General features: G+C 57.3%; 146 protein-coding genes and 2 tRNA genes (1 of these 148 cut by a window edge). 88 read left to right on the top strand and 60 right to left on the bottom strand.

Annotated features, from left to right (window positions below):
* From HNQ64_RS00745 to HNQ64_RS00705, 9 genes are all read left to right on the top strand, one after another.
* Window positions 1–1,615, top strand: partial view of a hypothetical protein gene (locus HNQ64_RS00745; protein ID WP_221305298.1) — the 3' portion only. It extends 101 nt beyond the left edge of the window; the window shows 1,615 of its 1,716 coding nt (coding positions 102–1,716); its start codon lies off the left edge, out of view; it ends in the stop codon at window positions 1,613–1,615.
* 77 nt (window positions 1,616–1,692) lie between these two features.
* Entirely contained in the window at window positions 1,693–2,571 is an 879-nt protein-coding gene (locus tag HNQ64_RS00740; RefSeq protein ID WP_184204373.1) for a hypothetical protein, read from the top strand.
* 210 nt (window positions 2,572–2,781) lie between these two features.
* Window positions 2,782–3,375 (top strand): polysaccharide biosynthesis/export family protein, encoded by a 594-nt coding sequence (locus HNQ64_RS00735; RefSeq protein WP_184204372.1) that lies wholly within the window; start codon window positions 2,782–2,784, stop codon window positions 3,373–3,375.
* A 94-nt stretch (window positions 3,376–3,469) separates the two neighbouring features.
* On the top strand, window positions 3,470–5,710 hold the full coding sequence (locus HNQ64_RS00730; RefSeq protein WP_184204371.1) for a polysaccharide biosynthesis tyrosine autokinase: 2,241 nt from the start codon (window positions 3,470–3,472) through the stop codon (window positions 5,708–5,710).
* Window positions 5,711–5,844: 134 nt separating this feature from the next.
* A complete protein-coding gene (locus HNQ64_RS00725; protein ID WP_184204370.1) occupies window positions 5,845–6,876 on the top strand; it encodes a sugar phosphate isomerase/epimerase family protein in 1,032 nt (343 codons plus the stop codon).
* Between the two features lie 118 nt (window positions 6,877–6,994).
* Window positions 6,995–7,390 (top strand): Minf_1886 family protein, encoded by a 396-nt coding sequence (locus tag HNQ64_RS00720; protein WP_184204369.1) that lies wholly within the window; start codon window positions 6,995–6,997, stop codon window positions 7,388–7,390.
* A 72-nt stretch (window positions 7,391–7,462) separates the two neighbouring features.
* Window positions 7,463–7,792: a pyrimidine/purine nucleoside phosphorylase gene (gene ppnP / locus HNQ64_RS00715; protein ID WP_184204368.1), complete on the top strand. Its 330-nt coding sequence runs from the start codon at window positions 7,463–7,465 to the stop codon at window positions 7,790–7,792.
* Between the two features lie 453 nt (window positions 7,793–8,245).
* On the top strand, window positions 8,246–9,613 hold the full coding sequence (locus tag HNQ64_RS00710; protein ID WP_184204367.1) for a tetratricopeptide repeat protein: 1,368 nt from the start codon (window positions 8,246–8,248) through the stop codon (window positions 9,611–9,613).
* 141 nt (window positions 9,614–9,754) lie between these two features.
* Window positions 9,755–11,539: a hypothetical protein gene (locus tag HNQ64_RS00705; protein WP_184204366.1), complete on the top strand. Its 1,785-nt coding sequence runs from the start codon at window positions 9,755–9,757 to the stop codon at window positions 11,537–11,539.
* Window positions 11,540–11,644: 105 nt separating this feature from the next.
* On the opposite strand, the gene HNQ64_RS00700 is transcribed toward HNQ64_RS00705, so the two are convergent.
* The 6 genes from HNQ64_RS00700 to HNQ64_RS00675 form a co-directional block, all read right to left on the bottom strand.
* Window positions 11,645–12,325: a ubiquinone/menaquinone biosynthesis methyltransferase gene (locus HNQ64_RS00700; protein WP_184204365.1), complete on the bottom strand. Its 681-nt coding sequence runs from the start codon at window positions 12,323–12,325 to the stop codon at window positions 11,645–11,647.
* Between the two features lie 29 nt (window positions 12,326–12,354).
* Window positions 12,355–12,439 (bottom strand) — tRNA-Leu (locus HNQ64_RS00695).
* Between the two features lie 107 nt (window positions 12,440–12,546).
* On the bottom strand, window positions 12,547–13,197 hold the full coding sequence (locus tag HNQ64_RS00690; protein WP_184204364.1) for a type II secretion system protein: 651 nt from the start codon (window positions 13,195–13,197) through the stop codon (window positions 12,547–12,549).
* A gap of 31 nt (window positions 13,198–13,228) precedes the next feature.
* Window positions 13,229–14,506, bottom strand: a complete 1,278-nt coding sequence (locus HNQ64_RS00685; protein WP_184204363.1) for a type II secretion system F family protein — start codon at window positions 14,504–14,506, stop codon at window positions 13,229–13,231.
* Between the two features lie 116 nt (window positions 14,507–14,622).
* A complete protein-coding gene (locus HNQ64_RS00680; RefSeq protein ID WP_184204362.1) occupies window positions 14,623–16,281 on the bottom strand; it encodes a GspE/PulE family protein in 1,659 nt (552 codons plus the stop codon).
* A 51-nt stretch (window positions 16,282–16,332) separates the two neighbouring features.
* Entirely contained in the window at window positions 16,333–17,982 is a 1,650-nt protein-coding gene (locus HNQ64_RS00675; protein WP_184204361.1) for a GspE/PulE family protein, read from the bottom strand.
* Window positions 17,983–18,105: 123 nt separating this feature from the next.
* Here HNQ64_RS00675 and HNQ64_RS00670 point away from each other — a divergent pair, with 123 nt between their 5' ends.
* Complete coding sequence (locus HNQ64_RS00670; protein ID WP_221305297.1) at window positions 18,106–19,200, top strand: DUF3500 domain-containing protein; 1,095 nt, start codon at window positions 18,106–18,108, stop codon at window positions 19,198–19,200.
* Between the two features lie 53 nt (window positions 19,201–19,253).
* Here HNQ64_RS00670 and panB read toward each other — a convergent pair whose 3' ends face one another.
* Window positions 19,254–20,024, bottom strand: a complete 771-nt coding sequence (gene panB / locus HNQ64_RS00665) for a 3-methyl-2-oxobutanoate hydroxymethyltransferase (protein WP_184204359.1) — start codon at window positions 20,022–20,024, stop codon at window positions 19,254–19,256.
* 124 nt (window positions 20,025–20,148) lie between these two features.
* Between panB and HNQ64_RS00660 the strand changes: the two genes are divergently transcribed.
* Together HNQ64_RS00660 and proS are read left to right on the top strand one after the other, a co-directional pair.
* Window positions 20,149–21,219 (top strand): dipeptidase, encoded by a 1,071-nt coding sequence (locus tag HNQ64_RS00660; protein ID WP_184204358.1) that lies wholly within the window; start codon window positions 20,149–20,151, stop codon window positions 21,217–21,219.
* A 78-nt stretch (window positions 21,220–21,297) separates the two neighbouring features.
* Window positions 21,298–22,812 (top strand): proline--tRNA ligase, encoded by a 1,515-nt coding sequence (gene proS / locus HNQ64_RS00655; RefSeq protein ID WP_184204357.1) that lies wholly within the window; start codon window positions 21,298–21,300, stop codon window positions 22,810–22,812.
* Window positions 22,813–22,908: 96 nt separating this feature from the next.
* Here the strand turns inward: proS and HNQ64_RS00650 are convergent, their stop codons facing one another.
* The 6 genes from HNQ64_RS00650 to HNQ64_RS00620 form a co-directional block, all read right to left on the bottom strand.
* Window positions 22,909–23,508, bottom strand: a complete 600-nt coding sequence (locus HNQ64_RS00650; protein ID WP_184204356.1) for a hypothetical protein — start codon at window positions 23,506–23,508, stop codon at window positions 22,909–22,911.
* 28 nt (window positions 23,509–23,536) lie between these two features.
* Entirely contained in the window at window positions 23,537–25,261 is a 1,725-nt protein-coding gene (locus tag HNQ64_RS00645) for a DUF1501 domain-containing protein (RefSeq protein WP_184204355.1), read from the bottom strand.
* Between the two features lie 47 nt (window positions 25,262–25,308).
* Entirely contained in the window at window positions 25,309–30,144 is a 4,836-nt protein-coding gene (locus tag HNQ64_RS00640; protein ID WP_221305296.1) for a DUF1800 family protein, read from the bottom strand.
* A 228-nt stretch (window positions 30,145–30,372) separates the two neighbouring features.
* Window positions 30,373–31,893, bottom strand: coding sequence for an SGNH/GDSL hydrolase family protein (locus HNQ64_RS23840; RefSeq protein ID WP_246430903.1), 1,521 nt, complete (start codon window positions 31,891–31,893; stop codon window positions 30,373–30,375).
* A gap of 325 nt (window positions 31,894–32,218) precedes the next feature.
* Window positions 32,219–33,892 carry a 30S ribosomal protein S1 gene (rpsA, locus tag HNQ64_RS00625; protein ID WP_184204353.1) on the bottom strand — a complete coding sequence of 558 codons (1,674 nt, stop codon included), beginning with the start codon at window positions 33,890–33,892 and terminating at the stop codon, window positions 32,219–32,221.
* A 293-nt stretch (window positions 33,893–34,185) separates the two neighbouring features.
* The gene (locus HNQ64_RS00620; protein ID WP_184204352.1) at window positions 34,186–35,169 is read right to left on the bottom strand and encodes a GDSL-type esterase/lipase family protein; all 984 of its coding nucleotides are present in this window, start codon (window positions 35,167–35,169) and stop codon (window positions 34,186–34,188) included.
* A 283-nt stretch (window positions 35,170–35,452) separates the two neighbouring features.
* Between HNQ64_RS00620 and HNQ64_RS00615 the strand changes: the two genes are divergently transcribed.
* The 4 genes from HNQ64_RS00615 to HNQ64_RS00600 are packed head-to-tail and all read left to right on the top strand — an operon-like array spanning window position 35,453 to window position 39,970.
* A complete protein-coding gene (locus HNQ64_RS00615; protein WP_184204351.1) occupies window positions 35,453–37,543 on the top strand; it encodes an immunoglobulin domain-containing protein in 2,091 nt (696 codons plus the stop codon).
* Between the two features lie 21 nt (window positions 37,544–37,564).
* Window positions 37,565–38,749, top strand: a complete 1,185-nt coding sequence (locus HNQ64_RS00610) for a DUF3570 domain-containing protein (RefSeq protein WP_184204350.1) — start codon at window positions 37,565–37,567, stop codon at window positions 38,747–38,749.
* A 10-nt stretch (window positions 38,750–38,759) separates the two neighbouring features.
* Window positions 38,760–39,734 carry an FAD:protein FMN transferase gene (locus HNQ64_RS00605; RefSeq protein ID WP_184204349.1) on the top strand — a complete coding sequence of 325 codons (975 nt, stop codon included), beginning with the start codon at window positions 38,760–38,762 and terminating at the stop codon, window positions 39,732–39,734.
* Window positions 39,735–39,751: 17 nt separating this feature from the next.
* Window positions 39,752–39,970 carry a DUF4266 domain-containing protein gene (locus HNQ64_RS00600; protein WP_184204348.1) on the top strand — a complete coding sequence of 73 codons (219 nt, stop codon included), beginning with the start codon at window positions 39,752–39,754 and terminating at the stop codon, window positions 39,968–39,970.
* A gap of 31 nt (window positions 39,971–40,001) precedes the next feature.
* On the opposite strand, the gene HNQ64_RS00595 is transcribed toward HNQ64_RS00600, so the two are convergent.
* From HNQ64_RS00595 to HNQ64_RS00575, 5 genes are all read right to left on the bottom strand, one after another.
* A complete protein-coding gene (locus HNQ64_RS00595) occupies window positions 40,002–41,468 on the bottom strand; it encodes a DUF1501 domain-containing protein (RefSeq protein WP_184204347.1) in 1,467 nt (488 codons plus the stop codon).
* Window positions 41,465–44,239 (bottom strand): PSD1 and planctomycete cytochrome C domain-containing protein, encoded by a 2,775-nt coding sequence (locus tag HNQ64_RS00590; RefSeq protein ID WP_184204346.1) that lies wholly within the window; start codon window positions 44,237–44,239, stop codon window positions 41,465–41,467. Before HNQ64_RS00590 ends, HNQ64_RS00595 begins: the two co-directional genes overlap by 4 nt.
* A gap of 2 nt (window positions 44,240–44,241) precedes the next feature.
* Window positions 44,242–45,696 (bottom strand): LamG-like jellyroll fold domain-containing protein, encoded by a 1,455-nt coding sequence (locus HNQ64_RS00585; protein WP_184204345.1) that lies wholly within the window; start codon window positions 45,694–45,696, stop codon window positions 44,242–44,244.
* Window positions 45,693–46,226 carry a sigma-70 family RNA polymerase sigma factor gene (locus HNQ64_RS00580; protein WP_184204344.1) on the bottom strand — a complete coding sequence of 178 codons (534 nt, stop codon included), beginning with the start codon at window positions 46,224–46,226 and terminating at the stop codon, window positions 45,693–45,695. Before HNQ64_RS00580 ends, HNQ64_RS00585 begins: the two co-directional genes overlap by 4 nt.
* A gap of 74 nt (window positions 46,227–46,300) precedes the next feature.
* Window positions 46,301–47,089 carry a class I SAM-dependent methyltransferase gene (locus tag HNQ64_RS00575; RefSeq protein ID WP_184204343.1) on the bottom strand — a complete coding sequence of 263 codons (789 nt, stop codon included), beginning with the start codon at window positions 47,087–47,089 and terminating at the stop codon, window positions 46,301–46,303.
* A gap of 147 nt (window positions 47,090–47,236) precedes the next feature.
* On the opposite strand from HNQ64_RS00575, the gene HNQ64_RS00570 reads away from it, so the two are divergent.
* The gene (locus HNQ64_RS00570; RefSeq protein WP_184204342.1) at window positions 47,237–48,517 is read left to right on the top strand and encodes a Gfo/Idh/MocA family protein; all 1,281 of its coding nucleotides are present in this window, start codon (window positions 47,237–47,239) and stop codon (window positions 48,515–48,517) included.
* Window positions 48,518–48,535: 18 nt separating this feature from the next.
* Window positions 48,536–49,354 (top strand): SGNH/GDSL hydrolase family protein, encoded by an 819-nt coding sequence (locus HNQ64_RS00565; protein ID WP_184204341.1) that lies wholly within the window; start codon window positions 48,536–48,538, stop codon window positions 49,352–49,354.
* Between the two features lie 102 nt (window positions 49,355–49,456).
* Here the strand turns inward: HNQ64_RS00565 and HNQ64_RS00560 are convergent, their stop codons facing one another.
* The 3 genes from HNQ64_RS00560 to HNQ64_RS00550 are packed head-to-tail and all read right to left on the bottom strand — an operon-like array spanning window position 49,457 to window position 51,041.
* The gene (locus HNQ64_RS00560) at window positions 49,457–49,900 is read right to left on the bottom strand and encodes a YiiD C-terminal domain-containing protein (RefSeq protein ID WP_184204340.1); all 444 of its coding nucleotides are present in this window, start codon (window positions 49,898–49,900) and stop codon (window positions 49,457–49,459) included.
* A 7-nt stretch (window positions 49,901–49,907) separates the two neighbouring features.
* Window positions 49,908–50,336: a ribose 5-phosphate isomerase B gene (gene rpiB / locus HNQ64_RS00555; protein ID WP_184204339.1), complete on the bottom strand. Its 429-nt coding sequence runs from the start codon at window positions 50,334–50,336 to the stop codon at window positions 49,908–49,910.
* A 27-nt stretch (window positions 50,337–50,363) separates the two neighbouring features.
* The gene (locus HNQ64_RS00550; protein ID WP_184204338.1) at window positions 50,364–51,041 is read right to left on the bottom strand and encodes a histidine phosphatase family protein; all 678 of its coding nucleotides are present in this window, start codon (window positions 51,039–51,041) and stop codon (window positions 50,364–50,366) included.
* 261 nt (window positions 51,042–51,302) lie between these two features.
* Between HNQ64_RS00550 and wrbA the strand changes: the two genes are divergently transcribed.
* The 3 genes from wrbA (at window position 51,303) to HNQ64_RS00535 (ending at window position 54,294) form a co-directional block, all read left to right on the top strand.
* On the top strand, window positions 51,303–51,902 hold the full coding sequence (gene wrbA, locus HNQ64_RS00545) for an NAD(P)H:quinone oxidoreductase (RefSeq protein ID WP_184204337.1): 600 nt from the start codon (window positions 51,303–51,305) through the stop codon (window positions 51,900–51,902).
* 138 nt (window positions 51,903–52,040) lie between these two features.
* Window positions 52,041–53,318 (top strand): hypothetical protein, encoded by a 1,278-nt coding sequence (locus HNQ64_RS00540; RefSeq protein WP_184204336.1) that lies wholly within the window; start codon window positions 52,041–52,043, stop codon window positions 53,316–53,318.
* A gap of 79 nt (window positions 53,319–53,397) precedes the next feature.
* The gene (locus tag HNQ64_RS00535) at window positions 53,398–54,294 is read left to right on the top strand and encodes a metal ABC transporter substrate-binding protein (RefSeq protein WP_184204335.1); all 897 of its coding nucleotides are present in this window, start codon (window positions 53,398–53,400) and stop codon (window positions 54,292–54,294) included.
* Here HNQ64_RS00535 and HNQ64_RS00530 read toward each other — a convergent pair whose 3' ends face one another.
* Entirely contained in the window at window positions 54,295–55,503 is a 1,209-nt protein-coding gene (locus HNQ64_RS00530) for a class I SAM-dependent RNA methyltransferase (RefSeq protein WP_184204334.1), read from the bottom strand.
* 484 nt (window positions 55,504–55,987) lie between these two features.
* Between HNQ64_RS00530 and HNQ64_RS00525 the strand changes: the two genes are divergently transcribed.
* Window positions 55,988–57,379, top strand: a complete 1,392-nt coding sequence (locus tag HNQ64_RS00525; protein ID WP_184204333.1) for a hypothetical protein — start codon at window positions 55,988–55,990, stop codon at window positions 57,377–57,379.
* Window positions 57,380–57,507: 128 nt separating this feature from the next.
* On the top strand, window positions 57,508–58,110 hold the full coding sequence (locus HNQ64_RS00520) for an OmpA family protein (protein ID WP_184204332.1): 603 nt from the start codon (window positions 57,508–57,510) through the stop codon (window positions 58,108–58,110).
* A 60-nt stretch (window positions 58,111–58,170) separates the two neighbouring features.
* On the opposite strand, the gene HNQ64_RS00515 is transcribed toward HNQ64_RS00520, so the two are convergent.
* Window positions 58,171–59,964, bottom strand: a complete 1,794-nt coding sequence (locus tag HNQ64_RS00515) for an SUMF1/EgtB/PvdO family nonheme iron enzyme (protein WP_184204331.1) — start codon at window positions 59,962–59,964, stop codon at window positions 58,171–58,173.
* A 302-nt stretch (window positions 59,965–60,266) separates the two neighbouring features.
* Between HNQ64_RS00515 and HNQ64_RS00510 the strand changes: the two genes are divergently transcribed.
* On the top strand, window positions 60,267–62,570 hold the full coding sequence (locus HNQ64_RS00510) for a DUF4384 domain-containing protein (RefSeq protein ID WP_184204330.1): 2,304 nt from the start codon (window positions 60,267–60,269) through the stop codon (window positions 62,568–62,570).
* A 57-nt stretch (window positions 62,571–62,627) separates the two neighbouring features.
* Here HNQ64_RS00510 and HNQ64_RS00505 read toward each other — a convergent pair whose 3' ends face one another.
* Complete coding sequence (locus HNQ64_RS00505; protein WP_184204329.1) at window positions 62,628–63,626, bottom strand: sugar phosphate isomerase/epimerase family protein; 999 nt, start codon at window positions 63,624–63,626, stop codon at window positions 62,628–62,630.
* 198 nt (window positions 63,627–63,824) lie between these two features.
* Here HNQ64_RS00505 and HNQ64_RS00500 point away from each other — a divergent pair, with 198 nt between their 5' ends.
* The 10 genes from HNQ64_RS00500 to HNQ64_RS00455 all read left to right on the top strand — a co-directional run bounded on the left by HNQ64_RS00500 (window position 63,825) and on the right by HNQ64_RS00455 (window position 78,250).
* A complete protein-coding gene (locus HNQ64_RS00500) occupies window positions 63,825–68,786 on the top strand; it encodes a PVC-type heme-binding CxxCH protein (protein WP_184204328.1) in 4,962 nt (1,653 codons plus the stop codon).
* Window positions 68,787–68,840: 54 nt separating this feature from the next.
* Complete coding sequence (locus HNQ64_RS00495; protein ID WP_184204327.1) at window positions 68,841–69,458, top strand: GNAT family N-acetyltransferase; 618 nt, start codon at window positions 68,841–68,843, stop codon at window positions 69,456–69,458.
* 38 nt (window positions 69,459–69,496) lie between these two features.
* Window positions 69,497–70,825 carry a GntT/GntP/DsdX family permease gene (locus HNQ64_RS00490; RefSeq protein ID WP_184204326.1) on the top strand — a complete coding sequence of 443 codons (1,329 nt, stop codon included), beginning with the start codon at window positions 69,497–69,499 and terminating at the stop codon, window positions 70,823–70,825.
* 78 nt (window positions 70,826–70,903) lie between these two features.
* Window positions 70,904–71,194: a cupin domain-containing protein gene (locus tag HNQ64_RS00485; protein WP_184204325.1), complete on the top strand. Its 291-nt coding sequence runs from the start codon at window positions 70,904–70,906 to the stop codon at window positions 71,192–71,194.
* Window positions 71,195–71,452: 258 nt separating this feature from the next.
* Window positions 71,453–72,862, top strand: coding sequence for an efflux transporter outer membrane subunit (locus HNQ64_RS00480; protein ID WP_184204324.1), 1,410 nt, complete (start codon window positions 71,453–71,455; stop codon window positions 72,860–72,862).
* Window positions 72,863–72,891: 29 nt separating this feature from the next.
* Window positions 72,892–74,220, top strand: coding sequence for an efflux RND transporter periplasmic adaptor subunit (locus tag HNQ64_RS00475; protein ID WP_221305295.1), 1,329 nt, complete (start codon window positions 72,892–72,894; stop codon window positions 74,218–74,220).
* Window positions 74,217–74,921 carry an ABC transporter ATP-binding protein gene (locus HNQ64_RS00470; protein WP_184204323.1) on the top strand — a complete coding sequence of 235 codons (705 nt, stop codon included), beginning with the start codon at window positions 74,217–74,219 and terminating at the stop codon, window positions 74,919–74,921. Before HNQ64_RS00475 ends, HNQ64_RS00470 begins: the two co-directional genes overlap by 4 nt.
* Before the next feature lie 10 nt (window positions 74,922–74,931).
* Complete coding sequence (locus HNQ64_RS00465; RefSeq protein WP_184206085.1) at window positions 74,932–76,146, top strand: ABC transporter permease; 1,215 nt, start codon at window positions 74,932–74,934, stop codon at window positions 76,144–76,146.
* An 8-nt stretch (window positions 76,147–76,154) separates the two neighbouring features.
* Window positions 76,155–76,805, top strand: coding sequence for a response regulator transcription factor (locus HNQ64_RS00460; protein WP_184204322.1), 651 nt, complete (start codon window positions 76,155–76,157; stop codon window positions 76,803–76,805).
* Window positions 76,802–78,250, top strand: a complete 1,449-nt coding sequence (locus HNQ64_RS00455) for a sensor histidine kinase (RefSeq protein ID WP_184204321.1) — start codon at window positions 76,802–76,804, stop codon at window positions 78,248–78,250. The genes HNQ64_RS00460 and HNQ64_RS00455 overlap by 4 nt, the downstream gene beginning before the upstream one ends.
* A gap of 4 nt (window positions 78,251–78,254) precedes the next feature.
* On the opposite strand, the gene HNQ64_RS00450 is transcribed toward HNQ64_RS00455, so the two are convergent.
* The 3 genes from HNQ64_RS00450 to HNQ64_RS00440 all read right to left on the bottom strand — a co-directional run bounded on the left by HNQ64_RS00450 (window position 78,255) and on the right by HNQ64_RS00440 (window position 82,447).
* Window positions 78,255–80,606: a protein kinase domain-containing protein gene (locus tag HNQ64_RS00450; RefSeq protein ID WP_184204320.1), complete on the bottom strand. Its 2,352-nt coding sequence runs from the start codon at window positions 80,604–80,606 to the stop codon at window positions 78,255–78,257.
* Window positions 80,607–80,699: 93 nt separating this feature from the next.
* On the bottom strand, window positions 80,700–81,473 hold the full coding sequence (locus HNQ64_RS00445; RefSeq protein ID WP_246430901.1) for an RNA polymerase sigma factor: 774 nt from the start codon (window positions 81,471–81,473) through the stop codon (window positions 80,700–80,702).
* A gap of 50 nt (window positions 81,474–81,523) precedes the next feature.
* Window positions 81,524–82,447: a LysR family transcriptional regulator gene (locus tag HNQ64_RS00440; protein ID WP_184204319.1), complete on the bottom strand. Its 924-nt coding sequence runs from the start codon at window positions 82,445–82,447 to the stop codon at window positions 81,524–81,526.
* A gap of 84 nt (window positions 82,448–82,531) precedes the next feature.
* Here HNQ64_RS00440 and metE point away from each other — a divergent pair, with 84 nt between their 5' ends.
* Together metE and metF are read left to right on the top strand one after the other, a co-directional pair.
* On the top strand, window positions 82,532–84,871 hold the full coding sequence (metE, locus tag HNQ64_RS00435) for a 5-methyltetrahydropteroyltriglutamate--homocysteine S-methyltransferase (protein WP_184206081.1): 2,340 nt from the start codon (window positions 82,532–82,534) through the stop codon (window positions 84,869–84,871).
* 4 nt (window positions 84,872–84,875) lie between these two features.
* Entirely contained in the window at window positions 84,876–85,796 is a 921-nt protein-coding gene (gene metF, locus HNQ64_RS00430; RefSeq protein ID WP_184204318.1) for a methylenetetrahydrofolate reductase [NAD(P)H], read from the top strand.
* 56 nt (window positions 85,797–85,852) lie between these two features.
* On the opposite strand, the gene HNQ64_RS00425 is transcribed toward metF, so the two are convergent.
* On the bottom strand, window positions 85,853–86,866 hold the full coding sequence (locus HNQ64_RS00425) for a ChuX/HutX family heme-like substrate-binding protein (protein ID WP_184204317.1): 1,014 nt from the start codon (window positions 86,864–86,866) through the stop codon (window positions 85,853–85,855).
* 20 nt (window positions 86,867–86,886) lie between these two features.
* Window positions 86,887–87,351: a flavodoxin domain-containing protein gene (locus HNQ64_RS00420; RefSeq protein WP_184204316.1), complete on the bottom strand. Its 465-nt coding sequence runs from the start codon at window positions 87,349–87,351 to the stop codon at window positions 86,887–86,889.
* Between the two features lie 148 nt (window positions 87,352–87,499).
* Between HNQ64_RS00420 and HNQ64_RS00415 the strand changes: the two genes are divergently transcribed.
* Window positions 87,500–88,729: an outer membrane protein assembly factor BamB family protein gene (locus HNQ64_RS00415; RefSeq protein ID WP_184204315.1), complete on the top strand. Its 1,230-nt coding sequence runs from the start codon at window positions 87,500–87,502 to the stop codon at window positions 88,727–88,729.
* Window position 88,730: 1 nt separating this feature from the next.
* Here the strand turns inward: HNQ64_RS00415 and kefF are convergent, their stop codons facing one another.
* Window positions 88,731–89,264 (bottom strand): glutathione-regulated potassium-efflux system oxidoreductase KefF, encoded by a 534-nt coding sequence (gene kefF, locus HNQ64_RS00410; RefSeq protein WP_184204314.1) that lies wholly within the window; start codon window positions 89,262–89,264, stop codon window positions 88,731–88,733.
* A gap of 121 nt (window positions 89,265–89,385) precedes the next feature.
* Between kefF and HNQ64_RS00405 the strand changes: the two genes are divergently transcribed.
* Window positions 89,386–89,790, top strand: a complete 405-nt coding sequence (locus HNQ64_RS00405) for a BlaI/MecI/CopY family transcriptional regulator (protein WP_184204313.1) — start codon at window positions 89,386–89,388, stop codon at window positions 89,788–89,790.
* The gene (locus HNQ64_RS00400; protein WP_184204312.1) at window positions 89,787–92,198 is read left to right on the top strand and encodes a M56 family metallopeptidase; all 2,412 of its coding nucleotides are present in this window, start codon (window positions 89,787–89,789) and stop codon (window positions 92,196–92,198) included. Before HNQ64_RS00405 ends, HNQ64_RS00400 begins: the two co-directional genes overlap by 4 nt.
* Window positions 92,199–92,348: 150 nt before the next feature.
* Here HNQ64_RS00400 and HNQ64_RS00395 read toward each other — a convergent pair whose 3' ends face one another.
* From HNQ64_RS00395 to tkt, 3 genes are all read right to left on the bottom strand, one after another.
* Window positions 92,349–93,908 carry a hypothetical protein gene (locus tag HNQ64_RS00395; RefSeq protein ID WP_184204311.1) on the bottom strand — a complete coding sequence of 520 codons (1,560 nt, stop codon included), beginning with the start codon at window positions 93,906–93,908 and terminating at the stop codon, window positions 92,349–92,351.
* A gap of 125 nt (window positions 93,909–94,033) precedes the next feature.
* On the bottom strand, window positions 94,034–96,280 hold the full coding sequence (locus tag HNQ64_RS00390; RefSeq protein WP_184204310.1) for a DUF3160 domain-containing protein: 2,247 nt from the start codon (window positions 96,278–96,280) through the stop codon (window positions 94,034–94,036).
* 325 nt (window positions 96,281–96,605) lie between these two features.
* Entirely contained in the window at window positions 96,606–98,582 is a 1,977-nt protein-coding gene (gene tkt / locus HNQ64_RS00385) for a transketolase (protein ID WP_184204309.1), read from the bottom strand.
* 212 nt (window positions 98,583–98,794) lie between these two features.
* On the opposite strand from tkt, the gene HNQ64_RS00380 reads away from it, so the two are divergent.
* Window positions 98,795–100,672, top strand: coding sequence for a DUF1592 domain-containing protein (locus tag HNQ64_RS00380; RefSeq protein ID WP_184204308.1), 1,878 nt, complete (start codon window positions 98,795–98,797; stop codon window positions 100,670–100,672).
* 9 nt (window positions 100,673–100,681) lie between these two features.
* Here HNQ64_RS00380 and HNQ64_RS00375 read toward each other — a convergent pair whose 3' ends face one another.
* Window positions 100,682–101,380, bottom strand: a complete 699-nt coding sequence (locus HNQ64_RS00375) for a M23 family metallopeptidase (protein ID WP_184204307.1) — start codon at window positions 101,378–101,380, stop codon at window positions 100,682–100,684.
* A gap of 98 nt (window positions 101,381–101,478) precedes the next feature.
* Between HNQ64_RS00375 and HNQ64_RS00370 the strand changes: the two genes are divergently transcribed.
* On the top strand, window positions 101,479–101,961 hold the full coding sequence (locus tag HNQ64_RS00370; protein WP_184204306.1) for a Fur family transcriptional regulator: 483 nt from the start codon (window positions 101,479–101,481) through the stop codon (window positions 101,959–101,961).
* A gap of 50 nt (window positions 101,962–102,011) precedes the next feature.
* Here HNQ64_RS00370 and HNQ64_RS00365 read toward each other — a convergent pair whose 3' ends face one another.
* Together HNQ64_RS00365 and HNQ64_RS00360 are read right to left on the bottom strand one after the other, a co-directional pair.
* Window positions 102,012–103,424, bottom strand: a complete 1,413-nt coding sequence (locus HNQ64_RS00365; protein WP_184204305.1) for a YfbK domain-containing protein — start codon at window positions 103,422–103,424, stop codon at window positions 102,012–102,014.
* Between the two features lie 14 nt (window positions 103,425–103,438).
* Window positions 103,439–103,978, bottom strand: coding sequence for an RNA polymerase sigma factor (locus tag HNQ64_RS00360; protein ID WP_184204304.1), 540 nt, complete (start codon window positions 103,976–103,978; stop codon window positions 103,439–103,441).
* Window positions 103,979–104,112: 134 nt separating this feature from the next.
* Here HNQ64_RS00360 and HNQ64_RS00355 point away from each other — a divergent pair, with 134 nt between their 5' ends.
* A complete protein-coding gene (locus HNQ64_RS00355) occupies window positions 104,113–106,224 on the top strand; it encodes a fused MFS/spermidine synthase (RefSeq protein WP_184204303.1) in 2,112 nt (703 codons plus the stop codon).
* 142 nt (window positions 106,225–106,366) lie between these two features.
* On the top strand, window positions 106,367–107,200 hold the full coding sequence (locus tag HNQ64_RS00350) for an ion transporter (RefSeq protein ID WP_184204302.1): 834 nt from the start codon (window positions 106,367–106,369) through the stop codon (window positions 107,198–107,200).
* 26 nt (window positions 107,201–107,226) lie between these two features.
* Here HNQ64_RS00350 and HNQ64_RS00345 read toward each other — a convergent pair whose 3' ends face one another.
* On the bottom strand, window positions 107,227–108,807 hold the full coding sequence (locus HNQ64_RS00345; RefSeq protein ID WP_184204301.1) for a peptide ABC transporter substrate-binding protein: 1,581 nt from the start codon (window positions 108,805–108,807) through the stop codon (window positions 107,227–107,229).
* 86 nt (window positions 108,808–108,893) lie between these two features.
* On the opposite strand from HNQ64_RS00345, the gene HNQ64_RS00340 reads away from it, so the two are divergent.
* A complete protein-coding gene (locus tag HNQ64_RS00340; protein ID WP_184204300.1) occupies window positions 108,894–109,619 on the top strand; it encodes a LamG domain-containing protein in 726 nt (241 codons plus the stop codon).
* 201 nt (window positions 109,620–109,820) lie between these two features.
* On the opposite strand, the gene HNQ64_RS00335 is transcribed toward HNQ64_RS00340, so the two are convergent.
* The gene (locus HNQ64_RS00335) at window positions 109,821–117,566 is read right to left on the bottom strand and encodes an immunoglobulin domain-containing protein (RefSeq protein WP_184204299.1); all 7,746 of its coding nucleotides are present in this window, start codon (window positions 117,564–117,566) and stop codon (window positions 109,821–109,823) included.
* 443 nt (window positions 117,567–118,009) lie between these two features.
* On the opposite strand from HNQ64_RS00335, the gene HNQ64_RS00330 reads away from it, so the two are divergent.
* From HNQ64_RS00330 to cysK, 15 genes are all read left to right on the top strand, one after another.
* On the top strand, window positions 118,010–120,577 hold the full coding sequence (locus HNQ64_RS00330; RefSeq protein WP_246430899.1) for a PSD1 and planctomycete cytochrome C domain-containing protein: 2,568 nt from the start codon (window positions 118,010–118,012) through the stop codon (window positions 120,575–120,577).
* Window positions 120,578–120,597: 20 nt separating this feature from the next.
* Window positions 120,598–121,968, top strand: coding sequence for a DUF1501 domain-containing protein (locus tag HNQ64_RS00325; protein WP_184204298.1), 1,371 nt, complete (start codon window positions 120,598–120,600; stop codon window positions 121,966–121,968).
* A gap of 487 nt (window positions 121,969–122,455) precedes the next feature.
* Window positions 122,456–125,965 carry a Calx-beta domain-containing protein gene (locus tag HNQ64_RS00320; protein ID WP_184204297.1) on the top strand — a complete coding sequence of 1,170 codons (3,510 nt, stop codon included), beginning with the start codon at window positions 122,456–122,458 and terminating at the stop codon, window positions 125,963–125,965.
* A 44-nt stretch (window positions 125,966–126,009) separates the two neighbouring features.
* Window positions 126,010–127,398: a hypothetical protein gene (locus HNQ64_RS00315; RefSeq protein WP_184204296.1), complete on the top strand. Its 1,389-nt coding sequence runs from the start codon at window positions 126,010–126,012 to the stop codon at window positions 127,396–127,398.
* Between the two features lie 144 nt (window positions 127,399–127,542).
* Complete coding sequence (locus tag HNQ64_RS00310; protein WP_184204295.1) at window positions 127,543–129,174, top strand: ShlB/FhaC/HecB family hemolysin secretion/activation protein; 1,632 nt, start codon at window positions 127,543–127,545, stop codon at window positions 129,172–129,174.
* A gap of 20 nt (window positions 129,175–129,194) precedes the next feature.
* The gene (locus HNQ64_RS00305) at window positions 129,195–131,060 is read left to right on the top strand and encodes a DUF2341 domain-containing protein (protein ID WP_184204294.1); all 1,866 of its coding nucleotides are present in this window, start codon (window positions 129,195–129,197) and stop codon (window positions 131,058–131,060) included.
* Window positions 131,061–131,074: 14 nt separating this feature from the next.
* The gene (locus tag HNQ64_RS00300) at window positions 131,075–131,476 is read left to right on the top strand and encodes an ExbD/TolR family protein (RefSeq protein WP_184204293.1); all 402 of its coding nucleotides are present in this window, start codon (window positions 131,075–131,077) and stop codon (window positions 131,474–131,476) included.
* Between the two features lie 21 nt (window positions 131,477–131,497).
* A complete protein-coding gene (locus HNQ64_RS00295; protein ID WP_184204292.1) occupies window positions 131,498–132,232 on the top strand; it encodes a TonB C-terminal domain-containing protein in 735 nt (244 codons plus the stop codon).
* 20 nt (window positions 132,233–132,252) lie between these two features.
* Window positions 132,253–134,112 carry a putative porin gene (locus HNQ64_RS00290; protein ID WP_184204291.1) on the top strand — a complete coding sequence of 620 codons (1,860 nt, stop codon included), beginning with the start codon at window positions 132,253–132,255 and terminating at the stop codon, window positions 134,110–134,112.
* A 2-nt stretch (window positions 134,113–134,114) separates the two neighbouring features.
* On the top strand, window positions 134,115–134,846 hold the full coding sequence (locus HNQ64_RS00285) for a phage major capsid protein (protein WP_184204290.1): 732 nt from the start codon (window positions 134,115–134,117) through the stop codon (window positions 134,844–134,846).
* A complete protein-coding gene (locus HNQ64_RS00280; protein WP_184204289.1) occupies window positions 134,843–135,730 on the top strand; it encodes a peptidylprolyl isomerase in 888 nt (295 codons plus the stop codon). Before HNQ64_RS00285 ends, HNQ64_RS00280 begins: the two co-directional genes overlap by 4 nt.
* A 14-nt stretch (window positions 135,731–135,744) precedes the next feature.
* Window positions 135,745–146,994: a filamentous haemagglutinin family protein gene (locus HNQ64_RS00275; protein ID WP_184204288.1), complete on the top strand. Its 11,250-nt coding sequence runs from the start codon at window positions 135,745–135,747 to the stop codon at window positions 146,992–146,994.
* A 229-nt stretch (window positions 146,995–147,223) separates the two neighbouring features.
* Complete coding sequence (locus tag HNQ64_RS00270; protein WP_184204287.1) at window positions 147,224–147,532, top strand: helix-turn-helix domain-containing protein; 309 nt, start codon at window positions 147,224–147,226, stop codon at window positions 147,530–147,532.
* A 192-nt stretch (window positions 147,533–147,724) separates the two neighbouring features.
* Window positions 147,725–147,922, top strand: coding sequence for a YezD family protein (locus HNQ64_RS00265; RefSeq protein ID WP_184204286.1), 198 nt, complete (start codon window positions 147,725–147,727; stop codon window positions 147,920–147,922).
* A 19-nt stretch (window positions 147,923–147,941) separates the two neighbouring features.
* Entirely contained in the window at window positions 147,942–148,907 is a 966-nt protein-coding gene (gene cysK / locus HNQ64_RS00260; RefSeq protein ID WP_184204285.1) for a cysteine synthase A, read from the top strand.
* A gap of 501 nt (window positions 148,908–149,408) precedes the next feature.
* Here cysK and HNQ64_RS00255 read toward each other — a convergent pair.
* Window positions 149,409–149,493, bottom strand: a tRNA-Leu gene (locus HNQ64_RS00255).
* A gap of 222 nt (window positions 149,494–149,715) precedes the next feature.
* Between HNQ64_RS00255 and HNQ64_RS00250 the strand changes: the two genes are divergently transcribed.
* Window positions 149,716–151,038, top strand: coding sequence for a dicarboxylate/amino acid:cation symporter (locus tag HNQ64_RS00250; RefSeq protein ID WP_408004353.1), 1,323 nt, complete (start codon window positions 149,716–149,718; stop codon window positions 151,036–151,038).
* A gap of 108 nt (window positions 151,039–151,146) precedes the next feature.
* Window positions 151,147–152,154: a Gfo/Idh/MocA family protein gene (locus tag HNQ64_RS00245; protein WP_184204283.1), complete on the top strand. Its 1,008-nt coding sequence runs from the start codon at window positions 151,147–151,149 to the stop codon at window positions 152,152–152,154.
* Window positions 152,155–152,267: 113 nt separating this feature from the next.
* Here HNQ64_RS00245 and HNQ64_RS00240 read toward each other — a convergent pair whose 3' ends face one another.
* Window positions 152,268–153,053, bottom strand: coding sequence for a hypothetical protein (locus tag HNQ64_RS00240; RefSeq protein WP_221305294.1), 786 nt, complete (start codon window positions 153,051–153,053; stop codon window positions 152,268–152,270).
* Between the two features lie 154 nt (window positions 153,054–153,207).
* On the opposite strand from HNQ64_RS00240, the gene HNQ64_RS00235 reads away from it, so the two are divergent.
* From HNQ64_RS00235 to HNQ64_RS00190, 10 genes are all read left to right on the top strand, one after another.
* Window positions 153,208–158,034 carry an FHA domain-containing protein gene (locus tag HNQ64_RS00235; RefSeq protein WP_184204282.1) on the top strand — a complete coding sequence of 1,609 codons (4,827 nt, stop codon included), beginning with the start codon at window positions 153,208–153,210 and terminating at the stop codon, window positions 158,032–158,034.
* 29 nt (window positions 158,035–158,063) lie between these two features.
* Entirely contained in the window at window positions 158,064–159,554 is a 1,491-nt protein-coding gene (locus HNQ64_RS00230; protein WP_184204281.1) for an Hsp70 family protein, read from the top strand.
* 39 nt (window positions 159,555–159,593) lie between these two features.
* Window positions 159,594–159,950 (top strand): hypothetical protein, encoded by a 357-nt coding sequence (locus HNQ64_RS00225; protein ID WP_184204280.1) that lies wholly within the window; start codon window positions 159,594–159,596, stop codon window positions 159,948–159,950.
* A gap of 174 nt (window positions 159,951–160,124) precedes the next feature.
* Window positions 160,125–161,138: an AAA family ATPase gene (locus tag HNQ64_RS00220; protein WP_184204279.1), complete on the top strand. Its 1,014-nt coding sequence runs from the start codon at window positions 160,125–160,127 to the stop codon at window positions 161,136–161,138.
* A 68-nt stretch (window positions 161,139–161,206) separates the two neighbouring features.
* The gene (locus HNQ64_RS00215) at window positions 161,207–161,623 is read left to right on the top strand and encodes an SMI1/KNR4 family protein (protein WP_184204278.1); all 417 of its coding nucleotides are present in this window, start codon (window positions 161,207–161,209) and stop codon (window positions 161,621–161,623) included.
* 141 nt (window positions 161,624–161,764) lie between these two features.
* Entirely contained in the window at window positions 161,765–162,664 is a 900-nt protein-coding gene (locus tag HNQ64_RS00210; RefSeq protein ID WP_184204277.1) for a DUF58 domain-containing protein, read from the top strand.
* A 396-nt stretch (window positions 162,665–163,060) separates the two neighbouring features.
* Window positions 163,061–165,166, top strand: a complete 2,106-nt coding sequence (locus tag HNQ64_RS00205) for a BatA domain-containing protein (protein WP_184204276.1) — start codon at window positions 163,061–163,063, stop codon at window positions 165,164–165,166.
* A 395-nt stretch (window positions 165,167–165,561) separates the two neighbouring features.
* Window positions 165,562–169,575, top strand: a complete 4,014-nt coding sequence (locus HNQ64_RS00200; protein ID WP_184204275.1) for a hypothetical protein — start codon at window positions 165,562–165,564, stop codon at window positions 169,573–169,575.
* A gap of 367 nt (window positions 169,576–169,942) precedes the next feature.
* A complete protein-coding gene (locus HNQ64_RS00195; RefSeq protein WP_184204274.1) occupies window positions 169,943–172,336 on the top strand; it encodes a glutamine amidotransferase in 2,394 nt (797 codons plus the stop codon).
* Window positions 172,337–172,548: 212 nt separating this feature from the next.
* Window positions 172,549–173,490 (top strand): hypothetical protein, encoded by a 942-nt coding sequence (locus HNQ64_RS00190; protein ID WP_184204273.1) that lies wholly within the window; start codon window positions 172,549–172,551, stop codon window positions 173,488–173,490.
* 11 nt (window positions 173,491–173,501) lie between these two features.
* Here the strand turns inward: HNQ64_RS00190 and HNQ64_RS00185 are convergent, their stop codons facing one another.
* Window positions 173,502–173,798 (bottom strand): hypothetical protein, encoded by a 297-nt coding sequence (locus HNQ64_RS00185; protein ID WP_184204272.1) that lies wholly within the window; start codon window positions 173,796–173,798, stop codon window positions 173,502–173,504.
* Window positions 173,799–174,051: 253 nt separating this feature from the next.
* On the opposite strand from HNQ64_RS00185, the gene HNQ64_RS00180 reads away from it, so the two are divergent.
* The 3 genes from HNQ64_RS00180 (at window position 174,052) to HNQ64_RS00170 (ending at window position 176,659) form a co-directional block, all read left to right on the top strand.
* Window positions 174,052–174,711, top strand: a complete 660-nt coding sequence (locus HNQ64_RS00180; protein WP_184206075.1) for an RHS repeat-associated core domain-containing protein — start codon at window positions 174,052–174,054, stop codon at window positions 174,709–174,711.
* Between the two features lie 14 nt (window positions 174,712–174,725).
* Complete coding sequence (locus HNQ64_RS00175) at window positions 174,726–175,331, top strand: hypothetical protein (protein ID WP_184204271.1); 606 nt, start codon at window positions 174,726–174,728, stop codon at window positions 175,329–175,331.
* 191 nt (window positions 175,332–175,522) lie between these two features.
* Complete coding sequence (locus tag HNQ64_RS00170) at window positions 175,523–176,659, top strand: transposase (protein ID WP_184204270.1); 1,137 nt, start codon at window positions 175,523–175,525, stop codon at window positions 176,657–176,659.
* A gap of 176 nt (window positions 176,660–176,835) precedes the next feature.
* Here the strand turns inward: HNQ64_RS00170 and HNQ64_RS00165 are convergent, their stop codons facing one another.
* The gene (locus HNQ64_RS00165) at window positions 176,836–178,407 is read right to left on the bottom strand and encodes a putative maltokinase (RefSeq protein WP_184204269.1); all 1,572 of its coding nucleotides are present in this window, start codon (window positions 178,405–178,407) and stop codon (window positions 176,836–176,838) included.
* Between the two features lie 42 nt (window positions 178,408–178,449).
* Entirely contained in the window at window positions 178,450–180,549 is a 2,100-nt protein-coding gene (locus tag HNQ64_RS00160; RefSeq protein WP_184204268.1) for a sulfatase family protein, read from the bottom strand.
* A 190-nt stretch (window positions 180,550–180,739) separates the two neighbouring features.
* On the opposite strand from HNQ64_RS00160, the gene HNQ64_RS00155 reads away from it, so the two are divergent.
* Genes HNQ64_RS00155 through HNQ64_RS00145 form a run of 3 tightly spaced genes read left to right on the top strand, consistent with a single transcriptional unit; the run spans window position 180,740 to window position 183,653 of the window.
* On the top strand, window positions 180,740–181,909 hold the full coding sequence (locus HNQ64_RS00155) for a sialidase family protein (protein WP_221305293.1): 1,170 nt from the start codon (window positions 180,740–180,742) through the stop codon (window positions 181,907–181,909).
* 14 nt (window positions 181,910–181,923) lie between these two features.
* On the top strand, window positions 181,924–182,595 hold the full coding sequence (locus tag HNQ64_RS00150; protein WP_184204267.1) for a bifunctional 4-hydroxy-2-oxoglutarate aldolase/2-dehydro-3-deoxy-phosphogluconate aldolase: 672 nt from the start codon (window positions 181,924–181,926) through the stop codon (window positions 182,593–182,595).
* Window positions 182,592–183,653: a sugar kinase gene (locus HNQ64_RS00145; RefSeq protein ID WP_184204266.1), complete on the top strand. Its 1,062-nt coding sequence runs from the start codon at window positions 182,592–182,594 to the stop codon at window positions 183,651–183,653. The genes HNQ64_RS00150 and HNQ64_RS00145 overlap by 4 nt, the downstream gene beginning before the upstream one ends.
* A gap of 53 nt (window positions 183,654–183,706) precedes the next feature.
* On the opposite strand, the gene HNQ64_RS00140 is transcribed toward HNQ64_RS00145, so the two are convergent.
* Together HNQ64_RS00140 and HNQ64_RS00135 are read right to left on the bottom strand one after the other, a co-directional pair.
* Window positions 183,707–184,480, bottom strand: a complete 774-nt coding sequence (locus tag HNQ64_RS00140; protein WP_184204265.1) for a dioxygenase family protein — start codon at window positions 184,478–184,480, stop codon at window positions 183,707–183,709.
* 67 nt (window positions 184,481–184,547) lie between these two features.
* The gene (locus HNQ64_RS00135; RefSeq protein WP_184204264.1) at window positions 184,548–188,429 is read right to left on the bottom strand and encodes a S8 family serine peptidase; all 3,882 of its coding nucleotides are present in this window, start codon (window positions 188,427–188,429) and stop codon (window positions 184,548–184,550) included.
* Window positions 188,430–188,598: 169 nt separating this feature from the next.
* On the opposite strand from HNQ64_RS00135, the gene HNQ64_RS00130 reads away from it, so the two are divergent.
* A complete protein-coding gene (locus tag HNQ64_RS00130) occupies window positions 188,599–189,855 on the top strand; it encodes a TCR/Tet family MFS transporter (protein WP_184204263.1) in 1,257 nt (418 codons plus the stop codon).
* Here HNQ64_RS00130 and HNQ64_RS00125 read toward each other — a convergent pair.
* The 5 genes from HNQ64_RS00125 to HNQ64_RS00105 are packed head-to-tail and all read right to left on the bottom strand — an operon-like array spanning window position 189,800 to window position 197,474.
* Window positions 189,800–190,675 (bottom strand): YicC/YloC family endoribonuclease, encoded by an 876-nt coding sequence (locus HNQ64_RS00125; protein WP_184204262.1) that lies wholly within the window; start codon window positions 190,673–190,675, stop codon window positions 189,800–189,802. The two genes, HNQ64_RS00130 and HNQ64_RS00125, sit on opposite strands and share 56 nt — an antisense overlap.
* 29 nt (window positions 190,676–190,704) lie before the next feature.
* Window positions 190,705–191,943 carry a Wadjet anti-phage system protein JetD domain-containing protein gene (locus HNQ64_RS00120; protein WP_184204261.1) on the bottom strand — a complete coding sequence of 413 codons (1,239 nt, stop codon included), beginning with the start codon at window positions 191,941–191,943 and terminating at the stop codon, window positions 190,705–190,707.
* Between the two features lie 21 nt (window positions 191,944–191,964).
* Window positions 191,965–195,333 (bottom strand): SbcC/MukB-like Walker B domain-containing protein, encoded by a 3,369-nt coding sequence (locus HNQ64_RS00115; RefSeq protein WP_184204260.1) that lies wholly within the window; start codon window positions 195,331–195,333, stop codon window positions 191,965–191,967.
* Window positions 195,334–195,354: 21 nt separating this feature from the next.
* A complete protein-coding gene (locus tag HNQ64_RS00110; RefSeq protein ID WP_184204259.1) occupies window positions 195,355–196,002 on the bottom strand; it encodes a DUF4194 domain-containing protein in 648 nt (215 codons plus the stop codon).
* A complete protein-coding gene (locus HNQ64_RS00105) occupies window positions 195,999–197,474 on the bottom strand; it encodes a Wadjet anti-phage system protein JetA family protein (RefSeq protein WP_184204258.1) in 1,476 nt (491 codons plus the stop codon). The genes HNQ64_RS00110 and HNQ64_RS00105 overlap by 4 nt, the downstream gene beginning before the upstream one ends.
* Window positions 197,475–198,408: 934 nt before the next feature.
* On the opposite strand from HNQ64_RS00105, the gene HNQ64_RS00100 reads away from it, so the two are divergent.
* The 3 genes from HNQ64_RS00100 to HNQ64_RS00090 all read left to right on the top strand — a co-directional run bounded on the left by HNQ64_RS00100 (window position 198,409) and on the right by HNQ64_RS00090 (window position 205,130).
* A complete protein-coding gene (locus tag HNQ64_RS00100) occupies window positions 198,409–198,852 on the top strand; it encodes a hypothetical protein (protein WP_184204257.1) in 444 nt (147 codons plus the stop codon).
* 105 nt (window positions 198,853–198,957) lie between these two features.
* Window positions 198,958–199,434 (top strand): hypothetical protein, encoded by a 477-nt coding sequence (locus tag HNQ64_RS00095; RefSeq protein WP_184204256.1) that lies wholly within the window; start codon window positions 198,958–198,960, stop codon window positions 199,432–199,434.
* Window positions 199,435–200,012: 578 nt separating this feature from the next.
* Window positions 200,013–205,130: a DUF1549 domain-containing protein gene (locus HNQ64_RS00090; RefSeq protein WP_184204255.1), complete on the top strand. Its 5,118-nt coding sequence runs from the start codon at window positions 200,013–200,015 to the stop codon at window positions 205,128–205,130.
* Window positions 205,131–205,457: 327 nt separating this feature from the next.
* Here HNQ64_RS00090 and HNQ64_RS00085 read toward each other — a convergent pair whose 3' ends face one another.
* From HNQ64_RS00085 to HNQ64_RS00045, 9 genes are all read right to left on the bottom strand, one after another.
* Window positions 205,458–206,624 (bottom strand): thiolase family protein, encoded by a 1,167-nt coding sequence (locus HNQ64_RS00085; RefSeq protein WP_184204254.1) that lies wholly within the window; start codon window positions 206,622–206,624, stop codon window positions 205,458–205,460.
* A complete protein-coding gene (locus HNQ64_RS00080; protein ID WP_184204253.1) occupies window positions 206,621–208,153 on the bottom strand; it encodes an acyl CoA:acetate/3-ketoacid CoA transferase in 1,533 nt (510 codons plus the stop codon). Before HNQ64_RS00080 ends, HNQ64_RS00085 begins: the two co-directional genes overlap by 4 nt.
* Window positions 208,150–208,911: an SDR family oxidoreductase gene (locus tag HNQ64_RS00075; protein WP_184204252.1), complete on the bottom strand. Its 762-nt coding sequence runs from the start codon at window positions 208,909–208,911 to the stop codon at window positions 208,150–208,152. Before HNQ64_RS00075 ends, HNQ64_RS00080 begins: the two co-directional genes overlap by 4 nt.
* Before the next feature lie 453 nt (window positions 208,912–209,364).
* Entirely contained in the window at window positions 209,365–212,076 is a 2,712-nt protein-coding gene (locus tag HNQ64_RS00070; protein WP_184204251.1) for a vWA domain-containing protein, read from the bottom strand.
* Window positions 212,076–213,884 carry a vWA domain-containing protein gene (locus tag HNQ64_RS00065; RefSeq protein WP_184204250.1) on the bottom strand — a complete coding sequence of 603 codons (1,809 nt, stop codon included), beginning with the start codon at window positions 213,882–213,884 and terminating at the stop codon, window positions 212,076–212,078. Before HNQ64_RS00065 ends, HNQ64_RS00070 begins: the two co-directional genes overlap by 1 nt.
* 150 nt (window positions 213,885–214,034) lie before the next feature.
* On the bottom strand, window positions 214,035–214,895 hold the full coding sequence (locus tag HNQ64_RS00060; RefSeq protein WP_221305291.1) for a fatty acid desaturase: 861 nt from the start codon (window positions 214,893–214,895) through the stop codon (window positions 214,035–214,037).
* Window positions 214,896–215,140: 245 nt separating this feature from the next.
* Window positions 215,141–217,771 (bottom strand): DNA topoisomerase III, encoded by a 2,631-nt coding sequence (locus HNQ64_RS00055; protein WP_184204248.1) that lies wholly within the window; start codon window positions 217,769–217,771, stop codon window positions 215,141–215,143.
* A gap of 228 nt (window positions 217,772–217,999) precedes the next feature.
* Window positions 218,000–219,481 carry a SulP family inorganic anion transporter gene (locus tag HNQ64_RS00050; RefSeq protein WP_184204247.1) on the bottom strand — a complete coding sequence of 494 codons (1,482 nt, stop codon included), beginning with the start codon at window positions 219,479–219,481 and terminating at the stop codon, window positions 218,000–218,002.
* Between the two features lie 295 nt (window positions 219,482–219,776).
* Window positions 219,777–221,207, bottom strand: coding sequence for a sulfatase (locus tag HNQ64_RS00045; RefSeq protein WP_184204246.1), 1,431 nt, complete (start codon window positions 221,205–221,207; stop codon window positions 219,777–219,779).
* A gap of 60 nt (window positions 221,208–221,267) precedes the next feature.
* Between HNQ64_RS00045 and HNQ64_RS00040 the strand changes: the two genes are divergently transcribed.
* On the top strand, window positions 221,268–222,713 hold the full coding sequence (locus HNQ64_RS00040; RefSeq protein WP_221305290.1) for a hypothetical protein: 1,446 nt from the start codon (window positions 221,268–221,270) through the stop codon (window positions 222,711–222,713).
* Between the two features lie 83 nt (window positions 222,714–222,796).
* On the opposite strand, the gene HNQ64_RS00035 is transcribed toward HNQ64_RS00040, so the two are convergent.
* On the bottom strand, window positions 222,797–223,288 hold the full coding sequence (locus tag HNQ64_RS00035; RefSeq protein ID WP_184204245.1) for a hypothetical protein: 492 nt from the start codon (window positions 223,286–223,288) through the stop codon (window positions 222,797–222,799).
* Between the two features lie 100 nt (window positions 223,289–223,388).
* On the opposite strand from HNQ64_RS00035, the gene HNQ64_RS00030 reads away from it, so the two are divergent.
* The 6 genes from HNQ64_RS00030 (at window position 223,389) to HNQ64_RS00005 (ending at window position 230,565) form a co-directional block, all read left to right on the top strand.
* Complete coding sequence (locus tag HNQ64_RS00030) at window positions 223,389–223,718, top strand: ArsR/SmtB family transcription factor (RefSeq protein ID WP_221305289.1); 330 nt, start codon at window positions 223,389–223,391, stop codon at window positions 223,716–223,718.
* 23 nt (window positions 223,719–223,741) lie between these two features.
* Window positions 223,742–224,218, top strand: a complete 477-nt coding sequence (locus HNQ64_RS00025; protein ID WP_184204244.1) for a DUF6428 family protein — start codon at window positions 223,742–223,744, stop codon at window positions 224,216–224,218.
* Between the two features lie 13 nt (window positions 224,219–224,231).
* The gene (locus tag HNQ64_RS00020; protein WP_184204243.1) at window positions 224,232–224,672 is read left to right on the top strand and encodes an arsenate reductase ArsC; all 441 of its coding nucleotides are present in this window, start codon (window positions 224,232–224,234) and stop codon (window positions 224,670–224,672) included.
* An 11-nt stretch (window positions 224,673–224,683) separates the two neighbouring features.
* Window positions 224,684–225,493, top strand: coding sequence for an MIP/aquaporin family protein (locus HNQ64_RS00015; protein WP_184204242.1), 810 nt, complete (start codon window positions 224,684–224,686; stop codon window positions 225,491–225,493).
* A gap of 72 nt (window positions 225,494–225,565) precedes the next feature.
* On the top strand, window positions 225,566–228,991 hold the full coding sequence (locus HNQ64_RS00010) for a transglutaminase family protein (protein ID WP_184204241.1): 3,426 nt from the start codon (window positions 225,566–225,568) through the stop codon (window positions 228,989–228,991).
* Window positions 228,992–229,053: 62 nt separating this feature from the next.
* A complete protein-coding gene (locus HNQ64_RS00005; protein WP_221305288.1) occupies window positions 229,054–230,565 on the top strand; it encodes a sulfatase in 1,512 nt (503 codons plus the stop codon).
* Window positions 230,566–230,686: the final 121 nt, after the last annotated feature.

Raw genomic sequence — 230,686 nt, 5'->3', positions numbered from 1 at the left:
TCTGGCAGCGGATCCAACGCTTCCTACGGAGGTGGATCAATCGGCAGGCTATTTCCCAACGATCGCTGAAGATACGCTTCTAAGGGGAGCTAACGACTCAAGAAGTTTAGGAATTGGATTCGGCCCAGATCAGGTCGAGGGTCCTGACACCCGTGGTTTGGTGGCGACGGACCTCTTTCGGTATTATGATAATTCACCTGATTTTTATCAGAGGAATCAAGACTTCTTCCGACCCATCAACAAAACGTTGGGTGTTTTTACCCACCACGATGCATTCACTGCGGAAACGAACCAGCTCTCTCAAGCGTCGTTTACAGTGGACGGCAGCTTCAATATCCTCACCCGTGAATTCAATCCTGAATTGGCTCACATCAAAGCAGGGCCTCTGTATTTCGACGTTCTCTGGGCTGGCGCAGGTTTGATTTACTCTGATTTTAATGGCGAGCTGCCTGGTACTGAGAATGAAGACGGCTTCGCTGCCTTTGTGGAAGTGGGCGTCAGAGGATTGGTGAGGCTTTCTGATTCCATCTACCTTTCCGTGGTGGCAAACCTCATCTATTTGCCGCTGGAAAACGAGTTGGCTTTCCGTCTTGGCAATGCTGCCAACCCGGGGCTTTTGCTTCGCTTTAATTTGAGTGAGCAATGGGGTGAGTGGGAAGTTCTATTCTTTAACGAATTTGTGGGTCGTTCTGGCCTTGATATTTTTGTGGACGCTGATTCACCGGCCGAAGATCGCTCGGGCCGATATTCTTTCGGGTTCCTTTCAGATCGTCAAAATGATTTCTACAGCAGCGATCTGGCGTTTTTCACGAACACCGTCGGCTTTTGGGCATCCCGTCCAGTTTTCGAAAATCAGTGGCGGTTAGGATTCGGCATCGAGCATGCTGATTTCTGGACCAGCTTCTCCTTTGATGATCACGGCACCCGAGACAATCTTCGTCTTTGGATGCAATACGAGGGCTCAATCATTCCTTTCGCTCCACGCTTCAGCTACGAGTACATTTCCAACGACGGCTACCGCAGTCTCATTCATCTTCTGGAGATGCAGCTTACGGGCCGTCTGACCGAAAACGTCAACTGGTTGGGTTCTGCCGGTTACGCATTCAGAACTGGGGATACTCCAGAGGCGAATGACTTCATTTGGAGATTCGAACTCGACCACACCATCACTCGCTCCACCCGCCACATGCTGAGCCTCGGTGAAGGGTATCAGTACAACGAATTTCAGTCAGATACCCGCACTTCTCGTTATGTCCGTTATGCTGTGGATCAGCGAATCACTTCCAAATTCAATGTGGATGCCTTCGTGCAGTATGCAGAAAATGAGGCGTCGGTGAATGATCGGTTCCCTGTCCGTGACCGTTTCGGTGCGGGAATGAACCTTTCTTATTATCCCCTCGATTTCACGGCTATTCGCGCTTTGGCCATGTATGAGCAGAGTGACCAATCTTCCACGTCGGATGATTCTGCCCGCTGGTTGTATCGCGTTGAGGTTAATCAGCAGCTCAGTCACCGTTTGACAGGCAACGTATTTTATCAATACGAAGAGATGAACAGCGATGTCAGCCCCTTCACTGAACATTTCTTTGGTGTCTCCATGCGCCGCTATTTCTAATTTGTCTGCTCTACGCACGCCTCAGACCTCATTTCCAAATTAAGAAATCTATGAAAACTGCCAAATGGCCTTATAACATGAAATCAAACAGACTGACGAATGTCATCCCCGCTTTGGTGCTCGCTTCAACACTGTCCTCTTTGGCAGGTGATCCTAAAGGTGTGGTTGAGCCAGCTCCGCCCGCGCTTCAGACGAATCGCGATATTCCCGCTGACTTTCATAAGTACTTCGGTCAGCGCGTGAATAGCTGGCGTGACCGTGAGCGCATGATCGCTAAGCTGGACATGGATGCCGACATGAACCATGACGGCACCATCAGTAATACCGATCCTGCAGACAACGGTGCTTTCGAAGCAACACCTCCAGGAATGATTCTGGGTGTGGGTGAGCGCACGCGTGTTGTGATCCGCTTGATTCCTTATCGTGTGGATTTCGACGGCGAAGTGGTGGTCACCATGGAAGTTGAAGGTATCAATCGTTCCGTTAAAACCGGTGAATTTGCTTCTTTCGACGAAGAAATCGCTTCCATGGGGCACATCCGCGTGTGGAAAGATGCTTCTAAGAAGCAGCTTCTGCTAGATTCCAGGGATCCAAGCAAACGTGTGGTGGAATTTGCGACCCAATACAAAACTTATCCTTACAATCTTCCCCTCGAAGTTCCTCGTTTTGTGTTTGTGGAAGGCGTTTCCTCTTCCCCGATCCACACTGGGGATGTTCGCTTGCTCATCACCTGCTCCCACCGTGCTATCGGTGAAGGTCCTTACACGGCCGATCTGACTTCGGGCAAAACATCTGCCAAGGCTCCAGAGCCAGCTCCAGAAAAGAAACCGCTTTTCAAGAGCTTCCGCACAAGTTTTGACCATATACTGTTCACCGTTCAGCCGAAGCCATCTCCAAAAGAATTCATCAACGGCAACAACGAAGGAGTTTGGGTGAGTCCGTCCGGAGGTTATTAATTTGTTTTAGATCTTTAAACTTTGAGGAGGATTGATAAATTTTTGTCAATCCTCCTCCGTATTTATACACCACACCCTCGTTGGTTTAGATTTAGACTGCCCGTGATGACGTTTACCCGTTTTAATTCCCCTTTGAGACTTTGCGGAATGCTGTTGCTTTTGGGGCTGCTTCCTCAGTGTGCAACAGAACCTACCGAAGACTTGCCCCCCGTGGCGCCCAGAACTCCGACTGCGCCGACAGCTGCTGCGCGTCCTGTTTTCCAGGTCGGTGATCAATTGGAGCTCTTCGTGAAGGAGGATTTGACTCTGAATGGCAGTTATCTGGTTCGCGAAGGTGGGTACATAGTCATTCCACGGGCAGGGCGGATCAATGTGGCAGGTCTTTCCAGGGAAGAGGCTGAGCCACGGGTGCGGGAATTTCTTCAGAAGACTCAGCTCAAGGAAGCTACCGTGATTGTTGAGCGCACACCTGGCGTCGCTAGTGGCACAGGTGCCGTAGGTGCAGGGCCTACGGGTGTGCCTCGTGTCATGGTTTTTATCACAGGCAGTGTTCCACGTACAGGTGCCCATGCCATTCCTGCGCCAGCGGGCAAATCCGTCGGCGTTTATGAAGCTTTGCTCATCAGTGGTGGCCTGACGAAATTTGCCACTCTAGATAAAATCGAAATTTTCCGATATGATGCCTCCGGCCGTCGCCGCAAATCGGTCATTGATATGCGGCCAATCATGAAGGGGGAGGCCGATGATCCGCCGATTTCAGAGGGCGATATCATCAACGTGCCGGAGAAAGTCTTCGGTTTCTGATCACTTTTTTGGGACGTTTCTGCCTACCCGGTTTATGGGAGTGACTGTTGCGATTTGAGCAAGAGTCTTTCCCTCTCAGGTGGCCTTCCACGCTATGAATTCTAAAGCAAATAATTCCGGTTCCAAAAACTCCAAGCTCGATAGTTCCGTCATCGTACGGGTCATCCTGGGCTATGAAGAGTACTGGCGCTTGATGCTGATTCTTTTGATGAACGGGGTTCTGGCTGCGACCTGTTATTTCGTTTACGCCAGTGCGGCTTATCAGTCGCAATCCTTGGTGCGGGTGAATTCGTTCATCGTTGCCAATGACGCAGCACAGGGGCTGCCGGACGGAGACCGCACTTATCGTCAATTGAGGGCTCTTTCGGATCAGTTGATGTCGGGTTATTTGGTCTTGGAAGCTGCGAAGAAGATAGGAATCGCCGATTCAAAAACGACGTATGATTACCTGCGCGAGACCACCCTCAGGGTGTGCCGCGTGACCATGCTTGATCAGAGTCACTTGGAAATTTTGATTGTCTCATTATCGCCGGATGTAGTCCGAGATATGCCCAAGGCCTTGGTTGAAGTTTTTGAGGAAGTTCGTCTCAAGATGCGGGATGAATATCGCCAGCAGGCCATCCAGCGTTATGCCCAGGAAATCAATGAGGTGCGGAAAAAGGTCACGGAGCAACTCGATAACAAACTGAAGTTTGAAGAGCAGAGCGCGCTAGCCAGTGCGCAGATCGAAATGGAACGCTTGAGCAATATCCCTGTGGATATTGTGAGAACCAAATACCGTCTCAAGGAGCATGAGGAAATCAGTGCTGTTTTGGCTCAACAGGGAAATGCGCTGGATGTGGTGGGTAAGCTTTCGCTGGTGAGTAATTTCACTGATAGCGAAAAAGATCCTCTCGAAGCAGGAAGAGTGGTCCGTAAAGCAGGGGGTGCTGCACCTTTCACCTTCAGTAGCCCGAGCACGGATAAAAAAGTGACTCAACTTGTCGTGCAGCCGAACATGGTTGATGGCTTAAAGCCGTGGCAAGAATTGGAAAAAAACAAGCGGGCACTGGAGGAAAAGATCCGCTTTGCTCGCTTGAAATTCCTGGATGGACATCCCGAAGTCCAAAAGCTGGTGGAAGAATTGAAACAGGTCGAGGCAGGTCTCGAAATCGAATTGAAAGTGGCTCTATCTGCTTTTGAGTTGGAGAAGGATCGTCTAGCTGAAAAAGTTCAAGAGTTGGAGACCAAACTTCCAGAATATCATAAATCCACGAAGACCTTCGATGTGAAGAAGCAGGATTATGACTTGTTGGAAAAAAGCCAGCTTGCTTGGGATAAAGCTTACGAAAAACTCAGTCAGCGAGTTGAAAGTCTGGAGTTTGATTCAGACAGCTCATCCCTGACTTTGGAGTTCCGTGGATTCACAAATTTGCGCGATGGCGTCCCGATCTCTCCCAACAAATCCAAGCTACTGATGTTAGGGTGTCTGTTAGGTGTAGGACTGGCAGGAGGTGTTCCATTCTTGCTGAAGCGTTTTGATAGTTCCGTGGTGGAGCTCAATGAGTTTGAAGGCACACTTGGTATCAACGGCATTGGTTTGGTTCCTTTGAGCGACCCCAAAGTTCTGGAACAACTGAACCGTTCTCCCACCATTGGTTCAACGGTGCCGAACGCACTTTTGGAGAATTTCCGTCTCATTCGAAGCAGTATTTTGCTCAATAAGAGCCCCAAAGGTGATGGGCGCGTGATCATGATCACAAGCGCACGGCCTAGTGAGGGGAAAACCACTGTGTCCTCTAACATCTCTTGGGCATTTTCCTCCCTGGGTGAACGCACGCTGTTGATTGATTGTGACCTTCGCCGAGGTCGCGTTCATCAAGTGGTGGATGCCTCAAATGCTGTGGGGATGACGGATTTGCTTACTGGCAGAGCTTCACTTGATGATTGTATTCAAAAGGCAGCGGCGGACAATCTTTGGACCATTTCACGTGGTGCCGTTGTTCCTGGAACCACTGAATTGCTGAATTCGGGTGTTTTTGCGGCCATCATCGAAGAACTGAAGTCGAAGTTCGACCGCATCATTTTGGATACACCTCCAGTACTGGGCCTGAGTGAAACAGCCTTTTTGCAGCACCATGCGGACGGAATCGTGGTGATTGTTCGTTGTGGTCACACCCTGCGTAAAGATGTGGAAGACGCTGTACAATCCCTCAAAAAACTGGGTGGTCACTTCTATGGTTTCGTCCTCAACGGTGTGGACTTCACCAAGCGTGCGAATCACTACTACTATTACTACTATTCATCCAGCTACTACGATTCCAACTGGGATGAGCCGCAGAAGAAGGTGATATAACGTTAAGTGATCACCGCTTCACGAAGCATGGTATCGACTGGAAAACGCCGCAATATGATTGCGTAACGCATCGTTTTTTCTTCCCTTTTTCCAAAGGAATCATCACAAGTTTCGATCTCTGATTTTATAATTCTATGAGCAATTCCAAGCCAAAACTTCATAATGCAATGTGGCCCGGACTGGTGGGCAAAGGTGACGCAGAAGGGCAAGAGCCACCGATCAGTCTTGAGCGCATGCTGGACCTGACTGCTGCGGCAGAAGTGAATGGACAGAAGTTTGAAGGCATTGACTACTTTTTGTTTCATCCGCACACGGACCCGAATGCGAGCGAAGATGAACTGAAGAAAATCGCGGATTTGATTGCGAGTAAAGGATTCGATGTCGGTTCATTGGTGGCTCCTGTTTGGCCGGGCACAGTGGGTGATTCCGCCATGGGGGATGATGCGGCCCAAGCCAAGTTTCTGGATGCCGTGAAAGTAGCTTGCCGAATTGCTAAAGTCTTTAATGAGCATGGCGTGCGGAAATACGGCGTCATCCGTGTGGACTCGGCTGAGTTTGGTGTGGCCAAATGGCGAGAAAATCCAGGGGCTAACACTGCTCGTATTGTTGATACTTTCCAGAAAGCTGCAAAAATTGCAGCGGATCATGGTGAGCGTTTAGCGGCCGAAGGCGAGATCTGCTGGGCTGGCATGCACTCATGGAAGGACATGCTGGATGTGCTGGAAGGCGTGGGTATGCCTGAATCATTTGGTTTCCAGGCCGACTTGGCGCATACCTACCTATACACTCTGGGTTACAATGCGCCGGAGCATGCCTTGGTGAAGGAAGGTTACAGCGATGCAGAATTCTGGACTGCGTATGCCAACATGACGGATAAGCTTCGTCCGTGGACGATTGATTTCCATGTGGCTCAGAATGATGGGCAGGTCCACGGTGCAGGCTCGCATGACAAGACGGGTAAACATTGCCCGGCTGACGATCCAAATGGCAAGTTAGACATCACCAAAGCTGCGGGTTACTGGCTGAAAGATGCCCAGAGCCGTGGCATCCAGCACATCTGCTGGGACGGGTGTATGTTCCCGAACGCCATGCTGGAAAAGGCAGATACTTGGAACAAGATCCTTGAGGCCATGATCAAGGTGCGTGATGCGCACGGCTGGCAGTGATTTCTAGTTTTTAGCAATGATGGCTTGGGAGGAAGATCACCTCCCAAGCCTTTTGCGTTTGATTTCGAGTTGTTCGTTTCCTTTTTGGGGCTTAGCAACTGATGCACGTATCTCAGGTATGTCTGACCTCCCCTTCCATTATGCCATTCATCAGGCAGTAGAGAAAGATCCTCGTTATCATCCTCATGCTTATGAGTTTGTGCGAGATGCTCTACATGTCGCGGTGAAGCATTTCCGTGAGGGGCAAGAAGACCAGCATGTCACCGGACAGGAAGTGCTCGAGGGGGTGAGACAGCACGCCTTGGCTGAGTATGGTCCGATGGCTTTCACCATCTTGAGTGAGTGGGGGCTGAACCAAGGGGAAGATGTGGGAAACATCGTTTATAACCTCATCGAAACGAGCTACTTCGGTAAAAATGAGGGGGATAGCCTGGAGGATTTTTCCGGGGGTTATGATTTTGAGACGGCGCTGACGGAGCCTTTCAAACCTAAGTTAAAGCGCCAACAGGCGTAAAGCGGGGGGGCCTGTAGAAATGCGCAAGCTGGGGCTTGAGCCTGGACCAAGGCTGGGCATTCTGGGAGACTTATGTCCGCGATCCCTGCTGAATTCTCCAATGTCACTGCTGTTACCAAAGCCAATGTCTATTTTGACGGTAAGGTCGTCAGTCACAGCCTCTTGTTTGCCGATGGCAGCAAGAAGACTCTGGGCCTGATTTACCCTGGTACTTACCATTTCGGCACTGATAAGGCTGAGCGAATGGAAATTGTGGCAGGAACCTGCGAGGTGAAGTTGGACGGAAGCGCTGAAAAGGCGGGTTACACGGGTGGCGAGTTTTTTGATGTGCCTGCAAAGTCGGGTTTCGATATCATCGTCAGCGAGGGCATCTGTGAATACATTTGTTCTTTCTTAGACTGATGCTGGATGAAAGGAAAAGAGTCTCCGAAGGGGCTTTTCTAAGTTTGTTTGCAGGGGCATCTGCGCCTGCCAGCATCGTTGTCTTTTTGGTGGCTGGGTTGTGCAACCAAGCAGCCATTTGGGGGTAGAAAGGGTACGGAGTCTGCACCCGCGAGCCGTGCTAGGTTGGAGGGCAGTTTTTTAAAACCAAACTCCGTGCTGGACGGGTGAGGCAGTTTCTTTGTAATCTTCATTTTTCCCGGGACATGCGTCTGTTTTCAAAAATTCTCTGGCTCCTTGCTTTTCTGGCAGCCACTTTCTGTTGGATGGTGCTCTTTGAGCACGGTTTCAGCATGGAGGGCTTCAGCAAAGGGGTGCGCGAGGAATGGCAGACGCTGACCACTCTGGTCTCCAGCAAGGATGACCCCAAGACTAAGGACTCCCCTGTTAACCCCCCGAAACGCCAATAGCATCATGATCGTTACCGCGAGCGAACTGCAACCCAAGCATCAGAATCTCTGGAAAAGAGGCCAGTTGTCCGTTGAGCAAAAGAACTGGGACTACGCCATCAGCCTCCTGTTACCGATCGTCAAAGAAGTCCCTTACTTCCTCGAAGGCCGCAAATGGTTGCGTCTGGCTGAGGGGGAAGCCGCTGGTAGCGGACGGAAGTTCAGCTTTGGCGGTGGTATGTTTAAGGGCGGCGGGAAAAAAGATCCCTGGGAATCCATTGCGGACCTGGAGGAAAATGTTTTCCAGAAAGACCCCTACAGCGTCAGTGGTAATCAGCAGCTTTATGATCTGGCGCTGAAGGTGGAGTTTGCCGATCTGGCCTCCTTTGCGCTGGAGACCATCTGCAAAGGCCAGCCCACGAACACGAAAGTAATGCACACGCTGGCAGAGCATTACATGGCGCACGGCAAGCCGAAAGAGGCGAGCAAGGTGTATGCGGATATTTTGAAGCTGGACCCGAAGGACCTCCACGCGGGCAAAGGTGAGAAGGATGCCTCAGCGCGTGCCTCCATCGAAGGCCAAGGTTGGAATAGCACTGATGCAAACAGCGCCAAGAAGGACAATAAGGAAGCGAACCTGCTGGAAATGCTGAACAAGCAGGGGCGTACGCAGGAGCAGACAGAGTCCCTTCTGGCTCACTTCACGGAGCTGTACAACCAGGACCAAACTAACATCAACTACGTGAAGAGCATGGCGCAGCTCTTTGAAGAGCTGGACCAGACGAGCACGGCACTGGACTTCTACCAATACGCCCTGACGCTGAATCCTGGAGACGTAGCGCTACAGCGCCGTACGGAAATCATCCGCGACAAGGCCGAAGATCTCTACATTCAGCAGATGCAGGCCCACATTGAGGCCTACCCAGATGCACCGGACGTGGAAGAAAAGCGTGCACAGCTTGCCCAGGTGCGGCAACAGCGTGCCTCGGTGATGATCAATGACGCGAAGGCACGGGTGGAGCGTAACCCGACGGATAAGGCTCTACGCTATGATCTCGGCCAGGCGTTCTTCAACTCTGGCATGTTCACGGAGGCCATTCCTGAACTGCAGCAGGCGAAGAGTAACCCGAACATCCGTATCAAAGCGATGCTCCTTCTGGGCCGCTGCTTTGAGAAAAAGAACATGAACGACCTGGCGCAGAGCGCGTTTCTGGATGCCTCGAAGGAGCTGGCCATCATGGACAATACGAAGAAGGAAGTGCTCTACGAACTGGCCCTGGTCAGTGAGAAGATGGGCAAGAAAGATCAATACCTGGAAGCGCTGAAAGAGATCTACAATGCGGACTATGGCTACCGTGACGTGGCCTCCCGCGTGGAGTCTTCGTACGCCTGATTTTGCCTGGGTTTATCCCGAGGCGTTGGTCGTCTTTCCCCTGATCCCTGGTCTGCCCCGTGCGGCCCAGGGATTTTTTTGTTGGAGGGGCGGCATTGCATCCTGCTGAAACAGGGCAAACAGTAAGCAGCGTTTTTATTCATGTCCCTCCAACCGCCGAGCACCGCCCGGAATCCCCTGTTCAGGTTCGCTTTTTATGGGCTGGCCATTGGCTTGGCGCTGGTGCATGTGTTCATCACATTTCGGGGGCTCAGTAGTCCGGCGGGGATGGAGCAGGCGCAGGTAGCCCGGGAACTGGCGCGGGGAAATGTTTTCCAGACCAAGGTGATCCGTCCGTATGCCTGGGCGCTGCTGAATGAGGCCAGGGCACCGGCTTCCCCTGCAGGCATGGCGGACATCACGCAACCGCCTCTGCAGCCCATGCTTTGGGCCCCAGCCTTTCGCCTCCTACAGGATCATCTGGCGTATGAGCCACGCAGCCAGGGTTCGATTTATTTGCTGGATCGTGTCATCGCCTGTTATGGGGTGGTGGGGCTGCTGCTTACGCTGCTGTGGACTCACGGGGCCGCCCGCGTGCTTTTTGATGAAAAGGTGGCTGCGGTGGCCGTGCTGGCGCTGCTGGTTTGTGAACCGCTGTGGGACCTGGCTGTGAGTGGCAGCCCTGTGGCCACGCTGCTGCCACTGGTGGCGGTGGCTTTTCGCTTGCTGGTTTCTGCGGCAGTGTCATCCCAGGAAGGCAAATCCAGCACGCTGTCCTTATTACTTTTAGGTCTGGTGGCCGCGTTGTTGGTGCTAACTCACTGGTTGGCGGTGTGGTTGGCTCTGGCCCTGGTGCTGGCCACGGTGGTGGGGCTACCGCAAAGGCGAAGCGGGGCACTCCTGGTGGGCATTTTCCCAGCACTCGCCCTGGCTGGCTGGGGCTGGTGGCTTCAGCAGCGCTGTGGTGACCCTCTCGGGGCGGCGAAGACCCTTTTCCAAGCTCACCTTTTGTCCCTGGATGGGAGCCTGCTGCAGCGTCAGTTTGCCCTCACCATGCCGCCTGTGCAGGTGGCCGACTTGCTGAGAAAACTGCTGCAAAACTGGCAATCTCAACTGGGCAGCCTACCCACTTATCTGGGCTACGTTCTACCGGCGATGGCGTTTGTAGCGGCGCTGATGCACCGCTTTCGCCGAACGGAAGCGGCCACACTTCGGCTCAGCCTAGGGGTATTATGTCTCTGTGTAGCACTGGCCATGGGTTTTGTGGGGTTGCCGGGAGAGCAGCGAGATGACAATGCCTTTTACCCGCTTCTCATCCCAGGTCTCAGTATTTATGGGAGCGCTATGTTAGCCATCCTTTGGGCACGCCTTTACCCCACGGGCCAGGGTTTGTGGACACGCTGGGGTTACGCCTTTCTCGCTCTCGGGCTGACGGCGCTGCCGCTGCTGAATGTGCTGCCTGCTCAGGTAAAGTTAGGCCTCACGCTGCGCAATCGTATCTATCCTCACTGGCCGCCTTATGTGCCGGATCGCGTCTCGCTGGTGCGTCGTCTCATTGAGCCTAACGAGTTATTGTTTTCCGATGCACCTTGGTTCGTGGCTTGGTATGCAGATACTCCGACCGCCTGGATTCCGGTAAAGCGTGACGATTTTACCCGTATGGAGTCTCTGGCGAAAGAGGCAGGCACTCCGGTAGCGGGTTTTATCATGACACCCGTGAGCACGCAGGTTACGCACCTGCACGAGGTCTTCACGGGCCCCTATTCGGAATGGCCAGATCTTCTATTTCGTGGCCCGCTGATGGCGTTTGATCGCGACTTCCCCGCACGAGTAGATTTTGAATATAAAATCCCCGTGGCCCTTGTGGCCATCCCAGTAGGGCCGCGCGAAAGCCTCAGCCTGCAAATGACGTTCTACACGAATCGAGCCAGGACGCTGCGGGATTGATGAACGGCTAAGGATGGCACTCGGGGGTTGCCAACAACCTTTTCTGAAAAGCGGTGATGGGGCTTGGCTGGTATTGTAAAAATAGCAATCAGCACCCGTCCCGGCTCACGCTGTTTTGGAGCCGATGTAGAGGGAGGCGATGCCAAAGGAAAGGCGGTGGGAGCTGACGGCTTGAAAGCCCGCTTCGCGGATCATTTGTTCCATGGCTGCGCCGGAAGGAAAGCGCTCGACCGAGCTGCACAAGTATTCGTAGGCGGCGCGTTCTCCAGTGATCCAGCCAGCGATCCTGGGCATGATCTTTTTGAGATAAAAGAGGTAAAGTGGGCGAACGATGGGGAGGGTGGGGAGGGAGAAATCCAGGACGTATAGCCGACCCTGGGCCTGTAGCACGCGGCTCATCTCACCCAGAGCTCCTGGCCAAGAGGCCATATTACGAAGGCCAAAGGCCACGGTGAGTGCATCAAAAGCGCCGTTTTGGAAAGGTAATTGGGTACCATCTGCGGCGACGAGCTGGTGGAACTGGTGAGCCTGGGCTTCCCTCATCATGGGCAGGGAAAAATCTGCCCCCAACACCTTTGCTTGGGGGCAGTGCTTTTGGACTTCGCGGGCTAGGTCGCCACTGCCGGTGGCTAGATCTAGGATGAGCTTCGGGTGAGCTGCGGCGACGAAGCGGGCGGTCTTTTGTCGCCAGAGTACATCAATGCCGAGACTGAGCACGTGATTGGCCAGCATGTAACGCCGGGCAATGCCTGCGAAGGCTTTTTTAACATAACCAGCGTCCTGCATTTGAAAGGCACCCCAACAAGTTGTTGAGGTGGTGCGCGCGAGAGGACTCGAACCTCCACGATGTTACTCACTAGAACCTGAATCTAGCGCGTCTACCAATTCCGCCACGCGCGCAAACGCCTTGGGTCGGGGTGGTAATAGTCGGCCACCCCGCAAGTTTCTCAACTGAAAAGATGAGATTTTTTATCGCCCTTTGCCGACACAGCGGGCGGAGTTAGGGACTACCAATTTTTGATCCAGCGCTGGCTAGCGTCTTTGACAGTGCCTGGGGAGACGGTGTCAATGGAGCGGGCGCTGGTGTTTTCTTCATCGTCTCCGTAAGACCAAAGGTCGTAGGTGGAGTTGATGGTAGTGGGTTGTTCACCAGCGACTTGAGGCGCACCTTTTACATATTGGAAAGGGCGTCCAAAGCCATCGGTCATGAAGTATCGTCCATCACGGTTGATGAAGAACTCTCTAGGCATGTCGGTGAGCATGACGTTTTTCGATTCAGCCTCTTCCAAAGATCCGTCCGAGGAGGCGGTGCCGCCGTTGGTCGGAGTCTGAGCGAGGAGGATGTTGTCGTAACCATCTCCACTGAGGGCCTGATACAGCATGGCTGCTGCACCCACCTCGTAGGTTTTGTCGCCAATGGCGATGGTGTCGCCAGGGTTTTGAGGAGCGGGATACTCGCCAAATTCTTGGCTATACCGCTCAAGGGCACTCTTCATGGCGCTCATCGCTGCTGTGGTCCGGCTGCGTGCAGCGGATTTTTGAGCATAGGTGAAGCCGCCGATGGTGAGGGCGAAGAGCAGGGCGATGATCGTGATGACGACGAGAAGTTCGATCACAGTAAAGCCTGCCGGGACTAGTTTCCGGGGATGACTTTTCATAGGTTGGGGGGGCTGGGTTGAAGGAGAGGAACTAGGCTCCACCGCTGAGGCCTTTGATCACCTCGATGAGTGGGAGGAAGAGGGCCATCACGATGACACCGACGACCACAGCGAGCATGACGATCATGAGAGGCTCAAGCATGGAGGTGAGGGCCGAGACGGCATTGTCCACTTCATCTTCGTACACGTCAGCGATTTTGAGGAGCATTTCTGGGAGCTGGCCGGTTTCTTCACCCACGTCTACCATGGAGATAACCATCGGAGGGAAGACGTTGCTAGACTCCAGCGGGGCCACCATGGATTCACCTTCTTTGACGGCATCATGCACCTTGGTGATGGCGTCTGAAACGACGACGTTACCAGCGGTTTCCCGGGTGATGTTGAGAGCCTGAAGGATGGGAACACCGGAAGTGACGAGGGTGCCGAGGGTGCGGCTGAAACGGGAGATGGCTGTTTTCCGCTGAACGTCACCAAACAGGGGGATTTTGAGTTTGAGTCCGTCAATGACACGACGACCGCCGACGGTGGCTGCATAGAGCTTCCAGGCAACGGTGATGACGACAACACCAGCGACGAGGTAAGGGAAATTGTCACCCATCCAGCGACTGAAGCCGATGACGATTTTAGTTAGCTGAGGGAGCTTGTCCGCAGAACCGAGCATGTCTTCGAAGATTTTTTCGAAGCGAGGCACGATGACCAACATGAGGAAGACCATGATGACGACGGCGATGATCATCACGATGATGGGGTAAACCATCGCAGCGACGACTTTGTTCTTCAGTTTCTGGGCCTTCTCTTGGTATTCCGCGAGACGGTTGAGAACGACTTCGAGCACCCCGCCCAGCTCCCCGGCTTTCACCATGTTGATGTAGAGCTTGTTAAAGATCTTCGGGTATTGGGAGAGCGTTTCGGAGAAGGTGCTGCCGGTCTGCACGTTTTCTGCGATGGTGGAAACGGTGCTCTTCATCACGGGGTTTGGCTCCTGACGGGCCAGCACGGTGAGTCCGCGCAGAAGAGGGAGGCCAGAATCAATCAGCGTAGCAAGCTGACGGGTGAAAATCATCAGCACCTTCGCTTTGATCTTGGCATTGGCTCCAGCTTTGACAGCTTTGCCTTTGCCCTTCGGGGCAGCGGTGGTTTTGGCGCGCTTTTTGACGGCGGCGTCGCCTTTGCCCTCTTGGGCGACTTGTGTGGGGTAAAGCTGGCTCTGGCGGAGGAGATTGATGGCCTCGGCTTCGCTGGAGGCATCGAGTTCACCGGCGACTTCTTGACCGTTTTGATCGAGGGCGATGTAGTGGAACTTCGGCATAGAAAATGGGCGCTACGGGGGTTCGGGGGCGTTTTTGAGATTACCGGGTCAAGAGGGAGAATGTCGAACAAATAAATGCTGGCAGAAACGACTATGAGCTGTTTCTGGCCTTTGAATCAGGTGTATTTCAGCACTTCTTCGATGGTGGTTTCTCCGTCGTAAATGTTCCGAAGACCGTCTTCGCGGAGAGTGGCCATGCCGAGTTCGATGGCTTTTTGTTTTAGCACGAGGGTGGGGGCTCGCTGGGTGATGAGATCGCGAATGGGATCATTCACATGAAGCAGTTCGTAGAGACCTTTTCGCCCTTTGTAGCCGCTGCCGCCGCATTTTTCGCAGCCGTTGCCGGTATAAAATTGTTTTCCGCCGATATCTGACTGGCTGAGATTGAGTTGGTTGAGGATGGAAAGGCTAGGTTCGTAAGCCACACGGCAGTTTTTGCAGACGGTGCGGAGCAAACGCTGGGCTAGGACGCCCTCCAATGTTGCGGCGACTAGGAAGGGCTCGACGCCCATGTCCACAAGACGTGTGACGGCACCTGCAGCATCGTTAGTATGCAGAGTGCTGAGTACTAAGTGACCTGTGAGCGAGGCCTGGATGGCAATCTGAGCTGTTTCCTTGTCACGCATTTCTCCCACCATGATGCGGTCTGGATCCTGACGCAGGAAGGCGCGGAGGGCGCGGGCAAAGGTCAGGCCGACAGCATCGTTGACGGGCACCTGCATGACCCCATCCAGCTCATATTCCACTGGGTCTTCAGCGGTGAGCAGCTTGGTGTCAATGGTATTGATGCGGCGAAGGCAGGCGTACAAAGTAGTCGTCTTGCCCGCACCCGTGGGGCCTGTGACGATGAAGATGCCGTTGGGCTTATTGATCGTCTCCGTGATGTAATCAAAGAGATGGGTGGGCATGCCCAATTGCTCAAGGTCCAGATTGACGGAACTGCGATCAAGGACACGAAGCACTACAGATTCGCCATGCTGAGTGGGCAGGGAACTGACACGCATGTCCACGGGCTTGCCATTGACGGAGGTCATGATACGACCGTCCTGAGGGATGCGCCGCTCGGCGATGTTCATGTTCGACATCACCTTGATACGGGAGATGACGCTGGTGGCCAGATGAACCGGGGGTGGGGCCATTTCATACAGGGCACCATCCACGCGATAGCGGATTTTGAATTCGTGCTCGAACGGCTCAAAGTGGATGTCCGAAGCGCGCTCTTTGATGGCCTGGGTCATCACGAGGTCCACAAACTTCACGATGGGCGCGGAGTTGGCCTCGATTTCTGGGGAGTTTTTGTCGGCGTTTTTGAGATTGCCGAAGATGTCATCAATGCTGGGAGCTCCCGTGCCATAATGTTTGTCAATGAGCGTCTGCACCTGGCTGCGACGCGCGACGACGGGGACGATGATCTTATCGAGACCGAAACGCAGATCTTCAACGAGCTGCGGATTGAGCGGATCTGTAAAAGCGACGTGGAGGCCGCGGCCATCGAGCGTGATGGGGAAGGCCCCGTAGAGGCGGGCCATGCCGGCGGGGATGAGTCCCACCACGGAGGTAGGGGGCTCAAACTCGGTCAGATCAAAATGGTCTGCGCCGAGTTCTTCGGCCACTAGGGCCCAAAATTCATCTTCACTGGTGAAGATGCCATAATCGAGAACCACCTGGAGGATTTCTTTGCCATTGTGGACGGCGTCCTGGGTAATGTCGTAAGCCTGGCCATTGTCAATCAGGCCCCGGGCTTCGAGCATATCTACCACATTCTGGGGTGTCATAGGGGGGAATCAGTCGTGCTAAGTTTTAAAAAGTCGCAGGGTTCAGCCGCATCAATCTGCGTCTGCCATGGTGGCCTCGATCACTTCTTCAGCCGTGGTCAAGCCGGCGAGAACCTTGCGGACGCCGTCTTCGCGGAGGGTGCGCATGCCCAGCTCACGAGCGCGTTTGCGGATCTGGGGAGTGGTGAGCTGCTGGTTCACCATGTTGCGGACTTCGTCGTCAATCTTGAAGATTTCAGCGATGACCATTCGGCCCTTGAAGCCGGAGCCGCGGCACTTGTTGCAGCCTTTTGGCCCCATGATGTTGGCATTGAAAAGCTGGCTGGCTTCCAGGCCGAGGTTGCGCAATTCGCGCTCGCTGAGGCCGGAGGGTTGCTTACACTCGCCACAGAGTTTGCGGACAAGTCGCTGAGCGAGAATGCCACGGACGGCGGAGGCGATGAGGAAAGGCTTCACGCCGATGTCAGCCAGACGGGCGACGGAACTCGGCGCGTCGTTAGTATGCAAGGTGCTGAAGACCAAGTGGCCCGTGAGGGAGGCGTTGATGGCGATGGAGGCAGTTTCGAGATCTCGAATTTCCCCGATCATGATGATGTTGGGTGCCTGACGGAGGATGGCTTTCAGGGCGGCTCCGAAGCTCATGCCCACATCTTCGCGGACCATCACCTGATTGATCCCGGCCAGCTCATATTCCACCGGGTCTTCCACGGTGATGATCTTGCGGTCAGGACGGTTGATGAAGTTCAGACAGGCGTAAAGTGTCGTCGTTTTACCAGAACCCGTAGGTCCGGTGACCAGCACGATGCCGTCTGGCAGGGTGATGAGTTTTTCGAAGGTGTCTTGGTCATCCGAGAGGAAACCTAGATCTGCCAGACCCAGGCGGAGACTGCTTTTATCCAGCACACGCATGACCACGCTCTCACCATTGTTGGTGGGGATGATGGAGACACGCATGTCTAGTTCCTTGTCATTGAAAGCCATTGTGATGCGGCCATCCTGAGGGATGCGCTTTTCATCAATGCTCATGGACCCGCACATGATTTTGATGCGGGCTATGATGGAGGAGTGGAGGCGTTTCGGGTGGTGCTCCACATCATGGAGCACACCGTCAATGCGGAGGCGGACGCGAACGTCTTTTTCCAACGGCTCAATGTGAATGTCTGAGGCGCGGTTTTTGAAGGCTTCCAGCAGGATATTGGTCACCAACTTGATGATGGGGGCATCCCCTTCATTGCTGCTGCCGTCTTTATCGCGGGGATTGGTGACAAAGTCATTTCCGTAAATGTTGGTCTGGAGGAGCTGGATGAGGGCCGGGGTGGAGCAGAAAAACTCCATGTCCGGCTGAAGGACGTGAGGCAGGGCGTCCAGGGTCTCAAAATCATAAGGGTCTGCTACGACCACTTGCATGGAACTGCCGTTCATGCCGATGGGAGCCACCTTGTAACGCTTGGCTACATCCATGGGGATCAGCCCCTTGAGCGCAGGATTGGCAGGGAACCCGTGAAGATCAATGTACTCCATGCCAGAGTTCACGGCCACGGTTTGCGCCACCTGTTCGTCGCTTACCACCCCCGTTTTGATCAAGCAATCCAACAAGCTCTCGTTAGGCTTCTTGCTTGTCTTGGCTTTTTGGAGGTCAGGGGCGGAAATCAGCCCTGACTCGGTGAGCAGTTCCAGGAGATACTCTTCGTTTGAATACATGCAGCGGGGGGATTCGCGGAATTTTTTTGAGAATAATCAAAGTAGAGGATTTTGGCGTCGAGTGTCAATCATCGCGGGTGTTTGCCCTCGAATTCTTTTGGAATAAGATGCGTTCCGCATGGGATGAGTGACAAAGTCGGCTTGTCTGATGCGTTCGTGTCTGTCATTCCTCACTCTCCTATGCTGCGTTTATCCCTAGCCTCGCTCGCCTGTGCCGTTCTCTTTTCTCTTTCCTCAGGGCGGGCCCATGAGGCAGGTGCCCAGATGGCGGAGGTGGCGGATGTGTTTCTGCTGTCTTTGAATGAGGAGCAGAAAGCTAAGGCGACCTTCAAATTTGAGGATGAAGAGCGGATCAACTGGCACTTCATCCCGCGTGAGCGCAAGGGGCTGCCCATGAAGGAGATGACCCCGCAGCAGCGCCTGCTGGCCCATGCTTTGATGAATACGGGGCTGGGATTCCGTGGTGCGGCGAAGGCGGTGACTATCATGTCCCTGGAGGAAGTGCTCTTTCAAATGGAAGGGGCAGAGGAATCTAAGCGCGCGGCGGCCCGTGAGAAGCGTGACCCGGAAAAGTACTTCGTCAGCATTTTCGGCACGCCTGACCCGAAAGGGACCTGGGGCTGGCGTATTGAGGGGCACCACATGTCCCTGAATTTCACGATCAAGGATGGCCAGCTCCTGCGCGCCACGCCTTCCTTCATGGGGACAAATCCCGGCGAACTGCGTCAGGGGCCCCTGACAGGCCTGCGCGTTCTGGGTAAAGAAGAAGACCTGGGCCGCGAGCTGGTGAAGTCTCTGGATGAGGCGCAGTTCAAAACCGCGCTTTTTGATGCCGTGGCCCCCAAAGAAATGCTGACCGAGGCTGCCAAGAAGGTGGACCCCCTGAAGCCTGAAGGCCTGGCCGATACGGCCCTGAATGCAACACAGAAGGCGAAGCTGCGCGAGATCATTGATGAATACCTGACCCGCCTGCGCCCTGAGATCGCGGCAGAAACCTGGGCTGAAATTGAAAAGAATGGCCCAGTTTATTTCGCCTGGGCAGGCGGCAAGGAACGCGGCGAGCCGCACTACTACCGTGTGCAGGGCAAGACCTTCCTGATCGAGTATGACAATGTGCAGGGCAATGCCAACCACCCTCATAGTGTGCTGCGCAGCTTTGACGGCGACTTTGGCCGCGACCTACTGGCGGAGCACTATAAGGAAGCTCACGGGAAGTGAGGTGGTCCTGTGTTCGGCACCCGGTGTTCAGTTTTCAGTGACTGAGCACTGGATTAAAGGGCTGGCTTTGCTGTGACATCGGTCATCCACTCCTTCACGGCGCGCTGGATTTCGCTGGCGACGTCGGCGCGGGCTTTGGCGAAGGGGGGGCGGAACCAGGGGAAGCTGCCGATGAGGTCGGGGGTGACGAGGACTTGCGCGTCCGTGTCTGGGCCCGCGCCAATGCCAATGGTGGTGGCTTTGACCTGACGGGTGATTTCAGCAGCCACTTCAGCGACGACGCTTTCCAGCACCATGGCGCAGGCACCGGCGGCATCGAGGGCGAGGGCATCGGCGATGAGTTGTTCGGCCTGTGCAGGGGTTTTACCCTTTTTCTTGTACCCACCTTCGATGACGACGCTCTGCGGCAGCATGCCGATGTGGCCGACGAAGGGGATGCCAGCCTCGACGATGGCACGCACCTGGGGGATGAAGGCGACACCGCCTTCCAGCTTCACGGCATCGGCCCCGGCCTCCATGAGCAGGCGGGCGCTGGCCAGGGCTTGTTCAGGGGTATCGTAGGTGTGAAAAGGCAGATCGGAGATGACTGGCACGCGTTTGACGCCCCGGCGCACGGCGGCGGTGTGGTGGCGCATCATGTCCAGGGTGACTCCGGTGGTATCTGGCAGCCCCAGAACGACCATGCCCAGGGAATCTCCCACCAGCAGGAGGTCCACGCCGGCTTCATCCAGCAAGCGGGCGGTGGGGTAATCATAAGCGGTGAGGACGGTGACGCGTTCACCGGCTTGTTTTTTCAGGGGGAGATCGGTGAGGGAAGTCAGCATGGTTAGGGGAGGGGAACCATTCGCAGGAGTGGACGTAGGTCAATGCGGGAGCGTTCCGACAATATGGAACGGCATGCTTTCTGCGCGCATAAAGGCACGCCTAGCTCACGTTTATTTCTCTCTCATGCTCACCTTTGACGCTCACCTCGACCTCAGTCTCAATGCCCTGGAATACAATCGTGATCTCCGCCTGCCTGTGCATGAGATTCGCCGTCGGGAAAAGGGGATGACGGACTTGAAGGGGCGGGAGCTGGGGACCACGGCATTTCCTGAAATGCGCCAGACGGAGATGGGCCTATGTGTGGCCACGCAGTTGGCTGGCTGCATGGTGGGGGCGCGGCCGATGGCGAACTGGATGTCGCCTGAACAGGCGTATGCGCAGACGCAGGGGCAACTGGCCTGGTACCGTGCGATGGAAGAGGATGGCCAGATGCGACAGATCACGGATCTGCGCGGACTGGAGGCGATGATTGATCTCTGGACGAATGGGCAGCCGAATGAAAGCAAGCCGATCGGCTACATCCTGAGCCTGGAGGGGGCAGACAGCATCCGCAGCGTGGGGCATCTGGAGCGGCATTGGGAACAGGGGCTGCGGGCCATGGGGCCTGCGCACTATGGGGTGTGCCGTTATGCCCTGGGGCATGATCAAGTGGGCGGGCTGCCCGCAGGTGGCAAGGAACTGATCCAGGAAATGGATCGCCTGGGGATGATCCTGGACGTGACGCATCTTTCGGACGGGTGCTTCTGGCAGGCGCTGGATCTTTTCCAAGGGACGATCTGGGCGAGCCATAGCAACTGCCGTGCGCTGGTGCCGGATGTGCGGCAGTTTAGTGACGACCAGATCAAGGCGCTGATTGACCGAGGGGCCGTGCTGGGGGCGGCGCTGGATGCGTGGATGATGGTGCCGGGCTGGGTGCGCGGGAAAACCACGCCGCAGAGCGCCGGGCTGAAGCTGGAGGTCATCTGTGACCACATTGACCACGTTTGCCAGTTGGCGGGGAATGCGCTGCACTCCGGCATCGGCACGGATTTGGATGGTGGCTATGGCATCGAACAGACGCCGGAGGATCTGGACACGATTGCAGACTTGGTGCGCATCCCAGAGATGCTGGCGAAGCGCGGTTACACGCAGGCGGACATTGAAAACGTGATGTCGGGTAACTTTCTGCGACTGTTGCGTCAGGCGTGGGCGTGAGGACGGGGGAGCTTTGGTGGCTTGCCTGCACGCCCTGATTGACCGTTCGTCGAATGGTCTTACTATGCGCGTCCGATCATGAGCCAAGCCCCCGCTATTTCCCCAACCCGAGAGAAAGATTTTCCTGAGTGGTATCAGCAAGTTGTCCGTGCCGCCGACATGGCGGAAAACTCGGAGGTGCGCGGTTGCATGGTCATCAAGCCGTGGGGCTATGGGCTGTGGGAAAACATCCAGAAGCAGCTCGACGTGAAGTTTAAAGAAACCGGGCACGTGAATGCCTACTTTCCTTTGCTGATTCCGCTGAGCTATCTGGAGAAAGAAGCGCAACACGCCGAAGGTTTTGCCACGGAATGCGCTGTGGTGACGCATCATCGTCTGGAAGCCCAGAAGCAGCCCGACGGAACGACCAAGATGATTCCCACGGGCAAATTGGAAGAGCCTTTTGTCATCCGCCCGACTTCGGAGACCATCATCGGGGCGGCCTTTGCCCGCTGGGTGCAGAGTTACCGTGACCTGCCTTTGCTGATCAATCAGTGGGCCAACGTCATGCGCTGGGAAATGCGTCCGCGCCTGTTTCTGCGCACGGCGGAATTCCTTTGGCAGGAAGGCCACACGGCCCACGAGACTCATGAGGAAGCGATGGAAGAGACCAAACTGATGCACAAGGTGTATGCCGACTTCCTGCGCAATCATCTGGCCATTCCCGTCATCCCTGGGGAGAAGACGGAGAATGAGCGTTTCCCTGGCGCGGTGAATACCTTCACGGTGGAAGCCATGGTGCAGGATAAGAAAGCCATCCAGGCCGGTACTTCACATTACCTGGGGCAGAACTTTGCCAAGGCAGCGAACATCCAGTTCCTGGGCCGTGACAACACACGCCAGTTTGCTCACACCACGAGCTGGGGCATGAGCACTCGCCTCATTGGCACACTGATCATGGCGCATGGCGATGACGATGGTGTCATCATGCCACCCCGTGTGGCTCCATATCAGATTGTCATCCTTCCCGTGACGCCAAAGCCTGATACCCGCCAGGAAGTCATCGATGCCTGTGAGGCGCTGGCAAAGACCCTGCGCACGCAAACCTTTGGCGGCGAGCCGCTGCGTGTGCACGTGGATAAGCGTGACCTGCAAGGCGGCGCGAAGAACTGGGAATGGATCAAAAAAGGCGTGCCGCTGCGTGTCGAAATGGGGCCGCGTGACATCACCAGCCGCAGCGTGGCGGTGTGCCGTCGCGACCAGGGACCAAAGGCGAAGGAGATTGTCGGTAAGGAAGACTTCCTGCGTGACGTGACTGAGAAACTTCAGGAGATCCAGGACGCTCTACTGGCCCGCGCCACGGAGATGCGCGATGCGAACATGAAGAAGATGGAGACGCTGGAAGAGTTTCAGGCGTTCTTTGCAGAGAGTGGCCCAGGTGGCTTTGCTCTCATGCACTGGGCTGGCAGCAATGAGGAGGAAGACAAGATCGCCAAAGAGATGAAAGTCACCATCCGCTGTGTGCCACTGAGCGATGAGTTTGCTGAAGAAGGGAAGTGCTTCCTGACGGGTAAACCGAGCCAGAAGCGCGTGGTCTTTGCCCGCAGTTACTGATTCGTTCGACTTTTCAAAACAAAAGGCCATGTGATGTGAGTCGCATGGCCTTTTTATTTGATCGTGAAGTGACGCAGTGTCCCGAAAAGACCGCACTCAAGGCGCCGCGTCAGAAGGAGTCGCGCCGAAGCCGGCGGGGCTGCCGTTAAGGATGAGGTCGTCGGAGGTGAAGAGGTTCTTGTCAGGGCCGGCGGATCGAATCTCGATCTGGTTGCTTGAATTCGGGTGAAACCAGTAGGCCGTACCCCAGCGGTCAAGAAGCTGCCCATCTCGGATACGAGGGGACTGGCGGGGGAGCCAAATACCTTGAGGGGCCTTTCCTACCAAAGCGAGGGTAATATCACCATTGTCTCCCAGGGCCTCACCTGGACGTGCCCGTTGATTGAGGTTAATGAGCTCTTGCAGGATCTCCATTTCTCGCTCCGGCACCGTCTTTGGCTGGATCATCTCTTGATGGAGGCTGTTGATCACGGGGTCGACGGGCTGGTTTTGCGGCACCGATGCCGGAGTCGCTGGAGGTGGCAATGGGACTACAGGCTGAGGCGTTCTTTTCTCCCTCTCCGCTTTACTTTCACGGACCGCTTGCTGAATCGCCGGATCTGTCAGCACCTTCTGCATCCACCACGTCAGCACGCCAAGAATGACGAACAGCAGGATGAGTACATACGGACCAGGGCGATTGGGGAGGGTTGGCATTGGAAAAGCAAAAGCAATTCAAACACTGTTATTCCATAAAGTCGAGTTTCCCGGCTGGTGTAAACGGATTGATGAATCGCGACAGGTTAGGGAAAACAGTCCCGAGTTGGGAGGTATCCACGCCAAACCAACGCGCTAGTACCGCTGCATATTGATCAACGGAACTGGTGGGTATCCAACGTCCTCGGTTGCCTTGCACATCGATGCCACCATTGACGGTGAGGTTGGGGAAAGTCCCGTAGATTCGTTTGCCCCTTACCGCACCACCCATGACCATCATGTGCCCGCCCCATCCATGGTCGGATCCGCCGGTGGAATCTGTTTTGTTAGGCGTAAAGGTGCGGGTGAAATCAGACGCCGTAAACGAGGTGACATTATTCCAAAGCCCTGCCGCTTGAAGACTGTCGCGGAATCCTTTCATCGCACAGGAAAGTTGCAGCATCAGGCTGTAGTAGCTTTGATCCGTCCTAGCGACACCGTTGGAAACTGGAATCTGGGAGGTGTGGGTATCCCAACCACCGAGCTGTACAAAGAAAATCTGACGTTTGTTGTTCAGCACCGAATTGCCTACGATCAAGCGCGCTACCATGCGCATCTGCTGGGCAAACCCATTGGTGAGTCCATTGATACCACTGCCAGCGAAAGCGTTGTCGAAATGAGTGTCCAGTGTGGTGGTTACTCCATTGGCGGTGAGATTCAATGCTCCGCCGATGAGTCCCTCGGTGACACGCGCATTTTTGGCTACGTTGATGTAGCCTTCATCAAAGAGACTTGCGTGGCTCATTCCCAGTAACTGCTCCAGAGCCGCGAGACGCCAGCCAGGACTGGTGTTCTGGTAGGGTGAGTTGGCTGTGGTGGGAAATTTGAACGGATCATATTCAGCGGTGAACGGCTTCTTGCTGGTAAATGCGGTCTGCAAAGCACTGCCATAAGGAGTGCTCGGAGAACCTCCGGACCAGGTTGCTGAATAGGATGTCACCCCGGATGCGCTCATCACATACGGCTGCTGGGTCGTTCCTACCTGAAAGCTGTTAAAGCCATTGATCGAGACCATCATTGACAGAGCTTCCGGATCCGTATTGTGAATGCCATCTAGGATGTCTGCCACTCGTCCTCCCCATCCATTTTTAAACGGCCGGTCTGGGATGGACGACTGCCATTGGGTTTGCTGATCTGAGTGGGAGAATAGTTGCGGGGGCTTTTGTGAGGCCGGCAAAGAGCTAAAATTCGCCCTCGTCACATTCGGTTGGGTCAGAACTCCGACGTTGGTGATAAAGGCCAGATCTTCCGCATCGAACATCGTTTTGATGTGCATGGCACCAGGATGCACAGCCAGACGGTTGCCGTTGGCGTCAGCTCCCAGATAGCCTACAGAAGGCTCATACTCGGTGACCGCATTGAGCGGATTGATCTGGCTGCCTGCCGTGGTGATGTCTTCCATCGGGATGGCTACACCACCCTTGGTCGGATCAATGTACTGAGGAATGCCTCGCCCGGTTTCGTAGTGCGTTCTGGCGGTTCCTGCAACGGGGATGAGCAGGTTATTGGTATCCATGCCGCCATTGAGGAAAATGCACACAAGGGCTTTGTAGTCATCACCTGCATTTTGGGCGGCGGCTGTCCCCATGAGCTGTAGATGCGCCAGTGTATTGACTGCGCTGGTGATGCCCAATCCTGCACAGCCGGTTTGGACCATGAAGTCACGACGATTGGGTTTGCTGCGGTCCAGCGTTTTGCGGAGGTGAAGATTCATAACTTGAGGGCTGGCAAGAGTGGGCTGAAGCCTGAAAATCGAAGTGCTTACTTCATTGTAAACGCGGCAGGTGAAATGCTGATCAGATAAGCCGCGACACGGCAACGATCCCGAACATCGCCCGCATAGGCAGAAGCATTTCCAGTGCTTCCCCGGCTCGTGTTGTAGGCATAGAGAAGGCTGGCGACGATTGACTTTCGCGGGTTTACTAGGAGGGTGTTATTCAGATCTGCCGTCGTCAGGGCCGTTGGCCACTGGGCCTTCATCTGACCTCCACACCACATCAGATCCAGTTTGTTCACTACCGCCAGTGTAGCTGCCAAATGGGCATTCACATTCGCTGGATCATCTGCCCCCAGTCCCCCATTGGCCGTGAAGGTGGTATTATACAGGGTCATGAGATCCGTATAATCAAAGATCACACGGTCTTTCTGGCTGTTGCTCGTGCTACTGGGGGTGTCCGAGGTGAAATAACCCATCAGCTTTGCATGGTTGGACATCGGCCAGATGTGTCGCTGCGGAGTGATCACCACACTTACGTTCTGGGTCGGCTGGCTGGAAAGCCGGATCGTGTAGCTATCGTTTGAAGCTGTCGAAAAAGCAGCGTTCTCAGAGATGGTCGTATTGCCGCCAGATTCCGCAAGGATGATGCCTCCGGCAGTAGCGCCATCATCATCGTTCACCACAATGGCGGCCGTGGTGGATTGGGTGTAGCCGCCACCGGAAGAGGTCAAAGTCAGATTGAAACTGGCAGTGCCATTGGCGACAGTATCATTCACAGCCTGTACGGTCACGACCTGCGGAATCCACCAGCTAGTATCCCTGTTGAAGGTCAAAGTGGCTGGAGTGCGGGTGACCCTGGCATTTGAGCTGATTGATACCGTGACAATTCCTCCATTGGCGGTTGTCGGCTGGCGATTCAAAGCCACGACAAACTGATCGCTGGCACCGCCTTCGGTGACCATCGTGTTGGCTTCGGTATGGCGCACAGTGACCCCATTGCTACTAGCCTGGTCATTGTCACCTATGAAGGCCGTGAAACTCGGCGCGGAGATACCATTGTAATTCGCATCAGCGCTGTTGACTGCGTGACCGATGAATCCCAGGTGAATCAATTCACCGCTGTAGGTGTCATCAATAGCCGCTGCGGTGACCGTTTGTGGCGTGTTCCAGTTTGCATTGGTGAACGTCAGCTTGGCAGGCGAAAGATTCAGGTGAGCATTACCATTGGCCGTGATCGTCACTGGTGAAGATGGCGCGCTGCCTAGCTTGACGGTGTAAGTGTCCGTGATCGAATTCTCTGCAACAATGGTGATGCCGTCACTCTGTTCGATGATGACGGATCCTGAACTGCCTTCATTGTCATTGATGGTGACATTGATAGGAGGCAGAGCCGGGTTATTGTAACCTGCATCCGTGCTGGTGGCTGTATGTTGCAACGTGGTCGAATGTGCGCCTTCTCGCTGACTGTCATCGACGGCAGCTACGTAAACTGTCTGAGGCGTGCTGTAATTCGATGGAGTGAAGGTGAGTGTTCGGGAGGTAGCAAAGTTGCCTGCGGCTGTGGGAGCTGTCCCTACAGCGACCTTAGCCTGGACAGCTGCGTTCGTGGTCACATGGGGTATATCCGCGATGCCCGTGTCACTTCCTGGCTGAGCCGTCATCCCTGGAAGACTCATCCAAGTGTAAGTCCAAAGCCGATTGATGCGGTTCACCAAATTGGTCTCGGATGCGATCTGTAGTTCTGGAGCGAAAACTCCGGCCTCAGCCATCGGTCCGGGCACAACATAATCGGGCAGGAACCAGTTAAAAACACTCGGTGCCCGCAAAGGCGACTGGCCGAGTGCATTGGTGGAATCATCAAAGCGGAACCGAGTGGCATTGGCCACATAGGCATTCACCTGAGCTAAATCTAGCGGGGTGTTCTTTGGGCTGTCGGTGACACTGAAGGGCAACGAAATATCTTTGAGCGCGGTGACTGGCAGGCCTGTATAGGCTTTCAACCCCCGCATGATTGACATGAAATGAACCAGGGGCTCCTTCATCCGGCCATGAGAGATGGATGTGTCCGCAAGTTCTAGACTGCGGGCTTCATAATCGAGAAGAATGGCTTTCAAGACTTCCCCCAAGTTCCCATTGGAACTGCGATAGATCTGACTGACACGGTAAAGGTAACCAGCGCTCGGATTGGAGGTGGTGAAGCGCTGAATGAGCCAGCGGGAGATATTTACTGGAGTATTTTGATGGCCGCTGTAGGTGCCGGAAGCCGGGTTTCCGGCGAGCAGATTATGAGCAGCAGTCAGTTCCTGTTCAGCTCGGGCATGGCTCTGAGCTGGGGTGAGGGCGTTCAACTGTGCATCTGTGATTCCTGTGAGAACAGTGCCGCCGCTGTAATTGTGCAGAAGGGTCTTAGTGCCAAAGTCATGAAAGGGGCGGTTGCTGGCCGTGATGGTATTGACGCGACCTAGCACCTTCATGGGATAGATCCACGGAGCCTGCCACCAGGAGTCGCCACCTCCTTCAGTGAAACTGGTGTAATCGACTCCCTGAATCTGAATGGTCGGAGACACTTGCGGCGACGATGCGGTAAAATGAAGGCCGTTAAAGCGTTGGATGGAAGCTGTGGCGTGTCTGGCACCATGGCACAGCCCGGTCATCACACGGGCCAGTTCGGCGATGTCTGTGTTATCATAGGTGGGCACAGGGAGGCCATCTTGTCCCAGAACCAAGCTGCCATCGGGATGCCGCAGGACCAGACCGATGCTAAAAAGCTGCATGATCTCACGGGCATAGTTTTCATCTGGAAAGAAATTCACACCGCTGGCCACATATTCGGCGCGGTTTCTCAGATGACTGAGATAGACGCCCATCATCGGGCTGTAAGTCACGTTCTCCAGAATGGTACGGTATTGGCCAAAAGCATTTTCAGCCAGCATGTCCCAATAAGCAGCGGCCCCGTAGTGCTTGCTCTCCACGGTGGTGTCCATTTCAGAGATAACGACAATCTCACTTAGAGCCTGTGCCATGCGTTGACGCACCTGAGCCTTTGCTTGCATCGCCAGAGTCCATTGCTCACGGCGGCGATTGTTGTGAAAGGGATGGTTGTTGTTGTAGGTGCCGTTGGCGGTGGTCGAAATGGTCGGTGTGCCATATGTGCTGTCATAACTGACTGTGTAGGATTCACCGGCAAACTGAGGATCGTTGCCTGACCAGAGAGGCTTGTTCCCACGCAGAACAAACTCTTCGTTATCCGCAGCATACACCAATTGCAGCAAGCTTGCAGATGGTGTGATGGACGGATTCATCTGATCGTTCAGCCAGGAGCGATAGCCATCCAGATAGGTGCCACCATTGGCAATTGCCGTGTTGACCTTGGCCAGGACTTCCTGATACAGGGCGTCCGTTCCGCCATAGGTGCACTGGTCTAGGAAACGCCAAATATCACGTTCCAGGGCCTCTCCCGTGGGATTCATCCAGTTCTGGCTACCTGGCTGCGGACTGTCGTGAAGATTGGGATTGTAAGCAAAAGAGGTCGATCCAGTAGTCTTATTGAAATAACCGCGGATTTCGCCGGTGGGGTTATCCGCTGTGGTGATGCTGATGTAGAGTTGCCCTGCATGGAGGGCGGTGAGCATGGCTTGGTCCGTGAACTTCGTCTGGGCGGCGCGGATTTGCCACTGCTTGCCCGTGACCTGGCCGAGGCCGATGTTGATGATCTCTAGGTCGCTGTCCACGCGCAGGTAGGCGGTGTTTTGGGGGGAGGTCAGGTTGCTGAAGGTGAGGTTGATCTGGGCCTCGTCATTGTCTCCCTGGACCAAGGCGGTGGCGATGCCTGTGGCGGTGGTGCTGACGCCTGCTTCTTTGCCAAGGTAAGCCACGAAGAGAGTGCGGTTGTCCTCATTGGTCGGGTCTGCATCGCGGATGAGGGCCGTGCCATTGAGAGGCGGTGTGGTGGGGCCGGAGCCGGGGCGGATGATGTTCAGCGTCAGGAGTTCTGGGACCTCGGGGGCATTGTCCAAGACGGGATGGACGATGATATCCATCTGGCTGACCCCTGCGGGGAGGGTGAGGCTGCCGGTCGCGGTTCCGGTGATCTGGCCGGAGGGCTGATCCACCGTGAGGGTAAAGTCACCTGGGCTGGCGCTGCCACGGGCAGGCGTAGGATTGCCACTGCTGGCATACGCAAGGGTGAGTCGCATGGCGCTTTTATCCGCTGGGCGGTTAAGGCGAATGCGGGAGGTGAGACCTTCTTTCTCCTGGACACCGGTGGCGCTGGGGACCGTGGTGGTGGTGAGGGAAAAGAGGCTGGCAAGCACATCGGCATCGGAAGCGGTGCCGCCAGAGGCATTGCCCGGACTGGTGCCGAGAGCGGGATCTGTGCCCGTTTGGGCCTCTGCCCAGTCATTGATGCCGTCATCATCCGTGTCCTGGTCCGTCGTTTCCACCCGGTAAAATTTGCGCTGTGTTTCGCTGCCCTTTGGCGTGGTGAACTGGAGCGCTGAACCTGTGCCGATGAGGGCTGTGCCCTCGATCACCCAAGTGGGGCCGTGAGGGGCATCACTGCTAAGAAGTTGGTAGCGTTTGCCCTTGGCAGAAGGCAGCTCCAGCAACACCTCATTCCCGACCAAATCCGCCTGAGCGATACGCAGGGAATCGGCGGGGTTTCGGGGATCAGTCCCTGCGATGCTTTCTTCGATATTGCTGCTGCCATCTCCATCCGAGTCCTCGGCTGAGGGGAGGCTCCAGGCATTGTAAAGCTGCTGCCAGACATCGCAGATACCGTCTCCATTGTAGTCCGTCGCTGCGTGCAGCGGTGAGGACAGAGGGAGCATTTGAGCGAGCACCAAAGCCTTCAAAGTTATCCAAAGGGGAGCACGACGCATGATTCAGGGAGAAAGGGTTGATGTGAGGTGAATCCGCGTAAGAGCCACCCAGAACTCCCTGTTTTAACAAAAAGTGAGGAATGACGTCAATCCCCATTTTTGTTAGGCTGTGGGTAGGCTAACTCCTCATTTTCAACTCCTTGGGGAATTTTTGAAGATCCCCTTAAGTGGACTAGAAAGAAGTCTTGATGGACTTGCTTCCCTAACCGATGTGCATCCCGTGATGGCTTAATTTGGCAGCACTGGCTTCAAGGCCTCGGCCCAGACTGCGTAACCTTTCTGGTTGGGATGCAGCGCATCTGGCATGATGTCTTTGGAGATGGAGCCATCTGGCTCCAGCCATTTGGCGGTGATATCGAGGAAGGTGACGCCGGGTTTTTGGCCTAGAGGAGCGAGGCGCTGATTGATGTTTGCCAAAATGGCGCGTTTCGGGTCGGCAGCGGTTTTGCCGCGAGGAAAGATGGCCATGAGGATGACCTGGGCACCGGGGCACTTGGCCTGGGCTTTTTCGATGATGAGGCCGATGGCTTCGGCGATTTCGGCCGGGGTGTTGTCGCGGGCGTTCACGGTCTTGGCCAAATTATTGGTACCGATGTGGATGACGATGGCCTTGGGCTTGAGGCCGTCGAGTTCGCCTAACTGGATGCGCTTCAAGACGTTTTGAGTGCGGTCCCAGCCGAAGCCGAGATTGAGCACACGGCGGCTGCCGAAGAGGGACTGCCAAGTTTCGGTCCCCCGGTTGCCCATTTTAGCTCCATCCGGCAGGCCACCCCAGAAATGGGTGATGGAGTCGCCAATGAGGACGATTTCAGGGTTGACGGTGTCTTTGATCTTGAGGATTTCCGCGTGGCGCTCCTCCCAACCGTAGCCGTCTTTTTCCAGCTTGCTCATGGGCAGGATGGCGGTGTTGACGGAGGTGAGGGTGGGAATGATTTTGGCGATGGCTGCGGCTACTTGTTCGGCCAGACGGTCATAACCGGGGCCGCTGAAATGGACGTCTTTGGGATTTTGGAATTTGGCGAGGTCGGGCTCGATCCAGGCGTAGAGATCGTTGATGGCGATGCCGTGTTTTTGCATCACGCGGGCGGCGACTTCGTTGCGGGCGATGAGGTCGGCATTCGTGGCGTCCTTCATGCCGCCTTCAGCGACGGGGGTGGTGCTGGCCCAGAGGACTTTGGCTCCGGTGGCCTTGAGCTGGGTGGCGAGGCTGTCCAAACGCTGTTCGTAATCCGCTAGCGGGGTTTTGCGATCATGGATGCCGAAATTGAAATGGATGATGTCCCACTTGCCTGTGCCGAGCCAGACGGGGAGCTTTTTCAAGCCATTGGCGGTGGGGCCGCAGTTTTCCGGAGCACGGTGGAGATTGGCCACACCAGCCAGGGCCTTGCGGGTGGCCAGGGTGTAGCCCCGGGAGATGGAATCGCCGATGAGTAGCACGCGCGGCAGCTTGGGATCGTCCTTCACGTAATCCCAGGCGGTGACTTTGCCGGCCAGCTTTTCAGCCTGGTAAATGGGCAGGTAAAAGCCCATGCCGAGGTTTTGCTCCAGAACGGTTTCCCAGGCCTGTTGTTCGGGGGAGAGCGTGGCCTTCCACGCAGCGAACTTCTCAGCGGTGATCTTTTGGTCGGCGGCCTTTTTCTCGGCTGCGGCTTTTTGTGCGGCTGCCTCCGTGGCATTGGTGGGCTCCGCTGCGTGGGCGCTGAGCGTTAGAAGGAAGAGAGCGGGGATGAGGCGAAAGAGAGGACGCATTGGGAAGCAGAATTTACGGAAGATGGGCAGTGGGTCTTGCCCGTGTGTTTTTACAAGGGTGGTGTGGAGCCTTGTTTGAGCCAGGGGGAAAGAGATGCCTCGCCCTTACAGGGCTTTTGATTCCATAGGAGTATTGTTCGTATTTACCCAGGGCGTTGCCCTGGGCTTTGTTGTGCCGCCCCTTTGGGGCTGGGAGCGGTGGGCTTGTCGTACAAGGTAATGGAGCGACACTTCGCGAGCAGCGGGGTTGGTTTGCAGATACAAAAAAAGAGGGACGTCTTGTGACGTCCCTCCGTGATTTTTTTGAGGCTGTTGCCGGGGGCGATTACTGCCCTGGGCGCCAGTCTTCGGTGGCGAACTTGAAGGCCTGCTCGAGACCGACGAGGTCGGTGCTTGGGCGGAGGGCTTCGAAAGCCTGGCTTTCCTTCTGGATTTCGGCTTCGCTGTAGTTCATGGCCTTGATGGAGAGGCCGACGCGGCGCTCCACTTTGTCCACCTTGATGACGCGAGCTTCGACTTCGTCGCCGACGTTGATGACGTCCTTGACCTTGGCCACATGATCTTCGCTGAGCTGGGAGATGTGAACCAGACCGTCGATGTCGCCTTCGAGTTCCACGAAAGCGCCGAAGGAGGCGATCTTGGCGACCTTGCCCTTGACGACGTCGCCGACTTTGAAGCGGCCGTCGATTTCGGACCATGGGTCGGTCTCAAGCTGCTTCATGCCGAGGCTGATGCGTTGGTTGGCCTTGTCGATACCGAGCACGGTGGCTTCCACTTCCTGGCCCTTCTTGAGCATTTCGGAAGGATGGTTGACCTTGCGTGTCCAGGAGAGATCGGACACGTGGATCATGCCGTCGATGCCTTCTTCCAGTTCCACGAACGCACCGTAAGCGGTGAGGTTGCGGACCGGACGGGTCATCGTGGTGCCAATTGGGTAACGAACGTCGATATCGTCCCAAGGATTGGTTTCGAGCTGACGGACGCCAAGGCTGATCTTGCGCTCTTCCTTGTTGATGCCAAGGACGCGAGCTTCGATTTCCTGACCGACCTGAAGGACGTCGGAAGGACGAGCGATGCGCTTGGTCCAGGAGAGTTCGGAGACGTGAACAAGGCCTTCGACGCCTTCTTCCACTTCGCAGAAGGCCCCGTAAGCGACGAGCTTGGTGACCTTGCCGCGAACGGTCTGGCCAACAGGGTAACGGGCTTCGATGTTTTCCCAAGGATTGTTCTGGAGCTGCTTGAGGCCCAGGGAGACGCGCTCTTTTTCGCGGTTCACTTCCAGGATGACGACGTCCAGGCGCTGACCGATGCCCACCATTTCGGTAGGATGGTTCAGGCGGCCCCACGACATATCTGTGATGTGGAGGAGACCGTCCATGCCATTGAGGTCCACAAACACACCGAAGTCGGTGATGTTCTTGACCACGCCGACGACTTTGTCGCCAGGGTTGACGGAATCGAGGAACTTCTGACGCTGTTCGGCGCGCTCGGCTTCGATAACTTCGCGGCGAGAAAGGACGATGTTTTTGCGGTCGTCGTTGATCTTGACGATCTTGAATTCGAACACCTTGCCGACGTACTCGTTGAGATCCTTCGGCGGGATGATGTCGATCTGGCTGCCTGGGAGAAAGGCTTCGACGCCGACGTTGACCATGAGGCCACCTTTGACGACGGATTTGACCTTGCCTTTGACGAGTCCGCCATCGCGGAACACGGAGGCGATTTTTTCCCAGTTCTGTTTGTAGGCGGCCTTTTCCTTCGAGAGGACGACCATGCCTTCATCGTTTTCGAGACGTTCGAGGAGGACTTCGACTTCGTCGCCGACCTGGATGTCTTCATCTTCAAACTCGTTGGCGGGGATGGCGCCTTCGGATTTGTAACCGATGTCCACGAGGACGATCTGCGGTTTGATTTCGAGGATCCGGCCTTTAACGATGGATCCTTCGGAGAGTTCACGGAAGGATCCTGCGATCATCTCCGCGAGAGTAGCTGCGCTCATGTATGTTTTTCGGGTTAGGAGTGTTCTGTTGATAACCGAACACGGCCTCCCACTCCTGAGGGCTGCGTCGGGCTGATGTCCCGCGCGGCCAGAGGGCCACCGGACAAAAGGGCCGCCATAATCGGGGGAGATCGGGGAATCGCAAGGGGAAAGACGGGCCTAATATGCGACAAGAGCTGAATTCCCGCCCTTCTGGGCTCTCCATGCGTGCAGGCTCGTTTTGCCTCCAGTGGTGGCTAATGTGCTGGCATCTCACCTTCCTCGGCTTGGCTGGAATGCCAAGCAGGGGCTGATTACAGCGTTTTTTTGCTGGAGAGGAGCCCGGCTTTGAGTTCCTGGATCTTGGCGTCGGCCTGGTCGATCAGGGGGTCAAACATGGGGATTTCTTTGGCGTTCTGGCCCTGCTCGTGTTTGCGGAAGCCGAAGAGGTAGGTCTCGTTCTGGGGGCGCCAGCGGTTGAAGAAGAGTTCGTCTTTTTTCAGGACTTCTTTCTGGATGCTGGCGAGTTCAGCTTCGGAGATCTGCGGTGGGGTAAGGCCGAGACCTTGGACAAGCTTGGTGCTGAGCTTCTGATAGCCTTCGCGGGTGTAGTGGACGCCGTTTTCGGTAAGGGGCTTGGCGGTCTGACCAGATTTGGGCATGCCGCCCATGAGCTCGAACCAGTCCACAAAATAGGTGTTTTGGGAGCCGGCGAACTTGCGCAGGGCATCACGGAAGCTGGACAGGTTTTTGTTGGCATCCGTCAGGTCAGGCATCGGTGGCGGCAGATTTTCCAGAGGCGGTGGTGTGGCGATGATGATGCGGACGCCTGGAGCCTGCTTGCGGATGAGGGCGAGGAGATTGCGGTAGCCTGTGAGGAAACGGGGGAGGTCACTAAGGCCTTCGAAGGCCATTTCAGAGCCGTAACAAAGCAGGACGACGGTGGGCTTCAGCAGTTCCAGGTGCTTGGCCATGCGTTCGAGCCCCTCTTCTGGGGGGCCGAAGTAGGAGCGGGCGTGGCCGTAAACAGTATCCCCACTCCAGGCGAGATTGCGGATCGTCACCTTGGTTTCGCCAAGGGCCAGGGCGAGGCGTGGCTCAAGGGTCGCATAGCGTTGCTCGCGCTCAATGACGGTGTTGCCGATGAGGACGAGGCGGTCGCCATCCTTAAATTCAAAGGCAGCTTTCTCCGCCGTGGCAGCAGCAGGGGCAGCCGGAGGTGGGGTGTCCTGAGCGAGGAGGTGCGTCCCGCTGCAAAGGCAGGCCAGGGCGGCGGTGAGGGTGGCGGTCCGAATCATGCGATGCGTATTTGAGATGATGCGGTGCGAGATGTCCAGAGGTGAATCATGGCGCTCATGTGCTTGTTTACTCGCCTCATGGCCGATGATTTTCCTTGGGAATAAAAAACAAGGGCCTCCTCACATGGCGGATATGAGCGCCATACATTTTTTTTTACGCTGTCTCGCTGCTCCCAGTCTGAAGCATGGCTCTAACCGTGGAAAAGCCGGAGTCTGCAGCATTCTATTTCGCAGTTCGGTTGTCCAAAAATCCCGGCTTTTTTTAAACCGTGCTAGCTCTCTTTTGCTGCTGTTTCAGCGGACACCTGCGGCGCAGGTGCTGCTGCCAGAGGTGAATTTGATTTCCACACTGGCTTCATCTGGGAGTCTCCGGACCGCGATCACGGTGGTGGCCGGGCTGGGAGCTTATGATCGAGTCGCTGGAGCGACGACTCTGGTGCAACTCGCACCGAGCCGAGGTGCCTCCACCGTTACGGGGCGAGTAGGGGGAGATCTAACGGCCATTTTCCAGATCACCGGCACGCCGACACCACCGCTCGGGTGGGAGCTTGAAAGTGGGGAGGTGCCAGGCATGGAGCTCACCTACAACAGCGGGGAAGGTATCGCTGCGTTGGTAGGGAAACCTTTGGAGTCTGGAACGTTTCCGATCCGGTTGGTAGCGACGCATGGCCCCGACCGATTTGGCCGGAATTTTACGGTCTCCATCACAGGCCAAGCTGGAGTGAGCATCACGGTCCAGCCGACTTCACGAACGGTGGCGTTTGGCCAGTCAGTGACGTTGGCAATCCAAGCCAGTGGCAGTGAGGCTTTGAGCTACCAATGGTATGAGGGGGTGAGCGGGGATGAATCGCTGCCTGTGGGTGGGGATGAAAATACCTTCACGACTCCAGCCCTAGAAACGACAACGAACTATTGGGTAAGGGTAAGCAGTGATTTGGCGACGGTGAATTCCCGGACAGCCCAGATTACCGTGCAGCCAGCCCCGCCTGAGGTTGTGGATGCGGTTTTCCCTGCCGCGACTGTGGGAGCCACTTATTCTCACACGGTGACGGCTGTCGGAGAGCCGAGTCGCTTCACCCTCACGGGCCTGCCGAGAGGTCTGCGTGCAGATGCGGTGACGGGGCGTATTTCAGGACGGCCTGAGGTTTCCGGCGTCTTCCAGGTGCAGGTTCGGGCTGCTCGTGGTGGTAGCAGTAGCCCGCCTGTCAGCTTTCCTTTGGTGGTAAAGGCTCTAAGCCAAGGATTGGTGGGCACTTTTGGTGGATTGATCCAGCGGGATGCGGCTAGCAATCGAGGGCTCGGTGGTTTTGTTTCTCTGACGACGACTTCGAATGGCTCATACACGCTCAGGGCTTCTACGACCTCCTCAAGCGGGGCTGCTCGTGCCGGGGCAGTGGCGTATTCAGTCAAAGGTCGGCTGGAAGCTGCCGCACCTCAGATCTCGGCTAAGGTTGGGGGCCTAGACTTGCAGCTTTCTCTGAATGCCGAGACCGGTGAGATGACGGGTGTGCTAGGCACAGCGGGGGTGAATGGCTGGAGGGCAAGGTACCACGCCACTTTCCGGCCTGCGGAGTCACTGGCAGGTTATTATTCGGCAGCTCTCCGACTGGCTGATGTCGGCGATCATGGAGTGGTCACGCTGCCCCAAGGGACAGGATTTTTGACCATGATCGTGGGATCGAATGGTGGCTTGACTGTCTTGGGCCGGACGGCTGATGGGCAGGCTTTTTCCTCGGCTGCTTTTCTTGGTTCGCAGGGCCAGTTCTGGTTATACACGGGACTTTACCGTGGCGGCGGTTCTCTTCAGGGGGAGATGAATCTTACCGAAGAGCCGCAGGTGCCTTTTTTTGGCAATGTCATTCGTGGCGATCTGACTTGGCGGAAACCTGCGGTGAATGAGCTGGCTTATCCGGGAGGGTTCGGACCTGTGAATGTGGAGGTCGAAGGGGCCTACTTAGCCCCTGCAAGCCGTGGACATGTGGTGCTGGGACTGCCCGAAACGGGTGTGGTAAGTCTGCATTTTTCTGAAGGGGAAATCCACACGTCTTTGACCAATCCAGACCTGGATGTGGTCTGGGCGGAAACGCGGAAATTCTTGCTGCCTCCTGCATTGGAGAATGCGGGTCGGGTCTCACTGAATTTGAATCCGGCTACAGGGGCGCTGAGCGGTCAATTTAGCTTGGTCGATGGGACGTTTACCCGCAATAAAGTGGCTTTTAAGGGGCAAGTGATTCGCGGTTCCGATGGAGACCTCAGGGCTGAGGGAAGCTTCTTGTTACCGCAGTTGCCGACTGCCGGACAAGCGGCCAATCGCACCGCCATTCTCTCGGGTCGGGTGGAACTGATTCAGGTTCGTGGTGAGCCAGCCCGCTGATCTCTAGAGCTCCGCTATCTCATGTCGCGTTTTTTGCCGCCCCCTTTAGCTTCAGTGTCGGCTCTGCCGCTCCTGCTGCCGACTTTATCGCTGTCCGCTGCGGAGGGGTTTCGCTCAGACACGAGCTATCAGTTGTATGATGAATCCGACGGACGCATTCAGGTGGAGTCGTGGTATTTCCGAGGAGAGGTAGAATTCACTCCGGACACGAGCTTGCGTTTTCAATTGCTGCGCGATGCCATTTCAGGGGCCTCCCCAACAGGGGCGCAACCGGGGAGTCTCCAGCCGTTTTTGGCGGATTTGGAGGATGTGCGAAATGGTGTGCTGGTGGCGCTTTCTCAGCAGGTCGGCGATCACAGGATCGAGTTAGAAATCTCGCAAAGTGACGAGTCTGACTATCTGTCTCGGGGCATCGCCTTGAGCGACAAGTGGGAGTTCAATAAAAAGAATACCACGCTCAGTTTAGGGCTCAACTATGTGAGTGATCTTGTGAGTGTGGTGGGGCTCGAAGAACAGGATAAAACCAGCTATGATGCCTTCATCGGTCTCAGCCAATTGCTGGACAAAAAAACCATTCTCACGGCAAATATGACGGTGGGGTATGCCGAAGGTTATCTGAACGACTCCTATAAGAGCATCCAGCGAACCGACATCTTTACGCTGCCGGTGGGTGGTGTCATCACGGACATTCCGGTGGATATTCTGTATCGTGAAAACCGACCCGACAGTCGTCTGCGCGGTGTTTTCCAGCTGCAGGCCACTCGCTATTTAACACGCTTTCAAGCGTCCCTGGATGCCGTGAGCCGGATCTCTTATGACGACTATGGCGTCCTTTCGCACAGCCTGCAGATCGAATGGCGGCAGAAGTTGGGAAACAAATTTCAGATCACCCCATTCTTCCGCCATTACCAGCAGACGGCGGCGGATTTTTTTTACAACACGCTGGACGAGGTGAGCGGTGTGAATAGACCACAGGAATATCCCATGGGGCGTGGTCCCCATTACTCGGCTGACTATCGGCTTTCATCCTTGAGCAGTCTCAGTCTGGGCGTGAAGGGGCGCTGCCAACTGAGTGAAAATGTGGCCCTATCTCTGACCTATGAGCACTATGCAATGAGGGGAACCGGAGCTGCGAGTGAGCGCGCACCTGCTGCTGCTTACCCGAAGGCGAACATCTGGACCTTGGGGGTGACGGTGCAGTTTTGAACTTTAGGCCATGCGCACGTTTTTACCCAGTCCCCCGTTACCGCCTGATGCCCATGGAGTGCGGCGTGTGGAATTCAAAGCCCTAGGGACAAACTGCGCCTTACTGTTTCGGCAGTCGTCGGATCAAATAGCTCTGCAATTCGTTGCGGAAGCGCTCGGCTGGATCCAAGCCTTCGAAGCTAAGTTTTCCCACTTTAGGCCAGATTCACTAGTCTCCCGGATCAATGCTGCTGCTGGTAAATCTTGGGTCGAGACGGATGCGGAAATGGATCAAATCCTCGACTTGGCAGAGGCGATGTATCGCCTCACGAATGGTATCCTTGATCCTGCGATGCTGCCTCTGCTGCGGGTGTGGGATTGGAAAAAAGCCCGTGAGAGTATGCCTGCAAAAACGGATGTTGAAAAAGCACGAGACTTATCTCGCTGGCAGGATGTTCAGCGTCGCCCAGGAGGAATCTTTCTTCCGCGTGAAGGTATGGGCCTAGACTTTGGGGGATTTGGGAAAGAACATGCGGTGGATCAGGTCATCGCTATCGCGAAGAGGCATGGCATTCTCGATATTCTGGTGGACCTTGGTCGTGACATCTTCGCTCTAGGAGGTAATGGTCAGCATCCTTTCTGGCATGTCGGTATCCAAGATGGTGTGCGCCCGGAGAATTGCCTCGGCGGGCTAGCTGTCTCTGGGTATGCGGTGTGTGCGAGCGGTGACTATGCCCGAAGATTTGAGCACGAGGGGGAGCGCTATGGCCACATCTTAGATCCTCGTACGGGATGGCCCGTGAGGCACGGGTTAAGGGCGGTGACCGTGCTTGCATCCAGTTGCGTCGTGGCAGGAATCTATGCCACCTCCATCTTCGTTCTGGGTTGGCGTGAGGGCATGGTCTTTGCCGAGTCAGCCCCAGGCGTGGAAGCCTGCCTGCAGAATGAGCAAGGCCAAATAGCTACCTCCAATTTTATCCAGCATCAGGTCCGCGGCACCCCCTGAATACCTATCCACCTGTCATGAAAATGCTCCTCTTAGTTCTCGTTGGTTCCACTCTTTGCAGTTGCAGTCAGCACTTTGTCCGGGTGTTGCCGTATGAACGGAAACATTTTGCAGATCCACTCATGGATCCAGGATTGGATCCGCTGCTGCTGACGATGACACAGCACGCTTATTTTTCTCGTGAAGGAAGTTTTGGCGGCGGGGGAATCGGCGGGGGCGGATGTGGCTGTAACTAGGATCGAGATACGAGAGCGGAGTTATTATTTGTTAGGTGAGCACGGCTTTGATCACATGGCCGTGGACGTCGGTGAGGCGGCGGTCAATGCCGTTGTGGTAGTAGCTGAGGCGTTCGTGATCTAGACCGAGGAGGTGCAGGATGGTGGCGTGAAAATCGTAAATGGTGGTGATTTTATCAACGGCTTTGTGGCCAAGTTCGTCTGTGGCTCCATAGCTGACGCCGGGTTTTACCCCCGCGCCTGTCATCCAGACGGTGAAGCCCTGTGGATTGTGGTCGCGGCCACTTGCGCCTTTTTGAAAGGTTGGCATGCGGCCAAATTCGGTGCACCAGACGACGAGGGTGTCCTCTAATAGGCCGCGTTGGCGGAGGTCGCGGATCAGGGCGGCAGCAGGCTGGTCAAAGATGGGCGCGTGTTTGTCATACTGCTCCTTCAGCTTTCGGTGACCGTCCCAGTTGCCGATGCCTTCGCCCATGGCATAGGCACCATTGTAAAGTTTCACACAGCGAACTCCGCGCTCGAGCAGGCGGCGTGCGAGGAGGCAGTTTTTGGCAAAGCCACTTTTGACGGGATTGGGATCGTCCACGCCATAAGCTTTTAAAGTGCTGGTGGGTTCTTTGGAAAGATCACTCACTTCAGGTACAGAGAGTTGCATCTTGGCGGCGAGTTCGTAACTGGCGATGCGGGCGGCGAGTTCTGTATCACCAGGGAATTTTTCCAGGTGCTTTTCATTGAGGAATTTTAGAACATCGCGGGCGGCGAGGTCGCTGGCGGCGGAGACTTTCTCGGGCCGGGCGAGGTTATAGATGGGGCGGCTGGAATTGAAGGCAGTGCCCTGGAAAAGGGCAGGAAGAAAGCCGTTGCCCCAGTTGTTCACGCCTGCCTGGGGGACACCGCGTGGATCGGGAATGGCGACGTAGGCGGGCAGGTTTTCTGCCTCAGATCCGAGGGCGTAGCTGACCCATGAGCCGAGGCTGGGAAAACCATCGAAGATGAAGCCCGTGCTCATCTGGTTTTCCGCTGGACCATGGGTGTTGGACTTGGCCGTCATGGAGTGGATGAAGGTGAGGTCATCCGTCATTGAGGCGAGATGGGGGAAGAGGTCAGACACCATTTTTCCAGTCTGGCCACGGGGTTTGAAGTCATAGAGAGGCCTAACCAGGTTTCCGTTCTCGCCCTGGAAGGTGAGGAAGTTTTCTTTAGCACCCGGCATGGGCTTGCCGTCCATGCGCAGCAGTTCCGGTTTCCAATCCCATGAATCCAGGTGGCTGACGGCGCCTGAACAGAAGAGGATGAGCACGCGCTTTGCCTTGGGCGCAAAGTGAGTGCTGCGTGCGCCAAGTGGATTGGAGGGATCAATGGCCGGATGGATGGGCCTCGTGCTGGCCAAGGAGTTATTTTCGCCTAGCAGGGTGGCTAGGCCTAGGCCGGCTGCGCTGGAGAGAAAGTTGCGACGATTCAGCAGGCCCAAACCGTTGGTGGAGAGTGGGGGAGTCATGGCACAAAGAGAAATTCGTTGGCATTCAGCAGCACGCGGCAGAGGGCTGGCAGGCCGTGGTCTCGAATGAGGGATTCACACACGCGGACTTCATCGGTAGAGGGCTGGCGCTGAGTCGTGAGGGCAAAGGCACGCTGAATCTGTTGGGCGGGTGTTTTGCCTGCATCGCCTTGCAACCGGGTGGCGAGGATCTCTGCTTGCTGATTGACAAAGCTGCTGTTGAAAAGGCTAAGGGCCTGAATGGCGGTGGTGGAGCGGGGGCGCTTGGGCTGGGATTGGCCCGCATCGGGACAATCAAAGCTGCCAAAGGTGGAGTCCTGGGCCACGCGGACTTTGGTCATGTAGATCATGCGTCGCCAGTCGGCGGGGCCGAATTCGGCCTTAGGATCATACACGCGGACGTAGTTGTTGTTAGGTGCAAAGGCGCTGTAACCAGGGCCACCCATCTTGAGATCCAAGGTGCCTGCGACGGTGAGCATGGCATCTCGCAGGGCCTCCGCCTCCAGGCGGCGAGGTGGGAAACGCCAGAGAAGCTGAGTTTGAGCATCTGCCGTTAGGCCATCTTGGTGTGGTGCACTGCTCTGTCTCCATGTCTGGCTCATGACGATCAGTTTTTGCATGTGCTTGATGCTCCAGCCGCTGTGGATGAATTCGGAGGCTAGCCAGGAAAGCAGTTCTGGGTGCGTGGGCAGAGCTCCATTGCGGCCAAAGTCGTTAGGCGTGTTGACGAGGCCTTCGCCGAAATGGTGTTGCCACAGGCGATTCACCAGCACACGAGCAGGAAGGGGATTGGCAGGATCCGCAAGCCATTTGGCAAGGGCGATGCGACGTTTTTGCTCGGGCGCGTTTTTGTCCAGATTCAGGGGAGCGCCGAGTGCGGAGACAGCGCCGGGCGAGACTTCTTCCTTCGGCTGGGTAACATCGCCCCGATTCAGGCGGAACGAGGGGGGCGCAGGTTCAAACCGGCCTGCATAGACCATCGGGCCTGTCTTGGCGGTGTTGAGTTTGCTCTCCAGTGCACTCACTTCGCCTCGGGCTTCATGCCAAGCAGACACCTTGCTGGCATCCTGCGGCTCGGGTTGGGACAGGCGGGCCTTGGGACCGGGATAAGGTAGGCGATCTTGAGAAGATGCAACGAGCTGCCAAGTGCCCCCGGCGTTGGAGATTTCGACACGATATTGGATGGGCAATCGGTCGCTGAATTCATCCAATCGGTCCCGTCCCCAGACGATGGCTTCGATGCTTTCGGCCTTGGGAAATTCTACTTGTACCCAGCCTGCGCCTTTCGTCTTGCTGATCCAACTGCGGTCATTGCCATACTGGCCGTCGTTGAGATGAATGAGGCGATGTTTGCCACTGTCCCAACTGGGTGAGGCAGTGACCTTGGCCCCTTGTCCAGCGAGAGCGATGTTTTGCCCAGCGGTGTTGTAGATTTCTAGTTCATCCAGGCAGGGTTCGTAGCGGTTGTTCTCGGAAGTGGCCAGGACGGTGAAGCGCAGTTTTTGAGTTGGAATCGGATTGAAACGATCTATGTTTCTGTGAGTGTGAACTGGCGGCCTTAGAGGCTGTTGAGCATCGTTGCTCGTCAGGCTCATAACCTGAAGAGCTGAGCTGACAGGCTCGAATTGGATCAGCCGATGAGTCGCTTTGGCTAGACGTGGCAGCAGCGTGGCGTTTTCTTCCTCATACTTTCGTGTCTCGGCTGACTTCAGCGGACGCTCCCCATGACGGACGCCTGAAAAGATGGCTTGCAGGCCGTAGTAGTCCGCTTGCGATACAGGATCGAATTTGTGATCATGGCAGCGGGCGCAGTGCAGGGTGAGGCCAAGAAAAGCGCCACCGGTGACGCTGACCATGTCATTGAGTTCATCCTGTCGGGCTTTGGCTTTGGACTCTTCATCTTTGCCGATCTGACCGGGGAGCAGGGCGGCATTGGCAACGATGAAACCAGTGGCGGCATCTTTGCCCACTGTATCTCCGGCGAGCTGTTCTAGGATGAACTGAGGGTAGGGAGTGTCTTCATTGAAAGCCTGGATCACATAATCGCGATAGGGCCAGGCATTGGGGCGTGGGGTATTCACTTCAAAACCGTGGGTTTCCCCAAAGGCAATCACATCCAGCCAATGGCGCGCCCAACGTTCGCCATAACGCGGAGAGGCGAGCAGGCGGTCCACCTGTTTTTCATAAGCCTTGGAATCGTTGTCTGCGACGAAGGCTTCGACTTCTTCAGGCGTTGGGGGTAGTCCATGCAGAATGAGGTGAAGACGACGGATGAGGGTGCGGCGATCCGCTTCTGGAGATAGGTGAAGACCTTTTTCGGCAAGCTTGGTCGCGATAAAGGAATCCAGGCTGCCTTGCTGAGGCGGCAACGGTTTGAAGGCCCAGTGGTCGCGTTTGTCCACGGTCTTGGCGGTGTCCACACCGTCGGGCCACGTGGCTCCTTCATTGATCCAGCGGGTGAGGAGATCTACTTCAAGCTTGGACAGTCTTTCGCCTTTCGGCGGCATTTGAGTGTCCTCGTCATCCGTGGAGATGAACTGGATGAGTGGGCTCTGTGCGGCTTTGCCAGATACAATGTTAGGTGCATGGGCATCTCCACCGTGGAGAGCATCGGCCTTGATATCCAGACGCAAGCCGGATTTCTGCTTGTCTGGTCCATGGCAGGAATAGCAGTGTTTTTCTAGAATCGGGCGCACCTCACGGACAAAGTCCACGGGGCCGGCGATGAGGTTGGCAGTCAGGATGGTCCAGGCAAGAAGGGGAGGCTTCATCTTTAGCGGTAGGGATTGCCGGCGTCAAAGAGCGCTCGAATTTCATCGTCGGTCATGGTTCGGCCTAACAAAATGAGTTCGTCAACGCGACCACTCAGTTTGCGGTCTTGGGAGTTCCAGTTACCGATTTGTGCAGGCCCTAACAAAGCAGGGTGGGCGGTAGCCTGGAGGCATTCTTTGTCTAGCTGTCCATTGAGGTAAAAGCGGATGCGTTTGGCATCAGCATCGTAGGTCACGGCCAGGTGAACCCATCGCCCTTTCTCTGGCAGGACTGGAGTGGCTGAATCTGGGAAACCTTCTTTCTCCGATGAGCCTGGAAGCAAAGTATTGCGTTTAAGAGCGAGCCTCATGGTGGCGTCCTTTTTGATGATCCAGTGGACTTGACCACGTTTGTCATCATCCCAGCCATCCGTGTGATAAAGGGACTGGTAGAGGGCTTCCAGCCGATCTAGCCGTACCCAGGCGGCGAGGGTGAGTCGGGGCCAGGAGCGGTCAGCCCCTGCATTGAGTTTCATGTGGTCGCCCACATTGACGAATTCGGGGGCATGTGATCCGGGCCAGCGGCCTTGGGTCATGCGAAAGGTGCCCGGGGGCAATTTAGAATTTTCAAAATCCAGTAGGGTGATCAGGGCCGGGTCTCGTCGCAGAGCGGCCATGGCGGCATCTGAGCGCGCCCGCTGGCCAGAGGTTAGAGCTGCCTGGAGGGCGGGCATTTCATCGGGCTGGATGAAGGCTGCGGAGCGAATCTCGCGTGCGGCTCCGGCGCCGGACTCTAGGGAGTAGGCCTGGCCATCTTTCAGGCTCTGGCGTTTGCCGCCTTTGGTAGATTGAGCGATGACCTCTCCTTTGAAGACGTGGATTTCAGCCTGGCCATGTTGGGGCACATCCACGCCGAACTGAGTGCCCAGGTCCACAGCCTGGCCTGTCGGAGTGACGACGGTAAAACCCTTTGCCGAGGGCGGCACATCTGCTGCCACACGGCCACGTTCCAGTCGCAGCCGCTGGTCATTTTCAAAGCGGAAACTTGCCGGGGCTTCGATGACTACCTTCGCCCCACGCGCAGTGATGAACTCCACCGTACCTGCCTGCATTTTGTAATCAGCACTTTGAATTTGCATGCCTTCAGAAAAGACTCTGCTACCGATGCCACGAGCCACGGTGGCATGGACAGCTCTGCTGCTGTGCAACCACCATGTTCCAGTGATGATGAGTGCGAGGGCTGCGGCGGCAGCTAACCCAAGATGTGAAATGGGTGTCCGTAGAGACTTGGCAGAGTTTGCTGGGACTGGTGATTCCCAACCTGCTGCTTGTTCGGCCAGGGCAGCGTCTAGATTGGCTAGATCCGCAAACAGGCGTCGTGAATCAGGCTGGGTGAGCAAGATGTTTTGGAGCTGCTGCACCTCTTCGGCAGTGGCTAGACCATCCAAGTAGTGCTGAATTTGTTCATCCAGCTTCATGACGCATCCTCCTTGGCCAGTTCACGCTGAACACAGTCGGCCAGCAAGCGGCGGAGCCGATGCAGCCACTGATAAAAACCCGTGACGGAACGCCCGCTAATGGCGGCTACCTGCTGAATCCGCGCCTGCGGTTGATAAGCCTGCATGAGGAGCTGTTTCTGTTCGGGCTCCAGTTTTTGAGTGCAGGTTTCTAGGGCACGACGCTGGCGCTCCAGCCGGGTTTCATCCTGGGCAGTTTCTTCTGCGATGAGGTCCACCACTTCTTCGCTGAGGACGAGGCGGTCACGGCCTTTGTCGCGCAGCCAGGAGAGGACTTTAAAACGGGCGATGCCAAAAGCCCAGGGGCGAAACTCGGATCCTTCTTGGAATTCGCTGAATTTTTCCCAAAGCACGATGGCTACTTCCTGCATGACATCATCGGCATCGGCTCGGGAGGGCACCAGCCGACGAACATACGCACGCACTGCGGGCTCATGCGCTGTTAAGCTGCGCAAGAAACGTTGGTGTTCTTCGATTTCGGCAGGCGACATGGCGGGCTCTCAAGATTTTTTTCCTGAAGCCGGGCCGATTTAACGAACTATTTCACGGTTGAGAGAAATTTAATTCATCGCCGCTTTAGGACGAGCACGATGTCGGGGTAGCTGTCGTCCAGTTTGCGCGGGGTCTCGATTTCATAGGTGAAGTCGTAGCACAATTGGAGTTCCAGCTCGGGCACTTGGGACAGTAGCGCCTTCATCTGGCGGGCATCGTAGGTACGGAACTGCCAGTGGGTCTCCTGGATGTGGCGGCGGCCCTGATGGCTGATTTTAAGCCGGGTGCGCATGGCTTCGAGGCGAGTTTTACGGTCGGGTGGCCAGGTATGGGTATTGCAGACCACTTCGATGTCTTCCCGCCTAGCCTTCCAGCGTTCGTGTTCCTCTTTGGCGGTGGTGTAGTCGCTGAGGTGCAGGCCTAAGACGAAGATGCCTCCGGGTTTTAAAGCGGCACAGGTTCTTTGCAAGCAGGCGAGAGCATCTGCCTCGGAATGTAGGTATTTAAAAGTGCTGACAAGGCAATGAGCGAGGTCGTAATGGTCATTTTTTGGAGCTTTAAAACTCTGCATCCAGTCGGGCCATAGTCGGGCTTTGAGACCTTCTTTTTTTAGCCGCTCCAGGGCAAAATCGAGCATACGCTGATTGCCATCAAACCCGGAGACGTCCCAGCCGCGCCGGGCCATTTCGATGACCAGTCTGCCGCTGCCACAGGCAGGTTCCAGCAGGCGGCGGGTGCGGCTCTTTTCACCAAAGATGGTCCACACGGTTTCCAGAAAGGTGGCTTCGCGCGGGGTATCGGCATCGAAGATGATGTCGTAATAAAGCGGGGTGTCGTACCAGTCGCGGTGGTCAGTAGGCATTGATTCAATGGCTTATAGAGGCTTCCAAATCAGTTGTCAGACATTCTTATGATCCGCCCGAAATTAGCCAAGCCATTACAGCATAGCAGTTCCAAAGTTGGTCACAAAGAGGTGATGAATGGAACCTTCTATTTCCGTTTTGAATGAATGTCAGATCACCATTCTTTTTCTCGCCGCCAGTTTCTGAAAAGTGCTGCGCCTCTGATCCTGCCTGCTGCTGTTTTAGGTCGTGCGGGTGCAGTGTCGCCCAATTCCAAGATCCGTCTGGCCTGCATCGGAGTGGGCGGGCAGGGGACGGCTAACCTGAAAGCCTTCTTGGCAGATGAACGAGTGCAGGTGGTGGCCATCTGCGATGTGGATGGCAAGCACCGCGAACGAGCGATGAACCTAGCCAAGCTGACACCTGCAGATTGCTATAAGGACTACCGCAAAGTGCTGGCGCGCCAGGATGTGGATGCGGTGATGAATGCCACGCCTGACCACTGGCATGCGAATGTGGCGATTGAGGCCGCAAAGGCGGGGAAGGACCTGTTTTCTGAAAAACCTTTGGGAGCTAGCATTGCCGAAGGGCGGGCCATCTGCCGGGCGGTGGCGGAAAACAAACGGGTGCTGCAATGTGGTACTTGGAGACGGTCCGGCCTTAAAGTACGCATGGCCTGTGAACTGGTGCGCAATGGCTACATCGGTGAACTCAAAGAGATCCAGGTGGGTGTGCCTGGGACTTTTGCCATCCGTGGCGGTTACACCGGGTTGGAAGGTCCGCAGGAGGTGCCGCCACATCTGGATTATGCCATGTGGCTGGGGAGTGCTCCTGAGCGGCCTTATACCGAAGCGCGTTGTCATTTTAACTTCCGCTGGATTGACGAGTATGCGCCAGGATACATCACAGACTGGGGCGCACATTTTGTGGATGTAGCCCAGTGGGGCGCGGGCATGGATGACACTACACCGACTGAGGTGGAGGCGATGGAGGTGAAACGCAGAGCGCAGGGGCTCTACGATGCGCCGGAGGAGTACCGCATCGAATATGGTTACGCTAATGGGCTAAAGCTCTCGATGTTCAGCACTAAAGATGCGGCCACCTACGGCACTAAATTCATCGGTAGTGAAGGCTGGGTATTCACGGAAGCTGAGACACTGAAGGCCAGCTCTATCGACATTTTGCGCATCAAGATGAAGGAAGGCGATACACGCCTGTATGTCTCCAAGCATCACCACCGCAATTTCATTGATGCTGTGATTTCTCGAGAACGCACAGCAGCCCCGGCAGAAATCGCTCAGCGTGCGGCCACGATTTGCCATCTAGGTGCTATATCGGCCAAGCTGCAAAAAGGGCTGAAATTTGATCCGAAAGCCGAAGCCTTCACGGGGAATGATGAGGCCAATGCCTTGCTGATGCGACCGATGCGCGATGCTTGGAAGATCTGAGCTTAAAGTTTATCCATCATGAAAACATACTCCATGTTAGGTGTGGCTTTGTTGGGACTATTTTTTTCTTTTGTCTCGGCAAAGGCGGAGCATGAGGGGAAGCTGCAAGTGCTGTTGGTCGGGGACAGCACGACGGAGGGAAGCATCCCGCGCAAACTCAGTCCTAAAGGGCCTCATTTGGAAGAAGTGATTCGTGTTTTATTGGCGGCTGAAAAAGACCTGCCACCATGCAACGTGATCAATCTTGGCCTGAGTGGTGAATACGTCCGCAGGCTGCTGGATTCGGGACGCTATGATAAGCAGATGGCGAAACTTCCAGGAGTAGATTACATCTTCATCCGGTATGGCATCAACGACTATGCCCGGCGCGAGAACTTTGCGGGAAACTTTACCCAAGACTATGCCGAACTGATCAGCCGGATGCGCCAGGATCATCCGAACGCGCAACTTGTGATCATGACGGTCATTCCTTACATGGATTCGCAAAAGTGTAACGAGATTAACACCCTGAATCGGAAAGTGGCTTTACAGCACAGGTTACCGCTTTTTGACATTTATCCCAGGTATGCGCAGGCGCTGAAAGAAGGGCCTAACATGCTGAATTACAGGCGCTATGAACTGAAGAATATCCCAGTTCAATATCATGAATTGGTCAAACCTTTTGTGGCTGAAAATCCACCCAAAGTACTGGTGATGGACAATCAATTGGATGCGCATTTTGGTAAACTGCCAGGTTGGTTCGGCGACCGTCACCCGAACTTGGCGGGCTATCACGTCATTGGCGATGAAACGGCTCAGTATTTAGCCAAAATGATTCGTGAGAAAATGAAGAAATAAGTGGGGAGTTCCGATTCATTTGCCTATCTCCTTTCTACACTGTTTGTGTGCTGAAATGTTTTTTTGAGTTAGTTAGGCATAGTCAAAAAAAGCGAAAAAACCTTATTTTATCGCCACAAATTCGCCGCTGAATTCTACGCAAATTTGCCCTTCTTCCTGGATGGTGACTTGGAGATTCAGGCGTGCTTTGCCTGCCTCAGCAAACAGCTTTTTAAATTCACGGATTGTGGCACCATCGGGTGGCTGGCAGAAGGCACGAATAAGCCCACGCACGGGCCGCCGATAACGGATGGTGCTTTCGCGGATGACGATGTGGGCTGTGCGATCACCTAACATCAACCATAGCAAGCTGTATCCCGTCAGAGTGGCGATGGCGCTAAGGCTGCCGCCGAAAGCGGTTCCGAGGTGGTTGTGATTGGGCTCCAGCGGTGCGGTGATCACCAGCGTTCCGCCATCGTAACTTTCCACCTTTACCCCCATGGCGCGAGTGAGGGGAATCTGCTCATGAAGAAAGTGCTCCGTTTCACGCAGCAGGTCATCGTTCATAGGCGGCTCAGGTGTCCAGTTGCTGGATGCGCGCCAGATGGCGGCCTCCCTCAAAAGGAGTGTTCAGGAAAAGATCCACAATTTGCAAAGCCATCTCCAGATCCATCATGCGTTCGCCCAGGGAGAGCACGTTGGCGTCATTGTGCTGCCGAGTCAGGCGGGCGGATTCCAGGTTCCAGCACAGACCGCAGCGGATGCCCTTGACGCGGTTGGCCGCGATGGCTTCGCCATTCCCGGAACCTCCGAGGACGATGCCGCGTTCATACTTTCCGGCGGCCACGGCTTCCGCCACTGGGCGTATGAATTTGGGGTAGTCTGTGGACTCTTCCGAGTGCGTGCCGAAATCCGTCACGAGATGCCCAGACTTTTCCAGGTGAGAGATGATGGCTTGCTTATAGCGATAGCCGGCGTGGTCGGAGCCAATGGCGATATTCATGATGAATGAAAATTAGTTAGGTGTGTCTCAATGCGTCCACCACTTGGAAAGACGAGCCTCGGCAGATTCAGGTTTATTGAGGCTGCCTTCTGCATAATGGGAGGTGTCATTAAACAGCATTAGGCGAGCCCGTACGGGATCTTTAAAATCCACGATATTGAGGGCCGCTGGATCTTGATCGAGATTGTCCCGGTAGCGGCGCGGATCAAAGCCGAGGAGGGAGCTCAGCAGGAGGCGGATGGTGGCCTTGTGTGAGACCACGATCACGGATTGTCCCTCGTGATGGCGCACGATATCGAGCAGTGCAGGCAGAGCGCGCGCCGTGACGGCGAGGCCGCTTTCACCCCCTTCAGGGGCGAAGGTGTATGGATCTTCATCCCAGGCGGCGGCTTCTTGGGGGAACTGTACTTCGACTTCGTGGCGAGTCATTTGTTCCCAATGTCCGTGGGAAATTTCCTTGAGCCCATCACGAGGATTTACTTCCAGATGGTGCGGTCCAGCTAAAATGCGGGCCGTCTCCAGGGTGCGGTCCAGGGGAGAGGCATAAACGGCGGCGATGTTTAAAGGAGCCAGGCGTTGGGAAAGCGTGGTGGCTTGATGGCGGCCTTCATCGGAAAGCGGCACATTGGTAGCGCCGGCAAAGCGGTCCTCGGCGGTCAGGATGGTGGCTCCGTGGCGGATGAGGTAGATGCGTGTGATGGGCATAGGCGTCGCGAATGGATAGCACTTTCAGGACCAGACGCCGGGTGCTCACATCTGCAAATGAAAAGCCCGCAGAAGGTGGTTCTTGTGCGACAATGGAAGGTGGACTGGATGCAGATTGGGTTAAATTTAAATCTATTAGCGCTGCTATGACTGGAGATGGTTATGCCTAAAAGTAGGGCTGAGACTGACGGTTGGGTATTAGCATTCTGGGTACATCCAGGGATCGTTGTGTTGTCGAAGTCACTTAAACTTTAAAACATCATGTCCAAGCTCCTTGTTCTCTATTATTCCACTTACGGTCACATTGAAAACATGGCCAATGCCATCGCTGAAGGTGCCCGTGCGGTGCAGGGTGTCGAAGTCACTCTGAAGCGCGTCCCTGAAACCATGCCACCTGACGTGGCCGCAAAAGCAGGAGCAAAGCTGGATCAAAATGCCCCCGTGGCCACGCCAGCTGAACTGGCTGAATACGATGCCATCATCTTTGGCACTCCGACCCGCTTTGGAAACATGGCGGCCCAGATGCGCAATTTCCTGGATCAAACCGGCGGTCTTTGGATGAAAGGAGCCCTCATTGGTAAAGTGGGAAGCGTCTTTACCAGCACTGGCACGGGCGGCGGCAATGAATCCACCATCCTCACCACGATTCCTACTCTTTTACATCACGGCATGATTTATGTGGGCCTGCCTTATTCTGCGCCTGAGCTGACAGACATCAGTGAAGTCCGTGGCGGTAGTCCCTATGGAGCAGGGACCATTGCTGGAGCCGATGGCTCTCGCCAGCCAAGCGAGAAAGAGCTCTCTCTAGCCCGCTTTCAGGGGAAGCATGTGGCGAGTATCACGGCAAAATTGACAGCTTAAGCGAGCTTCCTTTAAATTTTTTGTAGCAGCGTAACCCACTCTTGAGTCAGGAGTGGGTTTTATTGTGGCGTATTCAAATGCAAAAAAGTTGTGAAAACGACTTGATGTTAATGCAAGTTCATTGCTTTATTGACCTCCATGCATCCTCCCGTTGCTCCTTTTCTTTCTACAGTTTTGGCCGCTGGTTTTTTGATTTCAGGTTCGGCCTGGGCTCAGACATCCGCCCAATTTGAATCCCAGCAGCGGCAAAAATATGAGTACTCCACTTTCAGCGCCATGTCTGCGCCCGTGGTATTGCCGATGGACGGTAAGGCTGATTGGTTGACGGGCCTGGATGTGAGTCTGGCAGGGAAGATTTTCCCCCACATGCACTTGGATACAGCTTTTGGAACCGCTTCGACGGAACAAGAAGAGCTGCGTGCCGGGCATCACGACCCCGAGGAAAGAGACGCGGTGACGTTTCAGAATATCGAGTTTTCTCTTTCTGGGCGATTGGATGAGTACAATGAATTTTTCATCACGTATGCAGCGGCAGTGACTGGTGGGCGGATTGACCCGATCTTTGAAGAAGTTTTCTGGAAGTTTAAAAATCTCCCTGGCGGCTTCGAGGTGCGCGGGGGCCGAGTTTACAATCGTTTCGGCATTCAGAATACGTACCATCCTCACGGGTTTGACTGGATTGATCAGTATTTGGTGAATACCCGGATCTTGGGCGAAGACTCGATGACGACGATTGGGGCGGAGATCACCTGGTTAGCGCCACTGCCGTGGACTTCTCAATTTGATGTCGCTCTGGGGGTGGCACCGCAAGCAGAAGATGACCATGGTCATGAGCATGAAGAAGAGGGAGAAGCACGCTATGCGGCTGAGGAAGCCTTCTTCGGTGAAGATGAATTCATGCTGGTGGCCAACTGGACGAACGTTTACAACTACAATGACTTTAATCAGTTCCGCGGTGGCATCTCGGGGGCATGGGCGGATAACGTCTCCGGTTACCGCACGAGCATCTATGGTGTGCATGCGGAGTATCAATGGCGTGAAAATGGCTTTGATCCTGGAGGCCGCTACTTTCGGGTTCGCTCGGAGGCCATGTTCAATCGTTACAAGGTCGAGGATGAACTTGTGGAAGGACGCAATCCGGAGACTCAACAAGACTTTGGCGCTTACTTGAGTCTGCTCTACGGCCTGCCAAATAACTTGGAGCTAGGCCTGCGTGGGGAATACGTGGCGGGGAATGCAGACACGGCGCAGGATTCTCGTTTTCGAGTCAGCCCTGGCATCACTTGGTATGCGAACGATGCACGCACGCTTCGCTTCCGCCTGCAATACAACTATGACAACTCCAATGAACGGGGCACAGATCACGCAGTTTGGGCTCAGGTGAGCTTCGCCTGGGGTGGTCCCGAGGTGCGCTGATCTTTGGCAACAATTTTGCGTTAAGAATCGTTTCTTTCAGGGCACCTTGGTGGCAAGGTGTCTTGTCCTTTTCACTGTCATGAAATTTTTCATTCCCCTTCTTTCTCTCTTGGCTTTTAGCCTCAGCGCCCCGGCGGCGGTGAAGGTGGCTACGCTGCACCCCATCCTGGCAGATGTTGCCCGTCAAGTCGGTGGTTCCCATGTTGAGGTTGTTGAGATCATGAAAGCTGGTGGGGATGTGCATCACTTTGAGCCTTCGGCCAGGGATATCGCCTCCATGAAAGGTGCGCCAGTGATTCTCGCCTGTGGCAAGCATCTGGAAACCTATTTGGACAAGCTCCGTGACAGCGTAGGCAGTGGTGTGAAGATCGTAGAAGTGGGGCGGCTCATTCCTTCCCTTTTGTTAGACCCTAAGAATGAAATCTTCGTCTGCTGCCCGGCTCATGCCAAAAGCAGTGTGGACCCACACTGGTGGCACAGCGCGGAAAATATGAAGCGTGCGGCCCGCATCGTCGCTGGTGAACTGAGCCAGCTAGATCCGGTGAATGAGGGGGCCTACGAAGCTGGAGCTAAAGCAGCGGGGGAGAAATTCATGCAGCTCAAAAGCTGGGCGCAGAAAGAGATCTCACGCATCCCGCGCGGAGATCGGAAACTGGTGACAGCTCACGCGGCATTTGGTTACTTTTGCAAAGAGTACGGGTTTAAGACCATCCCCATGCTGGGCATTGGCCGCAGCGACGACATCTCGGCTCAGTATATTGCCCAGACCATTCAGGCCATCCGTGATAACAAGATCAAAGCGGTCTTCCCTGAGGATCAGGCGAATCCCAAAGTGCTAACGGAGATCGTCCGCAGTACTGGGGTGAAGACGGGGGAGCCGCTCGTTGCCGATGGCACGTCAGCACACGCCCATACCTTTGAGACCATGCTGGCTCACAACGTACGCGTCATTGTTGCGGCGTTAGCTCCTCAATAATCAACGGCTCAGCGTCATTACGCACTCCAGGTGTTTGGTCTGGGGGAAGAGATCAAACGGCTGCACCTTTTCTAGTTTAAAACCAGCCTCATGAAAAAGGACGAGGTCACGCATCTGAGTGGCGGGATTGCACGAGATGTAAACCACACGCTTGGGATCAAAGGCAAAGAGCTGCTGCAAAAATTCCTCGCTGCAGCCCGCTCGTGGGGGATCAATGATGACCACTGTGTCTTTGCCTGCATGGGGGACTTCTTTGAAGATCTCACGGGCATCGGCGGCTAGAAATCGGCAGTTCGTGAGGCCATTGATTTCTGCATTGTGCGAGGCTTTGCGGACGGCGCTCTCGGAAAGCTCCACGCCGATGACTTCTTGGAAATGACGAGCGGCGCTGATGCCAAAAAGGCCGCTGCCGCAGTAAGCATCCACCAGATATTGAGCACCTGCCGCCTTGGCTTCATCCACCGCATAACCAACGAAGTCAGCTAGGATGAACGGATTGTTTTGGAAGAAATCGCCCGCTTGGAATTCGAATTTGACCTCGCCCACTTGCTCAATGGCGATTTGGTCGGCCTTCGTCAGCACGCCATTCACGGCGGCTCTCATCAGTAAAGTGGCTCCGTTTTTAAAAGCCTCCTGATTTGCCCGAGCTTCCGCCCGGACGACGGTGAGCTGTTCATTTAGCTGGGGCATGGCGATGGGGCACTGCTCCACATCCACCATCGCATTGCGTGTACCCACCCGCAGAAAGCCGATGGCTCCGATTTCTCCCGCCTTAGGTCTGTGAAAATGGGGGGTGATTTTGGAGCGGTATTCGTATTGCTTGGGAGAGGCGATGACGGGCAGGACGGGGTGCTCGATCTTTGCCATGTGCTTCAGCAATTCCTCCACCTGGCGTCGTTTCCATTCGATCTGTTTCGGGTAATCGAGGTGCTGATACTGGCAGCCACCGCAAGTGCCAAAAAGAGGGCAGGGGGCAGTCACGCGTTCACTGGAAGGCTCCAGCACTTCCACCAGGTCTGCATTGCTGTAGTTCTTGTGATTCCTGTAGATGCGGCAGCGCACCAGCTCCCCAGGCAGGGCAAAAGGGACAAAGACCACCCAGCCATCCACGCGTGCGACACCGCTGCCCTCATTGGTCAGGTTATCAATGCGGACATCGAGTTCCTGGTGATAGGCGAAGGGGTGGGCGACAAACTTGCGTGGGACCATCGTTACCCTGTAGCAGAGGCGGCGGACAGGTCAAACGAGCGGTGAGGTCAGATGCGGCAGGGAGTATTAAAGTTTAAGAGTTGACGTAAATGCATCAGAATCTTTACGTTGACGGATTAATCCAGCAGCCTTGGCCTAACCAATGAGACTTCCATTTTTTTCTTTGATCCTCCCAATGGTGATCACGACATTTTGGCTCGTATCTTTGGTGGCCGCTCAAGGTCAGTCGTCCAACTCCGCGTTTCAAAGCACCGAAAGCTTTTTGGCAGCCCTTAACAATGTGGAGTGGGAGTGCTCGTTCACCAGCTACCCCAGACTTCGTTTTGGAGCGGAAAAAATTGAGATTCTAGGTCTCGACGGAAAAGTCACCAACACGCTCAAGAACGTTACCCATCCAGAGCCGGGCATAATCAGGGTGGGTTTTAATCGGGGGGTGGTCCTCTTTGCCTTTTCAGACGATCTCCGAAGTTTTGTGATCGCGAACATGTCTGAGATCAGTGAATTCGATATTCCTGGTAGTCAGGTGGGGGTGAAGTTGCCGGCCACAGCCGCTGATGCTGCTTTAGAGGCCACCTTCAAAGATCACCCGTTTTGGAAGAAGATGCGTCTCCATGCCGCCAAAATGGAGGTGCTAGATGAGAGTGGTGCGCCTTTTGCGACTAACGAAGGCTTCGCTTTTTATCCTCGAGGACTTGGTGTGAAATTGCCGGAGAAAGGGGTTGGTTTTGTGGTTCTGTCTCGTCAGCGAGCAGGGGGCTGGTATCTAGGTGGGCGGCATTTAGGCACGGGTGTGCGCACGCAGGTCGCTGGTGTGTTTCGTCCTTTTCTCCGCAGCAAGCTCACAGACTTTGCGCTGCGTTCCGCTCATTTCACTCGCTCACTTTTGTTAGCAAAGCAGGAATCCATGGCGGATGCTCAAGAGCAATATGCTCTCTACAATGTGGGTAACATTTATGGCGAAGTGTCTGAGCAGGTGACCTACGCCTGCAATGAAATTGGCAAGCTGCGCGGTTACGCTTTGAGCTTTAATCGGGCTGCCGATTGGCACGCCCAGGCTTATACAACCGTCAAAACTCACTTTGGGCAGGACAAGGCCAAGCTCTTGGAGATCGGCACCGATCTGGCCGAAAGCCAAGCTGAGAAGGGCGACTTCGCGGCGGCCAAAGCGACGCTTGCGGAAGTGTTTCCATATCTTCCTTCAGAAGGCGGTGATGCCCGTATCCCGTATGCATTTTACAAAGCCCTTGGCGCGGCTGAATTTGGCCTTCGTAACTATCCCCAAGCGGCGAAGTTGTTTGTGAATAATCAAAAGCGTGCTGAGGCGGCTGACTTTAAAGGGTATGTCATTGAGTCTTTGCTCGATTTGGCAGCTTGCCAAATGGCCCTCAATCAGCCTATCGAAGCGGCTGCTAGTGTGGCCTTGGCCATGCAACGGCAGGATGATTGGGCGAAAAAAAATCCCAAGTATAACTTCGACACTTACAAACTTTCGCTCGCCTGTGTGGCGTTGCAAAAGTGGAACGAAGCCGTTAAATATTCATCCCTTAGTCAACGGCGGAATTCAGTCTCGTATGAAGAGTATGCGCGGCTGCTTTCTCTGCTGAATCGCGGAGATAAAACGGCGGCTCAAAAGATGGCGCTTGATTTTAAACGTCGTTTTGCCGGGGGACTAGATGACATACAAATCCGCCGCGACATTGATGCGATGACGGTCAAACTCACCGAGGCTGTCTCGGTCCTCACTCCCGCCGCCACAGCCGACCTGGAACAGGCCTGGGCGCAACAAGTGGAATCCCTGCGTAAACGCCCTCTGCAAAACTACATTTTCGCACGGGTCATGGTGGCTGCCATTGCGAGTCTGAAGAACGGAAATTAACCAAAAATTGAGCCTCAATTCAACAAGGAGAGAGGTACATTCATTGGCGTGACTCGTGCGGGCTGGGATGGAGTTGCGGACTTCTGCCTTGGCAGTTGTTTTTCCTGAAAGTGGGTTAATCAATGGCCATGAACTGCTCTCTCTGGTTGGGTTTCTTTGCGGCTTTTGTTTTGCTGGTGCCCCTGGCTTCAGGACAGACCGCTGCACCGCTGGACGAGACGCTGGCACGTCAAAGCCTTTCGGCGAAGCCAGCGCGCAACCCGGTGAAGAGTGTGGCCCCGGTGGTCAAGCGCACGCATGAACGCCGGGCAACGAAGGGGCTAAATGTCGAGGTGGACGTGGAAGTGATCCACCGCACGGATGGCAGCACGGAGGAGCACACGTTCATGCCATTGCCCATCCTTTTTGTGGTGAATTCGGATCAACTCTTGGATGAAGTTTCCCGTGCCAATGTGCGCAAACTAGCGGCGATCATTCAGGAAATCTCAGCGGATGGAAAAGCAAGCTTCAGCATCCAGGGGCACACAAGTGCGGAGGGTGATGCAAAAGCCAATCAACAACTGAGTGAACGCCGGGCGGCACGCATCCAGGCCTTGCTCGCTGCTGAAGGCGTGCCCATGCAGACCTTGGTTGCCATCGGTTTGGGAGAGGAAGTGGCAAGGTTTCCAGACAGCGCGGCGGAATCTGAGCTGCAGCAGGATCGGCGAGTGCTGGTGGTGCGGATGCGGTGATGGATAGACGTGTTTTTGGTTAGGCCAGTAGAATCTCAACATGAGACCTGTTCCCCTGATTCACTTTCCCCCTACCGATAGCACGCACCGAAAGCCATTGTAGTCATGGCTGAAAGTAGGGGCGACTGGGAAGCGGGATGCCGATCGCAGGTAAACGGGAGCGGAGTCATACCAACTGCCACCGCGCAGCACCCGGGTATCTTGCTTGGCGCTGTACCAGTCCTGACACCATTCCCAGACATTGCCGCCCATGTCGTAAAGGCCAAAGGCATTTGACGGGTAGGTGCCTACGGGCGAGGTGAGGGCAAAGCCATCGTTGTATTCCGTTAAGTACTCGTAGCCGCTGCCTTTGGCCTGGGCTTTGACATCGGCGTAGTTGCCACTGTTGGCGGGAGGTGGAAATTCTTTGCCCCAGGGATAAAGGTCATCCAGCAGGCCATCTTTCACCTCGGGGGTAGCCTGGCCAGGTTCGAGATCGGCAATGCCGACGGCGTAGCTCCACTCTTGATCCGTAGGCAGGCGATACTCATCATCGGGGCGGATGCGGCCTGCCTGACGCTCCGTTTGGGTTAGCCAGAGACAAAAGGCTGTGGCCTCCTCCCAACTGATGCTGGAGGCTGGGTGCAGCCGCTCATCATCCTCTAGCTGGAGCTTTTTCCAGGTCTCACCCGCGTCGCGATTTTTATACGCATCATAGTCCTGTCGCCGGGTTTCCCAGACGCTGAAAAGCAAGCGTTTGTTGCCCATGTAAGTGATGACGGGCACGTATTTCATGCCCAGGCTGTTGGTAAAAGGGCTCTCTTGGGTGGCGGTGAGTGGGGTGGTGATTTTGAGCGCGTCGAGTTGAGAATGAGGACTGGTTTTAGTCGGGCTGGTCTTAAGTGCGGCCTGGGCTTGACGAAAGGCGATCATTCGCTGCACCAGCTCACGGCCTTCACGTGCCGCACGCTGCTCCTCGGTCTCATGCATCGGCGCGCTGGGAGGTGTCAGGACTGGGGGCGTGGGCAGACGCGCTAGCACTGGCTGAGCGGCAGGGATGATGAAGTCTGTAATGAGGGAGGCATCCCCGCGCAGTTCCACATGGGGTACTTGGCGCATTTCCGTGCGCTGTTTGGTGATGCGGCTGGCGGCATTGACAATGGAAAAAAGGTCCGCTCCCTGCGTGCGCATTTGATCGGTCAAAAAACGAGTGAAGGGGCTGTTCGTATCGCTTTCCTGGAGAAAAGCGGCGGCTTTGCGCCCGGGGCTCGCAGCGAAGGCGATGAGGGTGCCGTCCGGCAAAATGGCACCACCCAGAGCACGTTTCACATTTTCATCTAAACCACCTAGATTTTTGGTGGAGCCTGCCAGGGCCTTGGTCGCCGCCGGGGCACCACTGCGGCAGCAGTCTAGAATGACAGCACGTGCAGCCCCACGGGTGCCTTCCAAAGCGCTCAGCACATCGCGCAGCGGAATGGCATTGTCCGGGAGGTCATCCACATTCGTGATGTTGGCATCCACTGGCAGCAGGAAAGTCTCCGCACGATCATAACCTGTGGGGGTGTCTTCCACGCCATGGCCAGAGTAAAAAACAAGAGCCAGTTTGGCACCCGCAGCGCGTGAGCGGAACTGACGCAGGGCCAGACTCATCTGGTTCCGCCGCGCATCCTTCAGCAAGACGATGTCTTCAGGCAACACACCGGGGACGTTGCGAAGGGTGGCGAACATCAGCTCGGCATCTTTTCCTGGGGTATCCAGTTGATCCTCTGGGTTCACGTAGGCGTCATTGCCGATGCAAAGCGCCACAATGTCTCCTGCCTGGGCCGAGAGGCAGATGAGACCAAAAGCCAGGACAGAGAAAAGCCACGTTTTCATTGGATGGAAAGGGCCAAGAATCTCGGGTGAGATCAAGCGATAACACGGAGTAGAATGCATTTCTGGTCTTATGATGATGGCCGATCGGCAAGGGAAAAGCAGGTTTTTAGAACGGAACTGGCATTTGATTGAGAGGGCGTGCCTAACTGAAAGCTTGGATCATTGAATGGTGCCAGCTTGGTCACTGTTCCTCATTGAGATTGATTTTTTGATTGGAAAAACATCTTAGCTCAGCCCATAGGGCAATCGGCTTCGTCGCGAACCGCCCGCGTGTTCCGTGAAACCTTCCATCTGTTCACTTCATGAAACTCTTTTTACACAGTCTGGCCCTGCTTATGGTGCTCTCTGCCTGGGGGGATGAAACTCAGGTTTTGAAGTTGTTGGATCAAAAATGTGCCGACTGCCATAGCGATGGTGATGAAGAGCCAGCGCTGCATGGTGGCATCAATCTCACCCAACTCAAAGGGGCAGAAGATGAAGTCAAAAGCATCCTAGATCGAGTGCAACGTGCTGATACGGTGAAGGGGCGCATGCCCAAGAGCAAAGGCCAGCCTGGTGACGCAGCGTACCTGCCACCCCTGACGGCGGAGGAAGTCACGCTGCTGAAAACTTGGAGCGCTGGCGGGCCCACTGCGGCTAAGACTGAGACTTCGGCGCCTGTAATGGAGGCCTCGCCATCGGCTGCCGCCGCAGCCCCTGTTCGTCGTTTCATCCCCATGGCAGAGGAGGTGCGCATCATCGCTGCAGATGTCGTGAAACTTCCAGAATCCACGCAACCTTTTGTCCGATACCTGACCCTGACCAATCTGGCAAATCTGCGCGATGCCCTGGGCCAGCCTGTGGAGGATGCGAAGCAGATGGAGACCTATCGTGCGGCGATTAGCAAGCTTCTCAATAGCCTCAGTCACGAGGGACAGATCCACGTGCCCAGTGCGATCGATGAAGGCAAGACGATCTATCGGTTTGACCTGCGTGATTATGGCTGGACTCCGAAGGAGTGGGAGCAGCATGTGGTGGCCGGTTATCCTTATGCTCTTCGGGGGCTGGATGCCCGGCGGGAGCAGGAAATCCAAGACGCTACCCACAGTGCCGCAGCTTGGGTGCGGGCAGACTGGTTCACCTTCGCTGCCAGCCAGCCGCCTTTGTATAACCAACTGTTGCATCTGCCTGACAATGATCGCGATCTGGAAAAACAATTGGGTGTGGACGTGGTGGGGAATCTCACGCACAAGCGTGCCATTCGTGCGGGATTTCGTGAGAGTGGTGTCAGCCAGGGGAATCGCATGATTGAGCGTCATGAGTTAGGCCGCTACCCAGGTGCTTACTGGAAAAGTTACGACTTCAGCCCCTTGGATCTGCATGGCCAGCACGATCTCTTTCGCAGCCCGCTGGGCCCTGTGGGTGCAGGTTTGACGCCTAACCAGGACCGTGAATTTGCCCACGATGGGGGTGAGATCATCTGGAACCTGCGCAATGGCCTTCAAGCCTATTACCTCAGCACTGCCAAAGGCACAAAGCTGGACCGTGCGCCGACCGAGATCGTACAGGATAGAAAGCGCCGGGACGGAGCCATCATCAACGGCATCTCCTGCATGGCCTGCCACGAATCAGGTATGAAGTACACCCTGGATAAGCCCCTCGAAGAATTCAAAGATGAGGTGGGCCCCGTAGCCCTCAAGGCTGGGCTGGACCGCGCCGAGCAGCGTATGGTGGAGGATCTGTATGTGCCCCAGGCCAAACTGCATGAAGTGGTGAAGCAGGACGAAGAGCGTTTCAAAAAAGCCCTGGCTACCGCTACTCCTGGTTACGACCAGCCGCTGGATCCCGTTGAGCGTCTTTACAAACGCTTCAAGGCGGACATCAAGCTGGAGACTCTTGCTGCTGAATTCGGCGAAGAAGACCTCAGCTTTATTGCGCGCCTGAAGGATACGCGGGATACTGACCTGGAGAGCATCGCCACCCAGTTGGAAACCGGGCTCGGCTTTCCACGCGCGGGATTTATGGATCAATTTCGTGCCGTTGTCAGTGCCTTGAGCTATCAGCAACTCGACTTCACGCCCATTGCTTACACGGAGTTGACCAGTGGTGCCTCCAAGGCTGGGGGCAACATCGGCCAAGTGTCCCTGAGCGAGGGCGGTAAACTCACCCTGAGCACGGACAAGGCTCACTACGTGAAGGGGGATCTGATGACCGTGACGCTCAGAGCCACCGAAGGCGTTTTTGTGAGGCTGTATCACTTCAGTGCCGATAAAAAGATCACCCAAATCTTCCCGAATGCCGGGCAAAAACAGAACTTCATCCCTGGGGGGAAATCGGTGACTCTGCCTGGTACGGGCGACAGCTTTCGCTTCCGCATGGGGAGTCCTTACGGCACTGAGATCATTCTGGCCGTGGCCAGTCCCGTGCAGTTTACGGATGCTGAAAATCTCGCCTTTGCGCAGAACGAGGTCTTTAAATCCTTTCCTGAAAATGATTTGCGGAAGGCAGCCAAACGAGGTGTGAAAGGACTTACGGTGGAAGTCTCCGACATGCAGGGGAAGGTGGTTGGAGAGCGTAGTGCGGCCACCTTCACGGCCCGTGCGGTCTTCACGGTTTCAGATCACTAAAAAGCCTGTCCAGTAAGGCTTGGGGCACTTCCTGAACAGGCTCAAAGTTTGTGCTGCTTACTTGCTATTCTCGGCGAACTGAGCGTCGAAGATGATCTTCGAAGGCGGGAAGTCGAGTTTCTTCACGAAGGCGGCGGATTCGGTGGCTCCGAACTCACGGTCCATCGCGCCGTCTTCCCACTCCACGCTGAGAGGGCCACCGTAGCTGATGTCATTCAGCGCACGGATGATTTTCTCGAAGTTGATGTTGCCACGGCCCACGGACTTGAAGTCCCAGTAGCGGCTAGGCTTGTGGAAGTCCACATGACCGCCGAAGACCCCGGCGTCCACGCCCAGGTTCCAGGCCACGTCCTTCATGTGCACGTGATAGATGCGATCGCTGAATTTATAGAGGAACTTCACATAGTCCACGCCCTGGTAGCCAAAGTGGCTTGGGTCGTAGTTGAAACCGAAGGCGGGGTGGTAATCCACAGCCTGGAGGGCGCGCTCAGCACTGGCGATGTCGAAGGCGATTTCCGTTGGGTGGACTTCGAGGGCGAAGCGCACGCCCAGCTTCTGGAATTCGTCGAAGATGGGGATCCAGCGTTTCGCAAAGTCAGCGTAACCGGCGTCAATCTGGCCTGGCAGATTCGGTGGGAAAGAATAGACCAGATGCCAGATGGAGCTGCCAGTGAAACCATTCACTACATTCACGCCAAAGCGCTTGGCAGCATGGGCGGTTTTGATGATCTCTTCTGCGGCACGCTGGCGCACGCCTTCTGGTTCGCCATCTCCATAGATGTGGGGAGGCAGGATCTGGGCATGGCGAGGGTCAATATTGTCGCACACGGCCTGGCCCACGAGGTGGGTGGAGATGGCATGGCACTGGAGGCCTGCGGCTTTCAGTGCAGCGCGTTTGGCATCGCAGTAGGCCTGATCCGCTTTGGCGACTTCGAAATGGTCGCCCCAGCAGGCGAGCTCGACACCGTCGTAACCAAAGGCCTTGGCCTTCTGCAGCATGGTGTCAAAGGAGAGGTCGGCCCACTGGCCGGTGAAGAGAGTGACGGGTCTGCCCATAGGAATTCGTAGTTTCGGGTTTGGTTTGGGGATGGGGTCGGGAAAAACGACGTGCATCGATTCTCTTTAGCCTGGGCACCTTGGCAATCGAAATGTCACCTGGGGGCGCTTTCCGCCATGTGCATTCCCGATAGTCCCCCGTGGTTAGAATAGGCTTCCCTCGGGCCGTTGATATCACCTAGCATCCTTCCCACCACCATGAAGCGTCTCATCCTGGCTGCCGCCTTTCTTTCGTCCTTCAGCCTTTCGCAGATTGCCTCTGCGGCTGAGCCGTTGCGGGTTTTTATCCGCGCGGGCAAAAAGTCCCATGCACCTGGGGCCCATGATTTCCCTCAATTCCTCAAAGATTGGGTGCCCCTGCTGAACGAGCGCGGAGCGAAGGCGGATGGCGGCCTGGAATTTCCCACCAAGGAGCAACTAGACAAGACGGACGTGCTCATCCTCCACGCCCAGGAGGCTGGAAACATCAAAATCGGCGAGGAGCGCAAGAACCTCATGGAATTCCTGAAGCGAGGTGGTGGCCTCGTGGTCATCCATGCGGCGGCGGTTTCTCGCGATCACGATTGGTTTAAGACGATCATCGGCGGGTCCTGGAACTTCAGCCGCACGAAGTGGCTGGAGGCTCCGATGAGCCTCTACTTCACGGATCACGAAAACCCGATCACGAAGGACATCTCGAACTTCGATCTGGATGACGAGATCTATTATGACATGGACATGCTGCCCGAGGCCAAGATCCTCGCCGCCGCCTACACCCCTAAAGCCGCAGACACGGGCGGCAAAGGCAACAAGGAAGCCCAGCAACGCGCTGCCGAGGCTGTCGCGAAAAAGAAGGCTGTGAACATCTACGACATCCAGCCGCAGATGTGGACTTACGAGCGTAGAAGCGACTCTCTCGTCGCTTCAGCTGGTGTTGGCGATGGGGAACCTTCTGAAAAAAGCGGCGGGGGCGCCGCTTCTACATCTCAGACAAGCGGCGAGGGCACCGCTTCTACGACGACCTACCGTGCCTTCACCTGCATCCCCGGCCACTGGTACAAAAACTTTTCCCATGTCGGCATCAAGGCCGCCATCCTGCGCGGCATCGCCTGGGCCGGGAAAAGGGAGAACGTGGATGAATTCTGCAAGCCCGATGAGTTGGGCGATGCCCTGCGTTACGCCGAAGGCGGTGTGCCACGCCCGCAGGAGATGCCAAAGCAGCTCGAGATACATCCTGAATTTGATCTCACCCTGGTCGCCGCTGAGCCGCTGATCAATAAACCCATGAACATTGACTGGGATGAAAAAGGCCGTCTGTGGGTGGTGGAGACACCGGAGTATCCCAATGGTCTGCGTCAGGCGAATGTGGATGCCTGGAAGGACTCCGGCTCCATCAAGCCCGGCCAATACGAGCGTGAACCGCTTGATCGTGTATCCATCCTTTCAGATAGCGATGGCGATGGTGTGATGGACAAAAAGACCGTCTTTGCCGACAAGATCGAACTGGCCACCAGCAGCGTGTTTTATAAGAATGGCATCATCGTCTGTGCCGCCCCAGACATCTGGTTTTTTGAAGACACGGATGGGGATGACAAGGCCGATAAACGCACGAAGATTTATACCAACCTGGGCAATCGCGACACCCATGCCGTGATCAACAACATGCGCTGGGGCATGGACGGATGGGTGTACGCCACTCATGGTTATTCCAGCACGGAAGATGCGAAGTCAGGCGATGGCAGCAAAGGCTTTGGCCCCATCGGTGCTGGCGTGGTACGCTTCAAGCCGGACGGCAGCGCCATTGAGCAATACGCCTCACGCGGCGGCAATACTTGGGGACTCGACATCACCACCGATGGCCAAGTTTTTTACACCCAGCCCACCAGTGGCAATCACTTCATCCATGTGGTGCTGCCTGAGTACGTTTTGGCCAAGGGCAAGTTGCCCGGCGTTGTCGGCACGAATGCCATGCTGCCGAAGGAGCCCACTTATCCCGCCATGCACTGGGAGCAGCAGGCCTATGTGCAGATTGACCAGGTGGGCAGTTACACCGCTGCCGCAGGCTGCGCCATCTATGAAGGTGGTGCCTGGCCGCAGAAATGGAACTACGGCTACTTCACCACCGAACCCACTCTGAACATCGTCAGCCACTTCATGGTGGAGCCAGATGGCGTTACCTATAAGGCCAAGCGCGAGCCTGGTCGCGAGCAGACCGAGTTCATCCGCAGCAGCAACCTTTGGTTCCGCCCCATCGAGGTCCGTGTCGGTCCGGATGGTGCGCTCTACGTGGTGGACTTCTGCAACCAAGCCATCATTCACAATGACACCCGTGGCCCCACGCACGGCCCCGCCAATGCCGCCGTCCGTCCAGACCGCGACCATTATTACGGACGCATCTGGAAGGTGCAGCACAAGGAGGCTAAAGCGCCTGCCGCCACGGCTTATCGGAACAAGCCTGAGTCCAAAGGTGCTCAAGGCAGCCAAGCCCTGCGGGCCTACGAAGCCGCCAAACAAGCTGCAAATGCCGACAAGATCATTCAGGACTTCGCCGCTGCTCAAGATGACTGGACTCGCAGCGCCCTGATCGCCGCCGCAGCCGACAAACCCGCAGAAGTCATCGCCGCTGCGCTGTCTTCCTCGTCTCCGGAGTCGCTTTCCAATTTCGTCAGCGCCCTTCTTCCCGCCGCGCTGCCCGCGAATGCCGAAAAACTCATCACCGCCTGTGCCAACGCCGATGCGAAGGCCGATCCGGTGAAGAACGCCATCCTCCGCGGCATTGCCATAAGCATGAATGAAGCTCCCGCGATGTCTCCAGCACTCAGGGAGGCTTTGAAGAAGCTTCTCACCGGTTCTAGCGTGGATGTGGCTGGTGCTGTTTTGCCTCTCATTGGCAAGTGGGACAAAAACGGATCGTTGGGCCAGATGGTGAAGCAACGCATCTCGTCCATCGTGGCACAGGTAAAGGATACATCCGTTTCACATGGCACCCGGCAGTCTTTGGCCAAGCAGTTGATTCCTGCATTGGAGATTGATCCTCAAGCCATCTCTGCGGTTTCAGTGGTTATGAACGATCCTGATGGTGATGTGAACGGCAAACGTCAGATCATTCAGCAACTCGGAGAACTCAGCGGAGGCGAAGTCGCCATCACGCTCGTAAAGGCGTATGAAACGGTCCCAAATGAGCTTCGCTCGGAGTTGTTTGATCAGCTCGTGAAGCGCCCGGAGGCCACCGGAGCGCTCCTCGATGCCGTGAAGGTCGGCAGCATCGACCGCGCAATTTTCGCCCCCGGCGATGTCGCACGGCTGCGCTCGCATCCGAACAAACAGATCGCCAAACGCGCGAACGACCTCTTCAAGATCAACAACGCCGCGAAGGATGCCATCATCGCCAAGCTGATCCCTGAGGTGGAAAAGCCAGGCAATGTCGTGAATGGCAAGATGCTCTTCAGCGCCGCCTGCGCGGTGTGTCACAAGCTGGGAGACATCGGCGTGGCCGTGGGTCCGCCGCTAGATGGCATGGGTGCTCATGGCCCCGCGGAACTGCTGGTCCACATCGTGGATCCGAACCGTGAAGTGGACCCCAGCTTCTGGGCTTTTAACATCACCACCAAAAAGGGTGAGGCCCTGCAAGGCGTGATCACCAGCGAAAACACCGCCACCGTCACGCTGGCCACGCAGGTGGGCAAACGCGAGGTCGCCAAGGCAGACATTGATAAGCGCGAAAACACCCGCCGCAGCTTGATGCCAGAGGGGCTGGATGCTCTGGGGCCGGAAGCTTTGCGTGACATCCTCGCCTTCATCTGTGGCGATGCGTCCAAGCACTATCGCATATTAAATCTCGCTGAGGCTTACACCGCCGACAGCCGCGAAGGGGTCTTTGCAGGGCCTGCGGCCAATCAGGGTCAGGTGCGTTTGGCGAAGCTGGGCAATGTGCAGGTGAATCGGGTGCCTTTCTTCATCCAGGATGCGGCAAAAAGCGCCACGGGGGCGAACCTCATCGTGCTGAAAGGTGGCCCGCCGAAAAGCCAGAGTGCGACGTTCCCAGCCAAGGTGGAGGTGCCCATTCATGTCGCAACCAAACGCCTCCAGTTGCTCAGTGGCATTGCTGGGTGGGGTTTCCCTGCGGTGAAGAATGAGGTGCCTGTGCTCAAAGCCACGGTGCTTTACGACAGTGGTGAGAAAGAGGAATTCACCTTTCTCAATGGCGTTCATTTTTCAGACTATGTCCGCAATGTGGAAGTGCCGGGATCAAACTTTGTGGAAGGCATCACGCAAGGTCAGCAGATGCGTTTGATCTCCATGGACCTCACCAAAAGAGGCGTGGCCAAAACGCTCCTCCTGGAAAGCCCCGAACGCAATCCCACCGCGCCGGTCATCGTCGCCATTACGGCAGACATCGAGGGCAAAGGCCTCGCGCCTGCGAATGCCTCGGCTGGCCGTAAAGACAACGCTCAAGTGGAACCCAAAGAAGGCGGTAAAGGTGATGGTCCTCTCGTCCCTGCCACTCCTCCGCAGTGGGAAGCGGGCAAGACTAAGGTGCTGGTCATTGGCGGTGGCTCCTCACACAACTTTGCCACCTTCTTCGGCAGCACGGATGTGGCCACGTTGAAGACTGCCGGGTTCAGCGTTCACTACACGGAAGATCGTGATCAGGCCGCCAGCGAGCTGGCCCAGGCGGACGTGGCCGTCATCAGTGTGAATCGGAAGTTCTTTGATACTGCGGCTTATCGCAAAGCTCTCATGGACTTCGCCGCCGCAGGGAAGGGGATCATCATGCTCCATCCTGGCACCTGGTACGGGTTCACTGGCTGGCCTGAGCTAAATGCCCAGATCGTCGGAGGTGGCTCCCGGGGCCATGACAAGATTCATCCCTTCGAGGTGAAGACGGTCAAGGAACACCCCATCATGGAAGGCGTACCTGCCAGCTTCACGGTGGAGGACGAGCTGTATTACATGAATGCGGAGCCCGAGAAAATTCCCGCAGGCACCGCGGCCATTGAAGTGCTGGCAGAGACCAGCCCCAGCAATAAATTCAACAAACCACATCCCAGCATCTGGATCACCCAGCATGCGTCGGCAAAAGTGGTGGGCATTGCGCTGGGGCATGACCAACGTGTTCATGACATGGAGGCCTTCCAGATACTGCTGACGAATGCCGTGAAATGGGCGTCTGGTAAGTAGCTATCCTGTCTTGCATCATCTTGTGAAATCCCTTCCTGTGGGACAGGATGATGCATGGCCTTTGACCCCGAACGCGAACTCAGCTTTTCCCTGTCGGATGGCACACCTCTGTGTGTGCGTTCCATCCGGCCAGAGGATCGTGATTTCATCACCGAGGCCTTTCGTCGTCTTTCACCAGAGTCTCGTTACTTTCGTTTTTGGACACGCGTTCGTGAACTGAATCCCCGCCTTATCGAGGAGATCTGCTCTCCCGATCAGAAAGACCATGTCGCCTGGGTGGCCCGACACCAGACCCGCGATGACATTCCCGGCGTGGGAGGGGCCTCTTTTTGGAGATTAAAAGAAGACGCCACCGCGGCCGAAGTTTCCTTCACCGTGGCCGATGAATTCCAGGGACGTGGCGTGGCTACTTTGTTGCTGGCTGTGCTTTGGGAGCATGCGGGCAGTCTTGGCATCACGCGTTTGGTCGGTCATGTCCTGCATGAAAACGTCGCCATGCGTGCCTGGTGGGATGCACTCGGGGCCACGGAGCAGGAGGCCCCACGTCACTGGCTCACCACCTTGGTTTTGGACGAATCTTTGCTGGAGGATAACTCGGCAGGCAGCAGCTTGCGGGCGCGATTGACTCAGGTGCGGGCCTGCATGAATGAGGAAAACGTGCTGAAGGATTGACCATCTGGCGCGTTTCTGTCTTTCTGTCTTTTTTCGCTGTGACTCCTGAATCCATCCACCTGCTGTATCTCTCTGCGGGCGCCGTTGCGGTGCTCATTGTCCTCATCGCATGGCTGCGCATGAATGCCTTCCTGGCTCTGCTCATGGCGGGGTTGGTGATCGGTCTGGGTTCCGGCATGGGACCGGCCAAAGCGATGGCCTCCTTTCAGGACGGCATGGGTGCCACCCTGGGTGGCATCGCTGGTGTTCTTGGTCTAGGGACCATCCTGGGTGGCCTCCTGGCGGCCTCAGGTGGTGCAGAAGTGTTGGCGAAGGAGCTGATCCGCCTGTTTGGTCCCAAACGTGTCCACTGGTGCCTCATGGTGCTCGCCCTTTGCATCGGCCTCACCACGTGGTTTGCGGTGGGGTTGGTGATGCTGGTGCCTATCCTGGTGACCTTAGCTCGTGAGACCAAGGAGCCCTTTTTAAAGCTGGCCATCCCCATGCTGGCAGTGCTGTCCATCATGCATGGTGTTATGCCTCCGCATCCTGGCCCCGTCGTGGCGCTGGATGCCCTGGGCGCAGATCTTGGCAAGGTTCTCCTCTGGGTCTTACTCGCCGCCGTCCCTGTGGCCGCCATCTCGGGGCCTATCTTTGCGCGCTGGGCTGTGAAGCATGTGCATGTGGAAACTCCTGAGCCGCCTCCTGTGAACCCTATTTTGGCAGCTCGTGAAAAGCCTTCCCTCTTCATCACCAGCGCCGTTTTGGCTCTGCCCATCTTACTGCTGCTCAGCCAGACGATTGCCGAGCTTTTCTTTGCTAAGGATCACCCCGTGAGAGGTGTCACCACAGTGATTGGCAATCCCACCTTGGCTCTTGGAATCTCGGTGATCTTTGCTGGCATTGTCTTTCGTTTCAGCAAGACCGAGGCGCTCAAGATTGGAGAAAAAGCCATCGCAGCCGTGGGCATGACCTTGCTTGTCGTCGGTGGTGGGGGTGGTTTTAACCGCGTTCTCAGGGATTGCGGTGCGGCGGACGCCATCGGCCAAATGGCCTCGGCAGCACATCTGCCTCCGCTTGTTTTTGGCTGGGTCTGTGCCGCCCTCGTGCGTGTGGCGACTGGGTCGGCCACGGTAGCCATCACGGCGGCTAGCGGTTTGGTGGCTCCCTTGGTCATCGGCAACCCGAATGTGAACCCTGAGCTTGTCGTCGTCGGCATCGGTTGCGGTTCTCTCTTTCTTTCGCATCTCAACGATGCCGGTTTTTGGATCGTGAAAGAGACGCTCGGCATGACCGTGGGCCAGACGCTCCGTACCTGGACGGTGACGGAGACACTGGTGGGTATCACCGGTCTATTTGTCGCGTGGGGCCTGGACATGGTGTTTTAAAAAAAGGGCCTCATTTCACCGTCAAAGCCGGGCATTTGCACCACAGCATGCAGCGCCAGAAAGCGCGATGTCCGGCGCATGAGACGGACCCTTGATTTCGGCGACCACGCCCACCGCTGCCTGTTCCAAAACGATTGTGTGCAGGCGCACCTGTTAGGTCTGAAAGCTGGCTGCCTGTGCTTTGAGGCTTGCTTTCCAGAGGATGCCACTGTCATCCTCACCTTTGGAGAGGCCAGTGCTCGCATTGCTGGCAGTATGCATCAGTTGCGGGCGGGTGATCAGGTGGAAGTACCCCATGCCAGTCCTCTGCGGCTTTTGACTTCGAGTGAAGCTGACGTGATGCTTCTGCTGAAACCTACGGCTGCCTAATGCCAATGGGCCCCCAAGCCCATGACTAAAACATCAAGGTTAGTGTCTTATTTTATGTCGCTATTGAGAGGAGCTTATAGAGCCGATCTAATGCAGAGATTCGATTAACGGGAGCTGGGAAATCAAGAACTCTCGCTCCCTGAATCACGGACAAGAAAAGGGGAGGCATCTTTCTCGCACTTTTTTGAGTGTCTTAACCTTTTCTAAAGGTTGGCTGGGGAATGTGCGGGAGGGAGCAGACCACTGACCCACCGTTTCATGAAAATCACCAACCCCTCCCGCCTCGTCATTGGCCTGACTGGATTGACTCTAGCCATGCTGATTGGGGGCTGTAGTTCCGTTTCACGGCATGAGAGTGACTTGGCTATCCCTGCCGTATGGAATGGAAAAAAATCGGGGGTGGTGCCGCTGGATACCGCTGGCCTCACGCAGTGGTGGCGGCGGTTGAATGATCCTGTCCTCAATCAACTGCTCGTCCAGGCTTTGCAATCCAGTCCTGATGTGCGAACGGCACTGGCCCGGATTGACGAATCCAGGGCTCGTCGTGGGGTGGAAAAATCCACGCTTTTTCCCTCGATCACGACTGGTACTTCAGGCCGTGGGGAACGCAGCGACAGCAAACTGACGGGCCTTTCCACGAATGAAAGCTACAGTGCCAGTGTGGATATGAGTTGGGAGGTGGATCTTTTTGGCAAGCTACGACAGAACGTCAAAGCAGCTTCCTCAGACCTCGCCCAAGCCACTGAAAACTATCACGCTGCCCAGGTGACCCTCGCCGCCGAAGTGGCAGAAGCTTATGTGGACCTCCGCACCGCTCAGGCCCAACTGGAAGTGTATCAACGAAATCTATCTACCCGTGGGGATACCGTGCAGATCACCCGCTGGCGTGAGCAGGCAGGTGAAAGCACCTCCTTTGAAACTCAGCAGGCCGCCAGCACCCTGGAGCAGGCGCGTGCCACACTGCCCACCTTAAAGCAGACAATCGAACAGACTCAAAACCACCTCGCCTTACTTTCTGGCAAGACCCCTGGCGCATTGAATGCCCTGCTATCTTCACCCCGCCGTGTGCCTGTGCCTGCTTCGGTTTTGGCTCTGGGTATTCCCGCAGACACCCTGCGCCAGCGGCCAGATGTGCGGGCTGCGGAACGTGGTGTGGAGGCAGCGGTGGCACGGACTAGATCCGCCGAAAAGGAACGTTACCCCAACTTAACCCTCAGCGGCTCTCTGGGGGTGGATGCCCTGAAGGCGGGCAGTCTGCTCTCTCCTGAAGTCGCCGCAGCTAGCCTGTTGGGAAATCTGTCGGCCCCCATCTTCAATGCAGGGCGCATCCGGCAGACCATCCATATTCAGAGTGCCCAGGAAAAACAGGCGCTTATTGCTTATGAATCCACGGTGTTACAGGCCTTATCGGAAGTGGAGAATGCCCTCATTGCCGTCAGCCGCAGCAGCGAGCGGCTGCGTACTCTGGATGGCGCGGTGACCTCTGCCAGAGAGGCAGCCACTCTGGCCGCACAGAGCTATGAAGCTGGGCAGATTGATCTTCTGCAAGTGCTGGATACGCAACGCACACTTTTGAGCCTGGAAGAGCAGCAAACCCTCACCCGGGGAGATCGCGCCAGTGCTCATATTCAGCTCTACAAGGCCCTCGGCGGTGGCTGGTCATCCTAGGGTTAGCTTCATTTCATCACCTTCTTATTATGGAATCACATTCAGCCACTACCCCCGTTGATTTAAGCGAGCTGATCGGCAGTCAGAAAAAGCGCAGTTGGTTAGGCTGGATGGCCTGGATCCTCGGATCTGCGGCCCTTGCGTATGCAGCCTATTTTATTTGGACCAAGACCCACGAGCCTGCCGCACCACCTCCTCTCTACGTGACGGAACCGCTTGCACGTGGGGACATCGGCCTCACCATCACTGCCACTGGCAATCTCGAACCGACCAATGAAGTGACCATTGGCAGTGTCCTTTCTGGAACCACCGATGAGGTCTATGTGGACACCAATGATCGAGTGAAAAAAGACCAGCCTCTAGCGAAGATCACCATCCGCCGTTTGGACCAGGATACCGACAGCAGCCGAGCAGCAGTCAATTCTGCCAAAGCCAAAGTCAAGCAGGTGGAGGCCACCCTGAAAGAGAATGAGGCAACTCTCGCACGTCTCCAAGAATTGCACAAACTCAGTGGAGGTAGAACGCCGTCGAAAGCAGACATGGTTACGGCTAACGCTGCCGTGGCACGTGCACAGGCAGATCTGGCCAGTGCTAAAGCTGCGGTGGAGCAGTCAGAGGCGGAGCTAAGAGCGAATGAAAGCGACCAGCAAAATGCGATCTTACGCTCGCCCATTGAGGGCATCGTTCTCACTCGGAGTCTGGAGCCTGGTCAAACTGTGGCCGCCAGCTTCACTGCTCCTGAGCTCTTTGTCATCGCCGAGAACCTGGAGCACATGAAGCTGAAAGTCGCCGTCGCTGAGGCCGATATCGGACGGGTGGCTAAAGGCCAAAAAGCTAGCTTTACGGTGGATGCTTGGCCGGACAGATCCTATAACGCTACCGTTACCAAGGTCGCCTTTGGCTCTGCCGTGACAGACAATGTGGTCACTTATGAGGTCGAACTGGAAGTGGCCAATACGGACTTAAGTTTGCGACCGGGCATGACAGCCACAGCCGATGTGAATGTGGCTGAGAGTCAGGGAGTGCTCGTCGTTTCCAATGCTGCCTTGCGTTTCAGTCCCGAATCATCTTCAGGCAGTCCCAAGGGGGGCGAAGCGAAGAAATCTTTTGTGCAAAGTCTTATTCCTCGGCCCACCCGCAGATCCAGTGGAAGCGGTGGGCCAGGTAGTTCCAAAAATGAAGAGACTGTCGCCAAAAAAGTTCCAGGTCAGGCTCGTATCTGGATCCTCAAAGATGGGCGGCCTCAGCCGCTCACGGTGAAGACCGGGCTCACTGACGGGCGTCACACTGAAATCACAGGTGAAGGTGTGGTTGAAGATCTCGCCGTTATCACGCGTGCTAATGCAGTAACTCCATGAGTGCCTCTGATACTAGCCTGATTCAGTTACGACGTTTGACCAAAACTTATGGTCAAGGAGATGCAGCCTTCCAAGCACTGCGAGGGGTAGATCTGCAAATCAATAAAGGTGAATTTGTGGCTGTCATGGGCCCCAGTGGCTCTGGCAAGTCCACTTTGATGAATCTTCTGGGCTGCCTAGATACCCCCACATCGGGCAACTACCTTTATCAGGATATTGCCGTAGAGCGCCTGAATGCGGATCAACGTTCTCTGCTGCGGCGTCATGCTCTAGGTTTCATTTTTCAGGGGTTTAATCTTCTGGCCCGCACCAGTTCCTTGGAAAATGTGGAGCTGCCACTCGTCTATCGTGGACTGTCTAAAAAAGAGCGGCGTGAGCGTGCTCAAGAGGCGCTAGTTTCCGTGGGACTGCCTAACAAAATGCGCAACACCCCGGCAGAGCTTTCCGGCGGTCAGCAGCAGCGTGTCGCCATCGCCCGTGCCATCGTCACCCGTCCCAGCACCTTGTTTGCCGATGAGCCAACGGGGAATCTCGATACTCGCACCACCGATGAAATCATGGAGTTGCTGACGCGGCTGAATGAAGACCGGGGCATCACCGTGCTCATGGTGACCCATGAGGATGAAGTGGCCACACATGCCAAACGAATCGTGAGGGTCAAAGATGGCCTCATCGAGTCTGACATCCGCACGAAACCTTAACCTCACCACCATGCTCTGGAATGCCTTCTCCATCGCCCTGCGCGAAATCCGTCGCAATCTCATGCGGGCGTTTCTGACTGTGTTAGGTGTCATCATCGGGGTGGCTGCCGTCATCACCATGGTCACACTGGGGCAGGCCACGACGCAGGCAGTGAAAAATCAAATTTCCAATTTGGGGAGTAACCTTCTGGTGTTGCGCCCAGGAATGGGTTTCGGCCCCAGATCTGCCTCCGCTGGGGTGCCTCAATTTACCCAAAAAGATGTGCAAGCCATCGAGGATCAAGTGCCTAACATCGCAGCGATTGCCCCTGTGAGCAGCTCCTCTATGAGCACGGTTTATCTGCAAAATGCGCGCATGACTTCCGTCACAGGGACAACTCCGCCCTACTTTTACATCAATAAATGGACACTTGAGGATGGTCGCCTTTTCAACGATGCAGATTTCAAAGCTGGTAAAGCTGTCTGTGTCATCGGGCATACGGTAAAGACGAATCTTTTCGGCAATCAAAACCCTGTTGGGATGAAGATTCGTCTTGGTAAAGCTTCCTGTGAGATTATCGGGGTGCTGGCTAGCAAAGGTCAGTCCGGCATGGGCGATCAAGATGATACCATCATCGTCCCCCTCACTACCTTACAGCGGCGTCTAACGGGCAAAACCTCTGCACGTGAAGTCAGCCAGATCACCATTTCAGCGGAGGATGGCTCGAACAGCGAAGTCCTCATTGAGGACATTTCTTCCCTGATGCGTCAGCGCCGTAATTTGCAGCCTAACCAAGAGGACAATTTTAATGTCTTCGATACTCGCCAGATCGCGGAGACATTGAGTGCCTCCACTCGCATGATGACTACCCTCCTCGCTGCTGTGGCCGGAGTGAGCTTGCTGGTGGGAGGCATCGGCATCATGAACATCATGCTGGTCTCCGTGACGGAGCGCACCCGGGAGATTGGCATTCGTCTGGCCATCGGAGCGCGGGCCAGAGAGGTGCTGCTACAGTTTCTAGTGGAGGCCATCACGCTTTCCTCCATCGGTGGTCTCGTCGGCATCCTTACAGCTTTTGCATTATGCTTTGGCCTGGCCCAGCTCATCCAGGTGACGTTTGTTTTTGATCCCCAGATCAATCTGGTGGCCTTTTTCTTCTCCACCGCTGTGGGGGTGTTGTTCGGCTTTACCCCCGCCCGTCGTGCGGCCAAGCTTGATCCCATCGAAGCTCTGCGCCACGAATAATCGCCACCATGAGAATCCTCGTCATCGAAGATGATCCGCATCTCCTCCGTAGCCTAGCGGCGAATTTGCGGGAGGAAAATTATGCGGTGGATACCGCACTGGATGGTGTGGAAGGCCTAACCAAAGCCTTGGATGAAAATTATGATGCCATCGTGCTGGATGTGATGATGCCGCATATGAATGGCTGGGAAGTTCTCGCTCGGCTGCGCCCCACCTGTAAAACTCCAGTGCTGATGCTAACGGCCAAAGATACCATTCAAGACCGCGTAAAGGGCTTGGATCAAGGCGCCGACGATTACCTCACCAAACCTTTCGATATTGAGGAACTGCTGGCTCGTCTGCGGGCTCTTATTCGGCGGGCAGCAGGTCAAACTCACCCCGTGTTGGAGATCGGCCCTCTGTCGCTGGACACAGCATTTCGTCTCGTGAAACTCTCAGGCCAGGAGGTGCCACTAACAGCGCGCGAGTATGCGTTGCTGGAGTATCTAGCTCTACACCGCGGGCAGGTGGTCACTCGCACCACTCTCTACGAACACCTTTTCGATGAAGAAGATAGCACGCTGTCAAACCTCCTGGACGTGCATGTTTCGAATTTGCGCAAGAAGCTAGGCGCGGACATCATCACCACACGCCGAGGTCACGGCTACTGCATCGCATGAAGATTTTTTTCCACTCTCTGCGCTGGCGGTTGCAGGCCTGGCACGGACTGTTGCTGCTTCTCGTCGTAGCGGGGTCCACGGCCCCCGCTTACCGCTTGGCGCGTGATAACCAAATGCAGAGATTGGATAAAGAACTTAGCCAGATGGAGCGCAATCTTGTGCGCTCCATGCTAGACGCGGTGCAAAACCGTCCTGAATCCTCTGCTCCTGGGGAGGAGCCTACCCCTCGTCCTTTGTTTGCGCCTGCCGACTTTATCCGTCGTCTCGTCAGCCAGCCTGTGCAGTTGCCAGAAACCATCCTGACGCAGTACAGCGGCACTCAGCCTGGGTATGCCTACTTCAGTGTTCGAGATCGGAATGATCAAATCATTCTTCAGTCCGAGAATGCTCCAACAGATCTGGTTTTTCTGCCTTTGCCATCTGCGGATTTGGTAGAGGAGACTCGCAGCATCGGCTCTCGCCGTGAAACTCTGCGTAGTTCGGTTCATGGGCTAAAGGTCGTGGTGGGGCGGGATATCACCCCTGAGTTGCATGAGATGCACAGCATGGCTTGGTTGCATTTATCCATTGGTCTTGGCGTTTGGTTATTGGGTTTGATCGGCGGTTGGTGGCTTTCAGGTCGTGCCATACGCCCCATTCGCACCATTAGCCAAACGGCCGCACGCATCGCGGAGGGGAATCTAGAGGAGAGAATTGACATCCGTGAGATGGATACGGAGTTGGGGGAACTGAGTGAAGTGCTGAACCAGACCTTCGAGCGACTGCATGCGGCCTTTGAGCGTCAGCGCCAGTTCACGGCAGATGCTTCTCATGAGTTACGCACCCCCATCACCATTCTGCTCTCAGAAACCCATCGTCTGCTCAAACGTGATCGCTCAACGGAAGAATATCGTGAAGCTCTGGAAACCTGTGAGGCGACGGCCCAGCGCATGCGGCGTTTGGTGGAGTCGCTGCTTTTGCTTGCCCGTCAAGAGAACCCTCCTGCTGCCGTAAGCGTACATGCTTCATGTGACCTTTCTTTTGTGCTGAAAGAGGCTGCTAATCACCTTGCTCCACTCGCTCGTGAGCGAGGTTTCCATATTGAGACTGCTCTCACTCCAACGATGTGCCGAGTCGATGCAGAAACCCTGTCCCTTTTAGCCACCAATCTCATCGCAAATGCCCTGCAACATGGAGGTAATGTGACGCTGTCATGTTTCATCGAAGCTGAGCAAGCTGTCTTCTGGGTGAAGGATGATGGGCCGGGAATCGCTGAAGAACATCAGGCGCATGTGTTTGAGCGTTTTTATCGTGCGGACCAGGCCCGCACCGGCACTTCAGGGCATTCGGGCCTGGGCTTGGCGATCGCCAAAGCTATCGTGGAGAATCATGGGGGCAGCATCACCCTGCGAAGTGCTTCTGGGGAAGGCACCTGCTTTGAGGTCCGACTGCCATCGGCTGTATGATCTTTTATGGATTTCGTTTTGCCATAACTTCGGCGATCTTGGTATCAAGTGAAGTCCCGCGAAGATCCGTAGCTAAGATCTTACCGCTATCCCCATCTATCAGCACGGTGGCAGGGATGCCACGGATGCCATATAGTTTTACCAGGGCTGAATCAAATTTGGCCGCATCACACACTTGGGGCCACACCATGCGATGTTTGGTAAGTATCGCAGGGAGATTGTCGAGACTCTTTTCTGTATCTAAGCTGATGCTCAAAACCTCCAGTCCCTGATCATGATACTTTTCATAAGCAGCGGAGACATTTGGCAATTCCCGGATGCATGGGCCACACCAAGTGGCCCAAAAGTCCAGTAGCAGAATCTTGCCTTTGTAACTCTTTGGCATCTCCACTGCGCCATGATTCATCGTGGTGGCAGTGAATGTGGGGGCCACTTCTCCAGGCAGAATTTTTGCGCCTATAAGACCTGTCTTTGGCGTGGTCGGTGAAGGTGTTTTCTTGGGGGCGATAGAGTGATCAATCAAAGGTTCTTGAGTCCCGATATGGGCAGCTTGAACCATGGCCGTTCCAGAGGGTGGAATATCCGAGATGAGAAATTTAACCTGATTGATCTGAAAGGCCCTCGCATCGCCAAAGAACTTTCCCGTGCGTCGGTATTCGCCATCTGCATCCGTATCCACATGAATGGAGGGCCCTGTGCTAAAGTCCCCATCTCCATCTGAATCTCTCAAAACAATGGGCAGCCAGATTCCTCTAGGGCCTTGGATTTTACCCTCGGCATAACCATCCAGGGAATAAACCACGGTAGGAGGGTTCTCGCTATCCAGAGACTGAGGTATTGTGTGGAAACGCACACTCACTCGAGACGATTCTCCCTCATAAGGAAGACTCGCCCAGCCTGTGCCACTTAAGCTGAAACTACCGTCTTTGAGACGGCCCACATGCTCCAATTCAGCGGGGCTGTCATCGGTGAGGTCACCATTCCCATTGCTGTCCAGTATCACGCGGGTCTCTGTTTTCCCCACGGCCCGGTCCACTAAAAAAGTGAGGGTGTTGAATTTGGACAAAGTCTTCGAGCCTAGCTTTACCTCTGCATAGAAAGGGCGGATCAAATTGTCTGGAGTGCGGCTGACGTGATCAGGTTTATTTGGGGTCGTCTTGAGAAGGATCGGTTTGTAGCTTCCCACACGTCGAAAGCCACCTTCGGCATGCCACTGGAGAGGGATGCGAGTAGGCTCAATGATGCCTCTAGTCATATCGGTCGATCCACGCACATCGGCTAGACGATACTTGCTGTTAGGTGTGCGACCAGATTTTGAATAAAAAAACCGGCTGACCAGGATGAGGCTGAAAAGGACGATCAAGGTACCAATCACCGATAGGGTGGCGACTTGTAGAGTGCTGGCTTTGTGGCTAGATCTTTTGAGTGGTGGCGAAGCAGATTGGGGAGCGTGATGGATCGTGGCCAGTTGCGTGCGGAAATCGGCTGCCGTTTGAAATCGCAATTCGGGGGATTTTTCCAGAGCCCGTAATACGATCTCATCCAGGCGCACATCCACCTGGATACGTTCAGACGGCAGTTGCAGGCTGGCCGTGGGAAGTTCTCCTGTGAGCAGCTCATACAGCACCACCCCTAGTGAATAAATGTCTGCTCTGTGATCTGGGGCTGCTCGCTCTTTTTGTTCAGGGGCCATGTAAGGCGGAGTTCCGCCGACAAAGGTGGTGTGGCCTTCCTGGGGATGACTATTGGCCTCTTCATTTGGCTCGGCATGCCCCACCATTTTAGCGATGCCAAAGTCGGCTATTTTGATCTGTCCCTGTTTGTTTAGGAGGAGATTTTCAGGCTTGATATCACGGTGCACAATCCCTCTCTCATGCGCATATTGCAGCGCTTCGCAGACCGGTGGGACGATGGTCAGCGCTTGCTCAGGCGTGATACGCCCTGCTTGCATCGCCTGTCGGAGGTTGACTCCATCCACGTACTCCATCAGCAGGTAGTAAAAACCACCGCTTTCCCCGAAGTCATACACCGTGACGATGTTTTGATGAACCATCTGGGCCAGCGCCCGCGCTTCCGTGGCAAAGCGTTGAGCAAAGGCGTGATCTTTCTCAGTATCCGGTGAGAGAAGCTTGAGAGCGACAAAACGGTCCAGGCTCTTTTGTTTCGCCTTATACACCACGCCCATGCCGCCCCGCCCGATGAGTTCCAGCACCTCGAGTTGTGGAAAGTGGGGTGCCAGTTCCTCCGGCGTCAGCAGCTTCTGGGGGGGCGATACAGGTTGGGTCGCTTGTGTCCAGTTCATGGCCACCCCCATGAGGCAGACGGGGCATAGGTCATGACTGGTGCTCTCAGTCATGGGTTCACCACATTTAGGACACGGACGGAAAGAAGGGGTAGATTCGCTCATACCAATGCATGACGGGTTCGAGGACAACAGTTGCAAAAATTCTCAACGACTTCTCAAGGCCGCGAAAAGCACACGCATCTCCTCTTCCACGTCGGCCCCGTCTTCCAGCGTGGAGGCCACTTCCTCACGCACCTTGATGCGAAAGCTCTGTTTCAGGCGATGCACCGCTGATTTTAGCGAGTTCAAGTTCATACCCAGACTTTCAGCCAATGTCGCCTGATCTCCATGATCAGAATTTCCAGTTAACCAGGGAGTGAGTTTTTCAAAAAGCTCTCCTCGGTCTTCCTCTTCACACGCCAGTTTTAATGACTTCAAGGCGCGCTCCAGCACGGTCAAAGCCCATTGCCGATCAAACGCTGCATCGGGTGAAAGTTGATCTTCATCCCGCAGGCTGAGTGCCGCATTCCCCTCCGCCTCTTCATCCATGGAGAGCGGTTTCACCCCCGCCCCACGTTTCAGTCGCTGCTCCAGTTCATACTGGCGAAGGAGAAAATGTTTTACCGCACCCAGGAGGTAGGATCGAAAGCGACCACGCACTTGTTCTGCGGTGCGGATAGCCTCACCCCGCAGCATGTAGGCAAAAAATTCATGGGCCATTTCTTGGGCCGCATCCAGATCCCGCAGCTCCCGACGCAGGTAGGCCATCACCGGTGCGTAGTAGATGTCGCATAGGTTTCTCAGCGCTTCGCGTCCTTCATGGGAGGATTCCTTCGCCCGTACCACCTGTGTCCACCGGGTAGTATAAAAATGTCCCGCCTGCTGCGTTGCGGCGCGAGCAGATGGATGAGACGATGGATCCGCAGGCAAGTTCATCATGATAAGACTAATGGCATCATGATCTTTATACGTGGAAAAGTTGCAGGAAATCAGTCCTCTTCCCCGACTGGACGGATGCGTTTTAGGGAATCAAAACTCACCCGTTTCATGATATTCATGAATTCCTTCATGTAGGCCGTTTGGGAAAGGCTGCGCGTCGTCGCTGCATGGAGGTTAGCAAACAGGCCCTGTTTACGTACAGGACGATATTCGACATAGCCTTTTTCTAGGTAGGGCTGCACAGCCCACCCTGGCATGGCGGCGATGCCCCGGTGGCTGGCCACCAGTTGTAAAATGGCCACCGTCAGCATGGCGGTGCGCCGTACGGGATTCACCCCCACGGGCCCCAAAACTTCCCGAATGATGTCGATGCGATCATCCGGAATCGGGTAGGTGATGAGCGTCTCTTTGGCAAAGTCCTGCGCTGTGAGAAAGGTCTTCCTGCAAAGTGGGTGTTTCCGCGCGATCAAGGCTAAGACTTCATAACGAAACAGCGGTTGATAGACCACATCTTTGCGAGGTGGCGCTTTGGAGACGATGACCAGATCCGCTTGATCTTCCAGCAGCAGCCCGGTGGGGTCGGGCTGGAACCCAGACACCAGATCCATCTCCACCTCCGGCCAAGCTTCGCGAAAGCTATCCATCGCAGGCATCAGCCAGTCAAAGCATGAGTGGCACTCAACTGCGATCCTCAGTTGCCCAGCCTTCCCTTCCGCAATGCGGGCCACATCTCGCTCACATTGCTGCATGGTTTTCACCACCTCATAGGCGGTGCCTAACAAACGTTCACCCGCAGGGCTCAGTCGTAGCGGGCTGCTCTTCCGCTGAAATAATTCCACTCCCAGATGCTCTTCTACGGCTTTGATCTGGTGCGATAATGCAGGCTGCGACAAGTGCAGACGGCGACCTGCTTTGGACAAATTTCCCGTTTCAGAAAGGGCGATGAGGGCCTGGAGATGGCGGACTTCGAGCATTCTCCATTATAAGCAATTTGAATGATGATCCACAAAACTCTGTGGATTGTTTATATCGAAACTGGCGATAGTTGTCTTGTCGCCATGAGCGATATCTACACACACAATCTGGGCTACCCACGGATCGGGCAGCAACGCGAACTCAAAAAAGCTACGGAAGCCTACTGGCATGGACGTCTTACTCGTGAGGACCTGGAGGCTACAGGACGCCGCCTGCGTCAGCAGAACTGGGCCACTCAGCAGGCGGCAGGTATGGACCTCATTCCCTGCAATGATTTCACCTTCTACGACCAGACGCTGGATTTCTCCTGCCTCATCGGCAACGTTCCTCCGCGATTTGGCTGGAAAGGCGAGGAGATGGATCTGGACACCCTCTTTCTCATGGCCCGCGGTTCCCGTGGAGAGGCCCATGATGCCTGTGATCATGGATGCAGCCACCAGCCTGTCTTTGCCTGTGAGATGACCAAGTGGTTTGATACCAATTACCACTACATTGTTCCCGAATTTCGTGCGAATACCCAGTTCAAGCTGGTCGGGGACAAAGTCTTCCGTGAATTTGAGGAAGCCAAGGCTTTAGGCTATCGGTCCAAACCGGTGCTGCCTGGACCTGTGACCTACCTTTCGTTAGGCAAAGTTCAAGACTCAACGAACCCTGACTTCGACCGCTTTAGTCTCCTGGATGGGCTTTTGGATGTCTATGAACAGATCCTCCAGCGTTTGCAAAGGCTGGGGGCTGAGTGGGTGCAAATTGACGAACCTATCTTTGGTCTTGATCTCTCTGAGGCTCAACGAGACGCGGTCTTGGTTGCTTGGCAGCGTTTGGCCCAGGCAGCTCCTGGCCTGAAAATACTGGTGACCAGTTACTTCAGCGAGCTGCGTGAAAACCTTCCTCTCTTTCTCTCCTTGCCTGCCCAGGCAGTGCATTTTGATGCCGTCCGTGGCGTGGGGGAGCTTGATGCCCTGTTGGCTGGCTTCCCTAGCGACAAGATTCTCTCACTCGGCGTCGTAGATGGGCGGAACATTTGGAAAAATGATTTCTCTGCTTCCCTAAAAATCTTGGCAGAAGCCCAGGCGGTGGTCGGCTCTGAAAGACTCTGGGTTGCTCCCTCCTGCTCCCTTCAGCATTCTCCCATCACCCTGGTTAATGAGCCATCTCTCGATACTGAGCTTAGAGGCTGGATGTCCTTCGCTGATGAAAAACTGGAGGAGGTTGCCACCCTCAGTGGTCTGTTGCGAGGCACTGCGGATCAAAGCTTGCTCTGGGGCAATCAGCAATCGCTTCAGGCTCGTCGTGAAAGCTCACGCATTCACCGTGTGGAAGTGAAAACCCGTCTCGCAGGTGTGCACGCCAGCGATTATGATCGTGTATCACCTTTTGCTCAGCGGCAGCCCTTGCAGCGGAAAAAATTAAAGCTGCCGGAGTTCCCCACCACCACCATCGGTTCCTTTCCACAAACTGCTGAGGTCCGCGCCATGCGTGCCCGGTGGAAGAAGGGCGAACTTAGCACGGAGGCCTACGAAGTCTTTCTCCAACATGAGATCCAGCACTGCGTATCCTTTCAGGATGAAATAGGCATCGACATGCCCGTCCATGGCGAATTTGAGCGCAATGACATGGTGGAATACTTTGGCGAACAGCTCGACGGCTTTGTCTTCACGCAAAACGGCTGGGTGCAGAGTTATGGTTCCCGTTATGTGAAGCCCCCGATCATCTTTGGCGATGTCAGCCGTCCGGTTCCCATGACCGTTCGCTGGTCCCAGTATGCTCAGTCGCTGACGCCACGCCCCATGAAGGGCATGCTAACTGGCCCTGTCACCATCCTTCAGTGGAGCTTTGTTCGTGATGACCAACCTCGCTCTGAAACCACCCGCCAGATCGCCCTCGCCATAAGGGATGAGGTCCTGGATCTGGAGACCGCAGGCATCGCTGCCATCCAGATTGATGAGCCTGCCATCCGTGAGGGCTTACCCCTTCGTCACAGTGACTGGGCAACCTACTTGGACTGGGCGGTGAATGCCTTCCGCCTCTGCGCTAGTGGGGTGCGTGATGATACCCAGATCCACACACATATGTGCTATTCTGAATTCAATGACATCATTGAATCGATCGCCGCCATGGATGCCGATGTCATCACCATCGAAACCTCACGGTCGAACATGGAATTGCTCGAGGCCTTTGTGGACTTCAAGTATCCGAATGAGATCGGCCCAGGTGTGTATGACATCCACTCCCCACGTGTGCCCGGTGTGGAGGAAATGGTAGCGCTCATGCACAAGGCGGAGGCCGTCATCCCTCGTGCCCAGTTGTGGATCAATCCCGACTGCGGCCTCAAGACCCGAGGTTGGGTAGAAGTGAAATCTTCTCTGCTTCACATGGTGGAGGCTGCACGCCAGCTTCGTGCCGATAAGCCTGTGAAAGCCTAACGCCATGCATATCAAAGACATCCTTCTGGCTGCGAAACGTCCCACGTTGTCGTTTGAGTTTTTTCCTCCTCGCACCCCTGAATCCGTGAAAGAGTTGCAGGATTCCCTGCAGCAGCTTGCAGTCTGGCGGCCTGACTTCGTTAGCGTCACCTATGGTGCGGGTGGCAGCACCCGGGATCGCACTCAGGCGTTGGTGGGAGAGCTCAGCCAGTCGGATGTTTTTGACCCCATCCCCCATCTCACCTGCGTGGGTCACACGCGGGCACAGATCAGGCTGCTTTTAGAAAACTATGCCGCAGCAGGCGTTAGTAACCTACTGGCCTTACGGGGCGATCTGCCGGGGCAAGGGGCCCAGGAAGGCGAATTTAAAACGGCTGCCGACTTGGTCCGATTCATCCGTCAGTTCAATGAACTAGGTCTTCATCCAGACCCACGTGGCTTTGGCATCGGCGTCGCCTGCTTTCCAGAAGGTCACCCAGGCACGCCTAACCGAATGCTCGAAATGGATTACCTGAAAGCCAAGGTGGATGCCGGGGCTGACTATCTGTGCACTCAGGTCTTTTTTGACAATCATGACTTCCATGACTTCCGCGCCCGTTGTGAGCTAGCAGGTATCCTTACCCCCATCTTCGCTGGCATCCTGCCTTTGACCCAGCTTAGCAGTTTACGACGCATGGCGGAATTGTCCGCAGGGTCACGTTATCCCGCCCGCCTCCTTCGTTGTTTCCAGAGGGCAGGGGACGATGCTGAATCCTTTCGCCAAGTTGGCATCCATCACGCCATTACCCAGAGTGCCGATCTCCTGGATCAAGGCGTTTCAGGCATTCACTACTACACCCTCAATAAAGCCAGCAATACAGTGCAGGTGCTGCGTGGTCTGGGATACAGCGGCCATCACTCTCTGAGTAAGGTGATCCAGAAATGATACTTTATGGGGAATCCATGGACGCCTCACTTTTCGCATCACTCAGAGAGGGATGACTACTGTTCAATCCCGGATCCCTTGATCACATCGGCCCACTGGACTCTATGCCAGGAGGCTGCTTCGGGTCTTAAGCCTACACTGCCAGCAAATTCACCGCGTACATCATAAAACTCGATGCAGATGACTTCCTCATCACCCAATTCAAAACGAGTTGCCCAGGTCTGGCCTCGGTGGCCACAACCGCGCAGGGTCATTTGAGAAGCCTCGCCAAAAAAGGTGGTGCCGCAGCCACATTCACCCCAGTGCGTGGGAAAAAAGCCGCTGGGGAGAAACACCGCCTCATTGCGCACCACTCCGCCCAGAGGCACTTGGCCCAGGGTCATGGATTGTAGCGCCTGCCGCACCACCCTGCGCGGCAGGCGCCAGGCCAGATCCTGCCCTGCTGCCTCCAGCGCGGAGAGGCGGGAGACGCCCTCCATGCCAGGAAAGGTAGAGTCAGGCAGGCTTCTCGAGAGGCCCTTCCAGAGCTGCCTCACCGTCTGTGAATCAGGTGCAGGTTGCTCCTTTCGGACTTCGGATTTCTGGCCAAAGGGATAGGTCCGTCGGCCACTCGCGTGGCGGGCGACGAGGTCTTCAAAGACCTCGTAATCGGACCAATTGGTGACGAGGATCTTCAGGCATCCTCCACCACCACGATCAAAAAATTGGAAACTGGCCACTTGCTGGTCGCCCATGGTTTCGACCACCGCCATTCCTCCACCTAACGCGGCGGGACGGATCTCGGCCCCGGATTTCACACATACCCATTCATCGCCCCCTGGGTAACTTTGAAACATGGAATTCTCCCAGGCAACAGCTAGACTCAAGGGGCCATGGGCTGCGGTGATCATCACCAGCCCCAGTTCCCGCAAATTCCTGAAAAATTCAGTCCATTGTCCATCTAGATGGATGGCCAGTGCGGCACCACCATCGGCTTCAAAGCACCACTCTGGACGCACTCGACGCAGATCAAAGGTATGGGCCGGAAAGCTGTAAGCAATGCGTGGCGAATGGTGTGAAGTGGAATCCATGATTAAGGAACCATCAAGAGTTAGGCTGCTAACAGGCGTTCCTCAGCAAGGGTGGCGAAAACGCCTTCAATCCAGGCATCGCAGGGGTCATCGTAATCAATGTCGCAGTCCACTCGGGCATGAAAACGAGTGGCTCCCTGCGCCTCCAACGCTTCATCGTAGTCTTTGCCACATTGGCAAAAGCGATCGTAACAGGAATCTCCCAAAGCCAAGACAGAGTAACGCAGATGCTCCAGGCGGAAACGGGGATGGTTGACTACCTGCTCATAAAAATTCTCGGTGCCGTCGGGTGGATCTCCATCGCCATAGGTGCTGGTGATGAGGAGGACCGTGTCGAATTGCTTCAACACATCGGCGGTGGAATCCATCATGTTTTCCAGTACTGGATCGTACCCGCGCAGTCGGGCGACGCTGGCGGCCTTTTCTGCGCAGGATTCAGAGTTCCCTGAAAAGGTACCAAAGAGGATGAGAAGTGGCTTAGACATAGATGGATGACACCGCACCATTGCCTCAGCCCATAACCTCCTGCTGCCGCTGGTTTGTCATGAATGGTCGAAGAAATGACTTTCTTTCAACAGCCCCACTGAATGAAATGGGCCTGCATTCACGGCCGTATTAAAGGCTTCTCTCCTCATGAAAATTTGGCTTTTCCTCCTGGCATTTACGCAGCTCGCCTCGGCAGCAGATTGGCCGCGCTGGCGTGGTCCCACGGGAGATGGTCGTTGGAATCCAGAGCACGTGCCTGCCGACTTGGCCAATCGCGCTCCAGAGCAGCTTTGGACAGCCGACATCGCCGGTGGTTACGCCGGCGTCACCGTCAGTGAGGGGCGAGTGTATGTTTTGGATCGTCCTAAAGAACCTCAAGACATTGAACGCATCCTTTGTCATGCCGAAGATTCTGGTAAGCTGCTTTGGTCGCAGACTTGGCCTGCTGTTTACGGGCGCATGGACTATGGCACAGGTCCTCGTTCTTCCGTCACACTTCAGGATGGTATAGCCTATGTTTTAGGCGCTGCGGGGATGGCCCTATGCCTGGATGCCAACGAAGGTAAAATTCTATGGCAGGTGGATATGGTGAAGAAGCATGGTGCTCAGATTCCCACCTGGGGCTTTGCCGCCTCTCCTGTGTTGGATAGCAACAAAGTCCTTCTACATGTGGGCGCGGTGCCGGGTGGCAGCGTCCTCGCTTTGGACAAAGGTAGCGGCCAGCTTCTCTGGCGCGGTGGAGCCGATCTTGCGGGTTATTGCACGCCCGAGATCATCACCCACGCAGGGCAGCGACAACTCATAGCCTGGGGGCCAGAGCACATCCAAAGCCTGAACCCCGAAACCGGAGCCACGCTTTGGACCTACCCTTATAAAATCACCTATGGCGTTAGCATTGCCCAGCCGCTTTATCGGGATGGCATCCTGCTCGTATCGGGCTACTGGCACGGCACCAAAGCCCTACGCCTTGATGTTGAGCCCACCCTACTTTGGGAAAATGAAAAGGACATGTGCGGCCTGATGTCCGCGCCCCTATTCAAAGATGGCATCGTTTATCTGCTCGATAAAACCAAGGGCCTGCAAGGCATCGAGCTCGTCACAGGGAAAATCCTTTGGAGCGATGCCAATACGCTCACTCCGAAAGACCGCAATCCTCAGATGAGCCTCGTCTGGTTGCGTGAAAGTGAAGGACTCGCTGCCCTCCTCAATGCCAGTGGAGAGCTCGTTTATCTGCGCTTGAATGCTGAAGGCTTTAATGAGCTCGCTCGTCACCAGATCATTGGCAAGACCTGGGCTCACCCCGCCTTTGTGGGAAATCGCATCTATGCCCGCTCAGACACTGCGTTAGTCGCATGGCGGCTATGGCCGGACCAGTGACTCAAAGGTTTCTCAATTCGAGAATGCACTGTTTGTAACGTTGCGCCCAGGCTTGAATCTGTTCGTCTGTCAGTTGCCTAACTCCATGGATGACAAAAGGCTCCAGATACTCCATGCCGCAAAGGCGTGCGGTTTGGTCGAAGGGGGCCAGCAACTCCTTCATCGTGTAGCGGTTGTAGCCTTCTCGCTGGTACGCTTCCTCCGGGCCACCTGTGGTCAGCGCACTCATCACCTTTTTGCCCGCCAGCTTGGTGCCGCCTTCTCCGTAGGCAAAGCCATACTTTAGCACCACATCCTGCCATTCCTTGAGGATCGCTGGCGCTGAGTACCAGTAGAAAGGATGCTGCCACACGATGACATCATGCTCCAGCAACAGCTCCTGCTCAGTCTCAAAGTCTATGTGCAGGTTTGGATACTCTTCATAGAGATCACGAAACGTCACGCCTTCCATCCCTTGCACCGCGTCCATCAACGACACATTCACACGTGAGCGATGCAACGCCGGATGAGCAAAAAGAATGAGGACGCGGGCCATAGGATTCAATGGCAGATTTCTGCGCAAGATCCAAGCGGAGAAAACTCCAGAATGTCGCATTCCTACATGTGTCGTATATTAACCTTGATAAATACGACAAATGTCGGCAATATCGCCGAATATGGCCAAAAAATCCCTTCCTCCACTTTCCGCCGCCGAGCAGGCGTTGATGGACATTCTCTGGAAACGTTCGCTTGCCAGCGTGCTCGACTTGCTGGAGTTGGTCAATGAGGGGCGCGCCGAACCTGTCACCCGCAACACGCTCCAAACTCAGCTCACCCGCCTGGAAGCGAAGGGCTGGATCTCCCGCGACGACTCCAGCCGCAGCCATGTCTATACCCCCGCAGTCCCCGAGCAGCGAGGCCGCAGCAGCGTGCTGTCAGAACTCAAACAGCGCTTTTTTGGCGGCAGCAATCTGGCGCTGGTCCGCTGCCTTGTCGAAAGTGAAGAGATCACCGAGGAAGAATTGGTGGAGCTGCGCAAACTGGTCCGCAGCGGGGCGGTCAGGAAAGGAGGAGAGTCATGAGCCCTGAAAACGTCCTTTTTCTTAACTTTGGCCTGCATAGCCTGGCGTTTGGATTCCTCGGCTGGCTTCTCTTGAGTTGCCTGATTCGCGATGCCTTGAGGCGCAGTGTCTCGGCGATGATGGCCATTCTCTTTTCGGTTGGCGGGCCATGGCTGGTTTCTTCGCTGCCGCCCTTGGGGGGAGGAAGAGACATGCCCGCCTTGACGGCGCTTCATCAAACGCTGGACTCGGGCTGGAGCATTGTCATTCGGCAGGAGATGTCTCCTGCAACTTCCACGCAAACGATCACGCCTGATGTATCAAATTTTGTTAGGTATGGGGACCGTTGGATGTTTTGGCTGAAGTGGATTTGCTTGAGTGGCACTGTGATCCTGCTATTCAGGCATTTGTGGCAGACAGTCCGGATTGTGGTGTGGAGAAGGGGTCTGAGAAAGCCGACACCGGAAGAAATTGAATCAATCCCACAAGCCTTGCGCGGTAAGCCGCTGGCCGTTTTTCATCACCCAGGCACTCCCTGTGTGGTGGGCTGGTTCCGACCTCTCATTGCCGTACCAGCTTCATCCTTCGGTACACTGACTGCAAGGCAATGGCACTGGCTGGTCCTTCATGAGGAGGAGCATTTGCGTGGAAGAGACACGCTGGTCTCCTGGTTCCTCGAATGTGCACGCTCTGTTCTGTGGTGGAACCCTTTCATTCATGCGCTCATTGAGTGTCATGCTCGGGCCCGGGAAGAAATCTGCGATGCGGCTGCGGTGCGAGAGGCAGGCGGAAACAAAGACTATGCCGAATTTCTGCTCAGTTGGGTCCGGGCCTGCCACCCCATGGCGGGCGTCATGCCGATGGCTCAATCACGACCTGCACAGCGGTTGCGGGGACGGCTGACGGCGCTTGTCGAAGCTCGCCCGATACGTCATCGGCTGGGGGTGATTTTTTTACTGGCATGCACCGCCGGGGCAGTCATTGGGCCACTGCTCATCGCTTCTATCGGTCTGGCAGTTTCCACCGACTCAGCCGCCGCCCAGCCCGTCAAGTCGGCCAGCCTTCCTGGCGAAAACAGTTCCTTGTTTACCCGCACGTATGTGGTCTCCCCGAATATCCTTTCGTCTCCTTCCAATCCTGCCAACAAGGTCACTCCCAGAGAGTTTCTGGAAAGCAAAGGCATCCCTTTTCCTAAACATGCGATGGCCATTTTTCAAACCAACACCTCTCACCTTCAGGTGACCAACACGCTCGCGAATCTGGAAAAGACCCGCCAGGTTTTAAACACAGCATCGATGATTCAGCCTCAGGTCTATTTCGTCACGCGGTTCATCCAGGCAGACCGGTTTTTCGGGATTCACGGTGCTGTTTTGGATAACAAGTCCGCCGCCGCTCTGATTGCAAATGTCAGTCAAAAGGCTGGAATTGACGTGCTAAGTGCACCCCGCGTCACTACGAAAATGGGGCAGCGGGCTGTTGTCGAAGTTGGCCACTTTAATCCTGCAAATCCGGAGCAACTGGTGGGAATCCGCCAAGAACTGGTGCCATCCAAGGCCGCTGGGGGAAAGGTATTCATCGACACAAAATCCTCTTTTGGATTGGAGCCAGGGGAAAAATTGATTTCCTCCAAATTCAGCCTGCCCAAGGATTGGTCACAGGTCAAGGTTTACACCCGTAATGGCAGGGCTGAACTGGCCTCTGGGGAGACCTTGGTGCAGAACCTACAGGTCGGCGGGAAACAAATGACCCTCTTGATCGCGGCCACTGCCCTTCTGCCGGACGGCACTGAGACCAGTCATTTTGAGGAAGTCGCAAATGTCCGCTGGCCGGTTCAGGTAGGAAGTGACATCCCCTACGAGCCTGGAGCCGCTCCAATAGAGCAAAATACGTCCCCTAGGATAGCTGACAAAAAGGTCTTTTTATCCGTCGCTGTGGCAGATGTACCAGAAGTTTCCCAACTAGCTGCTAGTTTGGGTTGGGACGGTAAGGAAAAAGTGGAACCTGATCGTCTTTTAGGCGTTTTAGATTCCCATCTCAATGGACAGTTTTTGGTCACTGGAGTCCTGACTGAAGCTCAGTTTAGCCTCGTGATGCGTGCCTTGGGGAAACAGCAAGGTGCTTCGATTGTGGCCTTGCCAGGGGGTGCGGTGGAAAATGGGAAAGAGGCCGTTTTCCACTTACCTGAAAATCTAGGAGGCCAACCGTTCGCCGTCACACCACGGGTCTGGGCTGATGGCTACACGATTGATCTGAATGTGGCGCCTCCGAGCCTTGATCATGCCCCCAAAAAAGCGGTTACCACAGCAGTGACGATTTGGCCAAGCCAGACACTCATCCTTGGCGGCTACCTGAGAGAAGTGAAGGACCAAGGTCGCCTCATCTTTGTCACGGCCTCTCTTATCGAAGAAAACGGCAAAGCGACCCAGTAAAGAGTCTGCGATCATAACAAAAAGGGAGGCTGTTTCCAGCCTCCCTTGAGGGTTGAGTTTGATGAAGGGAAAAGCGACGGGGGCTATGGAACTTAAATCTTCTAGAACTTCGGTGTTTCCACGAGAAGCCTCTACGAAAAACTTGTTCCATCATTTGAGTTCTCCCGTCCCCCATGGATTCTCCAGCAGCCACGTAAGTGCTGCCCGCATGTCCGCCCCCTGCTGCTGGCCGATCCAGGCTTTCATCGCATCCGGCTGCAAGATTGCCCAAGAACGCAAGGCGCAAAAGGTGCGGTCAATCATATCTCCATCGCTGCTGAAGGTATCATCTCCTGCAAACAGTTTGATCAGGTTTTCTTGTGGGCAGAGGTTGGTTTGCGTCAGAAACTGGAATCCATAACGGGCTGCTTCCCCCACATCAACGTCGCCCCATTGCTCCATGAGGACACCCCAATCTTGGATGACTTCCACCAGCAAGGAAGGAGGCAATGTTTCAATAGGAAAGTCCTTCGCCAGCCCCAGTCCCATGTGGCTGGTATTCCAGGACTGGCTTTGGAAATCGTAAACTGCACTTTCGGAGACATTTCGTATTGTTTCGGCATCACTGGTGGTAACGGCAACCTCCATGGCCAGCTGCGGTGCCCAAGGAGCAGCTTCCATAAGCAGGTCTGACAGGATGTCATCATTCCCTGAGCCCTTCGCCCCGGCTTCATCCAGCCAGCGTTGGCCGGTGGCTTGGTTAGCGAGTCCCAGCAAAAGGCCGCGTGCACGAGCGGAAAGCGGGCTCAAGTTTAGATCTACATGTTCAACCCAGGCCATCATTCCCGCTTTGTCAATCTTCGCCCAAAGGAGCAGCCATTCTTGAGAGACGACATATCTTCCTGTGTTACTTGGTTTTTGTTCCGGGGGCCAGCCCACTTTCTCAGCGAAAGCGACGATGTCTGCCGCCTCCTCTGGGGAATGCACAAGCCAGCGTCGCAAAAGGACTTCAAAGGTTCCTTCATGCCCTTTGCTGGCGGCTGCCTCAGCCGTCCCTCTGAATTCCTGATCTGGCCCTTGGAATGCACTCACCATCTCCTCCAAATCTGAGTAGGTGTAGGATGGTAATTCAGACTTCCGAGTTTCAGGCAAGAAACCATATATCGCCAAATATCGTGAGACAAAGTCACTCAAAATGGCAATTCGCTCAGCACGCGGGAGTTTGGATTTACTGAGTCCTTGAGGGAATGTTTCTAGCCCCTCTCTGAGCCAGAAGGAAGACCCTCGCAGCGCTTCTAGATTGTTGATTTGGATTCTGGGATTGCCCCAGGCGTCCAGGCCTAACCAATGAAAGCCAATCAGGGAAAACAATGTTTGGGTGCGTTTCCAGGCAGCTTGTGGATCACGTTCCGCCCATATCGGAAGCATGAGAGCCACTAGGTCATCCGGCCACTGGGTACCTTGCAGACGGATGCAAAGGTCGAAGGTCTGTGGAAAAGCTTCCACGGGTATCAGCCGCAGGTAGGCAGCCAGGACTGCATGTCTGATTGCGGGGTTGGGCTCGAGAAAGATGCGTTCCAAAACCTTTTCCAGAGAAACATCCTCATGATGCTGCCATGGCATTCCCGTTAGTGGCTGGAAGTCCAGAGGTTTGAGATTTAGTCGCTGGCCGAAACAGGGCAGCGATGACAAAAGAATTCCTAAAAGCCCTAAAAGCAACAGATGACGCATGCACTGACATTTATCAGATAGCATTTTTGATAACCAGTTTTTGAGCAAAAAAAGGGAGGCTGTTTCCAGCCTCCCTTCGGGATGTTCCGTCCAACCTTGACCGTTGTAGAAGTGGATGTTGCGGTCTATTGCTCCAACCTCAAAGGTGCGAGCCAGGCAGGCTGGACCGGCGCATCGCCGGGATGATGAAGCCGGGACTTCCATTCCTCATCCGTCAGCGGTTGCAGGGTGGTGCTTTCGAGGTAGGGCAGCACAGCCCCGCGGCAGAGAATCTCCCTCCCTTTCCATGGATAAAGAACATACAGGAAACGGGGGCGTCCAATGCCAGCGGTTAGGGCCTTGCCGACGGAGGGATTTGTAAAAATCCGCACTGCCTTCGGAACATCGTCAGTGGCGCTGGTAAAATGGCAGTCAGTGAAGCTGGACAGATGCAAACCGAAGTAACGCAGCCATTCGCTTTCTTCAGGTAGGGGGGGGAGCTCACGGACTTGTTTATGGGCGAGGAGTGCCAGCCGCAGGCAGACCTTTTCCAGGCCATCCAGTGGAGGAATGTTTTCACGGTTTATCCAGTTTTGAAGAGCTTCCGCGACGGGATGATTCTTGTTCACTTCACCCCGTTCGATGATGTCAGCGCTATGCCGCAGATGTTTGACCTCCGTCGCCAAATTCCTGGGATCATTAAAATCTCCGTCGAGGGACAGCAGATTGTCGCGATAGAGGAGATCGGCGACCGTCATCCGCATCTCCTGCCAGCGATGCTTGGCTTCGTCATCCGTGGGCGGCTTTTCATAGCTGTCAGCAATGCGGCGCAACCTACGCGCGATGGTTTTTGAAGACAGATTGACTTTAGCTCTTGCCAACAGCTGAAGGGTCTCATGACATAGGTCGGCCAGACCAGTGAAAAAGTCTGGCAGCGGTTCGACAAATGCTGGCCATTCCTGGATGCCGGCTCCAACTGCATACTGCGGGCGGGCCCGCAGTGTCCATACATGTCGCATCTGCGCCCAAGCTGTCAGGGCTGTCTGGCACGACTTGGCCTGCCAAGCACGGGTCTTCATAAAGGCGGGGGCATCAGCCGCTGGTTTCTCAAAGAGGCGGCGCAGGAGAATTAACCCCTTTTCATGAAGACTGCTGGTGTGTGATAGCTCCAGGGGAGGGGATTCCTCCAGGCGGATCTTCTGGGCTTTTTCTCCGCCGACCTCGTTTTCGGCGGCGTAAGGTGACCCCAGCCAGGCGGCAATGCTAAGCGCATCGGGCAGGTATTGGGGACCATGACGGCGGGAGAGTTTTTCCATGAAGAGGGCATCCAGCAGTTGAGAACCGGGAAGTACGTAAGCCGACAGGGCATTGCTTTGCGGTTGCAAAGTGGAGGTGATTTCGACTGGATGACCGGGCGATGAAAAGCCTTTTCCCTTGTAGTCGTTGACGATGACCTGAATCCACTTGTGGGTCGTGTATAGGGCGATGCCGTTGTCCGGTTCATAGGGGAGCCGGCCAAATACGGAGGGCCGGTCGGCCGGGCCGGCCAGATCACTCAGCATGCGTTCCCGGCGATCTCGCAAGCTGTCCGTGTCAGAGTTCAGTTTCAAGGCCACGAGATGGTCGCTTTGGAGGGTGAGCCGGAGTAGGGCGATGGCCAGCAGATCTTCAGGAGAATCGGTGACGAAAGGGGCGACTTGCAGCCAACGGACCGCTTGGAAATAACCCACCAGATCCGGGTGTTCCGCATAAAAGCTGACAGGCTTGAAGACGGTGTAGTCTAGATCTGCAGCGGCATTTGAGGCCAGTTTCAGCCGGACTGGTCGGCCCGTCCCCTGAGCTAGGCGTATGCGCATTACCTCGTGGTTTACATCGTCTTGCAAGGCCTTGGGCTTCAGAGCCACTTTGAGGTCCAGCAGAACGGCGGCTACACCTACGACAAATTGCGCCCGTTGCTGGGCCGCCTGGATCAAAGCCCGATCACCCTGCATCAGCGTATCCGCCTTTTCGAGGGCGATCATCAACGTCTCCATCATGTCGCGAATGCCTTCGGCCTGAGATCGTTCCACCGCAGCCACGGTCTTTTGCAGGCACCAAGCATAGGCTTGGAACAGGGCGTCCGTGGTGATGAAGTAAGGCAGATCGGAAGAGTCTGCGGTGCCGTCGCGACGATAAGACGCCAGATAGGCCTGAAAGCTCTGGAGCATTTCATCATCGGTCATCAGCACCTTTTCAGCCTCAAGATGCCGGACGGCCTGGACACCTAGCCCGGCTTGACGGGCTGCCGCCTGCCAGGATTTTTCCAAGGCCTCCTTAGCCTTCTCACCGGGATCCGTGAATTGTGCATGAGATGTGGCCAGCGTGACGAGGAGGGAAAGAATGCACAACCGCATGGACAAAAGCTACAGGCGGCCTTTGAGACGGAGCAAGATGAAAACGCGATTGCATTGCAGATCGTGAATTCCTACCGCTTCGAAAGCCCGAGCCTCTATTGAAAAAGCTTGAGTGGCTGGAGGCAATGATGCGGGCAAGCCATCTGCATGAAGGAGCCGTCATAGCGATTGGCTCCCCCGTTCCTTGTTTTTGTTCCCAGATAACTCACAAATAAAAGTGTGTGCAAGGCCGCCAGGTGCATGGTCTCCAGACCTGAAAAAAGGGAGGCTGTTGCCAGCCTCCCTTCGGAATGTTGATCTATATGCGGACGAGGCCGCGTCAGCTTCAGGCGAGGGCCTTGGCGACGGCGTCGGCGGTGATGCCGAGTTCCTTGAAGACGGTGTTGCCTGGGGCGCTGATGCCGAAGCGGTCAATGCCGATGACCTGGCCCTGGGTGCCGACGTATTTCCACCAGAGACCGGTGACACCGGCTTCGATGGCGATGCGCTTGGTGCAGGCGGCTGGCAGCACGGACTCACGATACTCAGCGTCCTGGCGGTCAAAACGCTCAAAGCAAGGCAGGCTGACCACGCGGACGCCGGGCTTGCCCTTCGCTCCTTCGACAGCCCACTGAACTTCAGAACCGGTGGCGATGACGATGGCTTCAAGGGGAGCGGTTTCCTTCACGAGGACATAACCACCTTTGAGGGTGCCTTCGCGGCGGGTGGCGGCGCTGGCGCTGCCCTGGTGAGGCAGATCCTGACGGCTGAGGGCGAGGAGGGTCGGGCCATCGGCACGGCTGAAGGCGGCGGCAAAGGCCGCAGCAGCTTCTTCCGCATCGCCCGGACGGATGACGTCCAGGTTCGGGATCACACGCAGACCGCTGACGGTTTCCACCGGCTGGTGGGTCGGGCCGTCTTCACCCACGCCCACGGAGTCATGGGTGAAGATGTAGGTGACAGGCAGCTTGGCCAGGGCGGCGAGGCGGATGCTCGGGCGGCAATAATCGGCGAACACCAGGAAGGTGGCGCAGCTACCCAGGAACAGGCCGTCATAGGCGATGCCGTTGCAGATCGCGCCCATGGCGTGCTCACGGATGCCGAACCAGATGTTGCGACCGGTCGGGTTGGTGGCGCTGAAGTCACCTGCACCTGTGAGGTAGTTTTTAGTGGAGCCGAAAAGGTCGGCGCTGCCCGTGATGAGGTGAGGCACCGCTTTGGCGATGTGGTTAAGGATCTCGCCACCGCTGTTGCGTGTGGCGGCCTTGCCTTCTGCCGGATACTCAGGGATGACCTTGAGGAGGTCTTCAGCCTTCAGGCTGCCATTGCGGGCGGCGTCCAGTTCAGCAGCCAGGCCAGGGTTGGCTGCGCTCCAGGCACTGAAGGTCTGGTTCCACTCGGCGTGGGCGGTGGCGCGCTGGGCCTTGAGGTCGGCAAAGTAAGCCTTTACCTCGTCGCTGACGTAGAAATGCGTGCCTTCAGGGATGCCCAGGCCTTTTTTAGCGGCGTCCACAAACTTAGCACCGCCTTCGCCGTGGCCTTTGGCTGTGCCGGCGACTTCAGGGATGCCTTTGCCAATGATGGTCTTGGCGATGATGATCTTCGGCTTGCCGTTGTCGTTCTTCTTGGCGGCTTCGATGGCATTCTTGACGGCTTCGAGGTCGTGGCCATCAATCGTCACTGCGTCCCAGCCCAGGGCGGTGTAGAGAGCCTGGGTGTCTTCACTCTGGGTCACTTTGGCCATGGCGTCGAGGGTGACGTCGTTGGAATCAAAGATGACGATGAGGTTGTCCAGACCGTTGTGCGCGGCAAAGGCCACGGCTTCACGGGCCACACCTTCCTGGAGACAGCCGTCACCTGCCAGGGCGATGATGTGGTTATCAATGATCTTATGCTCAGCCGTGTTGTACTTCGCGGCTGCCATCTTGCCGGAAAGGGCATAACCGGCGGCATTGCCGATGCCTTGGCCCAGAGGGCCCGTGGTGGACTCCACGCCAGGAGTTTCATGGAACTCAGGGTGACCAGGAGTGATGGAATGCAGAACGCGGAAATTCGACACGTCTTCGATGGACACCGCGTAGCCGCTGAGGTGCAGCCAAGAATAGATGAACATGGAGCCGTGACCAGCGGACAGGATGAAACGGTCACGGTTCAGCCACTTCGGCTCCGCAGGATCACACTGGAGGGTTTCACCGAAAAGGACGGCTCCGATCTCAGCCGAGCCGAGGGGCAGGCCGAGGTGGCCGGAGGAGCACTTGTGCACGGCGTCCATGGCGAGACCACGGGCTTCATTGGCGGCTTGAGCGAGGATGGCTTTGTTCATGAGAAGGTTATCAGGGAGTCTGGAGTCAAGTTTGTCAAAAGAAGCGCAGGAGGCGGCCAGGCGCAGGAGGGCCGCTATTTACTGGCGCAGGGGGCGGTTTCAAGAGAGAAAACCGCGAGGCCCCGTCAACCACTGGGAGGAAAAGTGAAATTGGGTCGTCATTTTCCGGTTCTGGAAAAAGGCAGCCAACCGTGCCACGTATGCATCCTTACATGATCGAACGCAGCAGTTTTTGGGCAATTTGGGCCAGTGGTATTCTCACTATCACTGCGGCGGCGGATGAATCCGCAGTCTTTTCGGGACTGGAAAAAGATATTCTGCCCTTTTTGGAAAAAAACTGCTTGGAGTGCCACGATGCAGATGCCGCCAAGGCCGATATCAACTTGGAACCTCTGTGGGACACGAAGGCGGCCCGGCTGGATGTGCGTCTGTGGGATAAAATCGGCGATCAGGTGCGCACTCGTCAAATGCCCCCACCCAAAGAAAAAATCCAGCCTACGGAACAGGAACGGCAAAAACTAGGCGATTGGATTCAGCAAGCGCAGCAAGCGGTGAAGGCGCAAACACCCACCGACCCCGGCTTTCGCAAGGCCCGCCGCCTCACCCGTCGTGAATATAGCCTGACCCTGCGCGACCTCCTTTATGGGGCAAGTGACACGCTGGGAGATGCCTTCCCCACGGATGGTGCTGGGGGGGAGGGCTTTGATAACAATGCCGATACTCTTTTTATCCCACCTCTTCTCATTGAGAAATTCATCGGAGCCACGGATGCTGGATTGGCTGCTGCCTGGAGTAAATGGGAGATCAAAAAGCAACTCATCACCCAGTGGCCCAGTGAGAGTAAAAAGCCTCAGCAGGCCGCTCAGGAAACGTTGCACACCTTTGCTCGCCGAGCTTACCGCCGCCCTGTCACAGACGCCGATGTCTTGCCTTTGCTCGCCATTTTTGATCGTGGATTGAAGGCTGGGATGGATTATGAAACCTCTCTGAAGCGGGCTTTCAAAGCGGCTTTGCTTTCCCCTAAGTTCCTCATTCTTCAGGAGCAAGATCGCCCTGGGGAAACCCAAACTTGGCAGGTCAATGGTCATGAAATGGCCCAGCGACTCTCCTATTTCCTCTGGTCCACCATGCCAGATGCCGAACTTAGCCGTTTAGCGGATGAAGACAAGCTCCATGAACCTTCGGTCATCGGATCCCAGGTGAAGCGCATGCTGGCAGATCCCAAAGCGGAGGCCCTGACAAAACACTTTGCCGCCCAGTGGTTGGGCCTGGATGCACTCTTTAACACCGTGGATCCTGATCGCGGTAAGTACAAGGAATTCACTCAAAGTTTACGTCAGGCCATGTATGACGAGGGACTTTATTTCTCCTCTGCCATTCTTCGGGAAAATGGTCGCGTGCTCGATTTTCTGGATAGCAAATACACCTTTGTGAATGAGGAACTGGCGCGTCTGTATGAGATTCCCGATGTGAAAGGGTCCGAGATGCGCCGGGTCATGTTCAAGGACGAGCGCCGTGGTGGTGTGCTCGGCATGGGGGGCATGCTGGCAGCCACCGCGTACCCCCAACGCACCAGCCCTGTGCTACGCGGAAAATGGGTGCTGGAGACCCTCATGGGCACTCCACCCCCACCGCCGCCTGCAAATGTGGGCTCATTGCCCGAGGATGATCGCAAGATCGAAAATCTGACCTTCCGCCAGCAACTGGAAAAACACCGCAGCAAAGCCCAGTGCATGGGCTGTCACAATCGCCTCGACCCACCTGGGTTCGGGCTGGAAAATTTCGATCCCATCGGCAAATGGCGCGAGCATGAAAATGGCAAAGCTCTGGATGTCTCTGCCAATTTTGTGGACGGACGCACCTTCAAAGGCCCAGCCGAAATGCGCCGCATCCTTATGACTGAAAAGCACAAATTCGTGCGCAACTTCTGCGCCCGCCTCTTGGGCTATGCACTTGGTCGTGGCCTGGAGCCCCGTGATCAGCCCACTCTTCTGCGGTTGGAGGAAACGCTCGTCAAAAACGACTACCACGCTTTACCTCTACTTATTGCTGTGGCCCAGAGCTACCCCTTTACCCATCGGCGGCAATAGCTCATAGCTCTATCGTCGATTGAGCTTCGGTGGGGCGTTCATCTGTTCATCGGGTGCCCCGCGCCGTTGAGCAATGAAGGCCTCGGGTGAGACACGATTCAGTGGGGCATCGGCGTATCCCTGGCCGGGATTTATATACGGCCCTTCACGGACCTCAAAGTGCAGATGCGCCAGATATTGCCCATTGGCAGTCCCCACCGTGCCTATTTTTTCACCCCGATTCACCGTCTTTCCTGGCTGAGCCAAAATCTGGTCCAGGTGCGCATACACGGTTTGGTACACCCGCTCCTGGCCCGCATCCTCCAGATCCGGCACTCGATGGGCCAGGATCACCATGTTTCCCCACCCAGGCCCAGGCACCCCCGCATACACTACCTGGCCTATTCCTGCTGCATACACAGCATCCCCCAAATCTGAGTTCCCCCCTCCAATGCCATTCAAATCATCGCCCAAATGACGGGAAATTCGGAAAGGCTGCGCATTGTAAGTAAATGCGCCATGCGCCGTGCCCATGGGGTAGTCAAACCGTACCGCCAGTGGCAGTTGCACGATTTCCAGTGGGCTCAGGCGCAAAAAAGCAGGATCCAGGGGCCGCTCCAGCGGGGATTCAAAGTGCCGCGCCATCCACACCTTCAGTCCAATCCTCTCCCACAGCATCCAGCCGAGGAGGACCAGAAGTAGAAAGGTGAAGAGTGAAGGAAGACGCATGGTGGGACGGATGAGTCCATTCAACACCATGCGAACAATACGATCAAAGTGTGATCCAAACTTGCGTTCAGTCTCAATTAGGCTACACGGTTCTCAATATGGATCCACGAGTGAAAGAGCGCCTGGAAGCGCACCTGACCAATACCGGTCTGCGCCGTACCAAACAGCGCGAGACCATCGTTGAGGCTGCCTTTGCTACCGATGATCATTTCAATGCTGAAGAGTTGCTGGAAAAAGCCCGCAAACTGGACCGCACTGTTTCCCGCGCCACCGTCTATCGCACTTTGCAGTTGCTTGTAGATTGTGACCTGCTCCGCGAGGTGGACCTAGGTCGTGACCAGACGTACTACGATCCCAATTTTCTCGATAAACCGCAGCACAACCACCTCATTTGCCTGGATTGTGACCGAGTTGTGGAGTTTGAGGACGAGCACAGCGCCGTCCTGCATGACTGCATCACCCGTCGCCTTGGTTTCCAGCCACAAATGAAAGCCATGCGCATTCAGGCCCACTGCGATGAATTCGCTAAAACTGGTCAGTGTAAATACAAGGCCGAGCACGATGTGGCGCTGGCCAAATAGACACCGTTAAGGCGACTCACACCCGCTGAGGATTTCTTGAGCTGCTGCCACTACAGGCCTGCGGCGAGTGCAGCTTCGCGAACGAGTTTGATGAAACGACGGCGATCACCCGTGGGGTCAGGGCTCTGGGCTTTTTCTGCCAGAGAGAGGACCAGGGCGTGATTGAGCTGTGGCGTCTGTGGCAGGCCGCGCATGAGCAGGCCAAAGCTGACAACCGCGCTGTCAAAAATGAAGTCTTCGCGAGCATTTTGCCAGGCCTCACCTCGATCTTGCACGGCGAGTTTAGTGCTGTCGAAGGGGCCCACGGCCTGGGTGGTGAAACGGCCTTTGTCCAGAGTCACCGTGGCTACCGTCTTGTTGGCTGTGACGTCACCATTTGGTAGGAATTCATACCAAACGACGTGGGTGCCGGACTGGCGCAGTTCCGCCGCAGGCTGGTGGCGCTCGCAGAGCTGGCGGTATTCACGGACGTTTTTAGGGTCGAAGGTGACACGCAGGGGATAGGTGGCCGGGGTGAGGGCAGCGGGCTGATCTGCTGGCAACTGGATGCTCACGCGCAGCAGGCGGTGCCCTTCATTCCAGGGGCAGGTGGTGACCTCCGCCTTCCAGGAGTGGATGTAGAGATCCGGAGTGCGCGGTTTACCCGTATCCTTCACCTCTGGGGTGGTGAGGGGGGCGGGTGCAGCTAGGAGTTCTTGACGGTTCACCTTAGCAGGTAGTGGGCGGATTTGGGCCGGAGCGAGCGCAAATTGGTCCACAGCTTGACGGCTTGCATTGACAAAGTGGGTGTGTTTCCCAGGGCTGGTTACGGCCACCGGGCGTACCACAGGGGCGGAGGCGACAAGGGCAGGGCTGGTCACCGTCGCAGGAGTGGAAACGGCAGGCTTGACCGCGACCGCTGCTGTCCGTTGCGGTTCCGGCGCAGGGGCAATGACCACGACGGGGGCTTTTTCAGGGGCTGGAGTGGCCTTAACCAATACGGCAGCTTCAGGAGCTTTCACCTGGGGAGCAGGCATGGGGGCCTCGACCTTCGGCATCGTCGTAACGGGTTCTGAGGCCATGGCCACGGTGGAAGTGCTAGAGCCACCGCCAAGACCACTGTGACGACCTACGAGGTAGGCTGCACCGGTGAGGGTGAGCACGGCTGCGGCTTTCAAAACGCCAACCAAAAAGGGACGCAGGACGGAAGCGCGGCGCGGTGCAGGCCGGGGCATGAGCGGGGCCATACGGCGGGGTAGGCTGGCAGGGTAGAGAACGGCGTGTCTCTGCTCAGGACGCAGGCGTTCTTGCGGGATGGGAGCACCCTGGCGGAGGGCATCGGTAACGGCTTCCACCTGCTCCAGCTCATGCGTGGCGACTGGGCAGGCCGCGAGCAGGGAGTGAATGTCTCGAGCCTGGCGCGCGTGCAATTCCCCCAAGGCGTAAGCCGTGAGATCGGGGTTTTCTTGCGAGGAAGGTTTCATAAAATTGGGGGAAATTAGTGGGAGCGGCTGGCCAGTTCGCGGTTCAGGAGTTCCCGCAGTTTCTTGATGGCCACATGCATGATGAAGCCGACATTGCCCACGGTGAGGCCAGTGACATCGGCAATCTGCTGGTAGGAGCAGTCATGCATGAATTTGAGGCGGATGACCTCGCGTTGGTTAGGGCGCAGTTTTTCCACCAGTTCCCAGAGGCGGGCATGCAGCTCTTGGGAGTCCGCATTTTCTGCGGGATCTGGATCAAAAGAGACGGCGCTGTCCATGGCGTCGTCGTTCCCCAGATCCAGCCGGTGGTCCTTGCGGAGGATGTCCAGGGCTCGATTTCGACAGACGGTAAAAAGCCAGGCTTTGAGGTTGTCCCGCACTTTATCGGGGTCGGTAAGGTAAAGCTTGAGGAGGGCGTCCTGCACCACATCGCGGGCGCGTTCATAGTCTCCATTGAGGATACCTGCCGTGTAGGCAATGAGATTGCTCTCGTACTGGTCCAGCGCCCGCCTGACGAGGAGGGAGGCTTCATCTTGATGAGGCTGGACGGACATGCGTTCACTTTGCGACTTTTCTAACGGCTGGGGAAGAGATTTGTTAGAGACGGTTATGAAGAACGTTGCGACAATGTTCCGTTGGCTGGGTTTACGACCTACTTATCTTGGTGAGCCACCTTTCTCTTCCCTGAATGTCCCTTTTCTCTGCCTTCCGCCTGCCTGTGGCTTTTTTGCTCGGGACTCTCAGCCTGCTCAGCGCCTTTTTGCTGTTTCAGGTCCAGCCCGTGATCAGTAAGTTCATCCTGCCTTGGTTCGGTGGCAGTCCAGGGGTGTGGACCACCTGCATGGTGTTTTTCCAGATCGTTCTTTTTGCCGGGTACACCTATGCGCACTTGCTGACCAAGTTACGTCCACGCACGCAGGCCTTGGTCCACAGCGGACTGCTGCTGGCGGCTCTGGTCGTGCTGCCCATCGCCCCTGGGGAAGGGTGGAAACCCGCTGGGGATGAAGAGCCTGCGGGCCGGATCCTGCTATTATTGTTAGGCACCGTGGGACTGCCCTACTTTATTCTTTCTAGTACTAGTCCGCTGGCACAGGTGTGGTTCACACGTGCGGTGCCGGGGGGAACGCCCTGGCGGCTCTATGCACTTTCGAACATCGGCTCTTTGTTGGCGTTGCTAAGTTACCCCTTTTTCTTTGAGCCGCTGCTGGAGGTAACGGTGCAGACGTGGTTATGGTCCGGCGCATTTGTTCTTTTCGCCGCACTTTCCGCCACGCTGGTATGGAAGGTCACGCGGTCAGTTTCTTCCACTGAAAAAGTGCCATCGGCGACCCATGACGCCGAAGCTACGAGCCTATCTACGCTGGTGGAAAACGCGCCGCCGTGGTGGCATCGCCTGCTCTGGGTGGCCTTGCCTGCGCTGGCCAGTGTGATGCTTTTGGCCACTACGAATCACGTCTGCCAGGACGTGGCTGTGGTGCCTTTCATGTGGGTGGTGCCCCTGAGCCTCTACCTGCTCACCTTCATCCTCTGTTTTGAGCATGAGCGCTGGTACCTGCGGGGACTGTGGGCTCCGCTGGCCATGGCGGTGCTATTTATTACGGCCGGCGAAAAGCACCTGGGCTGGGATGTGGACCTGACACCGAATTACCTAGCTGAAATCGTCTGGTGCTTTAGTGCCATGTTTTTGGCCTGCCTGCTCTGTCATGGCGAACTAGCACGGCTGAAACCTAGCCCCTCACGCTTAACGGAGTTTTACTTGCTCATGTCCGCTGGCGGGGCGCTGGGCGGTCTGCTGGTTAGCTTGGTAGCTCCACGAGTTTTTGTCACCTACATGGAGTGGCCGCTGGCGTTGCTGGCCAGTCTGTTCGTCGCCACCATCACCCTGGCGGTGGCGGGGGTGCGGCTATCGCGGCGCTGGGTCGGCTTTCCGCTGGCAGGAGTGGCAGCGGTGTTGGGGAGCCTGGGCGTAGGGTTCCTTGCAGAAAAGACCACCAAGGTGGAGCCCCGTCTGGAGCGCGTACGCAACTTTTACGGCACGGTGCATGTGGATGAAGACTACGATACAGGGCTGGAAAATGAATACCGCACGCTTACCCACGGTGGCATCGTTCACGGCATGCAAAATCTGGGCGATCTCTACCGCCAGGAGCCTGTGACCTACTATGGGCGCCACACGGGCATTGGTCGCGCGCTGGGGCGACTGGCAGACCAAAAAGGTGCGAAAGTGGGCATCGTGGGCCTTGGGGCAGGCACTGCCGCCTGCTATGCCCAGAACGCCCATGACTTTCGTTTTTACGAGATCAATCCCGACGTGGTTCGCCTGGCGCGCAAACATTTTACCTACCTTTCCGACGCTGAAAAGCGCGGCGCTACTGTCACCACCGTCATCGGGGATGCCCGTCTGATGCTCGAGCGTGAGCCCAGCCAACAGTTTGATGTGCTGTTGCTAGACGCTTTCAGTGGGGATGCCATCCCCATGCATCTACTGACACGCGAGGCCTTTCAAATCTACCACCGTCACATGAAGCCAGACGGCATCATCGTCGTGCATGTGACCAACAGCTACCTCATCCTCGCTCCCGTCGTAGTGAAACAAGCAGAAGCCATGGGCTGGAAAACCACCCGTGTCATCACCGTGCAGATGGGTGATGACGACGATACAGACTACATGCTAGTGACCCAGAATACCGCCTTTCTGAATGCTACCCCGGCCGATGAACCCGTGGACGAACCCACCCTGGATGTACCTCTTTGGACGGACCGCTATCACAATCTTTTCCAAATTCTTATGACGGATTAGTGGATGGCAGGCTCTTTGTTTCGATCCACGCACTGGTGGGTGTTCCGTCAATGAGCTCCCACAATACTTCCTACAGACAAAAGACTGCCTGACTTTCCCTTTTTTAGGCGTCACTCTCACCGGTGATGATGAATGAAAATGCATGAGTGCTGCCCCTCCTGACCCCTCTCCGAGGCGCGAACGTCTCTGGCGAATCATTTTTCTTTCGGATACCCCTGTGGGCCGTGCTTTTGATGTGGTGCTTCTGTGGTTGATCGGCCTGAGTGTGCTCACTATCATCTTAGAAAGTGTGGATGAAATCCGCCTGCCGAACGTGCGTTTTTTTAACGTGCTGGAGTGGATCTTCACGGTACTTTTCACGGTCGAGTATCTGGCGCGCTTATGGTCCGTGCGTCGGCCCCTGCGCTACGCTTTGAGCTTCTTCGGGGTGGTGGATCTCATCTCCGTCTTACCCGCTTACCTGGAACTCTTCATCCCTGGCACCCACTACCTCATGGCCTTGCGCGTGCTACGGCTCATGCGCATGTTCCGCGTGCTGAAGATGGCCGAATATTTGGGCGAAGCCAGCATCCTCCTGGCTGCGCTGCGGGCCAGTCGGCGGAAGATCACCCTCTTCCTCACCACCGTGATTGGCATCGTTCTAGTGGAAGGCACCGTCGTCTATGTGCTGGAGCATGAGGCGAACCCTGACTTTGCCAACATCCCCCAGGCCATCTATTGGGCCATCGTCACCATCACCACCGTGGGTTATGGCGATGTGGCACCCATTACCGTTCCTGGGAAAATGATGGCCTCCATCATCATGTTGACCGGTTTTGCCATCATCGCCGTGCCCACCGGCATCGTCACCAGTGAGTTAGGCCGCGCCATGGGCAGGCCCCTGGCCCATCGCCGTCGTTGCAATGAATGCGGTTGGGAAGATCATGATACGCGCGCGTTACACTGCCAGCATTGTGGAGTGAAGTTGGATGCGTAAGAACGTCGTCGGTCCTACCATTGCATTCATTTCCAGCGCATGCAGCGAAAGGGGTGATCATCAATCAGATTACCCTGCACACCTTCCAATTTCTCTGGCCGATAAAACTGTACTCCCACATAGGAGTACACCGGGATCACCGCTGCCTCTTCACGCACCAGAGTCTGCTCCGCCTGTTGGAAGATAAGATTGCGCTTTGGAATGTCAGCTTCACGCGCGGCTGCTGTGATGAATTGGTCATACTTGGTGTTAGCCCAGCCGGTGCGGTTTTGACCATTGCCGGTGGTAAAGAGATCTAAAAAGGTGCTTGGGTCATTGTAATCGCCCACCCAACTCGACCTACACAGGTGGTAATCCAGCTCGCGCATGGACTTCAGCCACACCTTTTGCTCCTGTTTCGTCAGGTTCACCGTCACGCCTAGGGCCTCTTGCCACATGGATTGCAGTTCAATGGCGATGTTTCTTTCAATAGGTAGCGGAATGTAAAGGTACTCCACGCGGGGAAATCCACGTCCATCCGGAAAACCGGCCTCTGCCAGCAAGCGGCGCGCCTCAGCCACATTCAGATCCAGCCCTGGTGGCGACTGGTAGCCCTGGCCGATGCCGGGCGGGGTGATGCCCTGCGCGGGAAGTTCCCCCAGTTGAGTGATCTTCTCCACGATGCGTTTTTTATCCACTGCCAGTGCGAAGGCTTGGCGAACTCGCGGATCATTGAAGGGCGGACGTGTCACATTGATGCGGATGAACCACGTGCCCAAAAACGGGGCCGTGTGAAACCAGGACTGCTGCTTAAGCTTTTGCGTCAGGCTGGGTGGGAGCATGCCTTTATCCATCAGCAGATCACACTGGCCGGTGTGAAAGTAACTCAGCGCCGTATTCGCATCCTGCACGGGCTTCACCTCGATGGTGGCCATCTTCACATTCGCGGCATCCCAGTAGGCCGGGTTTTTGCGCAGGCGGATGCGGTCATCCAGCAGCCATTCTTCCAAGATATAAGCGCCGTTGGTGATAATGTTCGCCGGTTTGATCCAGGCTGTACCGTGCTGGGCGATGGTGGCCACCGGAACGGGAGCCAGCGTGACAAAGGCCGACAGATCTATGAAGTACGGCGTGGGGTTCTCCAACTCCACCACCAGCGTCTTTGCATCCAGGGCCTTCACTCCAATCTGGGCAAAGTCCTTTTGTGTGCCTTCTGTGTAGGCCTTGGCCCCGCGGATCACATGCATCAGCGTGGCGTAGTCGGCCCCAGTATCTGGGTGCAGAGCACGCTGCCAGGAGGCGACAAAATCCTGTGCTGTCACGGGCTGCCCGTTGGTCCATGTGGTGCCTGCCCGCAGGTGAAAAGTGTAGATCTTGCCATCTTCAGAAACGTCCCACCGCTCGGCCATGGCTGGCTCCGGTTTCCCCGCCTGAGTCACCCGGCACAGTCCTTCGAAAAGGGAGGTGGAAAGGCGCATGGAAACTTGATCCGAGGTCAGCGCCGGGTCTAGCGTCTCGGGCTCAGCGCTTTGGATGAAGACCAGATCCGCACGCTCCCGCTCCGGGGCACAGGCACCGAGAAGCACAGCACAGGCAGTAAGTCGCAGCAGTCGAGACAGAAATCGCATCGCTGCAGAGTGCATCTGAGTGCCCCCAGACGCAAGAGCGCCAAATCAACGCAATATCTTGCCCTCATTCACGTTTTCAGCGGCCCATGAAAGTCACCGCCCTCTTTTTTCTCGTCCTTGCCTCGCTCGCCCGCGCTGCTGACAAACCCCTCCTCGCTCTGCCGGGTGAAGTCATCTATGAAAGCAAGCTAGACACTGCTCCCGCCGCTCCTTGGAAGGCCGCTAAAGGCCAATGGGAACTCAAGGATGGCGTCCTGCGTGGCTCGGAACTGGAAGCTGACAAACATGGAGCCGTTACCCGCTTGCCTAACAAATTAAATGACTTTGTCATCGAATACGAATTCAAGTTCGAAGGTGCCCGCACCACCAGCCTTTCCATCAATGCCGTGAAAGACCACATGGCCCGCATCAGCATCACCCCCAAAAGCGTCACCGTGCAGCGTGATGACAACGACCACGCGGGTCCAGACAAAGCCGTCATCTTCGCACGCTTCCCGGCCGAACTAACCCCCGGCATCTGGCACAAAGTGCGCCTGGAGATGGTGGGAGACACCCTGTTGGGGCAGGTGGATGACCTCACCGCCTGGGGCAGCAGCGAGCTCTTCAAATCCGAAAAAGCCAATCCTGGCTTCACCGTTGGCGGCCAGTCTGTGGACTTTCGCAACCTCACCCTCCGCACCGCTACCCTCAATCCCGAATGGGAAAGTGTGAAAGCCTCCCTCCCTCAGCCTGGTGAAAAAATCGCTCCTGCACCCGCTCGCAAAGGCGCGGGCAAAGGTAAAGCTGCCGCCAAAAAGAAAAAAGCCGAGTGATTCTCTGCTCCTAAGCCACTCTCAAGAATGCAGTTACCAGGGCCCAGATCGTGAGTGGCATCCATGAAGTTTTCCGCAGCAATGTTTCCCAAGCCGCCCTCAGCGCCCTCTCCCCACAGATCATGATTGAGACAAACGAATCTAATAGGGAGGGGCGCATTGGCGTTGCGGCTAGCTATGTGATCTCATGTCAACAGCCAGTTAGGGTTTCAATGTGACCTGACCGGAAAGGACCTGGGTGAGGGTAGCGGACGGCGAGGCTTCACTGGGGAGCTGTTGGATGAGCTGGAAGCCGACTCCTTTCAACCCCTCACCGGTCCAAATGGCGATGCCTTCAAACTTAACGGACTGTTTGATGAGAGCCGGTTTGCCACCAGGCAGAGGGTTGGGGTTCTCGAGGTTGAAGCTGCCTTTGAAAACACCGGTCTTTTCCGCCAGGGTTAAGGTGACCTTGCTGGGATTTGTGGTGCTCAGGGGCACGGTGGATTTGTTTTTAGCGTCGATGCTCACTTCAATGTCCAGAACTTCAGGGGATGCCACAAGGGCCTCTAGGCCGCCTTCTAGGAAGCTCAGGGTGACGTTGCTACCTGCTGCCTGATTTAGGAAGACGAGCGGCGAGATTGGGGCTGTGTATTCGCCACCGATGGCCGCCAGCGTGAGGATGCCAGGGAAGCCTGAGCGATAGACGCGATGTTTGTCTGAGGGGGTGGCAGGACGGTTCCACGTGACTGTCCCCGCGAGGTTAGGCCTGTTGATGTCCAAGCTTCCAGCGATCGAGCCTTTTTCCACGGTTTTATAAAGCGTCTTCAACAGGGCAATCTCTCCCTGCGGGCCTGCAAAGCCTGCGAAGGTCAGCGCTTCGCCGTCGGAGAGTTTGCCTACGATGGCCAGCTTGCCATCGGGCTTCACCGTGAAGGAGCCATAGCTGCTCCCCTGAGGAATGCTGGCCACGCCCAGGGATGTCTCGGGAATCTCAAGGGCAAAAGTATGGTAAGCCCCCAGTTCTGCGGGCGCAGGGCGGGTCTTCGTCCACACATTGCGCCAGCCGGTGAAAGAGGTGGTGGAAGATCCATCCGTGATCTGGCCAGTGGAGATGCGGTTGTTAGGCGCGTCAAAGGTCAGGCTGAGATCCAGGCTCGGTAGGGCCTTACGCAAGACAGTTTGCTGGAGGGTCTGCGTGCTGGCCGTCTCGCCAAGAGCGGGTGTCACCAGAAGTGCACCTTTCAGTGCTAATACCGTGCTGCCAAGCGTCAGCTTGCCCGTGTAGGCACCTGTTTTGGTCACCGTCAGTTCCAGCAGTCCGCCGAGGTTGTTGTTGAGGTCGAGGTTGCGACCAATCGGGCCTGCAAAGCTGCCGATGACATTGTCAGGCAGTGCCTGGACGATGAGACGTCCTTCCGCCGTGGACTTGCCTTTGGAGTTCGTTGCCGTCAGCTTCACGAGGTAGCCCAGGGGATCTTTGGAAACCGCCGTCGGGCGGCCCGTAATACGGCCTGTTTTAGCATCCAGTTTCAGACCCGGAGGTAAGCCAATGGCGGAGTATGAAAGAGGGGCTTTGGCAGGGTCCGCATCCACCTGAATGGTGTAGGGTGTAAAATCTCCCCCGACGATAGCCGCAGGGAAAATGGGCGGATTCTCCGTGATGACGGGGGCCCCTGAGAATATACTGACACGGTGACCTAAAGTGGTGAGCGTGCCTCCTGGACCGCTAACCACAAGTTGGTAAAGGCCGGAGTCCTCATCTCCCAGGGGTTTACCCAGACTGAGGATGTTTTTGTCCACACCGGTGATTCGTTCCGTGGCTAGGATGGTGACATCGTCTTTTTTCCAGGCATAGGTCAGGCCCACGCCAGCGGCTTTCACGTCTAGCTTCGTGGCTCCCCCGCTTGCTAGAGTCACGGTGCGTGCGGTGGTATCCACCAGGCCCAGCTCCACGCCTGCACTGCTCACTGGGGTCTCACCTGCGGAACTGATCTCCACTCGGTAAGTACCTGCATTTTTGAGTTGGGCGTTGTTAAGACTTAGTTGAGCATTGGTTCCACCAGCGACTTTGGCGGCACCAAAGTACCACTGATACGTCAGCGGTGGACGGCCAATGGCGTTGACTTGAAGAAGCACATTGCTGCCGACAGCACGAAGCTGGTGAGGCGTGAGAGTGATGACCTTCGGAGCATCCCCTGCGACGACCAAAGCCACGGCTTCACTGATGATGGTGCCGACGACATTGGTTACGCGCACGGAGTAGTTGCCTTCGTCCGTCAGCAAAAGATTATTCAAGGTGTAGGTAGGCTGGGCTGCGGCCTCTTCAGTCAGATCCGTGCCGTTTTTGCGCCAGCGATAAGTGAAGGGACCTGTGCCTGCGACTTGGACGCTAAAGGTGACACTGCCACCCAGTAAGCCACCCTGAGGTGTGGGAGGAACGATGAAGGTCACGGGATCGTTAACCGAAAGTGTGGCAGCATTGCTCAGGCGTGTGCCTACCACATTGGTCACCTCGACTTGATAGTCTCCTTGATCTTCTTCCGTCACTGAAAGTACGGTGAGGGTATCCTCCGTTTCGCCAGGAATCACGCTGCCGTTTCTCCACCATCTATAAAAGAATGGACCCGTGCCGCTAACCTGAACGGTGAAGACTGCATCGGCCCCAGGATTTACGGTGACGTTTGCAGGAGGGCTAGCAAAGCCAACGGGGTCATTGACTGTCAAGACGGCTGGCGCACTGGTGGTGGAACCCGCGGGGTTGGTGACTGTCACAGTGTAGTTGCCCTGGGCTGCTTCGCTAGCCGTGAAGGTGTAAGTGGCAGCGGTCGCATTGGGGATCGCGGTGTTGTTGAATTTCCATTGATAGGTATAGGGCTCGAGACCTGTCACCGCTGCACTAGCTGTGACCTCCGTCTCTGGATTCACCGTGTTTGCAGGATTGAATTCAACATCGCCAACCACAGGCGGTTCCGGGCTGATGAAGAGGAGACCGTCTGAGAGGAAGAGGCTGCGGTTCCAGTAAAGACCCACAGGCAGCGGTGGTAACTCCAGGTCTGTGAGGAGCAGTGGATTGAAGCCTGTGCCATTGGCATCTGCATCGGTATTCAGACTGGCCCAATCAGCGAGGTTAAAAACATCGCCCAGGGCAGGGGTGTAGCTTTCCTGTAGCTCGATCCGGATCGTGCTGCCAGCATCCAGCGCGAGGGTGCCTGTGACGGCCAAGTAATCGTGTTGGGTCGGAATGGTGGTGGAAAAAACAGCCACGCTCGCTGGATCCAGCGGATTTACAACCAGCCCGGTCGGTCCTGCAAGACGCAGTACCGCACGTGGGAATCCAGGCTCTGCGGCAGCACCCAGAGTGAGATTGCCACCAAAATGCAGAGTGCCAATGCCGTCACCTGCGGTGTTGACATCTGTTTCCAGTGAGGAAGCCCCGGGGCGGATGCCCGCCACACCGTTGATCAAATAGTTGCCTGTCAGAGTGCCACGCCCGCTGATGATGCGGGGCTCTGTTCCCCCTAAGGTAATGCCGGCGATGACTGCCTGAGCATCCAGTAGGGCACCTTCATCCACCTCGATCCAGCGGGTGCCATTGAGGCGACCAGCGGCCCCTAGGATGATGGATCCTGCGTTGATCTTGACCTTGCCAGTAAAACTATGGGCGGTGTTGAGTGTTAAAGATCCTGTGCCACTTTTCGTTAGGCCGGTGAAGCCTCCGATGGATCCCGTGCCACCGAAGACATAATTCTGTGCTGCGGAAACGACAACGGAAGACGGGGTGAGAACACCGCTCAAATTCACCGTCGTATTCACACTGGTGTCATCGAAGGTGACGGCATCGGACTGGTAGAAAAGCTCCGTCCCAGCATTCCATGAAGCGGGCGTCGTGCGATCCCACAGATTGGAGGTGCCATTGCCAGACCAGACCAAGTTCCCTTGGCTGCCACCGACGTTCAGATTGATCGCGCCGGGAACGGAGCTGTCCAGAGCCACCGTGAAGCGTGTCGGGTTAATGACCGCCAGATTCGCCAAATCTCCCATTAGTGCGCCCGTGTAGTTGATCAGGCGGTAGCTGCCATTCAAAAGGACACCTGTGGAGGCGATTTCAATGCTGCTGGGGCTGGAGAGTACGAGGTCACCACCCACGTTGACTGAATCATGGGAAATAACCTCTTCCGAGGTCTGGGAGGTAATGCCGACCTGAAGCGTGCCACCTTGGAATTGCAAGCTTTGGGAGATGGCGAGCGTCCCTGCAATCACTCCGGTGCCTGGATTTAAAAATGTACCTGATCCCAGGTGAAGGGTGCCCTGAAGGGTGCCAGTACCTCGTAAGGACTGGTTTGCCGCGAGGGTCAATCCTGCGGGAAGATCTGTGACATCCAGACGGCCTTCGGTGGCCAAATCAATATTCAAGCTATTGGTTAGGCTGCCGTTCACGCCGATTTTAAGGGTGCCTTCAGTCACCGTTGTGTTGCCGGTGTAAGTGTTGGCTGAGTCCAGCACCCAAGTGCCAGCTCCTAGTTTCTGGACTGTGAGTGCAAAGGGGCCACCGTTGCTGAGAACACCCGTCACAAAGCCTGAGCCGGGACCGTCTAGCAGCAGTCCGCGAGCACTGGTGGCTGTTGCTGCCGATCGCACTGGGCCTGCCAGGGTGAGACTGCCCGCTGAAACGAGGACACGTGTGTTACCACCGCCACCATTGGTGAGGTCAATGCTACCTTGAATGATGTTGTTGCCAGCCTGGTTAAAAATAGCCCCGGTCGGACCATCACTGCTCGTGTTGAAAAGAATCGTTGGAGCCAGATTGATGTCACCAGCACTGCCGTCGAGGACCAGAGTGGGTCTGCGCGCGGTAGAGATGTCCACCAGCTTCGTGGGGGCTGGGTCACCTTCCGCTGCGGGAGGCAAAGTCTTGCCTAGAGCATGGCTGTTGGTGATTTTCAAAAAGGCACGACGGATGGTGACATTTCCTTCAAAGGTGTTGTCGCCACTCAGGGTCACGACGTAGTCATTGGAGTCTGGAATGGCGTTTGGCAGCGTGATCTGGCCGATGCCAGAAATCTTTTGGGAGATGACGAGCGGTGCTCCACTACGGCGGAAAATGAGGTTGCCATTGTTGATGATTTCACCAGGGGGTAAATTCCCTGTGGGGCCATCATTACCGATCCAGAATGCACCTTGACTGATGGTGGTGGCACCACTGTAATCATTGGCATCGTGAGTGATTTTGACAATGCCAGTCGTGGTTTTCGTGAGCCCCCCTGTGCCTGTGATTTTGCCTGCCAAGATAATCTCTGTGGAGGCTGCGGAATTAACGGTTAGGCCATCGGTGATGTGGATCGTGCTATTGATGGCATTCGTCGTCCCTCCTGTGGCATTGATCGTGCCTAAGTTAGAAAAGATCGGTTTGGTGACAGGAACAGTGCTTTCTTCCAATCCCAGTTGCGCACCTGACTCAATGCGGATTTCACCTGGGCGATCGCCTGCGGTGGTATTGCCGCCTAGAGTCAGGCGGCCGCTGGCTCCAATGATGAAAAGATTCCCCACATGGGTCTCACCAATATTGTGCCACTGAATGACATTGGAGCCCGTTTTGGTGAGATCGTAGCCTGCTGCATTCACGCCCCCTGGGCTTTCACGAATGTCCCAGCGGGCTGAGCCGCCAATAGAGGCTGGTCCGGTCAAAACGAGTTTTTTCAGTCCTACGCCTGCACCACCCGCGCCTGTATTGATGAGAGCTCCAGATTGGGCAATCCCCGATCCACTGATGCGAAGGATTTCATTCTCTGGCAGGAGTTGGCCATTGAGATCGAGTGCGGCACCTTCACTCACCACCGTCGCCCCTGCCGTATCACCCAGGGCATTGGCATTGGCCAGGCGGAGGGTGCCTGCTTGGATGAGGAATTCGCTCGTGAAGTTGCTGTTGCCAGACAGAGTCGTGGTGCCCGCTCCCAGCTTGAGTAGGCTGCCGCTGCCACTGATTGCGCTTCCCAGAGTGTAGGCATCTGGCCGATTTAGCACCAGCGTGCCTTCATTGAGGATGGGGCCGTTGCCCAGGCTGCCTGCCAGAGCTGTGATGCCATCGCCTACTTGAACCGTACCTGCATTGATCGCAGTCGTGCCTGTGAAGGTGCTGGGTGTGGTATTGGTGAAGATGAGGCTGCCTGTTCCATCTTTGGTTAGACTGCCCGAGCCTTCCAGATGGCCTGGACCGCTGAAAGTGTAGGTCTTGTCCGTGTTATTGACCCGGATGGAAGCAGGGGAAAGTTGCCCGCTGAGAGTGAGGGTGGTCGTGCCGCTAGCCGTGTCATCAAAGATCACGGAATCCGTGCTGCTGGCTCCCTGGAGGTAACGTGTGAGAGCACCGCTATTCACTTCGCGCCAGTTGGTGGTGCCCGTGCCAGTGCCATCATTGATGTCCCAGATCGCATTGATCTCACCCGTCCAGCGTGGCAGATCAAAGCCTGTTACATTCAGCAGAATGAGGCCATTGGTAACATCATCTACCAATGAAGCAGTCACTCGTGCAGGCACTTCGGAAAGTTGCAGACCTGCAAAACCCGCGCCGCCAATGCTGCCCGAATAGTCAATCAAAGGAATCTGCCCGATGCTCAATCCGCCTCCCTTCAGCGTCACTCCAACCACACCTGTGACATTGAGGGCAGATGTCTTGAGCACCGGAACAGAGGGGTTTCCAAAGCTGCCTAAATCATAGGCTAGTGCGACACCATTGGTGCTGGAAAGATCGACAGACAAAGCAGCGATGCTCTGTCCTGGCTCAGTGACTCTGAGACCGAGTGTAGCCCCATCTGCCACCACAATGGCGTTTTCGGCAGCATGTGCCGTGGTGAGATCCAACCGTCCCGCATTGATTTGCACAGCACCAGTGAAGGCATTCGCGCCCGACAGGCTCCAGGTACCGAACCCTGTTTTGGTGACACCTAGCGGATCACCACCTGCACCGATGATGCCAGAAATTTCACCTGCGCCCTCACCTTGCAAATGCAGAGTCGTGGCACCTACACTCGTGCCATAGTCCACTGCTCCCTGGAGGTGGACGACACCTGCATCTGAGCGCAATGCATATTCAGTGCCGCCTGTGTTCAGCAGTAGCGGACTGGTGAGGATGTTATTGCCAGAGACATTGACCAGCAAAGGAACATCCGCAGTGGCACGGCCAGCGATGATCAGTCGCTCATCCAAGCTGATGCTGCCACTTAGCTCTAGTTTTCCCGTGGAAAGCCCACCTGCTAAAACTGTGTCCCCAACCGCTGATCCGAGTGAGGTAGCGCGGTTGATCCGGATCGCCCCCTCATCTAGGAAAATGCGGCCATTCCAGGCGGCACTGCTACCATTGAGAATGAGGCTACCTGCGCCTTGTTTGATGAGGTGTCCACCCGGCGTCGTTAGATTACCCAAACCAGAAATCAGGCCACTGATGGTGACATTGTTAGGCCCGGTGATCGTCAGGTTACGCCCGGCAGTGGTAGCCCCGTTACCGATGTCAATGAAGCTGTTCGCCCCAACGGAGATGGTGCTACCTGCGGCCTCCAGCTTGCCAAATGAAAAGAACACACCGCCCGTGGTCGTCAGCGCTAGGTTAGCCGTGGAGTTATTGATGAAAAAGCCCGAGTTCGGCTGGACCGTGCCGGTGCTGGTATCCCCGAGACGGAGCGGGAAAGCTCCCTGAAAGGAATAACCTAGAGTGCCGCTAACGAGAATGCTTTTTGCTGTGGCATCCACATTGACGTTCACCACGCCAGTGCCCGTGCCCGGGAACAGCAGCGCATCTGTATTGGCAGCAGCACCAAAGGTAGGTCGCTGGTCATTGTTCCAGTTGCTGATGTTGTTGAGAGCGTTGTTAGCGTCGCCATCCCAGGTTTTGATGATATCAACTGCCGGAGAGAATAGAGGCAGCCCCAGGCTGAGTAACAGCAGAGGACGGAAGGTGTAAGGGAGTTTCATAACGGTGTGAAGGCCCTCTTCCTGCATGCAGGTGGGAAGGGCTGGGTGCCTTGAAGTGGGATAGAGCCTTCCGTGGAGTGGATCGGCAGCGTTGCTGGTACAGTGACCTCACAACTAAAACATACCTTTATAGTATGGTTTATATTTTCTCCTTTATTCCTCTTTGTCCAGTAGGAATTTAAAAAAGGTGATTTTGTTCTCCTCCTCACAAGCATTGTTCATCAAAAAAACAATGAACGAGTGGGCTGAAACATAAATCCTATTGACTGAGTGGGATATATAATCAAAATAGCTCACATAACCGACCCTAGCTGAGGGAGGATGAACCATCACTCTTGCAGGTTGCCGACTCTCTTGTCCGGAGAGGGGCCTGTGCAGCTCTCAATTTTTTGGAGATCCCTGTGTTCCCATTCCCCCATTCGCCCCGTTTACCTTTTGCCCTTTTGGCCCCCTTGTTTATCGGCGGCGCCCTTTCAGCAGAAGATCCTGAAGCTTCAAGGATTGCTTTCTTTGAAAAGAAGATCCGCCCCATCTTGGTGGAGAACTGCTACACCTGCCACTCGGCTGAGACCAAACCTTCCGGCGGTCTTCGGGTGGATGATCGGCAAGGCCTCTTGTTAGGCGGAAATAGTGGCTCTGCTATCGTGGCAGGGGATCCTGCGGCTAGTTTGTTGCTACAACGCATTCAGCATGCCGATGCCAAAAAAGTCATGCCGAAAGAAGGAGATAAGCTCACGGCAGCTCAGGTCGCAGACCTCAGCACCTGGATTCAGCAGGGAGCAGCGTGGCCCAGAGAGCGCGTGCCTGCCTCACTTACGAGGGCAAAGCCGGAGTTTGAAGCTTTGAAAAAAAGTCATTGGGCTCTTCAACCTCTGAAAAATCCGAAGGCCCCCGCTGTGAAAGATGCTTCATGGGCTGAGACAGAGGTGGACCGTTTCATCGAGGCCAGACTGGAAGAGAAGAATCTGGTGCCTGTGGCCGATGCGGACCGCGTCACATGGATTCGCCGTGTGACCTATGACCTTACAGGTCTGCCACCCACACCTGAAGAAATCTCCACCTTCATCAGTGATACTACGCCTGAGGCAGCGGCTCATCTGGTGGATCGCTTGCTGGAATCTCCTGCCTTTGGTGAACGCTGGGGTCGTCATTGGTTGGACGTGGCGCGCTATGGGGAGTCCACCGGGCCCTCCCGTAACATCCCTTATCCACACGCTTGGAAGTATCGCGACTATGTCATTGATGCAGTGAACCGTGATGTGCCCTTGGACCGCTTCATCCAGGAACAGGTGGCAGGAGATCTGCTGCCTGCTGCCTCAGAAGCAGAACGCAACCGCTTGCTCACAGCTACGGGCTTTTTGGCCTTAGGCGTGAAGGATGTGAACCAGCGCTTCAAAGTACGCTTCATCATGGACAATGTGGATGAGCAGATCGATGCCGTGACTCGTTCTGTGCTAGGGCTCACCGTGAACTGCGCGCGTTGCCACGATCATAAGTTCGATCCCATCCCCATGGCTGACTACTATGCCCTAGCCGGCATCTTCACCAGCACGGACAATGCCGCAGGTGTGCGTAACAAAATGGGTGGGGGAGGCCTGGATTATTATGATCCGGTCAATCTCATCCGCCTAGCTTCCAAAATCGCACCGCCACCAGAGGCCAAAGTCAAAGAGCTAGAAGCCAAAGTTGCAGAGGCGAAAACGGCCTTTGAAGAAATTCGGGGCACGCCTGAGGGGCTGAAAAAAGATGCCGATGGGCGCCCTGTTCAGCGTGGTTATCGCACCCGCTTTGAGTCCCTGCAGTCAGATCTACTGGAGCTCACAGATCCTGCTGCGCGTGGCCATGCCGTGCATGGTGTGCGTGATGCTCAAGCCATCGCTGATACAGAGATTCGCATCCGGGGTGAGGCTGAGCGACTGGGCCCGACCGTCAAGCGCGGATTTCTCTCCGCTGTGGAAGTCCCCGGCAGCCCGAAAATCAATCCTTCACAGAGTGGTCGCCTAGAACTCGCCCAGTGGCTCACCAGTGCGCAAAATCCCCTCACCGCGCGTGTCGCCGTTAATCGTGTTTGGCAGCACCTCTTCGGCGATGGTCTTGTCACCACCGTGGACAATTTTGGTTTGAATGGGGATAAACCATCACATCCTGAGCTGTTGGACTTCCTCGCCCAGCAATTCATTCGGGAGGGTTGGTCCACAAAAAAATTAGTCCGCTCCCTGGCTCTTAGCCGTGCTTATCGGTTGGGCAGCGAGGCACCGAAAAATCACCATGAGGTGGACCCTGCCAATCGTCTCGTCTGGAGGCATTCACCTCGGCGTCTTTCCGCTGAGGAAATGCGCGATTCCATCCTGGCTGCGTCAGGTCGCCTGAAATCCCGCCCCGAAATTTTCGCTGTCACTAAGCTGCGCATGGTGGAGATGCGTGACAATGGCCCCGAAGCCGCTGGCATCCATACCGCAGCTGACCAGGGCCTCCAGCGCAGCGTTTACCTGCCTTTGTTGCGAGTTGTCATCCCCAAATCTCTGGAGGCTTTTGATCCGGTGGAGCAAACCCTCGTCTCCGGACAGCGCAGCACGACCACCGTCCCCACTCAAGCCCTCTACCTGATGAATTCCTCCTTCGTTCGCCAGCAGTCTCTGGCCCTGGCCGAGCGTTTGCTCTCACAAAAAGCAGAGTCCGTCCAGGCCAGAATCCGTCAAGCCTATCTCTTGACTCTGGGGCGCGAACCTAGCACTTCGGAGATCACTCGTGCGGAGGCTTTCTTGTTGGAGTACGCAGATGCCTACACTCCCACAGCGGCTCCAGCGCTGGTGGCTAAGGCAGAATCCGCTCCTGAAATAGCAGCGACTGAAACCACCGCCGTCATCACGCCTGCGAACTCCGATGATGTGGACCGCACAGAGGCCAAAGTGACGGAGACCATCGTGGAGCCGACCACCGCAGAAGCTGCTGCCTGGATGAGCTTCACCCAAGCTCTTTATGCCTCGGCCGAATTCCGCTTTGTCCGCTAATTTTTTTATTTCTACCGCTCATGTCTGTCGATCATCCCTCTCGCTTTTCTCGCCGCCTGGCGTTGCAAACAACGGCCGCTGGATTTGGCTACATGGCCTTCAATGGTCTGCTGGCAGCGGAGGCCATTCGCAATGGCACTCCCCTGAAACCCCTAGCCCCCCGGGACTCTCATTTCCCAGCCAAGGCCAAGCGTATTATTTTTGTCTTCATGGAAGGATCCATGTCCCAGCATGACACCTTTGAATACAAGCCCGAGCTCTTTAAAAACAATGGCAAGCCAGGCCCCGGCGGCGGCACTCTCACCGCTTCCAAATTTAAATTTAGCCAGCACGGCCAGACAGGGACCTGGTTCTCAGAGTTGCTGCCGAGCATCGCGAAACATTCAGATAAACTCTGCTGGCTGCGCGGCCTCCACACGGATACTCCTGCACATCCGCAAGCCGTGGTGCAGCTCCATACAGGCAGTGCCAATGCGGCTCTCACTCGTCCTAGCATGGGGGCTTGGTTACTTTATGGACTGGGCACGCCCAATCAGGACCTTCCTGGCTATATCACCATCAATCCGCCGCCTAATTTTGGTGGAGCTGTGAACTACGGCAGCGCCTTTTTGCCTGCCCACTATCAGGGCACCCGCATCACGGATCAGGGGCATCTGCCCAATCTCAAGCCTGCCTCCGCCGTGCCTTTGCAGCGCAAGCAGTTAGACCTCATTCAGTCCATGAACCGAGATTTTGCAGGTAGCCCGGGCGCGCCTGATCCTGTCGAGGCCATCATTGATTCTTACGAACTTGGTTTCCGCATGCAGGGGAAAGTGGCTGAGCTACTGGACATCTCCAAGGAGCCCAAAAAAGTTCAAGACGCTTATGGTGTGAATGACCCAGGGCCCAAGGCCGCCTTTGCCCGCCAGTGCCTCATGGCGCGGCGTCTCAGTGAGGCAGGCGTGCGTTTTGTGGAAATCTGCCAAGGCGGCTGGGACCACCATAACAATCTCCACAAAGGTCTCCTTGACCGCACGAATTCTGTAGATCAGCCGACTGCGGCTCTGCTCACAGATCTGGAGGAGCGTGGCCTTCTGGAGGATACCCTTGTGCTCTTCGGCTCTGAGTTCGGTCGTCTGCCCACCGCTCAGGGCGTGGATGGTCGGGATCATAACATCACGGGTTATTCCATGTTCTTGGCCGGGGCAGGGGTAAAAAAAGGCTATAGCTACGGGGGAACTGATGAATTGGGTATCAAGGCTGTAGAAGGCCGCATGCACATCAATGATCTGCACGCTACGCTCCTGGCTCTCATGGGTTTAGATCATGAGCGCCTCACGCATCGCTATGCTGGCCGCGACTTCCGCCTCACAGATGTGGCGGGTGAGGTGGCGAAAGACATTTTTGCCTGACCCGTGGTTGGGCCGGTCTGACGGGCGGCGCAGATTGGGATGTTGGGCAAAAAATAAAAAGCCCGCTCAATGGCGGTCTCTTATCCTCTGATGGATGAGAGGCCGTTTTTTTTACTCTTCGGCGGCATTGGGGCGAGTGCTCATACAGCCCGAGAGAGATAAAAAGCGCTCAACTTTCATCGAATCAAAAAAAATGAAATTGTTAATTCCTATTGGACAAGGGTGAATATCTGTCCATTTAATCCCTACTCGTTAAGAGTGAATTCTGTGAGGCGGCAAAGCCAGCAGAGCAGGCTGACCTATTGGGAAAGCCACCGATTTTTTGAATAACGCCCGATCCTAAATAGGAAGGGTGAGTTCTTGTCTCTGGAAAGTCATTTCCATTCACGGCCTGATGACCCTGGCGAAGGGAGTTTGGAGCCAACCCTCAAACCTGCTGTTCGGCCACCCCATACGGAGCCGGCGGCCCTACTCCAAACGCTCACACATGAAACTTCAAAGAACTAAACTGCTCACGCTCAGTGCCATGGCATTGCTGGTGATGCAGTCGGCTGTGGCCGCACCGGTGACCACGCCGTCGGATGGTGATATTTTCCTTGGCTTTCGGGCCAGTGATGGTCAGGGGTCAGGGGTCTCTCTCATCGTCAATGTCGGCAGTGACACGCCCCTTCGGACAGCCTCTCCAGGAACCACTGTAAATTTAGGTTCGGTCGGAGCTGATTTGTCGGCCACCTTTGGCAGCGGTTGGCATTCCCGGAGTGATTTTTACTGGGGTTTTTTTGGGGCGCGGAATGTGATCAATCCGCCTGTTTATGCTTCAAGGGCTCAGGTCCCGGTAGGTTTCCCCGCGCCGTCTTTCAATGTCTTGGCGACGAATGCGCGCACTTCCACCAAGAGCCAGATTGTCAGTGTCATCACGGCTTATCAGGGACTGCAGGCCACGGCAAATAACCCTGCTGCGGCGGTTCAAACCAACACTTCCGTCGCGGGCAGTTATCACTTCCAAATCACGGGCGGTACCACCAGTTTTGGTACGCTGAGCCAGTGGACGGATATTGAGGGAAACTTTGGAAACGGTGCGGCAGGCACGGCGCTGGATTTCTTCCGTTTCTCGAACACCCAGGCGACGGGCGATGTCGTCAGCCGCCTAGGCACGTTTCAGATCACTTCCACGGGTGAGGTTACTTTCCGCAGAGCCCTTCCAGACGGCGTCGCGGGCATCAGGCTGGCCCAGACGGAATACAGCGTGGATGAGGACGCTGGGTTCGTGACCCTAACACTCAACCGCACCGATGCAGTTTCTTCAGATGTCTCCGTGACCGTGAATACGGCGAACGGCACAGCCCTAGCCGGAACGGATTACACCGCGCTCAGCAATTTTGGGGTTACTTTCGCTGCCGGTGAGATCACCAAGACAGTGAACATCCCCATCACAGATGTCTCGGGGATCGCGGCCTCACGCGGGTTTACCGTCACCCTTTCGGCACCTTCCAGTGGCAGCCAATTAACGGGGCTGACCTCGGCCGCGGTGACCATCAACGACACCGATAGCGAAGTGCAGTTCTTTTCTGCGACACTGGCTCTTTTCGCCCTGAATGCCTCTAACATCCCCAATACTGCGGAGGTCCAGGTGGTCCGCGCAGGTTTCCTTGGAGATGCCGTTTCCGTTCAGGTTTCCATTACAGGTGGCAGCCTCAATGGCAGTCACTACACCTTCGCAGGCCCAGTCACGCTGAACTTCGCGGCGGATGAAGCCTCCAAAACACTGAGCATTCCGCTGAATGCCATCTCCGCAACCGCTCTCCCCGGCACCATCGTGCTGACGCTGACCAATGCGCAGAGCACATCTCTGGGCAGCGCGGCCTCCACCACGGTGACCGTCAATGCGAACCCTGGGCAGATCGCCTTCACTAGCCCCACTTTCCAGGCCCTTACCACAGCGACTTCAGTCGCAGTGACCTTACAGCGCCAGAACGGCAGTGCGGGCGCGGTCACTGTCACGGTGAATGCCTCCAGCGAAACTCTGACCAACGGCACCGCTTACAGCTACACAAACCCAACGGTGGTGACCTTTGCCGATGGCCAGACAGAAGCCGTAACCACGGTGGGAATTTTGGGAAATGCCACTCCTGGAAACATCCTGCTGACTCTTAGCAATCCGACGGGACAGGCCACTCTGGGCGTTCAGTCCAGCACGACGCTCTCTCTGGCCAGTCCTCCAAGCGATCCGGGGGTGCTTTCGTTCGCGACAAACCGAGGCTCCGTGTTCGAAGAGGCAGGTCAAATTGTCATTCCCATCACTCGCACCAATGGCAGTGCAGGTGCAGTCAGTGTGACCGTCAGCACCGTGCCTGGCAGTGCTGTGACTCCTGGCGATTTCACGGCCCTGACGACGGTGGTCAATTTTGTCGATGGCCAAACCACCGCCTCGGCCACCGTGACGATCAATGCGGATGCCGTCAAAAACGAGCCGAATGAGTTCTTTACCGTCATTCTCACCAATCCTGTCGGTGCCACCTTAGGCACAGTCATTTCCTTTGAAGTGCAGATCCTCGATCTCGATGCCGTCTTGCCTACAGTCACCATCACGGAACCGAAAGCCAACGCTAAAGTCACAGCCAATGAGGAGGATGAAGTCGTCGTCAAAGGCGGGGCCAAGGATAACAAAGGTGTCGCCAAGGTGGAGGTGAAGATCAATGATGGCGAGTTCTCTGAGGCCGAGCTAACGATCGGGGCGAAAGGCGTCATCACCTACGAGCTGGTCGTTCCGGTCGCTCGAGGAACGAATATTCTGACGGTCCGCAGCACGGACTATCGCGGCAACGTGTCCAAAAATGTCACGCAGTCCTTCATCTATGATGATCCCTATCCTGCCATTGCGGGTGTTTACACCGGGCTGGTAACGGCGGCTGAAGGCACCACTGCCAGCAACAGCACAGAGGGGCTGATCACGGTTACGGTTGCAGCGAAGGGAACCTTCTCTGGCAAGCTGGCCATTGACGGATTGAGCCTGGCTTTCTCCGGCAGCATCCACTCCAGCGGTGAAGGCCGGTTCGGCACCGCGCTCGCCTCCACGGCCTCCCTGGTCCGCAAGGGCAAGACACCGCTGACGTTGGCGCTCGACTTTGATCTCTCGGCAATCGGCAATAGCAACCAAGTTACAGGTTCTGTTCAAGACGGTAGTCTCGTCTCCGAATGGGTGGCTGACCGCTCTCTCTACACCAACAAGAAAAATCCGGTGCTGCCCCTCGTGAATCCAGCGCCGTCCCTTGTGGCGACCTACACAGTCTTGTTCAAGGCTTCCACACCTGGAAATCCGAATCCTGAAGCCAGTGGCTTCCCGCAGGGAGATGGCTGGGGCACCGTGGTGGTCAGCAATGCAGGCGTGGCCAAGGTGACGGGCTCCCTGGCAGATGGTTCGGCAATCACGTTTTCCGCACCGCTTTCTCTCACGAACCGCCTGCCCTTTTACGTGCAGCTTTACACCAAGCGGGGTTCCATCTCTGGCCCGGTGAAGTTTGACAACCTCGCCCAGACAGACCTGGATGGTGAAGATCTCTTCTGGTTCCGCCCTGTGGACGCTAAGAGCAAAGTCTATTCAAACGGCTGGCCAGCCGGTATCACCACGGATCTCATCGGCTCCAAGTTTGTCAAAGCCCTCAAGACAGACACGACGAGTATCCTAGGCTTCATTGGAAATGGGTCGCTTAGCTTCACGCAAGGCACCTTGGACCAACCAGTGAATAAAGGCTTCAGCATCACAGCAGCCAACAAGGTGACCAACGTGCCAGCGGATAAGACATTCACACTTCTTGTGGCCGGGACCACCGGCATTTTCTCCGGCACCTTCACGGCACCAGCACCTCAGAAAAAGCCCGCCTACAAAGGGGTGATCCTTCAGAAGAGCGGCGAGGCCTCTGGCTACTTCCTGAGCACGGCTCTTACCGGCAGCACCAGCCAGAGCGGCAAGGTCACCCTCACCGAAGCCAGCAATTGAGCCCTGAACCCCGTCCACCCGCCCGCAACAACCTAACTCATTTTATGAAAACACTTAAATCACTCGCCTTTAGTGCTCTGGTTCTGGCAGCCCTGCCAGCCGATGCCCAGACGGTCATTCGCATCACTGCCTCCAATGGTGACCGCACCGCGACACAGAACGCCATCTTCAATCTGCTCAAGCCAGACTCCAGCAGGACGTATCGTGGCAATGGCGTTAATGGTTTTGGCACTCAAAGCCAGGCAGCGGCCTCCAACTTTGGTGTCTGGAGAGGATACTTTCCCGCCAATGCCGAATCAATCCCTGCCAATGAAGTGATCATCAAGGTTTCCTTCTCAGGTGCCCTGGCTGGCATCGCCGCTGTGGCGGGTAACATTGATCAAAGATATGTGGCTTCCAATGGACTGGCGACAGATGCGCCTGAAGGCGGATCTCTGCCAAACCCGCTCACCAGCCAGAATCCTGCGGAGTATGAAATCGCCAAAGCCGACTTTGGTTTTTCGACGAACTTTCAATCCACCTCTCCTTTCAACGGCAGCTTCCAGAACGTGACCTACAGTCCTGTGATTGAAGAGATCGTTGGCATCTCACCGTTGGGATTTTACGCCAGTCCGGGCTTTCCCGGCACGCCAGCGAATCCCCGCCCAGGTTATGTGCCAAACATCACTTCGGCTCTGGCACGCCAGCTTTATGAAACGGGCTCAGTAAGACTGGCCCAGTTTACTGGAGACTGGATCAATGACCGGAACAAGATTGTCTATGCGATTGGTCGCAACACAGATGCTGGGCAGCGTTTCGGTGCCTACCTGGAAATCGGCTTCAGCACCAGCAGTCAGGTCAATGTATGGTTCCCCACCTTCTCCACTCCTCAGACCACGGCCAGCGGCATTAGTTATGGCGGTATCGTCGGCAGCCACGAACTGTGGCCTGTCAATACCCAGCCAGGTACCTTTGCCGTGCCTGTCGGCAGTGGTGGCTACAATTCCGGCGCTAACCTAGCGGCGGTGCTGACCACTACTCTGGGCGCCAACGCTTACAAAGGCCGCTATTTTAATACAGACAGCCAGCAGTTCGAAGAACTCTACCCCGAGGCTACTGAGGGTTACTACATCGGTTATGTGACCCCTGGTGATGCCAACAACCGCGTGCTTGGTGCCAGCGGTGTGGTGCCGCTGGCCAATCGCGGTGTGTCCCTGAACTACAATGGTGTCCCCCTCACAACGGACAATGTGAAAACCGGCACTTACACGGCGTGGCTTTACAACCGAATCCTCAAGCCTCAAGTCGGCCTGGAAGGCACCAAACTGACCTTTGCGGATGCTTTGCGTGATCAGGTGGCCACGGTGGATGCACCTTCAGGCGGTGGCCTTTTCAATGATTCAACCGTCCAGGTCGAGCGCTTCACCGATGGTGGTCTCGTGGTGCCCAAATAAGCCGCCGCATTCTTTGCTGCTCCTTTCCATGAGCAGCCCTCCCGACAACGACCCACACCCCGTGTGAATGGAAACATTCACACGGGCTTCCTCTTCCGGCCCTGCCGGAAATCTAGGTGACCCAACGAAAAAGGAACCTTTCCAATGACGAATCGAGCTCTCTCCACGACCCCATTTCCCTTCCTTCTCCTGTGGGGATATTGGGTTTTGGCTATCTTCGGGGCATGGAGTTTTGCCTCCGGTCAGGCCAGCAGTTCAGCCGAGCCTGAAGGCGCAGAGCAAGATACCGCGCGCACCCTTTACGTGCAGGAATACCGGGTAGTCGGCGCTCAAAAGCTGGATCGCCGTGCCGTCGAAAAAGCAGTGTATCCCTACCTAGGCCCAGAGCGGACGCCTGAAGATGTGGACCAGGCACGGGCTGCGCTGGAGAAGGCCTATCGCGACCAGGGCTACCAAACCGTTTCCGTATTGATTCCCCAGCAGAAGGTCAAAAAAGGGGTGATTATCCTCGAAGTTGTCGAAGCAACTGTCGGTCGCCTGCGTGTGCATGGCTCACGTTATTACGACATTGAGCGCCTGAAAAAGAAGGCACCCTCACTTGCCGAAGGCACGGTGCCTAACTTTAAAGATGTTAGCCGGGACATCGTGGCGCTGAACCGCCAACCTGGTCTTCGTGTCACCCCGGCCCTGCGGGCAGGCCTTATCCCTGGCACGGTGGACATTGACCTGAATGTCGAAGACGAACGGCCCTTTCATGGCAGCCTGGAGGTGAATAACTTCTATGCGCAGAACACCTCTCCTTGGCGGCTGAGTGGCAGCCTGAGCTACAACAATCTCTGGCAACTCGGCCACATCATCGGGGCCAGCTTTCAAATAGCCCCAGAGCGGCTGGATGATTCAGAGGTTTACTCTGGTTATTATGTGGCCCCCATTCCGGGGTGGGATGACTGGACACTGACGCTCCAGGGCTCCGTTCAAAACAGCCTCGTCGCGGCCCAGACCGATGCGACCTCCATCGGCATCGGAGATGTCATCGGCTTTCGGCTGAATGCGAACTTGCCGCAGGGAGACGGCTTTGTGCACAGCGTCAGCTTTGGCCTGGACCGCAAGAGCTTCGCCAGCTCCCTCATCATCGCGGACATCCCTTTTGATCCGCCCATCACTTACTATCCCATCAGCCTGGAATACTCTGCCAACTGGCTGGAGAAAAAGCACAGTACCAGCTTCAATGGGGGCTTCCATTTTTCCCTGCCTGGGACCGCTAATGAGGAAGACTTTGCCAACAAACGCTTCAATGCGGACGCCGGCTTCTTTTACTTCCGGGGTGACCTGTCTCACACGCATGATCTTGCTGGTGGCCTTCAGGCCTTTGGTAAATTGCAGGGCCAATACAGCCCCGTGCCCTTGATCGTGAATGAGCAGTTCAGCGCCGGTGGCGTCGGCACCGTGCGGGGTTACTTGCAGCCCGCAGTGGTCAGTGACAACGGCGCCGCAGCCACCTTCGAACTGCGCAGCCCGTCTCTCTTGAAGGCCCAAGACGAAGGCAAAAACGAATGGCGCTTTCATGTCTTTCTGGATGCTGGCTACCTGACAGTGAACGATCCGCTGCCAGAACAAACATCCCATTTCTCTCTGGCCAGTGCTGGGGCCGGAACACGCTTCCGTGTGTTCGACCACTTTTCAGGCTCCCTGGATGCGGGCATTCCGTTGATCCAGCAGGGCGTCACCGACGTCGGTGAAGTGCTCTTCAGCATCCGCTTCATGGCGGACTTCTAAATTTCAAATTCACATCCCGCATGCGCCGCGTCCTCACGTTTATCCTCGCCTTTGTCATCCTCGCTCCATTTGCCAATGCCGCCTCCTGGTGGAAACCGGAGTGGACACTGCGCAAGAAGATCACTGTCAACACCGCCAGCACTGGCAGTGCCATCACTGCACCTGTAGGAGCCGCCGCCGTGCTGGTGAGGTTGCACGAGGGCAACTTTCAGTTTCTCTCTGCGAAGGAGGACGGTAGCGACATCCGCTTTCTGGCGGAAGATGATAAAACACCGCTGGTGCATCACATCGAACGCTATGATAGCCTGCTCAATGAAGCCTATGTGTGGGTGAAGGTGCCGGAAGTAAAGCCCGGCGCTGAGACCCACTTTTGGCTCTACTATGGCAACCAGGGAGATGACCCGAGTGCAGCGGATGTGAAGGGCACCTATGATGCTGAAACCACCCTGGTTTATCACTTCGCGGAAAGCACTGGTTCACCCGTGGACTCCTCGCCCGCTGGGCAGAAGGCGGAAGGCAGTGCCGTGCCGCTGGGCGGGGCTTTGATCGGCGGTGGTCTGCGTCTCACCGGGGAGAGTGTCATCACCGTCGCTGCGGCCCCTTCGCTGGAATGGAGCGCGGGTTCTTCCATCACCTGGTCTGCCTGGATCAAGCCACTGGCCCTCCAGCCAGATGCCGTGTTGTTCAGTCGCCGCGATGGTGCAGCCGCTTTCATCATCGGGGAGAACAATGGCGTGCCGTATGTCGAGCTCAGCAGCGCGGCAGGCACACAGCGCAGTGCGGCGGCGGAGCCTCTCACGCCGAATGTGTGGCGGCATCTGGCCGTCGTCAGCAGCGGCAGCACGACCACCCTGTATCTGGATGGCAAGTCTTACGCCACTCTGGCGGTGGGAGTGCCAGCTCTGAAGGGAACCGCATTGCTGGGGAAAGACAGCACAGGAAGCCCGAACGGCTTTACCGGGGAGCTGGACGAGCTCCAGATTTCTAAAGTGGCACGACCTGCCGCGCAGCTTCAGTTTGCCTCCACCAACCAGGGAACTGGGGCGGAGGCTAGCAAACTGCTGGTCACCGGAGAGGACGAAGTTTCCGGCGGCGGTGCTGGTCACAGCGAGATGCTCGAGCACGTGATGCTGTTTGGCGACATTGCTAAAAACATGATGTTCGACGGCTGGATCGCCATCGGCGTATGCGTGCTTATGATCATTGCTGGTTGGGGGGTGGCTATCCGAAAGTTCACCTACCTCAACAGCATCCAAAAGGGCAGTGAGGCCTTCATCAAACTGTGGAACCAGATTTCCTCTGATTTGACCGTGCTGGATCATGACGATCCAGAGAGTGTAAAAAATCTCGGCGGCAATGTGGATAAAAAGACGCTGACGCACTTGAAGCGCTCGCCCATATATCACCTGTATCACATTGGGTCGGATGAGATCCACCATCGCCTCGGTGCCGGAAAGGACAAGTCGAAAGGGCTTTCCGCTCGATCCATTCAGGCCATTCGTGCAGCCCTGGAGTCAGGCCTCGTGCGGGAAAACCAGCGGATGAATAAAGGATTGATTTTCCTAACCATCAGTATTGCGGGCGGCCCTTATGTTGGCCTATTGGGCACGGTGGTCGGGGTGATGATCACCTTTGCCATCATCGCGAAGAGTGGGGAAGTGGATGTCAACTCCATCGCCCCCGGCATCGCCAGCGCATTGCTTGCCACTGTGGCGGGTTTGGTCGTCGCGATTCCAGCGCTGTTCATCTACAGCTACCTCAGCTCCCGGATCAAAGACCTCATCGTCTCCATGCAGGTCTTTAATGACGAATTCGTCGCCAAGATGGCCGAGTTCTACCCCACGCCTGGAGACACGGGCGGCAGTGGGTCTGCGTCAGGTCATTAACCCTCCTGCCACCCATGCAATCCGACTCCAAAAGCTACGACGACATCAACGTCACTCCCATGGTGGACCTCTATCTGGTCCTCCTGCTCATCTTCATCATCATGACGACGGCTGGTGTGCAGGGGGTCAAGGTGAATCTGCCCAAGGGCAGTGCTTCCGCCCCGGTGCTGAGCGCGCCGAAAAGCCAGGCCATCACCATCAACAACGAGGGCAAAATTTTTCTCAACACCATCCCGGTCTCGCTGGGTGAGTTGCAAACGAAACTGGAGGCCCACAAGGCGGCGAATCCAGAGTTCCCTGTGATCATCCGTGGTGACAGCACCACCCAGTATCAGAGCATCATGGAGGTGCTGAATGTCGTCGGTGCCCTGGGCATCTCCCAGGTCGGTCTGGCGACCCAGGCTGCGAAAAAATAACGACCGAACCCCAGCATCATCATGAGCCGGAACAACATCGAAGAAGACGAAGACGAACGTGGTTTTTTCCAGCGCCATCGGCTGCTTTTGATCCTGGGCACGGGAGGCCTGCTGGCCGCAGCTTGGATCTTGCCGGAGATGCTAGGGGAAGGGCCGTCCAAACCCGCCCGCACTCAGGAGTTTTCAATGGTGCGCATTTCGCCCCCACCGCCTCCGCCCCCACCTCCGCCACCCCCGCCCCCAGAGAAGCCGGAGGAACGTGAACCGCCGAAAGAAGAAATGATTGTCCAGGAAGAGGTGAAAGAGGATGAACCTCCCCCGCAGGAAACACCGCCGGACGAGCCCCCTGCAGGCCCGGACCTATCCACGGGCATTGTGGGTGATGGCCCTGGCGATGGCTTTGGTCTCGGCGGGCCTGGGGGCACTGGACGTGGCGGCAGCGGTCTTGGTGGTTCCGGCCGCAGAGGGGACGGCAGCAAGTACGGCTGGTATGCCGCCCAGGTGCAGACCCGCATCGCCGAAGCACTTCGCAGCAATCGCAAGACCAGCCGTGCCGAGGCCCGGATCGAGGTACGCATCTGGCCTGACGATACTGGGCGCATCACCCGTGCCAGCCTGGCCCGCTCCACGGGTGACCGTGCCTTGGATGAAGCCATCGAAAACGAGGTCCTCACCGGTCTGCGCCTGACTCAGCCCCCGCCAGCGGACATGCCCCGCCCCATCGTGCTTCGCCTTACCGCACGCCGACCTAACTGAATGTTTGCTTTTTGACAGCGATGAAAAATAACTCCCGGTTCTTCCTCCACCGACTGACCCTGCTCGCAGGCCTGGCCTCCTGGCCGCTGCTGGCCCAGGACGCCACGCCCACCCCGGACTCGCCGCCGTCCATTGATGAACTGTTGCCGCTGCCGGTCGAGGAACCTGGGGAGCAGCCGGCTGCGCAGGCGCCGCTCGCACCTGCTGCCCAGCCTCGGGTGCAGCTTTCGGAAAGCTTTGCCATCAACCTGGTGAACCGCCTCGTCGAACGTGGGGTGCTGACCCAGGCCGATGCCCAGGACATGATCAACCTCGCTAAGGCGGATGCGGCCGCTGCTGCGCAAGAGAGGGAGGCGCTTTTCACCGCTGCACAAACGGCCGCCGAGGCACCGCCCGCCTCGGATGATGAAGTGCGGGTGACCTACATCCCTGAGGTGGTGAAGGATGAAATGCGCAGCCAGATCAAAACCGAACTGCTGCGGGAGGCTGAGACTAAAAAATGGCTGACTCCTCAGTATGAGCTTCCGCATTGGGTATCCACCTTTCACCCTCACGCCGAGTTCCGCGTGCGCTATGAGAGCATCACCTTTCCTGGTGGGAACTCCAATACTGGGGCCTTCCCGAACTTCAATGCCATCAACACCGGTCCTGCCTATGATGAAACCGGCGTGCTCTTCGCCCCGCAGCTTAATACGGATCAGGATCGTCAACGCGCGCGCTTGTTGCTGAGATTTGGGGCCGAGCTGGATCTGGACGACAACTTTACGCTCGGTATTCGCCTGGGCACTGGTGACACCAACAGTCCGGTTTCAGGTAACCAAAGTTTTGGTTATGCCAACCAAACCCCAGGCGGTGCCGCCCAGCAGCAGGGTGGGCAGTTTTCCAAATACGCCATCTGGCTGGACCGAGCCTTTCTGCGCTGGGAGCCAGTGGAGAGCATCTCCATCTCCGTGGGCCGTTTTGACAATCCTTTCTTCAGTACCACCGCTATTTATTCAGACGATCTCGGTTTCGACGGCCTGGTTTTATCCGCCCATCATGAAGTCTATGAGGGCATCGAGCCGTTCTTGGTCATCGGCACCTTCCCCATCTTTAATTCAGACCTGCATGTCGCCTCCAATCAACCCGCGAAGTTTGAGAGCAAGGACAAGTGGCTCAATGCCGCCCAGATCGGAGTGGACTGGAAGATCAGCAAAGACTGGAACCTGAAGCTGGCCACCGCTTACTACGATTTCAGAAACGTCGAAGGTGAGCTTTCCAGCCCCTACATTCCACGCAATATCGAAGATCCGGGCGACACTGATCACACCCGTCCCACCTTTGCCCAGAAGGGTAACACCTACCGCCGCTTGCGCCGCATCATTGCAGATGCCACGAACAACAACGGCACGATCAACCAGTTCCAATATTACGGCCTGGCCACACCGTTCAGGGTGCATTCCATCACGGGTCGTCTGGACTACAATGGTTATGAGCCAGTTCAGGTCTCACTCCTGGGAGAATACCTGCGAAACACCGCCTTTGATGCTGCTGGATTGGAGGAATTTGCCGTCAATAACCGTGGCGGTGGCGGCGCGTTTGATGGAGGCGACACCGCTTATTATTTCAACCTGCGGGTGGGCAAACCGTTGATGGAAAAACGTGGTGATTGGAATGCCTACATCGGCTACCGCCATGTGGAGTCAGATGCCGTGATTGATGGCTTCAACGACCAGGACTTCGGCGGTGGCGGCACGAACATGAAGGGCTACACCCTCGGTGCGGCCATCGCACTGTCTCAGCGGGTGCAAATTGGACTGCGTTATTTCAGCGCCAGCCAGATCGCTGGACCGCAGTTTAAAAGCGACATCATCCAGTTGGACCTCAGCGCCAAATTTTAGTCATGAAACGTCCCCTTCTTTTTTTATTTTTGACCTTCGCGCTGTCGGCCTCGGTGTTTGCGCAGGACATCAGCCCGGCGGAGCAGCGCCTGCGTGACACCCTGCGCAACACCATGCTGCAACTGCGAACGGCGCAGACTGAGCGTGCAAACCTGCAGGCTGATAAAATTCAAAATGAGGCCAAAATCCAACAACTGGAGTCCCAGGTAGAAGGCCTGAACAAAAAGATCGTCTCCCTCAACAAAGATGCCGCTGCCGAACAAGAAGTTGCGAAAAAGAATATCGATGGTCTGCAGGTCAAAAGCGATGCCCAGGAAAAGCAGATCGCTCAGCTCAAGGAGGCGCTCGAGAAGTGGAAGGCCGGGTATGCCGAGGCTGTGAAGATCGCCAAAGAGCGGGAGGCCCTGCGCGCCAAGGCCGTGTCTAAAGGCGTGCTGGCGGAGCGGAAACTAGCGGAGCGGGAACGGCAGAATCTGGAGCTCTATGAAACTGGCAGCGAGGTGCTGGAGCGTCTGCAAAACTTCGGCCTCGGCACCGCACTCACCGCGCGGGAACCCTTTGTTGGCGTAACCCGTGTAAAGTTGCAGAATCTGGTGCAGGACTACGGTGACCGCCTTCGCGACAGCAAGTACAACCCCTTCTTAGACGAGGCGGCCAAACCTACCGTACCTACCGAGATCACCGAAGAGGAGAAGAAAAACGCTGCGGCCGTGCAGGTTCCCCAAAAGCCATGAACTCTGCCAAGAAAACCTTTTCGACGTCAGTCTTGGGCCTGCTGTGGATGCTTTCAGCGGCGATGCCTCTGCCTGCCGAAACACTGGGAAGTCTGGGGGCGCTGGACGTTCAGGTGGAGGACTTGCAGCGCGCGGTGGCTTCCCTGGAAGCCGGGCAACTGGAGTCCGTGAGACGCGATCCCGCCATGCTGGAGCAGCTCGTCCGTTCTCTGCTGGTGCAGCGGCTGGTTCTCCAACAGGCCATGGAGCAAAATTGGCATCAACAACCTGCGGTGGTGGCCAAACTGGAACGGGTGCGCGACAGCACCCTGACGGAGACTTATCTGGAATCCGTCTCGCAGCCACCGCCGGATTACCCCACCGAGGCGGAAGTCAGGCAGGCCTATGAAAAGACCCGGGAGTCCTTGATCCAACCCCGTTCATTTCGGTTGGCTCAGATTTTCATCGCTCAGGGCCCTGACTCGGAGAAAAATCTGGCCAAAGTGGAGGCCCTGCTAAAGGCCGAAAAGGCGGACTTTGCCGATGTCGCCGGGAAGCACAGCCAGGAAACTCTGAGCGCCGCGCATGGTGGGGAAATCGGCTGGGTCACGGAGGCGCAGATCCAGCCTGAATTTCGGGAGCCGGTGACGCGGCTAAAGCTTCATGAAATCAGTCCGCCCCTCGAACTGAAAGACGGCTGGCACATCTTAAAACTACTGGATGCGCGGGCTGCCTTCACACCCACTCTTGAACAGGTGCGTGCCCAACTGGTCAAACAGCTACGGCAGGAAAAGCTGAGCGCAAATACGCAGGCCTATCTGTCCAGACTTTTAAAGGAGCATCCGCTGGAGCTCAACAAGTCTGCACTGCCACAAGTGCTGCCAGCCGCCCCCGCGAATCCTTAGCCCTCGCTATGCCCATGACTTTTTTACAGACCCTCCGCCGTTTTAAAAAACAGCACACCTTTCTGACCGCGTCATTTACGGTATTTCTGGCGCTCGTGGGCAGCATGCCACCCACTTTGGCGGCGGATATTCTGCGGGGTGGCACGGCCCCGTCTGGACCTAATCCTACAGGTGGCGGAGGAGGGGGCGGCACGCCTGTGAATCTGGAGGCAAACCGGGCCATGGCGCAGGACATCCTGCGCCGCACACACCTGTCTTTGGAGGCTGTCCGTCAGCTTCAAGAGGCCGCACGGCTGGCGGCGATCCATGGTCCCAATAACCTGGGAACTGGGCTGCCGGATGTGCCCAATGGCCTCGGGGAAGGGGGCCTGGAGGTAGATCCCGGCGTGTCTTCCAATCCCGGCCTGTGGACCGGGGCAAATCTGCCCTCCCAGGCCCAGACCGCTGGCCGCACGAATGTGACCATCGTGCAGACGGCCCAACAAGCTTTGCTGAATTGGCGCACCTTCAATGTGGGTAAGGAAACGACATTAAAATTCGATCAAAGCGCCGGAGGCTCCAATCAGTCTCAGTGGGTGGCCTACAACAAAGTCAATGATCCATCCGGACGCCCCTCGCAGATTCTCGGCCGCATTGAGGCTCCAGGACAGGTGTATGTGATCAATCAGAACGGCATCCTTTTTGGCGGCAGCAGCCAGGTGAATGTCCATACTCTGGTGGCCTCGGCCCTGCCCATCAATGACAACCTCATCCAGCGCGGTCTGCTGAATAATCCCGATGCGCAGTTCCTCTTCAGCGCCCTGGCCCTGCCAGCGGGCAGCAAGGGCCCCACACCGGGATTCACACCGCCTGCGGCTCCTGCCAGTGGCAAGTATGGGGACGTAGTGGTACAGGCGGGGGCGGTCATTGAGGCCCCTACCTCAGCGGCCAGCGTCGGCGGTCGTGTGGTGCTGGTCGGTGCGAACGTGACGAACCGTGGCACGATCCTGACGCCAGACGGGCAGACGATCCTGGCTGCTGGTCTCCAGGTGGGTTTTGTCGCCCATAGCAGCAGCGACCCTAGCCTGCGTGGGCTGGATACCTTTGTCGGAGCAGTGGTGGATCCTCTTTCCGCCGTGCCTGAGTATGCCGGGACGGTGAAAAATGAGGGCCTCATTGACTCTCCCCGTGCGAACATCACCCTGACTGGAAAAACGGTGGAGCAAAACAGCGTGATCAGCAGTTCCACTTCCGTGGCCCTCAACGGGCGGGTTGATCTTTCGGCGAGTTATGGAGCGGTGACGAACAGTGCCTATGATCCGGTGCTGTTTCCAAACGTCCCCGCCTTTCTATATCAAAAAACTGGCACCGTGCGGCTGGCGGACAACAGCGTGACCCAGATCCTGCCCGAATGGGCAAGCACGGAAAAAGTCATCGGGAAAGAACTGGCTCTCCGCTCCCAGGTGAACATCAACGGACGTGCTGTTTACTTCGGTAAGGACTCCACCCTGCTGGCACCGAATGCCCTCGTGAAGGTGGATGCAGGTGTCTGGGACTATGTAGGGGGGACGATTCCGCAGAGCTACTTCGTCCACAATGGTGGACAGATCTACCTGGACACGAATGCCGTCATCAACGTCGCAGGTTCCACCGATGTGGAGGTGCCGGTCTCCCAAAATTTCATCACGCTGGACCTGCGTGCCTCCGAGTTGGCGGATTCACCGCTGCAGCGTTTCGGTGCCCTACGCGGGCAGACCATCACCGTGGACATCCGCAATACGGGGACTTACAACGGCAAGGCGTGGGTGGGTACCCCCTTGGCGGATCTCTCCGGTTATGCGAACATCATCCAGCGGAAGGTGGGTGAACTGACCGTGAATGGTGGCTCTGTGGATCTGAATGCGGGGGGCAGCGTGGTGATGCAGCGGGGCTCAAACATCAATACTTCAGCCGGCTGGATCAACTACAAGGGCGGCGCGGTGAAGACGACTAAACTGATCTCGAACGGTAACATCTATGACATAGCCGATGCCACACCGAACTTGGTTTACAGCGGCATCTACACGGCCACCTCCCAGCCACTGAGCCTGAAGTGGGCCACGCGGGATGTGTTTAATAATCCCATCACGCCGAAGGGTGCTTACGATGCTTCTGGTTATGTCTTCAGCGGAGATGGCGGTAGTGTCAAGATCGCCGCCGCTGCAGTCGCTCTGGACGGCAGTTTCACTAGCCGCACGGTGGCCGGACCGACCCAGCGAGTGGATGCCCCGAAGCTGAGCGAATTTTCGCTGAAATTTGAAGCCCAGGAACTGCTGACCTCCGTGTATCCCATCTTTTCACCGACACCGCCTACTGTGACTTTCCAGTCAGGCGTTGAACAAACCACCGCTGACGCCTTCACCCTGGATGCCAACGGAAGTCCAACTACCCTGCGGGCAGACCGTCTGGCTGATGTGTTTCTTTCCCCAGCGCTCCTGACTCAGGGCGGATTTGGCAAGTTGACGGTGGAGAATAACGACGGTCGTATCGTCGTCCCGGCCGACACTACGCTGCAGGCGACGGTGCACGGGAGCCTCACCCTGAGCGCGGCGAACATGGATATCCTGGGCACGCTCAGCGCGCCTGGGGGTATCATTGACCTCAAGGTGTTGAACATTTCCCCTTCTGTTGCACTGGCACTCCAGCGTGACCCACTGCCCATCGAGCCGCCGCCTTCCGTGGGGCGTGGCGTCTTTACCCTTGGGGCATCAGGACGGATCAGCACGGCGGGGACGCTGACGGATGATCGACTGCACGTGGGCTCACCGCTGCGGCCCGACTACGCTATGGCGGGTGGCGAAATCCGCATCAATGCCTACACGGCCAACCTGCTGTCCGGGAGTGTGCTGGACGTATCCGGTGGGGTGCTGGTGGATCCTGGTGGCGCCGTTCATTACGGCAATGCTGGGGGCATCCAGGTGAAGGCTGGGCAAGATCCCACCCTCGGTTATGTCACGGGTGGAAAACTGCTGAACCTTGGCTCCACTCTGCTGGGTTATTCTGGAGGGAGTCACGGTGGCAGCCTGGCCATTCAGGCCCCACTGGTGCAGGTGGGGGGTGCGGCCCTGCATGCGGACACGCTGCTGCTCCAGCCGGACTTCTTTACCCGGGGGGGATTCAGTGACTACCACCTCAGTGGCTTGGGCCTGCCCACGGCGACCGTAGGTGAGTTTTTGCCCGGCGTTTACATCGCCCCAGGCACGGTCATCACCCCCGTGGCGGATAGCATCGTTGCATCTACAGGGCCTGATTTGACCACGCGGATCGTGCGCAACCCGGAAGGCGTGCGCGGGCCTACAGACATCAACTTTTCCGCTCCCGGGGTCAACGGCCTGGAGGGCCTGAAGATCCGGGGTGAGGTCATCTTGGGGGTAGGCGCCTCCATCCGCACGGATGCCCTGGCCCACGTCACGCTCAATGGCCATGGCGTGGCGGTACTCGGGTCCATCGAGACACCGGGTGGGCACATCGAAATCCAGGGCGGGGACGATTCCTTTTCTTTGCTGTATGGGGACCAGTCGCAGGCGTTGACCACCGTTTACATCGGATCTCAAAGTGTGCTTTCCACGGCGGGTAAACGCCTGCTTCTGCCGGACCTTTACGGACGCCGCATCGGTGCCGTGCTTGCGGGCGGTCTGATCACAGTTGCGGGAAACATCGCCGCAGCTTCAGGGGCGGTGCTGGACGTGTCCGGTGCCAGTGGAATCCTGGACCTGCATCCCACAGCGGCTAATCCGAATGTCCTATATCAGTCACCCACCACATCTGTTGCTGGCTCATCGCTCTACAGCCTCTACAGCCAGCCAGTGAAAGTAGACAGCCACGGCGGGGCCATCGTTTTAGCCGGAGCCCAGATGCTGGCCACGGATGCCACCCTGCGTGGATTTGCTGGCGGCTCGACGGCCTTGGGCGGCTCTCTTTCGGTCTCTTCCGGGCGATTTTATCTGCCAGATGTGATCCCCCCGGTGCTGGATACGAATTTGGTGGTTCGTCAAAGTGGAAGCACCCTCGGCAGCACTTTCCCTCAGGATGCTTCGGCACTTGGAGAGGCGCTCAGAGCCAGTGATGGGACACCCCTCATCGGGCGTGGTTATTTCGCAGCAGATCGTTTTGCAGAGAGTGGCATGGACTCTCTGACGCTTGGCGGCGTGCTGGAGTTCAGCGGACCCACGAGCATCACCGCTCGGGGCTACCTGCACGTCGCAGATGGTGGTGTCCTTTTCGCCAATGACGAGGTGCGGCTCACGGCCTTCTCTGTTGTCTTGGGTGCCCCTTTTCAACCGCCAGTGCGACCTGAAGACGAGCTTTCCCAACTCCCCTTCACGAATGTGGCCCCCACTCATGGTGCAGGCCGTTTGATCATCAGCTCGAAGCATTTGGAAATCGGCACGCTGACGCTGCAAAACATCGGCAATGCCACCCTGGCGGCAGACCAGGGAGACATCATCGGCAACGGCATTTTCACCATCGCGGGGAATCTGACAATGCGCGCTGGTCAGATTTACACCACCTCAGCCGGCAAATTCACCACGGTGGCCTATGACTATCTCGCAGGCGGGGTGAACCAGCGCGGCTCCATCACGCTAGAGGGATCGGGCCGCCGCAGCCTTCCTCTGTCAGCTGGAGGCACCCTCAGCTTTTACGCCTCCAACATCGCCCAAAAGGGTGTGCTCGTGTCTCCCATCGGCACCATCAATCTGGGGTGGGACGGCACAGGTACCGCTCCGCGTGATCTACTGACAGGAAGCACGCTGCCCTTTCCAGTCACGCAGCAGTTGACCCTGGGTGCGGGCAGTATCACCTCTGTGTCTGCGGTGGACCCCTACACGGGCAAGGGCATCGTTATCCCCTACGGGGTCAGCCTGGATGGCAGCACCTGGATCGATCCACGCGGCGTGGACATCACCGCCGGAGGCCTACCCAAAAAGATCATCCATCTGGCCGCTGCCAATGTGACCCAGGCGCAGGGTGCCACGGTGGACCTACGTGGTGGTGGGGACCTCATGGCGTATCGCTGGGTGCAGGGGAATGGTGGCACGGCGGACATCCTGGAAAGCAGCGGTAGTTACGCCATCCTGCCGGACTATGCGGCCAACCACGCTCCCTACGGTGCGTATAACTCGCTCAACACCTCCACGAATCTGATCCGAGCCGCTGGGGCAGGTTACGTGAATAACGGCTTGCAGGCAGGGGATCGCATCTATCTGGCCGGGAGCAAAAATCTGGCAGCCGGATTCTATACCCTGCTGCCTGCCCGTTACGCTCTGTTGTCAGGTGCCGTGCTGGTCACGCCAAAGGCTGGGTTGCCAGTGGGCTCGCAGGAACTGCCGGGGAATGTCAGTGTAGCTTCTGGTTATACCTTCAATGATCAGAATGCCACCCGCACCCTACCGACTGTGGCCACACGGTTTGAGGTCATCGGCCAGGGGGTGATTAATGCCCGGTCAGAATTCCAGAAATTCTCCGCCAACTCATTCTTGGCCGAACGCGCCCGGGATCTGAATGTGGCAGTGCCAGAGCTGCCGCAGGACTCCGGCTACTTGCTCTTCCAGGCCGGTCAATCCATGAGTCTCAATGGGCAGGTGCTGACCCAGGCACAGGCAGCCAGCGCCAGAGGCGCCCGTGTGGACATCAGCTCCGCGCTGAATTTTATCATCAACGGCGGCACAGCTACCGGAACGCCGGGCAGCATCGAACTGAATGCCGCCACCCTCAGCAACTGGGGGGCGGAAAGTTTACTCATCGGCGGACACCGCACGGATACCGGGGTCACCGTGCGAAGTTCCAGCATCACCGTGAACAATGCCGGTAGTGCCCTCACTGGGGCGGATGTGATCCTAGCCTCCCTGGGCGGCATCACACTGGCGGCCAATGCGGAAGTGAAATCCACCGCCAGCACTGTCACAGGCGAGGCGGAGACTCTGAACCTCAATGGCAATGGATCTCTAGTGCGCGTCTCGCGCTATGAGAAGGCCGAGGTGCTGCGGACGGGCACCAGCGATGCCGCAGGTCCATCGCTAACCATTGCAGCAGGGGTACGCCTCACGGGTGGCAGCCTCACTCTGGACACCACATCGGCCACGAATCTAAATGCTGGGGCCCTCCTTTCCGCCAATGCCTACTCCATCAACAGTGGGCGCGTCAGCCTGCTGCTCAACAGCCCAGGAGCCCTGCAATCCAATCCTGGTCTCGTTCTTAGCGGCACTGTGCTGGCCAATCTCCAGGCAGCCAAGTCGCTTAAAATTCTGAGTTACTCGTCTCTGGATGTCTATGGCACTGGCCAGGTGGGATTGCCCACCACGGAAAGTCTAACTTTAAGTGCGGGGGAAATTCGCGGATTCAACCAGGGGCCCGGGAGTGTGAACTTTACAGCGAAACAGATCACCTTGGATAATCGGTCCAATGGCAGCGTGGTCAGTACAGCTCCTGCTGTTGGAAATGGCACGCTCCATTTCAATGCGGAGACCATCATGCTGGGGGCGGGAACTCTACGGGTGAATCAGTTTGCAAACGTGTTTCTGAATGGAGCAGGTGGCGTGCTGGCACGCGGGAAGGGTGCATTCAGCACTCAACGGAATCTCACGGTCAATGCGGCGCTGATCACCGGTGAGCGTGCGGCCAGTCATGGTCTTTACGCAGACGGTGCCTTGGTAGCACAGGCTCCCTCAGCCACCATCGGTGACCGTGTCACGACCGGCCTTGGAGCTAGCCTGACGCTGCAAGGTGCCACAGTTACGGCCAGCACGCGCCTGGTGGCCACGAGCGGTCTGCTTTCGCTCCAGGCGACGAACGGTAATGTCCAAGTCAGCGGGCGGCTGGATGCTGGAGGCACGATGCAAAAATTCTATGATGTCACCCAATACACGGATGCAGGTGAGGTGCGACTCTCAGCGACGAACGGAAACGTCGTCCTGAATGCCGGTTCGGTGGTGAATGTGGCTGCCGCTGCCGGTGGGGGCAACGCGGGCACACTGAACGTCAGCGCTGCTGAAGGTGGCTTCAACAACCTGGGGACCTTGCTGGGGCATGGAGGCACAGGGGGTAGCCAAGGGCACTTCCAGCTCGATGTCGGAGCCATGCCCTCCATTGCCGTTTTAAACGCCAGTCTGAATGGTGCGGGTTTCTTGGGCTCGCGTGATTTACGCGTGCGCAATGGGGACGTGATCATGGATGGCGTCAGCACGGTGAAGAACTTCCGACTTTCCGCCGACCAAGGCTCGGTGACGGTGACGGGCACGGTGAATGCATCAGGAGCCACGGGAGGGAGCATTCAGTTGATCGCGCATCGGGACCTAACATTGAATGCGGGGTCTGTCCTAACGGTGGCTGGGGAGAAGTTTGACAGCTCTGGGAAAGGCGGCAGCATCAACCTGGAGGCAGGAGCGCAGCGGCAGGGGATCGCAGGAAATGGCAGTGTGGATATCCAAACGGGGGCGCTTCTGAATTTGTCAGTTGCAGCGAAAATTGCCGGAGGAGAATCCACTGTTGGCAGCAGCGCTAGCAAGGGACAGTTCAGCGGCAAGCTGCACATCCGGGCTCCTCAGACCAGCAACTTTAATGACCTGAACGTAAAGGCCATCAATGGCACCATCGTGGATGCCTCCAGCATCGTGGTGGAGGGCTACCGCATCTACAATCTCACCTCCACAGGCGGGCTCATCAGCAGCAGTGTGCAGTCCACGATTCATCAAAATGCCCAGGCTTTTCAGGGAGCGGCTGGCAGCACCAGTGCAAATTTTACTTCCATAACGAATCGTTTGTTAGCGAACAACGCAGCATTGGCCGATGCGCTGGTGCTGGCACCCGGAGCGGAGATTATCAATACCACGGGTGACCTCACTCTTGGTGCACTCGGCTCCAATACCACGGGTGACTGGGACCTCTCTACCTTCCGTTATGGACCCAAGTCTGTCGCAGGTGTGCTTACTCTGCGCGCGGCTGGTAACCTGAGATTTTACAACGCGCTGAGTGATGGCTTTAGCCCGACCCTGGCCAGCAACGATGCGACCTGGCTATGGCTGGCCCGGCCAACGGCTCAAAACTCCCTCCTGCCCGTGAATGCTCAGAGCTGGAGCTTCCGCCTAACCGCAGGTGCGGACTTCTCGGCAACAGATTTCCGTCAAGTGCGGGATGTCTCCGCGCTGGCTGCCGAAAGTGGCTCCCTGCAACTGGGTAAGGACGGTGGCACCATGTCTGTCACAGGGGGGAATAATGCCCTGACCAGCACGATGATCGGTGCCAGTCTGACAGGTGGTGGGCGGGGACTTTTCCAAGTCATTCGCACAGGCAGCGGCGATATTGACATCAATACCGGGCGCAGCGTGCAACTGATGAATCAGTTTGCCAGCATCTACACAGCCGGCACACGGGTGGCAGATCCAACACTGGGTGGGGGATTTGATGTTTCCACCCTTAGCCAGGCGGGAGGCACGGGCTCTCTCGGCGCGGTCCAGCAAAACTACCCAGCCTTTTATACGATGGCGGGCGGTCATGTGAATATTAGTGCTGGTCTAAACATTGAGCGCCTCGGTGCCAGTTCATCCCGTGAGCTGCCTAACAACTGGTTGTATCGTCGTGGTTATGTGGACTCCGCCACCGGTGAGTTCGGTCGGACGGGGTTTGGCGTGGCTGTGGCCTCGACTTCCTGGTGGGTGGACTTTAGCAATTTTTTCCAGGGCGTGGGTACTCTAGGCGGTGGCAATCTAACGATGACTGCGGGAAATGACGTGACGAATGTGGATGCCGTGGCTCCCACAAATGCCCGTATGCCTAAAGGCGTGCCAGATGCCTCCAAACTGGTGGAACTCGGGGGTGGTGACGTGACGGTCCGGGCGGGCCATAATATTGATGCCGGGGTTTACTACGTGGAGCGCGGTAAGGGCACCCTCACTGCGGGCGGGGTGATCACCACCAATGCGACGCGGTCACCTGGACAGATCAGCGCGCTGAATGGAGCCAATGCCGTCCAGGATCCTGACACCTGGCTGCCCACTACCCTGTTTGTCGGTAAGGGCGGCTTCGATGTCAGTGCCCGTGGCGATGTGTTGCTAGGACCGGTGGCCAATGCCTTCCTCCTGCCTCAAGGCGTGAATAACAGTTACTGGAATAAGACCTACTTTTCCACCTACGCCGCAGACAGCTATCTCAAGGTTTCCTCGCTCGGGGGAGATGTGACGCTGCGGCAGGGAGCGATGCTGAACAATGTCTTCCTGCCCATGCTGCAAATCTGGTCGAGCACGCAGCAACTGCTTTCCTCCATTTCCTCCGCAACGGCGCAACCCTGGCTGCGGCTGGCGGAAAACAATGTCGCCCCGTTCAACACCGCCTTTGGCCTCATGCCCGGCACCTTCCGCGCTACGGCCTACAGTGGGGACATCAACATCGCCGGTAACATCACCCTCTCCCCCTCCGCCACCGGCACCCTGGAATTGCTGACTCAGGGCAGTGTCCATGGGCTCAGCCCTCTAGGGCTGATCTCCCCCTCTGTGGGAACGGTCTTTACGGCCTGGGGTGCCTCCACGATCAAAGTCTCGGATGCCAATCCGAATTCGCTTCCCGGAGTCGCCTCACCTTTTGCCTATCAAAATCTGGTCGGCACCACCCAGGCCAGCACGACCAGGGCAAACTTCCTGGAGCTGGTGGACAAGCTTTTTCGCGAGTCTGGCGGTACCACGGGCGCCCAAGCTGTGCTGGAGACTCGGCAGGCCCTGCATGACCCTTCCATCCTGCATCGCAATGACCCGAATCCGACCCGCATCTACGCACAGGGAGGTGACATCTCCGGCCTCACCTTCTTCTCACCCAAAGCCTCCCGCATCCTGGCCGCACGGGATATTGTGGATTTGTCTCTCTACATCCAAAACGTGTCCGCCCAGGATGTCAGCATCGTCGCTGGTGGTCGGGACATCATCCCCTACCATGCCAATACGCTGCTGCGGGTGGCCGCCAATAGCAGCGGCAACATCACCGTGCAGACACTCTCTGGACTGGGCAATGGAGCCCTGGCCGGGGACATTCAGATCAATGGACCCGGCACGCTGCAAGTCTTGGCCGGAGGGAATCTTGACCTCGGCAGCGGACCCAACAATGTCAATGGCACCGGCGCCGGGCTGACCAGCCTTGGGAATGTGCGCAATCCATTCCTGCCATTCGAAGGCGCGAATATCATTGCAGGAGCAGGGATCGGTGCAGCCACCAGCCTGACGGATAGCCGCCTCGACTTTGCCAGCTTCATCACCCAATATGTGATGGGGGCCAAAGGCACCAGTTATCTCAAGGAAGTCTCTACCAATCCAAATGCGCCGATCACCCCTGCGGGTTTTGCCTTGTTGCCGGAAGAAGAGCAGAAGCGCCTCGCCTTGGAAATTTTCTTCCTTGTTCTTCGTGATGCGGGACGTGACCACAACAACCCTGACAGCGATGGATTCGGCAATTACAATGAAGGTAAAAAGGCCATCGCCACACTCTTTAAAGGAGATGATTGGAACGGAGGCATCCGTACGCAAGCCCGTGATATCCGCACCCGCAATGGGGGTAACATCACCCTCTTTGCCCCGGGTGGGGGACTCACGCTGGCAGCCAATTTGATCGGTGCGCCCTTAACCCCTCCAGGCATCATCACGGATGCTGGCGGCAACATCAATATCTTCACCCACGGCAGTGTGAATCTCGGCATCTCACGCATCTTTACTCTGCGTGGCGGTAACCAGATCATCTGGTCCACGACGGGAGACATCGCGGCAGGTTCCTCATCCAAGACTGTGCAAGCCGCGCCCCCCACGCGTGTGATCATTGACCCGCAGAGTGCCGATGTGGCCACAGACCTAGCGGGCTTGGCCACGGGCGGTGGCATCGGTGTGCTCGCTTCAGTCAAAGGTGTGCCCCCTGGTAGCGTGGATCTGATCGCTCCCGAAGGCACCATTGATGCGGGAGATGCAGGCATCCGCGCAACGGGTAACCTTAATATCGCCGCAGCCGCAGTTTTAAATGCCGGCAACATCTCCGTCGGCGGCACCAGCACGGGAACCGCGGTGGGTGCCGTTTCGGCACCTAGCATCGGCAGTATTAGCTCGGCCAATACCAACAGCGCTGCGAATAACAATACATCCGCAGCTCAGACGGTGGCACAAAACAGAGACACTTCTTCTCAAGAGGATCTTCCCTCCATCATCACCGTCGAGGTCCTGGGTTATGGTGGCGGCACTGACGATGATGAGGAAGAAAAAGATCGCTCAGGTGCAGAATGAAGCGAAACATTCGGAAGTTGAAGTGCACTCCTTTTTAATTCATTCTTGATAAGTAGGAATAAGATGATAATTATTCATCCATGAACAGGTCATCACAGCACTGGAGAACTGCCCTTGCTGACATGAATCCGGCCAACGGAAGATGCTCTTTTCATGGCCAGGTCGGATCCACTTCGGATGGATCACAATTGTCTGATTAAACTCAACCTTTGGAATCAGGTTTATGAACATGATCACCCATAATTTTCATCTAGCTCCTTCCTCTGTCAGTCTCTCCGATGAACAGCGTGTGTTGCTGGAGCAGGTCAGCGCAAGCCCTGGTGCATTTTCTAGTGTACGCCGGCGAGCTCAAGCTTTGCTGATGCTGGATCAAGGCCTGCCTGTGGGGCAGATCACCGCGCAGTCCAGCATGGACAGACGCACGATTCACTCATTGATTACCCGCCATCGTACCGGCGGGGTGAAGACAGCTTTGCTTGGACAAAGGTCCTCACTGGAGCGGCGCCAATGGCTGGCTCTCAGTCCGATGAGCCACTGATCACAGATTCCGGTCACAAGTATCAGGCAAAGCTTTTCAATCCAGAATGGCTGAAACGAAAGGGCCTGGAATCTGAGCTCCCCGTGGTGAGCGTCTCTGGCTGAGAAGCATAGCCAAAAAGCCAACGCTCGCCATAACTCAATTAATTAATTCATACATTACAAGTGTAGATAAGAATAATATGATTAAAGCATGAGTTCTCCCGATGCTACTGCATCCCAAAGCCCTGATTATTGGACGAACCTTGTTCGTCAAAAAGTGCAGGGACTGCGGTTTGGTTCCATCCAGATTGTCGTTCATGAAGACCGTGTGACCCTTGTGGAGAGCACTGAGAAAATTCGTCTCCCGGGGCCGACTTCCGCTTCCTTGCCTAACAAACGTAACGTCTAACATTTCCCCTTTCAACACCATGTCTTACCAAACCAACATCATCGAAACCGTCGGCCGTACACCGTTGATCAAACTCAATCGCATCAGCGCGGACGCGCCTGCCACCATTGCGCTCAAAGGTGAGTTTAAAAACCCGTTAGGCAGTGTAAAGGACCGGATCGGCCGTGCCATGATCGAGGAGGCCGAGCAGTCGGGATCCCTACAGCCCGGTGGTCATATCATTGAGCCCACCAGCGGAAACACCGGCATCGCCCTCGCCTTTGTAGCGGCGGCCAAAGGTTATCCCATCACCCTGACCATGCCCGAAAGCATGAGCCTGGAGCGCCGAACCTTGTTGGCTCTACTCGGTGCCAATCTAGTGCTCACTCCCGCCAAAGACGGCATGAAAGGAGCCATTCGTAAGGCCGAGGAACTCCTTGCAGAAACACCCGGTGCCTGGATGCCTCAACAGTTTAACAACCCGGCTAACCCTGCTGTGCATCGTCGCACCACGGCCGTGGAAATTTGGGCGGACACCGAAGGCGCGGTGGATATTTTTGTCGCTGCCGTCGGCACCGGAGGCACGATCACAGGTGTGGGAGAAGTGCTCAAATCCCATAAACCTTCCGTGCGAGCCATCGCCGTGGAGCCATCTGCCTCTCCCGTCATCACCCAAACTCGCAATGGTGAGCCCATCCAGCCTGGCCCTCACAAAATCCAGGGAACCGGCGCAGGTTTTGTCCCCCGAAATCTGAATCTAGAAATCGTGGATGAAGTCATCCAAGTGACCAATGAAGACGCCATCCATACCGCGCGCCGTCTCGCTCTCGAAGAAGGACTGCTGGTCGGCATTTCCACTGGTGCCAATGTCTGGGCTGCTCTCCAGGTCGCTGCACGGCCCGAGAATGCAGGCAAACTCATCGTCACCGTGGGCTGTAGCACCGGAGAGCGCTACCTCTCCACCGCCCTGGCGGATGAAGCCCGCGAACGCGTGAGCCATCCTTGATTTTTCTGAATGCCGTGGCCACTTTCCCTTGCTGCTAAGCGAAAGCGCCCGTCATTTTCCATGATCAGTTCTTTGATTTGGGCCTTCTTTAAGGGGCCCTCATAACGGTCTATCTAGGCATAGGTAACCGCGTTGGTGAAGATAGCCTAACTAAAGATGCGATGCCAAAGGCCAGAAAAAATGCCAGGCAAGAATGGCACTCAGTTAAGCCGCGGCGCGGTAGCGCTCGCGGTGGGGGGATTTCTTGGAACTGACGGTGTAGGCGGGTGAATAGTGGGTAGCTTTTCGGTCGGCGATTCAGCATCCAGCAGTGGTGTGCGTGGGGAAAATGGCTGACCGTGGCGTGATCCTGCTGCTGGAGCTGTGGACTGACCTTCATGAGGTGACATGAAAGAACGCTGGGTGGAGCTGCCCAAAAAAGTGTCGGGAAAACGTCCGAGTGAACTTTTTTGAGGGGGTATTCAACACCTGGAAAGCTTGTAACTCGTTGATCTTCAAGGGTGCCGCTGGCCGGACTCGAACCGGCAAGGGAGTTACCTCCCAGCAGATTTTAAGTCTGCTGTGTTTACCATTTCACCACAGCGGCAGGTGGGGTGGGAAAGAGGTGACTTTAGCGGGATTTTGCCGGAGGCCAAAGGAAAGTCGGTGGTTCTTTGGTTTTTTATGCGCTGGCCGAAATGCGTGGGTTTGAATGACCCAGGCCATGCCATGAAGGCCCGTGGAGAGGGAAGTGCGCCTTCGCCAGATACAAAATGAGTGGAGACGCGGCTTGCTTTTAGAGGGAGGTTCAGCCTTGAATCCCGGCTCTTTGCTCATGCACGCTGTTTCTCCTGACTCTCCTCCTGCTCGTACGCCTTGGTATCGGGTGCTGTATCTTCAGGTGCTCATCGCCGTGGTACTGGGCATTTTGATCGGCCATTTCACGCCGGATTGGGGGAAGGCACTCGATCCTCTGAGCAAGGGCTTTATTAGTTTAATCAAGATGATGATCGCGCCGATCATCTTTTGCACGGTGGTGAATGGCATCGCTTCGGTAGGGGATGTGAAGAAGCTGGGCCGCGTGGGTGGGAAGACGCTGCTCTACTTTGAAGTGGTGTCCACGCTGGCTCTCATCATCGGCCTGGTGGTGGTGAATACACTGCGGCCTGGAGATGGCTTCAATGTGGATGTGACGACGCTGGATGCGAAGGATGTGGCGAAGGTGCAGGGGTATGCGGGGCAGGCGCAGGGCATGACGAAGACGGGCTTTATCCTGGACATCATTCCCAAGACGTTTCTCAGTGCCTTTACCGGGGATAACCTGCTTCAGGTGGTCTTTGTGGCCATGCTCACAGCCTTTGCCATCGCGGGTTTGGGCGAGCGGGGGAAGCCGGTGCTGCGGGTGGTGGACCAGGCGAGCGAGGTTTTCTTCGGCATCATGCGTCAGCTCATCAAGCTGGCCCCTCTGGGCGCACTGGGGGCCATGGCACACACGGTCGGCAGTTACGGCATCGGTTCGTTGCAGCAGTTGCTGAAGTTGATGGCGGGTTTTTACCTGACCTCGGCGCTGTTTGTGGTGGTGGTGTTAGGGCTCATTGCGCGAGTGGCAGGTTTTTCCATCTTTCGTTTTCTCTTTTACATCAAAGAGGAGTTGCTGGTGGTGCTGGGCACCAGTTCTTCGGAAACGGTGCTGCCGCAGATGATCCAGAAACTGCGCGGCCTGGGCTGTGCGCCCTCCACGGTGGGGCTGGTGATCCCCACCGGTTACAGCTTTAACCTGGATGGGACGAACATTTACATGGTGATGGGCGCGGTCTTCCTGGCCCAGGCGACGAATACGACGATGGATCTCTGGAGCCAACTGGGGCTTCTGGGAGTGGCGATGGTCACCTCTAAGGGGGCCAGTGGGGTGACGGGCGCGGGGTTCATCACCCTGGCGGCTACGCTCCAAGCTGTGCCGGGCGTGCCTGTGGCGGCGATGGCGCTGATCCTGGGCATTGATCGTTTCATGAGCGAGTGCCGCTCCCTCACCAATCTGGTGGGCAATGGTGTGGCCACGGTGGTCATCAGCCGCTGGGAGGGGGAGCTGAGCGCGGAGGCGCTGCGGGCGAATTTGCGGGAACCGATCCCGCCTCCACCGCCGAATTCTTGATTGAATAAGAGGTGTGACCTAGACGTTTCACCACTTGCAACCCCCGGCACCCAGGTGCCATTTTGACTCATGGCCGCCCGTCACCTCAGGTTTACGTTTGCGCTCATCATGGCTCTCACAGCCATGCTCACGCCCCATTCCCTCATGGCTGAAAATCTTCGCATAGGCATCGTCGGTCTAGATTCCTCTCACTGCGAGCAGTTTACCCTGCGCCTGAATGATCCTGCCAATCCCAGTCACATCCCTGGAGCGCGTGTGGTGGCCGCCTATGTGGGGGGCAGCCCAGACCTACCCGAAAGTGCGAGCCGTGTGCAGGGCTTTACCACGACGCTGAAGGACAAGTATGGTGTGCAGATCCTGGGCACGATCACCGAGGTGTGCGCAAAGGTGGATGCGGTGATGATTCTCAGCCTGGATGGCCGCCCGCACCTGGCTCAGGTGAGGGAAGTGCTGCTGTCTGGAAAGCCTTTTTTCCTGGATAAACCGGTGGCCGCGAGCCTGAAGGACATCGTGGCGATCTACCAAGCTGCGGAGGAGGCTAAGGTGCCTTTTTTCAGCGCCTCGGCCATGCGCTGGTACCCGGGCGTGATCGAGGTGGCCACGGCAGAAAGCACGCCAGCGCTAGCCGCCATTTCCTACGGCCCTTCACCCCTGCTGCCATTTCATCCCGACCTTTACTTCTACGGCATCCACCCTGCGGAGGCCCTTTTCACCGTCATGGGGACCGGCTGCCTTGAGGTGCGCCGCACGGCCAGCCCCAACGCTTCAGTCGTCACGGGCCGCTGGGAGGGGGATCGTCTAGGCACCCTGCACGCTATCCACGCTCTGCCCATGGGATCGGCTCACTACAAGCTGACCCGCTTTGGTGAAAAAGGGGTGGTGGAACAAAAAAACCAAGGTGATTACACACCGCTGCTGCGTGAGATCGTCAAATTTTTCCAGACTCGCCAACCCCCTGTAAGCCGCGCTCAAACGCTGGAAATCTATGCTTTCCTAGAAGCTGCGGAACAAAGCCGCAGCCAAAATGGCAAGCCCGTGGCCCTGCGCGATGTCCTCCGCAAAGCCGGGGCACCTGAGGCCTGGCTGCCACCCGCACCCGCTGTGCCGAAAAGCTAAGAGCGACCGTAATCCGACAATCTTTTGGAACGTCCGTCTCAAGTCAGAAGCGCCACGTTTCAATGACACGCGTCGGCCTTGTGGGGAAGGGCATGAAGGTGAAAGGGGAGGTCTCACAGCTTTCGCTTGTAGCCATCGCAGCGGTTGTGCCAGCCAGCTAGCCAGCGCTGTTCCTTGCGGGCGGCGGGGGCATTTTGGACGCGGCGGGCTAGCACGACCTTGGAGGCTTCAGCAAAAGCTGCAGGGGTGGGTTGTTTCATGCTTTCCAGAACTTGCAGCAGTCCCCAGCCTTGACCGTTGTAGCGCTCGGTCGCGGCGGTGCCTTCACCTTTGAAATTCACGTAGTCAATCAGGCAAAAGGTGCCTTCGGGTGTGGCCAGTAGGGCATCGAAGTGGGCCTGTACCAGTGCGGGTTTCTTCGAGCTAGCTTTCATCTTTGGCAACGCTCGCTGGAGACGGGCGATGATGAATTCCGTCTGGAGGCCCACGGTTTTCGCTAAAATCCCACGTAGCGCCGTCTGGCGGGGGCCCTCTTTGTCCGCTTCAAAGTTCGCTTTGCTAGTCCAGGGGCAGGGGCCGGTGGTCCAGGCAGGCATTTCGATGCCGCGACTTTGCAAAAAGGTGGCGAGGGGTGGGAAACTTTCTTCAAACGGCCCTTTCTTGCCTGTAGGATACCAAATAAAATGACCAATTCCCAAGGAGGCAAAATCTTCCCCCGCATTCCAGCTCGTCAGTCCCGCCACCGTACCGGCACATTCGTTTTGCCAGATACGCTGCCCCACGCGCTGGAGCTGAGCTGGGGTGAGTTGGACGGCAGCGCTACGGGCATTTTGAGGCGAGGAAGAGGCACCGAGGGCCAAGGAGAGGCTGGAAAGTTTTAAAAATCTGCGGAGATTCATATTTTAGTGGACTTAAATTTATCTAGCAGTTCTGAAGGAATCTTAAAATGATGGCAATCTGCATCGTTTGATGAGCTCTCCTTATTTTATTAAGATTGATTCAATGATTTTCCAAAATTAATCTGTCGTTTCGCACCCGCTCCCCTGTCCTCGCATGCCTTATTTGGCCTTTAACCTCAACGACGGAAATGAATTCGTCTTCGATATCCTCGAAGAGCGCCTCTCCATCGGTCGAGATGCGAAGAATGACATCGTCATTGATAATACCTACATCTCGGGTTTCCACGCCGAGTTCATCCGGCAGGCCGATGGGGTGTATGAGCTGGTAGATTTAAAATCATCCAATGGGGTATTCGTGAATGGCAAGCGGATTGACCGTGCGCGAGTGAAGGGTGGAGATAAAATCCGTTTTGGGCAGTTGGACTCGCGTTTCCGCGAAAGGGCTCCGAAAGGCACCGCCCCTTCGGCTGAACCGAAAATGCCGAGCCCCGGCAAAGGCCTGCCTGTGCGCCAGGATGGCAAGCGGGGAGATACCGAATCCGTACCTGCACGTGATGCCGAGGCGAAGTCTGAAACTAGCCCTGTCGAGCCCACGAAAGTCCCCCTGTCCCGGCCCGATATGGGTATGAAAGGCCCCTCGGTGGCTGCCCCGCACGGTCTCCTCATCCAGCGCCCAGCCACCGGCCTGGACCCTGCGCTGCAAAAGCAGGCCGAGGAACTGCGGGAGGAAGTGGCCAAGCTGCAAAAAGAGCGTGAGCTTTTGCGCAGCGAAAATGAGAAAGAAGCCCAGCGCCGGGAGGAAGTGCGCGGCCTGGAAAAACAGGCTGAAGCCCGCCGCCAGGAACTCGTCCGACTCGAAACCCAGACGACCGATCTCAAGGCCGCCCTGACCCAATCCGAGGCGGAGATGGCCAAGATCACCGTGAAGCGCCGGGAAGCAGCGAATCTGGACAGCCAGGTGGAGTCCACCCGTAGCCAGCTTGCGAAGGTGCAGGAAGACATTGCTGTCGCGCAAAAAAGTCTCCAGTCTGTGCATGCCGAAGCGGATAAGGCTCATGCGGACCGAGCCGCTCACCTGAAGGAAAAAGAAGCCGCCGCTGCCGAGCTGGCAAAGCTGAAGCAGGAGATCAGTGCCGCCGCCACGCTGGCCGTCCCTGCTGCCGCCGTAGCGGTGGTGACTGCTGTTTCTCCAGAAGAAGATGCCGCCGCACTGAGTGATAAGCAGGCCAAGCTGACCGAGCTAGAGACCCTGGTGGGCCAAAGGCAGGCCACCCTGGCCGACCTGGAAAAACAACGTGCCGAGGCTGAATCCCGCCTGCGCGATCTCACCACCCAGCAGGCTCAGGCCACGACCGAACAGCAATCCCTCAAAGCCACCCAGCAGAAACTGGAGACCCAGGTGGCCCAGCTTCGCAGCCACGCAGACCAACTGTTAGGCAGCCAAAAAAAGGCCGAGGAAGAAGCCGCCCAAAAGTTAGCCTCCCTGGTTGAGCAGACCCGTAGCAAGGCCGAGGAGCTGAAAGCCCTGGAAGGCCGCTCCGCCGATGTGGCCAATAAGCTGGATGACCTGGCCGCTACCGATACGCAACTGAGCAGTGCCAGTGAGGCTCTCAAAGCGGTGGAAGCTCACAAGGCCGAGCTTACTGCGGCGATCACCATCCTGACCCAGGAGCGCGATGCGCTGACGCGTGAGCTTTTGACCGCGACCGAAAAAGGCCGCGCCCAGCACGGACTCACCCTAGCCCTCACCACTCAGCGGGAGAGCCTGGAGAAAGAAGTCCGCAGCATCGAGGCTCAGAAAGAAACGCTGAATGGCTCACTCGCCAAAGCTCGTGAAAGCCTGCGCCTAGCTGAAACTGCCCTGGAGGAGCGCCAGCAAGAGGCCAAAGCTGCGGAGGCCAAGACCCAGGAATTTACCACGCAGGCCAGTGAGGTCGTGGCCCAGCACGCCACCCTGCAAAAAGAAATCACCCGCCTGCGGACGGAGGCCCAGACGGCCCGCATGGAACTGGATAAGACCACGGCGGAGGCCGCCGCGCAAAAGCAGGCGACCGCTGCCGCTGCGGAGTTAGAGCAAAAGCACCGCACCCAAGCATCGGAATGGCAAGGGAAGATCACCGCGCTGGAGGCCCTGCTTCTCACTTTGGCCGCCACTCAGACAGGGCGTGAAAAAGACATCGCCCAGGCCGAACAAAAAGTTTCGCAACTGGAGTCCCAAGTCACCAGTGCGACTGCCCAGCTCAGCCAAATCCAGGTTCAGCTCACCCAGCAGCAGGAAAAACTCACCGCCGCCCAGCAGGCCAGTGAGCAGGCGGCCACCCAGGCCCAGATCAGTCAAAAATCAGCCCAGGAAGCCCAAACTGCTGAGGCCACCAGCCGTGCCCTCGTGAGCACGCATCTGGAAAAAATCACGGTGATGGAGGCCTCCCTGGCTGGCCTTGTCACCACCCAGACGGAGCGGGAAGAAAAAATCGTCGCTTTGGAGGCCGAGCAAAAAACGCTTGAGGGCCTCCTTGCCACCCACCGCCAGGAACAAAAAAGCGCCGAGGCCCGACTTAGCGAGATCAAAATCCAAATCGCTGCTCAGGAAAGTCGAATCATTGAGCTGGCAAATTCCGACAAAAAATTGGCCGAAACCCAGGCCGCGCTCCATACCGCCCAGCAGATACTCGAAAAAATCCAGGCTGAGGCCCAACGCCTGAAAGCTGAGGTCGAAGGGCACGAATCCCGCGCCCCCTCGCTGCGAGCCGATACGGAAAAGCTCCAGTCTGAACTGGCCTCCCGTTTACGCGACCTCGCTGCTGCAGAGTCCCGCGTGGCTCAGCTCACCCAGCAGACGACCCATTTCGAAACCCGCGCGAAAGAGCTCACCCAGGTCGAATCCCAACTCCAGACGGGCCGTGCTGCCCTCACTCAGACCACCGCAGAGCATGAAAAAATCACCGCCTTGGTCCGGCCTCTCCTGGCCCAGCGTGAGGAGAGTGAAAAAGCACTGCCCGGCCTGAAGACGGAGATCGAAAACCTGCGGGCCGAGATGGCCACCCTACTACGTGATAAACAGGCCACCGCTGCCGCCCTGGAAAAAGCCCAGGCAGACCGCCGTGCCGCCTTTGACCAGACCGAAATTCTGCGCACGGAAGCTGCCCATTTGGAAAAACTGCTCACGGATAAACGCAGCAATCTGGAAGCTGAAACCAAAACGAAATTGGCCGAAGCGGCAGCAGCTGATACTCGCCTGCGCGAGCTTCAGGCCAAGATCGAAGCGGGGGAAAAACGCAGCCTTGAACTGGCTGAAGTGCAGCAAAAACTCACCAGTGCTACCCAGGGCGTGAAAGAGGCGGAAAAGCAACGCCTCACCGAAGAGAAGACCCTCAGCGAACTGGCCCGCCAGCAGGAAAACCTGCGTAAGGAACTCACGAAACTGGAGGCTGAATCTAAGACCCTCCAGACCCAAATCACCGAGCAAACCAAGAAAGCCAAAGCCGAGGAAGCCCGCGCTGCCGACTGCGAAATGCGCTTGCAAAAAGCCACCGCTGCGGCCCAAGCCGTGGAGGCCAAACGCCTGGAGGCCGAGGCGGTGGCCACCCGTGCCCGTGAGGAAGAAAAGCTACTGCGCAAACAGATCCCTGGTCTCACCACGGAACTGGCAGGCCTGCAGGCCATGCTCACCAGCCTGACCAAAGAGCGGGAAGAGGCCGCCCAATTTGTCACTCGACTCAACGTCACCACGGAGAATTCTAACAAAAAGCTCTCCGATCTCCAGCAGCAGATTTCCCAGCTCGAGGAAGCCCATAAAATGCGCGAGGAACGGCTGATGAAGGCCCAGGAAGAGGTGGATAAAGAAACCGCCCGTCTCAAGTCCGCTCAAGATGCCACCCGCACCGCAGAGCAGGCGCTGCTGGACCTGGAAAAAGAAGTCAAAGAAGCCCGCCAGCGTGCCGATGCCGCCCGCACCCAAGCCAGCGGTCTCGAGGCAGAACTGAGCAGCCGCCTCGACAGTGTGGAAAAACTCAAGCTGGAAGAAACCCGTCTCACCAAGGAAGCCGAAACCCAGAACCAAGAAATCCAGGTCAGCAAATCCATGCTGGCAGAGTTGCAGGATAAAATCCGTCATGAAGAAGCCCGCGTTAGCGACTTCACTCACCTGGGCGGTAAGATTCTCTCTCTCGGTGCCGCCCTTGCAGGCCTGGAGACACGCCAGAGTGAGGCCAGTAAAACCCTGCGTGATGCGGCTGAGCGGGAACTGGCTCTCCAGGTCAAAATCAATTCCCTCCAAGAATCCCTCAATCGCGAAACCGCCCGCAGTGAGCAGGCCAAGCAGGAGCGCACTGCCCTGGAGTCTGAATTGAAAGCTTTCACCGAGCAGGCCGAAAAACAGGCTGCAGCCCTGCAAGCGCAGGAGATCGAGCAACGGAAACGCCTGGCCGATCTGGATACCCAGCTCCACGAGCAGTCCGCCACGCTCATTCATCTCAAATCAGACCTTGCCTCTCTCAATGATCGCAGGGCTGAATTCGCCCAGGCAGAGGCCCAGCTCCATCATTGGAAAGAGATTGATGCTCGCCTGCGCGGCCAACTCCTCGAGCTGGAAGAAAAACACGAAATCCTCCGCCGTGGCCTGCCGACCGAGGAGTCCACCGTGGTCATGTTCGCCAATGACATCATCAAGCGGATCGATCTCATTGATGCCCTCAGCTCCCGCTATGCGGGTTACAATGGGGGAGATGTCGTGGCCCAGCTCCGCACGCTGCGGCATTCCTTTGAGGACATCCTGCTCCAACACGGCATCAGCGAGTTCGACATTGGCAGTGGCACCGAAGTGGATGTGGAGCTGCGTAAACGCATCACCGTCGTCGAGTCCGTCCCTGGAAAAAACAAACCACGCGTGGTGGAAACCTGCCGCTCTGGGTTTATCTACTCGCGTGAGGAAGGCCACGAAATCGTCCTTCGCAAGGTGGAGGTGAGAACCTCCAGCCTCTAGTTATTGATTTTCATTTTATCCTTTTTGTTATGGCTGAATACGTTGGCATTGACCTTGGAACCACGCTCTCGGGCCTGGCTTATTTGAAACCGGATGGCAACCCGGAGATCGTGCCTAACTCAGATGGCGAACGACTCACGCCTTCCGTCGTCTTTTTTGAAGGGCATGAAGACGTCAAACTCGTCGGCAGCCCCGCCCGTGATGGGGGCGAGCCTGACCGTACCATCTTCCAGATCAAACGTTACATGGATGATCCGGAGCATCTCGTGGAGATCGATGGGAAAAAATGGACTCCCGCAGAAATCTCCGCGCTCATCCTTTCGAAGCTCAAGCGCGACTGCTCCAAGATCATCGGTGACATCACCGAAGTGGTCATCACCGTGCCCGCGAATTTCAATGAACTGGCGCGCAAAAGCACCATCGCCGCCGCAGAAATGGCGGGCATGAAGGTGAAGCGCCTGGTCAATGAACCCACCGCCGCCGCCGTGTACTACGCGCACAGCCAGGCGGTGAAGGGACGCATCCTGGTCTATGACCTGGGCGGTGGTACGCTGGATGTCACCATCCTCGAAGTGGAAGGGGACAACATCCGCATCCTCACCAGTGAAGGCGCGCGCCACCTCGGCGGCAGTAATTTTGATGACATGCTGCTGGCTGCCTATGCCGAGCAATACACCAAGCAAACCGGGGCCCCGCTTTACAATGATGAGCGCCACCGCCGCCGTGTGCTGCTGGCCACCGAAGACGCTAAAAAGATGCTGTCCAAGCTCCAGCGCGTGAATGACACCGTGGCCAATGACAAGAACGACGGCCTAGCCCGCATCGACCTCACCCGCGAGACCTTTGAAAAAATGATCCGCCACATGCTTACCCGCACCGTCATGCTGGTGGAGCAGGCGCTGGACTCTGCCAAGCTCAAGGTGAGCGAGATTGATCACGTTGTCCTCGTCGGCGGTTCTACTCGCATCCCTAAGGTGAAAATTGTGCTGGAAAAGATGTTCGGCAAAACGCCGAAATCCTGCGGTAACGTGGACGAATGTGTGGCCTTGGGGGCCGCCTTGTTTGCCAAAAAATCCGCCCGCATCCAGGAAGTGTGCAATGCCAGCTACGGCACCGTCGCCATGGTTTACAATGCCAAAACTGGCGAGGAGAAACTGATGAACTCCGTGGTCATCCCAAAAAACACCCCCATCCCATGCTCCCGCACCCAGGTCTATCAGACCAGTGAGGACAATGAGCGCGTGATCGAGGTGGACATCACCCAAGGCGAAGATGAGGACGCCAAGTTTGTGGACATCATTGGCCGCATCACTCTGGAAGTGCCACCCAACCGGCCCAAGGGGTGCGAAGTGGCGGTGACCTTCAGCTACGATGAAAACCAGCGTGTGCGCGCCCTGGTGGTGGATAAACAGTCTGGCCGCAGCCGTGAAGTGGCTGTGAGCTATAAAGGCGCAGGCGTGCTTTCAGATGAAGACCTGAAACGCAAGACGGCCCACCTGCGTGCGATGCGCATCGAGTAATCCCCGCGCAGCCGCCCCAACCCCGAACGCCCCACGCCCATGTTCAAAAAGATCCTCCAATCGCTCTCGAAGTCTCAGTCTGCTAAGCAGCCCGTTGCTGCCCCGGCCCCTGTCAGCAAACCGCAGCCCGAAGCCCCGAAACCGGGGAGCGTGCTGCAAAAGATGTCCAAACCAGCCGCCGCTGTCGTCCCCACTCCGGCAGCCGCCCAGACTCCTGAGGAGCTGTGTGAAATCACTCCCAAAATGGCCAAAGACCAGATCCAGGCTCGCTTGAAGCTGCTCTACCGCCGTTACAATCGTAGCGCCTCCAGCTTGGACCCCAAGATCCGCCAGGAAGCCGATGGCATGCTGGACGCCATCGTGCGCGTGCGTGAAAAACACTTTGGCGAAATCTAGCGGGGCGGGGGGCTGCGCCACTTGGAAACAGGTTACGGCTTTAGCGCTCGAGTGTGGATTCCAAGGCCAGCGCTTGAGTTTATTTTACGCCTGTACCTCGCCCCTTCCCGAAAAAGATTTCCCTAAACGCGGCGATAGCTTGGCATGGCTGAGGCTGTTTGATAGACAGCACTTATGTCTGACCTTTCTGACTCTTCTCCTGCGGCTGCGGTTTTATCAGATCAGGAGGCAGTGACCCTCCTGGCGGGGGCACGGGAACGCATTTTGGCGGAGGTGGGAAAGGTCATCGTGGGGCAGATTCAGGTGCTGGATGAGATGCTCATCGCCCTGCTTTCCGGCGGGCACTGCCTCATCACCGGCGCACCCGGTTTGGCGAAGACCCTGCTGGTGAAGACGGTGGCAGAGGTGTTTGACCTCAGCTTTCACCGCATCCAGTTCACGCCAGATCTCATGCCGTCTGACATCACCGGGACGGAGATCCTGGAGGATACGGAGCGCGGTCGTCAGCTCGTTTTTAAACCCGGCCCCGTGTTTGCGAACATGATCCTGGCCGATGAAATCAACCGCACCCCGCCGAAGACCCAGGCCTCTCTGCTGGAGGCCATGCAGGAGCACCAGGTGACGGTGGCGGGGAATACCATGCCGCTGCCGCAGCCATTCTTTGTCCTGGCCACGCAAAACCCCATCGAAATGGAGGGCACCTACCCGCTGCCCGAGGCGCAGCTGGACCGCTTCATGCTGAACATCGTCATTGATTACCTCAGTGAAGATGAGGAGGTGGCCGTGGTCACCCGCACCACCAGTGGCAAGAGCGAGCCCGTGCAGCGCATCTTCCACGGGCCGCAGCTCCAGGCCTTCCACCGGCTGGTGAAAAAAGTCCCCATCGCGGAGGACGTGGCCCGTTTTGCCGTTCGCCTTTCCGCCGCCACCCGCCCTGGCCGCACGGGCGTGCCGGACTTCATCAATGAATGGGTGAGCTGGGGGGCAGGCACACGCGCCTCGCAATGCCTGGTGTTAGGCGGCAAGACCCGCGCCCTCCTCCAGGGCCGCGCCCATGTAACGCTGGAGGACATCCGCGCGATGGCCCACCCGGTGCTACGCCACCGCGTGCTCATCAACTACCGGGCCGAGGCCGAAGGCGTCACCGTCGGCAAGGTGATTGATCGGCTTTTGGAAACCGTGAAGTGAAGCGCCCCTGTGCCGCCTTGGACGTGCTTCCAGTTAGGCCGAGCTAAAATATCCCCTCAACCATTTTCGTGAAAGTTCATCCGCTAACGACCGACCTGCAATGGGACGCTGAGGCCCCGGCCACCGCCGCAGATCTGCGTGCCCTGGCTGCTGCCACTCCCTACGCCTTGCCCGAAGCCTACCTCGACTGGCTGCGCCGGGGAAATGGGGGTGATGGCCCCATCTCACTAGACCCTGGCTGGCTGGTCTGCTGGTGCGCGGAAGATGTGCCCGTGGCGAATGCCGAATACGGTGTGCCCTTCCTCGCTCCTGGTTTCTGGGCCTTCGGCAGCAATGGGCGCGAGGAACTGCTGGCCTTTGACTTCCGCAGCAGCCCCGCTGCCATCGTCATGCTGCCCCTGGAGGGCCTCGCCCCCGAAGAAGCCATCCGCCTGACCCCCAGCTTCGAGGAGTTTCTCGAACTCGCCTTCCAAAGAGAAGGCTGAGGAAAAGCAGAAAACAAAAAGCAAAAAGCAGAAAGTAGAAAACAGAAAACTGAACACAGAAAACTGAACACAGAAAACTGAACACTGAAACCCCACCGCAGCCCCCCACCCCTCTCCTTTCAACTTTCCTCCTTCCCCCTCATGCCTACCACCCTCGATCCCGCCGCTTTGGCCCGCATCCGTTCCCTGGAGTTGCGGGCGAAGGTCATCGTCGAGGGACTTTGGAAAGGCATGCACCGCAGCCCCTACCACGGCTTTTCCGTGGAGTTCAGTGAGTACCGCGCTTACGTGCAGGGGGATGATCCCCGCTCCATTGACTGGAAGGTCCTGGCCCGCAGTGACCGCACCTTCATCAAAAAATTTGAGGATGAGACCAACCTCCGCTGCCAGCTCGTGGTGGATCACAGTCGCTCCATGCAGTTTGGCTCAGGCCCGCTGACGAAGGCCGACTACGCCGCCACTCTGGCCGCGACTCTAGCGCTCTTTCTCATGCAGCAGGGAGATGCCGTGGGCGTCACCACCTTTGGCCCCAGCTTGCAAGAGCACCTGCCCGCGCGCAATCGCCCCGGCCACCTGCGCCGCCTCATGCTGGAGCTGGAAAAGCCCGCCCCCGCCGGAGCTACCGCGCTGGATCTCAGCGTGAAACAACTGGCCGACCTGCTGCGCAAACGCGGCCTCATCTGCCTGGTTTCGGACCTGCTCGCGCCGGTGGATCGGCTGGAGAAACAACTCGGTTTGTTAGGCGCGATGGGGCATGATGTGGTGCTCTTTCACGTCATGGACCGGGCCGAGATTGATTTCACATTCCCCAAGGCTGCGCACTTTCGCGATGCCGAAACCGGCACCGAGCGTTTCATTGACCCTGCCACTGCGCGGGAGACTTACCTGAATCGCTTGAACGTCCACCGCGACTTCATCCGCCGTCTGTGTGAGCGCCAGGGCATCGAGTACCACTGGACCCCCAGCGACCAGCCTTTGGAAAGCGTGCTCTTCGATTTCCTCTCCGCTCGCGCCCGCAAAAAAGGAGGCCCCCGCCGATGAAACACCTCCCATCCGCCATGGAGCGCACGCGTCTCGCGTGCCGGGTTCTGCGTCCTCGCGTCCCGCGCCTGCGGGATCACGCCCCTCGCCCGCCCCTTTGCACCTCCCCCAAGCTGACGGCGGGACGCCGTCACACCTTGAACCCCTCGGCCTTCGTTCGCCCCAGACACCGACAATCCCAGTCTGCCCCTTTGCACCCAGATGCAAAGGCCCAGCGAGACTCAATAACGGAGTTCCGCGAGACGCGAAACTCAGCACGCGAGACGCGTGCGCTCCATCGCGTACGCCGCCCCAAGACCGCCCCCAAGCTAACGGCGTCTCGCCGTCAGCACGGTCCCCTCTTCCTTCACTCCCCCGTTCGCCACGGTCCTCGCGGCCTTTAGAGACCTTCACCCCATGATCTGGCTCTTTCCACTTTACCTGCTCGGGGCGGCCGCCGTTTTGGGGCCCATCCTCATGCACCTGCGTCGGCGCCCGCCGCAGGACCGGGTGGAATTCAGCTCCCTCATGTTTCTCGACGCGCAGACGCCCATGCCCGTCTCTAAGCGCCGTCTGGAGCACTGGCTGCTGCTTCTCCTCCGCTGCCTCGTCCTCCTCCTCCTCGCCTTCATGTTTGCCCGGCCCCTCTGGCGGGGGGAGGCCGCCACCGCCCTCGGGCAAAACCAGGCCACCATCCTGCTGCTGGACCGCAGCGCCTCCATGCGCCGGGGAGATCTCTGGGCCCAGGCCGTGGCGCAGACGCTCAAGGCCCTGCCCACTGCCCCGGCAGACCGTGTGGCCGTGGCCGTTTGGGATGATCAACTCACCCCCCTTTGGACTCTCACCGAAGATGCCCAGTCAGCAGGCAGTCGCGCCGCCCTCATCCGCCAGCGTCTGCAGGCCACCCAGCCCGGCTGGGCGGGGACAGATCTGGGCCTCGCCCTCACCCAGGCCGCCTCTTGGTTCAGCCGTGAAACGGGTCTCACAGGCCTAACAAAAAGCATCGTTCTCATCACCGACTTCCAAGAAGGCAGCCAGCTCGAGGCCCTGCGCAGCCGCGTCTGGCCGGAAAACATCCGGGTCAAAATCCAGCAAGTCTCCCTGCCGCGCGCTGCGGATAACTTTTCCCTCACCCTCGCCGCCGTCAATGCAGCCGCGGCCGCCCGCGCCGAGGCTGAAGCCCCCGCTTCCACAGCGCCCTCCACCGGCCCCGTGGCCACCGCAGCCACCCAGCGCGTACGCCTCGGCAGTGCGCGGGATTCGCAGGTGGCAGACTACACCCTCGCCTGGGAAAACGGCGGTGGTGCGCCCCTCAGCGGTTATTTGCCCGCCGGGGCCAGCCGTGTCCTGCCCGTGCCCCCAGCCGGGGAGGGCGCACGTGTGCTGCGCCTGAATGGCGACGCGTGGGACTTTGACAATCGCGTCTTCATCGCCCCGCCCCAGCCCCGTCCCGTGCAGCTCCTTTTCATTGGCGAAGAAACCACCCGCGATCAAGCCGCCTCTCCCCTGTTTTACCTCAGTCGCGCATTGCAGAAAACCGCCACCCTCCTGCCTGAACTTTCCGTTAGGCCACCCTCGGCTACGGATTTGCCCGCAGGGACCGACATCGTCTTCATCGCCAGCCCCACGCTCGCCCCGCCGCTACTCGCCGCCCTGCGCAGCTTTCTCCAGACCGGCGGTTTAGTCGTGCAAGTGGTGGAGGAGGCCACGCCCGCCGCCACCCTCACCACCCTGGCCGATTTACCCGCAGACAGCGTCCAGGTGGCCCCGGGCCGCCCCACGGCAGACTACCTCATGCTAGCGGAGGTGGATGCCAGCCAGCCCCTACTGCGCCCCTATGCCGATGAACGCCTGCGCGACTTCACCAAGCTGCGCTTTTGGAAACATCGCCTCCTCACCCTCACCGGGCCTGCCCAGGTGCAGGTGCCCGTCATCGCCCGTTTTGACAATGGCGCACCCGCCCTGCTCACCACTGCCGTGGGGCAGGGGAGGCTGCTCTGGCTCACCAGCGGCTGGCACCCGGCGGATAGCCAACTGGCCCTCTCCACTAAGTTCGTGCCACTACTCTATGGCTGGCTGGAGGCGGCAGGATTCCGCCATGAGCAGGCCGCCTCTCTCCAGGTGGGTGATGTCCTGCCTAGCCTCCCTGGCATCGCCATCCTGACCCCAGAGGGGCAGACGCTCAAGCCCACGCCTGAAACCCCTCTGCGCGCCGAAAGTGTGGGCCTCTACACCTTGCAGACCCAGCCTCCGCAATTCCTCGCCGTGAACCTCCCGCCTGAGGAAAGCCGCATCACCCCGCTGGACCCCGCCAAGCTGCGCGAGCTCGGCCTGCCCCTCACCACCGCCGAGGATCCCGCCACTGCCCCTGTGAAGGCGGAGGAAAAAGAACGCCTCGCCACCCAGGAAGAAGAAAGCCGCCAGCGCGTGTGGCTCTGGCTCCTGGCCGCCATGCTCGCCACCCTCGGGGCCGAGACTTGGCTGGCTGGGAGAAAACGCACCCCTCAGCCCACCACCACATGAAGCTGCCCCTCGTTCGCCATGGAGCGCACGCGTCTCGCGTGCAGGGTTCTGCGTCCTCGCGTCCCGCGCCTGCGGGATCACACCCCGTCCGCCCCCTTGCACCTTCCCGAGAGGAGCGCGGATTGCCTTACGGCTGCCTCCGGAGCTCTTGTCCGCAACGTTCGCCCCAAACTTCCCTCGTTCGCCCCAGACCAATGTATCGCTCCCAGACCGGCTGAAGCCGGGACTACAATGCGCGGCGCCCCACGCGCGACGACTTAGCCCCCTAAACACACCTCTTGTTAATCCTGCTATCTTGTCAATCCTGTAAAAAAAACGGTGCCCTGCTCTCTGCCATCCCGTTTGTACCTAAACCCATTCGTAGGTAGCTCCGTCCACCTCACCCCCTCCAGGCCATGAATGACCACATCCTCAAAGCCAAGTTGGATGAATTGCAGGCACGCCTGAGGACCATCCAAAATCATCGCCACGCCGCCATCGTCACCCTCGGCACTGCCTCTGGCATCGCCCTGCTGCATGCGGGGAATCTCACGCCCCGCAGCAGCCTCGGCTGGCTCGCGCTTTTCGTGACCTTGCCCACGTTTTTTATCCTGCTGTCTCTGTGGCTACGCCCTTGGAAAAAGTGGGACCACCGCAGCATCGCACGCTTGGTCGAGTCGCGCTTTCCTGAGCTGAATGCCCTGCTGCTCACCGCCACGGAAAATCTCAATACTCTAGGCGAAGAAAACCGCAATGTCTTCACGCAGCGCGTGCTTGAACAGGCGGTGGACCAGGGCGCACGGCAGGACTGGGTGAGCGTGCTCACTCAGCGCCAGCAGCGGTGGGCCCAGGGGCTGAACTACGTGGGGACTTTCGCCCTTTTTATCATGGTCACGGTGGCCACCCTCTGGCACCGGGACCGCATTGCCGAGCGTCAGTCTAACCAAGAGATTGCCAAAAAAGACACGCCCGCAGCAGCCGCTGCGCCCACATTTGCCGTCACCCTCACGCCGGGCGATGTCGAGATCGAACGCGGCAGCCGCGTCATTGTCGAGGCCACCTTCGCCCAGGACGTCCCTCCTGAGGCCTCCCTCGTCGTCAGTGAGCTGGACGGTGCGGTGCGCGAACGTCTGCCCATGCGCCTCACCGTGGATGGCCAGATCTTCGGCGGCCTCATCGCCCGCGTGGATGCCGATGCGCATTACCATGTGGAGTTCCAGGGCGGTCGCAGCCAGCAGCATCGCCTAACCACCTTTGTGTATCCCGCGCTCGTGCGGGCGGATGTCAAGATCACCCCCCCTGCCTACACCGGCCTGCCTGTGAAGGAGGTGAAGAATACCCTGAAAGTCACCGCCATGGAGGGCAGCACCCTCGACTTCATCTTTCAGGTCAGCGGCCCCGTGAAAGAGGCCGAACTCTTCGGCGAGGACAAAACCATCCTGCCCCTGAAACCCAGCCCCACCGATCCCACCCAACTTATCGCCACGATGAAGGCGGAAAAGACCCAGCGCTGGCGCCTTCACCTGGTGGATGCGCAAGAACGCGCCAATAAAAATCCGCCCTGGCTCAGCGTGAAGGTGCAGTCGAATCAACTCGCCAAAATCGAAGTCGTCTTCCCCAAACGCGACATCCAGGTCTCCGCCATTCAGGAACTCCCCGTGGAGGCGAAGGTGTGGGATGATCTCGGTGTCACCCAGAGTGGCGTCAGCTTCAGCCTCGCCGGGCAGAGTAAGGAGGTCGTCTTTAAGCATGGCCCCACCGCCCCAGCGAAAAAACAGGATGTGCGCGAGCTACTGGCCCTGGAGCATGAAAGCGCCCAGCCGCGCCAGCTCGTGAGTTACCACTTTTGGGCCGAAGACAAAGGCCCCCAGGGGGAAGTCCGCCGCGCCATGAGCGACATGTTTTTTGCCGACGTCCGCCATTTTGAAGACATCTTCCGCGAGGCTGAAGCCCCACCGCCCGAACCCGGCGAACCCAAAAAAGAGACCAATCTGGACAAGCTGGTGAAGCTGGAAAAAGAGATCGTCAACGCCACCTGGAAACTCATCCGCGATGCCAATGCGGGCCGCACCATGGAGGCCGCCTCGCCCGATGTCAGCGTCGTCCAGGAATCTCAAAACCTCGCCCTTGAGCAGACCAAAGAGCTCATGGAAAAGGCCGAAGATCCAGAGATCCGCAACACCCTCACCGAGGCCTGGAAGTCCATGAAGGACGCCCAGTCCCCGCTCACCCAGGCGGCTGAGGAAAAGAAACGCGCCTCGCTGAATCAGGCCCTCACCTTTGAACAAAGCGCCCTCGAATGGCTGCACCGCGCCCAGAGCCGCGAGCACAGCGTGATGCGGCAAAACCAGCCTAGCCAGAGCGCCAGCGCCTCTGAACAATCCCAGCAAAACCAGATCATGAATCTGGAACTCAAGCAGCAGGAACAGCGCTACGAAGAGGAGAAAAAAGCCAGCCCCGAACAAACGGCTGAACAACAAGAAAACCTCCAAGTTCTCAATCGCCTCAAGGAACTGGCCCGCCGCCAGGAAGCCCTGGCGGAGAAAATGAAAGAGCTGCAAAAGCAACTCGACAAGGCCCAGAGCGAAGAAGAAAAACAGGAGCTGGCCAATCAACTCAAACGCCTCCAGGACGAGCAAGAACAACTCCTCCGCGATGTGGACGACCTCCAGGAGCGCATGGACACCTCCGAAAACACCTCCAACCTCGCCGAGGCCAAAGACCAACTGGAACAAACGCGCGAGCAAGTGATGGACGCCGCTGAAAAGCTCAAGCAGCAGCAACTGGCCGAAGCCGCCAACGCCGCCACCCGCGCCCAGCGCGAACTGGAGGCCATGCAGGAGGACTTCAAACAAAAGACCGCCAAACGTTTCACCGATGAAATGACCCAGGTGCGCCAGCAGGCCCGCAGCGTGGCCGAAGCCCAGAAAAAGATCAGCGAAGCTCTCGAAAACCAAAAGACCCCCAAGGCCGGCAGCGACACCAGCGCCGCCTTGGAAAAAGTCCTCGATGGCAGCCAGATCGCCCGCCAGATCGAGGATCAAGCCAGCCAGGTCAAAGACCTCCTGGAAAACATGCGCCGCCTCAGCGAGCAGGCCGAAGGCAACAACCCCCTGTTGCATCGCCGCCTCTACGAAGCCGTGCGCGACGCCCAAACCGGTGGCCTCGAAGAAAACCTCGAAGAAGCCCGCCTGCAATCCCGCTACGGCAACCGCAGCGAAGCCCAAGACGCCGAACGCCAAGCAAACACCACCGTCACCCAGCTCCAGCAAAACGTCGAAAAAGCCGCCGAAAGCGTCCTCGGCAGCGAAACCGAATCTCTACGCCTCGCTCGCAGCGAGCTGGATAAACTCATCGAAGGCATTCAGCAGGAGGAAGGGAAGGGTGAGTCAGAAGGTCAAGGCAGTCAGCAAGGTCAAGCGGGTCAAGGCCGCCAAACCGCAGCGAACGCCCCCGAGGGGAGCGCGGACATTCGCTCCGCGGCTACGCAGCCTGTCCGCAACGAAAGCTCTATCGCCTCCAACAATCCCAAAAGCCCCACCACCCCAAACCAACCTAGCGAAAACGGCCAAGGCAGCCAACCTAACCAAAAAGACGGCCAAGCCACCGCCCAGGCCCCCAGCGAAAAAACTCCCAAACCCGGCGAAGGCCCAGATTCCACTGGCGGCCAAAAAGGCGAACAACCCAGCGGCGACCCCGGAAATCCCATCCCCCAAATGGCCCAAGGTCAAGGTGGTCAAAGCGGTCAAAAACCAAGCGAAGGCCCCAACGGCTCGCAAGATCCTACCACGCCTGGAGGTCAAGGCGTCCAAGGCCTCGCTAACTCCCCCGAGGGGAGCGCGGACACTCCTGTTCGCAACGCCAGCTCTAACGCTCCCGCCAATCCCAACGCACCCAATCAACCCAACGGCCCTGGCAATTCACCTAACAACAAGGGTGGTAAAACTTTGGCCAATGGCAATGCTTCCACCCCCTCCGCAGGCCGCAACCTCTCCGGCAACGATCGCCGCAGCAGCTACCCTCAGGCCACCGGGGCCGACCGCAGCGGCGGTGCTTTCTTCTTCGACGAAACCGCCGAGCAAACCGACCGCAGCCCCCTCACAGGCAGCGGTTACCAAGAATGGGCCGACCGCCTCCGCAACGTCGAAGAGCTTCTCACCCAGCCGCAGCTTCGGAACGAAGCCGCCAAAGTTCTCGACAACGCCCGCGCCCTCCGCATTGACCACGAGCGCAACAACCTCGCGCCCCAGTCCGACCACCTCGGCATGTGCATCACCCAGCCCCTCGTCGAACTCCGCAACCGCGTCGCCGAAGAACTCGCCAGGCGCGACCCCGCCAACCCCACCGTCCCCGTGGACCGCGACCCCGTCCCCCCCGCCTTCCGCGACCTCGTAAAACGTTACTACCAGGAGCTCGGCCATGGCAACTGACCTTCGTCCGCCCAAAGTGATGCAGGCACTCCTGCCTGCACCCGTTCGCCATGGAGCGCACGCGTCTCGCGTGCAGGGTTCTGCGTCCTCGCGGAACTCCGTTATCACATCTTCGTCCGCCCCTTTGCACCCTCTCGAGGAGAGCGCGGACACCATGGAGCGCACGCGTCTCGCGTGCAGGGTTCTGCGTCCTCGCGGAACCCCGTTATCACCCCCCATCCCCCCCTTGCACACTCCTCAAGCTGAAGGCGAGACGCCGTCACACCTTGAATCCTCACGCCTCCGTTCGCCCCAGACCTATCGGTCCTTCAGTGGCCACCTGCTGGCGCAGTCAACTCCATGTTGAAGCCCCCCTCTCACGTCCCTCATGACTGACCTCGCCCTCCAGCACCCCGAGCGTCTTGCGCTCGCCCTCGGCCTCCTTGCCGTCGCGCTGGTCCTCCTCGTCCTCGGCTACCGCCGCACCTCCTGGCGCGGCCCCACCCGCTGGGTCGCCTTCGCTTGCAAAGCCACCGCCTGGGCCCTGCTCGCCCTTTGCCTCACCGATCCCGTCGCCACCCGTCGCCAGCCCAAAACGGGTGAGAACGAAGTCCTCATCGTCGCCGATAACAGCGCCTCCCTCAGCATCGCCGAACAGCCCGGCCAGCCCACCCGCGCCGCCCAGCTCCGCAGCGCCTTGAATGCCGATCAAACCACCCCACCCGCCTGGATCGAAGAGCTGGGAAAAAGCTTCCGTGTCAAGACCCTCCTCGCCGATGACCGCCTGCAAAGCGTGGCCGACTTTCGAGGCCTGGACTCCACCGGCCCCCGGTCAGAGCTGCACCGCGCTCTCACCACTCTGAGCAGCGGCGGCCCCGGCAGCCGCGTCGCCGCCATCGTCCTCCTCAGCGATGGCTCCCCTACCGATGCACCCGCCACCGCACCGTCACCCGCCGGGCCCCGCATCCCCATCTTCACCGTCCAGGTTGGCCTCGCCGCCCCCCAGCCAGATCTCCACCTCCTCCAGCACAGCCTCACCCAGACCTGCTTTGAGGACACCCCCATCACCCTCACCGCCCAGGTCGCCGGACACGGCTTCAGCGGTCAGGAAATCGCCGTCGCTGTCATGGATGAGGCTGGAAAAACCGTCGCTAGTGAAAAACTCCGCCTAACCAAAGATGACACCGCACACACCGTCCGTCTGCGTTTCCCGACTGTGAAACCCGGCGTGTCCTTTTACCGCCTGCTCGTCCTCCAGGCCGCTCTTTTGCCCAAGCTTCCCCAGGGTGAATGGAAGACCCTCGCCCAAGAAGCCACCCTGGCCAATAACGAACGCCTCCTTTCCGTGGATCGCGGCGCAGGCCCCTACCGCATCCTCTACGTCTCCGGGCGGCCTAACTGGGAGTACAAATTCATGCGCCGCGCCCTCCTCGGCGATGATGAAATCCAGATGCCCTCCCTCATCCGTATCGCCAAACGCGAGCCTAAGTTTGAATGGCGCGGCCGCACGGGCGAGACCAGCAACCCCCTCTTTCGCGGTTTTGGCCAGCAGGCCGAAGCCCAGCGTTATGACCAGCCCGTGCTCATCCGCCTGGGCACCCGCGATGCCCAGGAACTGAGCGACGGTTTCCCTAAAACCCCAGAAGACCTCTTTGGCGAATACCGCGCCATCGTCATTGATGACCTCGAAGCCGCCTTCTTCACCCAGGAGCAGATGAACCTCATCGAGCGCTTCGTCAGCGAACGCGGCGGCGCTCTCCTCATGCTCGGCGGGCAGGAATGTTACCAGGCCGGTGGGTACGATCACACCCCCATCGGCCGCATGCTCCCAGTCTATCTCGACCGCATCAGCCAGGCCCCCGCCCTCCAAAACGCCCGGCTCAATCTCACCCGCGAAGGCTGGCTGGAGCCCTGGACACGCCTGCGGCCTAACCGAGAGGAGGATGAAAAACGCCTCGCTAAGATGCCCGCCTTCCAGGCTGTGAATCAGACCTTCTCCATCAAGCCCGGTGCCAGCGTCATCGCCACCGTCAGTGGCGATGAACAGGAGGCCCTGCCAGCCCTCGCTTCCCATCGTTTTGGCGAAGGCCGCGTCAGCGCCCTCATGGTGGCAGATCTCTGGCGCTGGGGCCTGAGTGATGAAGCCGCCGCCCAAGATCACCAGCGTGCCTGGCGGCAAATGATGCGCTCCCTCGTCGTGGACGTGCCAGATCGCCTCCAGATCACTGCCACCCCGCAGGCCGACCGCGTCAAACTCCAAGTCCGCGTGCGTGACCGCGCCTTCATTCCCGTGGATGACGCCCTCGTCAAAATCGCCATCACCACGCCCGATGCCCAAACTTCCACCCTCTACGCCGAGCCCAGCCTCAAAGAGCCCGGTCTCTTCGAGGCCGACTTTTACCCCCGCCAGCCCGGCCCCTACCGCGCCGTGGCGGAGGTGCGTGCCCCACCCACCGCCGAGGCGCAAACAGCAGGCACCTCCACGCATTCCACCTTATTGTTAGGCGGTCCCGCCACCGGCTGGGCGCACGATCCCCTCACCGCCGAATTTGCCCACCTCAAACCCGGCACCGAAGGGCTCACCAACCTGGCTAAAGAAAGCGGGGGCCAGGCCCTACACCTCGCCGATGTCGCCCAGCTCCCCGAGCTGCTCAAGAACATCCGCGTCCCCGTGGAGGAAACCCTCTCCACCCCCCTCTGGCACACCCCTTGGTTCTTCCTCCTCATCCTCGCCCTCCTCACCCTGGAGTGGTACCTCCGCCGCCGCCATGGCCTCGCCTAACCATGAATGCCTCCCCGTACAGTATTCATCACTCTCCGAGTGATGCCGTCCACCCCAAGATACCCCCGTCCGCCATGGAGCGCACGCGTCTTGCGTGCTGAGTTCTGCGTCTCGCGGAACTCCGTTATCACCCCCTCGTTCGCTGAAACCCAACCACCGCCCTTCATCTAGATCCGCCCACTAAAAAACCGAACACTGAAAACTGCCTCCCCATGCCCCGCCTCCTCGTCCTCCTGCTCAGCCTCGCCACCGCTCTCAGCGCCCAGCTTCCTCCACGGGACGCCCAGGTCCTGCTCGCCCTCGGTGCACCCGGCACAGAGGAATACGCCCCCCTCTTCCAGGCTCAGGTGACCACTTGGAAACAGGCCTGTGAAAAAGCCAGTCTCCCGCTGCAAATCATTGGCCAAGACCCCCCCGCGAAAGACGCCCCCACCGACCTCGCCCAGCTCACCACCGCCCTTCAGCAGGCCCGCGCCAAACCCACCGGCCAGCTCTGGCTCGTCCTCATCGGCCACGGCACCTTCGACGGCCGCGAAGCCAAGTTTAACCTCCGTGGCCCGGACCTCAGCGCCCGCCAGTTGGCGGAGGAACTCACCCCCCTCACGCAGGAACTCATCTTCATCCACACCGCCTCCGCCAGCGCCGGATTCCTCCCCCCGCTCATCGGCAAAAATCGCGTCCTCATCAGCGCCACCAAAGGCCCCGATGAAGTCTTCTACACCCGTTTTGGCGAGCACTTCGCCCCCGCCATCGCAGGCCTGCCCGAGGCCGATCTGGATCAAGATCGCCAAGTCTCCCTCCTGGAGGCCTTCCTTCACGCCAGCCACCAGACCGCCGACTTTTACGAAAAAGAAGCCCGTCTCGCCACCGAGCACGCCCTCCTCGAAGACAACGCCGACGGCCAAGGCACCCGTGCCGAAGCCTACATCGGTGTCACGGCCCAGAGCCCCCAGTCCGATGGCGCGCGTGCCGCCCAGATCGCCCTCGTCCTCAGTCCCGAAGAACAAAAACTCACCGACGCCCAACGCCAAAAGCGCGACACTCTCGAGCGCGCCCTCGAAGACCTGAAAGTCCAGCGTGAAAAGCTCGGTGAAGCCCGCTACTACACCGACCTCGAATTCCTCCTCCGCGACCTCGCCGAAGTCTATCGTTGAATTCCTTCCCGTTAGGCCACGTGGCGGGACCCTGTTTTGATCAGCTTCAGCGGCTCCGCGCCCTTGACTCGAGGATCCGCCACCGCCTTCTTTTTCGCCCGCTTCGGTTTTGCCGTCGCCTTCACCTCCTCCTCATAGCGCCGCCGTGCATACTCGCGCATCTGTTCCAGGTGCACCTCACGGTTCTCCTCCTTCCACGCCTTCACACGCTCCTCCTCACGCAGGGCAAAGGCCGGGTCGCTCGCACGTTTTTCCCGGTACCACTTGGCCTTCGCCGCCTTTTGCTTTTCAGGGTCCGCATATGGCATTCATTAGCAAACCATCATTCCACCATCCGTCAATTATCACTTCGCCATTCCCCATCGTCGAGACTCCACACCGAGGCCCAAAACCCCTAACCAGGAACCGCTGCAAAACTTCGCCCCCTCCCTCATGGTCTAACCCATAACCCACTTTCTTTCCCCTCCACGATCAGGGCTAAAAGAAGCAAAAAAGAAAAGATACCAGGTGCTCAATGCATTACGTCACGCCAGCAGGTTAACGAAAGTTAGCGTTTAATTCATTGAATATCAGGGATTTATAACGCACGTCTTATATTATGCCTGGCATCTTTTTTGCTATTATGCACCGGAACTGGGCCGGTGGCTGTCACGGGATCCGATCGAGGAAGATGGAGGGATTAACCTGTATGGGATGGTTGGGAATGATCCAGTGAATCGAGTAGATTATCTTGGTCTAGCCACTGAATATGACTCGTCAGACGAAGCTGCACGCGTAGCTTTGACATTAGCTAAAGAGCTTACACGTCAATCTGACGATAAAAGTAAAGCTCGCCAAAACCCAATAGTTTCACGTCAAAAAGATAAATTTCCACGAGGTAAGTTAGGTAACGAATACGGGGGCCTTATATGTGCTAAAAAAAGCTGCGAAGTTAAATATATCTTTACGGGTCCTATTAGCGGAGATACGGGCGTAGTGAATCCAGATAAAGCACCATGTCCTGAAGGTTGGTTTAAAACGGGAGAGTATCATACCCATCCTGGTGGGGGCCAACCCCCTCAACCTGATTTGACGCGAAGCAATGTACCCAACAAAGATGGCAGTAAGCAAAAAAATTATGTGGGTGATGGGCGGGAAGGTGGGGGGGATGACTATGTATATGGACCTGGAGAACCCGGTCCAGGTGGAGTTCCAAGTTATATCATTAATTCATTTCGTTGAATGGAAATTTCATTATGAAAATATATTTTTATGTAATAATTGCTTTCTTCGTGAGTTCTCTCTGTGCGCTCGATACTAAAGTGTCTATACCATCCCTGCTTAATGTGCAATATTCTTCTGGCGTGATGGTTACCACAAATAGTATTCGAGATGATTGTATGAAGGCCCTTGCTGGAGTTTCTAAAGAGTTGGCGGCGGAATTGAAAGCTGCGATCATTTTTGAAGGGTGGCCGGAGGTTGAGATTGGTGTGCCAAAAATAAATCTCGATCTGGAGAAATTCAATATTGGTGAGATGCTAACTATACTAGCTGAGTACCACGGAGGAATTGTTGAATTTGATCATTCCAAAATAACTGTGCGTGGTCCACAATCTGAGATCTATTCGTCACAATGGTTTGCGGTGACACCCGATCTACTAGCAGTCGTCACAGAAAAACCCAAGTTAAAATCGAAATTTGTGACAGTTGAAGAATTTGTAGTAGCCCTCCAAGAATCCAAGATTGCCGCTCAAATGAGAATTATGGATATAAATGAAAAATCAAATACAATACTTATTGGTTCATCAATCATTAATCTTAAGAGAATTGATGCGCTACTCATTTTGAGTGCCCAAAAATAAAGGAAAAAGATGCCTGGCATGAATGCCACTCAGTTAAGGTAAGGTATCGTTGATTTTGAGCTGTTTGAAAAGTGTGGAACGGTTGGGTGGCCAGTGCAACTCAGCCTAGGTTTCCGGGTTGCAAGAGCATGTGCCATTCATGCCAGGCAATCAGTGCTGCTTCTTTAATTTCTTGGCTTTGATTTCTCCTCATGAAAACCACCCGAACGCTTGATCTTCAAGGGAATGCCATGGAGCGGCAGCTTGTTGGGATCAATGCCAAGACGGCTCCTTACCCAGCGGCGCGTTCTTGGTCCGGCGGGCGCAGGCGAGTGGTGGGAAAGGGGCCCTTGGAAAGTTACTGTTACCACGTCATGTCACGCACCTGCGGTGGTGAGGTCTTTTTTGACGACGTTGAAAAGGAAGCGCTGAAGCGGCTGATGTGGCGGCTGGCGGACTTTTCAGGCGTGAAGCTGGTGACTTACTGCATCATGGGCAATCACTTCCATGTGTTGGTGGAGGTGCCTCGGCGTGAGGTATGGTTGCAGCGATTCGCAGGTCCCGCTGCTGAAGAAAAACTCTTCGAACATCTGCGCCTGCTTTACAGCAAGACCTACCTGGCCTTTCTGCGTGAGGAATTCGCGGAGCTGCGTCGCCTGGGACTGGAAGCCCGAGTGCAGGAGAAACTGGAAGCTCTCTACAAACGTTTTTGTGACCTCTCCCTTTACGTCAAGGAGGTCAAAGAACGCTTCAGCCGTTGGTTCAACAAACGCCGGGGCCGACGCGGCACGTTGTGGATGGATCGTTTCAAAAGCGTGATGGTGGAAAGTGGGGGCGAAGCACTGCGGACGATGGCGGCTTACATTGATCTGAACCCGGTGCGGGCGGGATTGGTGGAAGATCCCAAAGACTATCGCTGGTGTGGGTATGTCGAGGCCGTGGGTGGTAGCCGGAGAGCCCAGCGTGGGCTGTGCAAAGTGGTGGCTAAACCTGTGGATGGATGGGTGAAACACGAGGCGGCGAAGGCCTACCGCTGCCTGCTGTATGCCAGTGGCATGGAGGTGAGAGATGCGCAGAACACAAACGTGGTTAGGCCGGGAGTAACCGCGGAGGAGGCCCGAAAAGTGCTGGCTGAGAAGGGGAAACTGAGCCCAGCGGAACTGGTGCGGCTGCGGGTGCGCTATTTTACCGATGGGCTGGTGCTGGGAAACCAGGCGTTTGTGGAAAGCGTGTTTGAAGAGAACCGGGGTTGGTTCGGCCCAAAACGCAAAGATGGCGCGCGAAAGCTGAGCGAGTGTGCGGGGAATCTGTTTTCGCTGCGCCGATTGCGAGTGCGTGCGGTAGGGTGATGCGGCACACGATGCGGAGAAGAGTCTCCGCGCTCCTCTCGGGACGGAGCCAGGTGGCCCACTATGTTCGGGCTCCGCTTGCGAGGCCACTTTAACAAGATGTCTTCCGTGTTGACCCCGAAGAAGGCGAGGGATCTAAACGTTTTGTTAGGCCTGACGGGTGGTTTTCCTTCTTCTCAAATCGTCTTCAGCAGTCGGGCGACGGCGCGGAGGGGGATGGGGACGAGGTGGGGGCGGTAGCTGAGTTCGTAACCGATCTCGTAGAGGGCTTTGTCGAGGATGTGGAGGTCGAGCAGCAGTTGGGTGCTGGCGGGAGTTTGGGGCAGGAAGCTTTGGCCGTGAGCGGTGGAGAAGTAGGCGTGGAGGTAGGCTTGGACGGTGGTGTCGGCCCAGGCTTGGGCCCAGGGGGCGAGCAGGGGGTGCTCCTCGGCAGGGGCCTCGTGCAGTGCGGCGGAGGCGGCATATTCAAAGGAACGGACCATGCCGGCGACATCCCGCAGGGCGGGGCGATGCAGACGCCGCTCGTGGAGGGGCAAGCGGGGTTCGCCCTCAAAATCAATGATGACAAAATCCTGCCCGGTATTGAGGGTTTGGCCGAGGTGGAAATCGCCATGCACGCGGATGCGGCTGCACTGGATGTCTGCCTGCTGCAGCTTTTCGTAGGCGTGTAAAAGGTGGTCCTGGCCGTCTAAAATTTCACGCGCCAGAGCCTGGGCGGACTCGGGGAGTTGGTGGTATTGCTGGTGCAGTTCTTGGAGCACGCGGGTGGCCTTGGCCTGCATGTCTTGGCTGAGGATTTGGCCATCGTGGTGGGTGAAGGGCTGCGGTTTGAAGTCGGCATGGAGGGAATCTGCCGCCAGGGCGATGTGCATGCGGGCGGTGAGTTGGCCTAACTGGGCGGCCCGGCTGGGGTAGCTGCTTCTGCCGATGACGGCGGCTTCTCTTTCGGCTGAATGCGTTTGGCGAGTTTGCCGGACTTGATCCAGCACTTGCCGCACGGCTTTCAGGGTGAAGGTCCATCCATCGTTCTCATGCGGGGTGTAGTGCGTGAGCATGGCGGCGACGCCGCTCTGGCCCTGAGCCTGGAGATTGAGCGCGCTCAAAAAAGGTGGGACCTGAAAGTGATGTCGCGTGAGGTGCTGGGTCAACTCCACCTCCGGGTGGATGCCGAATTCAAATTTGCGGAAAAACTTGATCAGCCAGCGGTCGGCGTAGCTGAGGGAGGTATTGGACTGTTCACCGCTGAGCACGCGGGCCTGGAGGGCGGCTAGAGTCAAGTCGGCTGTGGGGGCTTGGACGGGGCTTTCTAAGGTGAGTGAAAGGGGGGCTGCTAAAGGGGTGTGGCCGATCAATCCCCGGAAGAGGGCTGCCTGGAACTCGGGAGTGTGCAGGGCATCCTCAAGCCGGGTGCCATCGCTCCACTGGCCTAACAAGCGATGCGGAGACGATGTGGTCTCTTCTCGTGGCTCGCCTGGGGAGCGGACGCAGAGGGGCATGAGATAGTGCTCGGGCGGGCCTTCCTGGAAGGTGATCTCCACCCCGAGGATGTGCACGGAGGTGCCTGGGAAGAGCGTGTCCTGGATGATCTCCACCTTTTGCAAAGCGCGTGCTTTTCCCCCGAACCATCGGCACTGGGATAGGTAGCGGGGGAGAATGTCCTGCGCTAACTTTTGAGTAAGGGCGGGGCTCCAGCAGGGAGGGGATGTCCCCAGGGTATCCAGAGGTTCTTGGTCAGGCGTTTGCAACACGCGCGATATAGAGCCTGAAGGGCGTAACGTAAAGCCCTGTGGTTAAGGCCTGGCGCTGGGCGATGATGGAACGAGGCGGATGTCTTTGAAGCCGGCGCGGTCTCCGAAGACGAGGAAGTTGAGGGCTTTTTTCTCTTCCTGAAGAAGGGGATGCGTGCCTGTGATGCGGGTTTCCTGGACCTGGACGGTGACTTCGCTGCCGTGAAAGGTGATGCGCACGGGATACCAAGTCTGGGGTTGAAGTTCCAGCGCTTTGCGGGCGAGGGGAACGGTGTGCTCCTGGGTCTGGCCGGGATCTGGATTTTTGGTGAGGCCTAGGTGAGTGGGGCTGATCTCGATGCGGAAGCTGTGGCGTTCAGAGCCCGCCTCAATGCGCAAGGAGTGGCGATCTGCCCCCTGGAACTGGATGCGGTAGTCCAGCGTGGCCTCGGTGAAGGTCACCGGCACGCGCAGGGTGGCCCCTGCGTCTTTGCTGCCTTTCTGGAGGCCCCACACGGCACCTTCCTCCGCTTTCCAGGTGCCGCGTGTGATGGCCCAGGGGGCATCGGGCAGGGCGGTCAAAGAGGCCTCTAAAAGGGGTGTGCCAGGGATGGGGGCAAAGGTGGTGGTTTTCGTCGGTTGCTTGACCTTCACAGGTGGGAGTTCTCGACTGTAGCCACCTTCGCGATAGCGAGTGAGGAGGGAGCTGAGTTTTTCAACGATGTCGGGGTGCTGGGCGCTGAGGTCCAGGGTCTCAGCCGGGTCTTTTTCGAGGTTGTAAAGCTGGGCGTGGAATTCGTCGGACCGGCGTTGTTTGACGCCCGGTGCAGGCACGCCTTCCACCCATTTCCACGGACCTTGGCGGATGGCAAAGACACCGTCAGAGCTGTGAACGATGAGGTGATCACGGGCAGGTGGGGCGTTCTCTCCCAGCAGAGCGGGGAGGAAGTTGTGGCTGTCTTCGGCGGCCTGTTCGGGCGTGGGTATTTTTTCACCGACGAGGGCTGCGGTGGTGGCGAGGAGATCGGCCACACTCACCATTTCATCACACACGGTGCCTGCCGGAATCTTGCCCGGCCACCGAGCGATGAAAGGGACCTTAAAGCCGCCCTGCCAGACGGTGTGCTTGCCGCCACGGAGCGCGCCATTCACTTTCAGACCGGCTTTGTAAGCGGTGGTTTGCAGCATGTCACGTTCGGGCTTGAAGACGCCGCCATTGTCACTGGTGAAAAGGATGAGGGTATTGCCTGCCTGGCCGCTTTCATCCAGGGCGGTGAGCACACTGCCCACGCTGCGGTCCAGCTCATGGATCCAGTCGCCATACAGACCTGCGGGGCTCTTGCCAGCGAGCTCGGCGCTAGGCGTGACGGGATTGTGCACGGCCACCGGGGTGTAGTAGAGAAAGAAGGGGTGGTCCTTGGGCTGGGCGCGGATCCAGCTCGTGGCCTTTTGAGTGAGCAGCGGCATGACCCGGTCATTGACCCGGCGTGGGGCATCGAGATCGAGGATTTTCGCGCGGCCTGATTCGGTGTCTTCCGCTGTGTAGGTGGGCTTGTAATTAGGGTCATCACTGTCGGGCCCTGGCACCTTCATCCCAGCGGGGATCTTGCCGCTGCGTAGTCCATAGACATGCCGGTTTTCCACGTAGATGCCCGTGATGTCGCCGTGATTGGCAGGCACGCCGAAGTGATAGTCAAAGCCGATTTCGAGAGGGCCGGGGGAAAGCTCGGCGGTGTAGTCGGTGCGCCACTGGGGGGAGTCATCGGCGCGGCCATAACCGAGGTGCCATTTGCCGATGGCTGCGGTGCTGTAACCCTGCTTTTTCAAGAGAGAGGCCATGTTCAGGCGGGTGGTCTCAATGTGCAGCGGGGAGAAGGTACCCAGGACGCCGCTTTTGGCCGTGGTGCGCCAGCAGTAGCGGCCGGTGATGAGCGAGTAGCGCGTGGGGGAGCAGACGGAGGAGGTGGTGCTGGCATCGGTAAAGCGCCGCCCTTCACGGGCCAGGCGATCCAGGTGCGGGGTCTGCACCAGTTTCCCATCGGCCCCGTAGCAGCCAGCGCTGCCGTAGCCGAAGTCATCGGCCAAGATGATGACGACATTGGGCCGCTCTGCCGCACTGAGCGTGAGGGCAAAGAGGCAACTGAGAGCGAGCAAGAACTTCATGTGGCGCATGGAAACGAAGCTCTTCGCGGGACATAGCCACAAAATGCAGAATAAATCGAGGCGCGCTCTCCTGGCATGACTCATTGAGGAACCCAGGCCATGCAGAAAAGCGATAGATGCGGGCGCTTCCTCAGTATCCTAGCTTGCCTACACCCGCCGCTTGTGGTGTGGATTGGCTCCCTTTTTTGACATGCTGCGCACTCTCCTCTTTACCTTGTGTTTTCCGGTCTTCGCTTCCGCTGCACTTCTACCTCCCGGTTGGGATGCGAAGGCGGCGGGAGATCGCGTGATGGCCGGGCTGGTGAATACCACGGAAGCTCGGGTGAAAGGGGCGCATGATGCCGAGATGGTGATCGTGAAGGACCGCGCCTACATCGTGGCCGAAGCGAATGATGTGAAGGGTGGGGAAAGTGCGGACTGGCCCTTTGTTTACGTCACGCTTGCCGTGGTGAATGTGAAGACGCTGAAGGTGGAAAAGAGTGTCTGTTTTGCGAAGTCAGAGCAGGTGTTTGAAAATGTAACACTGCCTGTCGGGGCCTGTTTCGTGCCAAGGATTTTGCAAAAGGATGAGCGCACGCTGCGCTGCTATTTTGCCAGTGAGTCCCCGAAACAGCGGCAGGCGCAGACGTGGTTTTTGGATTACGATTTGGAGAAGGGGGCTTTTGAATCGCAACTGCACAAGGCCAAGATCAAGACAGCCGCAGGCACCTTTGACATGCAGCCGCAGTACTTTCACCAAGACGCCGCCGCGCAGGGATTCACCCGACCAGCGGTGGACTTTGGCCTTTACCTGTTTGATTCCTTCAAGGTCTTCGATGGCAAGACCTACGTGGCGCTGAATAACTACCCCGGTGGTCAGAATGCCCTGGCAGTGGTGAATGCGGATTTGGACACGTTTGAAGTGTTAGGCCACTACAATGAACCGGGTGATCTGAAGTTGACCGAATCGGCGGTGAATCGCCTGCCAGATGGCACGTGGCTGGCGATCTGCCGCCAAGAAGGAGGAACACGGAACTACACCTTCAGCAGCAGCCGGGATGGCCGCACCTGGACCAAGAATGAGCCGCGTGCCTGGGTACCCAATGGCACGTCTTCCAAGCCTACCTTTGACCGCTTGAAAGGGCTTTATTACCTGGGCTGGCAGGAGGCCACGCAGATCCAGGGAGTGAGCCGGTCGGTCTTCAATCTGGACGTGTCTCAAGACGGCGTGACCTGGGAGAGGAAGTACCGCTTTGAAACCGAGAAGTCTTTTCAGTACCCGGTCTTTCGTGAGCATGAAGGGCGCATCTACCTCAGCGTGACTCAGGGGGATACGGACGTGAGCCGCAAGGAACGCATCATGTTCGGGGTGTTGGAATAACCATTTTTATGATCATGTCTTCTTCTGCTTTTCCAGATTCTCTTCAGACCCATCTTCACCACACGGGTGTCATCGCCGTCCTCATGATTGATGAGGTCAAGGATGCGGTCCCGGTCGCGCGCGCCCTGCTGGCGGGCGGGGTGGATTGTCTCGAGCTCACACTGCGCACGCCCGTGGCCATGGAGGCCCTGCGTGCGATCCGCGCGGAGGTGCCCGAGATGAACATTGGTGTGGGCACGATCCTGAACGTGGCCCAGGTGAATGAGGTGAAGGAAGCGGGGGCTGCCTTTGGTGTGGCTCCCGGGATGAACCCGCGCGTGGTGGCAGAGGCGGTGCGCATCGGCCTGCCGTTTGCACCGGGGATCTGCACACCGACGGATATCGAGCTGGCGCTGGAGCAGGGCTGCCGCCTGCTGAAGTTTTTTCCTTCGGAACCCTGCGGCGGGCTGGCCTACCTGCGCACCATCGCTGCACCTTTCGCTCACCTGGGCGTGAAATACATTCCGTTAGGCGGGGTGGGCGCGGACAATGCGGAAAGTTATTTGAAGGAGCCTTCCGTGTTGGCTCTAGGCGGCTCCTGGTTGGCCTCAAAGCCCCTCATCCACACCCAAAACTGGGACGCGATCACGACGAATGCGCGCCGGGTGAAGGCCGTGGTGAACCAGCTCCGTGGAGGCCAGGCATGAGCCGCATCGTCACGCTGGGAGAGATCATGGCGCGGCTGGCTACGCCTGGGCATGGGCGTTTTCAGCAGGCGATGCCAGGAACGCTGGAGGTGACCTTCGCCGGGGCAGAGGCCAGTGTGGCCATGTCCATCTCCTACCTCGGCGGTGAGGCGGCTTTTGTTTCGGCTCTGCCCCAGCATGCGATTGCCGATGCGTGTGTGGCAAACCTGCGCGCGGTAGGCGTGGAGACCCGGCACATCCTGCGCACGGAGCAGGGCCGGTTAGGCCTCTATTTTTTAGAGACGGGGGCCAACCAAAGAGCCGGGCAGGTGATCTATGACCGGGAAGGCTCGGCGATGGCCATCACCCCGGCTGCGGCGTATGACTGGGCAGCCATTTTTGCAGAGGCGGAGTGGTTTCTCATCTCCGGCATCACCCCTGCCATCTCCCGAAATGCCGCTGAGGTAGCGCGCGTGGCCATGCAGGAGGCGGCGAGCCGAGGCGTGAAAATCGCCTGTGACATGAACTTTCGCAGTAAACTCTGGCAGTGGGAGCCGGGGCTGAGTGCGCAGGAGCTCGCCACACGAACCATGCGTGAGCTGATGCCGCTGGTGGATCTCTTCATTGGCGGGCGTGAGGATGCCACCCAGATGCTGGGCCTGGAGATGAGCGCGGTGGAGCCCGAGGCCGTAGCGGGCCAGATTGCAAAAGCGTATCCGCGCCTGCGCTACGTGGCCATGACCTTGAGAGAGGGCATCTCAGCTTCGCATAACAACTGGGGCGGGATGCTGTATGAAACGGCTTCAAGTCAGGCCTTCCGTGCCCCTTTGCAGGCCGGGCAGTATGAGCCGTATGCCATCACCGACATGGTGGATCGCCTGGGCGGTGGAGATGCCTTTACGGCGGGGCTGCTGTTTGCTCTCACCACTCCAGAACTGAGCGCGCCGGGCAAAGCGGTGTCTTTTGCCGTAGCAGCCTCTTGCCTCGCGCATTCTATCCCGGGAGATTTTAACTACACCACACGGGATGAGGTGGAGGCCCTGATGGCGGGAGATGCCTCCGGTCGGGTGAAACGGTGACCTGGCTCAGCCCAGGATCTTGCGGTGACCTGGGCTGAGCCACAGCGGTGGCTTTACCGGGCAGGTGGTGGGCCACCGGGGCCACCTGGAGGTGGCCCTTCACCCCGAGGTGGGCGGCCGCCTTTCGGTGGAGGGCCACCAGGGCCACGGCGCTGTTCCGGGTCTTCTGGGGTACTGCCGAGAACAATGTCCCAGGTGCCGACGAGGTCAGCACTGCCGGTTTGTTTGGGCTTAAACTCACGGATCACCGAGAGGCGCTGCGCCTCCGTGCCCATGCTACGGAGGACGCCATCGCGATCATTCTGCGGCACGCCAGCGATGTAGAGCTGGGTGGTGAGCATGCGTTTATCCCCCTGTTTCACCGCCACATGCCAGTGAATGGTGCGCCCGGTGTAGAGGCCGGGCTTGATGGTGCGGAAGCGGTATTCACCCTTTTCATTGGTGACGATCTTGCCGTAACCCTGGAACTGGGGATCGCGCTCTTTGCCACGCTGGGTGCCACGGCTGTGGATGTAGCATCCATTGTTATCCGCCTGCCACAGCTCGATCAAGGCATCCTGGATGGGCTGGCCATCCACGTTCAGCAGCCGCCCCCCGAATTCCGTCACCGTGCCGACGGCTTGTGCCGCGTTTCCTTGGATTTGCAGAAGGTCATTGTCTTGATCCAGCGGTAGATGATCTGGGTAATACGGGCCTTCTGTGGCACGCGGTGTCAGCGTGAGAGCTTCTGCATAGATGGAGCTGGTGATGATGCCGCCCGTGGTCAGCAGGAGGCTCTGCAAAAGACGACGGCGGTCAAAGCGGATGTGGAAAGGGGCGGGATTCATGGTGGGTGGCGTGTGAAGTCCTTCAACCCACGGATGAGCGACTGGTTCTGCACGAAATGAAGGAATCTTACGGCAGGGCTTGCCGCACCTGCATGCCCCCACTCAAAATGGGGGTTGTGGTCGCTTTTTGTTCACCCACGGGCAACTGTGGCAGGAGGAAGTAACCCTGCGCACGTACCTCACCGGAGGGCTGCGGAACCACCATGCCGAAGAAGCTGGCTTTGCGTTTCAGCGGGGAATCTTGCTCTGCCAGCGTGAAGCTGCCCGTGACGGTGCCCGTAGCTTTATTGAGGGTGAGGATGGCACGGGCAGGATTCCCGTGGCTGCCAGCCAGTGGCATTTTCACCACGTAGGTGCTGCTGTAGTCAAAGGCTGCTACATCGGGCTCCGTATCGGAGAGGTCCAGGCCCGCCTCGGTGAAGGTCAAGGCAGGGCTGCCAGGCTGGGGGATGCCCTGCACGATGCTGCCGGAGGATTTAAGCGCGAGGTAACCTCCAGTTAGGCCGAGTTTGAGGTCGCTGAAGCCGGGCCCGTAGGTGCGTGAGGTGTCTGAAGGTTTACTCCAGGTCAAACTTCCTGTTAGGTGGTTACCCACGGGGGCGTTGCCTTCTGCGAGATTCACGGTAAAGGGGCCTGTCAGGGAGCCTTTGTGCTTGTAGAGAGATTGATACACGCCCGTCTGGCCCTCAGGCCCCAGTCCGAATGAGCTGGTCAAGTTGTCTCCAGTGGCCGTGCGTCCGGCGATGGTGACGATGCCTGCGGTGCTGATGCGGGCGGTGAGGTAGCCGCTGCCTTGAGGGATGGCTGCTTGGCTTTGGTCACCCGGTTCCGTGAGCTGAAGGGCCGCGCTGTAATAGCCTGCGTGAAGCGTGGCGGGCAGGTTTTTCGCATGCCAGGGATTGCGCCAGCCTTCGATGAGGGCCACGCCGTGAGTGCCTTCCAGGAGTTGATTGCTGCCATCCAGTGTGAGGTCTAACGGTTGGTCATTCACCGTAACGGAGATTTGAGGCGCAGCTTCGGATAGAAACCCGACGAGGCTTTTGGTGGTGGCCCCGGTGGTGACTTTCAGCGTGTAGGAACCTAGCGCTGTCGTGGTGAGTGTGATGCGGCTGCCCAGGTTTCGATTCACATCGCCATGCGGAGAAATGAGGCCTGAAAAACTCCCGATCCATGCAGGATCGAGACCGCGCACGGTGAGCTGACCTGTGGCGGCGAGGAGACTGGTTCCAGCGGGATTCGTGGCTGTGGCGGTGAGTGGGAAATCTCCAGAAACCTGGGGGCGACCACTGATGATCCCGGTTTTGGCATTGTAAGTTAGGCCTTTGGGCAGGCCTTTGAGGGAGAAACTTTTGGGGTAATTGGTAGCACTGATTCTGGCGCTGTATTGAGCCCCGAGAAAGGTGCTCCCTAAGACCAGAGGATTCATCACGGGACGCTCGAAGACGCTGCGTATTTCCACGGTGAAGGACTTGGAGGTGATGACGTCATTTTCATCACTGAGCTGCGCGCGGAAGCTGTAGTTACCGGCGGTAGTCGGCTTTCCTTGGAGGAATCCAGTGGTGCTGAGCTGGATGCCGGGCGGCAAGCTGCCACTGCCGAGGGTCCAGGTGTAGGGGGCCTGGCCGCCTTCTGCGAAGAGGGATTGCAGGTAGGGCTCGGCACGGATGCCGTAGGGCAGGGCGGAGCCTGTGGTGATGGTGATGGGGGAAAGGGTGACGGTGAGATGCAGCTCCTTTTCAGCGGTGAGTTGGTGCGCATCCGTCAGCTTCACCGTGAAACTTGTGGTTAGCGCTTCTGTGGGCAGGCCCGTGAGCAGGCCGCTACTGCTGAGGGTGAACCCTGCGGGCAGGCTGCCGGAGAGAAGGCTCCAGGTGTAGGAAGCTGTGCCACCGCTGCCCATGAGAGGCGTGGTGTAGGGGGCCCCCGTGCTACCCTGTGGCAGTGGGTCTGCGGTGGTGATCTGGGGGGCTGTGGCAGCGATGGTGAGGGTGAAGTTTTTACCTCCGGTACGGTTGAGTCCATCCGTGACTAACACCGTGAAGTTGAAGGAGCCTGCCACTGTCGCTTGCCCACTGAGTGCACCGCTGGTGGTGAGGGTCAGCCCTGCCGGCAAGGCTCCTTGTGTGACAGTGAAGGTGAAGGGCGCAGTGCCTTGCTGGGTCGTCAAAGTCTCCGTGTAGGGCATGCCGATGACGCCGCCTTTGAGCGCGTTCGGATTGAGGATGGTAAGGGCGGAGGCTAGCCAGTCTGCGGTGTCATCTTGGTCTGCATCCACGATACGGTTTAAGTTCAGTCGCCCAGACGTCTTCACTTTGCCTTGAAGGCTGGATTTGACGTCCACATTGTTGAGGATGCGGGCGATGCGCTGAGTCACTGTATCATTGGGGAAATTCAGTGCGGCAAAGGCCACGGCTCCAGACACATGAGGCGTGGCCATGGAGGTGCCACTGAGAAACTGATAGCCGAACTCAAGCTCCCAGGTGCAATTTACAGGCAATGCCAGGGCCTTGATGGCGAGACCATCTGCACGCGTCAGAGACACGGCGGGGATCCAACTGCCAGCGCTGCCCAGCGTGCCCAGGAAAGGACCGTCCACATTGTTGTAAACCAGCACGGCTTTGGCCCCGGCAGCCTGGGCGTGAGTGACCTTTTCCGCGAAGGTCAAAGTGCCACGCGCGATGAGGGCGATCTGGCCACTGACGGCGGCGGGAAACTCTGTGGGATTGCCAATGCCGCAGTCGTAAATTCTTCCGCTGAGGCCCGTGGTCTGCCCGGCAAAGGTGATGGGCAGGGTTTCATACTTTTTGCTGCCGACTGTAACGGCGATGCTCCTGGGTTTTGTGGATAAGATGCTGGTGCCGGGAGCGGCGATATCCACGGAAGTGCTACCATAATTTGAGAAGCTGGAGAGCGCGTCTTTGGAATCGGTGGAGGCCACAGCGATGATGTTTGAAACATCGTAGGAGGCTGGATAGCTGGGGGAAAGATTGTTGTTGGAGGTGTCATTGCCAGCCGCTGCGCACATGATGATGCCCTCCGCTCCGGCCGTGGCGATGGAATCTCTTTCTGCGGTGCTGAAGCCCCCTCCGCCATACGAGGCATTCAAGGCCACGATGGGCACGCCCCGGCGCTTCATGGCCACGGCGTATTCGACGGCTTCGATCACGCCAGAGCTGCTGATGACATCACCATCACTGGAGACTTTCAGGGCCATGATTTTCACCTGATCCTGCACGCCGATGAGGCCGAGGTTGTTATTTCCTTGGGCGGCTATCGTGCCGGCCACATGGGTGCCATGGTCACCTGAATCCATGGGATTGGAGAGATCTCCCGCAAAGTCGTAACCGTAGTAGTCATCGGTATAGCCATTGCCGTCGTCGTCACGGTTATTGTTAGGCGTCTCCAGCGTATTCACCCACATGCGGGGGACTAGATCGGGGTGTTCCACATCCACGCCTGTGTCTATGACGGCGATGACCATCTCGCCGGTGGGTGTGCGGGCTTTTTCCATGGCCTGCAGATATTTGATGTCTGCTCCACTGGTGCCCTTGGTGCCATTCACAGTCTGGCCGGTGTTTTGTAGGGACCATTGCTCACTGAAACGTGTGTCGTTAGGCGTAGCCTGCACCCAGCGGAGGTAATTTGGCTCGACGGTTTCCACCGTGGGGTCGGCTTTCAGTTCCTGGATGAGGTCCTGGGTTTTACGCCCCTGTTTTCGCACCAGGCCCATGGGCTTGCGCCGGAGTGCGGAGATCTCTGGAAACTGCCGCTCAAAACGCAGGGAACGTCGCGCTAGAGTGGACTCGGCGGAGCGGCGTGTGGCGGTGGACTTGAAGGTGACGATGACCTCCCCCTCCACCTGCTCTGTCCGCGTCTGACCTTGCACCACGGCTACCGTCAAAGATAGCAAGGCGATGATGAGCCGCAGGGGCGCAGTGGAGGAAACCATGACGGCCTATGATGCCCTAGATTCGTGGAAGGTTCATTCTTTTTTCCCAGCTGTATTTTTGAACGTTTGTGCAATCTGCAAACAGACCCAGCGGCCTGGAAAAGGAGGACTGAGTCAAGGAGCTGTCATTTGCACTCAGGCGCTTTCATGCGCATGGATGCGGCCCGCTATGTCCAGCCGCCGACCTGCCCTTGGTTTTATCTTCGTCACCCTCGCTCTCGATATTCTAGGGATTGGTCTCATCGTGCCCATCTTGCCCAAGTTGATCGAGCAATATCAGGGTGGGGATGTGACGACCGCTTCGACGACGTATGGACTCCTGCATTCCACCTATGCGCTGATGCAGTTTCTCTTCGCACCGTTGATCGGCAGTCTGTCAGACCGGTTTGGCCGGCGGCCGGTGATCCTCATCTCGCTTTTTGGGTCGGGGCTGGACTACTTGCTCATTGCCTACGCGCCGAATTTGACCTGGTTTGTCGTGGGCCGCATCATTGCCGGGATCACAGGGGCCAATTTCGCTGCTGGGACGGCCTACATCGCAGATATCAGTCCGCCGGAGAAACGCGCGGCGAACTTTGGTCTCATCGGTGCCGCTTTTGGCATCGGCTTCATCATCGGGCCTGCGCTGGGCGGTTGGCTGGGGGATTACGGCCTGAAGGTGCCTTTTCTCGCCGCTGGGGCGCTGACCCTAGTGAACTGGCTCTATGGGGTCTTTGTGCTGCCAGAGTCGCTAGCTCCAGAAAATAAACGTACTTTTAGTTGGGCCAAGAGTAATCCGGTTGGTTCTCTCATGGCGCTACGTCGTTTCCCCAGTGTGCTGGGACTCATCACCACCAGCTTTCTCTTTACCCTGGGGCATCAGGTTTATCCGGCGATCTGGGTGCTTTACACGAGTTATCGTTATGGCTGGGATACCAAGGCGACAGGGCTTTCCCTGGCCTTCGTGGGCGTGATGGCGGCGATCGTCCAAGGCGGCCTGGCGCGTGTGATTGTGGACCGTCTGGGGGAGGTGAAAACGGCCCTGATCGGACTGGCCCTGGGAACGGTGATGTATGTCTGCTATGGCCTGGCCACGGAAGGCTGGATGATCTACGCCTGCATCCTGGTGGGCAGTTTATCGGGTGTGGCGGGCCCGGCGGTGCAGGGGCTCATGTCGCGCAGTGTGCCGGATGATCAGCAAGGGGGACTGCAGGGTTCCCTCACCAGCTTGGCCAGTGTGGCGGGCATCGTGGGCCCGCCCATGTGTACGGGTTTATTTGGCTACTTCGTGAGCAAAGAAGCACCCGTGCATCTTCCCGGTGTGGCTTTTTTTGCCAGCGCCGTGCTCACCACTTTCGCCTTGTTCCTGGCTTTCCGCGCGCTGCGTGGCGTCACTCCACATTTTGTACCTGCTCGCGAATCTTCTCCAACTCCGTCTTCGCACTGACCACGGCGTGGGCGATTTCGGCATTGTTGCACTTGGAGCCCATGGTGTTGAACTCGCGGAAAAACTCCTGCACCAGGAAGTCCAGGCTGCGGCCCACGGGCTCTGCGGAGGCGAGATAAGTGCGAAACTGTTTCAGGTGACTGGCCGCGCGGGATAGCTCTTCGGAAATGTCCGTGCGGTCGGCAAACAGGGCGATCTCCTTGAGCAGGCGCTCATCGTCCAGTGGCAGCGGTAGCCCGGCCTGCTCCAGGCGCTGATGCAGCACTTGGCGTTGATGCTCTGGCACCAGTGGGGCTTTTTCAGCGATGAGCGCTGCATGAGCTTCGATGCTGAGCAGGCGTGTTTCCATTTCTTCCCGCAGGTGCAGGCCTTCCGTGCCGCGCATGGCGCGTAGTTGCTCAAGGGCAGCAGCCAGGGCCTCCTGAATGGCTGGCCACGCCGTTTCCGGATCAGCAGGGGTAGATTCCCCCGCCAGCACGCCCGGCAGGCGGATGATTTCGCTGAGGCTGATCTCGGGTGAGATGCCCAGCTTGCCCGCCAGCGCGCGCAGGTTCTCCAGATACTTGGCCGCCACGGCTTCATCCACCTGCGGCAGGTGAGATGTTTCAGCGGCATCGCTGCGGATCAGCACATTGACTCGCCCGCGTGAGCAAGCCGCCGCTACTTGATTGCGCACCTGCGTCTCCAGATCATGGAGATCACGTGGGAGATTGACCGAGACCTCCAGTTGTTTCCGGTTCACACTGCTGCACTCCACCACCCAGGCGGTGCCTGCTGCCTGCCGCGACTCACCCCGGCCAAATCCTGTCATGCTTTTCATGGACGGCGACAGAAGAGCCGAGTGCGAGGTCATGCAAGGCCGCTTACCGAGTAAAACGGCCACTCGTTGAGATCTGGCTGGCCCAGGTTTTCCTGCTCATAAAGCCCTTTGTCCTGACTGAAAGCGATGGATTCCAGCTCAGCTCGGACATCCTCTAACCAAGGATTTTCAAGCAGCCCTGGCAAAATTTTACGATCATACTCGGTCAACGCAATGGCTGCCGATCCACGCCGATGCTGCATGAGGAATGGTTGAATGTTGCGTCCTGTCTGTTCGCGTAGTTTAGCCAGGATGAGGAAACCCGCAGGATCTGTGTCACCAAAGTGATAAACGGGAAGATCTGGTGGCAGCAATTCAAGCAAGCGGAGGACGGCACTGTTGGGGAAACTGCAGCCGATAAGCAAGGTGCCGCCCGCTTTATTTTTTAAAGCTAGTTGGGGAAGCGTTGTCTTTTTGTTTTCCACCAAGAGGACTCGAGTGGCTGGGGTGGAGATGCGTGTGGCCTGTTCTATGTCGGGCGTTAGAGACAGGCTGACCACTCCTTTCAGGGCATGGATGATGTCCTTCTCATCAAAGGAATGCAGAGTGATTTGCCCTGCGACATCCACTTTAGGCTCGGTCAATTGAATGCCGCATGATTCTAAAGTGACAGGTCTGCCGAACAAAGAGTTAAAACAAGATTCGAGGTTTGCTTTCCGTGGCTCTAATTCTTTGCTTCCTCCTTCAAGTCCTAGCGCGATACTCGCGGTGCGGACGGGTGTATTCTCTGCCCAAGCAACCGAGGTAAATCGAAAAGTCAGGTCCAGCATATCCCGCATTTTTTCGGGAGCTTTCCACATGAGGGGTGGGACATTGAGGCCTTGCCCGAATGTTTTATAGATTCGACCACACCACTGCTGCCAAAGTTCAGGGAATCGAGGATGATGCTTGGCTTCAAATTCTTTGACCGTGAGTAGTGACTGCGCATGGCGATCACTGGCTGGTCGGTGGCCAAAAGTTTCTTGGAGCCATGGTTCAGCCTCAATTGGAATTTGCACCCTCTGAATCAAATAAAGACGGTAATCGTGAGTGACGCTTTTGAGGCGTCCTTGATTGTGGAGTTGTTCCAAATCACGCTGCGCCGCACGTTGATCCTCGACCCTCTTGAGGCCCGCTTCCTCTAGAAGTTCTGGCCAGGGAGTGGAGAACGGGTTCTTGGCTGGAGCCAGTCTGTCCCCCCGCGTGGCACGCCATTTCTCGAAAAGAGTCTGGAGCCAGGCTGGTGGCATAGTGAGTAAAATAAAGAAAGATCACCCCGCCAGCGCCTGCAGCAGTTTGTCTTTGTTCCACGGCACCACCCAGTTTTCGATGTGGATGTCGCGGCCTTGGCCGTCGCGTTTGCGGTCCACGCGGCATTCGATGACGGTATCCGCGTGGTCAATCATGGTGCCGAGGCGGTCCATGGGGAAGGCGAGGAGGAGCTGGAGGCCGAAGTTGCTGGCCAGGGCTAGGCAGTCATCAATACGATCACCACTGAGCTTGGAGAAGGCTTCGTCCATGACCACCAATCCGAGGTTCCGTCGGCTGTCCTTGCGCCCCAGGTCATAGACGCGGTGGAAGGCGGCGAGCATGGAGACAAAGAAGGGGGCCTGATTTTCCCCACCACTCATTTTACGGGCGTTGTTCTGGAGGGAAATAGCGGCCTCTTCGCTATGACCGCTGGGGATCATGAGCATGTCATAACGATGATAAAAGCGGTAGTCCAGCAGGCGCTGCGCTTTGGCATCCTCCGGGTTATCAATCGCGGCCATGAGCTCTTCTTTGGCCTTGGTGATTTCTTCCTGCTTCGAGGAAGCAAAGAGTTCATCGGAGGGGTTGAAGCCTTCGAGCCCGTTCTCGATGAGATTCCACATGGCAGACTGAGCACGGTCGCGGATCTGCGAGATGCGGTAACGATAACGGCCGATGTCTTGATCGAGGATCTTGCTCAGTTCCTTGATGGTGCGTGTGGCTTCGTCAATCTTTTCCCGCAGCACATCCAGCACCTGGCTCTGCAGGCGCTCTTCCCACTCGCGGCGGCGCTCTTCGGCGATCTGGCGGTAGTGGCTGAGTTGATGCGATTCGAGATCGTTGCAGCGGGCATCGTAGCGGGCGTTGTCCTCCTCTTCAGCATCGAAGTCATGCCGATATTCAGGGTGCGCCTCCGCCAGCTTGCGGCGTTCATCATTGCGATCACGGCGAGTGCGCTCGGCACGGTCGTGGGCGTATTGACGGCCATACTCGGACTGGTCTTTGCGCTTTTGCCAGGTGCCTCCGGCTTCCAGCGCTGCCTTCATCGCTGCCGCGATTTCATCTTGGGCCAGGCCGCGAGGCAGGCTGTTCAGACTCTCATGCAGGGACAGGGTGGCACTTTGGAATTCTTCCCGGCACAGGTCCAGTTGCTCCAGCATCTGCCGCTCATTCACGACAAAAGCGGTGACAGAGGTGCTGAGGCTGCCGATGCGCTGTTCCAGGCCGCGCAGGCGCATTTCCAGCTCGTCCATTTCCTGGAGTTGGCGGTCCTGTTCCGGCGTGGCCAGGAGCTGGATGGTTTCTTCCAACTGGCGCTCGTTGGCCTCCAGGCCGGGGAGTTGGGAAAGCTCGATGGCGGAGGCTTTCGGGGAGTCTTCGCCCAGGCGATACTCTTGGCCGCGCTTCAGCCAGCTACGCACAGCATGCACCTCACGGCGGAATTCGTTCATGAAGCCACGCACACGTTCCAGGCCTTCCTCACGCTCCTTGCGCATGCGGCGCAGGCCTTCCTCACCCAGGGTCAGTTCCTTCTCCGCGCTGAGATGGCGGCGCACCCCGGGTTGTTTCAGCAAGCCTTCTTGCGTGATGGCGTGCTCATGCATCTTCAGCTTGGTGGAGCTGTTGACGGCGATGATTTGGCCTAACAAATGATTGATGAGGAGGTGGGCTGTGGGGTGCTTGGTCTCCAGCATTTCGGCCAGAGAGCCTTTTTCGGCTTTCGGCTTCAGCTCGCGCAGCTCTTCCGCATTGGCCAGCAGCTCGGTGCCACTGTTCTTTTGAAATTGTTCCCAGGCCGCAAGGTAGCAGTCATCTTCCACCAGCACGGTCTGGCGGTGGGCGCCCAGTACGGATTCCAAAAGCGGCCACCAGGCTTCAAACTCAGGCTTCACCTCCACCACTCGGGCAAAGAGTTCCGCCTTGTTACCCCGGGCGCGCAGACCGTCCAGCAGCGGGGTGGCCTGGGTGCGCCCTTCGCTTAGGCTCACGAGCTGGCGTTGCAGTTCATCCTCGGCCTTTTCCAGCTCCTCCACTTCTTCCAGTTTCGGGCGCAGCCAGTCTTCACCTAGACGGCTGATGCGGTCATACTCACGGGCTAGCCCTGGCAGGGCCTCCAGGCCGACATGGGCCTCTTCATTGCGGAGCTGGGGCAGAAGCTCGGCGCGCTCCAGCTTGGCATTCAAACCGACACGCAGGCCGTGGCGCAGCCATTCATCCCAGTGCAGCGCGCGCTCATTCAGCATCTCATGCGCGGTGCGTGAGGCGTGGTGCAGGCGCTCGATGCGGGGCATCAGATCTGCCCGCTGGCGACGCAGGTCATTGAGCTTCCGCAGGCTGTCATCACGCCCGGCGACGAGCTTCACCTCATCATAACGGGCCTTGGCCTCATCGCGCTCTTTGACGGCCACTGCCATGTTGGTTTTGTCCTCTGCATGGCGCTCGCGCAGCAGCCTCAGGTCACTATCGGCCCGATGGAACTTTTCTTCCGATTCCGCATGGTCCAGGGCGGCGCGCAGGTGGCCAAAGAGGGCCTCTTCACGGCGGGCTTCGCTGAAGCTGAGGTGGTGCGTGCGGATGCGCTGGAGAAAGCCGAGTTGGTCCCCCAGGGTGTCCACACGGCGCTCCGCCTCCCGCAGGGCATCCAGGCTGCGGCGCACTTCCTTCACCTCAGGCAGACCGGGCTCCAGGATGTTTTCGCGGATGAAACTTTCAAAGTTTTCCACCGGCTGGAAAGCGATGGCTCCCGGCAGGGTTTTGTTCATCTGGGTGCGATCAAAGAACAGGTGCTCACGGGCTCCCATCTCATCCAGGTAAGTATCCAGACGGCCAAAGTGTTCGCCCTGGAGATCACGCTTCACACGCACGCGAAATTCATCTTCGGCCAGCATTTCCTGGCGATCAGGTTTGGTGATGTCCTGCTCGCGGATCACATCCGCCCAATGCAAGCGCCCTGGAGTGTAAAACCAGACGTAGCGGGCATCCGAAGTGGGGCCTTCATACTCTACGCGCACGCCCCAGGTTTCGCGGCGGGGCTCGGTGCCGCCTTCTTCCAGCGGCCACTCAAATTCCAGGGCCGCGATGGTCACCCCACTGGGGCGCAGGTAGCGCGGCTGGCCATCTTTGGTCTTGGTATTCGTATCGCAGAGGCAGTAGCCGCGCAGATCACGATCTCGTCCCGTGGGGCGTTTGCCATCGCCTGTTGCGGCGCGGTTGAATCGGGTGCCTTTGCTGCCTAACAAAACGAATTGCACCAAGTCCAGTAGGGCGGACTTGCCCGTGCCGTTTTCACCACAGAGCAGGGCGAGGCCGTTGACATCAATGATGCGGCGAAAGCCATACCAGTTGATGGCGATGATGCGGCTGAGAGTGATGCGCTGAGGGCGATCCATGAGGGAGAGATTCGGGGAAAATTAAGGCTGAGGGGACTCTTCGAGCACGATGGCCGCGGCGGCCTGTTCCGGCTCATACAGCTTGGCGCGTTCCAGCCAGGCTTCGATGCTGTCAAACGGGATGCTGCGAGACAGGCTGGGCAGCACTTCAATCATGGCCTCACCAGGGCGGGTGCTATCCTCCGCGCGCTGAAAGCGGATGAGCTTTTTGCGGCGCAGGCGGGACAGCAGCTCCTCCAGCGCGGTGATGCCTGGGGGCTCGATGTGCTCAAAGAACACCCGCCATTTCACCCACAGGTCATTGGCGCTGATGATGACAGTTTCGCTGGCCTGCTCACTGCGGGATTCATCGTAGATGCGCCACAGGGCCAGGACCAGGAGGGTTTCATCCTTCGTGAAGGCGGCCAGGAGTTGGCACTCCTCCGGCACCGGGCGGGCCTGGATGAGCGGCGGCTCATGGTCAATGATGAGCTCCAGACCGAGGGGGGAAAGGTAGTCACGAATGTGGTCTGGATATTGATCCCTAACCAAAAGGTAGGAATCGCGGCCGCTGCCTTCATCCCCCAGGATGACGCCGTAGCGGAGGAGGTCCGCAAGAACATCGCGGATGGGGGAGCGGTCGCGTTCAGGGACGTCAGCCCAGAAAGATGGCCAGGGGAGGGAACTCATGTGGGGCGGGTAAAGGCAAAACGTTCGACGCGCCAGCCAGCCTGGGCGTCACGAGGGATGTTTTCAGGTTCGAGGCTGTGATCGCGGCTGCTGCTGACGATGTGCCAGCGCTGCTCTTCCCCACTGGTGGCATCCATGCCGTGGGTGTAGGCCGCAGCGGCCATGAGGTCCAGCAACTCATCCGGTGTCTCCAGGGTAAAACCGTCGGTGGCGATGCCCGGGCCGTGCTCCCGGATCATTCGGGCGACCAGTCGCGCAGCGCGGTGCGGAGTCAGAGCGAATTTTTGACGCTGGCGCAGGCGCTCCAGATCGGCGGCCTCATCTTCAGCCGAAAGCGTTTGTCCCAGCTCCAGTGCTACAGGTGAGCGGGACCGCCGTGGACGGGCCAGGGAAGCGATGCCGTAAAAGAAATCCACCTCGGGCGTGGCCAGGGCAAAGTCCGGCTCGATCCGCAGGTCATTGAACTTGGTGCCGCGATGGGCGGTATTGATCGCCTCACAGTAGCGTTTGATCATGTCTGGGCGGCGACCGCGTAGCTCCGACTGGTAACGGTACCGCTGCACGGACAGACGGTTAAAGGAGGCCACGCGGGCATCAATCGCCTCTGCCCTCAGGCGCAGGCCGGCGAGTTGGCGCTCCAGCCGCTGAATTTGGATGTTGGCCAGTTCCCAGGCTTCGTTTGGCTCCAGGTTGCGGTATTCGGCGATGCCATCTGCGAGGTGCTGGATCACCAAGGGATCATCCGCTGCATCGCGCACGCGGCTGCGGGCTCGTTGCAGGCGTGGCAGCAGGCCACCACCGCGCAGGACATCGTAACAGACCATGTGCTGGCCTTCATGAAAGTCGTGGTAAAACAGGCGCAGCGTCTCCGCGCCAGACTCCGTTTCCCGCTGCCGCCGCTCAAAGCTGTGCACCAGCTTCTCCACCCCGTGGAGCTGGAGGATGGCGCTTTCCATGCGCAGGAGGAGATCGTGGATCGTGCCACGCATTTCCATGGCGGGGACGATGTAGGGGTTCAGCACATCCCGCTGCTCCAGAGAGGTGCAGACGCCGCGCAGGGTATCAGCAAAGCTTTTCAGCTCCGCCACCTCATTTTCGGCGAGGTCGCGCAGGGTGCGCATCAGTGGGCGCAGGGAAGGGGAGATGACCACCCAGCGCTCATGGAGGCTCACGGCTTGCTCCTCGATCCAGCGCACTTGCAGCAGTTGATTGTACAGCTTGCCAGCCCGCGCGCGGATGTCTTGCAGGCCTCCACCCTCGTCTTCTTGGAGGGCCACCTGGGGGTTCTGGGAAAGCACCTCACGCAGGATGGCTAGGGCATCCGTTTGTGGCAGGCGACCCGCTTCCCCAGCCTCCTGAATCAGGCGATCTGCCCCGTCCACATACACCGGGGCCGAGGGGCGCACCAGCGGACGAAAGAAGTCCGCTGAAACACTGGCAAACAGGCGCTGGCTGAGTTGGTCGGCTGGCATGGGCTGCCCATCCTGACAGGACAAACCGGGACTGCAACTTTTGTCCGGTTGGTGGGGTGTGTTTTAGGGGGGTGGGAGGTTGGTCAACCATCGCCGCAGTCGCGGGACAGGCGGAAGACGCGGAAGACACGGAAAAGGGGAACGGAGGATTTTGGGGAGAAATTTGATTTTTCCCCATTGGGGGATTTTGGGTCTAAGGGGTTGAGGGTGAGTGGGTTGGGATGGGGATTTGATGGGGATTTGATGGGGATGGATTTCCCCACCTGGGGACTTTTGGGGGCTGGCGGGGCGTGAGAACGGTCTTCGGCGGGACGCCGAAAACGGCACGCGAGACGCGCGCGCTCTAGGACGTGGGGCAAGGTGCGGGAAGAGGCGGGGGCGGGCAAGGGGCAAAAGGGGGACTTGGGCCAAGTGGGGATTTTTTTGAGTGGGCGGGGACGTCGTGGACCAGGGCCAGTTGGGCATGCCTGGTGGTGGAGGGAGACCGGGGGCTCCGGCAAGCCTTTTGATCCGAACTACCGACCTTCACCCAAAGACACCGCCGCTTGTTGCGGGGGCACGGCCACGAACAGCCCGCGATCCTCCCGGCGGCGCTGGCGGTCCAGGCGCTGGGCGAGGATGCGGCGGGCCTCTTCCTCGGTGATGTCTGGGAACTGCTGTTTGGTTCTTCCCTGTCAATTATCGACGGGCGGGAAGAGGGCACCGTTTTTTTAACAGGATTGACACGATTTCAGGATTAACAAGATTTTGAATGGGGGCCGTATTGTTTGGGCAGGGAATCATTGGTGGGCTGCTTGGCGCGCAGATGATCGGGTAAACCCACCGCATGACTTCAAGAGTCCGGCTTGGAGCCACCTTTGAGTCGGAGATAAAGTGGCTGACAAGACAGCGAATTTGTCGGTAAATGACGTGTGAACGCCAGCCAAGACTCAACATGAAACTAATTCTTCTAGCATTGCTCGGTTCGTCCATCATCGCTTTCGCAGAAAAGCCACAAACGGAGAATAGAGATTGGGAGCAGGCCTGTGGCGGGAGCAATATTGCGGTGACATCGGTTGCGGGGAAGATCGTCTGCATTGATGCCTTTGTAGAGCATTTCGCTGAGGGCAGACAGTGGGTTTGTCACTTCAAGGGCGGCGAGATCATTTCAGCTTTGTTTCGCCACTTTAAGGTCATTCGAAAATCGGCTGGAGAGGCCGGCGAGTTTACGACCGAGCTGGATGAGGATCGCACCGAGGTGTTTCACTTTCCCGATCATGACCTTTCGAAGATGGATCCAGACCTGAAGAAGGATCTGTTGGAGGTCATCGCCAAAGCAACAAAACCAGGCGAACAAGGTGGTGCAGGTCAATCGGGTGCCGGCTCCGAGTCGAGATGATTTCCTGGCATTCCAACCTCAATCCCGCATTCAAGGCTCACTCCCGCTTGTGGGTTACCAGTTCTTTGACGTTCCCTTAAAATGATCCGACTCCTACGACAATGCATGATCGCCTGCGTGCTGTATTTGGCACTGCCTTCGGGCTCTGGACATGCCCAAACCACAATGGATGTTCCCGAAGCGAAGTTTCAGGGCACATGGCATGTGCAGAAGCATTTTTTCAGAACTCTCCGGGAGGGCGAGGCGGATTTTGAAGCGTTGGGGGAGGAGACTCCTAAGGGCAAGTTTCCTTCCGAGTTGGTGATCCAATTTCGACGCCATGAAAGCGGTGCGATCCAACAGATATGGACGGACCCAACCGGCGACGTGATCAGAAGCAAGGGAGTGACTGTTCTGGAGGTCACGCCGAATGTCCTGACCTACAGAGCCTGGTCAGATCATCCCACTTGGAAGAATATCCTCACCCTCAAGGATGATGGCAGCGCGGTGTTTCAGGTGAGATCAATGAAGCATCAAGAAACCTATCTTTTAGCCCCAACGAATAAGGCAGACGGATTCAAACAGCCAAGTGGCGAGAAATGAACCTGCGCGAACTACTGACAGTGGAGCAGACCTTCGATTTTTGCAGGCCTGGAGTTCGTATGCTGGTATTGTCGCCCACTCTAATGATGCCTGACGGCTGGAGTACGCGCGGTTGGAGTGAACGAGAGGAACCGGTGACTATGGTGCGACCTGACGGAAGTGCCCTTTCAGCGACTGCGCAGATTTGCGTGACGCACCTCAATATTCGTGATCCAGATGTTCCAATCAAGGCCCGATGGCCAATTACCATCTGGTTGACAGACCGGACGGAGGATGAGGTTCAGGTGGGAAGCAAGATTCTAGCTGATCCTGCTGTATGCGCAGCGATCTTTGGGGAAGACTCATCCGTCACGTGATCGAATCCTGCCGAGTGGCAGAACAAGGGCTGGGCAATTCCCACTAGCTTCGACGGGAAAACCTCACTCGGAGAGTGAGGAGTACTGTACTACTGCAACCGTGTCACTTCCCACCCACAGGCATGGATGATCCCGCCTGAGTGGACTGGCTAACGCAAGAGACCCGTGATAGGAGGCGTTACAATACGTTACACTTTGTTAGAATCCCCCCTTCAACCATCCATGAAGACGTTCCTGCTTTCTCTTTCCAGCCTGTTTGTTCTCGCGCTGGCCGTCCAGGCTGCCCCGCCGAAGAAAGAGGAGAGCATTGATCCCAACAAACCGGTCTCGTTTTACAAACACATCCGCCCCATCCTCCAGGCAAACTGCACGGGCTGCCACCAGCCAGCGAAGGCCAAGGGCGACTACGTGATGACCGACTTCGCCAAACTGCTGGCAGGTGGAGAAGAGGGCAACGCCATCGTCCCCGGTAAGCCAGAGGAATCGAACCTCCTAAAGGTCTCCACCCCCAATGCCGAAGGCAAGGTGGAGATGCCACCCAAGGGCGATCCTCTTCATGAAACGCAGGTCGCCCTCATCAAGCGCTGGGTCAGCGAGGGGGCCAAAGATGATACCCCCGCTTCTGCCATGGCGCACTATGACATGGAGCACCCGCCCGTGTATGTCACCGCGCCAGCCGTGACCTCCATGGAGTATTCGCCCGATGGCACCCTGCTCGCAGTGGCCGGTTACCATGAAGTGCTCATTCATAAGGCCGATGGCAGTGGCATTGTTACACGTTTGGTTGGGCTGGCGGAGCGCATTCAAAAGCTGGCCTGGTCGCCCGATGGCAGCAAGATCCTCGTCACTGGCGGCAGCCCGGCACGCGAAGGGGAGATCCAGGTCTGGGATGTGGCGAAGAAGAAGCTGGAGCTGTCCAAGTCCCTGACTTTCGACACCCTTTACGGTGCCAGTTGGTCGCCCGATGGCAAGTTCATCGCTGTGGGCTGTGCGGACAATGGCCTGCGCGCTTTTGAAGCCGCCACGGGCAAAGAAACCCTCTTCATGGGTGGCCACAGTGACTGGGTGCTGGACACCGTGTGGAGCACGGATGGCAAGTTCATCGCCTCCTGCGGCCGTGACATGAGCGTGAAACTCACCGAGGTAGAAACGCAGCGTTTTGTGGACAATATCACCTCCATCACACCGGGTGCTCTCAAGGGCGGTGTGCAGGCCCTGGTGCGCCATCCTTTGCGCAATGAAATCCTCATCGGCGGCACCGATGGCATGCCGGCCATCTACCGCATGGAGCGCATCACCAAACGAGTCATCGGGGACAATGCCAACCTCATCCGCAAGTTTCCCCTCATGCAGGGCCGCATCTTCGGCGTGGACTTCGCGCCCGATGGCAAACGCATCGCCGCTGGTGCCTCGCATGAAGGCACGGGCCAGGTGAATATCTACACCTCCGATTATGACAGCACGATGCCGGACGAGGTGAAGACCATCGTCGAAACTCGCAGTGGCGCTGGCAAGGCGCTTGAGGACTGGATTGTCAAAGACGTAAAGCTCATCGCCAGTGTGCCCATGCCCACCGGTGGCATCTTTACCGTCAGCTTCAGTCCCGATGGCCAAACCGTGGCTGCTGCGGGCCAGGATGGTCGCATCCGTCTCATCGAATCCACAACGGGTAAGATTGCCAAAGAGTTTGTTAGCGTACCTTTGGTCGAAAACAAAGCCATCGCGGCCAGTGAGGTCATCGCCGATGATAGCGTGCGTGCGACAGCGGTGAAGGATGACAAAGTGGAGACCTTGGTTCCCGGCCTCACCGTTGCCTCCATTGAGGTGCAGCCCACCACCATCAGCCTCAGCAAGCCGATGGAATACGCCCAGCTTTTGGTCACAGCGACTCTAAGCAATGGCACGAAGGCCGATGTCACCCGCATGGCCAAACTGACCTTCCTGGGCGGTGAAGCGGCGAGCATCAATGAGCGTGGTCTGCTGCGCCCTGGCAGCGATGGCAAAGGTGAGGTGAAGATCGCCTTCATGGGCAAGAGCGCCACTGTGCCCGTGACGGTGACAGGTATGAATCTAGCCCTGAAACCGGACTACGTGCGCGATGTGATGCCCATCACTTCCAAGCTCGGTTGCAACATGGGCACCTGCCATGGGGCCAAGGATGGCAAGGCGGGCTTCAAGCTCAGCCTGCGCGGTTATGACCCCATTTATGACGTGCTCGCTTTTACCGATGAACTCGCCAGCCGTCGTGCCAACGTGGCCTCTCCAGATCATTCGCTGATGCTGCTGAAGGCCAGTGGTTCGGTTCCCCATGAAGGCGGGCAATTGACCGTCCCTGGTGAACTGTATTATGAAACGCTGAAGGCATGGATCAGCCAGGGCGCTAAGCTCGACCTCAAGACCCCACGGGTGACCAGCATCGAGGTGTTCCCCAAAAACCCTGTGCTGGAGCGCATCGGCAGCCGCCAGCAGATCCGCGTCATCGCCCGTTATGCGGATGGTTATGTCAAAGATGTCACCGCGGAAGCCTTTGTGGACAGCGGCAACATGGAAGTGCTGGAGGCAGACAAAACCGGCCTGGTGACCAGTCTGCGCCGTGGCGAGGCCGCCATCCTCGCCCGCTTTGAAGGGGCCTATGCTGCCACCACCGTCACCGTCATGGGAGACCGCACCGGCTTCGCCTGGAAGGAGCCTGAGAAGTGGACCAAGATTGATGAACTCGTGACCCGCAAGTGGGAGCGCATGAAGATCGAACCCAGCGGACTGTGCAGCGATGAAGACTTCCTACGCCGCATTCACATTGACCTCACCGGCCTGCCTCCAAAGGTGGAAGAAGTGCGCGCCTTTGTAGCAGATGCACGAGACAGCCGGACGAAGCGCAATGAGGTCATTGATAAGCTCATCGGCAATCCAGACTTTGTGGATCATTGGTCGAACAAATGGGCGGACATGTTGCAAGTGAACAGCAAATTCCTCGGCAACGAAGGTGTCAAGATTTTGCGGGATTGGATCAAGCAACAGGTCGCGGATAACACCCCCTACGACCGGATGGCCTACCGCATCATCACGGCCACGGGTTCTACCAAGGACAACCCCGCTGCTGCCTATTACAAGACAGTGCGCACCCCGGAAGAACTGGTGGAAAACACCACGCACCTTTTCCTGGCCACTCGATTCAATTGCAACAAGTGCCACGACCATCCTTTTGAAAAATGGACCTGGGACCAATACTACCAGACCGCCGCTTTCTTTGCCCAAGTGGATCTGAAGACCGATCCCGCAAGCGCTGGCAAGACCATTGGTGGTACCGCTGTGGAAGGGGCCAAGCCTCTGTATGAAATCGTCGGTGACAAAACCATGGGCGAGATGAATCACCTCCGCACAAATGCCCCCGTGGCCCCGCAGGTGCCTTTTGACATGGAATTGGTTAGCAAGACCGCCACCAGCCGCCGCGAGCAGTTTGCGACCTGGATGACCAGCCCGGAAAACGACTACTTCGCCATGAGCTACACCAATCGCATTTGGGGCTATCTCACCGGCACGGGCGTCATCGAGCCCCTGGACGACATCCGTGCAGGCAACCCGCCTAGCAATCCTGAGCTCCTCCAATACCTGACGAATGAGTTTGTGCAGAGTGGCTTCAATGTGCGTCACCTGATGAAGATCATCACCCAGAGCCGCACCTATCAACTCAGCCTCTCCACCAACAAATGGAACGAGGACGACAAGGTGAACTACAGCCATGCCAAGGCCCGCCGCCTGCCTGCAGAGGTGCTGTTTGACTCCGTCTTTGCCGTGACCGGTTCTATGCCGAATATCCCCGGCGTGCCCAAAGGCACACGGGCGGCCCAGCTCATTGACGGTCAAACTCAGTTGCCCGATGGCTTCCTAACCAACTTTGGTAAACCTGCGCGTGAGAGCGTGTGCGAGTGCGAGCGCAGCAACGAGGTGAATCTCGGCCCCGTCATGGCCCTGATGTCGGGCCCGACGGTGGGAGATGCCATCAGCGATCCGAACAACGCCATCGCCAAGCTCACGAATGAAGTGAAGGACGACGCCAAGCTGGTGGAAGAAATCTTCCTGCGCATTCTCAATCGCAAACCGACAGGCAAGGAGATCAATGCAGCCCTGGCCAGCATGGCGGGCATGGATGTGGAGCATAAACAACTCGCTGCTGAATGGCAGGCGAAAGAGGCCGAGCAAAAGCCTGTGATCGCCAAGGCTGAAGCCGAGCGCCTGGCTCTGATTGCCGCTGCTAAGAAGGAACTGGAAGACTACCAAGTCAAAATGGCCCCCGAAGTGAAGAAAAAGGCAGAAGCCCGTCTGGCTGCGATCAAGAAAGCCGAAGAGGCCGTGAAAAAAGCGGCTGATACCGCGCCGATGCAGCAGCCACGCTGGGAGCAGTATGCCGATCTCTCGACGGAATGGGTGCCGCTGGAGCTCGCCGTCACCCGTGCCGCCGGCGTGGAGAAGCTGGAGGTCCAGCCTGATGGCTCTGTCTTCGCCACCGCCTTTTCAGAAGGGCGTTTAGCCGCTGGCAATTATCAACTCAGTGGCAAGACCTCGCTGGAAAATGTCACGGCCATCAAGCTGGAAGCGCTGCCAGATGATCGCCTGCCTAACAATGGGCCTGGCATCGCCCCAGATGGTAACTTTGTGCTCAGCGAGTTTAATGTCAGTGCCACCGCACTGAATCCGGCGGGTGGTCAGCGTGTCAAAGGCGGTGTTCCGCAAGAACTACGCAATCCCAAAGCAGACTTTGAGCAGGCAAACTTCGCAGTTACGGAAGCGTTGAAAAAGGGCAATCGGGATCGGGGCTGGGCCGTGTCTCCTGAAGGTGGCTTCCGCCATGAAGCGACCTTTGAGTTTGCCAATCCTGTGGCCTTCAAAGGCGGTTCGCAGTTCATCATCCAGATGAGCCAGCCCTTCCAAAATGGTCGCTACAATCTGGGGCGTTTCCGCCTGTGGGTGACCTCCAGCCCCGTGGTCCGTTTCGGCGTGGCGAAGGCCGTGGCAGACGGCATCAAAACCCCTGCGGCTAAACGCACCACTGAGCAAAAAGCCGCGCTGGTGGCTCACTTCCTGGATCAAGCACGCGACTATCAGACCACGAAAAAGTCCCTGGCTGCCGCCAAGCGCCCCTTGCCAGTGGATACGCAACTGGTTGCCCTGGAGGCCAAATACCAGAGCAGCCAGAGTCCCATCACGCTAGATCCTAAACTGGTGCAGCTCCGCCGTGATGCGGACCTCAGCTCTAAACAACTGGGCAACAAACGACTCACCGCCGCACAGGACCTCGCCTGGGCCCTCATCAATTCCCCCGCGTTCTTATTTAACCACTAGTCGTTCCACTCCTCCCGCATCGAAGGCCACCCGACGGATTTACGAACAGCCCACAGCTTGCCCCTCCACTCCTCCCGCATCGAAGGCCACAGAACGGAGCGCGAGTTTTTAACTCGCCTCACTTTCCTAGCGAGTGCGGGCACCCCGAGGCCTCCGTTCGCTCCCCAAGCCCCACCTGCTGGCGCAGGCAGCTACAGGATGGAGCGGACGATCCGCTGGGGGCGAACGCATCACTCGGAGAGTGATGACTACTGTACGTTAGGCCTTCGTCCGCGAAGCCCTGCTGCCAGGGTTCTTCCCCACACCATCGGAAAAACAAGCCGCCGCTCATCCCTCCCACTCAATCGCCATGGCGATCCCCATACCTCCACCTATGCACAGGGAGGCGATGCCACGGGGGAGTTGCAGGTCTTCCATGAGATGCAGAAGCGTGACGAGCACGCGTGCACCGCTGCAACCGACGGGATGACCGAGGGCGATGGCCCCACCCCGGCGATTCAGCTTAGCGGGATCCAGGTGAAGCTGGCGCGCACAGGCGAGGGCCTGCGCAGCAAAAGCTTCATTGATCTCGAAGGCATCCACTTCCGCCAGGTCCCAGCCGGTCTCTTCACACAGGCGGCGGATCGCATGGACAGGCCCCAGTCCCATGGTCGCAGGGTCACAGCCCACGGCGGTGCAGGCCACGATGCGTGCGCGTGCGGTGAGTCCATGTTGTCGGATCGCTTCACTCGAGGCCAGCAGCAGCAAAGCCGCACCATCATTCACTCCCGACGAATTGCCGGCAGTGACGCTGCCATCCTTGCGGAACGCGGGTTTCAGTGACGCTAACTTTTCCAGGGTGGTATCGGCTCGGGGATGTTCGTCATGCTGCACCGTGCCTTCGCGAGTCGTGAGCGGGACGATCTCACGTTGAAAAGCGTCGCGATTGGCCGCAGCCAGTTGTTGGCTGCGCAGAGCAAAGGCGTCCTGATCTTCGCGCGAAATCACACAGGCATCCACGATGCGTTCGGCCGTTTCACCCATGCCGATGTTTAACACAGGATCGGTTAGGCCATCGGTGAGGATGGCGTCTGCCAGCGTGCTGTTTCCCAGCTTACAGCCCTGCCGCAGATCCGTGGCATAGTGGGGCGCTCGGCTCATGGATTCCACACCTCCTGCTAAGACGAGGGATGCTTCCCCTGAGGCGATGGCATCTGCGCCTAGCGCCACAGCTTTCATGCCGGATCCACAGACCATATTCACGCCATAAGCAGGGGTGCTCTGGGGGAGGCCCAGTTTCAGCCCCAGCTGCCGTGCCACATTCATGCCCGAGCCCGCTGGCAGGACCTGCCCTAGGATGACTTGCTGGATGGCTGGTTTCAGTGCCTCGGGAACCATGGCCTGGGCCACAGGTAGGGCCAGATCGGTCGCCGAAAGACTGCGCAGCCCGCCACCCAAACGACCGATGGGAGTGCGCCGTGCGTCGGTGATGTAAACGGGGGATGTGTAAATCATGGGTGGGTAGAAAAGCTGCCCGCAGGCATGGGTGAAATCGTTTCAAAAACAGGCGCGAAATCCATCTGCGCCAGCACCTGTGTGGAGAGGTCAATGCCGGGCGCCAGCTCGATGAGCTGCAACCCCTGACGCGTGAGTTTGAACACCGCGCGCTCTGTCACATACAGGACCTCCTGGCCGCGCGCCAGGGCGGTGGGGCCGTGGAAACACACGTGCTGGATGTGGCGGACGAATTTGGCATGGCGGCCTTCTTGGGCAATGACCAGCCTGCCTGCATCCACGTGCACCTCTAGATTTCCGGCCCGCAGCGTCAGGCAAAATACCAGCCGGCGTGCACTCTGGACGATGTTCACAAAACCGCCCACGCCTGCAAACCGGCCCGCAAAACTGGCCACATTCACACTGCCCTCCGCATCCACTTCCACCGCGCCCAGCACGGCGATGTCGAGACCGCCACCATCGTAGAAATCAAACTGGGAGGGCTGGTCAATGATGGCTTCGGGAAAGTGGCTGCAGCCAAAGCTGAGGCCGGAAGCGGGCACACCACCTGTCGGCCCACTTTCCACCGTGAGGGTGAACTCTTGCAGCCGCCCCGTCTCGGCGGCCACCATGGCCACACTTTCGGGTAGGCCGATGCCTAGGTTCACAATGTCTCCCTGCTGGATCTCTTGCAGGGTGCGCCAGCCGATGATCTTGCGCTCTGAAAAAGCCATCGCAGGCAGGTCAAAGTGGCCTTGGCAACTATTGACAAAGTCAGCCTTGAAGACCTCCCCAAAGGTTTGATCATGCTGCACACCTTCACTGGTGACGATGTAGTCCACCAAGATGCCGGGAACACGCACGGACTTAGGATCGGGCAGGTAGTCCACCACTCGCTCGACTTGGGCGATGACGATGCCTCCATGATTTTTTGCCGCTTGGGCGATGGGCAGGACCTCTCCTACCAGGCCTTCGCGTTCCATGCTTAGATTGCCACGTCTGTCGGCCGTGGTGGCACGGATGAGGCCCACACTGACCGGCACAGGTTTGTAGCGCAGCCAGATCTGGCCATCCAGTTCCACGCGCTCCACCAGCGGCTCCGTGGTTCTGGCATTCATGCGGCCGCCACTTTGAGCGGGGTCAATGAACGTATTCAGCCCCACCTGAGTGAAGAGGCCAGGGCGTTTGGCCGCGATCTCACGCAGCAGCACACTCAGCACGCCCTGAGGGAAATTGTAGGCTTCGATTTCATTGGCCAATGCGAGCGCTCCAAGCTTGGGCGCGAGATTCCAGTGGCCTCCGATGACACGTTGAATCAAACCCCGATGAGCGAGATGATTGAGCCCGCGCTCTCCACGGTCTCCTTGGCCAGCGCAGTAGTACAAGGTTAGGTCCGAGGGCGTGCCGGTTTGTAAAAACCGCCGCTCCAGCGCCGCCGTTAGCATCTCGGGATGTCCAGCCCCGACAAAACCACCCACGGCAACGCAAGCTCCATGGGGAATGGCAGCCACGGCTTCCTCCGCACTGACGAAACTTGCCGCTGCCCTCATCCGCGCCAGCCTCCGTTCACTTCCAGCGTTTGACCGGTGACGTAGGAGGCCAGAGGCGAGCACAGGAAGAGGGCCACTTGGGCGATCTCCGTGGGCGTGCCAAAGCGGCCTAACGGAACGTTCTTCAACATCTCGGTGCGCACATTCTCAGGGATGGTGGCCGCCATGGCCGTATCCACCACGCCGGGGGCGATGGCATTCGCGCGGATGTTGCGGCGGGCAGCTTCACGGCTGAGCACTCGCATCATCGCCTGCACACCTGCCTTAGCCGCTGCATAGTTCGCCTGTCCGTAGAACCCTTGAATGGCGGCGATGCTACCCAGACTGACGATGGCCCCATGGTCACGCATGATTTCCAGCGCGTATTTGCAGCAGTGAAACACGCCTGAGAGGTTCACATCCATCACGGCCTCCCATTCCTCCAGGCTCATTTTAGCAATGGTACGGTCTCGGATAATGGCGGCATTGTTGATGAGAAAATCCAGCCTATCTTGGGTTTCCTTGATGTGCTCCATCATCGCCTGCACGGCCTGTGGATCCGCCACATTCGCTCCCACCGTAGCGGCACTGCCCGCGCGCAGGGCATTGAGTTCGTCGGCGATCTTTTGTGCATCGGCTGCCGTGTTGCCCAGCCCGGGGTGATTCAGGATCACCGTGGCTCCGGCTTGATGAAAGGTGCGGGCCATCTGGGCTCCGATGCCCTGAGAGGCCCCCGTGATGAGGGTGACTTTGCCTTGAAGATCGATGCTATGACTCATGGGAAAAAGGTCGGAAAAGACCGGGCAATTCATACGGGATGAATCGCCAGGTTTAGACAGTTCCTTCCCAGCCTGACAAAAAAGCCTCTTGAGGGCAAGGCTGTTGAAGATACCCACCATCGTCGCGCGGGTTTTTCACAGACAACGACCTTTCTCGCGTCCCTCCAGGACGAAAGGTACTGAGGCAAGAGGAGGTCTGCCTCCTTCGTCCCGCCAAGACGAAAATGGGCGCAAAACAAGGTCCATTTTCCCCTCGTCCCGGAGGGACGAAAGCCCTTAGCCGGGGGTGCAGGTGGCGCAGCCGCCGAGAACCCCCGGACCGGCGAAATCACAACACACCCTGCCAGCGGGGCCTCCTGAAGGGAGGCGAGAAAGGCCCTCCGCACCCCCAAAGTGTACTCTTTCCCTCCGGCTATCAACTCATGCCTTTCTAAGCCGAAAGGCCGTTCAAGGCTAGCGTCGCTTCGCTCGGTCAAATCGGCTCTGGCGTTGTCCTTCCTTGTCTTCAGGAATGGAGGGTGGCGGGTTAGGGGGCGGTGAAACGGGGGCCACGGTGGGGACAGGTTTAGCCACTCGTGGCGCGGGTTTCACCTTGGGCTTGCGCTGGGGCATTCGCACGGTTTTCGCCCAGCCTGCAAAGGCCCATTCCGGCAGATGCCAGCCCGTGCGGGTGATGAGCGCCTCCACCAGCATGAGGAGCAAGATGAGGACCAGTAGGCTATTTCGAAGGTCCACAAAACGTTCCGTACGCGGGGTGCGCCAGGCTTGGCCCAGCTCCAGTAACTCCCGCCCACCACTGGCCAGAGAGACTTGTTTCAGTTCCTCCGTGCGCCGTTCATCGAAGGCCCACTCCGTGCTGCTGCCGACGATGGCGGGACCGAAGGCCAGCGCTTGGCTGCCTACCTGCACCGCGCCGCGTACCATCTCGCCTTCTGGCAAGTCCACCTGGGCTTGGTAATGACCTGGGGAGAGCCTTTCCCAAGCCACTTCGTGGGTGGAATCTGCGCGGGCACCGTGGGCCAGCATGATGCGCGGAGCCTGGGCCATGAGACGCGGTGCCCAGGTCTCATCATGCAGGAGGTCCAGCGTCAGCATGGTGCCTTCCAGACGATGCTTCAAGCCGATGCCCGGTGGCAATGCCTCGCCCATGAGCCAGCGGGTCAGCGTTTGGAGAAAGTCCCCATACTTGGGCCAGGCACGGATCTGCGTGGAAAACTCACCGCCCAGGGGAAAACTGACCGCCGCAGTGCGCCCGATGCCACGCTGGCCAAAGGAGACGAGTGGGGCCGCGTATTCATCCTGCGTGATGAGAGCCTGGCTGGCCCAATCGCGCAGGTAGCTCAGGTTGTAGCCATCGGCTTGGCCTAACCAATCGAGCGGTTGGCTGGTGATTTCAAACCAACCCGGGGTGGCGGAGGTTTTGACCGGATCGCGAATGAAGGCACTGCGGGCCACAGCCACGGTTTCTTGACTGAAAATGCTGGGCAGTTCCTCGGCCTTGTCGGTGAAAAAGAGGCGTCCTTTCCCGCGTGTGGCGATGTCTTCTAAAAACGCCGCGTCGGTGTCGGCACGGGTGCCCAGGGCGATGACGCTGATGGTGCCGCCATTGGCCACGATTTCATCAATGAGGTTCTTGTAATCTCCTGGTTCTTCCGAATCCGCAGCATCAGAAAAAAGAATGATGTGGCGCTGTCCCACAGCGGCTTTCTTGAGCTGATCCCAGGCCGCCTTCAGTCCTGTGTACACGAAGATGCCACCTCCAGTGCTCTCAATGCGGCGCACAGCGCTTTCCATTTTTTCTCGATTGGGGCCCACGGGCTGCAGCGGTACCATGGTATGCGCCTCACTGTCCACCGCGAAGACCGTCAGGAGATCCTGCGGCCCCAGGAAGCGGATGGCATTGGCGGCCCCTTCATCGGCCAGAGACATTTTGGTGAAACCATTCTTCACCGTCATGCTCATGGAGCCGCTGCGATCCATGACGATGCCCATGGCCACCATGAGTTTCCGGTGCTCCTGTTTCAGCTCCATGGAAACAGGCAGCAGGGGATCAATGGCCGACTCAAAGTAACCTCCTGCAGCAAAGCTCTTTTGCCCACCGGCCATCAGCAGACTGCCGCCTTGTTCGCGCACATAAAAATCCAGTCCGGCGAGGAAATCTGCCGGGAGTTCAAAGGCCGGGACATTGTTGAGGATCACGCATTTCGCTCCCGCGAGCTGCCCGGTTCTGACCTCGCGTAGAGAGGTGACCAACTCCACCGTGAAACCCTGGCGACTCAGCGTGGCCGCCACAGGATCATCCGTGTAGGAAGTGAGCAGTAGCACGCGCGGACCTCCGGCAATTTCGATCATGGCCTCATGGCGATTGTTGCCCGGATGTGCATCCACGGTGGGCTGAATGGCGGCCTCATAATGGGCTACCCCAGCGTAACCGAGGCGATCCGTAAACCGCACCAAACCTGTGCCCAGGCGCACTTCCACATTTGTGGATTTGAGCTCGCGGCCCTGGCGTAAGATTTTGATCGGCACCTGCCCATCGCGAGTGCCACGGACTTCGATTTCGATGAGGTAGGGCTCGCCCAACTGGGCCTTGGCGGGCAGCCGCAGGGCAGAGATGCGGTAGTCCGTGGGCTCAGGATCACGGGCCAGATGATAGTCCAGTTCGATGCCTTGAGCCTTGAGCTTTTCAGCAATGCCCGTCAGCGGTTCCGTCGAATAACCATCGCTAAAAAGCAGCAGCCTGGCAGGCCTCCCCTGACTTTCCTTTTGCACATGAGCCAGGGACTGTGTGAGGGCCAGGGCCGTGCGCGTGGCCTGGCGTTGGCGGTCGTACAGCTCTGCCCCTTCTGCGCCGCGCCGCATCACCTCTTCCGCATAGTTCAGGTAGTGCAGCCGGTCACTGGGGCCACGGCTTTGCTCCAGCAGCTTTTCCCATTCCGGTAGCCCTTTGGCCATGGGTTTTTCGGCTGAGGAAGAACTGTCCAGCAGCACCCACAGGTCCACCCCATCCGCAAGCATGCGCCATTGCGGCTGGGCAAGCGTGAGGGAGATGAGGCCTAACAAAAAGAGTCTCAAAGGCTGCCACAGGCCTAGCCGGGGCAGCCACCACCCGAGCAGTAAGATCACGGGCATCAAGGCGAGCCATTCTGGGTGTCTCAGGATCATCAGACTTGGTTCAGATGTGGTTTGAATGCAGGTGAAACAGCGACTTTTTCCCGCCCCCACCACCAACTGCCGAGCAGGGCGGCTAGCAAAACAAGGGTCCACAAGCGCCAGCGGGGATCACTTTCCTGAAGGGTGGCGACTTGCTCCATCTCCAGTTGAGCGCGCTCATCGTAGGGTTTGGCCGCGCTGAGGTCAGCCTCGCGAGTATCGGCAAAGTGGGCTGCGGCATTGAGCAGAGGGCTTTCGCCTTGCGTGAGGGTAAAGTGGCACGGCATCGCAGGAGCCCGGAGCAGATGGGCTTGATGAGGGGCCACACTTTCCGTTAGGCCATTCGAAGTTTTGAGAATGAGTGGCGCGGCCATTTCCCCTCGCTGGTGCGCCACCGTGAGGCGCTGCCGCAGATCATAGTTGGTCGTTTCTGGGGCGATCTTCTCCTGCCGGATCATCTCCAGAAAGCGGTGCAGTAAAACGGCCATGGCAGGCAGTTTCCGCGCATTGCTGTTGGCGAGGTCAAAATGACAAAAGAGCTGCCGTGCTCCTGCGGGTGTTTCACGCAGGCTGATGAGCGGCCGTTCCCCTTGCCAAAGCAGGACGCGATCTCGCGAATCTCGCGGCATCACCATGCCTTCACGCGCTAGCAGGGATTGCCAGTTCAGCCCCTCTGTGAGCGGATGCACCTCAGCCACGATCATGCCCCGTAGGGCTGGGGGATTGGCCACCTTAGATGGCGTGGAAAAAAGGCAGGCGTGCTGGGTGGCTTCCAGCGCGAGACTCGGTGGCCACATGATGACTTGCACATCCGCTTGAGAGGCTTGTTTTTGGATCACCGTATCGGCAAAGCGGCCAAACAAGTCCACCAGCTCACGCGTGGCCTCCTCTTTGGCCACGGGAAGATGCAGGGACAGCAGCTTAGGCCGTGAGTGCACCAGCGGCAGGTGGTCATCCAGGGTGAAAGCATCTTTGGTTAGGTGCAGTGTCAGGCTGGGAGCGCCTTCTAGAAAGGGGGCGCTGAGCGTGCGTGTTTCCCCAGGGGCGAGAGTCAGGGAGATGGGGGTGGAGGCCTGGCCTTCCGTTTCGGCCCACCAGTCGCCCGTTTGTGGGCTGGTGCTGTAGTTACGCACCAGCGCCCGCCACAGAGTGGGCCCGCTTTCGGGGGTCTCCAGGGTCACGCCCGCCCAGCCGACGTTGGCGGTTTCTTGGCCGATGGATAGCACCTTGGCGCCAAAGGCGGGTGCGGTGGGAAGGGGGTGATCCGTGATCAGTAGCACCGCCCCTTGCGGCCCCGTGAGACTGCGCGCGCTGCGCAGTGCGGGAGTAAACTCATGCGTGCCTAGCCGGGGCTGCCATTGGGATAAGGTGGCCACCAGTTCGGAGGCCGAGTTGCCATAATAAAGACTGGGGGCGGTGACATCCGTGCTCAGCAGGGTCAGCTCGGCACGGGCTCCCGCTGGCACTAGAGTGGCTAGAGTTTCACTCACCGCTTTTTCAGCCGCTGGGCGAAAGGCCTGCATGGAGGCGGAGCTATCCAGAACCAGGGCGATGCGGTGGACGGCATCGTTTCGTAACCACTGAGGTCCTGCCAGCATCCAGGTGAGCAGCAGCACCATCAGCAGTTGCAGCCAGAGAGGAACGGAAAAGCGCAGTTTTTCGATGCGATTGCCCTTTTCAGATTCGCGCTGGAGTTGCTGAAGGAGAAAGAGGGTGGTCACCGTGACACGACGACTGCGCCTTTGCAGAAAATGAATCGCCAGCACCACCGGGATCCCGAGCAAGGCCCAGAGAGCAAGGGGATAGGTAAACGAGGGCATGGTGACTGGAGTCTCCACAGTGACAGGGGATTCGTCCAGCAAGCACTCGAAGAAAGTGAGGTGTGTCGTTTAAGAGGGAAACGATGCGGGCATAAAAAAGCGGAGGCTTTTCAGCCTCCGCTTCTCAAAAAGGGATGTTCGCTTAGCCGATCAGCCGAGCGCGGCAGTGGCTTCTTTGCCTTCCAACACACGGGCATTTGGCTCCTTGATCTCGTGCACGATCCGCACGAATTTCAAGAACTTGATGACGTAGTAGGTCGGGTCAATTTCCCACCAGAAGAACCCCTGGCGTGCGCAGTGAGGGTAGTAGTGGTGGTTGTTATGCCAGCCTTCACCCAGAGTCAGGATGGCCAGGATGAAGGAGTTGCGGCTGGATTCACCCGTCTCATAACGGCGGCTGCCCAGCAGATGGCAGAAGGAATTGATGGCGAAGGTGGTGTGATAGAGAATCACGGTGCTGAGGCAGAATCCCCAGAGGAAATACATCAGACCACCCATGGCTGTGCCCGTCATCAGCAGTCCGAAGACATACGTGGCGATGGCCAAAGTGACCGGTGGGATGAAATGAAACTTATCAATGAAGACGAGTTCGCGGAACTTGGTCAGGTCCTTTACGCGCTTAGCATCATAGTCATTGTAATCTGGGGCCAAGATCCAGCCGACGTGGGCCCAGTAAAAACCCTGCTGTTTGACAGAGTGAATGTCGTCTTCCTGGTCGGAATGCTGGTGATGGTGGCGGTGATGCGCAGCCCACCAGAGAGCACCTTTTTGGGCAGACATGCCTCCCAGCCAAGCCAGGACAAACTGGAACCAGCGAGAGGTTTTATAAGAACGATGGGAGAAGTAGCGGTGGTAGCCACCAGTAATTCCAAATTTACGGATCAGAAACAATCCCAGACAGAGCAGGATAGCCGTCAGATCCGGTTTCACAAAAAATGCTGTGATGGCAAGAGCGTGGATCCCAAAAAACAGGATGCCACCGGTGGTAAGTTGAAAGGCAGGTTTAGTCACAGGTAGAGAAACGGGAAACCACAAATGACACTAAGTTGCAAAAAATCAACCTTCCGATTTCAAAGCGGCAGGATTGGCACACTTTTGCAAGCAGCAGGCGCATCGTGCAAAACGCCCTAAAGAGACATCAAAATTGCCTAAAAGGCTGCCTTTTAGGCCTTTGCGTAGCGGCTTTCTACCCCGAAAAAGAAAGCCTATCCAGCTTGTGGCCGAACTGAATTTCTCTTTTTGGGTCGCACCTGAGGCTACTCTTCAGGGGCTTCTTCGGCCTCTGTAGCTGCCGCTTTCTTCGCAAAACGACCCTTTTTAGGGGCTGCGGGAGCCTTGGGCTTTGCTTCACGAGGTGGGAATTCCCAGCCGAGCAGGCGCTTCTCCCCAGCTTTGCAAAGCAGGAAGGAGCTAAAGGGGCGTCCACGTTTGGAGATCATGCCCTCAATGAGGTCGGTTTTCCCTTCCGTGAAGAACTTGATCGCGTTGGCTTCGCTGATTTCCTTTTTGCAGAGCACTTTCGGCAGGCGGGCATTGCAGAGCTTGGGCTCTTTGGCGGCCACATTGCAGATGTAATGGTCTGGGGTGTTGTAAATCTTGCCATCGCGCTTCTTGGGCTTGCAGACGGGGCAGACGGCGATGGGGGAGGCGCTGACAAAGTCGAACGGAGGTGGCGCGTCCGGATCGTTTTCTCCACCTGGGAAAACAAAGGCGGTTTTGCCATCGTCTTTGACCTCGATACCAGCGGTAAATTCTTTACCCAGACGGCTGCGGAAGCCTTCCATAGGCGGCAGGAAACGTTTTTCCAGGAGCTCGCGCAGCAGGTCTTCACCCAGCTCATGGCCGGCGATGACTTTGTACACCCGCACCTTACATTCCGGGTTTTTGCAGGACACATACTCCTCTTTCTGCTCAAAGCCACGCTGGCCACAAACACCGCATTTGGCGTCAAAGTCTGGATACACCCGTTCCTTGGCGATTTTTTGGTACGCCTTGGTCTTTTCCACCACCTGATTGGTGAGGTGGCGGATGTCCCGCATGAAGCTGCCACGGTCCAGTTTGTTCTGCTCCATCTGGCGCAGCTTGTATTCCCACTGGCCGGTGAGTTCGGGGCTGCTGAGGGCCTCAATGCCGATCTGGCTGATCTGGTCAATCAGCGTCAGCCCTTTCGTGGTCACGGCGATGTTCCGTTCCACACGCTCGATGTATTTGTCGGAGATGAGACCTTCGATGATGGCCGCGCGGGTGGCTGGGGTGCCCAGGCCGCGTTCGCTCATGGCCTCGGCCAGTTCTTCATCCTCCACCAGCTTGCCCGCGCCTTCCATGGTGGAAAGTAGGGTCGCCTCATTGAAACGGGCTGGGGGTTTGGTCTGCATTTCAGCAGCTTCCAGGTCTAGGGTTTTAGCACTGTCGCCATCTTTGGCCAGCACCAGGAGTTTGGACTTGCTATCGCCTTCCGCAGCCGCTTCTTCGGCGGCCTTTTTGCCATAAACAGCCAGCCAGCCTGATTCTACGAGGACCTTACCCTCGCTCTTGAAAGCGTCTTGCTCCACGCGGGTGATGCGGGTGGTCACTTCAAACTCAGCCGGTGGGAAAAACACGGCTACAAAACGGCGTGCCACCATGTCGAAGAGCTTTTGCTCCGCCTCGGGCAGTTCCTTGGGCGGAATGAGGCCCGTGGGGATGATGGCAAAGTGGTCGCTGACTTTCGTGGTGTCGAAGACACGTTTGGTCGGGCGTACCCAGTTGTTATCCAGAGCGGTGGCGGCATGGGTGCCTAGATCCTGCGGCAGGGCCCCTGGTTTGCGGGTATCCTGGCGGGCAAAGGTGCCGAGGGTTTCCTTCACCGTGCCCAGGTAATCTTCGGGCAAGTAACGGGAATCAGTACGGGGATAGGTCAGGACCTTGAATTTTTCGTAGAGCGCCTGGGCGATCTGCAGGGTGCGGCGGGCGGAGAAACCAAAGCGGTTGCTGGCCTCGCGCTGGAGGCTGGTGAGGTCATACAGCAGCGGGGCGATCTGCTTGGTCGGGCGGGTCACCTGCTCAATCTTGCCCGGTTTGCCCAGGCAGCGCTGAACGATGGCCTGAGCCTTTTCCAGATCCCAGAGACGCTCCGGCTTCTTGTGGTCGTCGCTCTCGTCCTTCTTGAAGGTTTCATCAAACCAGCGCCCCTCATACTTACCAGCGCTGACTTCAAAGAGGCCGTGAACCTCAAAATAAGTGCGCGGCACGAAAGCCTGGATTTCGAGTTCACGCTTGGCCAGGATGGTCAAGGTCGGCGTCTGCACACGCCCAGCTGGGGTGAGGCGGAATCCGCCATTGCGGGAATTCAGGGCCGTGAGGGCACGTGTGGCATTGATGCCGACGAGCCAGTCAGACTCACTGCGGCACTTGGCGGCATCGGCCAGCGGACGCATCTCCGTGTCACTGCGCAGTTTTTTAAAGGCTTCTAAAATGGCCCCCTGCGTCATGGATTGCATCCACAGGCGCTGCACGGGTTTTTTGATCCCGGCTGCCTCGACGATGTAGCGGAAAATCAGTTCCCCCTCACGGCCAGCATCGCAGGCATTGATGAGTTGGTCCACGTCCTTGCGCTTCATCAAACGGCTGAGCAGTTTGAAACGATCCGCGCTGTCCTCGATGGGTTTCAGTTCAAATTCCTGCGGCATGATGGGCAGGTGTGTCCAGCCCCAGCCGATCTTTTTGCCATTCACCTCGGGCATGCCGAGCTCGATCAAGTGACCGACAGCGCTGGAGATGACGTGGGTTTCATTCTCAAAGTAGTCCTTCTCCTTGGTGAAGGGCGTCATGCCCGGGGCCTTCCCGAGAGCACGGGCAAGGTCGGTGGCCACACTGGGTTTTTCGGCGATGATGAGGGCCTTAGGCATGATGGGTGTCGTGAACGGAAACGGGGGCAATCAAGGGCACGCGTTCCGCCCCCCTGTCAAATTTTTCAGTGGCTAGACCGCAGCTCTCCCTGGGGAGATGCCCCAAAAGAGGGGGCGTTTGAGAGCGAGCAGAAAGGGTTTTTCTGCAAAGAGCCTCTTATTCAGCCGTCTTCTTTTTCTAGCCTTCCGCGCCTTCGTGGCAGCGCGGAAGGTTTTCCCAGTGGTGAATCAGTGCCCCAGAATATCTTCCAGGCGGTCTGTTTTGTGGTGGATACCCAGGCGATCCACCAGGGTGGAGCTGGCTTCATTGAGCCCCAGCACTTCCACTTCTGTTCCGAGGCTGCGGAATTTCAGCACCACTTTATCCAGGGCGGCGACGGCACTGAGATCCCACAGATGAGCATGGGTGACATCCAGCCGCACTCGGGCCAGTTTCTCACGATAGTCAAAAGCCCGATTGAACGCGGTGGTGGAGGCGAAAAACAACTGACCCGTGATGGTGTAAGTGCGGGTCGAATCCGAATCCAGGTGGCTGCTGACCGACAGGAAATGAGCCACTTTACGCGCAAAAAAGAGGGCGCTCAGGAGCACGCCCACCCCCACACCGAGAGCCAGATTGTGAGTAAAAACGACGACCGTGACCGTGGCGATCATGACCAGGCTAGAGCTCTTCGGGTGCAGACCCATATTTTTAAAGGAGGCCCAGGAAAAGGTGCCGATGGAGACCATGATCATCACGGCCACCAGAGCAGGCATGGGGATCTGTTTCACCCAAGGGCCAAGCACGACCAGGAGGATGAGCAGGAAAATGCCCGCGACAAAGGTGGAAAGGCGGCCCCGGCCCCCGGATTTCACATTGATGACGGACTGGCCGATCATGGCGCAGCCTGCCATACCCCCGAAAAGTCCTGCTGCGATGTTCGCCAGCCCCTGGCCTGTGCATTCACGATTTTTGTCACTGGGCGTGTCCGTCATGTCATCCACAATCTGGGCCGTGAGCAGAGACTCCAAAAGGCCTACTGCGGCGAGTCCGATGGAATAAGGCAGGATGATCCACAGCGTATCCAATGTCCAGGCGACCTGGGGCCAGAGAAAGATCGGAAGAGAATCAGGCAAATCCCCGAGATCACCGACGCGGCGAACATCCAGTTTAAAGACGATGGCGATGACTGTCATCACGATGATGGCCACCAGAGGAGAGGGCACAGCCTGGGTCAGGCGCGGCAGGAGGTAGATGATGGCGAGCGCCCCGGCCACCATGGCGTACATCGTCACGCTAGCGCCTTTGAATTCGGGCAACTGAGCCATGAAGATGAGGATGGCGAGGGCATTGACAAACCCAGTCATGACGGACTTCGAAACGAAGCGCATGACATCGCCGATTTTAAACAGACCCGCGATGATCTGGAAAACACCCGTCAGTAAAGTGGCCGCGAGTAAGTATTGCAGACCATGCTCTTTGACGAGGGTGACCATCAGCAGCGCCATGGCCCCCGTCGCAGCGGAGATCATGCCGGGGCGCCCCCCAAAGATAGCGGTGACCACCGCGATGCAAAAGGAGGCATAGAGCCCCACTTTGGGGTCCACCCCGGCGATGATGGAAAACGCGATCGCTTCTGGGATGAGGGCTAGGGCGACGACAAGGCCAGAGAGCAAGTCACCGCGAATGTTGAAGAACCATTCTTGAGAGAGAGATTTTTTGGAGAACACGAGGAATAGGAATGCGGAAAGTGAAAAGCCACGCCGCCGTGTCCGCAGGCACGGTGGAGCGCATGAATAGAAATCTATCGGGGCAGCCAAAGGCTGAAACCCCGCATCTAAAAAGGAGGATGTGACCACCTGACGTGAGGTGGTTCCTCGAGAACTATGGCGGACTCACCTGCACGTGAGGTGCGCAGGTGATGGCGGATTCAAACGAAAGAGACATGTGGCCGATCTTCCTGGAGGCCGATCAAGGATGAAGCAACTGTTTTATTCTCGGGATCGGCCTAACGGAAGATGGGGGTTAGTCAGCCTGCTTCTTTTTCTTCCCCTTGCCTTTACCCTTTTTCTTCGGTGCCTCCGTGGGCGTGTTCGGAGTGGGCATTTTCGCGCCGATCTCTTTCCGCCAGGCGATCATCTGGCTCTGCAATTCCTTCACTTTCTCAGGCTGTGCCGAGGCCAGGTTGTTCTTTTCACCGATGTCTTCTGCGAGGTTGTAGAGCTCTAGGCGACCGTCTTCAAAGAATTCCATGAGCTTCCAGTCTCCCTGCTGGATCAGGCCTACGGGCGTGGTGCGCCAGGTGTTTTCCCCCGCGCCCAGGTAACCGGGAAAGTGCTGGTAAATGGCGCGGCGCTTCAGCGTGGCCTGGGAGTTTTTAAACAAGGGCACCAGGCTCTCTCCATCCAGCGGGTAATTTTCTGGCGCTGCCCCACCTGCGATCTCCAGGAGCGTGGGGTAAAGATCCACGTGGATGCTGGGCACCCCCGTCTGGCTGCCAGCAGCGGTGATGCCGGGCCAACGGACGATGAAAGGTACACGGGTTCCGCCCTCATACAGACTACCTTTGCCACTGCGCAGCGGCGCATTGTCAGTCGTGTCTCCGCCTTTTTTGATGCCTTCGCGGGTGTACCCGCCGACTCCGCCATTGTCACTGGTGAAGATGAGCACGGTATTCTCCGCGAGGCCCTGTTTCTCCAGCTCTGCCATCACTCGTCCCACACTCTCATCCACACTCGCGATCATGGCCGCATAGACGGGGTTGTGATGGCCTCCGACACCGGGTTTGGCTTTGAATTTTTCGATGAGTTCGGGCTTGGCGTGGATAGGCGAGTGCACGCCGTAGTGAGGGAGGTAAAGGAAGAACGGTTCCGCCTTGTGCCGCTGGATGAAATCCACGGCTTTGTCCGTGAGGAAATCGGCCAAGTACTGCCGTTTGGGGTAGTCCACTTCAGGAGTTGTCTTGAAATCGAAGTGCTTGCCGCTGGATTCGATGGCTTCATCAAAACCGCGTTTGCCTGGCTGATACTCGTCTTTCATCCCCAGATGCCATTTGCCAAACATGCCGGTGGCGTAGCCTGCTTTTTTGAGAGATTGAGCGAGGGTGATCTTTTCTAAAGGCAGGGAGGTGACGTTTGCCACGGGCTGGAGCGGACGGGTCTGCCACTCGAAACGACCGATCTCACCCACGGTGTAAACGCCCGTGCGGGGGCCATACTGGCCGCTCATCAGCGCCGCGCGGGTGGGTTGGCAATTCTGGCAGTGGTGGTGGCTCGTGAGCTTCATGCCCTGGGCCGCCAGTTTGTCCAGGTTAGGCGTCTCATAGTACTGGCTGCCAAAGGTGCCTACATCGGTGTAGCCTAGGTCATCAGCCATGATGAAGACAATGTTAGGCGGTGCTGCCTGTAGGGGGGCGCTGGTGAGAAAGGTGAGAAAAAGGGCTAGCAGAGGGCGCATGATGCGCGCTGAAACGGCAGGTGCTGGGGTATCTTGCACTTTCTTAATTGTCTGGCAGGAATGCGAAAACGAAGCCGTATCCAGGAGATGCGGTTCCTTTTGTTTCTCGTCTGCTGTTGGCTGGGCTGTGTCACGCTGACACTTGGGCAAAGTGCGTCGAGTTTCCGCCTCGCCACCTTCAGTGTGGATGTCACCATTCCCAAAGGGCACCCCTGCATGGGCGGTGGGATCGCCCCAGTGAAAGAAGTGGCAGATCCCCTGTATGCCAAAGGCTTCGTGCTTTTGGGTGGGGATCTTCCTCTCGTCCTGGTCAGCTTTGACTGGTGTGAGATTCGCGGCACTTCCTTTGAAAAATGGCAGCAGGCCTTAGCGAGCGCGGCAGGCACCCAGCCGGAGCGTGTCATGATCCACAGCACTCACGTCCATGATGCGCCTGTCATGGATGAAGATGCGGAGAAAATACTGCGCGACATGGAGGCCACGGGAGCTTGGAAAAACATCCCACCGCCAGCCCCTGAGGCACCCATCCAGGTGGCCTCGGTCTGTTGGCCAGCTTTTAATGACGAATGCATCCAGCGTGTGGCCACGGCCCTGCGTGAGGCCTTGCCACAGGCGCGTGCTGTCACCCACATCGGTCTCGGGAAAGCGGAGGTGCAGCAGGTGGCTAGCAACCGCCGTTATCTGAACCCCGCAGGCCGGGTGTTTTACAATCGCATGAGCCGGAGCACCATTCCCGAAGCCCAAGCGGCCGATGTGGGCACCATTGATCCCTGGCTACGCACGCTCAGTTTCTGGGATGTTGAGACACCTGTCTGTGCGCTGCATGGTTATGCGGTGCATCCCATGAGTGCGTATGGAAAGGGGCGTGTTTCGGCTGATTTTACAGGTCGTGCGCGGGACATGATGCAGCAGGCCTACCCAAAAGTATTGCAAATTTACGCCAGCGGTTGCTCCGGCAATGTCACTGCGGGGAAGTGGAATCAAGGCGCGGCCGATAGCTTGCAAGTCCTGGCCTCACGCCTGCACACAGCCATGGAGGCGGCCTGGAAGTCCACGCAAAAACACCCCCTGCAACAGATGCAGTTTAATCTCGCCCTCATGCCCCTGGGCGCACGCAATACTCTGGTGCATACCGAGACGATCCTGCGCCACCGTTTAGCCTCTGGCGTGAGTCCTTTTGAGCGGGCGGAGGCCGCGATGGGCCTAGCCTGGTATGAGCGGGTGAAGCGTGGGCATCGTGTCCAGGTGCCCTGTGCAGACTTTGGCCCCGCTCAGCTCCTCCTGTTGCCAGCAGAGGCGTATGTGGAGTTTCAACTCTATGCTCAGGCCTGCCGTCCAGAGAGTTTTGTTTTCACTTTAGGTTATGGGGAGTGCGGTCCTGGGTACATACCCATCGAGCGTTCTTGGAAAGAGCAGGACAGCAATCTCAACGACTGGGCCTGGACACCTCCGGGCAGTGAGGCCGTGATGAAACAGGCCATTCGCGAAGCTCTGAAAGCGCCGTGAAAGTGGGCCTAACAGTTAGTTAGCGAGCCATAAAAAAACGCACCAGAGTGACCCGGTGCGTTTGAATCGATCCACTACAAAAATTAAGAACCGTAGCTGAAGCCGAGGCCAGTTTTCTCCTGGGTGCTCTCCGAGAAGGCGTGGGAAGTCACGACTTCATTCGCATCGAAAACGACACTGAGAGTCTGGTAATAAGTCACGACCGCTCCTGGAATGAAGGCGGAGCCTGGGATGAAGGCCTTGGCGGTGGATTTGCTCTGCTTGAAGGTCCAGATGGCGGTGGCCTTGCCGCTGGCGTCGGTGCCTTTTTTGTAGAAGAGGCCCAGCTTACGCACGAGGTCCTTTTTGGTCGTCACGCCGTTCTGGATTTGAGCGGCAGCTTTGGAGAAATGGCTGCGGCTCACCACCTGGTTAGGATCGGTGATGTCTCCGGCGGCGTTGGTCGCAGGGGCGGCGTTGGCCGTGGTGGTGCTGCTAGTCGTTGCAGCAGGGGTTTCGGGGGCGGTTCCACAACTGGTCAGGCCAGCGGCGATGGCAAGTGAAGCAACAAGGAAGAGGTTAGGCGTAGTTCTCATGCGGGACATAACGAAAAGCATGATGGAGACTAGAGCAAGGCGCGGAAAGTAAATATTGTCAGTTGCAGAAGGGGAACTATTTGGCGATTATGCCAAATAGATGTCCACACTCAAAACAGCACCTCAAGAAGCCATCATGCGGCGCGTGGAGGTTATCAAGGCACTCGCACACCCCTCTCGCATGCTCATTGCCGAGACTCTGATGAGCGGGGAAAAATGCGTGTGCGATCTGCAGACCCTCGTGGGCGCCGATATGTCCACCGTGTCCAAGCACCTCACTCTCATGCGCAAGGCAGGCGTGCTCACCTGCGAGAAACGCGGGCTGAATATCTACTACCGTCTGGCCTGCACCTGTCTGGGCACCTTTTTACGCTGCCTGGATGAGCTGGCCCCAGAAGCTGAAAACTGCGGGACGAGCTGCTGTGATTGAACCTCTGACCCCCCAATTTTACCATGAACATCACCGAATTTATCTCCCACCTCAAAGCACACCCAGAGAAGCCTTTGCTCTTCCTCTTGCCGGATGGCGGCAGCATCCAGGCGCATTTCCACATCACGGAAGTGGGCCATGTGAAAAAGAACTTCATTGATTGTGGGGGCACCCGCCGCAGCACGGAAAGTTGCCTGTTGCAAACTTGGGTGGCGGATGATGTGGAGCATCGTTTGATCGCGGGAAAATTGGACATGATCTTCGGTCGAGCAGGGGATGTTTTGCCTAACCATGAGTTGCCCGTGGAGGTGGAGTATGAAGACTTTTCTGTCAGTCAATTTCCAGTCACTGGAGTGCAAGTGGTGGAAGGATCTCTGGCCTTTCAGTTAGGGCTGAAGCACACGGATTGCCTGGCTAAGGAACTTTGCCTGCCCGGCGTGTGTGGCCCTGCGCCTACCTTGAATCTCCTGGGCTGTGCGCCTGGCAGCGGCTGCTGTTAATCTTTTTTTAAAGATGAAACCTCGCATTCTCATTCTCTGCACCGGGAACTCGTGCCGCAGCCACATGGCGGAAGGCATCTTGCGCGCGGCGGCTGGTGACTTAGTGGAAGTACACAGTGCAGGCTCCAAGCCCGCAGGATATGTCCACCCCAAAGCCATCGCTGCCTTGGAGGAGATCGGTCTAGATATCTCCGCCCACACGTCCAAATCCATGAATGATTTCCTGGATCGGGACATCACAACGGTCATCACCGTCTGTGGCAATGCGGACCAAGCTTGCCCAATATACCCGGGCCAGATGAATCGCCATCACTGGGGGTTTGACGATCCCGCGCATGCGACCGGGACGGAGGCTGAAATCATGGCCGACTTTCGACGGGTGCGTGACCAGATCCGTCTCGTCTTTGGCGCATACGCCGCGGGTCTGCGGGAAAGGATGGCGGGTCGAATCTAGCGCTGTTTGTTATGAGATGGCCCACCTGGTTCATGGGAGAGTTCGTGGGGACTTTCCTGGTGGTTTTTTTCGGCTGTGGCAGCGTTTGCTCAGCCGTGCTCACAGGCGCCCAAGTGGGTGTGTTTCAGGTGGCCATCGTCTGGGGGTTGGGCATCGCCACGGCGATTTATCTCACCGCAGGGCTCAGTGGCGCGCATCTCAATCCTGCTGTGACGGTGGCCTTCAGTGTTTGGCAGAGGTTTCCCAGGCGGCGCGTTTTGGCCTACATTCTCGCGCAAATGTTGGGGGCCTTTGTGGCTGCCGCCGTCCTTTACGGCATTTTCCAGGATGCGCTGACGTCTTATGAACTCACGCACCACATCCCGCGCGGTGGTCCCGGCAGTGAAGCAACAGCGATGATCTTTGGCGAGTTTTTCCCCAGCCCAGCGGGGCAGCCCCTGACGGAGGTTAGCCGCCTGAGGATGTCCCATCTCAGGGCTTTTTTTGCCGAGGCCGTAGGCACCGCTGTTCTCCTGTTTGTGATCTGTGGGGTGACGGATGCGCGGAACGCGTCGCGCGTCGGCCCTCACGCTGCCATCATCATCGGCCTGACGGTGACTTTGCTCATCTCATTGCTCGGCCCCCTGACCATGGCGGGCCTGAACCCAGCGCGGGATTTGGCTCCTCGGCTCTTTTCAGCTCTGGCTGGGTGGGGGAGTTATCCGTTCAGCGTCAATGGTTTAGGCTGGTTCACTGTGTATGTTTTGGCACCTGTTTTGGGGGCCGTGTTCGGGTCAGGGATGTATCATCTGGTCTTTCGTCCCTCTGAGGATGAGGCGTAGGAACCGAATAAAAGTTTCCATTTCATCGCTGGCACGCGCCATGCTTTAGAGGCTAAGGACAACCAACCTCACATGTCCATTCACGTCGCACTCCGTCACGTCACGCGGTATAAGTTTGACCGCCCGGTGAATCTATCACCTCACATTGTGCGTCTGCGGCCTGCCCCGCACTGTCGCACCCCGATTTTGGCTTACTCGCTGACGATCAAACCAGACACGCATTTCATCAACTGGCAGCAGGACCCTCAAAGTAATTACCTGGCGCGTTTGGTTTTTCCGGAAAAGACCACGGAGCTGTGTGTGGAGGTGGATCTGGTGGCCGACATGGCGGTTTATAACCCCTTCGATTTCTTCTTGGAGCCGGAGGCGGAGCGGGTGCCTTTCCGTTACGATCCCATCCTGGCTCATGAGCTGGAGCCCTACCATCGCAAGCTTCCCCTCACGCCGCTCATTGGAGGGTATCTGCGCGGGGTGCGCCAGCAGATGACGGCTGGGAAGGAGCCCATGCGGACGAATGATTTCCTGGTCATGCTGAACCAGATGCTCTGGAAGGACATCAGCTACAACATTCGCCTGGAGCCCGGAGTGCAGACGCCGGAGGAGACGCTGGAACTCGGCTGCGGCTCCTGCCGTGACAGTGCGTGGCTGATGGTGCAGCTCTTTCGCCATCTGGGCTTTGCGGCCCGTTTCGTCAGCGGTTACCTCATTCAGCTCAAGGCCGACGTGAAATCCCTGGATGGCCCCAGTGGCACGGAGGTGGATTTCACCGATCTCCATGCCTGGTGTGAAGTTTATCTCCCCGGTGCAGGCTGGGTGGGGCTAGACCCGACCTCTGGCCTTTTTGCCGGGGAAGGGCACATCCCCCTGGCGGCCACGCCTGATCCCTCCAGCGCCGCTCCGGTGGATGGTCTGGTGGATAAATGCGAGGTGGAATTCGACCACGAAATGTCCGTCACGCGCATCTTTGAAACCGCACGTGTGACGAAGCCTTACACGTCCGAGCAGTGGCAGGACATTGAGGCTCTGGGTTACCAGATTGATGATGAACTGGTGGCTGGCGATGTGCGCCTCACGATGGGGGGAGAACCCACCTTCGTGAGCATTGATGACATGGAAGGTGATGAATGGAACACGGGTGCCGTGGGCCCGACGAAGCGCCTGCTTTCCGGCCAGCTCATCAAGCGTCTCCGCCATCGTTTCGGCCCCGGGGGCTTGCTTCATTACGGCATGGGCAAATGGTATCCTGGGGAGCAGTTGCCACGTTGGTCGTTAGGCTGTTATTGGCGGAAAGATGGGGTGCCAGTCTGGAGCGATGATTCATTCATTGCCGATGAATCGAAAAGCTACGGTCATGATGAAACCGTGGCCCAACGTTTTGGCCTGGCCCTTGCGGCAGCTCTGGGCGTGAGCCCGAAATGGCTCAAGCCGGGTTATGAAGATGCCTTCTACTACCTATGGAAGGAGAAGCGCATGCCCGTGAATGTGGACCCGCTGAAGTCTAACCTTAAAGACGAGTACGAGCGCAAGCGCCTCGCCCGCATCTTTGAAGAGGGGTTGGATAAAGTGGTCGGCTACGCTTTGCCCCTGCAACGAAATTACGTCGGCAATGAACTGAAGTGGCAGAGCGGCCCCTGGTACGTGCGCGATGACACCATGTATTTGATTCCTGGAGATTCGCCCATGGGGCTGCGCCTGCCGCTGGATTCTATCCCCTGGGTGAGTGCTGCTGATTTCCCCTGGATCTACCCCACTGACCCCAATAAAGACTGGCCAGAGCTGCCCCCGCGCCCCGAGAGCCGTCAGCAGTTTCTCAGTGGCATTGGGGACATGCTGGACGGTCTTTCCCAGGCCCCCGCTAGCTACACAGAAGGGGGCTACTCCGGCCAGGGCAAGCCCGAACGCCGTAGGCTGGACCCGCTGACGGAAGAGCAAACCGAAAACCCCGCTGCACGTTTCCCCGCTCCTCAGGAGTCGGCCCCCTGGATCATCCGCACCGCGCTCTGTGTCGAGTCACGCGAAGGTCGCCTGCACGTCTTCATGCCTCCGGTGGAAGATGTGGAGGATTATTTGGACCTCGTCGCCGCTGTGGAAGATGTGGCTACCACTCTGAAAGTGCCCCTCATCGTGGAGGGCACGCCGCCTCCGTATGACCCACGTTTGCAGGTGCTGAAGGTCACACCTGACCCAGGGGTGATCGAGGTGAATACCCACCCGGTGAAAACCTGGAACGAGCTGGTGGATACTACACGCACCATCTATGATGAAGCGCGCCAGACCCGCCTGGGCACGGAGAAATTCATGATGGATGGCCGCCACACGGGCACCGGTGGGGGGAACCACATCGTTATGGGGGGGGAGTCCCCACGGCATTCTCCTTTCCTGCGTCGGCCAGATTTGTTGAAGTCTTTGTTAGGCTATTGGCACAATCATCCGTCGTTGAGTTACCTCTTCAGTGGCCTATTCATCGGGCCTACCAGCCAGCACCCTCGCATTGATGAGGCGCGCAATGATGCGCTCTTTGAGATGGAGCTGGCCTTTAAAGAGCTGGATCGTAATACGGCTGCGCATGGTCACACCACCCCCTGGCTGGTGGACCGCATCTTCCGGAACTTGCTGGCAGATGTCACGGGGAACACGCACCGCACGGAGTTCTGCATTGATAAAATGTTTGATCCCGGCAGCAGTTCTGGTCGCCTTGGTTTGGTGGAGTTGCGTTCCTTTGAGATGCCTCCGCATCCTGAGATGAGCCTGGCCCAGCAGCTTCTCATGCGTGCTGCCATCGCCCGATTCTGGAAGGAGCCTTATGAGCAAAAGCTGGTGCGTTGGGGCACCGAGTTGCATGACCGTTACCTCCTTCCCCACTTCGTCTGGGATGATTTCAAAGACGTGATGGAGGACTTTAAAGCCGCAGGATATGGCCTCACTCCGGATTGGTTTGAGCCCCACTTTGAATTCAAGTTTCCCCGCATTGGCGAGATCACTCAGCGTGGCGTGAACCTCGAGATCCGCACCGCTTTGGAGCCCTGGCATGTCCTGGGTGAAGAAGCGACCGCAGGTGGCACGGCCCGATATGTGGACAGCAGCCTTGAGCGTGTGCAGATCAAGACTGCCGGACTGGTGAACAATCGCTACATCGTCACCTGCAATGGCCGCCAAGTGCCGCTTCATCCCTCTGGGATTGTGGGGGAATACGTGGCGGGCGTGCGGTATCGCGCCTGGCAGCCACCGAATGCCCTGCAGCCGACCATCGGCATCCACGCGCCGCTGATCTTTGACCTGGTGGATACCTGGAACAATCGCAGCTTGGGCGGTGGAAATTATTATGTGACCCATCCGGGTGGCCGCAGCTTTGATACCTTCCCGGTAAATGGTTACGAGGCCGAAAGCCGTCGTCGTTCACGGTTTACCATCACCGGGCACACCCCTGGAAAGATCAATCCGATCATCATCCCCAGCGTGCCAGAGTTTCCCTTCACACTGGACCTTCGTCTAGGCTAAAAGGCAGCGCTCACTGTGACTCTTGCTCTGCGCAGCTTTCGCCGCCAGGAGCAGGAGCTTCCATGCAAGATGGTCCTGCGGCCAGTCGTTCTCGGGGGGCCATGCACCTCCGCCAGATTTTTCTCTTCCTCTTTGCCGCTGCCACGGCCCAGGCTGCCAAACCAAATGTCCTCATGATTTGTGTGGACGATCTGAAGCCCACGCTCGGCTGCTATGGAGACGTGGTGGCTCAGACGCCTAATATTGATCGGCTGGCCAAACGCGGGGTGCTCTTTGAAAAAGCCTACTGCAACCAAGCTGTTTGCTCGCCCTCGCGCAATGCCCTGATGACTAGCCTGAGGCCCCAGACTCTAGGCATCTATGAGCTCATGACGAACTTCCGCAAGGCTGCGCCGAATGCGGTCACGATGACCCAGCACTTCATGGCGCAGGGATACAAGGCCGAGGGGCTGGGCAAGATCTTGCACGTGGGACATGGTAACACGGACGACGCTGCCTCGTGGTCCGTGCCTTCCTGGAAACCGAAGGCGACGACCTATGTGAATGAGGAAAGCACTGCTGTGACGCGCGAGGCGAAGGTTGGAGGGGATCGCGGCTGGGCCACCGAAAAAGCGGATACGGCCGATGAGACCTATGCGGATGGACTTATCGCCCGAGAAGCAGTGAAACGTCTCGAAGCCGCCGCGAAAAAGCCGGATCAACCCTTCTTCCTTGCGGTGGGTTTCATCCGCCCGCACTTGCCCTTTGTTTCTCCGAAAAAATACTGGGACCTCTATGATCCGGCGAAGCTGCCCATGCCCCAGGTCAAAGATGCTCCGCAGGGGGCGCCCGTGTATGCAGGCCAGCCGGGTGGGGAACTGCGCCAATACAGCGATATGCCGCAGACAGGCCCGATTGATGACGCGACGACTCGCCACCTCATCCACGGTTATTATGCCGCTACCAGTTACATGGATGCGCAGTTAGGCCTCGTGCTGGATGCTCTGGACGACTCAGGTTTGGCACAGAATACCATCATCGTCTTTTGGGGGGACCACGGTTGGCACTTGGGAGACCACGGCATGTGGTGCAAGCACACGAACTATGAGCAGGCAGCCCGCATCCCCGTCATCGTCGCCGCCCCTGGAGCTGCGGCGGGTGTGCAGTCGGCTTCATTCATCGAGACGGTGGATCTTTACCCGACCCTTAGCGATCTCGCAGGCCTGCCAGCGCCGCAGGGACTGGATGGCAAAAGCTTCGCTGCGGTGGTCAAAGATCCGGCGCTGAAGACCCGCGAAAGCGTCATTCATGTCTATCCGCGTAATAACTTGTTAGGCCGCGCCATTCGCACGGATCGCTATCGGCTGGTGGAATGGAAAAAGCCCGGCAGCGGCGAGCCTGCAGATGCCTTTGAACTTTACGACTACCAGGAAGACCCCCTTGAAACCAAGAACCTGGCGAGCGAGCGTCCTGAAGTCGTCAAGGAATTGACAGCCATCCTGGCCACGCATCCAGAGGCCAAACCTCAAATGAAGACAGCGGCAGCCAAGGGCGGTGCTCCGGGTAAAAAGAAGAAAAAGGGCAAGAAGAACTGACCTGCGTATCCCCCTCTTGGATGTTAAACCCGGATGATGCAATAGGCGCGAGGTGTTGTGAGCGAAGGTATTGACGCTGTGTGGGATTGACACCTATGGCATGCTTCACCCTCATGGTGAA

It is taken from the genome of Prosthecobacter dejongeii (assembly GCF_014203045.1).
Classification (GTDB): domain Bacteria; phylum Verrucomicrobiota; class Verrucomicrobiia; order Verrucomicrobiales; family Verrucomicrobiaceae; genus Prosthecobacter; species Prosthecobacter dejongeii.
The sequence above is the reverse complement of the archived record's forward strand: the minus strand, read 5'-3'. Positions and strand labels throughout refer to the sequence as shown.

What these genes read in the sequence shown, in the direction of transcription:
- wrbA (WP_184204337.1), top strand. Translation starts at nt 51,303, where the DNA reads ATGTCCAAGCTCCTTGTTCTCTATTATTCCACTTACGGTCACATTGAA.
- HNQ64_RS00235 (WP_184204282.1), top strand. Translation starts at nt 153,208, where the DNA reads ATGCCTTATTTGGCCTTTAACCTCAACGACGGAAATGAATTCGTCTTC.
- HNQ64_RS00510 (WP_184204330.1), top strand. Translation starts at nt 60,267, where the DNA reads ATGAAACTCTTTTTACACAGTCTGGCCCTGCTTATGGTGCTCTCTGCC.
- HNQ64_RS00300 (WP_184204293.1), top strand. Translation starts at nt 131,075, where the DNA reads ATGCAATCCGACTCCAAAAGCTACGACGACATCAACGTCACTCCCATG.
- HNQ64_RS00100 (WP_184204257.1), top strand. Translation starts at nt 198,409, where the DNA reads ATGAAACTAATTCTTCTAGCATTGCTCGGTTCGTCCATCATCGCTTTC.
- HNQ64_RS00590 (WP_184204346.1), bottom strand. Translation starts at nt 44,239, where the DNA reads ATGAAGCCTCCCCTTCTTGCCTGGACCATCCTGACTGCCAACCTCATC.
- HNQ64_RS00540 (WP_184204336.1), top strand. Translation starts at nt 52,041, where the DNA reads ATGCATCCTCCCGTTGCTCCTTTTCTTTCTACAGTTTTGGCCGCTGGT.
- HNQ64_RS00120 (WP_184204261.1), bottom strand. Translation starts at nt 191,943, where the DNA reads ATGCCACCAGCCTGGCTCCAGACTCTTTTCGAGAAATGGCGTGCCACG.
- HNQ64_RS00175 (WP_184204271.1), top strand. Translation starts at nt 174,726, where the DNA reads ATGAAAATATATTTTTATGTAATAATTGCTTTCTTCGTGAGTTCTCTC.
- HNQ64_RS00315 (WP_184204296.1), top strand. Translation starts at nt 126,010, where the DNA reads ATGAAAACACTTAAATCACTCGCCTTTAGTGCTCTGGTTCTGGCAGCC.
- HNQ64_RS00570 (WP_184204342.1), top strand. Translation starts at nt 47,237, where the DNA reads ATGTCAGATCACCATTCTTTTTCTCGCCGCCAGTTTCTGAAAAGTGCT.
- HNQ64_RS00370 (WP_184204306.1), top strand. Translation starts at nt 101,479, where the DNA reads ATGGATCCACGAGTGAAAGAGCGCCTGGAAGCGCACCTGACCAATACC.
- HNQ64_RS00730 (WP_184204371.1), top strand. Translation starts at nt 3,470, where the DNA reads ATGAATTCTAAAGCAAATAATTCCGGTTCCAAAAACTCCAAGCTCGAT.
- HNQ64_RS00025 (WP_184204244.1), top strand. Translation starts at nt 223,742, where the DNA reads ATGAACATCACCGAATTTATCTCCCACCTCAAAGCACACCCAGAGAAG.
- HNQ64_RS00375 (WP_184204307.1), bottom strand. Translation starts at nt 101,380, where the DNA reads ATGCGTCTTCCTTCACTCTTCACCTTTCTACTTCTGGTCCTCCTCGGC.
- HNQ64_RS00095 (WP_184204256.1), top strand. Translation starts at nt 198,958, where the DNA reads ATGATCGCCTGCGTGCTGTATTTGGCACTGCCTTCGGGCTCTGGACAT.
- HNQ64_RS00270 (WP_184204287.1), top strand. Translation starts at nt 147,224, where the DNA reads ATGATCACCCATAATTTTCATCTAGCTCCTTCCTCTGTCAGTCTCTCC.
- HNQ64_RS00340 (WP_184204300.1), top strand. Translation starts at nt 108,894, where the DNA reads ATGAAAGTCACCGCCCTCTTTTTTCTCGTCCTTGCCTCGCTCGCCCGC.
- HNQ64_RS00305 (WP_184204294.1), top strand. Translation starts at nt 129,195, where the DNA reads ATGCGCCGCGTCCTCACGTTTATCCTCGCCTTTGTCATCCTCGCTCCA.
- HNQ64_RS00220 (WP_184204279.1), top strand. Translation starts at nt 160,125, where the DNA reads ATGTCTGACCTTTCTGACTCTTCTCCTGCGGCTGCGGTTTTATCAGAT.
- panB (WP_184204359.1), bottom strand. Translation starts at nt 20,024, where the DNA reads ATGCTGACTTCCCTCACCGATCTCCCCCTGAAAAAACAAGCCGGTGAA.
- HNQ64_RS00485 (WP_184204325.1), top strand. Translation starts at nt 70,904, where the DNA reads ATGAGACGGACCCTTGATTTCGGCGACCACGCCCACCGCTGCCTGTTC.
- HNQ64_RS00325 (WP_184204298.1), top strand. Translation starts at nt 120,598, where the DNA reads ATGTCTGTCGATCATCCCTCTCGCTTTTCTCGCCGCCTGGCGTTGCAA.
- HNQ64_RS00290 (WP_184204291.1), top strand. Translation starts at nt 132,253, where the DNA reads ATGAAAAATAACTCCCGGTTCTTCCTCCACCGACTGACCCTGCTCGCA.
- HNQ64_RS00310 (WP_184204295.1), top strand. Translation starts at nt 127,543, where the DNA reads ATGACGAATCGAGCTCTCTCCACGACCCCATTTCCCTTCCTTCTCCTG.
- HNQ64_RS00090 (WP_184204255.1), top strand. Translation starts at nt 200,013, where the DNA reads ATGAAGACGTTCCTGCTTTCTCTTTCCAGCCTGTTTGTTCTCGCGCTG.
- HNQ64_RS00280 (WP_184204289.1), top strand. Translation starts at nt 134,843, where the DNA reads ATGAACTCTGCCAAGAAAACCTTTTCGACGTCAGTCTTGGGCCTGCTG.
- HNQ64_RS00705 (WP_184204366.1), top strand. Translation starts at nt 9,755, where the DNA reads ATGTCCCTCCAACCGCCGAGCACCGCCCGGAATCCCCTGTTCAGGTTC.
- HNQ64_RS00170 (WP_184204270.1), top strand. Translation starts at nt 175,523, where the DNA reads ATGAAAACCACCCGAACGCTTGATCTTCAAGGGAATGCCATGGAGCGG.
- HNQ64_RS00195 (WP_184204274.1), top strand. Translation starts at nt 169,943, where the DNA reads ATGACTGACCTCGCCCTCCAGCACCCCGAGCGTCTTGCGCTCGCCCTC.
- HNQ64_RS00565 (WP_184204341.1), top strand. Translation starts at nt 48,536, where the DNA reads ATGAAAACATACTCCATGTTAGGTGTGGCTTTGTTGGGACTATTTTTT.
- HNQ64_RS00110 (WP_184204259.1), bottom strand. Translation starts at nt 196,002, where the DNA reads ATGAGTTCCCTCCCCTGGCCATCTTTCTGGGCTGACGTCCCTGAACGC.
- cysK (WP_184204285.1), top strand. Translation starts at nt 147,942, where the DNA reads ATGTCTTACCAAACCAACATCATCGAAACCGTCGGCCGTACACCGTTG.
- HNQ64_RS00395 (WP_184204311.1), bottom strand. Translation starts at nt 93,908, where the DNA reads ATGCGTCATCTGTTGCTTTTAGGGCTTTTAGGAATTCTTTTGTCATCG.
- HNQ64_RS00355 (WP_184204303.1), top strand. Translation starts at nt 104,113, where the DNA reads ATGTCCCTTTTCTCTGCCTTCCGCCTGCCTGTGGCTTTTTTGCTCGGG.
- HNQ64_RS00535 (WP_184204335.1), top strand. Translation starts at nt 53,398, where the DNA reads ATGAAATTTTTCATTCCCCTTCTTTCTCTCTTGGCTTTTAGCCTCAGC.
- HNQ64_RS00265 (WP_184204286.1), top strand. Translation starts at nt 147,725, where the DNA reads ATGAGTTCTCCCGATGCTACTGCATCCCAAAGCCCTGATTATTGGACG.
- HNQ64_RS00400 (WP_184204312.1), top strand. Translation starts at nt 89,787, where the DNA reads ATGAGCCCTGAAAACGTCCTTTTTCTTAACTTTGGCCTGCATAGCCTG.
- HNQ64_RS00575 (WP_184204343.1), bottom strand. Translation starts at nt 47,089, where the DNA reads ATGCCTACTGACCACCGCGACTGGTACGACACCCCGCTTTATTACGAC.
- HNQ64_RS00320 (WP_184204297.1), top strand. Translation starts at nt 122,456, where the DNA reads ATGAAACTTCAAAGAACTAAACTGCTCACGCTCAGTGCCATGGCATTG.
- HNQ64_RS00295 (WP_184204292.1), top strand. Translation starts at nt 131,498, where the DNA reads ATGAGCCGGAACAACATCGAAGAAGACGAAGACGAACGTGGTTTTTTC.
- HNQ64_RS00345 (WP_184204301.1), bottom strand. Translation starts at nt 108,807, where the DNA reads ATGCGATTTCTGTCTCGACTGCTGCGACTTACTGCCTGTGCTGTGCTT.
- HNQ64_RS00600 (WP_184204348.1), top strand. Translation starts at nt 39,752, where the DNA reads ATGAAAATGCTCCTCTTAGTTCTCGTTGGTTCCACTCTTTGCAGTTGC.
- HNQ64_RS00275 (WP_184204288.1), top strand. Translation starts at nt 135,745, where the DNA reads ATGACTTTTTTACAGACCCTCCGCCGTTTTAAAAAACAGCACACCTTT.
- HNQ64_RS00475 (WP_221305295.1), top strand. Translation starts at nt 72,892, where the DNA reads ATGGAATCACATTCAGCCACTACCCCCGTTGATTTAAGCGAGCTGATC.
- HNQ64_RS00640 (WP_221305296.1), bottom strand. Translation starts at nt 30,144, where the DNA reads ATGCGTCGTGCTCCCCTTTGGATAACTTTGAAGGCTTTGGTGCTCGCT.
- HNQ64_RS00405 (WP_184204313.1), top strand. Translation starts at nt 89,386, where the DNA reads ATGGCCAAAAAATCCCTTCCTCCACTTTCCGCCGCCGAGCAGGCGTTG.
- HNQ64_RS00515 (WP_184204331.1), bottom strand. Translation starts at nt 59,964, where the DNA reads ATGAAAACGTGGCTTTTCTCTGTCCTGGCTTTTGGTCTCATCTGCCTC.
- HNQ64_RS00650 (WP_184204356.1), bottom strand. Translation starts at nt 23,508, where the DNA reads ATGCCAACCCTCCCCAATCGCCCTGGTCCGTATGTACTCATCCTGCTG.
- HNQ64_RS00675 (WP_184204361.1), bottom strand. Translation starts at nt 17,982, where the DNA reads ATGTATTCAAACGAAGAGTATCTCCTGGAACTGCTCACCGAGTCAGGG.
- HNQ64_RS00685 (WP_184204363.1), bottom strand. Translation starts at nt 14,506, where the DNA reads ATGCCGAAGTTCCACTACATCGCCCTCGATCAAAACGGTCAAGAAGTC.
- HNQ64_RS00550 (WP_184204338.1), bottom strand. Translation starts at nt 51,041, where the DNA reads ATGCCCATCACACGCATCTACCTCATCCGCCACGGAGCCACCATCCTG.
- HNQ64_RS00460 (WP_184204322.1), top strand. Translation starts at nt 76,155, where the DNA reads ATGAGAATCCTCGTCATCGAAGATGATCCGCATCTCCTCCGTAGCCTA.
- HNQ64_RS00505 (WP_184204329.1), bottom strand. Translation starts at nt 63,626, where the DNA reads ATGGGCAGACCCGTCACTCTCTTCACCGGCCAGTGGGCCGACCTCTCC.
- HNQ64_RS00065 (WP_184204250.1), bottom strand. Translation starts at nt 213,884, where the DNA reads ATGCCCTCGTTTACCTATCCCCTTGCTCTCTGGGCCTTGCTCGGGATC.
- HNQ64_RS00690 (WP_184204364.1), bottom strand. Translation starts at nt 13,197, where the DNA reads ATGAAAAGTCATCCCCGGAAACTAGTCCCGGCAGGCTTTACTGTGATC.
- HNQ64_RS00075 (WP_184204252.1), bottom strand. Translation starts at nt 208,911, where the DNA reads ATGAGTCATAGCATCGATCTTCAAGGCAAAGTCACCCTCATCACGGGG.
- HNQ64_RS00740 (WP_184204373.1), top strand. Translation starts at nt 1,693, where the DNA reads ATGAAATCAAACAGACTGACGAATGTCATCCCCGCTTTGGTGCTCGCT.
- HNQ64_RS00185 (WP_184204272.1), bottom strand. Translation starts at nt 173,798, where the DNA reads ATGCCATATGCGGACCCTGAAAAGCAAAAGGCGGCGAAGGCCAAGTGG.
- tkt (WP_184204309.1), bottom strand. Translation starts at nt 98,582, where the DNA reads ATGAACAAAGCCATCCTCGCTCAAGCCGCCAATGAAGCCCGTGGTCTC.
- HNQ64_RS00030 (WP_221305289.1), top strand. Translation starts at nt 223,389, where the DNA reads ATGTCCACACTCAAAACAGCACCTCAAGAAGCCATCATGCGGCGCGTG.
- HNQ64_RS00520 (WP_184204332.1), top strand. Translation starts at nt 57,508, where the DNA reads ATGAACTGCTCTCTCTGGTTGGGTTTCTTTGCGGCTTTTGTTTTGCTG.
- HNQ64_RS00145 (WP_184204266.1), top strand. Translation starts at nt 182,592, where the DNA reads ATGAGCCGCATCGTCACGCTGGGAGAGATCATGGCGCGGCTGGCTACG.
- HNQ64_RS00020 (WP_184204243.1), top strand. Translation starts at nt 224,232, where the DNA reads ATGAAACCTCGCATTCTCATTCTCTGCACCGGGAACTCGTGCCGCAGC.
- HNQ64_RS00670 (WP_221305297.1), top strand. Translation starts at nt 18,106, where the DNA reads ATGAGTGACAAAGTCGGCTTGTCTGATGCGTTCGTGTCTGTCATTCCT.
- HNQ64_RS00470 (WP_184204323.1), top strand. Translation starts at nt 74,217, where the DNA reads ATGAGTGCCTCTGATACTAGCCTGATTCAGTTACGACGTTTGACCAAA.
- HNQ64_RS00585 (WP_184204345.1), bottom strand. Translation starts at nt 45,696, where the DNA reads ATGAAGCTGGATGAACAAATTCAGCACTACTTGGATGGTCTAGCCACT.
- HNQ64_RS00560 (WP_184204340.1), bottom strand. Translation starts at nt 49,900, where the DNA reads ATGAACGATGACCTGCTGCGTGAAACGGAGCACTTTCTTCATGAGCAG.
- HNQ64_RS00245 (WP_184204283.1), top strand. Translation starts at nt 151,147, where the DNA reads ATGGCTCTCACAGCCATGCTCACGCCCCATTCCCTCATGGCTGAAAAT.
- HNQ64_RS00620 (WP_184204352.1), bottom strand. Translation starts at nt 35,169, where the DNA reads ATGATTCGGACCGCCACCCTCACCGCCGCCCTGGCCTGCCTTTGCAGC.
- HNQ64_RS00500 (WP_184204328.1), top strand. Translation starts at nt 63,825, where the DNA reads ATGAAGCGTCTCATCCTGGCTGCCGCCTTTCTTTCGTCCTTCAGCCTT.
- HNQ64_RS00115 (WP_184204260.1), bottom strand. Translation starts at nt 195,333, where the DNA reads ATGGATCGCCCTCAGCGCATCACTCTCAGCCGCATCATCGCCATCAAC.
- HNQ64_RS00530 (WP_184204334.1), bottom strand. Translation starts at nt 55,503, where the DNA reads ATGGTCCCACGCAAGTTTGTCGCCCACCCCTTCGCCTATCACCAGGAA.
- HNQ64_RS00085 (WP_184204254.1), bottom strand. Translation starts at nt 206,624, where the DNA reads ATGATTTACACATCCCCCGTTTACATCACCGACGCACGGCGCACTCCC.
- HNQ64_RS00035 (WP_184204245.1), bottom strand. Translation starts at nt 223,288, where the DNA reads ATGAGAACTACGCCTAACCTCTTCCTTGTTGCTTCACTTGCCATCGCC.
- HNQ64_RS00200 (WP_184204275.1), top strand. Translation starts at nt 165,562, where the DNA reads ATGAATGACCACATCCTCAAAGCCAAGTTGGATGAATTGCAGGCACGC.
- HNQ64_RS00040 (WP_221305290.1), top strand. Translation starts at nt 221,268, where the DNA reads ATGCGAAAACGAAGCCGTATCCAGGAGATGCGGTTCCTTTTGTTTCTC.
- HNQ64_RS00240 (WP_221305294.1), bottom strand. Translation starts at nt 153,053, where the DNA reads ATGAATCTCCGCAGATTTTTAAAACTTTCCAGCCTCTCCTTGGCCCTC.
- metF (WP_184204318.1), top strand. Translation starts at nt 84,876, where the DNA reads ATGCATATCAAAGACATCCTTCTGGCTGCGAAACGTCCCACGTTGTCG.
- HNQ64_RS00440 (WP_184204319.1), bottom strand. Translation starts at nt 82,447, where the DNA reads ATGCTCGAAGTCCGCCATCTCCAGGCCCTCATCGCCCTTTCTGAAACG.
- HNQ64_RS00055 (WP_184204248.1), bottom strand. Translation starts at nt 217,771, where the DNA reads ATGCCTAAGGCCCTCATCATCGCCGAAAAACCCAGTGTGGCCACCGAC.
- HNQ64_RS00445 (WP_246430901.1), bottom strand. Translation starts at nt 81,473, where the DNA reads ATGATGAACTTGCCTGCGGATCCATCGTCTCATCCATCTGCTCGCGCC.
- rpsA (WP_184204353.1), bottom strand. Translation starts at nt 33,892, where the DNA reads ATGAGCGCAGCTACTCTCGCGGAGATGATCGCAGGATCCTTCCGTGAA.
- HNQ64_RS00360 (WP_184204304.1), bottom strand. Translation starts at nt 103,978, where the DNA reads ATGTCCGTCCAGCCTCATCAAGATGAAGCCTCCCTCCTCGTCAGGCGG.
- HNQ64_RS00495 (WP_184204327.1), top strand. Translation starts at nt 68,841, where the DNA reads ATGGCCTTTGACCCCGAACGCGAACTCAGCTTTTCCCTGTCGGATGGC.
- HNQ64_RS00610 (WP_184204350.1), top strand. Translation starts at nt 37,565, where the DNA reads ATGTCGCGTTTTTTGCCGCCCCCTTTAGCTTCAGTGTCGGCTCTGCCG.
- HNQ64_RS00045 (WP_184204246.1), bottom strand. Translation starts at nt 221,207, where the DNA reads ATGCGCCCTCTGCTAGCCCTTTTTCTCACCTTTCTCACCAGCGCCCCC.
- kefF (WP_184204314.1), bottom strand. Translation starts at nt 89,264, where the DNA reads ATGGCCCGCGTCCTCATTCTTTTTGCTCATCCGGCGTTGCATCGCTCA.
- metE (WP_184206081.1), top strand. Translation starts at nt 82,532, where the DNA reads ATGAGCGATATCTACACACACAATCTGGGCTACCCACGGATCGGGCAG.
- HNQ64_RS00465 (WP_184206085.1), top strand. Translation starts at nt 74,932, where the DNA reads ATGCTCTGGAATGCCTTCTCCATCGCCCTGCGCGAAATCCGTCGCAAT.
- HNQ64_RS00710 (WP_184204367.1), top strand. Translation starts at nt 8,246, where the DNA reads ATGATCGTTACCGCGAGCGAACTGCAACCCAAGCATCAGAATCTCTGG.
- rpiB (WP_184204339.1), bottom strand. Translation starts at nt 50,336, where the DNA reads ATGAATATCGCCATTGGCTCCGACCACGCCGGCTATCGCTATAAGCAA.
- HNQ64_RS00725 (WP_184204370.1), top strand. Translation starts at nt 5,845, where the DNA reads ATGAGCAATTCCAAGCCAAAACTTCATAATGCAATGTGGCCCGGACTG.
- HNQ64_RS00680 (WP_184204362.1), bottom strand. Translation starts at nt 16,281, where the DNA reads ATGACACCCCAGAATGTGGTAGATATGCTCGAAGCCCGGGGCCTGATT.
- HNQ64_RS00135 (WP_184204264.1), bottom strand. Translation starts at nt 188,429, where the DNA reads ATGGTTTCCTCCACTGCGCCCCTGCGGCTCATCATCGCCTTGCTATCT.
- HNQ64_RS00350 (WP_184204302.1), top strand. Translation starts at nt 106,367, where the DNA reads ATGAGTGCTGCCCCTCCTGACCCCTCTCCGAGGCGCGAACGTCTCTGG.
- HNQ64_RS00130 (WP_184204263.1), top strand. Translation starts at nt 188,599, where the DNA reads ATGTCCAGCCGCCGACCTGCCCTTGGTTTTATCTTCGTCACCCTCGCT.
- HNQ64_RS00390 (WP_184204310.1), bottom strand. Translation starts at nt 96,280, where the DNA reads ATGCGGTTGTGCATTCTTTCCCTCCTCGTCACGCTGGCCACATCTCAT.
- HNQ64_RS00450 (WP_184204320.1), bottom strand. Translation starts at nt 80,606, where the DNA reads ATGACTGAGAGCACCAGTCATGACCTATGCCCCGTCTGCCTCATGGGG.
- HNQ64_RS00700 (WP_184204365.1), bottom strand. Translation starts at nt 12,325, where the DNA reads ATGCAGGACGCTGGTTATGTTAAAAAAGCCTTCGCAGGCATTGCCCGG.
- HNQ64_RS00140 (WP_184204265.1), bottom strand. Translation starts at nt 184,480, where the DNA reads ATGAATCCCGCCCCTTTCCACATCCGCTTTGACCGCCGTCGTCTTTTG.
- HNQ64_RS00420 (WP_184204316.1), bottom strand. Translation starts at nt 87,351, where the DNA reads ATGTCTAAGCCACTTCTCATCCTCTTTGGTACCTTTTCAGGGAACTCT.
- HNQ64_RS00580 (WP_184204344.1), bottom strand. Translation starts at nt 46,226, where the DNA reads ATGTCGCCTGCCGAAATCGAAGAACACCAACGTTTCTTGCGCAGCTTA.
- HNQ64_RS00205 (WP_184204276.1), top strand. Translation starts at nt 163,061, where the DNA reads ATGATCTGGCTCTTTCCACTTTACCTGCTCGGGGCGGCCGCCGTTTTG.
- HNQ64_RS00015 (WP_184204242.1), top strand. Translation starts at nt 224,684, where the DNA reads ATGAGATGGCCCACCTGGTTCATGGGAGAGTTCGTGGGGACTTTCCTG.
- HNQ64_RS00210 (WP_184204277.1), top strand. Translation starts at nt 161,765, where the DNA reads ATGCCTACCACCCTCGATCCCGCCGCTTTGGCCCGCATCCGTTCCCTG.
- HNQ64_RS00455 (WP_184204321.1), top strand. Translation starts at nt 76,802, where the DNA reads ATGAAGATTTTTTTCCACTCTCTGCGCTGGCGGTTGCAGGCCTGGCAC.
- HNQ64_RS00645 (WP_184204355.1), bottom strand. Translation starts at nt 25,261, where the DNA reads ATGAATCTTCACCTCCGCAAAACGCTGGACCGCAGCAAACCCAATCGT.
- HNQ64_RS00380 (WP_184204308.1), top strand. Translation starts at nt 98,795, where the DNA reads ATGATCGAACGCAGCAGTTTTTGGGCAATTTGGGCCAGTGGTATTCTC.
- HNQ64_RS00425 (WP_184204317.1), bottom strand. Translation starts at nt 86,866, where the DNA reads ATGGATTCCACTTCACACCATTCGCCACGCATTGCTTACAGCTTTCCG.
- HNQ64_RS00365 (WP_184204305.1), bottom strand. Translation starts at nt 103,424, where the DNA reads ATGAAACCTTCCTCGCAAGAAAACCCCGATCTCACGGCTTACGCCTTG.
- HNQ64_RS00125 (WP_184204262.1), bottom strand. Translation starts at nt 190,675, where the DNA reads ATGAAAAGCATGACAGGATTTGGCCGGGGTGAGTCGCGGCAGGCAGCA.
- HNQ64_RS00285 (WP_184204290.1), top strand. Translation starts at nt 134,115, where the DNA reads ATGAAACGTCCCCTTCTTTTTTTATTTTTGACCTTCGCGCTGTCGGCC.
- HNQ64_RS00720 (WP_184204369.1), top strand. Translation starts at nt 6,995, where the DNA reads ATGTCTGACCTCCCCTTCCATTATGCCATTCATCAGGCAGTAGAGAAA.
- HNQ64_RS00070 (WP_184204251.1), bottom strand. Translation starts at nt 212,076, where the DNA reads ATGATCCTGAGACACCCAGAATGGCTCGCCTTGATGCCCGTGATCTTA.
- HNQ64_RS00230 (WP_184204281.1), top strand. Translation starts at nt 158,064, where the DNA reads ATGGCTGAATACGTTGGCATTGACCTTGGAACCACGCTCTCGGGCCTG.
- HNQ64_RS00660 (WP_184204358.1), top strand. Translation starts at nt 20,149, where the DNA reads ATGCTCACCTTTGACGCTCACCTCGACCTCAGTCTCAATGCCCTGGAA.
- HNQ64_RS00595 (WP_184204347.1), bottom strand. Translation starts at nt 41,468, where the DNA reads ATGACTCCCCCACTCTCCACCAACGGTTTGGGCCTGCTGAATCGTCGC.
- HNQ64_RS00080 (WP_184204253.1), bottom strand. Translation starts at nt 208,153, where the DNA reads ATGAGGGCAGCGGCAAGTTTCGTCAGTGCGGAGGAAGCCGTGGCTGCC.
- HNQ64_RS00335 (WP_184204299.1), bottom strand. Translation starts at nt 117,566, where the DNA reads ATGAAACTCCCTTACACCTTCCGTCCTCTGCTGTTACTCAGCCTGGGG.
- HNQ64_RS00225 (WP_184204280.1), top strand. Translation starts at nt 159,594, where the DNA reads ATGTTCAAAAAGATCCTCCAATCGCTCTCGAAGTCTCAGTCTGCTAAG.
- HNQ64_RS00415 (WP_184204315.1), top strand. Translation starts at nt 87,500, where the DNA reads ATGAAAATTTGGCTTTTCCTCCTGGCATTTACGCAGCTCGCCTCGGCA.
- HNQ64_RS00005 (WP_221305288.1), top strand. Translation starts at nt 229,054, where the DNA reads ATGCAAGATGGTCCTGCGGCCAGTCGTTCTCGGGGGGCCATGCACCTC.
- HNQ64_RS00105 (WP_184204258.1), bottom strand. Translation starts at nt 197,474, where the DNA reads ATGCCAGCCGACCAACTCAGCCAGCGCCTGTTTGCCAGTGTTTCAGCG.
- HNQ64_RS23840 (WP_246430903.1), bottom strand. Translation starts at nt 31,893, where the DNA reads ATGCGTCCTCTCTTTCGCCTCATCCCCGCTCTCTTCCTTCTAACGCTC.
- HNQ64_RS00525 (WP_184204333.1), top strand. Translation starts at nt 55,988, where the DNA reads ATGTCTGAGATCAGTGAATTCGATATTCCTGGTAGTCAGGTGGGGGTG.
- HNQ64_RS00155 (WP_221305293.1), top strand. Translation starts at nt 180,740, where the DNA reads ATGCTGCGCACTCTCCTCTTTACCTTGTGTTTTCCGGTCTTCGCTTCC.
- HNQ64_RS00010 (WP_184204241.1), top strand. Translation starts at nt 225,566, where the DNA reads ATGTCCATTCACGTCGCACTCCGTCACGTCACGCGGTATAAGTTTGAC.
- HNQ64_RS00160 (WP_184204268.1), bottom strand. Translation starts at nt 180,549, where the DNA reads ATGAAGTTCTTGCTCGCTCTCAGTTGCCTCTTTGCCCTCACGCTCAGT.
- HNQ64_RS00480 (WP_184204324.1), top strand. Translation starts at nt 71,453, where the DNA reads ATGAAAATCACCAACCCCTCCCGCCTCGTCATTGGCCTGACTGGATTG.
- HNQ64_RS00190 (WP_184204273.1), top strand. Translation starts at nt 172,549, where the DNA reads ATGCCCCGCCTCCTCGTCCTCCTGCTCAGCCTCGCCACCGCTCTCAGC.
- HNQ64_RS00150 (WP_184204267.1), top strand. Translation starts at nt 181,924, where the DNA reads ATGTCTTCTTCTGCTTTTCCAGATTCTCTTCAGACCCATCTTCACCAC.
- HNQ64_RS00605 (WP_184204349.1), top strand. Translation starts at nt 38,760, where the DNA reads ATGCGCACGTTTTTACCCAGTCCCCCGTTACCGCCTGATGCCCATGGA.
- proS (WP_184204357.1), top strand. Translation starts at nt 21,298, where the DNA reads ATGAGCCAAGCCCCCGCTATTTCCCCAACCCGAGAGAAAGATTTTCCT.
- ppnP (WP_184204368.1), top strand. Translation starts at nt 7,463, where the DNA reads ATGTCCGCGATCCCTGCTGAATTCTCCAATGTCACTGCTGTTACCAAA.